The sequence below is a fragment of the uncultured Algibacter sp. genome (assembly GCF_947487575.1).
GTDB lineage: Bacteria > Bacteroidota > Bacteroidia > Flavobacteriales > Flavobacteriaceae > Algibacter_B.
In genome coordinates this window covers 288,357-478,736 of sequence record NZ_CANKXG010000001.1, presented here as the reverse complement: position 1 = coordinate 478,736, position 190,380 = coordinate 288,357, and the positions used below count along the sequence as shown (strand labels likewise).

The window sequence follows — 190,380 nt, the reverse complement described above, 5'->3', positions numbered from 1 at the left end:
CAATCATATGATTGTTCAGTTTTAATTAATAAATTTAATCCTTTAATAATCTGTATCGACTATTTAGGACTAGACAACTAAATATATTCCACTATTTTATATTATTAAATTGTTGAAGTTGTTTTAAAATAATGGCTTTCGATTTATTATTTAAACTTCTAGTATCATCAATTTTCAATCCTTCTGTAGATATAAACTTATGGATTTTAGCTCTCATTTTTCCTGGACCTCCACTAAAAAAAGTATATGAAAATCGCTTTTTATTATCTGCAAAAGTAATTGGTACTATTGGAATTTGATGATTTATAGCCAACCTAAACGCACCATCTTTAAATTCATCTAACAGAATATGTTCTTCTGGTACACCACCCTCTGGAAAAATGCATATGCTAACACCAGTTTTTAATCTACTTTGCGCTCTTAAAAAAACGGCTTGCCTGCTTTTTGCAGAACTTCTATCCACCAAAATACAAGTACGTTTATAAAAGAAACCAAACAATGGAATTTTGACTAATTCGGCTTTACCAACAAATACAAAAGGATTTTTAACCGAAACTAGCATAAGCATAATATCGGCCATAGAGGTATGGTTAGCAATAAACATGTAACTTTTACTGTTTTCTGGAATTTGATCGCGCTCAATTTTATATGCAAATCCCATACCTATTAAAATAAATTTTGCCCATAATCTGGCAATCCTAAAAAAGAACGGATACCAAGATTCCTTAGCAATAGAAATTAACAGAATAGGGAAAAGTATAAGTATTGGTAAGGCTACAAGTATATAAAACCAAATACGATACAATATCCAAAATATGTATTTAAAAATAACCATGAAGTTCAAAAATACATAATTGTATTGAGCTATTTTATTAAAACGTTTACCTTTGCTAACGGTTACATGATTTAGATTACTAATTAAAAAGATTCCTGCCTGCGCGGGAAATATTATGGCAAGAATACTAACAGGCATACAAAGTACAGGAACACCACATTTAGGAAACATTTTAGGCGCTATTATGCCAGCAATTAAAATGGCTGAAAACCCTAAAAATGATTCTTATTTATTTATAGCAAATTTACATACGCTAACTCAAATAAAAGATGCAAAAACGTTACGCGAAAACACTTACTCGACAGCTGCAACTTGGTTAGCTTTTGGTTTAGATATTGAAAAAACTGTATTTTACAGACAAAGTGATATCCCGCAAGTAACCGAACTATCCTGGTATTTAAGCTGTTTCTTTCCATACCAACGTTTAACATTAGCGCATAGTTTTAAAGATAAAGCTGATAGATTAGAAGATGTAAACTCGGGGTTATTTACCTACCCAATGCTTATGGCTGCCGATATTTTACTGTACGATGCCGAAATAATTCCTGTTGGAAAAGATCAAGAACAACATATTGAAATGACGCGTGATGTAGCCTCTCGTTTTCATGCTAAAGTTGGAGAAACATTCGTTTTACCTAAAGCTGAAGTGCAAAAAGACACCAAACTTATTCCTGGTACCGATGGCCAAAAAATGAGTAAAAGTAGAAATAACACCATCAATATATTTTTAGCCGATAAAAAACTGCGCAAACAAATTATGGGCATCCAAACAGATAGTACACCACTTGAAGAGCCTAAAGATTGGAGCTCTTGTAACTGTTTTGCTCTTTATAGTTTATTGGCAAATGATGTACAAATAGCCGAAATGAAAGCTAATTACGAAAATGGCGGTTATGGTTATGGGCATGCTAAACAAGCTTTATATGAATTGATTTTAGAAACTTTTGCTGAACCAAGAGAGCGTTATAATTATTATATGAATAACCTTGAAGAAATTGATAAAGCTTTAGCTATTGGTGCCGAAAAAGCGAAGTTGGTTGCTGATGATGTTTTAGGAAGGGTTCGTGAGAAGGTTGGGTACTAAACCACCTCAAATAATTTCCCAGGTAGCGGTCTAATAACACCTTTTAATTCCATAGTCAATAGAATGCTGGCTACTTTAAAAATAGGTATTTCACAATTTAAAGCTATACTATCCAATTGCTGCTTTTCGTTTTCGTTTAAGTAATTATAAATTGTTTTTTCAGTAGCATCTAACTCAACAAATAATTGTTTTTGGATGGCTGGCTTTTTATCATCTTCTAACTCCCAATTCAAAATATACGGTACATCCAGAGGTGTAGTAAGCATATGTGCTTTTTGATGCTTTATTAAATTATTGCACCCAATACTTTGAGAATCTCCAACTCTTCCTGGAACAGCAAACACATCTCGATTATAAGAATTGGCAATATCTGCGGTAACTAAACTTCCCCCTTTTTCGGCAGATTCAACAACAATTGTAGCTTCACTCAAACCTGCAATAATTCTATTTCGCTTTAAAAAATTGTTTTTGTCAAAAGTGTCACTACTCCAAAAATCCGTGAAAAATCCACCGTTTTTTTCCATATCCACCATATACTTTTTATGTACTTTAGGATAAATTTGATTCATTCCATGTGCTAAACAAGCTACGGTTTGTAAATTATGTTTCATAGCTGATTTATGAGCGGTAATATCTGTTCCGTAGGCAAATCCAGAAACAATAATAGGGTTGTAATGCACTAACTGTTCAATTAAATTTTCACAAAACGCTATACCATTTGTAGTAATTTTTCTAGCGCCAACAATACTAATAATATGTTGTTTCTTTAAATCTATATTCCCAGTTTGAAATAACAAAATAGGACCGTCAATACAATGTTTTAATTTTTCAGGATAATTATCATCTTGAAAATAAGACACATCTATACCATTTTCTTGAATAAATTGAATCTCCTTTACTGCCTCTTTTAAATGATGGGTTTTAAACAAATCGCTAATTGTAACACTACCTATACCATCAATTTTTAGAAGGTTTTGCTTCTTTTCTGTTAAAACAGCCTCGGCAGAACCGCAATGAGAAATGAGTCTTTTTGCAGTAATACCTCCAATATTCGGAACATGTTGAAGCGCCAAAGTGTAAAGCAAATTATTTTCTGTCATGCTATCTTATTGATTTTGATATTATACCAATTTAACTATAAAATATCACATATAAATCGTTTCTTTTTAGCTATAATTTCGTTAAAAAAGAAAACCGTAACGCTGCTATGCTTTACTTTTTTGCCTTATTCTAACTAAAAATAATTCAATTTCTTTATGTAACATTTCATAGCTGAATTGGTACTACAATAAAAGAATTTTTATATTGTTAATAAATAGTTAAGCCTAAATTTTATTGGAAAGCACATTTTTTTAACTTTGTTTTCATGCAATTAGAAACCTTCATTAGCGACTTATTATATAGATACGAGTGTGTAACCATTCCTGAGTTTGGTTCATTCTTAACACAACGGGTATCTGCAACTATTGATGATGCATCAAATACATTTCATGCACCAAAAAAAGTAGTGTCTTTTAATGAGCAAATTCAACAAAATGATGGATTACTAGCACATTACATTGCTGATGTAAAAAAAATCCCTTTTGAAGTAGCTAACAAAAAAATTGCTAAACGTGTTAAGCTTCTTAAATCTTACTTAACGCAAGGCGAAACACTTACTTTTAATAATATTGGAGAAATTGTTTTTAATAAAGAGGGTAAAATTTTATTTGAACCAACATATCATCTAAATTATTTAACCGATTCTTTTGGTCTATCAGAATTTGAAACACATCCTGTAATTCGCGAGGTCTATAAAGAAGAAGTTAAAGCTATAGAAAAAGTAGTTCCTATTGCAGTCACTCCAGAAAAACGTAAGTCGAAATCGTATTTAAAATATGCTGCAGTGGCTTTAATTGCCTTAACACTAGGTGGTTTTGGAGCATCAAAATTTTATGTAAATCAAATTGAGACACATAATCAATTAGCCCAAGAACAAGCTACACAACAGTTAGATACTAAAATTCAACAAGCTACTTTTAATTTAAATCCGTTACCAGCAATTACTTTAAATGTAACAAAGCAAACTGGTAATTACCATATTGTTGCTGGTGCTTTTAGAGTTGAAGAAAACTGTGATAAAAAAGTTAAACAACTAAAATCTAATGGATTTAGTGCTAGAAAAATTGGTGCTAATAAATACGGTTTACACCAAGTTGTATATTCTAGCTACGAAGGCAGACTTGACGCCTTAAAAGCTTTGCGAACTATTAAAAGAACGCATAATAGTGATGCTTGGTTATTGGTTAAAAAGCTAGACTAGTTTAGCAATCATTTTACTTCAATAATACGTAACTTTGCCACATCAAAACGTAACGATGCAAGCAAAAACTCCCGAACAATCTAAAACAACCATGACAGATATGGTTTTACCTAGTGAAACCAATCCGTTAAACAACTTATTTGGTGGCGAATTATTAGCACGTATGGATCGTGCGGCAAGTATTGCTGCCCGTCGTCACTCAAGACGTATTGTGGTTACAGCTTCCGTAAATCACGTCGCGTTTAATAGAGCTGTACCCTTGGGAAGTGTTGTAACCGTTGAGGCTAAAGTATCTCGTGCCTTTAACACCTCTATGGAAATTTATATTGATGTTTGGATGGAAGACAGAGAATCTGGTGCCAGAACCAAAGCCAACGAAGCTATTTACACCTTTGTTGCTGTAGATGAAACAGGGCGCCCTGTGAAGGTACCTGAAGTAACTCCAGAAACTAATATTGAAATAGCACGTTTCGAAGCAGCATTGCGCCGTAAACAGCTAAGTTTATTATTGGCTGGTAAAATAAAACCAAGTGATGCTACAGAGTTAAAAGCATTGTTTGATTAAATATTTCGGCAGTCGCTCCCTCCTGCGTCGGGGAGCTTCATATAATATTGGTAGTTCATGCTACTAAATACTAATGGAAAACTAATTTTCAATTGGTCTTCGACTGCGCTCAGACTGACATAACAACTTTAACTTAGTGAGATTGAACGCGAATGCAGAACTTCAAATAATAATTGTAGTTTCTTTATTTATGAAACCCTGAAACAAATTCAGGATGGCATCTTGTGTCACATTTTATAAATCCAACTCGCAGGATTTTCTGTAGATGTTCCTTTAGATAAAGTAAAACTCAAAACAGTTTCTCCATTTGAAGGGTTGGTAAAAACCTCACCAATAACCTGTTTCGTTTTTACCTTATCACCCTTTTTTACATAAACTTGAGATAAGTTTCTGTAAAGGGTTAAATAATTTCCATGGCGAATCATCACTATAGGATTTACATTTCTCATCTTCAAAATTTCACTTACCACACCATCAAAAACCGCTCGAGCTTTTGCTCCTTTTTCAGTAGCTATACGAACACCGTTACTTTTAATGGTTAACGATCTATCAATAGGGTGTGGTTGTGTCCCGTAGCCTAAACGTACAAAGCCTTTCTCTACTGGCCAAGGCAACTTACCTTTGTTAGAAATAAAGTTAGATGCTAACACGCTTTCTTCGGCAGTTAAAGCAAAACTTTTAGAACTTGTTGTTTTTCCTGCTTTTTTATTAGACTTTACTATTGCAGCTTTAATAATACGGTCTATTTCTCTATCAATTCTATTTGCTTCTCGTTGTTTTTTCTTTATTTGCGATGCATATCTAGATAAATTCTTTTTTATTGATACCATTAGTGTTTGGTGTTGCTTCCGCTCAGTTTCTAAAGATCTTTGAACAACTCTATTTTCAGCAATTAGTTTCTTTTTGTCCTCCTGTTGTTTTAATAATTGCACATTAATATCTTGAAGTTCGAAGGTTTTAGCCTTAATAATTTCGCCTTGTTGCTTCTGGTGTTCTGAATATTGTTTTATATACTTTAAACGTTTATAGGCCTGCTTAAAATCATCAGAAGACAGTAAAAACATGATTTTACTCTGTTGATTTTTACTTTTATACGACTTCACTATCATTGCTGCATAAGCTTCCTTTAACTGCTTTAATTCATCTCTTAAGCTTGAAATTTTATTTTGATTCGAGCTAATTTCTCGGGTTAGTAAATTAGCTTGTTGATTAGTAACTTTTATTAAGTTAGAAAGTACATTGATTTTATAATTGAAATCTTCAATTAAAGATAATTCAGATTTTGCTTTGGAGTTATTTTCGGTTTGTAACTCGTTAATTTTTTGAATTTCTCTACGAAGTTCTTGTCTGCGAGATTCCAATTGTTTTTGCTTATTACTTTGCGAAAAACCAAAACCACTACACAACAAAAACCCTAAAATAAAAGCAAATTTATATGTAAGCCTATTCACTTTCATTTAAAGCTCTATTTCTTTAAATCCTGATGGTATTTTAAACGGGAAACGTAAGTCTTCATTTAAAGACACGTTTTTCATTTCTAACTCTACAGTCATTTCCTCGCTAGATTCAACTGCAATTACTTTAATGCGTTCTGGGATAATTTGTGTGTCAACATCCTGGTATGCTAAATAATCAATTTGTAAATGTCTAAATTCTCTGGGTTCTGAAATTTGTTGAGACTTCACTTTAAAGTTTGACGGATTTAGCAAAAAGAAAATTTCAAATAAATCGCGTTGATTTTTTGGCTGAACAATATAAGAACTATCACCAACTGAAGCTTTATAATCGCCTGCCTTCATACGATATAAAGTTTCACCTAATAACAAGTTTTGAACTTTATCAAAATCTAATTCCGTACCTAACAAATCACTTAAATACTTATAATCACCATCAAAATAGGTTTTATCAAGCTTATTGTAAAAACTCACTTTCGTGGGTGTAACTAAGGCTCTAATTACCGAAAAAGTAGCACTTATCCATAGCGCTTCGTCTTTCTTAACTCTAAAACTAACCGTATTTGTTTGCGACTTTCCCTTTTGACTATAAGTGATTTTAAGTCTAGATTGTAGTGTCTTAAAAGAGGCAGCTTGTTTAGCATTTTCTTTTATTAATTGCCTAGTAGACAAATTATAATTTGCTTTACCATTACTAATTGTTTTTGCAGATTTGCAATTAAACAAAATCATCACAATTAAAGTTAAAATAATTTTCTTAGTTGTTTGCATCAATTTGGGGATTGTATTTGTTTTGCCTTATCACTAAACGCTTTTGCTTTAGCTGTATTGTTTAGCAAGGTATACGCTTTACTTAATTGGTTATAAAAATCGGCTTCCATTTTAGTGTCATCAATAATGTAATCTAATCCAGTTTCTAAGGATTCGAGTGATTCCTTAGGTAGATTCAATTCATTCAGAGTTACACCATTTATTAAATATAAAATGGGCTGAGAGGGATATATTTCAAGTGCTTCACCACTCTTCTCTTTTGCTAAATCGTACTTTTTTAAATCTATATATAGTAATAACACATTTCGTAAAACTCCAAAGTTGTTGGGTTCTAAATTTAATGCTGCTTCAAAATTCTCTAATGCTTTAACTTTGTCATTTTTAGCTAAATAATATTGTCCTAACTCTTCAACAGATTTACTATTATCAGTATCGCTAACCAATGCTGTAGCTTCAACTAAATCGCTTTCATATTCTGGATTATTTTTTACAAAATTCACAAAATCTTTTAGTACTTTTACTTTGGCCTCAGGCTTTATTTCAGTGCTTTTAACCACAATTTTCATTGATTCAATAGCTTTTTCAGCCTCATTATCATCCAAATAAAATTTATATAAAGCTAAATGTACTAATTGAGAATTAGGATTGATTTTTAGAAGTTCTTTAGCGGTTTCAAAAGCCTTTTCTTTTTCATTGTTTTCGCTGTAGCGGAAAATGAGTGCCAAATAATTTGATTCTTTTTCAGGGTTATTTTCAACTCTCGTTTCCAGATTCTCTATTTGGTCTTTTTTACGTCCTGTAGCTTCATAAATTCGGTTTCGCATCATATCTCTGCTAACCGAAATTCCAAATTTAGAATCTAAAGCATCTAAAATTTCTAAGGCTTCATCATATTTTTTCGTTCGCACATAAAGTGAAGCTAAATCTTCTTTATAATCAGGATGAAACCTAACAAGTTGCTTAACCGTTTTTAAAGCTTTTTCATGCTCATTTTGGGAAGCATAAAACCCGTAAAGTTCATCTAAAAACCATTCATTATCTGGGTCTTTATCTACCGCTTCTTTAAAAGCATCTTCTGCAGCTCCAAAGTTTTTAAGTTTATTATAGCTTTTACCTAATTCAAAATATAAAACAGGTACGGAATCATCAATATCTATACATTTTTGCAAAGCCTCAGCAGCTCTATCATAATTCTCTATTCCTTTTTGTTTTAGAGCCTCATAAAACAACTCTTGGAACTTATCTTCATTATCCCCTAAATCGTCATCAGGTGTTTTATTAAAATCTACTTGCGCATAGTTTATCTGCGGAAGCAAAAGTATTCCGAATAAAAAAAGTATGTAAATTAATCTTTTCATTACATATTATTTGGGCGTTACCCACAAGAGGTCGGGCTTTTCGTTACAAGTCCTCGCACCTCCTTTGTCGGGCTGTGGGCTTTCCACTGCAATCCCTAACGCAACCATCCGTCAATATTTAGCTTAAACTTATTTTGTTCTTATCCGTTAGGAGATTCCTTTTTTCAAAGGAATTTTACTCTAAAACAGAATAATCACCAATACTAATGCTAGTAAATTCGCCATTATATTTAACATTATTACCAATCATAGCATTATTTAAATTGGCGTTTTTAATTTCAGAATTTGTTTGAATCAAACTATTCTCTATGGTTGAATTTTCAATAACTGTGCCATTTCCAACCGATACAAAAGGACCAATAGTTGTGTTTTTAAGCACCACATTTTCACCAACAAAACAAGGTTCAATAATATTTGAATTTTCTAATTTCGCTGAGGATGCTACTAACTGCTCTTCGCCATCTGCTTTTAAAAACCCGAGCATACGTTGATTCGTTTCTATCGTAATGGTTTTATTACCGCAATCCATCCATTCATCTACAGTTCCTGTTTTGAAAACTTTACCATCAGCCATCATACGCTTAATACCATCGTTAATTTGGTACTCGCCACCATTCATAATGTTTTCATCCAAAATTTCTTGTAGTTTTCCTTTTAAAACAGCAACATCTTTAAAATAGTAGATACCTATTACCGCTTGGTCACTTACAAATGTTTCAGGTTTTTCAACCAACTCAACGATTTCTTGGTTATCGTTTAATTTTACAACACCGTAAGCTTCAGGATTATCCACTTGTTTTGTCCAAATAACGCTATCTGCGGTTGAATCTAAATCAAATTCTGCCCTAATTAACGTATCAGCATAAGCAATAACCGCTGGCCCTGAAAGTGATGGTTCTGCGCTCATAATAGCGTGACCTGTTCCTAAAGGTTGATCTTGGCGATAAATAGAAGCCTTTGCCCCTAATCCTTTGGCTAAATCTTTTAAACTTAAAACTACATCATCGCCAAACCATGCTGGGTCTCCTAAAACAAAGGCTATTTCTTCTATTGGTTGTTTTAATACTTTAGCAATATCTTTTACCAAACGGTGAACAATGGGTTGTCCAGCAACCGGAATTAATGGTTTTGGTACTGTTAAACTGTGTGGGCGTAATCGAGATCCTCGACCTGCCATTGGTACTATTATTTTCATTGAATAAATGTTTTTTCATTTCCGCGAAGGCGGAAATCTATTTTTATTTCTTTTAACTTTTATACCTACAAGGTTTTTAAAACCTCGCAGGATTTCCTAAGAGACTCCAGTACTACCAAAACCACCTGAGCCTCTATCTGTTTCAGAAAGCGTTTCAACTTCTTTCCATTCTGCACGCTCATGTTTTGCAATGACTAATTGAGCAATACGTTCTCCGTTATTAATGGTAAAATCTTCGTTTGAGAGATTCACTAAAATAACACCTACTTCGCCTCTATAATCTGCATCAATGGTTCCTGGCGCATTAAGCACCGTAATGCCTTTTTTAGCTGCTAAACCACTTCTTGGACGAACTTGTGCCTCAATGCCAACAGGGAGCTCCAAAAACAGCCCTGTGCCAACTATGGTTCGTTCTAAAGGTTTCAATATTCTAGATTCTGTTAAACTAGCCCGTAAATCCATGCCTGCTGAAGCTATGGTTTCATAATGTGGTAAATCGTGCCTTGATTTGTTTATTATTTTTATTTGCATGCTATTTTTTTAAAAATTGTTTAATCTGTTTTCTTTCAGACATATATACAATTCCCAAAAATACAATTAACAAGGAAATTCCAATAATATATTGACCTCTAAATTGGTAAAATGAAACGATTGATAAAATGATTGAAAGTGACAGATAGATTCCTATTTTTTTTAGGTTATACGGGACTGGATAATACTTCCTTCCAAAATAATAAGATAATAACATCATGGAAGCATAAGCCATTAAGGTTGCTATAGCTGAGCCTTTGTAACTTATTATAGGTATTAGCCAAAAGTTTAATCCAAGGGTTAATAGTGCACCAAATACAGAAATGTAAGCCCCAAATTTAGTTCTGTCTGTAATTTTATACCAAACTGAAAGGTTGTGGTAAATACCCAAACAAAAGTTTGCAATAAGGATAATGGGTACAACCCACATGGCTTCCCAATATTCTTCACTTCTTACAATGATGGGTTTCAATATATCTGCAAAAACAACAACCGCTAGTAAAATGATTGCACCAAATGCCACAAAAAACTCTAATATTCTTGCATAATTTTTTTGTGGATTTTCAGTTTTTGCATGACTAAAGAAAAAAGGCTCAATGCCTAATCGATAAGCTGTTGCAAACAATGTCATAAACAAAGCTAGTTTATAACACGCTGAATACATTCCAATTTCTGTTTTTGCAATATTTTCAGGTAGTAAATAATCTAATAAAATTCGATCAAAAGTTTCATTAATTGAAAATGCAATCCCCGCTATTAATACTGGTGTTGCATATTTTATCATTTTTCTCCATAAAACTTTATCAAAATTATATTTGATTTTAGCATAAAAAGGAAACATTAATAAAAGAGTAACGCCGCTTGCTATTAAGTTTGCTATAAAAATATAATTGATTTCAAAGTTTGGAATATAGATGCTTTCAAATAATATACTATTCGAAGCTAAGTTCTTTAATGCCAAAAGGAAGAATAAATTTAAACCTATGTTAATAACGACATTAAAAATTTTAATCACCGCATAACGCATTGGTTTTTCATTGGCTCTCAACCAAGCAAAAGGTATAATAACCAGAGCATCAAATAATAGAATCCAAGTAACGAGTTTGATATATTTCAAGTCTATATCAATCAAGCTTGATATTTGGTTTTTGAATAACCATGCGAGAATAAAAAACCCAAATGAAGTAAAAACTAATGATACTACTGCTGTACTCGTAACGTTATTTTTATCATCTTCTTTATTAAAAAATCTAAAAAAAGCAGTTTCCATACCATAGGCTAAAATCACGTTGAATAGAACGAAATATGAAAAGATGAGCTGTAATTGTCCATATTCAGCTACTGATGAAAGAACGCCTTCTGTTGTATAAAGTGGCACTAACAAAAAGCTTAACATTCTTGGCAGCACAGTTGCTAACCCGTAAATAAATGTCTGCTTAAATAATGACTTAAGTGCGCTCAAAAAGTAGATAGTTTAATAGGCTAAAAATAGTGCTTTTATAACAAAAAAACCTAACTCGTTAAAGTTAGGTTTTGATTTATATAGATTCTTCGCTTACGCTCTGAATGACCCTCTAACTATTCAAAGCTTCAGCACCTCCAACAATCTCAAGGATTTCGTTCGTAATAGCTGCTTGACGTGCTTTGTTGTATGTTAATTTAAGTTGGTCTCTTAACTCAGTAGCATTGTCAGTTGCTTTATGCATTGCCGTCATACGTGCACCATGCTCTGAAGCAAAAGAATCTCTAATCCCTTTATACAATTGTGTTTTTAAAGACTTAGGGATTAATTCTTCAACAATCTCTAGTTTTGATGGTTCAAAGATGTAATCTGCATTAGTATTAGCTTCACCTTGAACTGGAACAATTGGTAAAAACTGTTCAGTCATAACAATTTGAGTTGCTGCATTTTTAAATTTGTTGTAAACAATTTCAATTTTATCAAATTCGCCATCAACAAATTTTTCCATTAATAACTCAGCAATTTCAGCAACATTATCAAAGGTTAAATCGTCATAAACCTCACTTTTATTAGCTATAACTCTATTGGTTTTCTTAAAGGCATCATTGGCTTTTTTACCAATAACCAGATAAGAAACCTCTTGATTAGCATAAGTTTCATCAGTTAGCTTATTAACTTCCTTAATAATATTTGAATTAAATGCTCCAGCCAAACCTCTATTAGAAGTAATTGGTACTAAAAGCACTTTCTTTAATTCACGTTGTTCAGAAAATGTACTTCCAGAATCTGCATCTAAAGTGGCGCTTAAACTTTGTAAAAGCTCCGTTAACTTATCTGCATAAGGACGCATTGCTGTAATAGCATCTTGTGCCTTCTTTAACTTTGCAGCCGATACCATTTTCATGGCACTGGTAATCTGCATCGTTGAAGATACTGATGATATTCTGTTACGTATTTCTTTTAAATTTGCCATTCTTTAGTTTATAAAGACTCTTCGACTGTGCTTAGAGTGACATTAAATTTATTATTATGCTCTATACTTTCCTGATAAATCTTTTGCTACAGTTGTTAATGTATCTGTAACCTCATCAGTTAATTTACCTGCTTTTAATGTACTTAAAACACCTGCATGTTTAGCCTTTAAGAATTCAATGAAATCTCTTTCAAATTCTTTTACTTTTTCAACAGGAACATCTTTTAATAAGTTTTTAGATCCCGCATAGATAATTGCTACTTGATCTTCAACAGTAAACGGATCGTTTTGAGCTTGCTTTAAGATCTCAACATTACGCTTACCTTTTTCAATTACATTTAAAGTAACCGCATCTAAATCTGAACCAAACTTTGCAAAAGCTTCTAACTCACGGAATTGCGCTTGATCTAATTTTAATGTACCTGCCACCTTTTTCATTGATTTAATCTGTGCATTACCACCAACACGAGATACCGAGATACCTACGTTAATTGCAGGACGTACACCAGAGTTAAATAAATCTCCATCCAAGAAGATTTGTCCATCAGTAATAGAAATTACGTTTGTTGGAATATATGCAGAAACGTCACCTGCTTGTGTTTCAATAATTGGTAAAGCAGTTAAAGACCCACCACCTTTTACAATTCCTTTTAAAGAATCTGGAAGGTCGTTCATATCCTTAGCAATTTCATCATTGTTTATAACTTTAGCTGAACGCTCTAATAATCTAGAGTGTAAGTAAAAAACATCTCCAGGATATGCCTCACGTCCTGGTGGACGACGTAATAATAAAGATACCTCACGGTAAGCAACTGCTTGTTTTGATAAATCATCAAATACAATTAAAGCTGGACGACCAGTATCTCTAAAATATTCTCCAATAGAAGCTCCTGTAAACGGTGCATAAACTTGCATTGCAGCAGGATCTGATGCATTTGCAGCAACTATAGTTGTATAAGCTAAAGCTCCTTTTTCTTCTAATGTTTTAGCGATTAAAGCTACAGTTGAAGCCTTTTGACCTACAGCAACATATATACAATATACAGGCTCACCTGCATCGTAAAATTCTTTTTGATTTAAGATGGTATCAATACAAACTGCTGTTTTACCAGTTTGACGATCACCAATAACCAACTCACGTTGACCACGACCTACAGGAATCATTGCATCAATTGATTTGATACCTGTTTGTAATGGTTCAGTTACTGGCTCTCTAAAAATAACTCCAGGTGCTTTACGCTCTAGAGGCATTTCATAAGTTTTACCAGATATTGGTCCTTTACCATCAATTGGGTTACCTAATGTATCAACAACACGACCAACAATACCTTCACCTACATTAATAGAAGCAATTCTAGACGTACGTTTTACAGTTGAACCTTCTTTGATTCCTACTGACCCTCCTAATAATACGATACCTACGTTATCTTCTTCAAGATTCAGTACAATACCTTCTAATCCGCCTTCGAATTCTACTAACTCACCATATTGCGCGTTAGCTAATCCGTAAGCACGAACAATACCATCACCTACGGTTAATACAGTTCCTACTTCATCTAATGAAGCGCTAGCCTCAAAACCTGAAAGTTGTTGTTTTAAGATTGCTGATATTTCAGCTGGTTTTACTTCTGCCATCTTATTGTTTATTTAGATCTAAAAGACCTTAGTTTAATGTAAATTCTTGTTTTAATTTATTTAGTTGATTTGCAACACTTGCGTTGTACTGCACATCTCCTATACGTAATATGAAACCACCTAAAATGCTTTCATCTATGATGTTTTCTACTTCAACATCTTTACCTGTAAGTTCTTTTGCTTTTGCTAAAACTTTCTTCTTTAAACCTGCTGATAATTCTACTGCAGTAGTAACTGTTGCTACTTCAATACCTTTTGATTCATCAAATAACTGGTTGTATTTTGATGCTACATGCTCTATAATAGAAATTCTATTATTACTCATTAGAGTATCAATTAGACTCAACGTGTTCTTATTAGATTTTTTAAATACTTCTAATAAAACTGCTTTTTTATCTGAAGAAGAAATTACAGGACTTTGAAGCGCATCGTTTAACTCTTTATTATCTGCTATAGTATCAACAATTAGCTTCATATCATTATTTACTGCATCGGCAGTTTTTTGATCTGTAGCTAAACTTAATAATGCTTTTGCATAACGTATTGCTGCTCTTGCTCCCGCCATTATAACTTAGTTTAATGATTTTTCACCTAACATCGTTTCAACCAATTCTAATTGTTTGTCTTTGTTAGATAATTCAGTACGTACTACTTTTTCGGCGATTTCAACTGATAAGTTAGCTACTTGCGATTTTAAATCTGCAATAGCTGCTTTCTTTTCGCCCGCAATAGCTGCTTGAGCTTGCTCTATAATTTTATTAGCCTGCTCTTGAGCTTCTCCCTTAGCATCATCAATCATTTTATTCTTGATTTCGCGTGCTTCTTTCAACATGGTTTCACGCTCTGCTCTAGCTTCTTTTAAAATACGTTCATTATCTGCATGAAGGTTTTGCATTTCTAACTTCGCTTTTTCAGCAGAGTCTAATGCATTTTTAATTCCTTCTTCTCTCTCTTCAACAGCTCCTAAAATAGGTTTCCAAGCAAATTTTCTTAAAATGAATAGCAATACTAAAAATGTAATTGCTGTCCAAAAAACCAATCCAAACTCAGGTGTAATTAAATCCATTTCTTTTTGTTTTAAATAACTTAAATTTTAAAAAACACTGAAGTAACCAACCGTTACTTCAGTATTCTTAATGTTTTTACCCTTGTAAGAAAGCAACAACAACACCAAACAGTGCTACCGCTTCTACGAAGGCTGCTAAGATTAATGCAGAAGATTGAATTTTTCCGTGCATTTCTGGTTGACGTGCCATAGCTTCCATAGCAGACCCACCAATCTTACCAATACCAACACCAGCTCCAATAGCTGCTAAACCAGCTCCAATAGCTGCAATTCCAGTAATAGTCATAATATAAAATTTAAATTAATTAATGATGTTCTTCTTCTGTTGCCATTCCAAAATAAAGGGCCGACAATATTGTAAATATATATGCTTGTATTGCTGTAACAATAATTTCAATAACTGTAATAAACAACGAGAATGCTACAGATACTGGTGCAATTGCAACAGACTTAAAAACAAATATTAATGACATTAATGCTAATATAATAACGTGACCTGCTGTAATGTTAGCAAACAAACGAATCATTAACGAAATTGGTTTTACAAACATCCCGATAATTTCAATAGGCATTAAAAATATTTTCATTGGTACTGGAACACCTGGCATCCAAAAGATATGTTTCCAATAATTCTTGTTACCGCTAAATGTTGTGATTATAAAAGTAAATACCGCTAGCGTACACGTAAATGCAATATTCCCACTTAAGTTAGCTCCATTTAAAATTGGTATTAAACCAAATATATTATTAATCCATATAAAGAAAAATATAGTTAATAAGTAAGGCATATACTTTTTATATTTATGCTCACCAATCATTGGTTTTCCAATTTCATCTCTAACAAATATTACGAGTGGCTCTATAAAACCCGCAATACCTGTAGGTACATTATCTTTAGATTTTTTATAATTTCTTGCGGTTGCAAAAAAGATTAATAATAATACGATTACAGAAACCCACATCATAAAAACGTTTCTTGTAATAGAAAAATTTAATGGCTTAGAGGCGTTAGTAGGATGATGTTCTTCATCAAATGCAATTGTGTTCGCATTTGAATCTAATTGATATATTTTTTCGTGAAATTTCACGAATTTTTCACCATTTTTTTCAACAATAGTATGTCCTGAATCATCATGATGAAATTCGCTAGACATAAATGTAGTTAATCCATTGTCTGTCCAAAGTATAATTGGTAATGGTAGTGATACTGAGTGTCCTTTCCAGTCCCAAAGATGAAAACCATGAGCGTCTTTTACGTGATGCAAAATCATCTCTTTAGGGTTGAACTCTTTATCGTCTTTGTTCTCTATATCTTCAATAGCATATCCAGCAAATGATATTGCTATAAATAGTGCAGAAAATAATACGTTTTTAAAGGTGTTTAATATCATTCCGTATCGCTTAAAAATACCTTGCTTTAAATTCGGTGCAAATGTACACACATAAAATGAATTTGCAAATAATAATTTAATGATTATTTAGCAGTATATTTTTAACTATGTTGTGATGATAAAATTGTTACTTTTTTTGAAGAATTCTGGTCACAGAGTAAACTTCAAAAGTAAGAAAAACAAAATAAGGTATAAAAAAGTTAGCAAGATCGTTACCTTTTTGTTCTGGTTTTGATAAAATCCATGGCAATAAAAATACCATAATTAATACCATTTTTAAAAGCATTCCTAATATAAAGGTATTGAATACTTCTGTTTTACCAATAGACTCTCGGTAGTTAATTAATGTATAAATTATAATGATAGTAACTACATGAAATACATAGATGTGCCACAACGGAAAAAATAATACAACTCCTTTTACAAAATGAAAGTTTAAATAGCTATGAACACCAAATAACAAAACACTTAAAGCAATGAGTTGAATAAGAAAGTTAGTTTCTCTCTTTTTAAAAAGATTATTCATTTATTGTTCCTCTTTTGAAGTTGCAATAATACGCCTAATTATATATATTATTGATATAATTACAGAAGACAATGTGGCAAAAAGCGTAAATAAGTTATGTTTGTTAGGATAATTTTCATCTAACTTATAACCTATAAAAGTTCCAACACCTATAATAGCAAACATTTGAACAGCAAGTCCTGAATATCTGGCGTAAGTATTAAGCTGTTTTTCCAGCTTCTGGCTTTCTTTGTTGCTGTTGTTGTATTGTTGCTTGTCCGCCATTGTTCATCTCTTTTACCGTACCTTTCATAACGCATGTAACATTAAATGTTGCTCCAGGTTCCACCGCTAATTTACCAGCAACAACTTCGCCTTCAATATGTGCTGATGCTTTTAAAGTAAGTGTCCCAGACAATGCTAGTTTACCAGAAAACTTACCTTCAAAATACGCATCTGTTCCGTTTAAGGTTCCTTTTATTAATCCAGATTTACCAACAACTACTTTTCCTGATGTTTTGATATTTCCTTCAATAATACCATCTATTCTTAAATCACCTTGACTTGTTACGTCGCCAACCATTTTAGTGCCTTGAGCAATAATATTTTGGTTTGATGTGCCTTCTGTCATTTGCTTTTCTTTTTTGTTTTCAGAGAACATAATAATTTGGGGTTAAGTTAATTGTTATCGATATTCAAATAGGCATCCAAATTTTTATGAATTTGAATGATTTTATAATTTGTAGATGATACTACAAAATAAGGGGCTTTTATTTTATCTTGATCTTCTTCAGTTAACAACTGATTAAAAGTTTTTGCTACTTGTTCCGTTTTCAATCCATGAACCACTACAAGTTTTGTATTTGGGTTATACACATCTACTGAGGCATTCAACTTATAATATTTAACATGTTCTAAAACCTCATCTAATGTTTCTTTAAAGCTTGAGATAGTTTCTGGCTGTTGATCTTTAAACTGAAAAATCACTTTATAATTATCAGGTATACTATCGGTTTCCTTAACAAATTCTTTACTTGCTAATTTAGGCAAAATATTAGACTCAATGTTTTGAGCTTGCTTACCCTCTGAGGTGTTGGCGTAAGTAATAGCCAGATAATTAACTGCTTTTTTGTATGCGTCATAACCATATAAACGGCCTGTAGCTGTAGCTTTTAATAATTCAAACTTTGGTGCCATGGCATCGCCATCAAAGGTTTTTATATACGCTTCACTTTTTGAAATAACATTGGCATATTCTTGATTTTCATGCTGAATGTACAAGGCTTCATATAAGCTTTCAGGGCTATTTTCGTCTCGTTCGGTAACCAATTCAGGATTCTTTAATATGGTTGCATATCTTGAATCTGGATATTTAGCAATAATTTCATCTTTTGCAATTGATGCTTCTCCATTTTCTCCTAACAACTCATAAATCTTATATAAGTTATATTTTGAAGGTAATATGAGTCTTTCCTCGGGGTTACTGTTGAGAAGGTTTTGGAATTTCTCCTTTGCTAATTCGTATTCTTTAAATTTCTCTTTATAGATTAATCCTAATTGATAATAAGCATAGTTACGGTCTTTAGATATACTATCTATTTCTTTTTCTCCAGAAGGAATTTTAGATATATAGAATTGAGGGTCAAATCGTTCTTCTTCTGAAGCAGATGAAGCTACATCAATTGTTGCATTATTATCCGTAGCACTAGAAATACCTTTAGTTGACCATCTCCAATCATCTTCAAGTGGTCTATCTCCCCAAAATTTCACAAATTCATTTTTACCATAAGCTATTGTTGTTGGGTTATAAAAATAAAAAATGTTTGATTGTGATTGAGACCCTATTTTATTTACCTGAGACCCAATGGTATTAACTGTTGCTAAACCACTATTACGTTCATCAGCTTCTTGTTTTTCTTTTTCTTCTTCAGCTTTAACCTTTAAATCTTCAACAAAAGACTCAAAATAAGTCAATCTTTCTGCTTCAGTTAAATTTACTAACCTTAAAACACTATCATTTACTTTAGCAATAGATTCATAATAAATAACATCTTCTAAATTATCTCGCTTACGTTTTATAACGCGAAATGGCTTGGAATTAAGCACTAAATTACTCATAGTACTATCATAATATGCTCCGGCTTCAGCATAAACTGAAGCATCAAAATTCATATCTCCTAAAGTTTCATAATTTTTAGCTTTAAGTAACTTGTCTCTTGTATCTGTTCGTAAAGATTTATTGTAATACGCAACTGCCAATGAATCTGACCCATTTTTTAAATGATAGGCTGCAATTTGGTGATAAATTTTATCTAGATATGGACGATTTTCTCTGTTTTCTTCAAGTTCAGTAAGTAATTCGGTGACTTCTAACTTATTTCCATTTTCAAAATCGAAATTTTTGACTTTCTCTAAATAAGCCGAAATCATATAGATTCTAGGTGTTCTTCTATTGAGTTCTATAACTTTATTAAAAGCAATATTAGCACTGTCTTTATAACCTAATTTATTATATAACTGTCCTTGAATAAAACGGTAACGGCCTCTTTCATCATTATTTTTTGTAGCGTTTGATGCTATTTCTAACTGAGTAATAGCTGTATCAATAATTTTAGTATTTAAATACGCTTGTGCAAGTATGGATGTTGCATCAGCTAAATCTTGACCTTCTAAATCTTCTTGTTTTAAAAGGCGTTTAAGGTTTTCAATGGCTAATTCATCATTATCTAGTCTAATATTTGCTTTTTCTCGCCATACTTTAGCTTGATTAATCTTATCGCTTGCAGGGTATTTGTAAAGAATATAATTCAGGGCTTCTAAAGCTGGAACAAAACGCTGGTCGAAATATCTAGCTTTACCTAAAAGTAAGTAAGCTTCATCCATTTGTGGGTTCTTCTCCTTACCATCAATATTCATGCTATGCTTTTGAATAGCTTTTGCTGCTTTCTCTTCAGCTCTTGCAAAATTTTCGTTTTTAGACTGGCCAGGTAGCACAATATCTTCAAAAATTTGCATACGCTCTATGGGTAATATTTCCCAATAATTATCAAAATAAGCCTCGTTAAGTGATTTTTTGCCTTCCTCTAAGGCATTGTAGCCATTGTAAAGCGCATTAAATTCTGCAGTAATGGCTTGAAAGTTTCTATTAATGAATTTATCTTTTTTTCTTGAGCAACTAAATGCTAAAAAAGTAAGGATTAAAACTAGTAATATGGCTTTAGTAGGTGTCTTCAATGCTGGTATTTTTAGTCTAAATAATAACTATAATCTCCTATATTTATTATATAGAGTGGTAAAAATAAGCATCTTTTTGTATTTACCTAAATAATGTAACGACTTTTAAACAAATGGATTAGTTAGCAAAATGTGCTTCTAGTTCTTTTAAGGTTGCAGCGCTAGTAACCAAATCTTTAACGACCTCTCCTTTTTCTAAAACAACAATTCGCTCACAAACATCTGTAACATGCATTAAATCATGACTTGAAATTAATACCGTAATATCTTGTTTTTCAGCCAACTCTTTAATAATACTTTTAAGTCTTATTTGAGTTGTCGGGTCTAAATTTGCAAAAGGTTCATCTAAAATAATAACTTCGGGATCGCCTATTAGGGCGGCAACGATGCCTGCCTTTTTCTGATTCCCCTTACTTAAATCACGTAAATACTTTTTTTGCCCTAATATTTCGTCATGAAAAAAATCTTCGAATTGAGACACAAGAGAATCAACATCAGCTTTATTTTGCCCTCGTAATTCGCCAATAAAATAGAAATACTCTTCGGGAGTTAAATATCCTATTAAAAAGCTTTCATCAATAAATGCGGATGTAAAAGGTTTCCAATCTTCACTTTTGTTTACTTGTACATCATGGCTTTCAATATGTCCTGTTGTAGGTTGAATTAGATCTAAAAGCAAACTGAAATACGTCGTCTTTCCAGCCCCATTATTACCAACTAAACCAAAACTTTGCCCTTTAGGAATTTCAAGGTTTTTAATGTTTAAAACTTGATTTGCGTTGTATTTTTTTGATAAATTAGAAGTTGTTATCATGATGTTGTTGTTTAGTTATCGTGATCGAACGCATCAATCATTTTATATTTTGAATCTAAATATTTCTGTGTAATTGTTTTCATTAATTTTTGATGGAATACAATGCCTACTACTCCAAGAATAATTAATACCAAACATGCTATTTCGAAACCTATTAGAAAGTAAAATGCTGCAAATAACCCCATAGGTAAAAGCAATAACGGGATACCAATTAACCATTGCACTGCTCCTGTACCTTGATAATTAAATGCTGCTTTTTTGTCTAAATCAATTTTTTTTCTGTTATAAGAACCTCCTAACAATATAACATGAGTATTAACACCAATATTATAAATGGCTGCTGCAAAATGAGCAAATAAAACTTTCCATCCAAAGAACACATAAGGAATTCCTAAGACAAACATAATCAATACACTTACAGCCATTAATGTAAATTTTGACTTTAAGTATTGTTCGTATTTAAGATTTTGACTCATGAGTAGTTTATAATAACTACTATCCCAAGCTGGTATAAACTGCCCGAAATTCATCAAGAAGATTCCTGTTGAAAATACACCCACAAAAACATAAAATGGTGTCATAGTTTTAAATTGCGGATTTGTATAAATAAACAACCCATAAAGCAAACCCATTGCTATCATCCAAACTGAAGACTTTGTACGCTTATTACGCCAAATCAACTTTAAATCTAACTGCATAAAAGGTGCTATATCTCCAAAATTCTTTGTCCATTCTAAATTTGAAGCATTAACTTCTTTAATTTTTGTTTTTAAACCACTATCTAAAAACAGTTTTTGCTTTAATAATTTAAAGTTTATAATATAGCAAACTATGAGAATTAATAAAGGGACTACAATTAAAATAGGACTATCGTATATTGCATTGAAAGCACTGCCAATAATATCGTTAAAAGAGATGACATCAAAATGATTTAAAGCATACAATCCTCCCGCAACCACTACTATTGGTAAAAAGGATAATTCTTTTTCTGCTGAAAAACTTTCTATTATAAAATTTAAGAAGTTTATGATTAAAACCACAATAATCAATGCAAGCATCCAAATTAAAACATTTGTAACTGGATAATCTTTGGTGATAAGCGTAATACCAAACGGGATAATGGCAAATAATGACACATAATTAAAAAACGATACTGCCGATTTTCCTAAAACATAATTTACAACCTTACTTCTTTTTACTGGTAAAGTAAGTAATGGCTTAACGCTCATTACTGGTAGTTTTTGGAAGAAAAAACGAAAAACCAAATCGCCTATAATCCAAAAGAACAACATACTGTTAACCAGTATAAGTGGGTCTTTTTCAGGGAAAGTTTTTTTTAACACTGGATACAACCCAACTCCCATTGCTAGAAACATAGCAATAAAATATAAGCTTAAAAACCCCATAAATATTTTAATACCCAAACTTTTTCCAAAACTAGCAGACCTAAAAAAGGCCTTCCATTCTAAACTTAAAAATCGTTTTATCATTTTTGGTGGTTTTAGTTTTCTTAAAAGTAAGTATTCCAAAACTTAAAATTGTTACACTCTTTTAATCTTATATTTTTAATTTTACACTATTCATTCCTAAATTTAGGGTTTACCAAGGCTCGCATGTTCCTAATATAACTTTCCAATTCTGCGAGTTTTTCTACTGTTTCTTTTGTGCCAGCTTCTGTCAATTTATAATATTTACGGACTCTATTTCCTACTTTAGAAGCCTCAACATCTAACAAACCTTGGGCTTCTAGTTTATGCAATGCAGGATATAAAGCGCCTTCTGTTAACTGAAGCTCGTTTTTTGTAATTTCTTTTACCTTTTGGGTTATCTCATAGCCATACATTTTATCATGCTCGTTTAAAAGCTTTAAAATAATGGTGACTAGACTCCCTTTATATAAGTTTGTGCTTTTCATCGATAAACAAATGTACATAATTTATTTATGCATATAAATTCTATGTATTACTTTTTATCGAAAAAAACGAGATTTTTTTATTGGCTTCACTATTTTTGTTGAAAATTAATCTATATGTCATCATTCCATAAACTTTCAGTAAAAAATATAAAAAGAGAAACAGATAAAGCTATTAGTATTGCTTTTAACCTCCCTGAAAATCTTAAAGACATTTTTGCGTTTCAAGCAGGACAATACATTACTCTAAAAACTGAAATTGACGGCAATGAAATTCGGCGAGATTATTCACTTTGTGTATCACCTAAAAGTGGCCATTTAAAAGTTGCTGTAAAGGAAGTTAAAGATGGTACTTTTTCTGCTTATGCAAATAATACATTAAAAGTTGGTGACACCATTGAAGTAGCACCACCTAAAGGCCGCTTTACTTTTGAACCAAACGATTCAAAAACAAAAAACATAGCGCTTTTTGCTGCTGGTAGCGGCATAACGCCTATTTTAGGTATTATTAAATGTGCTTTAGAGGAAGAAGTTCATAGTAAAGTGATTTTGGTTTATGGTAATAAAACAACCAAAGACACGATGTTTTTAAATGAACTGTTGGAATTGCAACATGCATATAAAGATCGTTTTTCAATTCAATTTGTTTTTAGCCAGCAGGATGAAGATGATTCTATTTTTGGTAGAATTGAAAAAAGCACGGTTAATTATGTGATGAAAAATAAGCACAAACATATTGAAGTAGACGCCTTTTACCTTTGTGGACCTGAAGCTATGATTCTTACTGTTAAGGATGTTTTAACTGGTCATGATATTGATGAAAATAAAATTCATTTCGAATTATTTAAAGCAGCAAAACCTACTGAAGTTAAAGCTGAGGAAAATGTTGCATCTGGAAGTACTAAAATAACACTTACAGTTGATGATGAAACTTCAACTTTTGAAATGTCTCAAAAACAAACCATTCTTGAGGCTGCTTTAGATGAAGATTTAGACGCTCCGTATTCTTGTCAAGGCGGGATTTGTAGTAGTTGTTTAGCTAAAGTTACAGAAGGTGAAGCTACTATGAGGCAAAACAATATACTTACTGAAAGTGAGGTTGCTGAAGGTTTAATTTTAACATGTCAAGCGCATCCAACAACACCTACTATTGCTGTTGACTACGATGATGTTTAATTGTTATTCCTGCTAAGGTAGGACTCTTTTTATTAAATATGAAATAACTTAAAAGTGGATTCCTGCCTTAGCAGGAATGACAAGTATTCTAAATTATAGATTTAATTTTTTCAACTACAACTTCTGGAGTAATACTACTCGAAGCTTCTTTATAGTTTTCTGGATATTTATTACCGTAAACTGAAGTTGGCACTAATGGAAACTTATCCCTATCTGCAACCAACGCATAATCTTCAGGTTGATTAAACGGTGTAAAACCAGCAAAAGGATGTGTTACACCCCAAATAGTAATCACTTTTATACCTAACATGGCTGCAATATGAGCATTTCCTGAGTCCATAGAAAGCATCGCTTCTAAATTTGAAATAACATCTAATTCTTCATCTAAAGATAATTTTCCGGCTAAGTTTATAATATTGTCAAAGCTATTTTCATATTCATCTAAAATTTCAGATTCATATTTACCGCCTCCAAATAAGATAATTTGATATTCTTTAGATAACACTTCAATCACCGCTTTCATTAAACTTAAAGGATACATCTTTCCTTCATGTGCTGCAAAAGGTGCAATTCCGATACGTTTTGAGGACTGATTGCCTAATAACTTTTGAAGTTTATTGCTTAAATCAGCTTTTTCAGGAAAATTGGGTTTTGATAAATCTACCTCATAACCTAACCCTCTAAAAACATCAGCATATCGTTGATGTGTTGTTTTAAGTTGTTTGAATTCTTTACCAGAAATTAATAGTTTTTTCTCTTTTCTACCTTTGTTAATAGAAAGGAAACGCTTATTTGAAATGAAACTCTTTAATATTTTACTTCTTAGTACATTGTGTAAATCTGCGACAATATAAAACTGCTTTTTATTAAGTGATTTAGACAATTTATACAGACCAAAAACACCTTTATGTTTTCCTTTTATATCTGCTTCAAATACCTCAACATTTTCTATATCTTTAAAAAATGGCTTAAAAAAACCTCTAGTTAAAACAGTAATATAAACATTTGGATGTTGTTGGATAAATGCCCGTAAAACAGGAACCATCATAGCTACATCTCCCATAGCTGAGAGGCGTATTACTAGAATGTGTTTTTGTTTTGACATCTCAAAGATGATGATGAGATCCTGAAACAAGTTCAGGATGACAAATAGTTATTTTTGAGAACGTAATACTGGGTTTAGTTCATCATCATTATACATCTTCATCTGCTTGTAAACCTTCATGTATTTATCTCCTTTTTCAATATCACTTAAAAGCGTATCAATAGCCGTTGATAAATCAACACGCTGCTCTAATAAAATATCTAACTTTTTCTGGCAAGCTGCTTTATGTTCCGCGGAAGCGTCATTACGAGTTGCTTCCTCATTCATATGATATACTTTTAAAGCTAAAATAGATAATCTATCTACGCCCCAAGCAGGACTTTCAGTATTTATAGTCGCATCTGCTTTTACTGAAACATCTTTATATTGTTCTAAAAAATAGCTGTCAATATACTCAACCATATCAGTTCTATCTTGGTTTGAAGCATCAATTTTACGTTTTAGTGTTAATGCAGCAACAGGATTAATTTGTGGGTCTCGAATAATATCTTCATAATGCCATTGTACCGTGTCAATCCAACATTTTCTGTACAATAAATGCTCTAACAAATCACTTTTTGGATACTCATTTTTAAAAGGTTGATCTACAGTGTTAATGATGTGGTATTTTGCAATAACATCTTGAAATATCTTGTTAGCTTTACTAGTGAACATATCTACCGTTTTTTTCAAGTACAAAACTACGCAATTTATATAAGAATTTTTAACTTCAAATTGATTGAGAATATATATTACTTGGGTTTCATTAACTTTACTATCATAATTTAGACGATAACCCATGAAGATTCATAATTTATCACTTCAAAATTCCATTTTGAACAATTTTCTATCTGAAATTAGACATGTTAATATTCAAAAAGACAGTATGCGATTCAGAAGAAATATTGAACGTATAGGCGAAATATTAGGCTATGAAATGAGTAAGAATTTAAATTATAAACCTGAATCAATAAAAACACCTTTAGGAACATCTGAAATTAATTTGCCCGAAAATGATATTGTCCTTTGCTCTATTTTAAGAGCTGGTGTACCATTACATAATGGATTATTAAACTATTTTGATACCGCTGAAAATGCTTTTATTTCAGCATATAGACACCATAAACATAATCCAGAAAGTTTTGAAATTATTGTAGAGTATTTAGCTTGTCCGAATTTAGAAGGAAAAACTCTTGTTTTGGCCGACCCCATGTTAGCAACGGGACAATCGATGATTGCCACTTTTGAAGCTTTGAAACCTTTTGGAACACCTAAAGAAATCCATTTAATTAGTGTTATTGGTTCTCAAAAAGGTATAGATTTTATTCAACAAAATTTTGATGATAATACGCATTTATGGATTGCGACTATTGATGAAATTCTGAATGATAAAGGTTATATTGTTCCTGGGCTTGGAGATGCTGGTGATTTAGCTTTTGGCGAAAAATTACAACAATAATAATATAAAAGGAATAACAATTAATACCCCTAAAAAGATTTCTTTAAACCATTTCTCTTGAATAATATCAATATAATTAGCAACGATTATAGCTAATGGAGCAAAGAGAAATAAAAATTCGCTTCCATTTTTATTAGGCGCTTGTACGACTATAAAAAAACCAATTATAGCAGCTAAAATAATAGTCTTAAAAGATACTCTAAACGCTTTTTTTTTCTTTTTTATGTTTTGCAAATAATAAATTGAAGACCAAATACCAAAAGACAATAAAACTGTTATAGAAATTAAATATGAAACGGAGTTATAATTACTAAAGTCGTAACTAATTTCGGGAGACAAATTAAATATTACAAAAAAGCTATCATATAAAACTACTGAAACGCAGGAACAAATTACAAAAACAGATAACACTGCTAAAAAAGGAATAATCCAATGTCTGATATTATAATCTGTATATAAAATGAGTGATACAATTATTAAAACAAAAAATAAGATAGCCCAAAAATAGAACAATGCCGCTATAGCAATCCAAAAAGCAGCATCAAAAAGTTTTTTCTTCGTGTTTTTAGGAGACCTTAAACTAACAATTCTTCGTAATCCGAGTAAAACAAAAAAGTTAGATAACAAAACGTTTGAATCGCTAGTAGTTTGAGTTATGAATAACAAAAAAAGACTAAACAATAAAATCTCATAATTATTCTTATTGGTTAAATTGTTCTTGTTAACAATAAAATTTAACAGTAAAATTGAACCAAAAACAATTAGCAAGAATATTATTTGTTTTAAAATAAAATCAAAATTTAATACCTCATTTGATATTCCAATTCTAGCGATTATGAACGCTAAAAGCGCAATAAAAAATACAAGCGTAAAATATAATGGCCTAGATTTATTAAAAAAGCTTGTTATCATTAACTGTTTTTGTATTTTTGCCTTGTAAATATACTAACTATAAAATAGTTGGTGACTATTAAATAAACACAAAATGAAAGATTTCTTTTACGCAATACAAGATTTATTTGTAGATGTTATTTTTGCACCCTTTGACGCCTTAAGAGCTTTAGAGCTTGAAAGTTGGTTTGGAGCAAACACTATTTCTTGGATTTTTATGCTTGTTGGATTTGTAGCTATGGTTTACTGGATGCTACAACTTAGAATATTTGATAACAATAACGAAGAAGACAAAAGTATTTCTTCGCACTCGTTTCTATAAATCGAATCCAATATCTTTACGATAATACATCTTATCAAAGTTTAGTTTATCTATGCTTTGGTAAGATTTTTTTATGGCCTCTTGATACGTATCCCCGTAAGATGTTATAGCCATAACACGTCCTCCAGAAGTAACAATTTTACCATCTTTTAACTGTGCTCCAGCATGAAATGGAATGGAATCTTTGATAGTATCGACTCCAGTAATTTCTTTTCCTTTTTCATACGCCTCAGGATAACCACCAGAAACTGTCATAATGGTTGTAGCAGCACGTTCATCAATTTCAATATTGATTTTATCTAACGTTCCATTACCCATTGCTTCAAGAATTTCAACAAAATCATTTTTTAATCTTGGTAAAACAACCTCTGTTTCTGGATCACCCATTCGAACGTTGTATTCAATCACTTTAGGATCGTCTCCAACTTTAATAAGCCCAATAAATACAAAACCAACATAAGGCAAATTATCTTTCTTAAAACCGCTTATTGTAGGCTTTACAATACGCTCTTCAATCTTATTCAAAAATTCATCTGTAGCAAAAGGCACTGGAGAAATAGCTCCCATCCCACCTGTATTTAAACCTGTATCGCCTTCGCCGATACGTTTATAATCTTTTGCAGTTGGTAAAATTTTGTAATTTTTACCATCGGTCAAGACAAAACAGCTTAACTCAATACCGTCTAAAAACTCTTCTATAACTACTTTGGTACTAGCCTCACCAAATTTAGCATCAACAAGCATACTTTTTAGTTCTGCTTTTGCTTCATTTATATCATTTAAAATAACAACGCCTTTACCTGCCGCTAATCCATCCGCTTTTAAAACATAAGGTGGATTTAAAGTCTCTAAAAAATCATAACCTTTATCTACGGTTTCTTTTGTGAAACTTTCATAAGCTGCCGTTGGAATGTTGTGACGGTATAAAAACTCTTTTGCAAATTCTTTACTACCCTCTAACTCAGCTGCTGCTTTTTGTGGCCCAATAACTGACACATACTTAATGGCATCATCATTTAAAAAGAAGTCATGAACACCTTGCACTAAAGGGTCTTCAGGACCAACAACAACCATATCAATGCTATTTTTTAATACCAATTCTTTAATAGCAGGAAAATCAGTTACGCCTATATTTACGTTTGTTGCTACCTGCGCAGTTCCAGAATTTCCTGGTGCTACAAAAAGGTTTTCGCATTTTGAGCTTTGAGCAATTTTCCAAGCAAAAGTGTGTTCTCTTCCTCCAGAACCAAGTATTAAAATATTCATGTATTTCGTTTTAGTTTCCCGTCTTCACGGGAATGACAAATTAGTGTTTTTTAATGCTATGCATTAAAAGCTACTTTATAGTTTCCGCAAAAATAAAATTAATGCTCCTAATACACGAATATTTTTTATTTACTTTACAAATTATATCTATTAAAGTGAATTTATTCGATTTTTCATTGCAATTGAATGGTTTTCCTATTAAGGAAGCCAGTCGTGTGTTGAAGACTATTCAAAATAAAGATGAAAATGAATTTGAAAGTTATATTGAAAACATAAAAAAGAACATTGTTGCTTATCATTTAGAAAACAATTCCTTTTACAAATCATTTGCAAAAGGAGTTAATCTTGATGATTGGAATTCTATTCCAGTAATGACAAAAAAAGATTTGCAGAAACCACTTTCAAATAGACTTTCAAAAGGGTTCTTAGAAAAAAACGTATACGTTAATAAAACCTCTGGTTCTTCGGGTGACCCTTTTATTTTTGCTAAAGATAAATTTAGTCATGCCTTAACTTGGGCAATCATACAAAACCGATTTGGATGGTATAATTTAGGTTTTAACACCTCTAAGCAAGCGCGTTTTTATGGTATTCCTTTAGATAAGAAAGGCTATTATAAAGAACGTTTAAAAGATAAATTGAGTAGTCGATTTCGATTTTCTGTTTTCGATTTGAGTGATTCAGCTTTTGAAAAACATCTAAAGAAATTTCAATCAACGCCATTTGATTATATTAATGGTTATACAAGTTCTATTGTGCAATTTGCTAAATTTCTTCAGAAAAAAAACCTAGTTCTTAAAGCTATTTGCCCATCCCTAAATGCTTGTATTGTAACTTCTGAAATGCTTTTTGAAGATGATAAAAAACTCATGGAAACACAATTTGGTATTCCTGTTGTTAATGAATATGGCGCTTCTGAATTGGATTTAATTGCTTTTGAAAACCCCTCTGGACATTGGCAGGTAAATAGCGAAAGCTTATTTGTTGAAATTTTAGATGAAAATAACTCGGTTTTACCTTACGGTGAAGAAGGGCGCATCGTAATCACTTCGCTTTATAACAAAGCACATCCATTTATTAGATATGATATTGGTGACATAGGAATGCTTTCAAAAGAAAGTACGCTTAAAACACCTATTCTTGAAAAGATAATTGGTCGAACTAATGATATTGCTATTTTACCAAGCGGAAAAAAAGCTGCTGGATTAACCTTTTATTACATTACGAAAAGTATTATTGAAGATAATGGAAACGTAAAGGAGTTTGTAATTGAGCAACTTAATATAAATACATTCAAAGTTATCTATGTAAGTTCTGAATTGCTTTCTGAAGAAAAAATGAAAATGATTATAACTGAAATGGAAACATATCTTGAAAAAGGGTTACAAATTAGCTTTGAGAAACAAGATCAATTAATTCGTTCAAAAAGTGGTAAATTGAAGCAGTTTACATCCTACTTAAACCAAAATACATGAATATTACTATAGTTGCTGGTGCAAGACCAAATTTCATGAAAATTGCTCCTATTATTGAAGCTATTCTTGAAAAGAAAAAGGAGGGTTTTAATATTAATTATAGATTGGTGCATACTGGTCAGCATTACGACAAAAATTTAAGTGGCACTTTTTTTGAAGAATTAAACATACCGCTTCCTGATAGGAATTTAGAAGTAAAAAGTGGTACGCAAGCAGAACAAACTGCTGCGATAATGATTGGTTTTGAAAATGAATTAAAACAAAACCCTTGCGATTTGATAATGGTTGTAGGTGATGTAACCTCAACAATGGCTTGTACAATAGTTGCTAAAAAAGCACAAATTAAAGTGGCACATGTCGAAGCTGGAATTCGTTCTGGAGATATGAAAATGCCTGAAGAGATTAATAGAATTGTTACTGATAGTTTAACTGATTATTTTTTCACTACTACAACCAATGCTGTTAACAATTTAATAAAACTAGGTGTCTCAAAATCCAAAATCTTTTTTGTTGGAAACGTGATGATTGACACCTTACTTAAAAATGAAAATAGATTAAAAAAACCATCGCTTTGGGATGATTTAAACTTATCTAAGAAAAAGTACATGGTTATGACGCTCCATAGACCAAGTAATGTAGATGAAGAGGAACAATTAAAAACATTAATTACTCAAATTGTTACTTTAGGCAAAGACTATCCTATTATTTTCCCCGTTCATCCAAGAACTAAGAGGCTTTTAAGCGGTTTGAAATTAGAATTTGAAAACCTGCATTATGTAAACCCTTTGGGCTATTTAGAGTTTAATTGTTTAGTAAAGCATGCATTAGCAGTAATTACAGATTCCGGTGGTATTACTGAAGAAACAACAGTTATGAATGTACCCTGCATCACTTTAAGAGAAAATACCGAACGCCCAGAAACTTGTGATATTGGAACTAATATTTTGGTAGGAAGTAATCCCGAAAAAATTAATAGTGCTTTTAATATTTTACTCTCAGGAACTTGGAAACAAGGTGAAATTCCTGAGTTATGGGATGGAAAAGCTGCAAAAAGAATTGTTCATCTTTTAGCATCTATTTAAAATTAACATGAAAGATGTCCTTATTATAACCAATTATTTTCCCCCTGAAACTGGTGCTGCATCAAATCGTATTTTTCATTTAGCTGAAGGATTGCAAAAACATGACTTTAAGGTTTCCATTTTAACACCTTTACCAAATTATCCTAAAGGCCAGATTTTTGAAGGCTTTAGAGGTCGATTTAAACGCACTTCTTATGAAAACAAAATAACTATTCATCGGTTATGGATTTACGCCAGTAACTCCAAGAATAAGTTATTGAGATTAATTGCCATGATATCATATAGTTTCAGTTTGATATGGTTTTTTATTTGGAATAAAATCCCAAAAACAGTTATCATCCAATCACCTCCACTATTAGTTGCTTTTACATCTGTATTTTTTCTTAGGTCAAAAAAAAGAAAAGTGATTTTAAATGTGAGTGACTTATGGCCACTAGCAGGATTAGAATTAGGCGCTTTTAAAAAGAATTTCAGTTATAAACTCCTTGAAAAGGTAGAACGGTTTAATTATAAACATGCTGATTTAGTTTTGGGGCAAAGTGAAGAAATAATAACGCATGTAAAATTACTTTTTCCAGAAAAGAATACATTTTTGTATCGAAATTATCCAGATTTTGAAGTTCCTATACCTAATCATGAAATAAATCCATCAGAAAAGCTAAAAATGGTTTATGCGGGTTTATTAGGTATAGCTCAAGGTATTTTAAAACTTTGTAAGAACTTAGATTATACCAGAATTCAATTTCATATTTATGGCTCTGGAGCAGAACAACATGCTCTTGAAAACCTTATTAAAACCAGAACAGAACTAGATGTTATATATCACGGAGAAGTTTCTCGGGAAGAATTGCACCGAGTAATTACAAAATACGATTTCACAATAATTCCTTTACTCAATAGAATTTATGGTTCAGTGCCTTCTAAAATATTTGAATATGCGCGTCTAGGCCTTCCTATGTTATACTTTGGTGGTGGCGAAGGTGAACATATTATTAACGAATATAAATTAGGTTGGGTTGCTCAATCTAGCGATTATAACGATTTAAACAACGTTATTTCAAAATTGGAAACTTTAAATTTAGAATCAGAAAAAAGAATTAAAATACAAGAAATTGCTTTTGAAAATTTTGATTTTAATAGTCAATTAAACAAACTTGTTAATTTTATTTAATAAGCCTTTTCTTCACCCTTTATTGCATTAGTAAGTGTTTGAACAGCTATTTTAACATCCAATAGTAGAGACCAGTTTTCAATATAAAAAATATCATATTTCACACGATTAATAATATCTTTATCAGTCTCAACTTCACCCCTAAAACCACTTACTTGGGCTAATCCAGTAATACCTGGTTTCACAAAATGTCTAACCATAAATTTATCTATTCTCTGAGCGTACATATTAGTATGACTTACCATATGAGGTCTTGGTCCAACAACAGACATATCACCAAATAACACATTAAAAAATTGTGGTAATTCATCTATACTTGTTTTTCTAATCAAAGCTCCTATTTTGGTTATTCTTAAATCGCCTTTTGTAGCTTGTAGCAAGTGTGCATTTTTATTAGGAGTCATTGACCTAAACTTATAACAATCAAACTCTTGATAATTAAAACCGTTTCTAGATTGTTTAAAAAACACAGGGCCTTTAGACTCTAGCTTAATAAATATTGCTAAAATAGGAGTTAACCATGATAGAATAAAAACGATAATGAATAAAGAAAATAATATATCAAAAAGTCTTTTAACAAATTTATTTACTGATTCTTGAAGAGGAATCGCTCTTAAAGATAAAATCGGGATATAATCATAATATTCGTATTTAAGTTTTTTGGAATAAATATCTTTGTTATCTGGAATAAATTTAAGCTCGCGAAGATTATTATCAGCAAAATCTATTAATTTGTTTATTTGTTTATTTGATAGTTCGGCAACTGAAAAATAAATTTCATCTATATTGTTTTCGATTACATAATCGAAACAATTTTCTAAAGAAAACTCTTTGTCTTTTAAACTAAATTCAGCCTCAAATTTATAACCAAAATCCAATCTTTTATTGAATGTTTTTATTAACTGCCTTGCTTTATCATTATTACCGATTACAATAACCTTTCTAATATTACCTCTTAAAACTGTTCTGTATTTTTTTAATAAAAAAATTGTTAAAAACTTAAATACACAAATTAATATAAAAACTAATAACAAATAATTTCCTAGAGATAACCTACTAACGCTAGGCTGTTTGAAAAACCCAATAAAGGCATAAAGTGCAATTGTAAAAAAAACGATTTGCCTAAATAAGAGAGGGGCTATTTGAATTAATCTCGTGTGTCTTTGTACTTCGTAAAAATGATTTTTAACAGCAATAATTATCCAGGAAACAGATATATATAAACAAAAAACATAAACATTTTTTAAATTTATTTCAAAATAAAACACGGCCATATTTATTATGACTAAGTCAATAAACCCAAAAATCGGTTTTATTAAGCTAGAATACCTTCCTTTTTTGTAGTCCACTTATTTTTTTATATGTTCTTTAAAATTTTTATGCGCGCTTTTATATAATTCGTCCTCGGATAAAGATTTAAAATAATCATAAGTTATCTTCATCCCTTCTTCTCTACTAATTTTTGGTTCCCAATTTAGTATTTTTTTTGCTAATGTAATGTCTGGCTGTCTTTGTAACGGATCATCTTGAGGTAATGCTTTATAAATTATCTTTTGATTTGTTCCTGTTAACTTTATAATTTCTTCAGCAAATTCTTTAATTGTTATTTCATGTGGATTACCAATATTTATGGGGTAAGAATAATCACTTAATAATAACCTATAAATACCTTCTACCTGATCATCAACATAGCAAAATGATCGCGTTTGTAATCCTTCTCCAAAAACCGTTAAATCTTCCCCTCTAAGTGCTTGACCTATAAAGGCAGGAATCACTCTTCCATCGTTAAGCCTCATTCTTGGGCCATATGTATTAAATATACGTACAATTCTAGTTTCTAACCCATGAAATCTATGATACGCCATAGTGATGGATTCTTGAAAGCGTTTTGCCTCATCATAAACACCTCTTGGACCAATAGTATTTACATTGCCATAATAATCCTCAGATTGTGGATGTACTAAAGGGTCCCCATAAACTTCTGAGGTCGAAGCAATAAGCATTCTTGCATTTTTAGCTTTTGCTAGCCCTAATAAATTATGCGTTCCTAAAGCTCCAACTTTTAGTGTTTGAATGGGAATTTTTAAATAATCAATAGGGCTTGCTGGTGATGCAAAGTGTAAAATATAATCTAAATTGCCTCTAAGTTCTATAAAGTTAGTTACATCATGAGCTACAAATTCAAAATTTTCTAAGCCTATTAAATGCTCGATATTCTTTTTATCACCAGTGATGAAATTATCCATAGCAACAACATGGTAGCCTTCTTTTATAAACCTATCACAGAGGTGCGAGCCTAAGAATCCAGCAGCTCCTGTAATTAAAATTTTTTTCATATTTATTTATTGACAGTGATGCTTAAATATAAAATTTGGCACGACTTCCTATTTTATAACAAACATTAATTAACTCACTTAAATCTTTCTTTAAGTACTAATGTTATGAATTTAATATTCCCAAATAAATAACGCTTCCACATTCGCTTTGGTTCTTGGGCAAACCTATAAAACCACTCTAATCCGCTTTTCTGCATCCATATTGGGGCTCGTTTTACTTTACCAGAAACAACATCAAAACTCCCCCCTACACCCATAATAAAATTAACCCGACTTAGTAATTCTTTGTTTTCATACAAAAAGTTTTCTTTTGTTGGAGAACTAATCGCTACAAATAAAATATTGGCGCCACTATCTGCTATTTCTTTAGCAATTTCTTTTTCTTCCTCTTTTTTAAAATAGCCATTTCGGTATCCTGCCACGATGTTTGTTGAATATTGACTTGAATATGTTTCAACTACTTTTCTAACTACATCTTCTTTTGCTCCAAAAAAGAAAATTTTATAGCTCTTTTTATAGGCCAAATGAACAAGGTTAACCATTAAATCAATTCCAGCTACGCGTTCCTTAAGTGGTTTTCCTAATAAATTAGAGGCCCATACTACGGCCTGACCATCTGCATTGATGAGGTCGCTACTATTAACACTTTGTCGTAGTTGTAAATCGGTTTGCATTGCTACTATTTTACCTGCGTTTACAACTACATGGTGTAATTGTACTCCCTTAGCTATTGTTTTATCTACAACCTCTAAGGTTTCTTTCATATTTAAGTTGTGAATATTTGTATTAAGTATTTTGATCATCTAATCTAAGGTATTCTCTTAAAATTACTAAATAAACTACAATGGAAGAATATGTAAAAAAATTTCCTGCTAAAAATACAATAAACAGCAAGACTCCAAGCAAAAAAACAATATTTATATTGGGTTTAAATGTAAAAAAAGCTTTTAAATAAATATATAAATAATAAAGACCTCCTAGAATCCCGAAATAATAAAAAATGTCAACAAGTTCCATTTGAGATTTTGTGCTTAAATCATTTATTCCTCCAAATAAATAATTGGAAATACTCCAGTTTTCCGTTATATATGGAATTGTCCTTTCTAGTAATAATCTGTCTCTAAAAGAAAAAAACGAAGAAATTAAACCATATTCTTCCCTAATTTGATTAAATATACCAAATTGAAAGAAAAAAACATATGTTACTAAAACAACTACAGCAACTAAAAGCAATACAAGAATTCTCTTATTAATATTAGAATATACCCAAAAATAAAATCCAAAAAAACAGAAACTAAATAAGTATAATGCCTTAGTTCCCACAAAAACAACTGCTATTAATATTATATAATTAGTCCAATTTTTAAATAGGTTATTCTTGTATTTAGCAAACATATAAACAATTGCTATAGCATATATAAATGAGCTTGATGCAGAAGTTACTAACAATCCATTATAACCAAATCTTTCCGTGAAATAAGTGCGAAAAATTTGAAAATCAAAAGTTACTGCCAATATGATTAACACACTGTTAAAAATCATTAGATATTCATAAACAGAAAAAAACAATTTTTTATTTATCTGTTGAACATCATCAATTGAAAAAAACAAGAATACAATAATAGGATAAACAAACTTTACAAAGTAAATTAATATTGGATTTGAAAAACCCAAATCTGTAGTGTACTGCCCTATTATAAAAAAAACCCAAAAGAGGCTTATCCCAATTAAACTTTTAATATTGCACTTAATTATCACAAAAAGAAAAACCAATAGCAAGAAGCCTTTTGTATACTTAAGTATGTTTGAAATATTGCCTGTGGTAAAATGCAAAACCTTAAAGTAAGCTTCAGTGCAGAAAAGTAACAACAACAAAAATGCAAGTAATAAACTTCCATAATCTTCAAGATACTTTTTAAACATAAGACTTAATTAAAGTTTTTCTCTGATAAATAGTAGCTAAACGCATAAAACATCCATGATTGCGCCCAACGAATGTAAGGTGTTTTAGATGTGAAAAATTTCTTTTTTTGATAATAAAAATATCCTTTGTCAGACTGCATATTTTTAATTGTCCATTGCAATACGTTATCAGCTAACTCAATATTATCTATGAACAAACCAAGCTTGCTTAAAGTAACTATTAATTGTGCAGGAGCATGAATGTCTATGGGATATGTTTTGTTATTATAATATTTTGAAATTCCTTCCTTAGTAAAAAAAGTATTTAAATAATACTCAAAACCTTTATTAATATAATTTTGAAACGACAAATCTCCTGATACTTCCTGATATTTATAAATACATTCCAAATTATATCCCGTATGAAAATTATCTATCCATTGATGAAAAGGAAGGGTGCCATAGGCCCATGAACCATTTGAAGCTTGCCTTTTACAAACATAAGCAACAACTTTTTTTGCTGTAGATAATAGTTTATGGTCTTGATTGTATTTGTATGTTAAAACTAATAATTTAGCACCAAGAAGCCCAGCGTTATATACCTGAGTATTATCTAAAGGTGAATATGAAAAAGTAAAGTCTTGATCTTCATCATATGATTTATTTAAATCCTCTAATATGAATTTTGAACAACTTAAAGCTGTTGCTAATAAATCTTCTCTTTTAGTTATTTCATATGCATCCAGAAGAGCCTCTCCTATAAATGACGTGGCAACAACTGTAGGTGTATATTTTGGCTGAAAAAAAGCTCTGGCTTGCCAATCAAAATTATAACCCCAACATGCTCCTGAATACCCTTTTGTTTGTAACATTAAAAGTTCTGATGCTAAAAAATTTATCTTATCAAGATATTCTACTTTAGCCTTTATTTTATATAAATTACAATAACCTATTAAAAATAGCGCTAACCCTTTGGGGTTATAGTCTTTTTTTACGCCAAAAAAATGCCTTAGATTTATGGGGCTTCGCTTAAAAAGCTGAATCCAAGCCAACCTAAAATATCTGGATTTACCTAAAGGCGTTTTTTGTATAACCCAACTGTTTAGTCCATCATAAGGATCCCAACCTTTAAAGCCTTCGGTCTCACAAAACTGTTTTAGGGCTTCAAAACTTGCTTTAAAATATTTCACATTAATTGAATTCATAAAATAATTTTTCCTTAATCTTTATTAAGATAGTAAAAATATGATTTAATGAATCGATTGAGGCATTCCTGTTCTCAAACTATCTTGAATTTTAAATGTTGCTAAGGTCGTATCATAGATAGACTGAAAAGAGATCGGGCTTTCTTGGTTTAAAGTTAAAGCCTCTAAGAAGGCTTGAACCTCTTCTTTATGCCCTTTACCTGTCATTTTTAATTTCTCTACCTTATTTCCATTATGAAACACCCCGCCTCTAAAATCATTAATAATACCTACTTTTCCTGCACCAAATACTTCAATTTGCTCTTTAGGTAGCGATTTATCTCCATTAGCAAGATAAATTAGATTACCAATAGAACCATCACTAAACTTTACTATAATGCAAATATTATCATCTGTTTTTAATTGAGAATTGCTTGAATTTATACAATCTGCAAAAACAGAGATAGGTTTGGCATCAGTAAAAAATTGCATTAAATCTATAAAATGGCACATCTCGCCAACTATCCTTCCGCCTCCTACTTCCTCTAATTGAGTCCAATGATCTTTTGGTATAAAACCTGCGTTTACTCTAATATTTACCACTAATGGCTCCTCTGCACCTTCAAATCTTTTCTTAATTTCTTTTGCTAAAGGAGAAAATCGTCTGTTAAACCCAACCATTAACTTAGATTTGCTTTGCTCATAGGCTATTTTAACCTTTTCTAGCTCTTCATAATCCATAGCTAAGGGTTTTTCTACAAAAACATGTTTATCACATTCAAATCCTTTAATAGTATAATTGGCATGAGAATTATGCGGTGTGGCAATAAATATGGTGTTTATTTTTTCATTATTATAAATATCTTCCGAGTTTGAAGATGCCGAATTAAAACCAAACTTATCTCCTACATTTTTTGCTGTTATTCCTTTAGTTGTAACTACTGTATCTAAGGACCCTTTATTTGATTTAACATTTGGAATTAAATAACTCTGCGCAAAACTACCTGCCCCAATAAAGCCTACATTTATATCTTTTATTTCATTAGTATCTAATTCAAATTTAGTTAAGCCTTTACAAGTATTCTCTTTATATTTTAACAATATACCAAGGTGAGCTTCTTTTACCTTTCCTAGTACTATATCATAAGCTTTTTCTGCTTCTTGAATATCAAAAACATGTGTAATTAATGGCTCTAAATTAATTGCTTTTTTAGAAATCAAATCTAAGAATGCACCCATATTACGTTGTTCTGTCCAACGTACATAACCAAATGGGTAATCTTGGCCTAATTCTTCATAATTTACATCATATCTTCCAGGTCCATAAGAACACGATAGTTTTAACTCCAATTCTTTTCTGTAGAAATGAGGATCTCTAGGAATATCCATTTTTACAGCTCCTACTACAATAACTTTTCCTTTCTTCTTAGTTATTTCTGCAGAAAGCTCTATGGGGTCATTTGTTGGAGCCGCTGCTGTTATTATAACACTATCAAATCCATAGCCATTGGTAAAATTATCAATAGCTGATATAAGATTATCATCATTACGTAACATCGCTTTCTCTGCTCCATTTTCAGCAGAAATTCTTACTAAATTTTTTGATAAGTCTATTCCAAAAACGTTACAACCATTTGCTTTAAGCAACTGGCAAGTAATTTGCCCTAAAAGCCCTAAACCGATAACGCAAACATTTTCACCTAGTTTTGGATTAGCTTGTCTCACTCCTTGTAATGCAATAGCTCCAAGAGTTGTAAAACTAGCTTCTTCAAAAGAAACATTATCTGGAATTTTAGCAACTAAATTTTGTGGAATCGATACAACTTCTGAATGTGATGCATAATCTTGTCCAGCACAAGCAACCCTATCTCCAGGTTTAAAAGTCCCATTAGTATCCATGGATGCTGTTACAATTCCTGATGTGCTATATCCAAGAGCCTTTAAAGAATCCAACTTAGTTTTGACTTTATCAACAGTAGCTTTTAGTCCTTCTTTTTTTATATTTTGCAACACTTGAGCAACTAAATCTGGGCGTTGTTTGGCCTTTCCTATTAAGCTAGCTTTACCTACACTTACTGTACTACGCTCTGTTCCTGCACTTATTAAAGAGAATTTGTTTTCAACCAATACAGTTGCTCTTGAAATAGAAGGAGCAGGGACATCATCTACATATAAATTGCCAGTTTTAAAGTTTTGTATAACTTGTTTCATTTTTTAACATCTTTTAGTATATCTATATAAATATTGATTAATTGATTGTGGTAATTCAATTTCTCCTTTTTAGCCAATATAGATTCTAATGGGGAATTTAATACCAAATCTATTTTATCCTCGAGATCTTTTAAACTATTATTAAATAAAATTGTGCCTTTTGGTCTTTCACAAACATCACTCGCAATAGCTGGAACACCTAAATCAAGTGCTTCTTGGATTGAAACACCAAATCCATCATGTAAATTAGGCCTGAGCAAAAATTTGCAATTATGAATATAATCCACCAAATTCTCATTGAATAAAGTTTTGACATTATTAGATATTTCATATTTATTTAACAAAATCTCTAAGTATTTTAAATCAGAATTTGATTTACTCCCTATCATAAACAACATCGTAAAATTTCCTTTATTCTTACTGAGAAACTCAAAAACTAATGGTACGTTGTATACCTCGTTAGCCAGTTTTTTATCAAACTTCCACACACTAAATAAGAATAAATGTCCAGAATATGATTCAGAATCTATCTTTAATTTTAAACTTGTTTGAGGCGGCACATATGCTGGCAAAAATATCGATTTAATTCCATTATTATTTAAATAATCATTTAAATTCTTTGAAACTGAGATAAGTGATATATTTCGAGTCTTAGAAAGTAAAAAAAATGCTATTTTCTTTTTTATTGGTCCATAACCAAGTATTCTTTCAGAGTGAATTGTGACCAATATTTTATCCTTTCGTGCCCAATAAAAAATTAAATAGTAAAAAAAATGAAAGTAAAAGAATTGGTGAAAATGAAATAAAGTAAAGTTCTTTTCAAATAATAATTTTATGTACCAAAACGGTTTTTTATTTGTTGGAACAACAAATTCATTAGAAACACTCCCATGATTAAATATTTTATATTCAATTTTATTTTCTATTAGAAACGGTTCCATTCTTTTTATATGAACAGATATCCCTCCCAATGGTGGTGGATAAGGTCCAAAAATCGCTAGTCTTTTATTCATTCTTAGTAGATAATAAGAAACAATAAAAGAAGGTAAAGAAAACGATTCCTTGAGACCTAAAAATTGTTTCTGTTATTGCTGTTATTGAAATGACAAAAAAAAAAGAAACCAAGACAAAGTCCTTTCTTTTCCAACCCTTAATAAAAATCGAGAATAACATTATAAGGAATATTATCAAGTGAAATATGCCACCTGAAATTAATAATTCGAGATATGTATTATGTGCATTATAATTTTCATTCAAAAATTTAATATGTTGATTTTCTTTATATTTTTTGTTTAATACTATTTTGTTAGACCCAGTTCCATGGCCTATGATTGGCTCTTCTTTTATTAATTCCAGTGCATCTTGCCACAATAACAATCTACCTTCTTTCTCCGGAGCACCATTTACAATAAATTCCTTTTTATTAAATTCATAATCATAATCATACCCAATGGTAAAAAGTATTCTCTCTTTAATAATAGGAATATTCCAGACTACAAAAAGCATTAAAAAAGAAAAAACGAGTATGAGTGAAACCTTTTTTAAATTTAGTCTTTGTAACTGTATAAACACTTTTTTATATACATAAAGTAATATAATCACAATTAAAATTAAAAGACCTATTCTACTACCTGAAAACAATAAGCCTGCAAATTGTACTAATAATAATAACTTTTGGTTTTTGGATAACAGTAGTTTTAATGAAGAAAATAAAAGAATACTTATTGACATCAAAGAAAACATAGCAACATATGTTGGGTGTTGATCAAATATTTCTAATAAGTCATACCTAAAAAAAAAGTACCAATTAAAAACACCTCCATTCCAAAAAAAAACAACTTGGCGATATATTGCATTTAGAAAACAACTTAGATGAAAAAAAGTCACGGTATAAACAAATATTTTAAATACAAAATACCTTTCTTTATTGCTAAAACCTTTGATTGTAAGAAATGTAATTGGTAATAAAACAAAAGGCAAATACCTTGTAAGTATTTTAACACCTTGACTATGGTTCAGCGAGTGCAATAGACCCATTAACATAAATAAATAAAAAACTGGAGGAATATAGAGACTTTTATTCCTTAAAAAATTATTAAAGTTTAAAGAGTTAATATTTAATATCCATGTAAACAAAAAAAATATTACCCCTAAAGATGCCGTTGCTATAGAAAAAATATACCCTATAGCAGCCAAGCCACAGCCCAAAACTAATAAATGTCTTCTACTACAAATAAATTTCATGCTTCTGATAAATATCTAGTAGTTGTTCAAATTTATATTTACTATTTGTGTTTTGTAATACTTCCATTAACTCTTTGTCATTGAACCTTCTCTTAAAACGCTTAGCAGGTATACCATAAGCAATACAATAAGGCGGTATATAATGACTAATTATTGCTCCACTTGCTACAACAGCACCTTCACAAATATAAGTATTAGTTAAAATGGTAGTGTTAGCTCCAATCCAAGCACCATCTTCTATAACTATCTTTTTTCCTTCAACTTTAGATTCTGGCGCATAATAAATGTGATTCTTTGTATACTTAATATCATGATTCCCTCCAAAAATTTTACAAAAAGGTCCAAACATAATATGATTCCCTATTTTTACAGGAATAAACTCATTGGTAACAAAATATCCATACGGGCCTGAAAAAAAATTATCACCTATAGAGAAATATCTCGAATTTCTTAACTCTGATTTATAACCAATTTTAAAATTCTTCCCGCATTCTTTTAACCTTGCCTTTAATAGTGGTCTATTAACAAACTTGTTTAATAACTTGGATACATAAACTTCTATCATAATAATTAATTTTTTCCCACTAGTTATGCTGTTATATTCCATTTGAATTTGGTAAAGAGTAAGAAACTTATTCCTAAATAAATAACTAAAGTCAATGGAAAACCAATATTATTGAAAAAATTCCCATAAATACTTATCATATAATATGTAACTAAATAGGTATAGCCAAGGGAATACGAGAGTATATTCAAATTTGTTTTAAAAAAATGGAAAAGAAATAACATTAACAAAGGACCTATAAAGCATCCAAATAATCTAAAATCTATATAAAAACCACCTACTAAAGTTGGAGGTAAAGCTGAATCCCAAGTTCTTCCTACATATTTTCTAGCAACATATTGTGCAGGCCCGTATTCTCCTTTATTAAATAATTGATTTATTGGTCTAAATAAAAAAGAACCATATTCTGGATTAATATCTTTAGTTACAACTTTATTATAAATCTCTATCGAACCTCTAAAAGTTACTACGGCGTCATAAAACACAATATACTCTACTGGAAACCCTGTTTCTTGCACTATTTTTGTAAAGTTAAGTCTTGGTCTGTTCATTAATCTATAATATCCCCAAAAGCTAGAGAGAGAGAGCAATGCAATTCCAATAACTAAATACTTAAGTTTAAAAATTGTTTTTCCTTTAATTAGGAAAAACAATAAAAAAGAAGGTATAAATAAAAACACAAAAGATGACCTTGATGAATTTAAAAACACCTGAAAAATAATTAATAAATTAAATATATAATAATAATAAATTGTTTTGGATTTTGAACGTAAAATAAATAACGTGTTAAAATGAAAAAGAATAATAACAAGTAAACTGAAAATTGTGAGTTCACCTGGTATGACCCTGCCTAAAACGCGCCTATACTCATCACCCCATGTGTATTTACCTAAAATAGAAATTACATAACCAATTACAGCTATGTTAATTGCAATAGAAACTACATTTATAAAAAATAATAGTTTATGATTAAAATTTCTATTTTTTAAATCGGTTCTTAATGCTTTTATATTTATTGACACATCAAAAACACTTATCATAAGAGTATGATAAACAATAACAAATAAAACAATAGCTATTCTTGAAATATAAGAAATCTCGGTCTGATTATATTCTAAAATAATCCCGTAATCTATACTTCCAATAAAATAAAATGTTGCTAAAGCCAATAAAAAATAATAATTCAAATTGTTTTTTATGTATCGGCTAGAAATTGAAATAAAGAAGCCTAAAAACAATAGAAAAAAAACGATTTTAAAAAAATTAATATCAATTAAAAAAGCGACTGTAAGACATAAATAACTTAAACTCCTATACAACAAATCTTTTTTAATTCTCATAGCTTCCAAATTTTAAAATCAGCAACCACCCGCTTATCTTGAGTAAACTTTCTGCGTGATTTAATCCATGTAAAATCAGCTTTTCTTAAAAAGGTTCTAAAAAACAAGATATTTGTTTCAACAAAATTATAATTGTTTTGGTGTGAGTAAATATTGTATCGCGTTAAAACTCTAGCAAAAAAAATGGGCAGAACATAAATAAGATTTATTAATTGTAAATTGATAATTAAAACATAAAATGCATTTCTGAAACCATTAATGTACCACTTTCTTCTATCTACATTATTATCCTTTATTGAAGCCTGAAACTTATGATAAATTATAGAATCTGAATCTGCAATCCATTTATACCCCATAACCCTTGCTCTATAAGACACATCAAAATCTTCACCATATGATCCAAACTCATCAATAAAGCCTCCTATTTGTTTAAGTAAACTTATTTTGAAAATAGGAGAAATAAACAACCCCCCCATGCATTCGTATGTCTGTATTGAAGTATTATCAATTTTATCAGTATATTTTCCTTGCCATAAACCAAATGGGCTAAAATTATTTCCAAAATTATTTATTCTATTTTCATCATAGAAATATAATGCTTTAGGAATCAATCCAATAACTTCTGAATCACTTTTTTTAATGTTAGCTAATAAATTTCTAAAATAATCATTTTTAAATTTTACATCACTATTAAGTAAGATAAAATAATCACTATTTGTCTCTTCAATTAATTGATTAGCTCCTTGACAAAACCCTCTATTAACTTTGTTTTCAATGATTCGAACGTCGAGGTATTTGTTTTTAAAAAAATTTTTTGAATATGAAACTGAGGCGTCCGATGATCCATTATCAATTATTAATAATTGAAAATCATTTATAATATCCTGATTAATAATAGAGCCGTATAAATCTTCTAAATGATTAATGCTATTCCATAGTAAAACCCCTATAGTTAAATCTTTTTTCATATTTTAATAATTGTTCTAATTCCAAATTCCCTTTTTACAATAATTGAAAGCGTAATATTTAATAAAATTAAGCTTAAATAAGTAGAAAAAATGGCTCCAAGTAAACCATAAATTGGAATTAAGATAATATTTAATAAAACATTAGCAATTAACGCAAAAATTGAAACGTACATCTGGATATTTTGCTTTCCAGTCATTTGTAAAATTAACCCTACAGAGCCAGTTATAGCATAAACAAAAGATAAGCCTATAGCAGTGAGATATGATGTTATTATATCATAATAATCAATTTTAAATAATGAAATCAATTGTGTTTTAAACAAAAACAAACAAATCAAAATACACAACCCTATTAGAAAAATCAACTTTGTTGAATTAAGTGCTAATTTTTCTATTTCTTCAAAATTCTTCTCAAAAAAATACCTTGAATACTTTGGACCTACCATTGCGTTTGTTGCCATGACCCCAATAGGCAATAAATTAGAAAATTTTAAAATAATATTATAGCCTCCTACAGTATCTAAATCTGCAAACCTATTTAACATCAAAATATCCATTCTATTCATTAGCATATATAATGCGCCACTGAATAGCAAAGGTGCAGAAGCTTTTAAAATTGAAAAATCAATACTAATTTTTTTTTGAAACAAAAACCATAAATTCCCTTTGAATAGCGTATTTACTACTAAAATAAAACTTATTAAGAAAGCGGTTAAAATAGATATTACCAGAACGTAAATGACTAAACTTGAATTCAATTCAAACTGAGAACAGTTGATAATCACTAAAATTATTAAAACATTTAATAATACTACCGCAGAAGTATACATAAAGCTATAAATCGTTATTTTTCCGCAGCCCCTAAGGGTTTCTATATTCAAATAAAACAAGCTGAAAGGCAAAATAACAAATGAAGAAATTCTAGTAATATCAATAATTTTATCATTACCCAGTAATTTACCGGTAATAAAAGCTGAGCTAAAATAAAACAACACAGAAACTATAGCTGAAATAATAAAGACCTGAACAAATAACCTCTTATACAACGATTGTCTGTCTTCTAAACCATCCTTCTCGGCTATTATTTTTACAGCCATAATATCCAGTCCAAATTTCCCAAACAGACCAGCAATACTAATTAAGGTAAATACAGTTGCATAAACTCCTAGGGTATTTAAACCAAAATAATTAGTAATTAACAATGTCAAAATAAAGCCACCTACTAAACCTATTACTTTAGTAAATAGGTTGAAAATGGTTGAAACACCAATATCAGAAGTTAATAATTTTTTTATATGTATCAATTCACTAATTGCTTATGCCACAAAAATCTAAAACGACCTTATCTGAAGAAATTTCTAATGTCTTAAACTCTTTATGACCAACTAAAAACACAATTATATCAGCTTTTTCTATGGCTTCTTTATATTCAGTAATTTTAAATACCTTATGTTCTTCAATATTAGGTTCTACAATAAAATACTCCTCATTATTAGCATTTTGTAATACTTTTTGAACAATGTATTTGGCTGGAGATTCTCTTAAATCATCAATATTTGGTTTAAAGGCTAACCCCATTAAAGCGATGCTGGGTTTATAACCTTTTTTTAATTGAAATTCTAATTTAACATTTTGCACTTTTTCAGCACACCAAAATGATTTATAATTATTAATCTCTCGTGCTTTTCCTATAATTTTAGATTCCAAAGGATATTCTGAAACGATAAAATAAGGATCAACCGCTATACAATGGCCTCCTACTCCACACCCTGGTTGTAAAATATTAACTCTAGGGTGTTTGTTAGCCAGTTTTATTAATTCCCAAACATTAATATCCGCTTTATCACAAATAAGTGACAATTCATTGGCAAATGCAATTTGAACATCCCGAGAAGAATTTTCAACTAACTTACACATTTCAGCAGTTCTTGCGTTTGTTCTGTGTAAATCTCCTTTTATAAATTTTTCATAAAAACCAACTGCTTTTTCGGTTGATTTTTCATCAACGCCACCTATTACACGATCATTATGTACCAATTCATACATGACATTCCCTGGCAGTACACGCTCAGGACAATATGCAATATTAAGTTTCCCCTTTAATTCAGGTCTTTCATTGTGTATTAATTGGGCCATTTTTTCTGCAGTACCTATGGGTGAAGTAGATTCTATAATATATAAATCATCTTTTTTTAGCAATGGTATAATGCCTCTTGTTGCTTCCTCTACAAAAGAAATATCGGGTTCATTTTTTGCTTTAAAAGGTGTTGGTACAACTATCAGATACACATCAGATTCAACAGGAGTTGTTGCTGCCTTCAAATAACCCGCTTTTACAGCTGAAGCTACAGCTATATCTAACTCTGGTTCTATAATATGTATTTTTCCCTGATTAATAGTGTCAACCACTTTGGGGTTAATATCCACACCATGTACATAAATCTTACTTTCGGCTATTAGGGCTGCTGTAGGTAAACCAATATACCCCAAACCAATCATTACAACACTTGGCTTTTTATTCATAATTATAAGTTTGAAATAAATTCAACTATTTTTTTACAAGACGTACCATCTCCATATGGGTTGTGTAACTTACTTGTTAAAGTATAGATTTCTTTGTTATTTAATAAATTATTTGCTTCAAAAACAATTTTATCAGAATTAGTTCCTACTAAAATGACAGTCCCAGCCTCAACAGCTTCTGGTCTTTCGGTAGTGTCTCTCATCACTAAAACGGGTTTTCCTAAACTTGGCGCTTCTTCTTGCACGCCACCACTATCTGTAATAATAATATATGACTTGCTCATTAACCAGACAAAAGCTGGGTATGATAATGGCGCTATTAGTTTAATATTTTTTACATCTCCCAAAAGATCATAAACTGGTTTTTGCACATTTGGATTTAAATGAACAGGATATATAATCTGAACATCGTTATTTTCGATAGCTATTCGTTTTAAAGCATTACAGATATTAATAAATCCTTGACCGTGATTTTCTCTTCGGTGCCCAGTAACTAAAATTAATCTTTTATCAATTTCTAGAATTGATTTTAAAGAATCTACCTCATCATCAATAAAATTATTTGAATTTACTTTATCAACACTGTATAACAGAGCATCAATTACAGTGTTTCCAGTTACCGCTATTTTATCTTGGTTTTTATTCTCATTTATTAAGTTTTGTTGAGAGGTCTTTGTAGGCGAAAAATGTATATCTGCAACCGCTCCAGTTACAGTTCTATTCATTTCCTCTGGGAAAGGAGATTTCATATTAAACGTCCGCAATCCCGCTTCTACATGGCATATTTTAGCCCCAGAATAAAATGAAGCAATACTAGCCGCCATTGTAGTAGTTGTATCTCCATGTACAAAAACGTAGTCTGGTTTAAAACTTTCTATAACAGGTTTTAAATTAACAATAATATCAGATGTTAGTGTATATAAATTTTGATTTGGTTTCATAAGATTTAAATCAAAATCTGGAATAATTTCAAAAAATGAAAGTACTTGATCCAACATTTCTCGATGTTGAGCTGTAATACATACCTTAGTCTCAAATCTATCGCTATGTTTTAGAAACTCCTTTACTAATGGAGCCATTTTAATCGCTTCTGGTCTTGTCCCAAAAATTATCAAATTTTTAATTCGCATGTGATTAATGATTTTTTTACCTTTTAGTTAACGAAGAAGAACCATATCTATCTAAAATGTAGGTTATCAACTTCTATAATTTTAACTGTATTTCCCTCAGAATTGTCATAAAATATATATTTAACCACAATAATTATATGTCGCCTCTTTAAGGCTATCTTTCCAGTAAGGAATTTCCAATCCAATCTTGTCTTTTATTTTTGTTTTTTCCATCACACTATACATAGGTCGTTTTGCTGGAGTTGGAAAAAACTCAGTTTTAATGGGGTTAACTTTAATTGAAATATTTTGAGAATCAAATATTGCTTTTGCAAAATCATACCAACTTGCTACTCCTTCATTACTATAATGATAAACTCCATAAAAACTATTTCCTTCTAGTATCACCTTTAAAATGACCGCTGCTAAGTCTTTTGCATAAGTTGGTGTGCCTATTTGATCGCTTACAACACTAATCTCATCCCTTGTTTCGGCTAAACTTAGCATGGTTTTCATAAAGTTATTACCATACTCAGAATACAACCATGATGTTCTAAAAATAAAGTATTTACCTAAATTACTTGTGATTTCCTTTTCTCCTTGTAACTTTGATTTGCCATATATACTTATAGGGTTGGCTATATTCTTTTCTATATATGGAAATGATTGCATTCCATCAAACACAAAATCTGTAGAGACGTGAATTAATACAGTATCATATTCAGAGCATACTAAAACTAAGTTTTTTGGTCCAATCGCATTTACCGCAAAAGCTTTTTCGATATCATTCTCTGCCTTATCTACAGCTGTATATGCAGCACAATTTATGCAGTAGTCGATTTTTGAATGCTGTTTAAAAAAAGATGTTACGTCTTCTTTATTGGTTATATCTAACTCTAGATAATCAGTATAAATAAAGTTTAAATCACTATATTTATTTTCAAGATCTTTTATACAGCTTGCTAACTGACCATTGCTTCCGGTAACTAATACATTAATCATAAACAAATATTCTCAAAAGTTGGTAGGACTAAGTCCTTTTCAGAAACTATAAGATCTGCATTAGGTAAAACCCAATCAACAGCTAACTCAGAATCTGTATAAATAACTCCTCCCTCAGAAGATTTATTATAAAAATTATCACATTTATACGAAAATAAAGCGGTATCACTCAATACAACAAAACCGTGAGCAAATCCTCTTGGCACAAAAAATTGTTTTTTGTTTTCTCCTGACAATTCAATGGATACATATTGGCCATATGTTGGAGACTTTGGTCGAACATCAACAGCTACATCTAATACCTTTCCTTTTATAACTCTAACCAGTTTTGCTTGAGCATGTTCTCCTCTCTGAAAATGCAAGCCCCTTAGAACTCCTCTCGAGGAAAATGACTCATTATCTTGGACAAAAATAATATTATCTCCTATTAATTTATTAAAAGTGTTTTGGTTGTAACTTTCAAGAAAATACCCTCTTTTATCTTCAAAAACTTTAGGCTCAATAATAAAGCACCCTTTTAATTTAGTTTCTCTTATCGTCATTATTTCTTTTTCAGTAGTCCTAATAAATTTTTACCATATCCACTTTTAAGCAGTGGTTCCGCTAAGGACTTAAATTGACTCTCACTTATATAGCCCATTTCAAAAGCAGCAGCTTCAATTGCTCCTATTTTTAAACCCTGTCTTTCTTCAATAACTTCAACAAATTGAGAGGCCTGCATTAATGATTGAAATGTACCGGTATCTAACCATGCTGTCCCTCTATCCAATATGCTTACACTGAGTTTTCCTTGCTCTAAATACACTCTATTTAAATCTGTAATTTCCAACTCTCCTCTATGGCTTGGTTTTATGTTCTTCGCAATATTAACAACGGAGTTGTCATAAAAATAAATCCCAGGTACTGCATAATTTGATTTGGGTGCTTCTGGCTTCTCTTCAATAGAAATAGCTTTTCCGTCTTTATCAAATTCTATTACTCCATAACGTTCTGGATCATGTACTCTATATGCATAAATTACACCTCCATCAGGATTATTATTAGCTTGCAAGAGTTTTGCTAAACCTGTGCCATAAAAAATATTATCCCCTAAGATTAGAGCTACCTTTTCACTCCCAACAAACTTTTCTCCTATAATAAAAGCTTCTGCCAAACCATTAGGCTCATCCTGTACAGCGTATTCGAATTTACAACCATATTTTTTACCATCTCCAAGCAAATCTTTAAATAAAGGTAAATCTTTTGGCGTTGATATAATTAATATTTCATTTATCCCAGCATACATTAGTGTTGAAAGCGGATAGTATATCATTGGTTTATCATAAATAGGCATGAGTTGCTTACTTATTGTTAACGTTAACGGGTGTAATCTTGTACCTGAACCTCCAGCTAGAATAATTCCTTTCATTATAATTATTTTACTTATCTTATCTATATTGTTTTTTGTAATATAATTGGTATTGACCGCTTGTAACATTCTTCAACCAATTTTCATTACTTAAATACCATTTAATAGTTTTTTCTAGTCCTTCCTCAAATGTTACCGAAGGCTCCCAACCCAACTCGTTCTTTATTTTTGATGCATCAATGGCATATCGCAAATCATGCCCAGGTCGGTCTTTTACATATGTAATTAACTGTTCTGAAGTGCCTTTTGGTCTTCCCAATTCGAAATCCATTTGTTTACAGAGCAATTTAACTAAATCTATATTTTTCCATTCATTAACTCCACCTATATTGTAGGTTTCTCCATTAACCCCCTTATGAAAAACTAAGTCAATTGCTATGGCATGATCTTTTACATATAACCAATCTCTAGTGTAATTTCCATCGCCATAAACTGGTAATGGCTTATTATGAATAATATTATTGATAAATAATGGAATCAACTTTTCAGGAAATTGATTTTGACCATAATTATTAGAACAATTGGTAATGACATATGGTAATTTATAGGTTTCGCCATAAGCCCTAACAAAATGGTCCGAACTTGCCTTGGATGCTGAGTATGGCGAATTTGGATCATAAGGTGTGGTTTCAGTAAATAAGCCTGTTTCCCCTAAACTACCATAAACTTCGTCTGTACTTACATGGTAAAACCGCTTTTTTGAAGTAGTATCCCCTTTCCAACATTCCTTAAAAGCGTTTAAGAGAATCATTGACCCTATAACATTAGTCTTAACAAAGGCTAAAGGGTCTTTAATGGATCTATCAACATGTGATTCTGCGGCTAAATGAATAACACCTTCAAACTTATATGTGCCGAAAAGCGAATTTACAAAGGCTTCTTCCGTTATATCTCCTTTTATAAAGGTATAATTGGGTTTATTTTCAATATCGACCAAGTTTTCAAGATTTCCAGCATAAGTTAATGCATCGAGATTATAAATGTGATAATTGGGGTATTTCTCTACAAATAACCTAACAACATGTGAACCTATAAATCCAGCCCCTCCAGTTATCAAAACATTCATAAAGCTTGATTTTTATATTTATCTAAAAATTTAATAAAATGAAACCCTAATAATATAACTGTTGTTATCAGAATCAAATATATTGCATAATATTTTGTTGAATCAACAGCTTTTCCTAAAAACAACCTAGAGTGATCTATTGTTCCTTGGTTTTCTTGACTCGACACCACCTCAATTATTTTTAGAATATCTTCTTTTCTTCTTTGTATTTGTACTAACTCCCTTCTCAACTGAACATCATTTTTGTACAATTCAAATTCCTTTGTTTTATTTTTATCTTCAGTATTCTCTATCGTTATACTCGTTTGAGATTCATTTCTATTATTAACAGCAGTAACTAAAACTTCTTTATAAACATTTTGAAGCTCTCTTGAAGCATCTAATGATTTTAAAATTGATTTTTCTAAATTATTTAACTCGTCTATATCCTTTTTTTGTTCTGTAGAAAAATACTCTGTTTCGGTTATTTTATTAATTGTTTTATTTATTACAGAGCCAAAAATATCTTTTTCTTTAGCTTTGATTATAATTCTTTGGTTTGGATGCTGAAAATCTTTTGAATTACTAACAAAAGATTCAAAGGTTACGGTTTTAGCTAAAACTGAATCTATACTTTTAATATACTCATCAAAACTTTTTAGTTTCTCGTTATCAGTGATAACAGATTCTACACCAAGACTAATAAGAGATGCTGCCTTACTTGATTCAATACCCAAAACACTTCCTAAGGTTACAGAATCCCCCTCAGCAATCAATTCATTATAATAATCAATAGCTCTATATAGGTTCTCTCCTGTATTATAATTCTGTTTAATTACAGTAGTAGACTTATAAACAGGCAACCCCTTTTTTTGCTTATAATAGCCATAACCATAACCAACAACTCCTGCTATTACAATTTTTATAATATGCTTTTTAACAAAAAATACGGCCCAAACAAAGGCCAAAAAGACCTTATAAAACAGTCCTCCAATAAAACGAAATAATCGCTCAAAAACAGATCCTGTTAATTTAAACAATTGTCCTAAATCTACTTCTTCAGATTGCTGAGGTTGCGGTAAATCTTTACTCATAACTGTTACTTATTAATTAAATATTTGTTCTAATATTGTTCTTGTTATTAAATATGTTGGTCTTACACCCGATGTACCTAAGCCTCCTGATGCTAATGTCGCTCCTGTTTCTAAAGGATTATCACTAGCGTAATATGCATATCTTACTTTCACATCTTTACTTATACTTGCTCTAACTTTTGAAGCTGCTTGAATCGCCTTTTGGTAATGTGCTCCTTCCATTTCTAAACCTATTACATTCCAAGTAGAATTGTAAAAGAATTTCAAAATATCTTTATTTTGAAGTGATGTACCTAAAACAGTAATCATAGACCCTTCATAAACATTAACACCTTGACCTTCTAAATCTTCTCTTTTCAATTCGTTTTCAAATGGGTAATTATCTGCTGTGCCTTCAAAAATATGAGCCGAAGGTATCATAATATCACCCTTTCCACCTTCTAAAATCCCCGCTTTACCCATTATAGAAACTGATTCTACATTTAAATGTATCAGGTTTTCTTTTTGTTTATAGGGCTTTAACAATTCATCAATAGTTTCATAGGCCTGTTCTCCAAAAGCATAATCCATTACTAATATAACAGGTTTTTTTTGTTTCAAACCTATTTGATCTATATTAATATCTACTTTTGAGGTATCAATTTTAGTAGTATCAAATATTTGAACATCAATATTAGCTCCAGATGTGTCTTTAATGTAAATCATTCCTTTCTGCAACGCTTCTTTGGTCACTTTATTGCGAAGATCATTATTATCAGAATTACTTAAGGATTCATAAACTTCAAAAACATCCTTTTTCGAAGCAATTGTTTTTAGGGCATTAGGTATAAAAAGAGTGTTCATAACACTGTGCATATTGGCACTAATAATATGAATTGGCCTTTCTAATAAATTATTTTTATATAAATTTTCTTTTATTGTATTTGCCCAAATTTCACCGTGTATGTGATGACCAATACGCTCTCTTAAAACAGGGCTAAAAGTAACCGTGCGTTTATTGTTATTTATTAATTCTTCAATGGCTAATTTCCCTAACCAATATACGATGTGTAGCAGTCTTTCAGGTTGCGAAGGAATTGCAAACTCATTATAAACATTTGTTAACTCTTTAAACGTTCTTCCTAAAATATTTGCGGTATGAGTAATAGCAACCTCACGCTCTTCTTGAGTGAGTTTCTTTTTAGATAACACTGCTTTTTCAAGTTTTACCCAATCTCTTGTTGTTGAACCTTCTTCATTAATAATTACACGCTTACTTATTTTATGAGATTCAATAAAAAGGAAGGTAAGGTGTGTTAAAATATCGTAAATTTCAGACCGCCCCCGAGTAATTTCAATATTCATTTGTTCGTTATCAATTCGATAACAATTACGACGCCGTTTTTCAGGTATTATAGGTTTAAAATGCGAGTTAGAATATCCTTCATCACTAGTTAAATTAATAAACGTACATTCTTCAATACCTTGCGGAAGTCGATCAATAACATAAAGTAACCCTTCTAATTCAGCTTTTTCTTCACCAATAGAGCCGTAAATTTCAGGGCGTAAAAGTAATAATGCTTGTCTTAATGTTTCGCCAGAAACTCCCATAGGTTTATAAAACCCTCTATTAAACAAATGGCGCATAGTAATATACATACGTTCAATAGCGTTAGAGCTTTCCTGAGCGCGCGTTCTAGCATGATGTTTTTTACTACTCATAGTTTAATTTGGTTGGGCAAAGATACTATTATTTTGTGTTAATTTTTCTATAGGAGATTGTCAGCTATTTTTCTATCATTTGACAATCTAGGCAGCTTATTTTGCCCTCCTAATTTTCCAATAGATTTCATATAGTCTTGAAATCCACCTTTCTTAACTGTAGTTATCTTTAAAGGCTGTAACACGCTACCTTTAATTAAATCAAAATAGTATGTGTTTTGTTTTTGAAGTGATTCATCAATTTTTTTCGCTAAAGCGGAAGGGTTTTCTGGTTCATTTTCAAATTCAATAAACCATTCGTGGTATGGCAAACCTTCTTTAGGGTTTATTTGTGGTGCTACCGTAAATTCTGAAACACTAATGTTAGAATTTGTAGTAGCGTCTTGAATAGCTTGCTCTACCTCCTTACCTATAACATGCTCACCAAAAGCTGAAATAAAATGCTTTATTCTACCTGAAACAATTACGCGATAAGGCTTAGTTGAAGTAAACTCTACAGTATCTCCTATGTTATAAGCCCATAGCCCTGCATTGGTGGAAATTATCATCACATAATTTACACCAACTTCTACATCCTTAATTGTAATTCTTTTTGGGTTCTCCTCAAAAAATTCATCTGCCTTAATAAATTCATAGAAAATTCCAGAATTAAGTTGAAGCAACATACCTTTTTCTTTCTGCTTATCTTGAAATGCAAAAAAACCTTCACTTGCTGGATACAACTCAATACTATCTACCTTTCGCCCAATTAAATTCTCGAACTTACTTCTATAAGGTTCATAATTAACACCTCCAAAAATGAATAGATTGAAGTTTTTAAAAATATCACCTATCTTTTTTCCTGTTTTTTCTTGAAGTTTTTCAAAATACATTTGCACCCAAGATGGAATTCCAGAAATAATGGTCATATTTTCAGGTAACGTTTCCTCAACAATAGCATCAACTTTTGTTTCCCAATCGTCTATACAATTGGTATCCCACGATGGCAACCTATTTTTCTGCAAATATTTTGGCACATAATGAGCTACAATACCAGATAGTCGACCAAGTTGAACACCATTTTGTTCATTCAAAATAGGGCTTCCTTGTAGAAAAATCATTTTACCATCCACAAATTTAGCGTTACCTGTTTCATGAATGTACATTAATATGGCATTTCTAGCAGCTTCAACATGGCTAGGCATACTCTCTTTCGTAATTGGGATGTATTTGGAACCTGAAGTTGTCCCCGAAGTTTTTGCAAAATAAATAGGTTTTCCTTTCCATAGGATATTTTCTTCACCAGCTACTACTTTGTCAACATAAGGTTTTAGAGCTTCATAATCCCTTACAGGAACACGTTTAATAAAATCTGTATGATTATTTATGCTAACAAAATCATGATCCTTACCAAACTTTGTACTAGTAGCTTCAGAAATTAATTCTTGAAATATTTTATTTTGAGTTTCAATAGGGTTATTGGCCCATTTCTGAACTTTCTTATAAATACGTTTTGCAAATGGTTTTGCTAAAGCCGATTTTAATGACATCATTAATTATTTAAAATCTATAAAATTTGTTGGATTAATTGGGTAGCCATCATTCCAAAGTTCAAAATGTAAATGCGGTCCTGTTGATAATTCCCCTGTATTCCCAGCGGTTGCAATAACCTCTCCTGCTTTAACTAAATCGCCCTGTGCTTTAGTTAAAGTGGCGTTGTGTTTATATATGGAAATTAGTCCATAACTATGTTCAATAATTATAACATAACCTGTACTAGATGTCCATTCTGAAAAAATCACAATACCATCGGCAGTAGCTTTTATTGGAGTATCTTTTGCTACAACAATATCAACTGCGTAGTGCTTTTCTTTAGCATTATAATGTTCACTTATGGTACCACTTACTGGTGGAAATAAAACAAAATTTGTTGCAGAAGTTGCAGATTCAAAAAGATTATACTTGTCTTCTTTATCCACTTTTTCACGAAGTAGTGAGTCTTCAGCAATAGGACTTAAATCTACTTCACTAGCTTCTAACTTTACTGCTTCAATAATGGAGTCTTTATTAAAATCTACTTTAGTTACATCACCTGTTAATACTTTCTTTATAGACTCATAGTAACGGTCATTTAAAGAAATAACACGCTGTAGCGAATCTGTTTTGTAGTTTAACTCTGTTGCTTTCTTTTTTAATGCTGTTGATGAGTAACCAGGAATATATTCACGCAAAGGTGTAAGTGCAATTAACAAATACGTAAGTGTAATTAAAAATATAGCTAATAACGATGTTAAAACAAATACATTTAATCGGGATAATTTAAAGGATAAGCGTTCTTCAAAAGTATGTTCATTTAGTATCATTAAACGATACTTATTCAATAACTTACCTTTTATCTTTTTTGGTTTCTTTTTTTTGTCTGCCATGATGAACAAAAATAAATAAATTTATTGCAAGTGTTGGTTCTCTAAATGCTAAAGTTAGGTTCAAAACGTTTTTATTAAACTTTAATTATTAACTTTGTACTTTAAAATAATTATTATGATCTTATATATGTTACCATTAGCGATAGGACCTTGGCAAATAGCATTAATTGTCTTGGCCGTTTTACTTTTATTTGGAGGTAAAAAAATACCTGAATTAATGCGTGGATTAGGTAGCGGAATTAAAGAGTTTAAAGATGCAAGTAAAGAAGAAGACGAAACTACTGAAGATAAAAAAGGATAAAATTTAATTTTGTCTGACACTAAAAAACCAGCTCAATCAGCTGGTTTTTTAGTTTTCACAAAGATATATAGTTACTCAATTTTTACTGATTTTATAATAGATTCAAGCTCTAACATATAGTTACGCTTCTCTACAGATGGTGCAAACACAAAACCTTCAATCCCTATCCATCTTTTATTTACTTTATCTTCAATCGTATAATTTATAAACGATCCTCCCATAAAATCATTGGTTAATTCCCAAAGGCCTTTAGTTTCAAAAGCCAATTTATTATCTAAAATAGTTTCTTCATGAAAAGGTGTGTAAGCACTCTCTGTTATCATAAAAGAGTTTATTGTTTCTCCTTTTGCGTTTACTGTTCCATCCAATCGCCCTTTAAAATATTGCTTTCCTATAGAATCTCTAATCTTAATTATTTGTCCCACTGTAGTGCTGTCATTTCTTTTTATGGCATCAAAAGGTAATTCGTAAATCATTAAATGTGAATGTCCTGTTGTAATATCTTTTCTAAACCAGAAGAAATTATCAGTTTCCTTTGCAACTTCATAGATTGATGGAAACTGAATTGTTAAACCTAACTTTTCTTTTATTGATGTAAAACGGTGTGGAGATTTTGACATTTGACGCCGTCTTTCGGTTAACTCCGCATTTCTAAACGTTTCAATAATTTTAGACTCATTTTCTTTTAAAACATTTATAATAACTTCTTTCGTTTTACCAGAAACCACTATTACTTTTTGCGGTTTTGCATACACATCATCAGATATCTTTATACCTGCTTCTTTCCCTGCTTCAATTTTTAAAACAGTTCTGTTTTTAGTTACAAATCCAGAAAAAACTGCTGGCGGTATTTGGCTAATGGTAAAGGTAGGTTCATCTTGTGGTAAACCGTAAATAGGTTTTGCTAGCACATTTCTTATCGCTTCACCAACTCTACCATCCCATAAATCATTTTCTGTTACAACAGAGACATTATTTATTGCTCCAGAAGCATCTGGTAGAAATTTTTCTTTTGATTGTTTTTTATCAACGCAAGACATTAAAAGTGCTAGCGTAAGTAATGAAAATAGAAAATATCGCATAATATGTTTTATGTTTTAAGAAATTTAACCCTTAGAAATTTTAAGTATCATTCCTGGTTTTAATTTACTACCACTAATACCGTTCCAATCTTTAATATTTTGAATAGAAACACCTGGGAATTTTTGAGAGATGCTCCATAAAGAGTCTCCATTTATAACTGTATAATTAAAAACTTCTCCAGAAATGGGTTTAGGTTTTATTTTCGCTTTCGCGGAAGATGTGTTGTTTACATTAGGCTTTCGAGGGTAAATAGTTAACCGTTGCCCAATCTTTAAGTTATTACTTCTCAAACCATTCCATTTTTTAATATTACTCACCCTAACACCATACATTCTAGATATTTTACCTAAATAATCACCAGACTTAACTCTATACGTTGTTTTAGATTCTGCATTAGTAAATTGAGGCATTGGTTTTTCGCGCTTATCAAATTCTGCTTTCGCAAACGCGTAGATTCTATCTTCATTGTTTACAAACTTTCCAACAACATCAATAGGTAATCTAAGCACATAATTTTCATCTTTAATAAAAGGAATGATATCTAATTTATATGATGGGTTTAAAAACTGAAGTTCCTCAATGGGCGTACCAGTTGCTTCTGAAACCTGGTCGAGCGTTATCATTTGTTTTACTCTAACCGTATCGGTTTCAAAATAAGCCAATTCGGGTTTATACTTTTTAAAACCGTGCTCTTTGGCATATTCAAAAATGTACATATTAGCCAAAAACGCTGGTAAATATCCCGCGGTTTCTCGTGGAAGGTTATGTCGAATATTCCAATAATTTCTATACCCTCCAGAACGTCTTATGGCTTTACCCACATTACCTGGTCCAGAATTATAGGCTGCTAAAGCCAAATCCCAATCACCAAATATTTTATATAATCTGGCTAAATATTTTGCTGCGGCTTCGGTAGATTTAATAGGATCGCTACGTTCATCAACATAGCTACTTACATCTAGTCCATATTCTTTGCCAGTACCAAACATAAATTGCCATAAGCCTGTTGCGCCAACTCTAGACCTTGCTCTTGGTTTTAATGCCGACTCTACAATAGCCAAATATTTTATTTCTAAAGGAATATCATGTTTATCCAACTCCGTTTCAAACATTGGGAAGTAAAACGCGCTTAGCGTTAAGAGTTTTTGAATAGATTTACGTCTGTGCTTTAAATAGGATTTTATAACGCTTTCAAGAGATGAATTGTATTCCACATTAAAAGGTGTTCTAGCATCCAATTCTTTTAATCTTGCTTTAAGCGTATCCGTTGATAATTCTGGATAATCGACAGGTTTATAATCTAACTCTGTAACCGTTTTGTAAATGGTATCAAATAAATTATTACTATACAATTCCTCAAACCACTTCTCGTCTAATTTAGAAGCAAATTCTAAGTCTTTTAAGCTTTTTGTTGAAGTTGAATCAATCTCAGCTTCAATAACTTTTACAATTCTTGTATTATCAAGAATTAGTGAATCTTTAACTTGTGTGCTTTGAGTTGAAAGCGTATCCTTTACTACATGATTTGATGTAGAAATGGAGTCTTGTATTTGAGAAAAACAAGTACTTATGTTAAGAAGACATATTATTATAAAAAAACGAAAAGCCATAAAATCTATTCATTAATGAACGATACTATGGCTAAAATCGTATTTTTTAGGCTAATTTGAAAGCTTAATTACAACTATTCTAAAATAGCAGCAATTCCAGGAAGTGTTTTACCTTCTAAACTTTCTAACATGGCACCACCACCTGTACTTACGTAGCTTACTTTATCTTCAAAACCAAATTGCTTAACTGCTGCAACAGAATCTCCACCGCCAACAAGAGAAAAGGCTCCGTTTTTAGTAGCTTCAGCAATAGAGTTTCCTAATTCTATAGTTCCGTTTGCAAAACTTTCCATTTCAAAAACGCCTAATGGCCCGTTCCAAAGGATGGTTTTAGATTGCATAACCACATCATGAAATTGCGCTCTAGATTTTGGTCCAGCATCTACACCTTCCCATCCGTCAGGAATTTCGTTAATGTCAAGTATTTGTGTGTTCGCATCATTACTAAAATCGTCTGCTGCAATCGTATCTACAGGAATATGTACTTGTACATTTTTAGCTTTAGCTTGTTCTAATATTTCAAGCGCTAATGGCATTTTATCGTCTTCACATATGGAGTTTCCTATTTTTCCACCTTGAGCTTTTACAAATGTAAATGCCATACCACCACCAATAATTAAGTGGTCTACTTTATCTAAAATATTTTCGATAATGGTAATTTTTGAAGATACTTTTGCGCCTCCAAGTATTGCTAAAACAGGTTTTTCTCCTGTTTCCATAACTTTATTGATGCTTTCAATTTCTTGAGCTAATAAGTTACCGAAGCATTTTTTACCTTCAAAAAACTGCGCTACGATGGTTGTAGATGCATGCGCTCTGTGCGCTGTACCAAAGGCATCGTTTACGTAAATGTCTCCTAATTTTGATAGTTTTTCTGCAAAGTCTTTATCTCCCGCAGTCTCTTCTTTATAGAAACGTAAGTTTTCTAATAATAAAATTTGCCCAGGCTCTAAACTTGCAGCAGCAGCTTCAACATCATCACCAATGCAATCTGCAACGGTTTTAACCTCTACACCTAAAACGTCTTCAACTTTTTTTGCTATGTGTTTTAACGAAAACTCCTCTTGAAATCCTTTTGGGCGACCTAAATGCGACATTAAAATACAACTCCCTCCATCTTCTAAAATTTTAATAATTGTTGGTTTTGCAGATACAATTCTTGTTGCATCTGTTACCTCAAAATTTTCGTTTAATGGCACATTAAAATCCACACGGATTAGAGCTTTTTTATTTTCGAAATTAAAATCGTTTAGCGTCTTCATTATATATTTAATTTTATCGTTTTAACTGTTTGATTCACAAATGTAACTAATTAAAAGCCTATATAAAATGTGTTTTTTAACGAAAACGTTTGAAGTGTAAAAGAAATGTTTGATTTTTTAATTATACAGGTCTCAGATTTTATAAACTTACTCTCAAACTCATTGTTATACTGAAAAATAATGAAATATCGATTACATCTAAAACTTGACTTTGTAAAATTTTTCTGCTACCTTCGTTTAACGTCGGATATAAAACATTAAAACGATTTTATATCCGACGTTAAACGAACCTCTCAAAAAAAATCACTTTTAAAATTTAAATCCCTAAGATAGCAAGCAAGCGCGTTAGGGATTGAAGCGGCATCCTTTTTTAAAGAAATAGATACACCTTTACTTTAGAACTGAAATTAACAGATAACCACGTTGCCCGCTCCTAGCTATGACATAAAAAAGATATAGCGGAAAGCCCGACCCTTTTCGGGTAACGCCCAAATAAACATCTATAAAATTTTACTGCTTTTTTGGTGCGTAACATCTAATAAAATTCATTTACTTTTGCTTTTATGCTTTTTGAAGACATTTTAGGTCAAGAACATATTAAAAAACACCTTACGCAGAGTGTGGATAATGGCAGAATACCGCATGCGCAATTATTTGTTGGTAATGAGGGTTCTGGCACCTTGCCTATGGCGTTGGCTTATGCGCAATATATTTTATGCTCGAATTCTGGTGGAGAAAATAATACGGGAAACGAAGTTTGTAATTTGAAGTTTAAAAACGTTTCGCATCCTGATTTGCATTTTGCTTTTCCGGTAACTACAAGTAGTAAGGTAAAAAGTAAACCTGTGTCTGGTTTTTATCTTGAAGAGTGGCGCCAATTGCTGAATGAGCAACCTTATGGGAATTTATTTGATTGGTACAAATTACTTGGTGTTGATAATAAACAGGGGCAAATTGGGGTTGATGAGGCGCATGAAATCGTCAAATCGCTTACGCTAAAATCTTACGAAGGTGGTTATAAAGTGATGCTGATTTGGATGGCTGAAAAAATGAATACTGCTTGTGCCAATAAGCTTTTAAAACTGATTGAAGAACCGCCTAATAAGACTATTTTTTTATTGATTGCTGAAGATGAAGAGCAGATTATAAACACCATACGGTCGCGCTGCCAAATTTTACATTTTCCGCCATTGGCTGAAGACGTTATAAAAAATGCTCTGGTAAAACAGTATAATATTGATGTTCGAGTGGCATCAAAAATAGCGAGTCAATCTAACGGGAATTATAACAAGGCTTGTGATTTGGTATATCAAGATTCTGAAGATATTCAGTTTGAAACTTGGTTTGTTTTCTGGATTAGAAGTGCTTTTAAAGCAAAAGGCAATAAAGCGGCTATTCATGATTTAATTTCTTGGAGTGAAGATATTGCTAAAACAGGTAGAGAGACCCAAAAACAGTTTTTAAATTTTTGTTTAGATTTTTTCCGTCAGGCACTTTTACTAAATTATAATGCTACTGATTTAGTGTATCTAGAACCCAAAACCGAAAAGTTTAAGCTTGAAAATTTTGCGCCTTTTGTACACGGAAACAACATAATGGATATTAGTAACGAGCTACAAGATGCTATTTACCATATTGAGCGTAACGGGAATTCTAAAATTATTTTGACAGATTTGTCGATTAAATTAACACGTCTACTTCATAAAAAGGCAGAATAATGAATGCTGCATCCAAATCTTGGTTTGTAATTATTAACCCAACTTCGGGGAATGGTTCTAGCAAGAAAAGTTGGCCAAAAATTAAACAGCTTTTAGACAAACATCACTTTATATTTGAGTTTGCTTTTACAGCCTATTCAAAACATAGTATTGCACTTGTACATCAAGCTATTAAACAGCATTTTAAAAACATTATTTCTGTTGGTGGTGATGGTACATTACATAATATAGTCAACGGAATTATGTCTCAAAATGATGTTCCTTCTTCTGAAATTAATATTGGTGTCATCCCAATTGGAACAGGAAATGATTGGGTGAAAACCCATAATATTCCTAAAAATTTTGAAACTGCCATCCAGATTATAAAAAATGGCCGTTTAGCAACCCAAGATATAGGTAAACTATCTATAGGTGATAAAAATTTGCCTATCTTCTTTAATAATTTAGCGGGTATTGGTTTTGATGGGCTTGTGGTTAGTAGAGTTGAAAAATATAAGCATATAGGTACTTTAGCTTATTTATATGGCACTATAATTAGCATGTTTTCGTTTAAAAATTTCGAGTCTACTGTATCTGTTAATTCAGAAACTATTTCAGGTAAAACACTAATGATATTAATTGGGTTGTGCAAGTATTCTGGAGGCGGAATGCAGCTCACAGATAAACCCAATCCCTTTGATGGTTTATTAGATGTTACCATCGCACAAGATTTAACCAAATTTGAAATAATCAAAAATCTAGCGAAATTGTTTAATGGTACAATTACAAACTACAAAAAAGTAAAAACCTTAAAAACAAAATCTGTTGCTATTCAAATTAATCAAGAAATTGCTCCTTATATTCAAGCAGATGGGGAATTGATTGGAAAAGGACATATTAAAGTCTCTTTGATTCCTAATGCTTTTTCATTTTATTGCTAAAAAAATCGTTATTAACCTAAGCTAATAACGATTTAATTATTTGAAAATCAATGATTTATGTTTATTATTCTTTTTTGTAGCCTGCATTTAAAGCTTCTAAAATAGTTTGGGTCAAATCACTTTGTTCTCCACCATACATTACTGTTGCTGCAGCGTCGCTAGTTCCTAATATGTAATTGTAGCCATTTGTTTTTCCGTAATCTTTTACAAAATCTTTAACGTTAACAATAACAGAATCTATTTCAGACTGAAATTCTTGTGTTATTTGTTGTTGTTCTATTTGCATTTGCTGCTGTAATTGTTGTTGTTTTTGTTGTAAGCCTCCCATTAGTTCCTCAGCTTTCTTTCTATTACTTCTCGCCAATCTTTGTGCTTCTGCTTGTCCTTTTTGTGCTTCTGCTTGAAAGGCTTGACTTATACTATCTGCTCTTTTTCTAAAAGCCTCTTCTTTAACTTGAAATTTTGCTTCTACATCTTTCTTTTCTTGATAATCGTTAATTAAAGTTCCGTTGTCAACAAAACCAATTTTATTTGGTTTTTCACAAGAAGCAAAAATTAACATCGCTAGCACTACATAAATTATATTTTTCATCGGTTTGTGTTTTTTGATGGTTTTATTTTTAATCCGAACAAAAGTAATAAAGTAACTTTTAAAATGAAGAGGAATTATTCTGATTTTAACATATAACGAAATTTTATAGTAAAATTATTTTTTAATAGCTATTTTCTATTAAAAACAAATGTGTTTAAAGCGATTTAAGACACTTAAATAAAATCGACTAGTATTTGGGTGTTTGCTTAGTTGAAGAAAGACTGAGTTGTATAAGAATTGTTTTTAGCCGTTTTTAATGATGTAAATTAAAGATGAAGCCTCTTTTGTTGTTATCGCTTTTACATTTGAAAGCAATCCAACCCAAATTCCTTTAATAGGATTCATTTTTCCAGATTTATATTTTTCTGAAAGCATGCTCACATAAAATGAATCAAACCACATAGGTTTTACTTTTTCAACTTTAAAAAATTCTTTTGAAACTAATTTTGAAATAGACTCTTGATTAAAATGCCAAAGGTGTCTTGGAACGTCATAAGCTGCCCAAAACTGTTTATAATATTTTGCATCGTAACTTTTATAATTTGGTACAGCAATTATTAAAGTGCCGTTTGGTTTTAAAAGTTTTTTAAATATCGAAATATGTTCTTCTAAATTTGGTAAATGTTCAAGAACATGCCAGAGCGAAATCACATCAAAACTATTCGATTCAAACTTTAGTAGTTGGTCTGTTTCAAAAACAGAATTATTTGTTTTTTTGTTGGCAATATTTCTAGCTTGTTCGTTTGGTTCAATTCCTGAAATAGTCCAACCATTTTGTTGAGCGATTTCTAAAAAATCTCCTGTTCCGCATCCTACATCTATAAGATTTTTTCCTTCTGATGAATATGAATTAATTAAGTTTAATTTCTTTTTAAGTGAAATGCTTCTGACTAAATGATAAACTTTTTCGAATAGATTTCTTTTGGAATCTGTATGCGAAATATAGTCTTCACTTTCATAATATTCTGGTAATTTATCTGAAGATGGTTGTGGTGTGGTTTCAAGAAAACCGTATTCTGAATTTTGAATTAATTCGAATTCATCTCCTGAAACGGAGTGGTCTTTTACAATTAAAAAAACAGATTTATTTTTCATCTTAGACTTTAAATTATTTATTAGCTTCTTGATAAAGCTCAATAGCTTTTAAATATTTTACTCCTCCTTTTTGAGTTTGATTATGCAAAAATCCTTTTAATTCAGCATGATTTTTATCTACCCAATTTAAAAGTTTAGTTCTATTTCTAATAAATATTGAGTCATTAAAAACGACATAATCTACTATTTCTATATTTGATATTTTATCGTTTTTAAACCTAATAACTTGATTCGTTATTATTGACTCTTCATTTAAAAAAAGGATTCGTTTATCTTTTTGAGAAATTTTAATTTTAATAATCCCTTCCTCTTCGCTTATATTTATAACCTTATATTCTGGTTTAAAAGTTGAATCCCATTTCAAAAGTTCGAGATAATCTTCTTTATAAAACATCATCTTATAGTCAACTTCTTTACTTAATATACTGTCCGATAACAATGAAGACACATTCGAAAATTCAGAATTATTTAAAGTCTCAAAGTATTTTTTAACAAGTTCTATTTTACTTTTTTTTTCTTTACAAGAGAAAATAACTATTGAAATAAAAAGTAATAATATTATTGATTTTTGCACTTAATTTTTTAATTGAAGATTTAAAAATTGAACTAAAATATGAAACGTTCCACGTGGAACATATCTAATTAACTAACGCCGACTATCGTCTTATCTTCCCATATAAACCAATAAAACTGAAATATCATTTGGCGATACGCCGCTAATTCTTGATGCTTGAGACACCGTTGTTGGTTGAATCTTTTTCAATTTTTCACGTGCTTCAAAGCTCATAGACTTAATTTGTGAATAGTCAAAATTCTCTGGAATTTTAACGTATTCTAATCGTGTTAGTTTATCAGCATTGTTTTTTTCCTTGGCTATATATCCAGCATATTTAACTTGAATTTCGGTTTGCTCAATCACTTCTCTATCTAGATTATGTTCCTGAATGTAGGATTCTACACTTTCTACTTTTCTAACATCATCCATCTCAATATTTGGTCTAGCAAATACTTTAAAAAGTTTTCCAGATTGTTTTACTGCAGCAGATTTTTTTGATTCTAGAATAGGATTTATAACGTCTGGTTTTACGCTTTCAGTCTCAAAAAAGGTAACGAATTTTTCAGCAGCTTCGTGTTTTTCTTCCATGCGTTTTAAACGCTTTTCAGAAGCTAGCCCCAATTCAAACCCTTTTGGTGTTAATCTTTTATCAGCATTATCTTGACGCAATAGCGTTCTATATTCAGCTCTTGATGTAAACATACGATAAGGTTCTTCTGTGCCTTTTGTAATCAAATCATCAACCAAAACACCTATATAAGCCTCATCCCTTTTTAAAGTAAAAGGGTCTTTTTCTTGAACTTTTAAACTCGCATTTATACCAGCCATTAAACCTTGAGATGCCGCTTCCTCATACCCTGTAGTTCCGTTAATTTGACCTGCAAAATATAAGCCTTCAACTAGCTTTGTTTCCAAAGTATGTTTTAATTGTGTAGGCGGAAAATAATCATATTCTATAGCATAACCTGGTCTAAAGAATTTCACATTTTCAAAACCAACTACAGAACGTAATGCTTTGAATTGAACATCTTCGGGCAAAGACGTAGAGAAGCCATTTACATAAACCTCGCAAGTATTCCAGCCTTCTGGTTCTATAAATAATTGATGTCTGTCTTTATCTGCAAAACGATTGATCTTATCTTCAATAGACGGACAATATCGTGGTCCTAAACTTTTAATTCTACCGTTAAACATGGGCGACCTATCAAACCCTTCTCGAAGTAAATCATGCACTTCAAGACTGGTATAAGTCATGTGGCATGAACGTTGATTTTCTAATGCTTTCGTTGTATCTAAATATGAGAATTTTTCTGGGTTTTCATCCCCAGGTTGCTCTAGCATTTTAGAATAATCTAAACTTCTACCATCAACTCTTGGTGGTGTTCCAGTTTTCATTCTACCAGAATCAAAACCTAAATTAACAAGCTGCTCTGTAATACCCGTTGCTGCTCTTTCGCCTGCTCTTCCTCCTCCAAAATTCTTATCACCTATATGTATTAAGCCATTTAAAAAAGTACCGTTTGTTAAAACAACAGACTTAGCTTTTATTTCAATTCCTAAAGAAGTTTTTACACCAACTACTTTATGATTTTCTACTATTAAAGCAGAAACCATTTCTTGATAAAAATCAAGATTAGGCGTGCCTTCTAAAAGCAATCTCCAGTCTTCTGCAAAACGCATTCTATCACTCTGCACCCTTGGACTCCACATAGCAGGCCCTTTAGATTTATTCAGCATTTTAAATTGAATTGCCGAAGTATCTGAAACAATTCCACTATAACCACCAAGCGCATCAATCTCACGTACAATTTGCCCTTTAGCAATACCACCCATGGCAGGATTACAAGACATTTGCGCAATGTTTTGCAAATTCATGGTAACCAATAGGGTTTTACTTCCCATATTGGCAGCAGCAGCAGCAGCTTCACTTCCTGCGTGACCTGCTCCAACAACTATGACATCATAAACCTCATTAAACATAAGTTCTAATTCAATTTAATATTTAGTTTTTAATTACACTTCGACTGCGCTCAGTATGACATACTAAATAGTTTTCAAAAAGATGTTCCACGTGGAACATATAATAATTTTTGAGTTTGCAAATATACGTTGAAATCTTTAATTCTACTTTAGTACAGTTAAGTAGTGATTCTCCTTTTCTCGCATCACCTTAGCATCATCATCTGTTTTATCTTTATAACCACAATAATGCAATACACCATGAATAATTACCCGGTGTAACTCTTCTTCAAATGAAACACCAAAATCTTTGGCATTATCTGCCACTCTTTCAATTGAAATAAAAATATCTCCTTGTATGATTTTTCCTATTGAATAATCAAAGCTGATAATATCCGTTAATGTATCATGATTTAGGAATTCAACATTTAATTTATGAAGATATTCATCATTACAAAACACATAATTTATTTCTTCTAATTTAAATACTTCTGAAGAAATTGTATTAGTAATCCAAGTTGAAATTTTCTCTTCCGATTCTAAATTAAACGCTGTTTCGTAATTGAAATTAATCATTAGCTTTCTTAAAATAATCTTGCACTTTCTTTTTGTAAACTTGCTGCAAAGGTAAAGCTTGTCGGTTTAATATTTCTGTAGTTTGAAAATATTGTTTTGCTGTTGGGATTTGATTATTAGAGTTATTATCAAATCTATTTTTATTGGTTTCAGATTCACGCTTATTATCTTCTCCTTGTTGAAAAGTTGCATTTTCAAGTTTCAATAACTGATGTTTTAAGTCCATCATTTTTTGAAGCGTTTGCTCCGTAAAACCCTTATTTAATAAATCTAACTCAATGTCTTCCATTTTTCTAACCAAGGCGTCTCTATTTCCGCCTTTGCCTTCTTTAGCTAGCCTATCTTGAAGTGCTTGACGTAATTGTTGTTGCTGTTGATATATTTGATACAGAAGCTCGCTATCACCTTCATTTGTACCTTCTCCTTCACCACCAGTTTGCTCACCATCTTTTCCTTTTGGGTCGCCTTTACCTTTGCCGTTTTCTCCAGACTTGCCATCTTTTCCTTTTTCGCCTTCCTTCTCGCCTTCTCCTGGTTTTTTTCCTTCGCCTTCTTTAGGTTTTCCTTCTCCCTTTTTCATGCCTTGCTCCATCATCTTATTGAGTTCTTCTTGACTCATAATAATGTCTGGTAATTGCATATCGCCACTGCCTCCTTTTCCAGCAGACATACTCATACTCTCTTGCATGTTATCTAAAACATTGCTTAAAAAGTCTGCTAAATTATTAGCAGCTGTAACTGTGAATTGTTGATTAGAAACGCCTTGATATAATTGATTTTCGGCAAGTAAACCAAGTGCTTTGTCAATATTATAATACACCTCTGTGATTTCTTTATTCACTTGCTCAGAAAGTTTTGGCTGTCGTAATGATAAGGCAAATAAACTATCATCAACATGCTCAAAATGTTCTCTTAAATTGCGTTGCTTTTTTAAATAGGTTGCGAACTTGTTATGATTAATTTCAATAGATTTAAATTGATTCATAAGCGCTTCTTGGTCAAATGAAAACAATACGAGGTTATCTAAAATTTGACGAAGCATATCCATATCTTCTTGCATTTGTTCGCCACCACCGGATTGCATAGCACTTTGCATTTGCTGACTCATTTGCTTCATTTTTTGAGCCGCTTTCTTTTGACTTTTTTGAGCGTTCTTTTGATTTTGTTTTTGTTGCTCACTTGGTTCTTTTTGCTCTTGCTTAGTACCTTCTTGTTGTTCCTGTTCTTCTTCTTTCTTTTCTAATGCTTCAGATGCTTTTTGTTGTTCTTTTTGAACTTCTTGTTCATCTAATTTATCTCTAGGGATATCAATTGGCTTTTTTAGAGCTTTACTTTCTTTTTCTAAGTCGCTAATTTCTTTTTTGTATTTGTCGAATTGTTTATTTAAATCATCTTGCTTTTCTTGAGTGTTTTCTTCATCAGATTTGTTTGACAACTTTTCTTGCTCATCTGCCAATTTCTCTAAATCATCTCTCAGCTTTTCTAATTTCTTTTCAACATAAAAACGCTTTGTTAATTCTAAGAGCTGTTCTAAACTTCGCTTTTTATTTTTATTCTGCTTCGCTAATTCATCTAATTTTTGAATTAACTCTTCCTTGTTAATTTTCTCTTGTAGCTTTTCAATTTCCTTGAGTAATTTTTCGTCACGTTTTAGTTTCTCTTCGTTGTCTTTTAATCGCTCTTTTAAATCTTCTTTAAATTCGTCTTCCTTAGGGTTCTCTTTTTGAAATTCTTCTAAATTATCTTTCAGCTTTTTGTTGAAATTTTTTATCATTTCATCTTGCTGTTTCTGACGCTTAAAAAACGATTCTAATTTCTTCTTATCATTAAAGTTTAAACTCAATTTCTCTTTTTGAGTTTTCGTTAACTCTTCTAATTTCTTCTCTTGTTCATCAAACTTTTCTAACGACTTATTTAAATCTTTAATCGTTTCACTTTGTTCTTCTAATTTCTTTTGAGCTTCTTCATCCTTTGTACGTTTTCTGTAAGTGAACACACTACTTTTTACGCTTTTATATCTGTTAACACTATCATTATCAAACACTTGAAAGTATAATTCATACGGAACGCCCGTTTTAATATTCAGGTTATTTGGGAAAGCACTTATGAATTCTGCAATATTAGAATTTGAAATTGGAATTGACTCTACCTGCTTATCTTTTTCATTTTCAGAAGGATAATACACCAATTGCAACTTACTAAATCCATAATCATCACTAACTTGCCCATAGAAATAAAGTGTTTGTAAATCCAAACTGTCTTTCTCTACTTTCAAATTAATTTCTGGATATTCGTCCTTAACAACATCAACATTAAAAGTTAAATTTTCGTAATTTTTTAAATTCTTATTACTGGTACTTAATGTGTAATCGTAATTCTTATAAATCCGTTTAGAAGCTTCAAAAACACCTGCTTTATCCGAGTTAAAACCAATGGTATCTTTAGCATACAAAAACACCTCGTCTGTAGATTTTGTTTTAAGTTGCCATGTAATTTGTGTGCCTTCAGGAACCAGCGCATTACCCGTGCTTTTTAAAATTTCATCTCGTTTTTTGGTATAACTTGGGTAATCCAAAACCATATTAAAACTAAGTAAGGATGGCGTTTCAACCACATTTACGGTATATGGTTTTGAGGTAATATCATTAGCCGATAATTGAAACGTAATAGCTTCTTTAGGCTGTGTAAACACATATTCAAATTCGCCCAAAGCCTTTTGTTGTAAAAAGTAAGTTTCGTCATTAAAAGTAATTTGTGCACTTTCTGGAGTAACTTCGCCTGCTGTTTTTACAATTAGTTTAAAATCTTTGTTTTCAATGGCATTCATGTTTTCATTAACCACAAAAAACTGAAAAGGTGCTGGCGGTTCATAAGCTGTTTTGTAATGCACCACACGTTCGTAACTATCGCTAAACCAATTAAAATTTCCTGTTATAAACGCTAAAAGCAAAATAACCACAGGAATAGCGGCGTATTTTAGATAGCCTAGATTTTTCTTGAAATTAACCGCCAATTTAAACGGCACAGGTTGTAATTCTGAAGATTTCTGCTCGATGCTTGCCAATAATAATTCAGATTCAGATTTCTCATCATGCAATTGGAGCACATTCAATAATTTATCATCAACCTCAGGAAAATGTTTACCAATAATTCTTGAAGCCACTTCGTAATTTATACCTTTTTGAAGCTTAAATAATTTAGCTAACGGAATAAAAATAAACTTGATGAGCAAACCCAATTCCACAGCAATAAATAGCCAAAATAATACTGTTCTAGAGGTAGTATTCAACCATAAAATATGTTCTAAAAAAAGGGTAAATAAAAAATACAGCAACCCAATGGCGAAAAACAAAATGACACCCTTAAGTAATTCATTGGTATAATAGCGCCTAATAAACGCTTCTAATTTGTTCTGTATCGTGTTAAAGTTGCTCATGATTTGGGAAGATTTCCGTCTTCTTGGAAATAACAAAACTAATTTATTATACTAAACTACAATTTTATTTAATTAGTAAATACATTAGATTTGATAAAACTTAGTTAAAGTGAAAGGTTTACAAAAACAAAACTACTAATAGCAAAAATTAATAATCATGAAAAAATATTTAGTATTTCTAATCTTACTTACAACTCAAACTTTTTATGCTCAAAGTGGGTGGACAAAAAATAAAGGCGAAGCCTACACGCAACTTTCCTTTACAACCATAAGTGGCTATGACACTGTTTTTGGAGACCCAGAATATAATACCGAACGCCAAGTTACTGATAACACTATACAATTTTATAGCGAATATGGCCTGACAGACAAAACAACAATTATACTTAATTTGCCAATTAAACTTATTAAAACTGGGCAATTAGTAGGTAATACTACCGGAATAACAACCGAAAATTCAACCACTAACTTGGGTAATATTGAAATAGGTCTGAAACATCAATTTTATAATAAAAAATGGGCTATTGCAGGTCAACTTAATATTGCTACAAATTCTGGATCTTTTGATAATGCTTCAGGTATTAGATCTGGTATAGATGCTTGGTCTTTTACCCCTACTATTAATTTTAGTAGAAGTTTTAAAGGGTTTTATGCACAAGCTTTTACAGGTCTAGACATAAGAACAAATAACTATAGTAATAATTTTAAAATCGGGGGAGAAATAGGAACTAAACCTTTTAAAAATGTTTTATTAATTGCATTTATTGATGTTGTTAAATCTTTAAAGGATGGTAACATCGCTTTGCCTTCATCAAATTTATTAACAGCACTTTATGTTAACGACCAAGAATACGCATCTTTTGGACTTAAAGCTATTGGTGAAATAACAGAAAAATTTGGTGCTAACGTTGGTTTTGGAGGAGCGTTTTCGGGGAACAATGTGGCTAAAAAAGCAGCTATTACTTTTGGCGTGTATCAGAAGTTTTAGGAATAGTTATACTAAACAGAATAAATAAGTAGCAGCGTTAAAAAATCATTTCTGCTTATATATTCCTATTCTTAAATATCGTTTTATCTTTGCAGTCATAAATTACAAAACATGACTAAAAACGTTCGTGTGCGTTTTGCACCTAGCCCAACAGGACCTTTACATATAGGCGGAGTTCGTACTGCTCTTTTCAATTATTTATTTGCTAAAAAGCATAACGGAACCTTTATTTTAAGAATTGAAGATACTGATCAAAATCGTTATGTTGAAGGCGCAGAACAATATATTGTTGATGCTTTAAATTGGTGCGGTATGCCGTATGATGAAGGACCAAATAAGAACGAAAAGTTTGGACCATACAAACAAAGTGAACGCAAACATTTATATAAGGCTTACGCCGAAGAATTAATTGCATCTGGTAATGCCTATTATGCTTTCGATACTGCTGAAACTTTAGATTTCCATAGAAAAGACCACGAAGCAAAAGGCAAAACCTTTATTTATAATTGGCATAACCGATTAAAATTAAGTAACTCTTTATCGCTTAGCGCGGAAGCCGTAAAAGCTAAAATTGATGCTGGTGATGATTACGTGATTCGTTTTAAATCGCCTCAAGATGAAACTTTACATTTAACAGATATTATTCGTGGCGATATTAAAATCGACACCAATATTTTAGATGATAAAGTGTTGTTTAAAAGTGATGGTATGCCAACGTACCATTTAGCGAATATTGTGGATGACCATTTAATGGAAATCTCGCATGTTATTCGTGGCGAAGAGTGGTTGCCATCTTTAGCATTACACTATCAATTATACAAAGCCTTTGGTTGGGATGCTCCTGAATTTGCACATTTACCATTAATTTTAAAACCAACAGGAAAAGGGAAATTAAGCAAGCGTGATGGCGATAAATTAGGCTTTCCGGTATTCCCTTTAGAGTGGACCGACCCCAAAACGGACGATGTTTCTAGAGGTTATAAAGAAGATGGCTATTTTGCCGAAGCTATGGTTAATTTCTTAGCGTTTTTAGGTTGGAACCCAGGAACAGAACAAGAAATTTTCAATCTTGAAGAGTTAATTCAAGCTTTTGATTTGAACAAAGTAAACAAATCTGGAGCGCGTTTTGATCCTGATAAAATCAAGTGGTTTAATCATCATTATATGCAAGAGCAGAACAATGATGAGTTGGCTGAAGCTTTTAAAAACCATAACTCTAAATTAACCGAAATAGATGTAAATTATATCTCCATGGTTATTGGATTAATAAAAGAGCGCGCTACGTTTGTTTCAGATTTTTGGGACTTAAGTCATTTCTTCTTTACCGCCCCAACATCCTATGATGAAAAAGCAGCTAAAAAGGCTTTTAAAGAGGGGACAAAAGACATTCTAGAACAAGTAGTTTCTATAGTAAATAACATTGAAGACTTTTCAGTAGAAAACATGCAAACCGAAATTAAAGGTTGGATAACAAGTAACGAAATAGGTTTTGGTAAAGTAATGATGCCTCTACGATTAGCACTAGTTGGTGCCTTGCAAGGCCCGGATGTGTTCGATATTATGTATATGATTGGGAAGAGTGAGACTGTTAAGCGTGTCGATGGTGTTATAAAATCTTTATAAAAGCTCCGAAAATGAAAAAACACCTTACTCTTTTTGCAATTTTATGCTTCGTTTTTGTTAACGCACAATATAGTAAAGGCACCGTGTTTTTTAAAGATTCTACTACTTTAGAAGGATTAATAAAAATAAAAGCTTTTGGAGGTATAAAATTTAAACTCAATAAAGATGCTGAAGCTACGACTTACAATCACAAACAAATTAGTGGCTTTGATGTTATTAGTGGAAATTTCAGGTATGTGACTAATAATACAGATGACTATGTGCTTTTAAATGAACTAATTAAAGGTAAAATCATATTATATAGTAGCCAGGTTTATAACCCAGGCCACACCATACCAAATGGTTTTGCGGGTGGTGGCGCAGGAATGACATATGGTGGAGGTTCGGCCACCACATATTCTATAAAAGTTAATGACGAAATTATTAAACTAGGCACCAAAATTAAAAAGAAACATCATCAATATTTTAATGACTGCCCTGTACTAATTCAGAAAATTGAAGAAAAAGAATTTAAAAAATGGGATATTTATGATATTGTTGAATTCTATAATGAAGATTGTAACTAATCACAACCTAGCTTAATAAGGATTGTTCTAAAACGAAATCATAGCTCCAAAAACAAGCATAGACAAATTTCCTTTAAAACGAGAATCTCCGCCAGAAGTGTCTAAATTTTCACTTTCAAGCTTTTTTAAAGTATTGGTAAAGCCATAAATATAGTGCGCTCTAAGTTTTACAAATTTAAAACCTGCGGTAATCCCAACAGCACCATTAAAATTAAATTGAGAAATACCAGTTATATCGGTTGCAGATAAATTATCATAATTATTTATAATATAATTTTCTTGGGCTTCATTTTTAAACTCTAACCTACCATTATATTGAAGCATTGGTCCAGCATCTAACGTCACATAACTACCTGCTAATTTTACATGCATCATAAGTGCTAGTTGAGCAGCAAAAAGTTTATAATCTATAAACTCAGAAGATGTACTAGATGCATCGGGTCTTCCCAAAATACTAATGGTACTTTCAGATAGATGTAAACCGTAACTCATATTGTACCATCTATGGTTAATCTCTACAGTAGCACTCATTCCGCCCATAAAACCATCTCCTTGGGTGGTTTCAAAATTATCAGTAGTTAAATCAACTTTAGTAAGGCCACCAAAAATTCCAATACCATTTACGATATCATATTTTCCGTTTTGAGAAAAACTTTTTGTAACAAAACATACCAATAATGCTACTAATAAGTACAGTTGTATTTTTTTCATACCATTTTTAGGGTTAAGTGAGCAAATATAACTTAATTTAGTATTTCTTATTTTTTTAACCATTTTAATTAAACATTATGAGCTTCGCTATTATACCTTTTGTAGTTATTGGATTATTCATTTTAATCTCAGCCTTTTTCGTTGTTAAACAACAAACCGCCGCTATTATAGAACGGTTTGGTAAATTCCATAGTATTCGTCAATCAGGTTTACAGTTAAAAATTCCATTAGTAGACAGAATTGCAGGTAAATTAAGCCTTAAAATTCAGCAATTAGATGTGATAATAGAAACTAAAACTTTAGATGATGTATTTGTTCGTTTAAAAGTTTCTGTACAGTATAAAGTTATTAAAGACAAGGTCTATGATGCCTTTTATAAACTGGACTACCCTCATGATCAGATAACTAGTTATGTATTTGATGTAGTTCGTGCCGAAGTGCCAAAAATGAAGTTAGATGATGTTTTTGTTAAAAAAGATGATATCGCACTTGCCGTTAAAGCGGAGTTAAACGATGCCATGCAGAACTATGGTTTTGATATCATTAAAACTTTGGTTACGGATATTGACCCAGATGCACAAGTAAAAGAAGCCATGAATAGAATTAATGCTTCTGAACGTGAAAAAATTGCTGCTCAGTTTGAAGGTGATGCTGCGCGTATTTTAATAGTTGAAAAAGCAAAAGCCGAGGCAGAAAGCAAGCGTTTACAAGGTCAAGGTATTGCAGACCAAAGGCGTGAAATTGCCCGTGGTTTAGAGGAATCTGTAGAAGTGCTGAACAAGGTTGGTATTAACTCACAAGAAGCTTCTGCGCTTATTGTGGTAACGCAACACTATGATACACTTCAATCTATTGGGCAAGAAACAAATAGCAACTTAATTTTGTTGCCTAATTCTCCACAAGCTGGTAGTACTATGTTAAACGATATGGTAGCTAGTTTTACAGCTAGTAATCAAATTGGAGAAGCTATGAAAAACGCTAAAAAGAAAGCCGATAAATAAAAATCCCGTAAAGCCTAAAAAAGCCTCAATATTTTAAATATTGAGGCTTTTTCATTTAATAAATAATTTGGGCGTTACCCGCAAGGGGTCTGGCTATCCGTTACAAGTCCTCGCACCTCTCCCAATAGCTATCCGGATCGGGCTGTGGGCTTTCTACTGCTATCTCTAACGCGGGCAAACCTGTTAAAGTCTGTGCTAAATTCAATCTATAACTTTTTAAACTTAGGGGTTTCGTCAATTTCCTTTTCTTTTTTATCTGAAATATTTCCTGGAAATGTTAAAGAAGTACTCGCAAAAGTAGTCCCAAAATTAACATTAGCATAATACACTTGGCTCACCGCATCTTTTACCTGGTCATCTGACAATTCTTTTAAAGGATGAATAAAAACCGACCATAACACACCATCCGAAACCGCATATTTAACATCTAAAGCTGTATGAAAGTTAGCAACCAAAGCTGCTTTAAGTAAATCTTCGCCAATCGTGTTTGAGTTAGCAATAGGGGATATAATGCGCATTCTATTATGATTTTCATCTGTAATGCTCATTATTGGAATATTTTTAATGTAAAATTGCCATCCTCCAAGACTTCCTTGAATAGAATCGCTAACTGTAGCGTAAATAGATTCTAGTTTTTCATTGTTCATACCTTGAGAAAAACTAAATAATGGAATTATTAAGAACAGAAATAAGAGTTTTTTCATAAGAGTAATTTATTTCCTTTAAGTCGGAAAATAATTCACATCCAAACAAAACACTTTGCCTTTAATTTTTAAACGGATGACGCTCTACCCATTTTTGAATAGGATTCATATACTTAACCACACATTTTAAAACCGTATTAGCAATAAAATTATTGGTATGGTTTAAATAAATATGCATCGTATGGGGTTTGGCTCCTATCGAGCTTTTAATTTCCATAGCCGTTCTAGCATATACAATGTTTTTAAAACCATTTTCAATACCAAAAGAAGCCATATTAAAAAGCATATTTAAATACATCTGATGTTGATGTTGTATACTCTTATTATAGCCTAAAAAATAGGTCTCTAAAGTATTGCCATTCAAAATAAGCGTGTAAAACCCAACCAATTCTTCTTTAAAAAACACACCAAAAACTCTAAAATTATCTTTTAAGTGAAGTTTCAATTGATAAAAATGATCTTTCTGAAGCTTAAATGAATTGACACTTGCGTTGTCTGAAACCGTTTCATATAGATTAAATATAGAATCTGAATGAGTTTTTAAATACGCAACATCCAATTCTCGATAATGAAGTGAATTCGACTTTTTTCTAGCTGTTCTATAACGCCTACGATACTTTTTATTAAAGGTTGAAATGTAGTCTTCAGAAGTTTTCCAAATATCAGGAATGTCAAAAACCATATTAGGTTGCACTTGAATTTTGTACAAATTATTCCTCTTGAAAAAGGCAGTATCCTTGTGAATATGGTCATTTTCAAAATAATCTTTAAAAACAATCACACGAATCTTTTTATTAAATTTCGCTTTAATTTCAAGAGTTAAATCATCTAATGCTTTCTCAAGTTCATTTAAATAATCGGTTTGCGATATTGTTTTATTATTAAAATAAATTCCATGTTGCCCTGTGTGCATCAAATTACCAACAACCAAGGCATTGCCTTTAACAATTTTAGAAACGAGTTGTTTTCCAAACTGTTTTAATGAATCACTTCCGTTTTTTCTAAAAATATCATCGGTATACATTTTAACACGCTGCACAACAGCAATACCAACCAAGGTTTCACTTTTAAAAACACCAACGTAATACCCAGAAATATTTGTTGGATAAGAACATTCTAAGCCTTTTAAAAAATCCGTTTTTAAAAAAATATCGTTAGTAGAAAGCGCATCCCATTGTTTAGGAAGTTCATTAACGGTTTTATATATTTTATAGTATATCAATAGAAAAAAGAAAAGACTGAAAATACAATTCTCAGTCTTTAAATATGTTAAAAGTTTACAAAAAGATTATCTCCAAGCGCAAATAATACCACCCATAACCCCTAAAGTTACAATCCAATATCCTGCATTAATAAAAATATACTTTGCGCTTTTACGCTCAAATAATGCATTGGTTCCAAGTATTGGTAGCGCAATAAAAATTCCTGTTAAAACACCATGTAAAACACCATGCTTAAACGTTCTAAAAGCATCACCATAATCTGCCATTAATGCGGCATAAGATGGCTCAGCTATAGAAGGGTCTCCTCCTATTAAACTAAAAACACCCATTTGATGAATAACTATTCCAGGAAGTGCGGTTGATAATAAAAATGCGAAAATCAGTGCCAAAACTAAAATTTTAACCATGTTTCCACCTTTTACATCTTCATCTGTCATACCTGCTGCTTTCATCCAAGCGTTGCCAAATACCTTTGGGTTATACCAAATAAAGCCGATAACTAATGCTGAAATTGCTGCAACTAGCATTGCAACGGGATTTAATAATTCCATAATTTTGTGGTTTGTTGTTAGAACTTAAATGTACAAAAAAATAAATATGGGCTTGAAAACAGCGAAAAGACCCTTTAGGTTTTAGAAACCTAAAGAGTTTAAATTATTTAAGAAAGTGCTTTTGCTTCTTCTACCAACAACGCATTTTTATCATCTAAAGCTTTAGTAATAAATTCATTTATAGCTTCATTTTTTTCTAAACCATTATTTAATAATACACCCAATGTAATCATAGTGATAATACGTGTTCCTGATTTTTTAACAGATGTATTAAACAACGGCTCAACCTCATCATAGTTCACTTTTTTAGCTAGTTCTTGAATTTCAGCTTTGGCTTTTACTTGCTTATCTTCTGGCATTCTATCGTACTTTTTACCGTACGATTTAATTTGATCTATAGCAGATCTGTTATTTTGTTGTGGCTGTTTCTGCTGATTGCTATTTTGATTATTCTTTGGCTTCACCTTAGCCCAAGCATCACGCAAACCAACGGTTTTATTAAATACTAATTGATTTGAAGTAGAATCATCATCTACATTAAAATATCCTAAGCGTTGAAACTGAAATCTGTCTCCAGTTTTTGCCTCTTCTAAACTAGGCTCAACATATGCTTGTATTGTTTTTAAAGAGTTTGGATTTATAAAATCCATGAAATCTTTGTCTTGATGACTGTCTGGTGCTTCATCGCTAAATAGCCTGTCGTATTCTCTAACCTCTGCTTTAACAGCATGAGCAATAGATACCCAATGTAAAGTCCCTTTTATTCTGCGTTCAGTATCTTCAGAATAAGTACAATGAATTTCTGTAATATTTCCATCAGTATCTTTTACAACACTTTCTGCTTTTATAATGTAAGCGTTTTTCAATCTTACTTCGCTGCCTAATTTTAACCTGAAAAACTTATTACCAGCTTCTTCTTTAAAATCTTCTTTCTCTATAAATAACTCACGTGAAAATGGTACTTTTCTATAGCCAGCACTCTCGTCTTCTTGATTGTTTTCTGCATTCATCCACTCCACTTTACCTTCAGGGTAGTTGGTAATAACCACTTTTACAGGGTTTAAAACTACCATAACACGTGGTGCTGTTTTATTTAAATCTTCACGAATACAGAATTCTAAAAGCGATACATCAATAATGTTTTCTCGTTTAGCAACACCAACCGTTTCTACAAATTTTCTAATGGCGTTAGGTGTATATCCTCTGCGACGTAAACCTGAAATAGTTGGCATTCTTGGGTCGTCCCAGCCATTTACAATACCATCTTCAACCAGTTTAAGCAACTTACGTTTACTCATTATGGTATAACTTAGGTTTAAACGGGCAAATTCGCGTTGTTTTGGTCTTAATTTACTTGGATCCACAACTTGGTCTAAGAACCAATCATATAGCTCTCTGTGAGGCTTAAATTCAAGCGAACATAATGAGTGTGATATTTGTTCAATATAGTCACTCTCGCCATGCGTCCAATCGTACATTGGGTAAATACACCAATCGTTCGCAGTTCTATGATGATGCTTCTTTAAAACACGATACATAATAGGATCGCGCATTAACATATTAACATGTTGCATGTCTATTTTTGCTCGTAAAATGTGTTCGCCTTCATCAAACTCGCCAGCTTTCATGCGTTCAAATAAATCCAAGTTTTCCTCTATAGTTCTATTTCTATAAGGACCATCAACACCCGCTTGTGTAGGTGTGCCTTTTTGTTCAGCCATGGCTTCACTTGATTGTGAATCTACATAAGCCTTACCTTCTTTTATTAAATAAACAGCCCAATCGTATAATTGTTGGAAGTAGTCTGAAGAAAACAATTCCTTATCCCATTTATAACCTAACCAAGCAACATCTTTCTTTATAGCATCAACATACTCTTGTTCTTCTTTCGCTGGATTAGTATCGTCAAATCGAAGGTTTACTGGTGCATCGTAGTATTCACCTAGACCAAAACTGATACCAATGGCTTTTGTATGCCCAATATGTAAATAGCCATTTGGTTCTGGAGGAAAACGAAAACGAAGGCTATTTTTAGACATGCCGTTTACTAAATCTTCTTCTATAATTTGCTCAATAAAATTGAGTGATTTTCTTTCTTCAGACATAAAATATGTTACTGTGAAGGATTGGCTCAATAAAAACCAATCCATTAAACAAAAATATTGTACAAAATTAGGTAATTTTGATGACTTAAATTGTCTGACAATGGGAATTATAAAAGTTGAAAACATTCGTGTATTTGCCTATCATGGTTGTTTGAAAGAAGAAACCAAAATTGGTAGTGATTATCGCGTAGATTTGGAGGTTAAAGCAGATTTACAAAACTCTGCAATAAGCGATAAACTTAGTGATACTGTTGATTATGTGTTTTTAAATAGAATTATAAAAGAAGAAATGGATATTGCCTCCCATTTACTTGAAGCAGTTGCCAAACGTATTTTAAATAGGATTTTTAATGAAGATAAACTTATTAAAAAGGCAACAGTTTGGGTTAGTAAACTTAATCCGCCAATAGGGGGTGATGTTGAAAGCGTAACGATAAAAATGACCGATAAGCGTAAAAAGTAATTTTAAGTAAGGTAAAGTCACATTTTTTTTTACATTTGCACTAATATTTAAGGCGTCGTGGCCGAGTGGCTAGGCAGAGGTCTGCAAAACCTTGTACAGCGGTTCGAATCCGCTCGACGCCTCAAAGAACCTTCAAGTTTTTCTTGAGGGTTTTTTTATGATAAAATTTTCTGGAAAATTAATTTAAGAAGTTTAAAATCGAGGCATTAGATTTTGTTTTTAAATCCAACTGAGGAGTAAAGATTAAGACACTACTTAGATATGCTCTTAATGTTTTTAACACTAAATTTTTTACCTGAAAAAAGTAGTTTATTAAGGCAGTTGTTCTTTTATTGGTCTAATTTTTTCTAATTTTTCTTTGTTCTTTTCGTAAGCTTCTGGAAATAAACCTTGAACAAATAATAATATACCGAAACCTAATATAACCATAGCAATAACTTTTTTTGTTTTAAAAATGAGTCGCGGCGTTAATTTAGCCTTTAGTCTTTTTGCTATGACTATTTTGACTAAATCCGAAACAAAATAAGCAACCAACATAGACACTATAAAAACAATATCGCCATGCTCTGAGGTAGTCAGAGAATCTCCTAACACAATAAAGCCAAGCCAACCTAGAAGTACACCTATATTTATAAAATTAAGTAAGAAGCCCTTGATGAAGAGTTTTCCGTAGCCTTTTTTTATTTCTACTTTATGGTATTCTTTAACAATTGCTCTGAAGGATTTGGATGTTTTGATAAATGAAATAAAACCATAAACCATTAAAAGTACTCCTCCGAATATCAGAAAACTAGGATCGTTTCCTATTTTGCCTCTTAAACTATTGGTACTATAAAAAGCAATTACGATGAAAATAATATCTGCTAAAATGACGCCTAAATCGAATATTAAGGCACTTCTAAAGCCTTTGGTAGCACTGGTTTCTAGCAACACGAAAAATACTGGGCCTATGGTAAAGGCTAGTATGATGCCGAAGGGTATAGCTGTTAAAATATCATCAAACATAGAATATGAAGCTTTACACAAAGTAAAGAAATATTTTAAAAGCGAATAAATAAAAAAAGGCGCTTTTAAATAAAAGCGCCTTTTACAAACAAACTAAAAACAGTTTTGTTATTGTTTAATAAGTTTTAAACTGCTAATACCTGATGCTGTTTTAATTTGAGCAAAATATATACCTCTTTTTAAATTAGCACCTTCTATTGTTGCCTCGTTTCTATTTGGCGATAATGTTAATACGTTTTTGCCTAATACATCAAATACATTAATTGAAGACATGTTAGCGTTTTGTGTTTTAACTGTCCAGCTACTTTGAGATGGGTTAGGGTATGCGATAAGACTAGCTATTTCAAAATCTTTTGTGTTAAGCGTTCCTTCATTATAAAAATATAAATTATCTACATATACATTATTTGGCGCTCCAGCTGAATGTGTATAAATTAAAAGAACTTGCGCAACTTTATCTCTTACTAAGCCAACACCTAAAGGGTTAAAAAGGGGGGCTGTATGGTTTTAACTATACTTAATTACGGTTTTTAGGTATAAAAAACACTTTTATTTTGCGTTTTTTGATGACTCAGATTAGAAGCCTTACTCTTCAATTTTTTTTATTCTTCCACCTAAAACTCGACTTTCATCAATCTGCTCTGGGTTACCATATATATAAATATCGCCACCAGCTTTAACTTTTGCAATTACTTTATTTGTGGCATTAACATAAGCTTCGCCTGCTGCACTAATAGATACTTCTGTAAATTCTGTTTTTAAGTGTTTTCCGTGGTAATCCCCACCTGTATTAATTAAAACATTCTGTTTTTTAGCAAAACCAGACGCTATAATATCTGCCCCTGTAACTACCTTTATATTTGCATATTTAACATTAACTTGAACATCTATTTTTCCTCCTTCTTGAGCTTTTAAATCTATTTCAAATTGTTTTATAGTTTCTTCGGAATGAATATAAGCACCTTCATTTGCGTCAATAATATCAATATTTGTGTAATACAATTTTACCTTAGTTTTATTACCATCAAAAGCCTCTTCAAGTTTCATTTTTATTTTCAGAGTTCCGTTTTTATTATTTACTAAAACATGTGTAGCATTTTTTCCTGTTATAACTATTCTATCACTATCTGCCTTGATGAGTTGAACATCAATTAAATCATAAACTTTTAATTCTGTAAATTCTCCAATAGTTTTTTCTATTGAGTTTTGTGCTAAACATACGGTTGTTATGAAAAGTACAACTACTTTTACTAATGTTTTCATTGATTATTGTTTTTTGCTTTAACGCAAAACTATCAAGATTTATTCCTTTATGTGTTTACTTTATGAAAAGATTAAGAGTATTACATAACTTTTACTACTGTTCCTTTAACCTATAAAAACCAAGTACTAAATTTAATATATAATTAAAACCTAAGAGCTGCGTTAGGGATTGAACGGCGTGTTTGAAATCCCCGACGTAGGAGGGATTGAGTAGTGAAAGCCCGACCCTTTTCGGGTAACGCCCAAATAATTATTTTACTTTGCTTCTGGTTTGCCTATAAGATTAAAATCTAGGTGTTTTTTTACCAAATCTGTGTTTTTAACTTTTACGATAACCTCGTCTCCTAGTTGGTACACCAAGCCGTTGTTTCTGCCAACCATGGCGTATACATCTTGATCGAAGGCGTAATGATCGTCTTTCATATCGCGGACGCTTACCATACCTTCGCACTTGTTGGAAATGATTTCTACGTAGATTCCCCAATCGGTAACGCCTGAAATAACGCCCACAAACTCTTGGTCTTTATGGTCTTCCATAAAACGAATTTGCATGTACTTTATAGAATCACGTTCTGCACGGGTTGCAAGACCTTCCATATTGCTGGAATGGTTACATTTTTCTTCGAAAGCTTCTTCGTTAGCAGATTTTCCACCATCTAAATAATGCTGTAATAAACGGTGCGCCATAACATCTGGATAACGACGAATAGGCGAGGTGAAGTGGCTGTAATAATTGAATGCTAAACCGTAATGCCCAATATTGTGTGTGGTATATTCAGCTTTACTCATGCTTCTAATAGTGAGTGTATCGACTAGATTTTGCTCTTTTTTACCGTTTACTTCTTGCAATAAATTATTTAAAGATGCGGTGGTGCTTTTTCGGTCTTTAAAATTAAGTTTATACCCAAAGCGGCTTACTACGTTTTGTAATGATGCTAGTTTACTTTCGTCTGGTTCATCGTGTACACGGTATACAAACGTTTTTTTAGGGCTTTGTTTTCCTATAAATTCTGATACTTTTCGGTTTGCTAACAGCATGAATTCTTCAATAAGCTTATTAGCATCTTTACTGGTTTTAAAGAATACGCCTGCTGGATTATTATCTTCATCTAAATTGAATTTTACTTCAACTTTATCAAAAGAAATAGCACCATCTCGCATGCGTTTTCCTCTCATAATTTTAGCGAGTTCATCTAATTTAAGTATAGCTTGAGCTAATTCTGGTGTTGTTTTATATGCTTTTCCTGTAAGAGAAACTTCTTTTGGAATTTCAGTATTAATTGATGAGATTCCTGCCTTCGCAGGAATGACAGAACCATTTTGTTCTATAACAGCTTGCGCTTCTTCGTAAGCATAACGTGCATCACTATACGTTACTGTTCTTCCAAACCACTCGTTTTTTATTTCTGCTTTATCATTTATTTGAAATACCGCTGAAAATGTGTATTTCTCTTCATGCGGACGTAATGAACAGGCATTGTTTGATAATACTTCTGGAAGCATTGGTACCACGCGGTCTACTAAATATACAGACGTTGCACGCTCGTAAGCTTCATCATCTAAAATAGTGCCTTCTTGTAAATAATGGGATACATCTGCAATGTGAATTCCTATTTCATACAAGCCATTATCTAATACTTCAAAAGATAGTGCATCATCAAAATCTTTAGCATCTTTTGGGTCTATGGTAAAGGTTAAATCTTTACGCATATCTCGTCGTTTTGCTATTTCTGCTTCTGTAATTGATGTATCTAAATTATTAGCAAATTCCTCAACTTCGTGTGGAAATTCTAGCGGTAATCCGTATTCTGCTAAAATAGCATGAATTTCTGTATTGTGTTCTCCTGGTTTCCCAAGCACTTCAAGTACTTTACCATAAGGCGAATCTGCTTTTTCTGGCCAATCTTCAAGTTTTACTAAAACTTTATCGCCATCTTCCGCTTTATTTATTTTATTAATCGGTACAAAAATATCTTTGTACATTTTATTACTATCGACTACGACAAAAGCATAATTTTTTTTATCATGAATCTGAATTACGCCTACATATTCTGATTTTGCACGCTTTATAATATTTGTGATTTCACCTTCTGCTTTACCTCGTTTTCTGCGTTTGTAAGCGTAAAATTCTACTTCATCACCATGTAATGCTTTGTTAATATTGTTTGAAGCGATAAATACATCATCATCAAAATCATCACAAATCACATAACCGTTTCCTTTGGCTGCTAAATCTAGTGTTCCAATATGATATTCGGTATTTACAATGGCTTTAAACTTGCCGCGTTCTACTTGCTCAATTTCTTGTCTTGTAGCAAGTTTAGCTAGGGTTTTTATAATTTGATTTCTGCTACTAGCATCGTTAACACCTAATTTAGCAGCTATTTGTTTGTAGTTAAAACTCTGGTTTTTTTCTTTTTTTAATATACTTAAGATTGTATTTGTAAGGTTGGAAATACCATTCTTTTTGGATTTCCCTTTTCTTTTTTTACTCATTTAATTTTGTAATCATTTTCAATTCCTAAGGTATAGGAAATTTTATTATTTAATAGCATTGTACACGTGAAGAAATTGCTATTTATTTTTACAAAGTTAAGGTTTTAATATTAAACAGGTATTTCTGTACTATTAATTCATTAACAGTTATGTAAATTATATTATACATCTCATCTACAACTTGGAGAAAAAAAATAAAAATATGTACAATATACTATACATGTGCTTAAAAAGTGATGACATTTTTTAACAATTTTTATGTTATTATAAATAACCTTAAAATAATAATAATGAAAGCTATTAAAAAAAATAACATTGTACATACAAAATTAATATATCTATTATTAGCATCTTTCTTAATAGTTTTTTTAGGTTGTAGTAATACAGATGATATTAACGATAATGAAAAACCAAAACAGAAAGATAACACAGGTGTATATGTTACTGGAGGCACGTTTAAAAATAATATATCTATAGCTAAATATTGGGAGAATGGTGTGACTTATGCTATTTCCGATAGTACTAGTACAGCAACTACAAGGTCTCTTGCAGAAACTAATTCAATATTTGTGTATGAAGGTATTATATATATAGCAGGAACAGAGGGTAATGGGTCTACAAGTGTTGCTAAATATTGGACGGTTGAGAATGGAAAAACAGAAGAACACATTCTTACAAAAGACGTTATGAAATGGGCAATGGCTAATTCTATATTTGTTTCTAATAACGTAGTACATGTTGTTGGATATGAAACTAATGCTTTTACCTATGGAAATAAAACAAAATATTGGACAATAAATAAAGGTGGTGAAGCAGTTGAACATAATATTTTTGATGATAATATATGGCAAAATCCAACCTCAATATTTGTTTCTAATGGAGATGTTTATATATCTGTATTTCATGAAGAAGCAGATAAAGGAATTGGTGAAGCTAAATACTTAAAGAATGGTGTCTCTTATGATATAACAGATGGAACTAAAAGAGCTGTTCCTAATTCTATATTTAAATCTAATGGTATTGTATATGTAGCCGGAAAAGAGAAAAATGGAATTACTAATACCGATATTGCTAAATATTGGACTATAGAAAACGGAAATCCACCAGTTGAACACGTTCTTATTAATGATGATAATAATTCTGATGCTAATTCTATTTTTATATCTAATAATATTATCTATATAGCGGGATACGAATCTAACGGTACTGTACGAATAGCTAAATATTGGACTATAGAAAATGGAGAAAAAAAAGAGTATTCTCTTAGTAAAGGAGAAAGTCACGCCAATGCAAATTCTATTTTTGTATTTAACGATATTATATATGTGGCTGGAGAAGAATATAATGGTACTGTAAGAGTAGCTAAATATTGGACTATAGAGAAAGGTAATACTCCTGTGGAACATATTCTTTCTAATGATTCATATGCTTCCTCTATTTTCTTTTCTAAATAACGATTAAAAATCTATATTAAAATGAAGTTATCCACATTATATATAATATAACAATTTTTCTTTTAAAATTTAAAAAAATAAATGGTGGTTATTATAGTGTGTGAATAGCGGTATAACTTTTTTAAATTTTATTTTGATATATAACTTATTGAATGTTGTTGATAGGAAATGAACAGCTTTTTAATAGTTAAGTCTTTTATTTTGAAGCTATTTAAAATTACTATTAACAATTGTTAGAAACTACTATTAACAGTAATTTTTAATAAGTATTCTTAATTTTATAACTCATAACCATACTAACCTATGCTTATAACTTAACTAAAAATTTATGCTAACTAATTAGCATATTAACATCCTGTTTTTGATTGAAAAATTAACTGGATATTCCTAATAAAAGTTTTACCAAACCATGATTAGATATTAACAAGTAGTGAGTGCAAAATTTCATACTTATTAACAACAACTATAAACACTATTCTAAAATACAATTATCAAACCTAAAAAAAATGAATAAGTAAGCTGTTTTAAGTTATTCATATTTATAAGTTATTATTAACTTTGGAGTTATAAACAACATACTATTATTTATCATGACAATCTCAATAGGAAACGATCACGCAGGAACAGAGTATAAATTTGCTATTAAAACATTATTAGAATCAAAAGGTATTACGGTTATTAATCATGGAACTGATGCTAATGATAGTGTTGATTATGCAGATTTTGTACACCCAGTTGCTGAAGATGTTGAAACTAACAAATCGACTTATGGTATTTTAATTTGTGGTAGTGCAAATGGTGTGGCGATGACGGCTAATAAACATCAAAAAATACGTGCTGGTTTATGTTGGAATAATGAAATTGTTGAATTAATAAGACAACATAATAATGCAAATATATTATGTATTCCAGCAAGATTTACAGCTATTCCACAAGCTTTAAAAATGGTTGAAACGTTTTTAAATACAGAGTTTGAAGGTGGGCGTCACCAAAATAGAATAGATAAAATTCCTTTATCTTGTTAATGTTTATTTTAATATAAATGGGACACCATCATGGTCATAATCATTCGCATGATCATAGCGACTTAAAAGGTCGCAATCTTATTATATCCATTTTATTAAATATTATTATTACAGCTGCTCAAGTTGTAGGTGGACTACTTTCTGGTAGTTTAGCATTATTAAGTGATGCGTTACATAATTTTAGCGACGTAGTTTCTTTAATTATTAGTTATATAGCTAATAATTTATCTAAAAGGAAAGCTTCATTTCAAAAAACTTTTGGTTATAAACGTGCCGAAATTTTAGCAGCTTTTATTAATGCAGCTACTTTAATGATAGTTGCTGTTTTACTAATTATTGAAGCTGTAGAACGTTTTCAAAATCCACAAGACATAGAATCTAATTTAGTAATATGGCTTTCATTAGTGGCTATTTTAGGTAATGGTTTTAGTGTGCTTTTGCTTAAAAAAGATTCTGAAGCTAATATGAATATGAAAAGTGCATACCTGCATTTATTAACTGATATGATGGCGAGTGTAGCTGTTTTAATAGGAGGCTTACTTATGAAATATTATCAACTTTATTGGGTTGATAGTGTACTCACTTTCGTTATTGCATTATATTTAATTTGGATGGGTTTTGATTTATTAAAAGACTCTACAAAAGTTTTAATGTTGTTTACTCCAGATACTATTCCAATTAAGAAAATTGTTGAAGAAATTAATGCATTTGAACCTATTAAAAATGTGCACCACGTCCATGTGTGGCAATTGAATGAAGATGAAATTCATTTGGAAGCACATATTGATTTTAATAAAAACATAACGTTATCTGAATTTGATATTGTATTACGTGAAATAGAAGATTTTGTTTTTAATAAATACGATATTAATCATGTAAATATTCAACCAGAATATGGTAAAGATGATGTTAAAGATATAATTGTTCAAGATTAAAAATGTTAGAAATAAAAATAAAATCTTTTAAAAAACTTACTAATTATGAGTTATATAATTTACTTCAGCTTCGAAGTGAAGTGTTTGTTGTAGAGCAAGATTGCGTATATCAAGATCTTGATGGAAAAGATGAAAATTCGTTTCATGTTTTAGGATTTAAAAATAAAAAGATAGTAGCTTATACGCGAATTTTTAAACCAGGCGATTATTTTAAAGAAGCTAGTATAGGTAGAGTAGTAGTGGCGAAAAACGAACGTCAGCACAAGTATGGTTTTGATATTATGGACGCTTCCGATGAAGCGATAAAAAACCATTTTAATGAAACTACTATAAAAATTTCAGCACAAGTATATTTAAAAAAATTCTATAATAGTTTAGGTTATAATGCAATAGGTGAAGAGTATCTTGAAGATAATATTCCACATATTGCTATGATAAAAAAATAACTAGCGTTTTAATGCAAAATGACCTCGTAAAATTTCGCGAGTATTTAAAACAATTTCATACCAATAACTACCACTACTTAATAATTCTCCATTAAAAGTACCATCCCAACTAGATTTTGTGCTAGGTAAAAACTTTAAAAGCTTACCATGTCTATTATAAATTGAAATATTATTTACAAGATTTAACCTATCATAGACTTGCCATACATCATTAGCACCATCATTATTAGGTGTAAAAAATTTTGGTATAAAATAATCGGCATTATTAATAATAACCATAAAACTACTTTCATTACTATTACAAGTAGTTGCGCTATAAATATAAATAGTTTGAGTAGTTGTTATAATATCTCCTGGGTTTAAAGTAGTGCCTATTCCTCCAGTTTCAGTAAAGTAATTACCATTATTAAGAGGGGGTAATATATAACTAGTAGTAATCACGTTTTCAAAAGAATCAATAGGTATAAAATTACTACATTCTTCAAGTGAGTTTACGTAATTTAAAAAGGAATTTGGCACCCAAGTAGAATGATTTCCTGTAGCATTATCAACAACAACACAATATAAATCTGGATTAATATCGAAATTTATTGCTGTAAAGGCATTGTTGTTTTGATTATTAAGGTTTAATAAACACAATTGATTATTGCTGCAATTTAAATCTGTTAGGCTGGTATTATTAGAAAGGTCTAATTCTGTAATTTGATTATTAAAACAATATAATGATGTTAATTGAGTATTATTTAAAAGGTTTAAATTAGTTAATTGGTTTTGCTCACAAGAGAAAAAAGACAAGTTTGCATTAGCACTAACATCTATATTTGTTAAGACGTTATTTCCGCATTGAAATCTATTTAACCCTGTGCTATTTGAAATATCAATAGTTGTAATTTGATTACGTTCACAAACCAGAACATTTAAATTTGAATTATTGGAAACATCTAGGTTTGTTAACTGATTATCCTCACATCGTAAAGAAATTAACCTAGGGTTTTGAGTGACATTAAGAGTTGATAATAGGTTATTAAAGCACCATAAAATTTGTAGATTATTGTTTTGGCTAACATTAATAGTACTTAATTGATTATTTTGAACATATAATTGGGTTAAAGCTGCAAAATCTTCAATTCCAGTAAGGTCTGAAATTATTAACCCAGTAATATCAAAACTTACATCTAAACTTGTACGCCCACTTATATTTGCTGTTGGTACAAAATCATCTAACGGGCCAGAATCCCAGCCTAAATTTATTAAAGTTTGTTCAAAATTATCGTCTGGAACAAATGTGTTTTGGCAAAAGCTGTAAACAGAAACTAAACAGAAACTAATTAGAAAAAACTTAGTTTTGGAGTACATTGTAGTTTATTTAGCTTGGTCACCAGTGTAGGTTATAAGTATTTCTACACGTCTATCAAATTCTGGCTCACCGCCCAAAGGAAATTTTCTTCGCATACCTACATGTCGCATTCTTTTTTTATCTATTCCTTTTTTTATAAAGTAGTTATATACATATTCGGCTCTGGCTTCAGATAAATTTCTTTTTTTCGTTTTTCTATTAACGGCATCTCTACTGTATTGCGTACAACATACGTGACCTTGAATGGTAAAATAAATATCTTCTCGCTCAATAAGCGCATTAGCAATAGATTCTAGTATTTTTTTTGAACTTGGTGTTACTGTTGGATATCCCGTTTTAAATAAGATATTTTTAAATAGAATTTTATCACCCTTAGCACCATCTTTTATAAGATCTAAAACACCTTTTGGTTTGGTTGGTTTAGGTATGCTATCTTTTGTTGTTTTTATTAAGGGTTTAGGAGGCTTAGGCTTAACAATAATTTCAACTTTTCTGTTTAGTCCTCTTATTTTTAAAAGGTTTTCTTCTTCAATTATTTTAAGAAGAATTTCACCTTTTCCATCAACGTTAGTTATTAAGGACTCGCTAATTTCATTATTAGCAAAAATAGCTTTTATAGCATCAGCACGTTGTTGAGAAAGTATTAAATTATATGTATCTGCACCTCTATCATCACAAAAACCAAAAATAGAAATAGACTCAATATCTATATCATTTAACGAAGAAATGAATAACAATAAACGGTTTACTTCAGTGTTAGGAACATCGTATTTATCAGTATCAAAATAAACCTCCTGTGTTAATTCTTTTTGAGAAAAAACAAAAACACAGTTAAAAGTAAATAATATTAATACTAATAATTTATTCATAATAGGGCATTGAATAGAGGATAAATATACTATTTTTTAATCTAAAATCATGCCAGAAGCCAATGCAGTATGCGGTTTATGAAAAACGTTAATAGTATAAAAAAGGCATACTTATTTTAAATAACCCAGATAGGTTGATGGGTTGCTAAGTATATCTGTTGCCTTTTTAATTTCGGCGTCGTGTAATTCTAAATACTCATATAAGCCCTCTCTATATACATAACGCTTAACGATATCTTTAGTTAATAATTCCAATAAATAGTCTTTATTTTTATCTATAACACTGGTTTTAGAGGTGTTTAAATTAGAAATTAGGGTATTAAAATCACTTTCAATATTATCGTTTAATTCTTCTTTTTTCGCTGTTTCAAAAGCTTTTTTAAGTGCTTTTTCAGTATCCGTTTCAAAAGAAAAATTGTTTGTTTTTAGATAGTTTTTAAATTCTGAAAAGTCTTTATCAGTAAGTTTTAATGTGTTTATATCATCAAAAGTGTGATTGTAATAATAATTGGTGGCATAGTCAAAAATTAAATCATTATTTACAATAGCGGTTGTGATAGGGGATATTTTATTATACCCAACTTGTACATCTGGAAAAACACCACCGCCATCAAATACTTGGCGTCCATTTTTGGTTTTAAAAACGTTATAATTTTCTTCTTTTACTTTAACAGCTTCTCCTTTTTCATTTCTATTCCAATAATCTAAAGACTGAATACACCTGCCAGATGGGGTATAATATCTTGAAATTGTTATTTTAACCTGTGTCCCATAAGTTAATAATTTAGGGCGCTGCACCAAACCCTTACCAAAACTTCTAGAACCGACAATAACGGCTCGATCTAAATCTTGAAGTGCGCCAGAAACAATCTCACTTGCTGATGCACTACTGCCATCCAACAGAATTACTAACGGAATTTCAGCATCAATAGGGTCGCTTTTGGTGATATACGTACGGTTATATTTTTTAACTTTTGATTTTGTGGTAACGACCAATTGATCTTTAGGAACAAAAAGGTTTACAATTTTAATAGCTTCATTAACTAATCCTCCTGGGTTTCCGCGCAAATCTAAAATAATACGTTCTGCGCCTTGGGTTTTTAAATCACGCAATGCGTAATTGGTTTCTGCATACGCTTTTTTGCTAAACCGACTTAGTGCAATGTAACCCGTTTTATCATCTATCAATGAAAAATGAGGCACTGCTTTAATTTCAACTTCAGCACGTTTTATAGTAGCAGTTTGTGTTTTTTCTTGACGTTTGTATGTTACCTCAATAGAAGATCCTGAGACACCTCTTAATAAATCGCCTGCATGGTCATCATAATTTTCAACCAAAACAGAGCCTACTTTTATAATTTCATCGCCCGCTTTTAAACCCGCTTTGTCTGCTGGATAATCTTTGTAAGGCTCAACTATAACTAATTTGTCTTTTAGAGTTTTTATTCTTGCTCCAATACCTGTATAGTCACCAGTATTATTAATTCTAGCAGCTTCAACATCCTGCTCGTTCATAAAATTGGTATACGGGTCTAAATCTGCTAACATACTTTTAATAGCGGTATCCATTAAGTCTCCAGGATTGGTTTCGTCCACATAATTCATGTTTAACTCTTTAAACAATGTGGTGAAAATTTCTATTTGTTTAGCAATTTCAAAAAAATCATTTTTAAATGCGGTTGTTGAAAAGAAAACAACACAAACTAATATTGGAATTATGATTTTCTTTTTTAATATTTTTTTCATGCGATATGTTTTAAAACTCCCCTAAAGTCAAACGAAACGACAATAAAGAAGTGTTATTTTTTACTTTTTTTAATCCATCTTTTAATAAAATAACCAGCAACAATAAGGATTATTATAAAAGGCCAGATGTGTAATAGACCTAAGAAAAATATTGAAATTCCGTTGAAACCAGACTTTACAGCATTCCACATTTTTGTACCATACGATTTTGCAACTGGCGCTTCAGAGGTTAATTTATAAAACTCAATATCTAACGTGCTTAATGATACTTTATCTTGAAGGTATTTTAAACGTCCTTGTTTTGCTTCTATTTCTTCTCTTATATTAGAAAGCTCGCGCTCTATTTCAAGCATTTCCTTAACGTTTTTGGCTTTAGAAAGTAATTCTAAATAGCGCTTTTCTAAAGTTAGTTTTGCTTTTAATCGCGTTTCTAAATCAATAAATTCTTCTGTTACATCTTTTGCTGAAATACGCTTAGTGTCAAAATAATCTACATTTTTACTTACCGCATCTAAAGTGTTTTGGAAGTTATTAGTAGGAATTCTAACAATTATATGCCGCGTTAAAGTGTTATAGGACTTGTTGGAATTATCATCTTGAATAAAGCCTTTATTCTTTTGAATTGCTTTTTTAATTTGAAGGTAGGTTTTATCTAAATCCTGTGTTTCAAATTTTAAATAAGAGGTTTTAATAATTTTTTGTGGAGAAGCTTCAGCAGGCACCGAAATTAAACCGTTTAATGAGGATGTTTCTTCATAAACTATTTCTGAATCTTGATAGATGCTAGAATCATAATTTTCATCCTTTGGAGATGAACACATTAAGGGAAACATCAGAATCAAAAAATAAGACAGTAATTTCATAAGCAGTATTGTTTAAGGTTTTGAAACTTTGGCTGAAAACTTTCCAAACAGAGCTTTCATTTTGGTTTCAACTTGGGCAAATGTGGGTTTTTCTTTGCCAATGTACAAAATCATAAACGCATGTTGTGTTGTTAAATTGTTAAAAAACTCAGCTTTATTTAAGCGATAAACTTCTCTTAACAAACGTTTTATATGGTTTCTATCTACAGCTGTTTTAAAGTTTTTTTTGCTTACTGAAACACCTGTTTTTGCAATAACATTATCTTCAAATGGTGTAGATAAATATACCAGCCGCAACGGAAAAGCAGAAACAGATTGTCCTTCGGTAAACAATTGGTCAATGAGTTTTTTGCTTTTTAGCTTTTCTTTTTTGGGATAAGTTGCAGACATAAACAAAATTATGCTTACAAAAGTAGCAATAACAATTAACACCAAACAAAATAAGATTTTATATGATAAAAATCATTTTTAAAATACCTCGAGTTGAGTAATTTAATTCATTGAAAACCAATCTAAATTATATGGTTATGGGAGATTTAAAAGTAACTAAACTCAATACAAAAAAAGACCGGGCTAATTATATTCATCACTTATTAAATGATATTGAGGCCTTGGATATCATGATTGAAAATAACATGATTGAAGAAGCGCCGCTGCGAATAGGCGCAGAACAAGAATTTTGTTTAGTAAATAATCAGTTTTTACCAGAAAGCAAGTCGTTAGAGCTGTTAGATGATATTAATGACGACCATTTTACAACTGAAATTGGTAATTATAATTTAGAATTAAATTTAGACCCCTTAAAGCTTAAAGGCGATTGCTTTTCAAATCTTCACAAGCAATTGGAAGATTGTTTAAATAAGGCGAAAAAGATAGCTGCAAAAAAAGATATAAAAATCATTCTTACAGGCATTTTACCTTCATTATCTGTTAACAATGTGGGTGAAGAAAACATGACTAATGTTGAACGTTATTTTGTTTTAAATGACGCTATTAAACAAACTCGACGAAAAAGTTTTGATATTCATATTAAGGGTGTGGACGAACTTAATTTATTGCACGACTCTGTAATGCTAGAAGGGTGTAATACTAGTTTTCAGATGCATTTACAACTTAGCCCAAAAGACTTTGTAGACAATTACAATTGGGCGCAAGCCATTGCAGGCCCAGTTTTAAGCGTGTGCACTAATTCTCCAATATTATTTGGAAAAGAATTGTGGAGCGAAACCAGAATTGCACTATTTACACAAAGTATTGATACTAGAGCAAACTCTTATTTACTAAACGAAAAGCAGTCTAGAGTTAGCTTTGGTAACGATTGGGAAAGAGGAACGATTACAGATATTTTTAAAAACAACATTTCTAGGTTTAGAAGTTTTATAACCACAGATTTTACGCGCAATAGTGTGGATATGATTAAAAATAACGAAATACCAAAACTTAGAGCTTTACAGTTGCACAATGGAACCGTGTACCCATGGAATAGAGTGTGTTATGGTGTTATGGATAACAAGGCCAGTTTAAGAATTGAAAACAGATATATTCCTTCTGGACCAACAACCGCTGATGAAATTGCTAATATGATGTTTTGGGTTGGAGTTATGATGGGTAAACCTAAGGCGTTGAAAAACATTCATAATAAATGGGATTTTAAGGATGTAAAAATTAATTTTTTCAATGCGGCTCGATATGGTATGGCCACACAGTTTTATTGGGATGGTAAATATATATCAAGTCATAAACTTCTTTTAGATGAATTACTTCCAATGGCATATAAAGGATTGTATCATGTAGGGGTAAGCCCAAAAGATGCAGAATATTACTTAAAGATTATAGAGGATAGAATTAGAGGAGACAACGGTTCAGAGTGGATGGTTAGAAGCTATAGAAATTTGTTGAAATCGCATAAACGTTATGAGGCTATGCAACTATTAACCGCAAACTTATATGAAAAACAAGAAAAAGGTTATCCAGTTTCGACTTGGGGCATGTTGCATCATACTGGTAAAACGGGTTTTAGGGCAAAATATGTAGTAAAGCACCTTATGAGTAGAGATATTTTTTCGGTTGATAAAGAAGATAGTATCGATTTGGTATTACACATTATGAAGTGGAAAGGAATTCATCACATGCCAGTAGTAAACCATGAACGCGAATTAGTGGGGTTAATTTGTTGGTCGGATGTAGAATCCTATTTAGATGAACCCGAAGGAAAAGAGAATAATGTTGGAAAATTAATGAAGACAGATATTGTAACCGTTGATCAATATACACCAATTGAAACTGCTAAAGAATTAATGGAAACACATGCTATAGGTAGTTTACCTGTAGTAAAAGGCAGTAAATTAATGGGTTTAGTCACAAAAAGTGATTTTAATGTATGATAGAAGTTTATAGCAAAGCACTAGATAGTAGCCTAAAAGTAGATAGAATATTAGGCAAGATTGAAGGCATCAAACCAGGGCCTACTGTGGTTTTTTTCGGTGGGATTCATGGTAATGAAACTTCGGGTGTATTTGCTTTAAAAGATGCTTTAGCTGGCATTAATAATACTTATGTAAAAGGAACTATTTATGGTATTTCGGGCAATCTAAAAGCTTTAAAAGAAAATAAGCGTTATATTGAAAACGACTTGAATAGACTGTGGACTAAACAACAAATTCAAAAAATAAGAAATAAAACGGTTTTAAATGAAGATGAATTAGAACTTGTTGAATTGTTCAATCTTTTAAATGACATTTTAGAGACTAATACATCACCGTTTTACTTTATAGACTTACATACCACTTCAAGTAAAACATTGCCATTTATTACTATTAATGATGCTTTAATTAACCGGAAATTTTCAGAACAATTTCCAGTGCCTATAGTACTTGGGATTGAAGAATATTTAAACGGACCATTATTGAGTTATATAAACCAAATGGGTTATGTGTCTCTAGGTTTTGAGTCTGGGCAACATGACGATTTTTCGGCCATTACAAATAGTATTGCTTTTGTGTATTTAACTCTAGTATATTCAGGAGTTTTAAAAGAAGAGGCGGTTATCAATTTTTCAAAATATCATGAACAACTAAAACAGCATGCCAAAAACAAAAATGCTGTTTTTGAAGTCATATATCTTTATAAGATTGAAAAAAAGGAACACTTTAAAATGCTTAATGGGTTTAAAAGTTTTGAACGTATAAAAAAAGGAACAAAATTGGCTATTAGTAATGCTGTTGAAATCTCAGCACCATTTACTGGCAGTATATTTATGCCATTATATCAAAAAAGAGGTGCTGAAGGTTTTTTTATTATAAAGCCTATAAAACCAATTTTATTAAAAATATCAGCCGTATTAAGGCGTTTAAAAACGGATACTTTGTTGGCATGGTTACCAGGTGTTTCTTGGGTAAATAAAACGGAAGGTAGCTTACAAGTAAACTTAACTATAGCTAAATTTTTAGCCAAACCGTTATTTCATTTATTAGGTTATAGAAACAGACAAATAACTAACACACATTTAATGTTGAATAATAGAGAACGTGTAGCAAAAACTAAAATTTATAAAAGAGAACCTTGGTATTGAGATTAGAGTCTTTGGAAGGTTCGTTTAACATGTTATTTTGCTTTCGTTATTTTTTTAATCATTCCATTAAAAATAAATCCATGAAATGGAAGAACAGCATACCAATACAACCTTCCCATTAATCCTAAAGGTCTAAAGGTTGCGGTTTGAATTAAAGTTTCAGAGACTACCTTGAATTCTAGCCATGCTTCTCCGGGTAATTTCATTTCAGCGAATAAAAGTAATCGGCCTTCTTCTTTATTTGCATATAATACGCGCCAAAAATCTAAAGCATCACCAACATGCAAAGTATTAGGGTTTGTACGTCCACGCCGAAGACCAACACCTCCAAATAGCTTATCCATAAACCCTCTTATTTTCCAAAGTATATTTCCATAATACCATCCGGTTTGTCCACCAATTTTCCAAATTTTATCAATACAATCGGTTCTTGATTTAAATTTTAATTTTCGCTGATCGATAAAGCATCCAAAAGTTGGAACCTGAATAAAATCGGATATATGACTATCAATTCCACTACTTGCATATGCGTCTTTCCAACTAGAAACGATTTGGTTATTTTCTATTTTAGCAAATGCATTTGTTAGTGCTTTATTATAGTTTATTGGTGTAATATTTAATATGTTGTTTAGATTGTTTGGTCTACAAATAACTTCAATTTTCATACTATTCACTAGGGCTACAGCAAGTTTGTAGGATGTGGAGGTTACAAAATACAACCAATATGATGAAAGCCTAGGAGTCATAATGGGTACTGTATAAATTTTTCGCTTTAAGTTTCTAACCTTTGCAAATTCTAAAAGCATTGCTTTATAAGTAAGAATATCTGGACCACCAATATCATAATTCTTATTATAGGTTGGTTTATTCAAAAGGACTTTTGACAAGTATTTGATGACATCAGATATTCCAATAGGTTGGCATTTTGTGTTCAACCATTTTGGGGTCACCATAACAGGAAGTTTTTCAACAAGATCTCTTATAATTTCAAAAGAAGCACTTCCAGAACCAATAATAATTCCAGCTCTTAATGTTGTTAAATTATAATTTCCAGTACCAAGTTCATGTTCTACTATTTTTCGGGATGTAAGATGTTCTGATAATTCAGTTTCGTTAGTAATACCGCTTAAATATACTACATGCTCTACGGTAGTTTTATTTAGGGCATTCTTAAAATTTATTGCAGACTGTTGCTCAAGTGATTTATAGTTAGAAGAAGCAGACATAGAATGAACCAAATAATAGGCAGCATTAATATTTTTTGGAATTTTGCTTAAAGAGTCTTTGTTTAATAAATCAATTTGAATAACATCAATTTTTGATTTTAAAGATGATGGAGGATTGAAACGACTTTTATCTCTGACACAGCAAATCACTTCATGACCATGCTCTACTAAAACAGGAAGCAACCTCTTGCCTATGTAACCCGTTGCATCTGTTAGAAGAATTTTCATTTTTAGTAAAACTTTAAATTTGATAAAAATCCATGATTATGCATCATTTTTAAGTAAATCTATTTGTTTTAAAACGTCATTAGCTTCTGCTGCTTTAGTATCACTTAGCCTTCTGTTGGTTGTAGAAAGTTTGTAAGACTCCTCTAATAATTTTTTGTACTGAGCATTTAACTTTTCAGCTTTCGATTTTTTCTTGAATATATTTAACATCGTATTATTTAATTTTTATTTATATTAATTCTATTGTATCAATTATAAGTTTAAAGTATTCATCTTTTTTATTACCTACTAATAACACAATTTGCTCAATGAAATCATGTGAAAAATTTGGAGCATTAAGTCTTTTTCCTCTAAATGAAGGATACATATCCTTTAAATCTATTTCAACATATTGCCAGTCACAAGAAGTTGAAAACGTTGTGATATAAGAATAATAATTTCTTGAATTATCCTTTACTCTAAATTGATAATTTTTACCATCACCTTTAAGTTTAATTCTTATTTTAGTGTATGTTGTAACTTCAATTTTATCAAATTGATATCTAACAGATGAAAACCCACCATTATTAGCCAAAGAAACATGTCCCATAAAAACTCCGTATCCATTAGAGCTGAGTTTAAATTGACTAGATGATTTTCCACCCATTACCACGTCATCAACAACATTCCAATTTTGAATGTTTGTTTCTTTATTAAAATCAAAGATTATTTTAGAATGCATTCCTTGCAATAAAATTAGTATACCGATAAAACATTTCACTATTAAACTTCGTTTTGTTTAAAAATTATTTTATAAAGTTAAACAAAATTATTTTAGTGCAATGATTTGCTAAGCACTATTTTTGATAAACTGATAAGAATTTTATTGATTGTTAAGCTAAGTTTATTTGCCTCCAAACAAAAAAGCCACTTTGAATTAAACAAAGTGGCTCATATTTTTTTAAGTTTTATTACTTTTTATTATTCTCTTTTTCTATATCTGCCATTAATCCTTTTGGGTCAATTTCAACAGATTTAATGTTTTTTGAGGTTTCAAAAGTATATGTTGGGTATGCCCAAGCCCAGTCTTTTATTATAGTTGCGGTGGTTGGTTTTTCTCCACGCATCATTTGCAACGGAATGTAAAAATTCTCAGTAGTATCATCTTCATAAGTTACTGCAACATCTATAGGCATCGGCATTAAACCAATACGCTCTATAGTCGCCGATTTTCCTTCAATACTTTTTACGCCGTAATCTATGGTGTTTGTTGTTTGCGTCCAATCCATTAAATACCAGTCTAATTCTAAGCCAGATACTTTTTCTGCGGTTCGAATAAAATCAACAGGTCTTGGGTGCTTAAAGGAAAAATCTTTAAAGTATTGTTTTATAGTTTTTTCTTGATTTTCTTGACCAATAACATAAGCAAGTTGCTTTAAAAACACATACCCTTTATAGTAAGCTGAAATAGAATACGATTGATTAAAGTTATACCTGTCGGAATGTGTGGTTTGTGGCTGTTCTTTTCCAGATTTTGCTAAATAGGAATAAACACCATATACCCGTTTTGAAAGATCTTCAAAATCTTTATTAAAAATATGACTTTCTGCTAGTGTGCCAATATATTCTGTAAAACCTTCGTCCATCCATGAGTGTCTAGCTTCGTTACTCGCTAAAATAAACTGAAACCAAGAATGCCCCATTTCATGAGCCGTAACACCAAATAAACCATCAAAAGAACCTTCTCCCAGAATCAGCGTACACATACCGTATTCCATACCGCCATCACCACCTTGAATTACTGAATATTGCTTATAAGGATACTGTCCAACTTGATTATTAAAAAACTGCATTAACTCAACCGCTTTTGGTTGCAGGTTTTTCCAGTTTTCTAACTTTTCTTGTGGCATTGTGCTTTTGTATAAGAAGTGTAAAAGCGGACCGTTAGGGACTTGTTTTGTGTCGTGATTATACTCTGGGTCTGCCGCCCAAGTAAAATCATGAACTTTAGGCGCAATAAAATGCCATGTTAATTTATCTGAATTAGGTCGCTTTATTGTCCCCGTTTCATAACCATGCCCAATTTCATTTGGGTTTTGTAGATAACCCGTGCCACCAACTAAATAGTTTTTATCAATAGTAAGTTTTACATCAAAATCACCCCAAACACCATGAAATTCGCGTCCAATATATGGGTCGGCATGCCAACCTTCAAAATCATATTCTGCCAATTTAGGGTACCACTGTGCCATTGATAATGCAACCCCTTCTTTATTGTTTCTTCCAGAACGACGAATTTGAACAGGGACTTGTCCATCAAAAACCATATCAAAAGTTACGCTTTCACCTGGTAGAATGGCTTTTGCTAACTCAACTTCTAGAACCGTACCAACAGTTGTGTACTTTATAGAAACACCGTTTTGTGTTAGTGAGTTAACTTTTATATACCCAATTTCGCTAGGGTTTAATTTACTAATTCTGTCTTTAACTCTTCCGTCTGGGTCTGCAATAGTTCTTGATCGTACATCCATTTCGCTTCCCGGTTGAAAAGCATTAAAGTACAAATGATAAAACACCTTATTCAATGCATCGGGTGAATTATTGGTATACACCAATTTTTGTTTTCCCTTATATTGATATGTGTTTACATCCATATCAATTTCCATTTTATAATCAACATGTTGTTGCCAATAACTAGATGAAGGCATGGCTAGGGCTGTTGGTGTTGTGGGTGTTTGTGGGACAGAAACAACAGAGGCTTTCTGGCTAGTGCACGACATCAACAATGAAATACTTAATATTGAAATAAAAAAACGACTCATAGAAACTAGAATTAAAAAAGGTTGTTTTGTGAACAAAAGCACACGAAAACAACCTTGATATTTATAAATGTTATTTAGACATGCTGGCAGCCATAATTAAGGCGTTGTATGCGTTTACTATTTTTGCTGATTTACTTAAATCTGCAAAAGGTCTTACATCTTCAGAGTTTCCTCCAACAATTACTTTAGTTTTAATAGCTAAACCAGAATCCATAATAATTTGTTTTACCTGAGCAGCTTTTAATTTTGGATAGTAAGAACGAATTAATGCCGCAATACCCGCAACACCTGGAGCAGCCATAGATGTTCCTCCTTTTGTATCATATTCGCTCTCTGGAGTTGTTGAATATACGCTTGCTCCTGGTGCAAAAACGTCTACATTTTTTTTGCCGTAGTTAGAAAAACCAGCGACCATACTAGATCCATATTTTGGAGCCAAAGCACCAACTCTAATATAAGTATCTGAAACTTCTTGACCGTTTATATTATCATCAGGAAAATTAGGCTTTGTGTCAACATCTTTACTATCATTTCCTGCGGCATGTACAAAAATAACATCTTTTTTTCCTGCGTAAGCAATAGCATCCCTTACCCAATCACTATGTGTAGAGAAGCTTTTACCGAAACTTCCGTTTATAACTTTTGCACCGTTATCAACCGCATAACGAATGGCTAAAGCCACATCTTTATCATATTCATCTCCATTTGGTACAGCTCTAACACTCATAATTTCAACATTGTTTGCAACCCCATTAGCACCTTTACCGTTATTACGCTCTGCGGCAATAATTCCTGCAACGTGTGTACCATGACTTTCGGTTTTTTTAACTGGCTTTACATTACCATTACCGTAAAATTTAGTAGACATATCATCTGAATTATCTCCAGTAACACGACCCTTTAAATCTTTGTTTAGGTTGTAATTTAGACGATCATTTATACTTTCTAAACTATCTGCTATTTCTTCTAAGGCATCAGCCATAGAGTCCATGCCATTACTAAACATATAATTTGCAATTTGTTGCGCTTGTGCTAATGCTTGGTCTTCAGTTTTAATAGCTGCTACTTCTTTTTTAGTGTAATCTTTTTTACCAAAGTGCTTTATTAAGGTGTCATCTGTAGTTTTAATTTGCTGGTAAATTTGCTCATACTGTGTTTTTCTGCCCATCCATTTTTGATATTCTGTATCATATTCAGCTTTGGCTCTTGCATAATCTGGATTGTTTGTATTTCCACTGGCTAAAATTCTAACAAATTCTAATTGTTCGTTATACCCTTCTCCTAAAAAATTCCAACCATGAACATCGTCAACATAACCATTTTTATCATCATCCTTTCCGTTGTTTGGAATTTCATCTTTGTTTGTCCAAATAACATCGTTTAAATCTTCATGGTCTATATCAATTCCAGAATCAATAACGGCTACAATTACTTTTTGTCCTTTTCTTTTTTTAATAATTTCAGCGTAAGCTTTATCAACACTCATTCCGGGAATGGTATCTTTTACCAAATCCAGATGTCCCCAATTCTGTTTTTCTGCTTCAGTAAGTTCAGAAACCTTTAAAGGGGATGTATCAATATTTTCAACAGGCGTTGATAATACAGGCGCAGTACCTCCACATCCAGAAAGTAAAATTGCAAAAAAAGCAGATGTTGCTATTGTTTTAATTGTTCTCATTTTATTATTTGAATTAGTCATTTCTAAATTTTAATTGAATATGTCTTGAGTGGTGTAAACATCTTTCAATCGAACACCTTTTTCTGTTTTTTGAACGGTTATAATTTCGTTATGGGCATCATGTTCTAAAAATAAATAGAAATTTTGTTCTGCCGCCAAGTTTAAAAACTTTTCTTTTTCATCCAGTGTTAATAATGGCCTAGTGTCATAACCCATAACATAAGGCAATGGCAAATGTCCTGCAGTAGGCAATAAATCTGCCATAAAAGCAATGGTTTTTCCTTTGTAATTAATAAGCGGAATCATTTGTTTATCAGTATGTCCATTAGCATAGAAAATATCGAAACCTAACTCAAAATTATTTAGTAAATTATCTTTTGGAAGTGAAGTAAACTTTAATTGCCCGCTTTCTTCCATGGGCATAATATTTTCTTTTAGGAATGAAGCGCGTTCTCGTCTATTGGGTTTGGTTGCCCATTCCCAATGGTCTTTATTACTCCAAAAGTGAGCATTTTTAAAAGCAGGTTCATAACCCGTTTTATCTTTATTCCACTGAATACTGCCTCCACAATGATCAAAATGTAAATGCGTCATAAACACATCTGTAATATCATCGTGATGAAACCCGTATGTTTTAAGCGATGTATCTAAACTAAAATCACCCCAAGGGTGGTAATACCCATAAAATTTGTCAGATTGTTTGCTGCCCATACCATTATCAATTAATATCAAACGTTTGCCGTCTTCAATAAGTAAACAACGTGTTGCGATATCAATCATGTTATTCGCATCAGCAGGGTTGGTTCTATTCCATAACGTCTTGGGTACAACACCAAACATAGCGCCACCATCAAGTTTTATATTACCAGCATTTACGGGGTATAAGTTCATAGGATTGTAAAATTAAGAAATCTATGTCAAATCCTTGAAAATGTTAAGAATATATTAAGATATTACTTCCTTTAAACGTTTGCCAAAATCATAAAGCGCTTTAATTTCTTTAATACTGGCTAAACGTTCTTTTCCAAAGATTAGAAGTGCATTTCCGTTAGATTCTACATGATAATAAGGGTTACTTTCAAAGAAATGCGTCACATCATCATTAAAAAACTTAGCAATACCCGCTTCATTTTCACCTTGTAAATAGAAACGATTAGAAAAATCGTCATGGTTTTCAATAGGAATATCTTTAAATCCAGCAAAAGCTGATACTTTTTCTAAAAACCCCTCTTTGTCTAAAGTGAATTCAGGAATAACAAAATTTAAATCGATATGAAGCATTGTTTTTCTAATCACTTCTTTGGCAATAAATTCACCTTCAGAAAACTCAATATCAAATAATGTAATGTCGCTATTTTTATCCGATAGATTATTATATATATGATTGATTTGTTTAGTGCTAAAGAATGCAAAATTATTAAGAAATGGAACTTCTTTTTTCTTTTCCGGATTGTAATTTAAAGTATAGTCCTCAGCTAAAGTTTCCATACTTGTTTGTCGCCTTGTTAAGCTGTTTTTAATAATATTTGGAACAGGAAGCAAACGTCTAGAAGCAAAAGGGTGTTTCGTTTCAGTATCGTGCATATCTAAACCAACTACATCAAAATGGCCACTTCGTTTAGCGAATAATTCTTGATAATTATTGATGTTTTCTAACACGGTATCATCAACAAAATTACAAAGCGAAAAATCTACAATAACATCTCTGTCTTCAGGAATAGCATTTAGGTGTTTTTTCAATCTAAAATAATTCAAAAAACTGCAAAAATGTTTCACACTAACGTAGTAATTATCTTTATCACCTTGTTCCTTATACATCAAAACATTAGGTTTTAATAGATTTCTAATAAATAGGCCATAACCAAAGCTTCGATTTATAATAACATGAATTATAAAGGTGGTTAAAACACCCATAAGAATACCAGTTATCAAACCTATTTTTAAGGTTACAATTAAGGTTACAAAAAAGATGATAAGCTGCTCCTTACCAATGGAAAATATTTTTGTAATAACCTTTGGCGATGCTAATTTATAGCCAGTATAAACTAAAATGGACATTAAAGCTGGAAGTGGAATACGTGTTAGTTGTGTGCTAAAAAACACAATAAAAAACACTAAAAATAAAGCGTGGAAAAAATTTGCAGACCTGTTTGTTGCGCCTTGATTTACATTAACTGAACTTCTTGCAATTACAGTTACAACATTTAATCCGCCTAATAAACCACTACCAATAGTTGCTAAACCTAGTGCTTTTAAATCCCTGTTAACGTTAGAGCGTCTTTTTTCAGGGTCTAATTTATCAACAGCCTTAATACTTAAAAGGGATTCTATACTGGCAATAAGTGTAAGCGCTAAAACGCTGCCCCAAAACGAAAAACTCCAAATACCGCTAAAATTAGGTGTTGGTAAATCTGCTATTATTTCTTGAATATTAGGAATACCAGAAATCATGTATTCTGGCGCAATGGGGTTGGGTTCGTGTAAGCCTAATTCAAAATAGTAACTGAATCCTATAGATAGAATTACAATCCACATAGGTGCAGGAATAAGTTGCAAATATTTATTTCTAATTTTTGAATAGAAAAGCATAATAGCCAAACTTAAAATCCCTGCTAAAGCTGCAAAAATCAACCCTTTATTCTCGTAATGAACAGCATCATTTATAGTGTATGGTATTTCTAAAAGATAGTCAACAGTATCTGCTCTTTTAATTTTATGAGCAAGCATGATATGGAACTGTTTTCCTAAAATAATTAACCCAATAGCAGCAAGCATCCCTTGAATAGCAGAGGAAGGAAAAAAATCAGCAAGTGCTCCCATTCTAAAAAAACCAAGAAGTAATAGTAAAACACCCGAGCACATAATAGCGACATAAGCAGTCTCTATACCTAGAGTGGTTATAGCCACTAAAAGCACACCTACTAAACCATTTCCAGGACCAACAATGGTAACATGGCTACCTCCTAAAATAGAAACAATAACACCGCCAACAATAGCAGCAATAATACCAGCAATTGGAGGTGCATCACTCGCCATAGCAAGTCCCAAACCTAGTGGTAAAGCAATAAGACTAACTACAAACCCTGAAAATATATTTTTAGGTAGTGTTTTAAAGAAGTCTTTTATGTTGTTTTTACTTGGACTCATTGTAGAATTAACACATCGGTTGGTAGTTCGGTTAAAATATGTTCTATATCATGTGGAAATAATCGATCCCAAAAGGTCATTTTAGAAGGGCCATTCATTATTAATAAATCGGCTCTAGAAATTTGTGCATAGTGCCCAATGGAATACCCTCGCTTACCAAAAATAGGTTGCAATTTTATAGTTATATTTTTTGTGTATGCTTCCGGAATGTGACTTATAATTTCTTTGACTCTAGAATTTTCTCTGAGTTTAATACGCTCTTTAGCAATGTTAGCACGCCTTAATGATTTATCATCATCAACTTTTACATGAACTTCATCTTGTTCAATTTCTTCAACAATGGTTATTTTATTAGATTTAAGTTGTTTAGCTACATAAAAAGCAGATGTAATAGTTTGTTCCGTTTTTGGGTCTTTTAAACCGTTTACTACAATATGTTTACAAGGTAAACGCTTAACAGATGGTTTTATTAATAATAAAATGGAACACTTGGCTTGTCGAGTAATTTTTCTGGCTATAGAACCTACATAGTATTTTAAAATCCGTTCGCGTTGCACAGCACCAAGGATTAATAAATCTATTTTTTTTTCTTCAGAAGTAGATAAAATAACATCAACAGGATCTCCAGATTTAAAAACAACCTCATAATCTAAGTTGTCTTTTTCAAAACTTTTAAGAATAATACTCAACATGTTAATTTTTTTCTCAGAATTATCACCAACATGAATTAAATATAATTTTGAACCAAAAAAAACAGACAACCTAGCTGCCTCAAAAAGGTTAGCTTTTAAGTTTGGGGAATATGCTACCCCAATTCCAATACTTTTAAAAGGCTTTAAAGACAAAGGTTTTGCTATATTTTTAAGTCAAAGTTGAAAGATAACATTTTTTGAAAATAAAAAACCCTTGGTTTTACTTAAATTAGTGTTTTGAAAAAATATTTTGCTTATGTTAGAACTTGCTGGAATTATAATTTTAGGAATATTAGCGCAATGGGTTGCTTGGAAGTTTAAAATTCCTGCCATTCTACCTTTAATTTTAATAGGTTTATTAGTTGGTCCTATTGCAGCAGAATTTTTAAGTGAAGATGGGTCTAAATGGATAGAACCTGTTTGGAATGGTGAAAAAGGATTGTTTCCTGGAGATGGCTTATACTATTTTGTGTCCTTAGCAATAAGTATTATTCTTTTTGAAGGTGGTTTAACATTAAAACGCTCTGAAATAAAAAATGTAGGGCCTGTAATTACCAAGTTAATAACTTTAGGATCTGCCATTACCTTTTTTGGAGCTGGTATACTATCATATTTTATATTTAATTTAAGCTGGGAGCTTTCATTTTTATTTGCAGGTCTTATTATTGTTACTGGGCCCACAGTAATTACGCCTATTTTGAGAAATATACCATTAAAAAAAGACATTTCTACTGTTTTAAAATGGGAGGGCATTCTAATCGATCCTATAGGTGCTTTAGTAGCAGTTTTGGTATTTGAGTTTATAAGTGTTGAAGGAGATAGTGGCTTTACAAAAACAGCTTTAATAGAGTTTGGTAAAATTGTATTATTCGGAACAACGTTTGGTTTTACTTTTGCCCATGCCTTAGCCTTTGCAATTAACAAAAAATTTATTCCTCATTACTTATTAAATGTGGTGTCTTTATCAACCGTTTTGTTGGTTTTTGTTGAATCTGAAATATTTGCCCACGAGTCGGGATTATTAGCAGTTGTAGTTATGGGAATGGTTTTAGGTAACGGGAAACTAAACAACCTAAAGGAGTTACTTTATTTTAAAGAGTCTCTTAGTGTTCTATTAATTTCAATACTTTTTATACTCCTTGCTGCTAACATTAATATTGAAGATTTAATGCTACTTTATACATGGAAAACAGCAATTCTTTTTGCTTTAGTAGTATTTTTGATAAGGCCGATTGCTGTTTTTGTAAGTACTCATGGCTCAAAGTTGAAGTTTAACGAAAAACTATTTATTAGTTGGGTTGGTCCTCGAGGTATTGTTGCTGCAGGTATTGCTTCGCTTTTTGGAAGTAAGCTTTTGAAACAAGGAGTTGAAGGTGCAGAGTATATTACACCTTTAGTTTTTATGATTGTTTTAGGAACCGTTTTATTAAACGCTACTACAGCAAGAGTGTTTGCTAAAATAGTAGGTGTGTTTTTGAAAAAATCCGAAGGGATTTTAATTGTCGGAGCATCTAAAGTGTCAAGGCTGTTGGGGCATTATCTATTAACAAACGGAAGGCATGTGGTGCTTATAGATAGCAACGAGCGTAATATTGAAAAAGCCAAAGAATTAGGTTTAGAGGCCATAAGTACAAACATTTATTCGGATACCTTGATGGATAATATAGAGCTTAGTGATGTAGGTTACATTATGGCATTAACAGGAAACCCAGATATTAATAAGTATGCCATTAATAAATTTAGCAAGCAATTTGGAGAAAATGGAGCGTTTAGATTAGTAACCACTAAAGAAATGTTAGACGATACTAATAACCCAAAGGAAGGCTTGTTTTCTCACAGAGATGATTATAGTGCTTTGTTAGAGTTAACAAGAGCCTACCCATCTATTCAAGAAATTAATTTGAATGATAAAGCACATTATGATGAGTTAATTACAATTTCTAATGATAATCCTGATATTATCCCACTATTTGTAAAGGATAATGAAGGTGAATTTCACATTATATCCTCTTACAGTTTAGAGTTTGAAAATATTGAAAAAGGCTATGAGCTAGTTTATTTAGGGAAGCCTTTTGATGTTGAAGAGGTGCCTATAATTGAGCCAAAGAAATTAAAAGAAGAGTAAATAAAACAAAAAACGCCTCACTTTTTAAAAGTAAGGCGTTTTAAAACTATATGTTAGCTTATTTACGCTCTTATATGTAACTCTGTAAATTCTTTAGTAAGTACTAAAGTATTATCACCATTAAGCTTTAAGTCTTTTAAAGGAATTACAACATTATCAACCTCTACTTTAGAGATTTTAAATGGTAAACCATGCAAACTAAGTTTAAAAGTTTTATAAGTAGTTACAAACTTACCAGATTTATGTTGTTGTATAATTAGTTCTTTCTTTTTACCATACAACTTAAAGTTTCTTAAACTATATCTACCTTTAATATAGTCATAACCATCTGTAGCATCTTCATAAACCATGGATTCCTCTTTACCTTCAGCGTAATAAACATCTAGTAATAATTCATCAATTGTTTTTTCTCCTACATATTGTTGAATAGGATATTTAGGAATTATAGCGCCTTCTTTTACAAAAATTGGCATGCTATTTAAATCTGCTTCAACCCATATTTCAGATCCACCATCAACAACTTGGTCTGTCCAGAAGTTGTACCATTTTCCTTTAGGGATATACATGCGTCTTCCTTTCTGGTTTGGTCCAGTAATTGGACATGCTAGTATTTTTTCGCCAAAGATAAATTCGTCGTTTCTGTAATGTGTCTGTGGATCGTGTTGATCGTATAATACAAGAGATTTTAAGATAGGGATACCTTCTTCTGCATACCTCCAAAAGGCAGTATATAAGTATGGTAATAATTGATATCTTAATTCAATAAACTTTCTTACAACATCTGTAATAGTTGTTCCGAAAGCCCAAGGTTCTTGATCGCCATGATCTCCAGAGGAGTGCGTTCTACAAAACGGGTGGAAAATACCTAACTGAATCCATCTTGCATATAATTCGCCATTTGGTTGTTCTGCAAACCCTCCAATATCAGACCCTATAAATGAGAATCCAGACATACACATACGTTGTGCTTGCAAGTTAGCAATAGTTAAATGATCCCATGTAGCAATATTATCTCCAGTCCAACTAGATGTATAACGTTGTGTACCAGAATAAGCAGCTCTTGTAATAACAAAAGGTCTTTTCGGATAAGAGAATTTCTTTAAGCCTTGGTATGTGGCACGCGCCATTTGCATTCCGTAAATATTATGTGCTTTTCTGTGGCTACAGTGATTTCCATCATAATCGTGTCTAACATCATTAGGAAATGTTTTTCCTGGAACGTCCATTACTGCTGGTTCGTTCATATCGTTCCAAACACCTTTAACACCAATATCTTCAACGAGTTCTTGGAATAAATTAGACCACCATTCTCTTACTTCTGGGTTTGTGAAATCTGGGAAATAACATTCCCCAGGCCAAACTTTACCTTTCATATATGGTCCATCGGCACGTTTACAGAAGTAATCTTTATCAAGACCTTCTTTAAACACCGAATAATCCATGTCTATTTTAATTCCTGGATCTATAATAACAATGGTTTTAAAACCATCGTCTGCTAATTCCTTAACCATACGCTTAGGGTCTGGAAAATACTCTTTACTCCAAGTAAAGCATCTAAATCCTTCCATGTAATCAATATCTAGATAAATAGCATCACAAGGTATTTGTAATTCTCTAAATTTAGAGGTGATTTCTTTTACGTTTGATTCTGGATAATAACTCCATTTACATTGGTGATACCCTAAAGTCCAAAGTGCAGGCATTTCATGAGGTTTACCTGTTAAATCGGTGTAGTTTACAACCACATCAGACATTTCAGGACCGTAAATAAAATAGTAATTCATTTCGCCACCTTGTGCCCAAAAACTTGTAATGTTTCTACGTTCATTACAAAAATCAAAAAATGATCTGAATGTATTATCAAAAAATACGCCGTAAGATTTTTTATTATGTAACCCTGTATAAAACGGAATGGCTTTATAAATAGGGTCTGTATCTCTACCGTAGGCGTAAGAATCTGTTACCCAGTTTTCAAAACGTTTTCCTTTAAGGTTATTATCTACAGGTTTATCACCTAAACCATAATAACTTTCACCAGGTTGAGCGGTTTTAGACATTTTAACAATATTACCACCATGCTCGTAACTTTCTTCCCAATGGAAACCTAACTCGTCTTCACAAATTAAAGATTTATCTTTTGCATCATAAATAGATGTTCTTAAATCTAATTTTGAAATATGACAAATAAGTTTTGCAGTTGTAATGATGTAATTATTGTCATCTTCAGCAACGTCAAGGTGATTATAGCCTCTACTTGCATATTTGGTAATGGCATACGAAAAATCATTTTCGAAAATACCTGTAGTTGTAAATCTAAAACGAAGGATGCTATCCCTCCTAACTGTAACCTCTAAAACAACCCCGTTTGCAGTTGTAAAAGACAGCACATTAAGGTTTTTTTCGTATTTAACTATTTTTGATGGAAACAAGTTTCCTTTATACTCTAATTCTGTATTTAATATCATAAAATAATGATTCAATAATAATTAACGAAAGTACTAAATTTTGAAAATTTTATAGATTTCTTTTCGCTAAAAAACAACCATAATAATTACATATAAGTTAAATAATGAATTGATTAATTACGGAATGTTTAAAGTTAAGTCAATTAGCAGATATTTAGGAATTTAGTAGGCATTAAAATTGTAAAAAACAGGATTAATTTCAACGACTTTTTTTTAAAAAGAGATCATTGAAGTTAATCCTATTAAATGTTTAAAAGAATTAAGCTTTAAAAGAGAAAATGATTACAGCCAATGGCGGTAAAGTAATTTCTGCTGAATAGTCTTTACCGTTCCAAGATTCTTTTTTAATTGTAGTTTCTTTTTTGTTTTTAATACCGCTTCCTCCAAATGCTTTAGAATCGCTATTAAAAATTTCAATTAATTTTCCTTTTGCAGTAACCCCTATTTTGTATTTATTTCTAACAGTTGGAGTTAAATTACAAACTACAACTACATTCTCATCATTTTTATATCCTTTTCTAATATATGAAATGACGCAGTTTTCATGGTCGTCATGACTTATCCATTCAAAACCTTCGCCACTAAACCCTTTTTCATACAAGGCTGGTGTGTTTTTATAGATAGCGTTAAGCGATTTGTAATAGTTTAGCATGTCTTGGTGAGGTTTAAATTCCAATAAGTTCCAGTCTAAACTTTCTTGAAAATCCCACTCGTTATACTGTCCAAATTCACTACCCATAAACAATAGTTTTGTTCCAGGATGAGTAAACATATAACCATATAGTAAACGGAGGTTTGCAAAACGTTGCCATTCATCACCTGGCATGCGTCCTAAAATAGAGTTTTTGCCATAAACGACTTCATCATGAGATAATGGTAACATGAAATTTTCAGTAAAGGCATAGGCTAAACTGAAGGTAATTTCATTATGATGATATTTTCTATATACAGGGTCTTTACCAAAATACTCAAGAGTATCGTGCATCCATCCCATCATCCATTTCATTCCAAATCCTAAACCGCCAATAAATGTTGGTTTAGAAACCATGGGAAATGCTGTAGATTCTTCAGCAATTGTTTGTACATCTGGGAATGATGCATAAATTTCTTCATTTAGCTCTTTAAGGAAACTTATTACTGCTAAATTTTCTCTGCCTCCATAAATGTTTGGTTCCCACTCGCCATCTTCTCTTGAATAATCTAAGAATAGCATAGAGGCAACAGCATCTACACGTAACCCGTCAGCATGATATTGATCCATCCAGAAAACAGCGTTACTTATTAAGAACGAGCGTACCTCATTCCGTTCGTAATTAAATATTAAACTTTTCCAATCTTGGTGATAGCCTTTACGCTTGTCTGGGTGTTCGTATAAGTGAGACCCATCAAAAAAACCCAGTCCGTGTGCGTCTTCTGGGAAGTGAGATGGTACCCAATCTAAAATAATTCCTATTCCAGCTTGGTGTAATTTATCAACTAAATATTTAAACTCTTCTGGATATCCAAAACGTGATGTAGGTGCAAAATACCCTGTAACCTGATAACCCCAAGAAGGGTCATAAGGAAATTCCATTATAGGCATTAATTCTACATGAGTGAAATTCATTTCACTTACATATTTTACTAAATCATCAGCTAACTCAAAGTAAGACATAAAACGGTCTTCTTCAATATGTTTTTTCCAAGAACCTAAATGTACTTCGTAAACAGAATAAGGTGCATCAATAGCATTATGCTTTTTACGTACCTTCATCCAGTCTTTATCTTTCCATTTATAATCATCATTCCAAACAATTGATGCTGTTTTAGGATTATGTTCGTAACGGCGCGCATAAGGGTCTGCCTTTTCTGTAATTATACCATCGTTATGGCTTTGAATTTTATATTTATAAACATTCCCTTTTCCTACTAATGGGATAAAACCTTCCCATATACCGCTCTCGTCCCAGCGTACATTTAAAGGATGTTCGTTGTCTTTCCAATAATTAAAATCTCCTATAACAGATACAGCTTTTGCGCTTGGTGCCCAAACTGCAAAATAGGTGCCTTTAATCCCGTTAAGGGTTAGAGGGTGAGATCCAAACTTTTCGTATAAACGAAAATGCTTACCACTTTTAAAAAGATTTATATCGAAGTCGGTAAATAGACTGTGTGCTGTTACGTTCGTCATATATTATATTACAGTACCATTAGAGATAATAGCATCTTTTTTGATAACTACTATGCCGTCTTTTACGGCATAAGTATCCGTTTCTGTATCTTTTAAATTTCCTCCATTAATTCTAACATCGTCACCAATACTACAATTTTTATCTAAGATGGCATTTTTTATAAAGCAACGTGCTCCAATTCCAATAGTAGGGATATTGGAGTTATTAACATCGTCTATATTTTGATAATGGTCATTACCCATCATATAGGTATTTATAATTGTAGATTCGTCTCCAATTCTTGAACGAATTCCAATTACCGATTTTTCAATTTTTGCAGCACTAATTATACAACCTTCTGCAATTACAGTTTTATTAAGTGCGGTACCAGCTATTTTTGTGGTTGGTAACATTCTAGCTCTAGTATAAATACGTTTAGATTTGTCGTATAAATCAAAGTCTGGAATATCGTCTGTTAATCCAATATTAGCTTCAAAAAACGAATCGATATTTCCGATATCTGTCCAATAACCTTCATATTGATAACTTAAAGTTTTATGTTTATCTATGTTTTGAGGAATAATTTCTTTACCAAAATCTATAGTAGATTCATCATTCATTAATTCAATTAATAAATCTCTATTAAAAATATAAATACCCATAGATGCCAAATAATTACGTCCTTGAGCTTTCATATCATCACTAACATCTGAAGTCCAATCGGGTAATAAACTACTATCAGGTTTTTCAATGAAAGAGGTGATTACATTTTTATCATCTGATTTTAAAATACCAAAAGAAGTTGCGTCTTTAGCATTTACAGGAATTGTAGCAATTGATATTTTAGCGCCACTTTCTTCATGTGCTTTAATCATTTCCTCATAATCCATTTGGTATAATTGATCACCAGAAAGTATTAGCGCATACTCAAAATCATGTCTAACAAAATGATGCATACTTTGTCTTACAGCATCGGCAGTTCCTTGAAACCATCCTTTATTGCCAGGAGTTTGTTCTGCGGCAAGAACATCAACAAATGCTGAACTAAAAAAACTAAAGTGATAAGTGTTTTTTATATGTCTATTTAATGATGCTGAATTAAACTGAGTTAACACATACATACGTTTTATATCCGCATTGATACAGTTAGATATTGGAATATCTACCAATCTGTACTTTCCAGCAATTGGTACTGCGGGTTTAGATCTTGACTCTGTTAATGGATATAATCTTGAGCCTTGACCGCCTCCTAATATTATGCTTAAAACCTTGTTGTTAATCATAGTTGGTTAGTTTATTGAGTTATACAAATTGATATATTGTTTTGCTGAAGCATCCCATGAATGGTCTATCTTCATAATTTGTGTTCTAATTTTTTTAAATTCAGGTTGTTTTTCATAAAGCTTTGTGCCTCTTTTAATAGCTGTTGTTATTTCTGTTACAGTAACATTGTCATGACAAATTCCAAAACCATGTTCTTCAGAAATATCAGTAACAGTGTCTTTTAAACCACCAATGCTTCTTACGATAGGAATAGTTCCATAGCGCAAAGCATACATTTGGTTTAAACCACAAGGTTCAACTCGAGAGGGCATTAACAGAAAATCTGCGCCAGAATAGATGATATGTGATAGCTTTTCATCATAGCCAATAAAGGCATTGTATTGCCCCTTAAATTCTTTTTTTAAGGCTTCTAATTTACGCTCAACCTCTTTATTTCCAGAACCAAGAAGGAGTATAGAAATATTTGGATTTTTTAAAGCTATTTTAAAAGCTTCGGGAAATAAATCGGAACCTTTTTCATCAACTAACCTACCAATAAAAGCAAAAAGAGGTTTTTCTATATCTAAATTAAAGGTGTCGCATAATTCTTTTTTGTTAGCCTTTTTTCCAGAAGCAATCGTTTTTTTGCTATAGTTTTTTACTATGTAACTGTCTGTTTCTGGGTTCCAAACGTTGGAGTCTATACCGTTTAAAATACCAGAGCATTTTGAGCTTTCACTGCTTAATAAAGATTCTAATCCGTTAGCAGATGTTTTTAATTCTTCCATATAACTAGGCGATACTGTTGTAACACTCCATGCGCATTTTATTGCAGCTGCTAGCGGGTTTATATTACCACCCCAATCTAATAAACCAACGTTATCAAAATTAAAAGAAGGTATTAAATTTACATTATCATGTGAAAACCATCCTTGATATTGCGCATTATGGATGGTTAAAATATTTGGTATTTTTCTAAAACTTTCATATTTAAAACTTTCTTGTAACATAAAAGGTATAAGCCCTGTATGATGATCATGACAATGAATAATATCGGGGTATTTGTCCCAGCTTAACATCCAGTCTAAAGTTGCTATTTGAAATGCTAAAAAACGTTCGGTATCACTAAATGAGTATACATAATCTTTAAAAAGTAAATTAGGTATATCTACAAAAAAAACGTCAAAATCTAAATTATTTTTTTTAAGCTTTAATATATTGAATTTATAAGTTAAATCGCCTATGCTTAACTCTGATTTAAATACTGAGGTAAAAGTATTTGCCTGAGTAAATTTTACATCATAATAAGGCATAATAACCTGAGAAGATATACTAGAGTTATTTTGATATTTTGGTAATGCACCAACTACATCTGCAAGCCCACCAACCTTAGCGACAGGATAGCATTCTGCACTTATATGAGTAATATTCATTTATAATTTTGTGTTTCTATAAACATACAAAATTATTAGAAACTTTTCTTTCTATAAGATTTTTTTTTGAGGAAAAAAGGCACTTTATAGCATTTGGTTATTATGCGCTCTTGAAATTAACTATTAATAGTTAAATGTTTACTTTTTATTTAAGATAGTTATATAGTGATTTTATAAGTTACTAATCATTCAACTTCAAAACCACCATAAACGGCTGTTGAGGTATTTTTACATTTCCAACTAAGTGCATACTGCTTTTGTTTTTCAAGACATTAATTTTATAATAAAACCATGTTAATTAATCTTATAAGTAGCAAAATATAAGTCTTATTTTGAAGTCTTTTCAATTATAATGTAAGAAAAAATCAGTTTGGTTAAATTTTATTTTAAATTAGTGCCATCTATTAACAAATAACAAAAACTCAATTTATTATGAAAAAAATTATGTTAACACTTGCTGTTGTGTCAGCTATCAGTTTTACAGCATGTTCATCTGATGATGATGATGATAGCGAAAATGGCGGAGGAACTTGTAAAACATGCACTTTAGCTACGATTAGTAGTGAAATTTGTGACAATGGAGACGGAACAATAACTGTAACTACATTAGGTGTACCACAAACAGTAGACTTGGAAGGCGTAACATTCAGTGCTTTTATGTCAGTATATGAAGAGCAGGAAGGAGTTTCTTGTAACTAGAATTTCATGTTCTAATTTTAATTTAGAAAAAATGTGTTAAATTTAATTTGCCACATTTTTTCTTTTTTTAATCATTTAGTTTCAATACCGCCATAAACGCTTGCTGAGGTATTTCTACATTACCAACTTGGCGCATACGTTTTTTACCTTTTTTCTGTTTTTCGAGTAGCTTACGCTTTCGCGAAATGTCGCCTCCATAACATTTAGCAGTAACATCTTTTCGAAGTGCTTTTATAGTTTCTCTAGAAATTATTTTAGCACCAATGGCCGCTTGAACAGGGATATCGAATTGCTGACGCGGAATTAATTCTTTTAACTTTTCGCACATTTTTTTACCTATATTTTGCGCGTTATCGGCATGTATTAAAGCAGATAAAGCGTCAACCGTCTGTGCATTAAGTAAGATGTCTAAACGAACTAATTTTGATACTTTCATTCCAATTGGGTGGTAATCAAAAGAAGCATAACCTTTAGATACTGTTTTTAGCCTATCGTAAAAATCAAATACAATTTCAGCCAAAGGCATTTCAAAAGTTAGTTCAACACGCTCAGTAGTTAAATAAGTTTGATTGGTAATAAGCCCTCGTTTTTCAATACAAAGCGACATTACATTTCCAACAAAATCTGCTTTTGTAATAATGGTTGCTTTAATAAAAGGCTCTTCAACTCTATTAACTGTTGAAGGTTCTGGTAAATCGGAAGGGTTATTTACTATAAAAGCTTCATCTGGGTTTTTATTCGTGTAGGCATGATATGATACGTTAGGTACTGTTGTAATTACAGTCATATCGAACTCTCGCTCTAAACGTTCTTGAATAATTTCCATGTGAAGCATACCCAAAAATCCACAACGAAAACCAAAGCCTAATGCTGCTGAACTTTCTGGGGCAAATACTAACGAAGCATCGTTTAATTGTAGTTTCTCCATAGAGTTACGAAGCTCCTCATAATCTTCAGTGTCAACTGGATAAATACCAGCAAACACCATTGGTTTTACATCTTCAAAACCTTCAACAATATTAGTTGTTGGTTTTGCAAAGTCGGTAATGGTATCGCCTACTTTTACTTCTTTAGCGGTTTTAATACCAGTAATAAGGTAGCCAACATCACCAGCTTTTACACTTTGTTTTGCAACTTGATTTAATTTTAAAGTTCCAACTTCATCAGCGTAATAATCATTATCTGTTGCCACAAACTTTATATGTTGGCCCTTTTTAATTTCACCATTAAACACTCTAAAATAAGTTTCAATACCTCTAAAAGTGTTATAAACCGAATCAAAAATTAAGGCTTGTAGTGGTGCATTTGGGTCACCTTCTGGAGCCGGAACGCGGTCTATAATTGCCTCTAGTATGTTATCAACTCCAAAACCTGTTTTTCCACTTGCGTGAATCACTTCTTCTGGTTTGCAACCTAATAAATCTACAATATCATCTGTAACCTCTTCAGGGTTAGCACTTGGTAAATCTACTTTATTTAAAACAGGAATAATCTCCAAGTCGTTTTCTAGAGCCAAGTATAAATTAGAAATGGTTTGTGCTTGGATGCTTTGTGCAGCATCAACAATTAATAAAGCGCCTTCACATGCGGCTATAGACCGAGATACTTCATAAGAGAAATCAACATGACCAGGAGTATCAATTAGGTTTAAAACATATTTTTCACCATTTAACTCATATTCCATTTGGATGGCGTGCGATTTGATGGTAATGCCACGTTCGCGTTCCAAATCCATACTATCTAATAGTTGTGCTTGTTGTTCTCTAGCTGTTACTGATCCAGTATAATCTAATAAGCGATCCGCAAGTGTACTTTTACCGTGATCTATATGTGCAATGATGCAAAAATTTCTAATGTTCTTCATAGTCAACAATCTTCATAAAAAAGATGCCGCAAAGATATAGGTTTTTAGTTGAGTTTTAAGAGTTAGAGCCCTTAGGTTTTTAAAACCTAACAGGTCTTTGTTATTTTAGCAGAAAAATATTTGTAAAAATGATTAAAACCAAACAGGATTTCATTAATAAAATCCACTTGATTATCTCTGTTTTAATCGTTGTTCCTGTGGCTTTTGTATACGGGTTTAATCCAGATTCGCAATTTGATATTTATTTAAATACTATTGATGAGCACAATTTTTTTAAAGCTATAATGGGTTTGTATTTAGGGTTTTCAATACTTTGGGTTTTAGGAATTTTTAAAGCTAATTATTTAAAACTTGCTTTAATAACAAATCTAATTTTTATGTTGGGGTTAGGTTTCGGGAGGCTATTAAGTTTAGCTGTTGATGGCACGCCAACTTTCGGATATATTTTTGGGACGTTCGCAGAATTATTCTTAGGTTTTTACGGGCTTTGGGTTTTATCCCGCTATCAAAGCACCACAAATTCCTAAACTTACAATAACATAAACAGCAGCAAGAATAAATAATATTTTGGCTGCTTTTTTATTCTTTTTAAGAACTGCAACACCAATTATGGTTAGTATAATGGCAGGGCCAAACATGATAGCTATGATTAAATATAGCAAACCATCTAAATTCATATTCGGACTTAAAAAATGTATCATTTTCAAAAATTTAAAACATTAAACTACCACAAATACCTAAACCAATTATAGCATAAACTGCTGTTATAATTAGTAAGACGTTCGAAACTTTTTTATTTTTTTGTCTTATAGCTATACCAACTATCAAAAGAATTGTTGGAACTCCAAAAGCTAGGAATATTATTAAAATAATATACCAACCTAAAGCAGCATTTTCTACTAATAAACTAATCATGATATCTCATTCCTTAATTCCTCTAAACGCGCTTTTTTATCATCACGATAAAACAAATTCATGGTTTCAAACGGGATAATTTTATTGTCTTTATTTACAATATGCACACACGATTTTTTAATAGCGCGCACATCAAAATTATAAGCATCAATAAATTGCATAATAATAATACGAAATAAATTGTCGTAACCTAAATTTGGAGCATCAATATTTGGCAAGCAGCACATAATGCTTTTTAGGTTTTCTTCAGCAACTTCAACCGAGTTCCCAGTGCTAAAAAGCTCAATCATTTTATCTTGTAACTGCGAATCCTGCTCGTAAATAATGGTGTTTTTACTGTTATCCAATAAATCATTTGGGTTTATATAGCGTGTTAACGGAAACACCTCATTTTCCAATTTTAAGGCATAGCCCATAACTAAAGCATCTGGATTACATGGCACAGGCAGTAAATCATCTGGATTAAAAATATCCGTTTGTTCCATAATTTTCCGGCGTACCTCGGTAAGTGTCATCCTATCTGTTTCCGGATTAAAATTTTCCAAACGTCCTGCAATTTGTGTTGGCTGAAGCGTTACACCACGGATACATTTTTGCTTTAAAGCATAATCAATAATTTTTCCAATCTCATGGTCGTTTAATCCTTTTTGAAGTGTAACAACCAAAGTCGTAGAAAGGTTTACAGCATTCAAATTAGTAATGGCTTGCTCACGAATATGATTTAAATCTGCCCCACGAAGTTCACGCAATACACTATTTTCAAAGGAATCAAATTGTAAATAAATTTCAAAATCTGGAGCGTATGTTTTTAGTCTTTCCGCGAAAGCGATATCCTTAGCAATTTTAATCCCATTTGTATTCAACATTAAATGCCTGATAGGAAGGGATTTCGCATAATCCATAATTTCCCAAAACTGCGGATGAATAGTAGGCTCTCCACCAGAAATTTGCACCACATCAGGTTCCTTTTCATTTCTAACAATAGTGTCTAACATCGCCTTAACCTCCTCCAAAGTTCGGTGTCTTCCGTAGGATGGAGAAGACCCAGCATAACACGTTGGGCAAGTTAAATTACAACGGTCTGTAACCTCCACAACCGTTAAGCAAGAATGTTGCTCATGGTCAGGGCACAATCCACAATCATACGGGCAACCATAGTGCGTTTGTGTATTAAATTTATAGGGTGTTTCGCTTGGTTTATTATAGTTTCTAATGTTTTTATAGTACTCAATATCGTCCGCAATTAACACCTTCGAATTTCCGTGCTCATTACAGCGTTTCAGCATATAAACATTACCATTTTCAAACACAATTTTAGCATCCACACGCTTTAGGCATTCCGGGCACAAGCTTAAAGTAAAATCGTAATACGTATAATTTCTAACAGGCATTTTTTGTTTTTTTAATTATTTGGGCGTTACCACAAGGGTCGGGCTTTCCGTTACAAGTCCTCGCACTTCCTTCGTCAGGCTGTGGGCTATCCACTGCAATCCCTAACGCGGGCATTTTAGCTAGAGTTCAAGTTCCTCAAAGTTTTATAGTAATACAGCCAACAAATTATACATAAAATCTGAATGGTACTCAATCCAAATACATAAAAAACATTCGGTTTTAAAAATTCAATAAAAAATCGAAAACCAAAGTAAAAAATCATAAACCATTTAAACAAGTCTCCACTTTTCAAGTTTTTATTCTTCTTAATATATTTCAATCCAAAAAATAGAAGAATCAAAAATACTAATTCGTATAACGATGTTGGGTGCCGCAAATCCCCATCACCTAAATCCATTCCCATAAAAAAACATGTTTCTTTACCATAAGTAAACTCATTAACTCCAGAAAGAAAACAACCAACTCTACCAATAAAAATCCCTAAAATAATAGGAAACGTAAACAAATCACCCGAAGATTTAGTTTCTCCAATACGTTTTTTAGAAAATTCCACACCCAATAAACCTCCAAATAAACCTCCCATAATGGTTTTTGTATTTAGAAGTTGAATAATATTTTCCTGCGAAAAAGTAATCATAGGGTTTTCTAAAAAACCAATTAATCTAGCACCAATTAAAGCACCCAAAGCAGCACCTAGAATAATAGAAAGTCTATTATTTGAGGAAATAACATCAGAGCTGTGTTTTCGTAAAAAAACGTAATACCTAAACGCCACAAAAAAGGCTAGATATTCTAAAACCAAATGAATATTTATGTTGTAGCCAAAAAGTTGTGGCTCAAAAGGAATTTGCAACGATTGAATTTTTTATAAATATAGATAAAAGATGTAGTTTTGCTCAAAAATTAACGCTTGGTAAAAATAGATAACATAGAGCTTCCAGACTTTCCATTGCTTTTAGCACCAATGGAAGATGTTAGCGACCCACCATTTCGCGCCTTATGCAAGGAGCAAGGTGCCGATGTGGTGTATACCGAGTTTGTATCTAGCGAAGGCTTAATTCGTAACGCTGCAAAAAGCGTTATGAAGCTAGATATTTATGAAAAAGAACGCCCTGTAGGTATTCAAATTTTTGGTGCAAACTTGGATAGTATGTTACAAACCATTGATATTGTAACAGAATCTAAACCCGATATTATTGATATTAATTTTGGTTGCCCCGTAAAAAAAGTAGTGAGCAAAGGTGCTGGTGCTGGTATTTTAAAAGATATCTGTTTAATGGAGCAACTTACTGCCGAAATGGTGAAGCGTACCAACATACCCATTACTGTAAAAACCCGTTTGGGTTGGGACGATAGATCTATAAAAATAGTTGAGGTTGCAGAGCGTTTACAAGATGTGGGCTGTAAAGCCATTGCTATTCATGGGCGTACTAGAGCGCAAATGTATAAAGGTGATGCAGATTGGAAACCTATCGCAGCTGTAAAAAACAATCCACGTATGCACATTCCCGTTTTTGGAAATGGAGACATAACGACTCCTGAGCGTGCTGTGGAAATGAGAGATGAGTACGGGTTAGATGGTGCCATGATTGGACGAGCAAGTATTGGGAATCCATGGTTTTTTAAACAGGTAAAACACTTTTTTGAAACTGGTGAGCATCTAGCTCCTATTTCTCTTGAAGAACGTGTTGAAGCTGCTCGAAGACATTTACAAATGTCTATTGATTGGAAGGGCGAAATTTTAGGCGTTTTTGAAACCCGTCGTCATTATACCAACTACTTTAAAGGCATTCCGCATTTTAAAGAATACCGAATGAAAATGGTAACCTCTGACCATTCTGAGGATGTTTTTGCTGCTTTTGATGAGGTTTTGGAGAAGTTTGCTGGGTATCAGTTTACAAAATAATCTATATATTCTGCACTAAAGATTTTGTAATTCGTACAGAGGCAATTTTCGATGAAAATATACCCAACACAGAAATAGTTAAAAACACTAGTATAAGGTTTTCAAGTTTAATACTCATGGGGTAAGCTAGTGTAGGTGTTATAGGAACTATACCAAACATTTTTTGCAAAGCGACTATTAATAATCCTAAAAATAAGCCAGTTAAGCAACCAATAACTGTTATTACCGAGCCTTGTATGAAGAAAATATTTCGTATATTTTTTATTGAAAATCCAAGATTAAAAAGAGTATTTAAAGATTGTTTTTTTTCTAAAATCATCATAATGATAGATCCAATTACGTTAAAAATTAATAGAGCAGATACTAAGGTTAGTAATAAGTATACCGCCAAATTTTCTGTGTTTAGCATTTTATAAAGGGCATCATTTAGTTGCGCCCTGTTTTTTAGAATAACTTTATTGCCCAAAACAGCTTGAATGTTCGCTATGGCTTGTGTTTCATCAACATCATTTTTAAGTTTAAACTCTATTGATGAGATTTGATTGGCTTTGTAGTTCAACAGGTTTTTTGCTAAATCTATGGGTGCATAAACATAGGAGTCGTTTAACTCTTCGTTAATATAAAATACGCCAACACTTATTGCTTTTACATTGTTAAACGCATTTTTTATAGATGTTATTTGTCCTTTACCAGGTTTAGGAACAGAGATGTTTATGGGTTTTATAAAGTTTAAAACACCTAGCGAAAGACTATTTGAAATGCCCCAGCCCACAACTAACTGGTTGGATTTTTGCTCTAACCAACTTCCATGATCCAAAGTAGAATCAATAGCAACTACGTTTTGAAAATTTTTATCTACTCCTTTTAAAATGGCAAGTGTGTTTTTATCTTCAGAGGCTATAACAATGCGTTCTTCTATAATTTTGGAGTAATAGGCAATATCTTCAAGGTTGTTGAGATTATTGGTTTCGGCATCAGTTAAAATAAATGACTTTCCAATAGCGGTTTCTGCTTTTAAATCTGGGTCGACTTCACTTGAAAACTGTAGTGTAAATTCTTTTAAACCAGCAAAACCAGAAAGTACAATAAATAAAGATGCAGAGCCTAAAATAACACCAATAATAGCAATATAAGTTATAAAATTAATAGCATTGTTGGTGCTCTTTGAGCGTAAGTAACGTTTAGCTATATGAAGAGAAAAGCTCAAATGGTTTTAATGTTTTTTTCTTTTTTCTAATATCGAGGGATCCTTTATTGGGTTTTCTTTCCCTTTTAAAGATTTTTCTATTTGATCAATATACTCCAGAGAATCGTCAATAAAAAACTCTAAATTAGGCATACGGCGTAGTTGGTGTCTGGTACGTCGTGCTAGTTCATGACGAATTGCTGGCGTGTTAGATTTAATGCCTTCTAGTAGTTCTTTAGCTTTATCATTAGGAAAAATGCTTAAATATACTTTTGCAACACCTAAATCTACAGTAACTTTTACTTTACTTACAGAAATTAAAACACCACGCATACCGCCTTGTGTGGCAGCACCTTGAAGTACTTCAACCAAATCCTGTTGTAAAACGGTTCCTATTTTTTTTTGTCTTTGACTTTCCTCTATGTCACTCATTTATAAATACCTATTAAAGGTTTAGACTGCAAAAATAAAGGATATTTAAAGATTATGTTACTTTTAAAGTGATTTTCGTATTTTCATATGGAATTTTAATAATATTAGAACTGTTTTCGCTTTATATATTGGTTAATATTGAATTTATGAATCTGTCGATTTTGCGGAAATTAAAAATTAAAACTTTTGATGAATAAAATTGAACATATAGGTATTGCAGTAAAAAATCTTAAAGATTCGAATGAATTGTTTTCAAAACTTTTTGGAGAACCACATTATAAAACTGAAGAAGTAAAGGGTGAAGGTGTAAACACGTCTTTTTTTAAAGTAGGTGATAATAAAATTGAATTATTAGAAGCCACGAAAAAGAGTAGCCCTATAGCTAAATTTATTGATAAAAAAGGAGAAGGAATACACCACGTAGCCTTTGATGTTGATGATATAGAGTCTGAAATTAAGCGACTTAAAAAAGAAGGTTTTATAGTATTGAATGATAAGCCCAAAAAAGGTGCAGACAATAAGTTGGTTGTTTTTTTGCACCCAAAATCATCAAATGGTGTTTTAATTGAGTTATGCCAAGAGATAAAGGGATAATTTTTCTTGCTAACAATTAAAATAAGTAGTAATATTGCACTCCAATTTCGGTCCTATAGCTCAGTTGGTTAGAGCACCTGACTCATAATCAGGTGGTCCATGGTTCGAGTCCATGTGGGACCACTTCTAGAAATTGTAAAGCCTTTCATTTATTTGAAAGGCTTTTTTTAATATAATTTTTTAAGAAATAAGACGTTTTAGTATAGATTAAAAATGCGTCCATAAATTTTAGTTTTCAATTTAACGGTAATTATGATATATTTGTGCTGTTAATAAAAAGTGAGGGATTACTTTTTCATTTTAATAATATGTTAAAGATGTTGTTAATAAATATTAACAAAAACGCATTTCATCGATGTTTTTGGTGTTTTGTGGATGTTTTTAAGTGCAAAAATGAAAAATTACTTTGTGAACTCTCTTTTTTTTATACATTTGTGATTCAATGACAATACAAAATAAAAGAATTTTTGCCTCAATCTTATTTGTATTAATAAGTTTTGTGTGTGCATCTCAGACACTTACTCCTCCGGTTCCAGGACCGCCGCCAGCACCAGGTTTACCTATTGATGGAGGTGTTCTAGTTGGTATGACTTTCGCTCTGTTTTATGGTGTAAAAAAACTATTGTCTAATAAACTTAGTAAATAAACTACCTGTTTAAGTCAACAAGTTTGGCAACATATTTTCCTAAAACATCAAATTCTAAGTTAACAATAGTGCCAATTTTAAAGGTATTAAAGTTAGTGTGCTTATAAGTGTAAGGGATAATAGCCACACTAAACGTATCTTTTTTAGAATTTACAACAGTTAAACTCGTTCCATTTATAGTAATAGAGCCTTTTTCTATAGTTATATTGTTTAAAGTGCTATCATACTTAAATGTAAATACCCAACTACCGCTTTCTTCTTTGATATTTATACATTTTGCTGTTTGGTCTACATGACCTTGTACAATGTGCCCATCAAGTCTGTCGCCTAACTTCATGGCGCGCTCTAAGTTTACTTTATCATGTACTTGCAAAGTTCCAATACTTGTTTTATCTAAAGTTTCTTTTATTGCGGTTACTGTATAAGTGTCATTATTAATTTCAACTACAGTTAAACAAACGCCATTATGTGCAACACTTTGGTCTATTTTCAATTCAGAAGTTATAGAACTTTTTATTGTTATATGAAGATTATCTAATTCGGTTTTTAAATTTGAAACCACACCAATATTTTCAATAATTCCGGTAAACATAGTATTGTTTGTTTATTTGGTTAAATTTGCGCTAATGAATTTCAAAATTACAAACAAAAGTTGTCTTTTTAATGAAGGAAGAAAAAAATATAATAGTAGGAATATCTATAGGTGACTTAAATGGCATTGGGGGAGAAATTATTTTAAAAACTTTTGAAGACGAAAGGTTTTTAGATTTTTGTACTCCAGTAATTTTTGCTGCTGCAAAAGCGATGACTTTTTTAAAATCGCATTTTAATTCTCAAATTAACTTCAATATTATAGATAACATAACTCAAATAACTCATAATAAAGTTAATGTTTTAAATTGTTGGAATGAGCCTGTACAGATTGAATTTGGTAAAGAAGACCCAAAAATCGGAAACTTTGCAATAAAATCTCTAGAATCTGCAACTAAAGCTTTGAAAAATGGTGATATAAATGTTTTAGTAACTGCACCAATTAATAAGCACAATATACAGTCTGAAGAGTTTAAATTTCCAGGCCATACAGATTATTTAGCGCAAGAGTTAGAAGGTGAAAGTTTAATGTTCATGATTACCGATACGCTTAGGGTTGGTTTGTTTACAGATCATGTGCCGGTTAAAGATGTTTCAACTCATATTACTCCAGAATTAATTGAACAAAAAATAAATACAGTTTACAGTTCTCTTAAAAAAGATTTTAAAATTGAACGCCCAAAAATTGCTGTTTTAGGGATAAATCCACACACAGGAGATAATGGTGTTATTGGTAGTGAAGATGATGATGTACTAAGGCCAACACTCCATAAAATAAAGGAAAGCGGAAAATTAGTTTATGGACCGTATGCTGCAGATAGTTTTTTTGGTTCAAATAATTACAAAAATTTTGATGCTATTATTGCATCATACCACGATCAAGGTTTAATTCCTTTTAAAACACTTTCGTTTGGCCAAGGGGTTAATTATACTGCAGGGTTAAATAAAGTAAGAACCTCGCCAGATCATGGAACTGCTTACGAAATAGCAGGTAAAGGTTTAGCTGATGAAAACTCATTTAAAGAAGCTGTTTTTAGCGCAATTAAAATCTACAAAAACAGAAGGAGTTATGAACAACTTACAGCGAACCCCTTGAAGAAAGCACCTCGAAAAGTGCATCGTTAATTAGTTGATTATAAGTCAAAAACTTAAAAAAAAGAAGCCCTTAAAAACATATTTAAAAAAATGTTGATAACTCGCTTTAGGTAAATAAAAATTTATATATTTGCAGGCTCAAAATAGATGCGATTATGAAGCTACTTAAAGAGTTTACAATCCCATTTGTAGGATTAAAAACAGGGAAACATCGTTTTGAATATAAACTAGAGCAAACGTTCTTTGAACATTTTGAGTATGAAGATTTTAATGATGTAAACATTAATGTGAGTCTTGAATTAGAAAAAAAGACAACATTACTAGAGTTACATTTTAAAATTTCTGGATGGGTTAATGTAAATTGTGATTTAACCAACGAACCTTATAATCAAGCTATAGAAAATGAGTTTGATTTGGTTGTTAATTTTGGTGATGAATACAATGATGAGAATATCGACATTTTAATTATACCTCACGGTACGTATGAAATTAACATTCAGCAGTATATTTACGAATTAACTATACTGGCTGTTCCAATAAAAAGAATACATCCAGGAGTTGAAGATGGTACATTAGATTCAGAAATACTTGAAAAATTAGAAGAATTAAGCCCAAAGCTAAAAGACAAAAAAGACAAAGAAGAGGATATTGATCCTCGTTGGAATACATTAAAGAAATTATTAACGGATAAATAAAAATATAAAATGGCACATCCTAAAAGAAAAATCTCGAAAACAAGAAGAGATAAAAGAAGAACACATTATAAAGCAACTGCGCCACAGATTGCTACATGCCCAACAACAGGTGAACCACACTTGTATCATAGAGCTCATTGGCATGAAGGGAAGTTGTATTACAGAGGTCAAGTATTAATTGACAACTCTGAAGAAGTAGAAAACGTTGCATAAATAATTATGCATGCATATATTAAAACGCTCATTTATGAGCGTTTTTTTTATGAAATACTTTTTCTAATTAACAAAAACACATAATTTGTATATTATTAGACCAAAATTTAGTAGTTTTCCTAAATTATTGGATGTTTTTATCCAATTTTTACGATTTTTGGTCAAACTAACTTAAAAAAGGTATGGGTAAAATCTCAGCAGCCATTACAGCTGTAGGTGCTTATGTGCCAGAATATGTATTAACCAATCAAATTCTTGAAACCATGGTCGATACAAACGATGAATGGATTACCTCAAGAACAGGAATTAAAGAGCGTCGTATTCTTAAAGATGACGGAAAAGGAACATCTTACCTTGCTATAAAGGCAGCACAAGATTTAATAAAGAAAAAAGGGATTAACCCTAAAGATATAGAACTTGTAATTGTTGCAACTGCAACTCCAGATATGAAAGCGGCTTCAACAGCTTCTTTTACAGCTTCTCAGATTGGTGCAACAAACGCTTTTTCATTTGATATGGACGCGGCATGTTCTAGTTTTTTATACGGTATGTCTGTTGCTTCAACTTATATTGAATCTGGGCGCTATAAAAATGTACTTCTTATAGGTGCAGATAAAATGTCTTCTATAATTAATTATAAAGATCGAGCAACCTGTATTATTTTTGGAGATGGTGCTGGTGCTGTATTATTTGAACCTAATGAAGAAAACTTAGGGCTGCAAGATGAATATTTAAGAAGTGATGGTACTGGTAGAGAGTTTCTACAAGCTACTTATGGAGGTTCATCTCATGCATTAACCGCAGAAGCTTTAGAAAAAGGTGGACATTATGCTTTTCAAGAAGGAAGAACCGTATTTAAAAACGCAGTATTTAACATGGCTGATGCCGCAGTTAAAATATTAGAGCGCAATAATTTAACAAAAGACACTATTGATTGGTTGGCTGCGCACCAAGCCAATAAACGTATTATCGATGCTACAGCACAGCGCATAGATTTAGATGAAAATAAAGTGATGATGAATATTCACAAATACGGAAATACTACATCGGCAACTTTACCCCTTCTTATAAATGATTATGAAAAGCAACTTAAAAAAGGAGATAATATAATTTTTGCCGCTTTTGGAGGCGGATTTAATTGGGGAGCCACGTATTTAAAATGGGCTTATAATTCAAAAGACTAACCACTAACTAATTAGTAATACTATGGATGTAAAAGAGATTCAAAACTTAATTAAATTTGTTGCCAAATCGGGAGCAAGTGAGGTTAAACTAGAAATGGATGATTTAAAAATCACAATTAAAACAGGATCAAATTCAGACACTACAATTGTGCATCAAGTTCCTGCTGCTCAAATACCACAACAGGTAGTAGCTGCTCCAACATCAGAACCAGTTGCACCAACACCAGTCGAACCATCAATAAGTTCGGACGATTCAAAATATATTACAATCAAATCACCAATTATTGGTACGTTCTATAGAAAACCAGCACCAGATAAGCCCTTATTTATTGAAGTGGGTCAAACTATTGCAGAGGGTGATGTGCTTTGTGTTATTGAAGCTATGAAACTTTTCAATGAAATTGAATCTGAAGTTTCAGGGAAGATAGTTAAGGTATTAGTTGATGATTCGTCTCCAGTAGAGTTTGATCAACCATTATTTTTAGTAGACCCATCTTAATTTTAGATTATTAGATTTATCGATTACTAGATGCATACTATTCTAATAATCCAAAATAATAGAATAATCCAATAGTCTAATTATCTAATTTAAAAAAGATGTTTAAAAAAATATTAATAGCCAATAGAGGAGAAATAGCACTTCGTGTTATTAGAACCTGTAAAGAAATGGGCATTAAAACAGTAGCAGTTTACTCTACTGCTGATGAGTCTAGTCTGCATGTTAAGTTTGCTGATGAGGCGGTTTGTATAGGACCCGCAGCTAGTAGTGAGTCATACTTGAAAATGTCTAATATTATATCTGCTGCTGAAATTACCAACTCAGATGCAATTCATCCAGGATATGGATTTCTATCAGAAAACGCCAAGTTTTCAAAAATTTGCGAAGAGCACGGAATTAAATTTATCGGTGCATCTCCAGAAATGATTGATAGAATGGGAGATAAAGCAAATGCTAAAGAAACCATGAAAGCTGCTGGTGTACCATGTGTACCAGGTAGTGATGGTATTATTAAGGATTTTGCTGAATGTCAAAAACTAGCAAAACAAACTGGTTATCCAGTTATGCTTAAAGCTTCAGCCGGAGGTGGAGGCAAAGGTATGCGTGGCGTATTCAAACCAGAAGATCTTAAAGATGCTTGGGATTCTGCAAGACAAGAGTCTAAAGCGGCGTTTGGAAATGACGATATGTACATGGAAAAACTTATTGAAGAGCCAAGACATATTGAAATTCAAATAGTTGGCGATTCTAAAGGAAAAGCATGTCATTTATCAGAAAGAGATTGCTCAATCCAACGTCGTCACCAAAAACTTACCGAAGAAGTTCCATCACCATTCATGACGGATAAACTTCGTAAAAAAATGGGTGAAGCTGCTGTTAAAGCCTCAGAATATATAAAATATGAAGGCGCAGGAACGGTGGAATTTTTAGTAGATAAGCATCGTAATTTCTACTTCATGGAAATGAATACACGTATCCAAGTAGAGCACCCAATTACAGAGCAAGTTATTGATTTCGATTTAATTCGCGAACAGATTCTAGTCGCTGCAGGTGTGCCAATTTCAGGTAAAAATTACACACCAAAATTACACTCAATTGAATGTAGAATTAATGCAGAAGACCCGTTTAATGATTTTAGACCGTCACCAGGAATGATTACAACATTACACGCTCCTGGAGGTCATGGTATCCGTTTAGATACGCATGTTTACGCAGGTTACGCCATTCCTCCAAACTACGATTCTATGATAGCAAAGTTAATTACAACGGCGCAAACGAGAGAAGAAGCCATTAATAAAATGAAGCGTGCTTTAGATGAGTTCGTAATAGAAGGCATAAAAACCACAATTCCATTTCACAGGCAACTCATGGAACATCCAGATTATTTATCAGGGAATTATACCACTAAATTCATGGAAGACTTCGTTATTGAAAAACAAGTTGAAGAATAAATACTAAAGACTCCGAAAGCAATTTCGGAGTTTTTTTATGGCGTTACCACAAGGGTCGGGCTTTTATTCATGCATTTCTACTTTAAATTTTTGAATTCATGAACATAAATGTTTCGCTATATCTTTTTTATAACGTCATAGCGAGGACGAAGGTACGTGGCAATCTGCGAAATTTTAGCTCAAAATAAACTAAGTTTTTTCTAAATAAAAAAGGATGCCGCTTCAATCCCTAACGCAGTCCCAAACTTTAATTTAAAATTATAACTTAGCTTCATGAATTTATCATATTGGGAAATAAAATCATGGCTATCAAGCATAGATTTTTGCATTGTTGGTAGTGGTATTGTAGGGCTTAATTGTGCACTTCAATTAAAAGAACAACATCCCAAATCGAAAATTTTAATCCTCGAAAAAGGAACATTACCACAAGGTGCTAGTACAAAAAATGCTGGTTTTGCCTGTTTCGGGAGTTTAAGTGAAATTCTTGATGATTTAAAAACACATGCCGAACAGGATGTTATCGAACTCATTTCAAAACGGGCTAATGGTTTAAAACTATTAAGACAAACCCTTGGAGACAAACAAATTGATTATCAACAATTAGGAGGTTACGAATTGTTTTTAGATTCAGACAAAGCATTATTTGAAAACTGCATATTAAAAAAAGAAGTGATTAATAAATTATTAAAACCCCTTTTTAAGGATAACGTTTTCATTTTAAAGGATAACGTATTCAACTTTAAAGGTATAAATAAACAATACATTTTTAATCAATTCGAAGGTCAGATTGATACAGGAAAAATAATGGAAGCCTTACTTGAAAAAGTGTATTCAAAAGGCATCAAAATATTAAATAATATTCAGGTCGAGAGTTTTTCAGAAGCTAATAACTCAGTAAAAGTAAAAACTAGTCGGTTCGAATTTTCTACTTCAAAATTAATTATTGCTACAAATGGTTTTGCATCACAACTAATTAACCAAAAAGTAAAACCTGCTAGAGCACAAGTATTAATAACCAAACCTATTGATGGTTTACATATAAATGGCACATTTCATTTAGATAGGGGCTATTACTATTTCAGAAATATTAATAATAGAATTCTCCTTGGAGGTGGGCGACACTTAGATTTTAAAGGCGAAGAAACTACAGAATTTAACCAAACAGAATTAATTCAAAACAAGCTAGAAGACTTTTTGAAAAAAATTATTTTACCAGAAACAACTTTTGAAATTGAACATAGGTGGAGTGGGATTATGGGAGTTGGAAATCAGAAAAAAGCAATTGTGAAACAACTAAGTAATAATGTATTTTGTGGTGTTCGCCTTGGCGGTATGGGCATTGCCATAGGGAGTTTGGTTGGAAAAGAATTAGCAAAATTAGTAAAATGAATATAAAAGAAGAGTTATATAATCAATGTCTAGAATTTATTGAAAGCCGTTATCAGACGGTTCAAAATACAATTAAAGAGATTCAAGTATCATTACAATCCGAAACTAAAAGTAGTGCTGGTGATAAGCACGAAACGGGACGTGCTATGTTGCAACTAGAACGTGAAAAAGCAGGAAATCAATTAGTAGAAATTGAAAAAACTAGAGCATTACTATCTAAATTTAATATAGAAAATACTTCCAATACTATTGGATTAGGAAGTGTCGTTTTTACCACAAAGTCCAACTATTTTATTGGTATATCAGCTGGAGAACTGCAGGTTGGTAATAACACATTTTATGCTATTTCCGCAAATACACCAATCGGGCAGCTTCTTCTTGGGAAGGCTATTGGTTCTACAATAAAATTTAGAGAGCAAGTGTTTGAAATTATTAAGACTTTATAATCCTATTTATTCAACAGAAAGGTAAACGAGTGCGCCTTCTTTTAAAGTTTGATGATGCTCAAGAAACACAGGTTTGTCATTTAAAATTGCTTCAATTAAATAATAGTGACCTTTAAAATATGAAGTCTTAACAGTAGCTTTTAAGCTTGAATGTTCAACAACTTTTAACTGATTTGAATAAATTATGTTATCATTTATGATATTAAACTCTCCAAAAAATGATGCTATTAAGGGCGTTTTTGGGTTTTTGTAGAGCGTTTCAGGTAAATCGTTAACTTCAATTTCATTGTTGTTTAAAACAATCATTTTGTCAGCAAAGCCCAAGACATCCTCTTTATCGTGAGTTGCCACAATGCAAGTTATGTTTTTGGCTTTTAAATATCTAAAAACGCTTCTGCGAAGACTTTGTTTTTTAAAATTATCAATATGGCTAAATGGCTCGTCTAGTAAGATAATTTCTGGTTGTTTAGCTAATGCGCGAGCTAAAGCAACACGTTGTTTTTGTCCACCACTTAAGGTTTTAACTTTGATATTTGCGAATTGGGTAAGCTCTACAACTTCAAGTAATTCTGCAGTTCGTTTTTCTTTTTCTTCTAGATAAAAACGAGACAGAAATTTACCTATATTTTCTGCTACAGTTATAAAAGGCATCAAATCAAATTCTTGGGCTACATACTTCATAAAATCGTAGCCAATAACTAAATTGTATTTTGGCCCTAAAATTTCTTCATTGTTCCAAAAGATATGACCATCGTTTAAATCATATTCACCGTATAAAACTTTTAGTAAGGTGCTTTTTCCAGAACCACTTTCTCCAATAATGACAACATGTTCTCCATGTTTAGCCTTAAAAGAGATGTTTTTTAAAACAGCTGTTTTATCGTAAGAAAAAGTAAGATTTTTAACGTTTAACATAGCATTGCAAAAATAGTATAAAAAAAACACGCTTATAGTCTGGAAGCGTGTTTTTGATAAAAAGTATATGGTGTATTACTCTTTTAATTTGTCATTCGCTATACTAGGTAAAACTTCAAACCCCATATTGTATAATGTAAATCCAAAAATATCGGCGTATTGCTGAATAGTTTTATTTACTGGTGTTCCGGCACCATGCCCAGCATCAGTTTCAATTCTTATTAATGTTGGGTTATTTCCTATTTGTTTGCTTTGTAATTCGGCAGCAAATTTAAAGCTGTGAGCAGGTACAACACGGTCGTCATGATCGCCAGTAGTTATTAACGTTGCAGGGTATACAACCCCAGTTTCAATATTGTGCAGAGGTGAATACCCTTTTAAATATTCAAACATTTCTTTATTGTCTTCAGCTGTTCCATAATCATATGCCCAACCTGCTCCTGCAGTAAAGGTATGATAACGTAGCATATCTAAAACACCAACAGCTGGTAATACGACTTTGGCTAAATTTGGACGTTGCGTCATTGTTGCTCCTACTAATAAGCCACCATTTGAGCCACCTCTTAATGCTAAATATTCTGAGGATGTATATTTTTTTTCAAATAAATATTCCGTTGCAGCTATAAAATCGTCGAATACATTTTGCTTTTTTAGTTTAGTACCTGCGTCGTGCCAGGCTTTGCCGTACTCGCCTCCACCACGGAGATTTGGAACAGCTAGAATACCACCTTGTTCCATCCAAATGGCATTAGTAATACTAAAGTTAGGTGTTAAACTTATATTGAATCCACCATAACCATAAAGAATTGTTGGGTTTTTGCTATTTAATTCTAACCCTTTTTTATGTGTAATTATCATTGGGATTTTCGTACCGTCTTTTGACGTATAAAAAACTTGATTGCTTTCATAATCTTCTGGGTTGAAATCGATATTAGGTTTACTATATAATTGAGAAGAGCCGTTTTTAATATTATATTTGAATATGTTTCCTGGAGTTTTATAGTTTGTAAAAGAATAGTATAGTTCTGTTTCTACTTTTTTAGTAGTAAAGCCACCTGCGCTGCCAGTACCTGGCAATTTTATTTCTCTAATTAATTTACCAGTATAATCATATTGTAAAATCTTAGAAACAGCATCAACCATATATTCCGTAAAGAAATAACCTCCACCTGTAGAAGGATTTAAAACGTTTTCTGTTTCTGGAATAAAATCTACCCAATTATCTGGAGTTGGATTTGAGGCATCAACGGTAACTATTTTTTTATTTGGTGCATTCAAATTTGTAACAAGATATAGCTTGCTTCTTTCGTTTTCAATAATATAAGTATCACTTTCTGTATGATTAAGAATGCTAACTAATTTACTTTTTGGTTTAGATAAATCTTTTATAAATAACTTATTCCCAGAAGTTGAAATCCTAGGTGAAATTATTAAGTAACGATTGTCTTCGGTTACCGTTGCGTAGATATAACGGTGTTTTTCAGCGAGCGAGCCACCGTAAACTAGATGGTCTTCTTTTTGTGATGTTCCTAGTTTATGATAGTAAACTTTATGTTGATCTGTTTTAGAAGATAGTTCGCTCCCCTTGGGTTTATCATAACTTGAATAATAAAAGCCTTCGTTTTTATACCAAGACATACCGCTAAATTTAATATCAACAAGTGTATCTTCAATAATTTCTTTGCTTTCGGTATCCATAATCAAAATCTTTCTCCAATCACTTCCTCCTTCAGAAATGGAATAGGCTAGTTTACTGCCATCTTTTGAAAAACTTATACCGCCCAGAGATATTGTACCATCTTCACTAAAAGTATTTGGGTCTAAAAATAGAGTTGCTGTAGTTGGGTCTTTACCTGTATTGTGACGATAAATAACATATTGGTTTTGAAGTCCATCATTTTTATAATAATAGGTGTATTCACCTTCTTTAAAAGGTGCTCCTATTTTTTCGTAATTCCATAATTTAGTAAGTCTTTCTTTTAGTGCTTCGCGGTATGAAATATTGTCTAAATAACTAAAGGTAGTTCTGTTTTGAGCTTTAACCCAAGCTTTTGTATCCTCACTTCTATCATCTTCTAACCATCTGTAAGGGTCTTTAACTTTTACATTAAAATAGGTGTCTACAGTATCTACAGTTTTGGTTTTTGGATAATTCACAGCAATTTTATTTTTTAGAAACTCTACTTAATCTTTCAAAAATAAAAAAAGCCTCTGTAAATCAGAGGCTTTAAGATATGTTTAGTAAAGAATTATTAAACTAATTTATGCTCAATTAAATATTCTGCTATTTGAACAGTGTTAGTTGCAGCTCCTTTACGAAGGTTGTCGGCAACAATCCACATATTTAAAGTATTTGGTTGTGTTTCATCTCTACGAATTCGACCTACAAAAACCTCATCTTTTTCATGTGCAAAAATAGGCATTGGATAGGTGTTAGTGTTTATATTATCTTGAACAACAACACCAGGAGTTTCACTTAATAATTGACGAACATCAGCCAAATCAAAATCGTTTTCAAATTCAACATTTACAGATTCTGAATGTCCACCTGCAGTAGGAATTCTAACAGCTGTTGCAGACACAGAAAATGTTCTGTCGTTCATTATTTTTTGAGGTTCTCTGGCTAATTTCATTTCCTCTTTAGTATATCCGTTGTCTTCAAAAACATCACAATGCGGTAATGCATTTCTTCCAATAGGATAAGGGTAAGCCATTTCACCTTCAACACCTGCAATTTCATTTTCTAATTGGCGAACTGCTTTAACACCAGTACCAGAAACAGATTGATAAGTTGAAACAACAACACGTTTCATTTTATATTTTTTATGAAGTGGATTTAAAGCCATAACTAATTGAATTGTAGAACAATTCGGGTTAGCTATAATTTTATCTGCTTTAGTTAATTCGTTGGCATTTATTTCTGGAACCACTAATTTTTTAGTTGGATCCATTCTCCAAGCTGAAGAATTATCAACTACAGTTGTACCAACTTCTGCAAATTTTGGAGCCCATTCTAATGAGGTATCTCCACCAGCAGAAAATAAAGCGATATCTGGTTTCATAGAAACAGCAGTTTCTAAAACAACAACTTTATAATCTTTGCCTTTGTATGTTATTGTTTTTCCTAAAGAACGTTCAGATGCAACAGGGATTAATTCTGTTACAGGAAAATTACGTTCTGCAAGAACTTTTAACATCACTTCGCCAACCATTCCAGTGGCACCGACAACAGCTACTTTCATTTTTTTAAATTTTAATAAATTTTGTGTGGCAAAATTAAGTATTAATTCTATTTTAGAATCTAAAAAAAGCCCTCATTTTTTATAAACGAGGGCTTTTTAACAACAAATAACACTGTGTTATTTATTTAACAGTTTGTTATTTTTTAAGCAAATCTCTAATGTCTGCTAATAATTCTTCTTGAGTTGGTCCTGCTGGAGCTGCTTCTTCTGCTGGTTTTTTTGTTTTGTTGTAAGCCTTAACAATTAAAAACATAACAAAACCAACTACAATTAAACTAATTATAGTGTCTATCCATGCACCATACTCTACTGCCGCAACACCTGCTTCTTTTGCAGCTTCAACAGTTTTGTAAACTTCATCTCCAGGAGTCCAAAATTTATCAGAGAAACTAACACCACCAGTTACTAGGCCAATAAGTGGCATAGCAATTTTAGAAACGAATCCGTTAATAACAGCACCCAAAGCACCCGCCATTATTACGGCAACTGCAAAATCAATGACATTTCCTGTCATGATAAAATCTTTAAATTCTTTTAACATTTTTACTAGTTTTTTAATGGTTAAATATATTATTGTGACCAAGATAATTAAAAAAGTCACATCTTGTAACTAATTTATTTACTAATATATATACGTTTAACTCTTTGAGAAATAGATGTTATAATCTCATAAGAAATACTATTGGCAGTTACTGCAACATCTTCTGCAGTTGGGTTTTCTCCAAAAACAATTACTTCATCCCCTTCTTTACAGTCAATATTGGTAATATTAACCATAATCATGTCCATACATACGTTACCAATTATTGGAGCTTTTTGGCCATGAACTGTAACGAAACCTTTACCGTTTCCATAATGTCTTCCAATGCCATCAGCGTGTCCAATAGGTAGCGTAGCCGTTTTTAAAACGGAGTCGCTTTTAAATGCTCGGTTATAACCAACAGAGTCACCTTCTTTAATAGTATGAATTTGAGAAATAACAGTTTTTAAAGTACCAATAGGTTTTAAATGTTGGTTTTCTTTTTCAGAATTTCCAAAACCATAGAGTCCAATACCACAACGCACCATATCAAAATGAGCTTCAGGATAATTTAAAACACCAGAGGTATTACAAGCATGTAATATGGGTTTATAACCAATCTGGTTAGTAAAATTATCCGCTATTTGTTTAAAGGTTTCAATCTGGTTTAAAGTAAATTCTTTTTCATTTAAATCTTCACTTGCAGCTAAATGTGAGAAAATCGATTTCACTTTTACTGCTTCAGAAGTTTTCAATTTAGAAATTATAGATTCAACTGCATCATCAGAAAACCCTAATCTGTTTAAACCTGTATTAAATTTAATATGAATAGGATATTCGGTTTGTTTTTCCGCGGAGGCGACTGTAATAAATTCGTTTAAAATTTTAGCATTATAAATACTAGGCTCTAAGCAATGCTCTATTAAACTTTTAAAGTTTATGGTTTGTGGGTGCAGTACCAAAATGGGCTGTGTAATACCAGCTTTTCTAAGCGCAACCCCTTCATTGGTATAAGCTACAGCAAAGTAATTAACATTTAAATCTTGTAAATATTTTGCAATTTCACAAGCATCACTTCCATATCCAAAAGCCTTTACAACTGCTAAAAAATTGGTGTTAGCTTGTAATTTCGATTTAAGATATTCAAAATTATATTTAAGTGCTTTTAAGTCTATTTCAAGCACGGTTTCTTGTGCTTTAGCCATTGGAATCTTTAGGTTTGGTATTTACTTCTTCGGCTTCGTTTACCTTCATGTGTCTCACTTTGTCACGTAGCATCGCTTTATAATACGCTGCTCTACTTAAGGGTTCATATTCATTAACTTCTCCTAGTAAAACCAGATTGTCATTTTGATTTTTCCTGTAACTATACTGCGCTAAATTTCCTGTTCTTGTACAAACCGCATGCACTTTAGTTACATATTCTGCAGTTGCCATAAGATTAGGCATGGGTCCAAAAGGATTACCTTTAAAATCCATATCCAATCCAGCCACAATTACCCGAACACCTTTATTTGCCAAATCGTTACAAACGCGAACAATTTCATCATCAAAAAACTGAGCTTCATCAATACCAACTACATCACAACCATCAGCTAATATTGGAATATTTGCTGCAGCAGGGACAGGTGTAGAGCGAATTTGATTTTCGTCATGAGAGACTACCATATCCTCATCATAACGCACATCAATTGCAGGTTTAAAAATTTCAACTTTTTGCCTTGCAAACTGCGCGCGCCTAAGCCTACGAATAAGTTCTTCAGTTTTTCCAGAAAACATGGAGCCACATATAACTTCTATCCAGCCAAATTGTTCTTTATGATTTACTGTATTTTCAAGAAACATTTTGTAATTTTAACACTAAATTGTAGCAATTTATCGTTTTTATAAAGGTGGCGTAAATTTATTAAAAAACAAAAGGCTAAAGTGCAATAATTTAAAATTTATAAACAATGAAGAAGAAGCTTGAATCAGAACTCGTTAGTATAGCACATAGAATTCTTAAGCTAAAGGGTAAGGAAGATGTTATAAAAATGTATGCTGAGGTTTCTGTACTCCAAGAAAAATTATCAGTTTTAAAATTTGCGCACGAAAATTTTGATGGAGATATACCAACTATTGGGAGTGATTCTTCATTTTTTGATATGTTAGATAGCGCTTTTAATAATAAAGTTAGTGATAACATTGAGGTTGAAGACAAAATATATATTAATCTTGATGAGGTTGATCAGGACGCTATTATGGAACCTGTAATGAGTAAAATCAAGGACATGGTAGCGCATATGCCAGATGATACAGAAGAAAATGATACCATTTCTAAAGAGCCGATTAAAAGACACAATTTAGAAGATATTACTGCTGGGTTTGAAGACACTCCTGTTTTTGAGCCTGTTTCAAAAACTAATGGGATTTCAAACGGAAAAGTGTCGTTAAATGATCAACTTAAAGTTGGAGGACTAAATATAGGTCTTAACGATAAAATAGCCTTTATTAAGCATTTATTTGATGGGAAAAGTGAAGACTACAATCGGGTATTATCACAATTAAATACCTCTGCTTCGTTTGATGATGCAAAGCATTTTATAGAAAACATGGTAAAACCAGATTATAATAATTGGGCAGATAAAGAAGAGTTTGAAGAGCGCTTTATGGAAATTATAGAAGCAAAGTTTAATTAAAATTTGGGTGTTACCGCGAAAAAAACGCGGTCGTGCTTTTCGTTCATAGTTTTGGCTCGATGCTCGCCTCGCCAAAAGCTAACCACTGCAATCACTAACACAAATGAGTAAATTATACATAGTTCCGACACCAATCGGAAATTTAAAAGACATCACATTTAGAGCTATAGAAGTTCTAAAAGACGTCGATTTAATTTTAGCAGAAGACACCCGAACCTCAGGCAAACTCTTAAAACATTACGAGATTTCAACCCACATGCAATCGCATCACATGCATAATGAGCATAAAACGGTTGAAAACATCATTCAAAAACTTAAATCAGGAACATCTGTCGCATTGATTAGCGATGCAGGAACACCAGCCATTTCAGACCCTGGATTTTTATTATCTCGTGCTTGTATCGAAAATAATATTGAAGTAGACTGTTTGCCAGGAGCAACAGCATTTGTTCCAGCACTTGTAAATTCAGGTTTACCTAATGATAAATTTGTGTTTGAAGGTTTTTTACCTGTTAAAAAAGGGCGTCAAACGCGATTATTACTACTAGCTGAAGAAACCAGAACCATCATTTTTTACGAAAGCCCACATAAACTAGTAAAAACTTTAGGGCATTTTTGTGAGTATTTTGGAGAAGACAGACATGTTTCGGTATCTAGAGAGTTGACTAAATTATTTGAAGAAACCATCAGAGGGACTGCCAAAGAGGTTTTAGAATATTATACGAATAAACCACCAAAAGGTGAGATTGTTGTTGTGGTTGGAGGGAAAGGAAAGTGAAATTTTAAAAATTAAAAATGAATATAGAATCATTTAAAACGAAATTAAAGCATACACCTAAACAGATTGAATTTTCTGAAACTATGAGTGTTGTTGATGAAAACTATGAGTTTACCCCAACAGCTTTTAAAAACGGGATTTTAGAAAATGCCGAAGGACAAAACTCTGGGTCGTGTAAATTATTTGCATTTGCAAAAGCACAAGGTTTATCTAAAGATGACACTTTAGCTTGTTTTGGGCAATACTATTTTGATGATGTTTTAAAAGACCCAAATGGAGACGGACATCAAAACATTAGAAACTTCATGAAAACTGGTTTTGAAGGTTTAAGTTTTGAAGGTATTACTTTAACTAAAAAGTAAATTATTTTTTAACGAATTGTCCCCTTGAGGGGACTTTAGGGGTGTTTTTGAAACCTCAAAAAATGTAATGAAAAACCTCTTAAACGACATATCGCAATGCACAATCTGCAAAGAACATTTGGTTTTAGGCCCAAGGCCTGTAGTGTCAGCACATCCAGAATCTAAAATTGTTATTATTGGTCAAGCACCAGGAACCAAAGTACATGCATCAGGAATTCCTTGGGATGATGCCAGTGGTAGGCAATTAAGAAAATGGTTAAATGTAACTGATGAAGACTTTTATGATGAGAAAAAATTTGCTATAATCCCTATGGGTTTTTGTTATCCAGGAAAAGGAAAAACAGGAGATTTACCTCCAAGACCAGAATGTGCTCCACAATGGCACAAACCTCTTTTTGATAAACTTAAAAATGTTGAACTTGTTATTTTAATTGGCATGTATGCTCAAAAGTATTACCTAGGAAAAGCTGCTAAAAAAACATTAACAGAAACGGTAGATAATTTTCAAGAATACTTACCTAAGTGTTTGCCTTTGCCACACCCATCTCCTAGAAATCGGTTTTGGTTGACTAAAAACCCTTGGTTTGAGGTTGAGGTGTTGCCTATGTTGAGAGAAAGGATTAAAAACTTGATTTAGTTAATGGTGTGTAAAACTTACCTCTACCTGAAAATGGGTCGTAGATTATTATACTTTTAAAGGTGTAGTATGTTTATCATTAAAAACTAATTAAGTGATTTTTTTTCATTTTATTTTTTCTTCCAATTGAAATTATAATCTCTTTTAGTATTTTTTTCAAAACTTTCAATTTCTTTGATAGATGCTTTTGAATAAAGCTTTTTAAGTAGGTTTATTCTAATTAATTTCCCTAAACTCAATTCTTTAGAAATACCAATCACAAAACTTAATATTGCTCCTGTTATTAGATAATTTTCCATTTTATTTTTGATTTATTGCTAAAGTAAATCAGTCTTTTGAAATGTTTTAAGACATGAAATTCACTTTGTTTATATTCTTGATATCTAAGCTACTATATTGGTATTAAATAAAAAAGGACATCTCGTTTCAAGAAATTATAAGAAACAAAAAACCTCCCCATTTCTGGAAAGGTTTCAATCTAATTTATCTAAAAGCTAAGCGCTCTAAAAATCTAGCAATCTAAACATGCTTCCCTTTTTCCCAACCATGTTTCCCTAAATATTGTTCGCCACTTTCAACAGCACCATCTTCAATGGAGGTTCCCATGCTATCGTTCCATCGGTTTAAATATCCAAAAAGAGAAATAACACCTAGCATTTCAACAATTTCACCTTCATCCCAATGTTCGTGTAAACGTTTTTTAGTAGTTTCATCAACACCATTTGGCACTTGACTAGCCAATAAAGAAAAATCTAAAGCAGCACGTTCGGCTTCATTAAATGCAGGATGTGTTCTATATTCCCAAATATTATCAAGTTGTTCTTGCTCTGCTCCATAACGTTCCGCAGCGCGTATAGCATGCGCTTGACAATACCTACAACCCGTGGCGTTACTTGATACCCAAGCAATCATGCGTTTTAAGGCAGATGTTACACGGCCTTCATTTGCCATAACAGCTTTATTCAAGTTAATAAACGCTTTGCTAATTGCTGGTCTGCGTTGCATGGTTAAAACCGAGTTAGGACAAAACCCTAAAGTTTCATTAAAAAACTCAGCTAGTTTTTTGGTTTCTAAATCATGATTAGCAGATAATGGCGTTACTAAAGGCATGTTTTCTTTTTTTGTAGTATTTTTGATACCTACAAGAAACGAAAAATAGTTTACAAATGGTAGTTGAGGTTACAACAAAATGGTTAGGAGACATGAGGTTTGAAAGTACAAATCCGTCTGGACATAACTTATTTATTGATGCAGGAGAAGAAAGCGGCGGAAAAGGTGAAGGCTACAGGCCAAAGGCATTAATGCTATCTGGTTTAGCAGGATGCTCTGGTTTAGACGTGGCAGCTTTAATAAAAAAAATGAAGTTAAAAGTTGATGCCTTTAAAATGGAAACTAACGCTAATTTAACAGAAGAGCATCCTAAATATTATGATAAAGTAGCTTTGCATTTTCATTTTTATGGTGATGATTTAAATGAAAAAAAACTTCAAAGAGCTGTTGATTTGTCTATTGAAAAATATTGTGGCGTTATGGAAATGTTTCGTCAGTTTTCAGAATTAAAAATTGAAACTCATTTTCATAAGAATTAGAGACCCCAAAATCTATTGAACTTTTATTAAAAAATTGCTATCTCTCAATGCGTTGGACACTAAAACCTGAACCTCAAAGGGAAAAAATTGAAGCTTTACAAAAAGCACTTCAAGTAGATTCTAAAATAGCCACTATGTTGTTGCATAGAGGTGTTGAGACTTATGAAGATGCTAAATCTTTTTTCAGACCCCGTTTAAATGAATTACATGATCCATTCTTAATGAAAGATATGGATAAGGCTGTAGCAAGAATTGAAAAAGCCATTGCTAATAACGAAAGTATTTTGGTTTATGGTGATTATGATGTGGATGGTACAACGGCAGTAGCTTTAATGTCTTCCTACCTAAAAACCAAACATAATTTAGTTTACACTTACATTCCTAATAGATATGATGAAGGTTACGGCGTTTCATATAAAGGCATAAACTTCGCCTTGGAAAATGAATTTTCTTTAATTATTGCTTTAGATTGTGGAATAAAAGCTGTTGAAAAAGTAGCACATTCTAAAAAATTGGGTATTGACTTTATTATTTGTGATCATCATAGACCAGGAGATGAAATTCCAGAAGCAGCAGCGGTTTTAGATCCAAAACAAGAAGACTGCAAGTATCCTTTTAAAGAATTATGTGGTTGCGGTGTAGGGTTTAAATTAGTACAAGCATTAGCTTCAAAAGATGGAAAAACAGCTGAAGATTTAATTGAATATTTAGATTTGGTAGCCACAGCAATTGGCGCAGATATAGTACCAATAAATGGCGAAAACAGAGTGTTAGCTCATTTTGGCTTGATGGTTATAAACACCAACCCTAGATCTGGGATTAAAGCTATTTTAGAGCAGGTTGAAAAAACAGAATTAACCATTACAGATGTTGTTTTTATAGTGGCGCCAAGAATAAATGCAGCTGGGCGGATGAAACATGGTAACTATGCAGTAACTTTATTAACTGAAGAAGAACCAGAAATGGCAAGACAGTATGCTGTTGAAATTAATGACTATAATTTAGACCGACGTGAAACTGATAAACGAATTACAGAAGAAGCTCTTAAGCAAATTGAAGAACAAAAAGAACAGAACCGCCTTACTTCTGTTGTTTACCATAAAGATTGGCATAAAGGCGTTATTGGTATTGTGGCTTCTAGACTAACTGAAACCTATTACAGGCCTACCATAGTATTTACTAAAAGTGGTAATAAGTTGGCTGCTTCAGCAAGGTCTGTTCGCGGTTTTGATATTTATAATGCCATAGGAAATTGTAAAGAACATATTGAACAATTTGGAGGGCATAAATATGCCGCTGGTTTAACACTTGAAGAAGAAAATTACGAAGCCTTTAAACAAGCTTTTGAGGATGAGGTTTCAAAAACTATTGATAGAAATCTTTTAACTCCAGAGATTAAAATTGATGTAAAAATTGATTTAAAAGAGGTTACACCTAAATTTTATAGAATCTTAAAACAGTTTGCACCTTATGGGCCAAGTAATATGACTCCTGTTTTTTTGAGTGAAAACTTATTGGACACTGGTTATGGAAAATGTGTTGGAGAAGATAAAGCACATTTAAGATTAACCGTTAAGCAACCAGAATCATCTGCCGGAATGGTTGGAATTGGTTTTAGTATGGGTAATAAATTTGATTTGATTTCTGACGGAAAACAATTTAGAGCCGTATATTCCATTGATGAAAATGAGTGGCGAGGAAATGTGAGTTTACAGATGAAGTTAAGGGATTTGAAAAAACAAGAGTAGAATTTGTATTAAATTTAAAATATCTTTCAACTATATACGGTAGGATTTAAAAACGTGTATGTTTAAATAAAGAGATTCCTGACTTCTCAAGAATGTGAAATATGGCAAAAACTGACCCTTATGCAGCCTTACGAATAAAAGAATTTAATATTTTTTTACTGTTACGTTTGTTTTTAGTTTTTGGTTGGTCTATGCAATTTATTGTTATTGAATGGCAAGTCTATAGTATAACAAAAGACCCTTTAAATTTGCTTTTAATAGGAGCTTGCGAATTTATTCCAGCTTTTTTTATGGCCCCATTTGCAGGTCATATTGTGGATCAAAAAGAAAAAAGAACCCTATTAGCAATTTGTATAGCAGCCTTTTCTTTAATTAGTTTAGGACTGTATTTATTAACTACAGATGATGTTGTTGGTAATTGGTCAACAAATGCTATTCTATATTCAATTTATGTGCTTGTATTTTTTGGTGGTTTTTTGCGTTCTTTTTTCGGACCTATCATTTTTTCTTTAGTCGCCTTAATTGTGCCTAAAAGAATATATCCTAATGCCGCTACTTGGAGCACAAGTACTTGGAAAATTGCAGCTGTTTTAGGAGCACTTTTTGGAGGTTTTTTTATTAGTTGGATTGGGGTTGATAAAACCTTGATGATTGTTTTTGTATTGGTTGTGATATCTTTTTTTCTAACCTTTTTAATAAAAAAGAAACCAATTCTAAATAAAAAAATTGGTGAATCTGTAAAAGAGAGCTTAAAAGTAGGGATTCGTTTTGTTTTTCAAAACAAGGCTATTTTAGGCGCTTTAACCTTAGATATGATTGCGGTTTTATTTGGAGGAACTGTTGCTATCCTAGTAATTTTCGCTCAAGATGTTTTAGAAGTAGGAAGTGAAGGTTTAGGTATTTTAAATGCCTCAATTTCTCTTGGAAGTATAGTGACTATGTTTGCTACAACTTATATTCCGATAAGCAAAAAAACAGGTAAAAAATTATTGATATCGATTTTTATATTTGGAGTAAGTATGATTGGTTTTGGATTATCGTCTATTTTTTTGGTAAGTGTTTTAATGCTATTTATTAGTGGCGCTGCAGATGGTATTTCTATGATTATTCGTCAGACGATTTTACAATTAAAAACTCCTGATGATATGCGTGGGCGTGTATCTTCTGTAAATTCTATGTTTGTTGGGTCTTCTAATGAATTAGGAGCTGTTGAAAGTAGTTTGGCGGCCAAATTAATGGGGCCTGTTGCTGCTGTAGTTTTTGGTGGCACCATGACATTGCTTACTGTTTTCGTAATTGGTGTTAAGAATCCTGTACTTAGGGATTTGGATTTAAGAGCCGATATGAATGCTCATGAAAGTGAGGCTTAAAATTCCTTCAATTTTAAATTTTCTCCATCAAAAACACCATAAGTATAATATTGAATCCAATCGCCTAGATTAATGTATTTTGATTTTTCGTTGAGGTTTATATTAAGCGGTAAGTGTCTGTGACCAAACACAAAGAAATCACGGTGTTTGCTTTCTAATTTTCGTTTGCAATATTGTACAAGCCATTCGTTTTCTTCGCCAAGGAATTTAGTATCGTTATCGCCAGAAATAAGTTTATTTTTTACTGATAGGTGTTGTGCCATTCGTACTCCTAAGTCTGGGTGTAACCAACGGAATAACCATTTACAAAAGGGGTTTGTAAACACTTTTTTCATGCGTTTATAACCTTTATCTCCTGGCCCTAAGCCATCACCATGACCAATTAAAAAGGTTTTATCATTAAAGGTAAATTCTTTTGGTTGGTGATAAACAGGAATATTGAGTTCTTCTTCAAAATAGCCATTCATCCAAAGGTCGTGATTCCCAACAAAGTAATAAATAGGAATTCCAGAATCTGAAATTTCAGCTAGTTTACCCAATGTTCTGGTAAATCCTTTTGGAACTACGGTTTTAAATTCCATCCAAAAATCGAATAAATCGCCTAAAAGGAAAATAGCGGCTGCATTGTGCTTAACCTCGTCCAACCAAGCTACAAATTTCTTTTCGCGAGGAAAAGAAGCTTCCTTTGTTGGTGCTCCTAAATGATTATCTGAAGCGAAGTATATTTTTTTTCCTTTTGGGATTTGCATGCGTAAATATACTAATTCCTGCGATTGCGAGAATCTTTGCTGTTAAAATTTATAAAGTGGTTATAGACTTGATTTCGTGAGAAAAATAAACTATTTTAGTTGGTGTTGAATATAAGTCATTAAAACGAGACATATCCGCTAAAATTAGTAACAATATGAAGAAACTGACAATATTACTTTTTATGATTTTTAGTTTAAATTCTATTTTAGCTCAAATCAAAGAAAATATCCACGAATTGAACTCAATGAAAAATCTTTTAACTGAAGATGTTAAAAATATTTTAGATACAAACTTAACTGACAAAAAAATTGTCTTTTTAGGAGAAGCTGAACATCATATAGCATCCGATTTTAAAGCCAAAACAGAATTTGTTAAATATCTGGTTTTAAAACATGGTTATAAAGACATTGCTTTTGAAAGCGATTTTTTCGGTTTATATTTTGACCATAACAAAAGAAATATCTTTGGAATGTGGTCTAACTCCTATCAATGTCTAGATTTATTCAGTTTTTTAGAAAAAAACAATGTTACTCTTTGGGGTTTTGATAATCAATATGAGGGCCCTTATTCGTATTACAATCTTTCAAAAAGTATAAAAAACTTTTTAGAAGAAAATAAAATAGATTTTGATAATAAATTCATTGCGTTTATTGACGTTGTAAGGCGTAAGAAATTCAAAGTTAGAAATCAACTGACAAAAAAGGATATTAATTATTTGATAAGTACGTTAGATAAATTACTGAACGATAAAACAGTTGAATCAAACCCAATTTGGAAACAAATTATAGAAAGCTTTAAAAGTAATGTTTTAATGCTTAATTCAAATGGAGCAAAAGCTATTTCCATCAGGGATAAACAAATGGCTAAAAATCTTGATTTTCTTATCAAAACAATGCCTAAAAAAAAATTCATTGTTTGGTTAGCTAATGCTCATATGGCAAAATACGAATATGATTTTATGAAAGGACAAACCATGGGAGGTCAATTCGTGAAAATGAACCCAGATATATCGTATCATATAGCTATTTCATCAATTCATATGCCTTACAGAAAAGATAAGTGGATTGAAAAATCAAGTAAAGACAAAGAGAACTTACTTCACTTTCTACCTTCAACTGAAAATAATTATTTTATCGATTCTAAACAAATAATTAATGAAAATCCAGATTATGCGAACAAAGAGTATGTGGGAATGTTTAATCTAAAAAAAGATAAAACAAATTGGTTTAAGCATTTTGACGCATTAGTTTTTATATCAAAAGGAGAGAAAGTGAAGTATATAGTTAAATTGTAATTTTTTTCACTAAAAATTAGATAAAAACAAAAAGTCTACAGAGAAACACATGCCTTAGGGAACCCACCCGCATTAGGGATTGAAGTGGATAGCCCACAGCTTTTGCACCTTAGAGCAGAAGCGAGGACTTGGAACGGAAAGCCCGACCCTTTTTTTAGGATAACGCCCAAATTATTTTAACGTTTTAAGGTAACGTGTCCTGTAAATTTCTGCCCTTCGATAGTAATGATATACCAATAATCGCCTGTTGGTAAAAGTTCTCCGTTAAGGGTTCCATCCCAAGAAAGATTTGTGTTTACTCCATTTTTAATAAGTTTTCCGTACCTATCGAAAATAGATACTTGTGAAAAACTAAAAAATTCGATGCCTTTTAAATTAAAGGTATCGTTTATAGTATCTCCATTTGGTGTGAAAAATTCTGGAATATAAAAGTGAATGTGTTGGGTTGTGAACACTTGGTTGCAATCTTGATGCTTTACGTAAATGGTATATTGCCCGCCTTCAATATTTAAAAATACAGGATTGGTTTGAAATGTTGTGCCATCTATAGAATATAAAAAATCGCCAACGGGTAATGGTGTGATAATGATATTGGTCCCTTTTGAAGTTATACCTTCTAAAATAGGATTATCAATTTGCGACACTATTATTGTTTTTGTGATACTACACGTATTGTTTGAAACTACAACCGAATATGTTCCTGGGTTTGAAATATCAATCTGTTCTGAAACACTACCATTATTCCATAAGTAAGAGGTAACAGCTCCTGGATCTGTTGCGTTGGCATGTAATGTTATTGAGGTGTTTTCACAGAATTCTAGGGTTTCATCGGTAACTTCTGGTATTTCGAAATAATCTATTTGCATAGCAGTTCTTGAAGCGGATACACATTCGCCATCAATTGTTTGGGCTTCGGCGTAATATATTCCAGAGGCACTTGGGTTATAGGATGTGCTATTTGCTATTAATAAATTCCCTCCAACATTTGCATCGTACCAATTAACCATAACGCCTGCTGGAACGGTTACAGTTAATGGTGTTGAGTCGTCCTCACATATCATTAAATAGCCATTGCTTATAGGCGAAATGGGGTTAGGGACAACTCTAATTTCATAAGTTTCGGAGGAAGAATTACAAGAGTCATTATTTACATTTATAACATCTTCTGCAACTTTTACTCTATAGAAAGTGGTGTTATTTGTTGGAAGCGTCACATAACTATTATTTGTTTCTCCTACAATATCTACCCAATTTATGCCATCTGTGCTTTCTTGCCATTGATAAAAATGTGAAGAAAATATAGTAAAATCTGGTGTGGCTGTGAGCGTTGTTGAATATGGCAGCTCATCTTCACAGATGGATATTAAATCCGTATTTAAGTTGTCTTCTATTACAATTGAATCACCACAAGATTTAAAAACAATATCATCAAGTGCTAAATCGTTTCCGCAACCTCCAACACCATTATTAAGCATTTTTAATATTACTGATGATTGACCAGGCAAGGTTTGAAAGACTAGAGCATATTGTTGCCAATTGGGACTTGAGGTACCATTAATATTACCTGTATCTCCACTAGCTAATAAATTAGTATCGGTACTATCCCAAATTTCAAACTTTACGTTTATTGGGATTCCAACACCACCACATCCCGAAGACGGTAGTAAATTTACCATCCATGAAGAGAACTCGTAAGTTGTGTTTTCGCAAAGCCCGCTAATAGCTGTTCTATAAAATTCACCAGAAGTAAAATCGGCATTTAAAACTAACATGCGTCCATCAGTATCTCCAGTAGTGTGGTCTACAATATCATGCCAACCAAACCAATTGGTGTTACTGGATACGTTATAAAAACCGTCATTAGGTGCATTGCTACTATACATATATGTTGTAGTCCCAGGTGGTAATGGAGTTATAGCACCGTTACCAAAAGTTTCTGTAAAAATCGGATTTCCTGAATTACCAGAGCAAAATCCTAATTGTGCATAGCCTTTTGTAGTTAATACACTTAGTGTTACTAAAATTAATATGGTTAAGCGACTCTTAATGATTACAGGTTTTTACTTTTAGTACTATCAATAAGCTATATTAGTAAAAAAATAGGTTTTAAGTAATGAAATTGGTTGAAATACTAAAACAAGCTACCCATCATCCTTTTAAATATCTAAGTCATATTATTGAATATGATGTGCATCATATCCAAATTCATTATTCCAGTGGCGTACAAGTATTAACTTGGGATAAGCACATTCATAAAAATATCTTAAAACACATCTAAATAACTTTGGTTAGAGTATATATTTTTAGTGGGAAACATTATAAATTACATAAGGAGGCATAGAATTAAATCAGCGGTTATTGTTATTTTATTAATTGCTTATCTATTTTGTTTACCAAGTCAACTTTTTAAAGACCCTACGGCAACAGTAATAACAAGTTCGAACAATGACTTGTTGGGTGCACAAATAGCGAAAGATGGGCAATGGCGGTTTCCGCATAACGATTCCATTCCAGAAAAATTTAGAACGTGTATTGTTCAGTTTGAAGACGAATATTTTTATAAGCATCCTGGGTTTAATCCTATTTCTATTTTTAAAGCATTACTCGGAAATTTAAAATCTGGAAGTGTAAAACGAGGCGGGAGTACCTTATCACAACAGGTAATTCGATTATCTAGGAAAGGTAAACAGCGCACGTATTTTGAGAAGTTTAAAGAATTAATTTTAGCAACTAGACTTGAGCTTAGGGAAAGTAAGGAAGCTATTTTAGCTTATTATTCTAGTAATGCGCCTTTTGGTGGCAATGTAGTAGGGCTTGATGCTGCCTCGTGGCGCTATTTTAATAGGAATGCTAATGAATTGTCTTGGGCAGAAAGTGCTACCCTTGCTGTTTTACCAAATGCGCCAAGTTTAATTTATCCAGGTAAAAACCAAGAGCATTTATTAAAAAAGCGAAATCGTCTTTTAAAAAAACTTTTAAACCACTCAATTATTGATTCACTTACCTATAACCTTTCTATCGCCGAAGGTTTACCTCAAAAACCATATCCTTTACCACAAACAGCACCTCACTTATTGCAAAAAGTAGCTCAGAAATATTACGGCAAACGGATTCAAACAACCATTAACTCCAAACTTCAAGTACAGGTAAATCATATTGTTAAAATGCATTATAATCAATTAAGCCAGAATGAAATTTACAATGCTGCCGTTTTAGTTTTAAATGTAAAAACAAGGCAGGTTTTAGCTTATGTTGGAAATACGCCAACCGATAAAGCCCACCAAAAGGATGTAGATATTATTGATAAACCTAGAAGTACAGGGAGTATTTTAAAGCCTTTTTTATACGCCTCTATGTTAGACTCTGGAGATTTGCTTCCTAATACTTTGGTTGCCGATGTGCCTACTCAATTTGGAAGTTATAATCCAGAAAATTATGATAAAACTTATGATGGTGCAGTTCCGGCAAGTCATGCTTTATCACGTTCTTTAAATGTTCCTGCTGTTAGAATGTTACAACAGTTTGGATTGGATAGATTTTATCATTATTTGAAGCAATTAAAACTTAAGGATTTAAAATATAATGCGAATCATTATGGATTATCGTTGGCTTTGGGTGGCGCAGAAAGTAACCTTTGGGATTTATGTAAAAGTTATGCGGCTTTATCTTCTACCTTAAATCATTTTTCTGAAAATTCAAGTGAATACTTTTCAAATGAGTTTTGCGAACCCACTTTTTTGGTTTCTGAAAGTATTGATTTTGGGATTAAAACTTCTGATAAAACGCTGTTTGATGCTGCTTCAATCTTTTTAACTTATCAAAGTTTAAAAGAAGTTAATAGACCTGAAAGTGATGAAAGTTGGGAATTTTTTGACGGCTCAAAACAAATTGCTTGGAAAACTGGTACAAGTTTTGGGTTTCGTGATGCTTGGGCTATTGGAACTACCAAAGATTACGTAGTTGGTGTTTGGGTTGGAAATGCAGATGGCGAAGGTCGCCCTGGTTTAGTTGGTGTGCAAACGGCTGCGCCAATTTTATTTGATGTTTTTGATGTATTATCAAATAGCGATTGGTTTGCAAAACCTTTTGATGAAATGCAAGCCGTTACTATTTGTAAACAAAGTGGTCATCGGGCTTCACTTAATTGTGATGTTACAGAAGAAAAATATATTCAAGTTAGCGGGTTGAAAACAAAACCTTGCCCTTATCATATTTTAGTTCATGTTGATAAAAATGAAATTTTTCAAGTCAATTCTTCTTGCGAAGATTTGGATAATATTGAGCATAAATCTTGGTTTGTGTTACCGCCATTAATGGCTTATTATTATAAAACTAAGAATCCGTTTTACAAACCTTTACCAAAATACAGAGCTGATTGTTTAGGTGATAATTCTGTTTCTATTGATTTTATTTATCCGAAAGCGAATAACATCATCTTTTTACCTAAAGATTTTGATGGAGAAATAAACAACCTCATCTTGAAAATAGCACACTCAAAGCCTGAAAGTACTGTGTTTTGGTATGTTGATGAAACCTTTATTGGCAGCACCAAGGATATTCACGAATTAGCCGTAAAACCAAAAGCAGGAAAACATTTAATTACTGTGGTTGATGAGTTTGGGAATGAGGCGAAACGAAAGTTTGAAATTTCGAATTAGTCCATTTTCAACATTATCTTAACGGGAATCCTTTACCAGCCCACCAAGGATGGATTTCAATTTCTAATCTTCCTGCAATAACCATAGGGTCAGAATTGGCTAAGCTATCTGCCATTTTTAGTGTTGGTACGTTATAGATTGTAACGCCTCTCATATTGCCATCATCTCCAAAAGGGCCTGAGATATCAGCATAACCCATGTCGTACATCTTTCCTAAATGTTCCATGTGTAATTTTTGAAGTTCTGCAGATTCTTCTTCATTTTGCCCACGAATTGGCCCTCTCTTTAAAAAAGCCATAAAATATTGTTGCATTAAAATAGTGTCTTTAGTTTTCTCATCAACATAATCAAAGGTTTTAAAGCCCTTGGCTGTAAGTTCTTCTTTAATTTGTTTTATTGTTTTTGGCAAAACTGTTTCAATGGCTTTTTTTGACTCAATTGCTATAGAATCTTTAATTTTGCTTGCAACGACTTTAATATCTTCATTTATATCAGACAAGGTAGCTTTTGATTCTTCTTTACAAGAAAATAAAATCAAGCTTAATGTGAAAAATAATAATGTCTTTTTCATGAGTTTTTGTTTTTTATAAATTATTACCCCATGTGTTATAGGGTTGCTTACTTAATTGCGAATTATAATATTTTATTTCTCCCGACACTTCTTTTCCTAACCAACTTGGTTTTTCAAAAGTATCTTCTTCATTATCCAATTCTATTTCGGCAATAATTAATCCTTCATTATCTCCAAAAAAAGTGTCGACTTCAAAAATGTGATGTCCTACTTTTATTTCATAACGCATTTTATCAATAACTCCAGGTTCACACAAATTTAATAATTCTTGAGCTTCTGTTTTAACAATCTCTTTTTCCCATTCAAAACGAGATAGCCCATTTTTTGAGGATTCTCCTTTTATAGTTAAATAGCCCAACTCACCTTTTAGTCTAACCCTAACTGCTCTTTGTTTATGCGAGTTTAAATAACCTTGAATAATTCTAGTTGACTTAAAGGCTTCTTTTTTAAAGGTTTCCGAAGTCACTAAAAATTTGCGTTCAATTTCTATCATTTAGTATCTAAATCTTATTTTAGTTAAAGGTATTTATTGTATAAATTTACGTTATGTCAACCAATTTACCGTTACGAAAAATTATTCATGTAGATATGGATGCCTTTTATGCTTCTGTAGAACAAATGGATAACCCAGATTTAAAAGGTAAAGCTATTGCTGTTGGTGGTGGCGGAAAGCGAGGTGTGGTAAGTGCTGCAAGTTATGAGGCCAGAAAGTTTGGCGTAAAAAGTGCTATGGCTGGGCGTTTAGCCGCTAAACTTTGTCCAGAATTAATTTTTGTGAGACCACATTTTGAGAGATATACTGAAATATCAAAAAAAATTAGAAAAATATTTTATGATTATACCGATTTGGTTGAACCCCTATCGCTTGATGAAGCCTATTTAGATGTTACTAAAAATAAAAAAGGAAACCCAAGTGCCTCTTTAATTGCTGAAGAGATTCGTGCACGTATTTTAAATGAAGTTGGATTAACCGCATCAGCAGGTATTTCCATTAATAAATTTATTGCTAAAGTAGCCAGTGATTATAATAAACCTAACGGGCAAAAAACGGTTAATCCAGAAGAAGTTCTTGAGTTTTTGGAAAAATTAGACATTAGAAAATTCTATGGCGTTGGTAAGGTTACTGCTGAAAAAATGTATCAAAAAGGCATTTTTACAGGATTGGATTTGAAGCAAAAATCTTTAGAATATCTAGATGAAAACTTTGGAAAATCTGGTAGGTATTACTATTACATTGTAAGAGGTATTCAAAACAGCGAAGTAAAACCACATAGAACTCGAAAGAGTTTAGCTGCGGAGCGTACATTTAGTGAAAACCTATCTTCTGAGGTATTTATGCTTGAAAAATTAGAGCATATTGCAGAAGAGGTTTCAAGACGTTTACTAAAAAGTAAAGTGGCTGGAAAAACAGTAACCTTAAAAATAAAATATAGCGATTTTACTCTACAAACCCGAAGTAAAACATTGCCTTACTATATTAGTGATAAAAATGTAATTTTAGAAACCGCCAAAGATTTATTGTATCAAGAAAAAATGACTAATTCTGTGCGTTTACTTGGTATTTCTATGTCTAATTTAAATACTGAAAAAAAGAAAAAACCTGAATTGAAAAAGAGTGTTAGTGTACAGTTAAAATTTGAGTTTTAAATTTACATTAGAGATTAAAATTTGAATTGAAGTTGTCATTAAAAAAGAATAGTCTTATTATACATAAATGCATTACATCGATTTTTTTTTACTTTTAATCGATTATAAGTAAAAATATACTATCTTCCCCGAATCTAATTTTTATAAAAAATTTATAAACTGAAACAACTTAAACAAAACATTATGAAATGTAAATTATTAATACCAGTATTAGTCTTAATTATGACTTTTAGTAGCATTACTTCATGCTCTTCTGGATGTGACAATTCAAGACCAAGAGCAAAAATTACTAATAATGGAACAGATAAAGCGAGTGTTCAAATTAAAACATCTAATGGTAATACTGAAAATATTAATAACATAGAAACAGGAACAGTATCTGATTGGGTATATTATGATGCTGGCCAAATTGAGTATACTGTTGAAATACAAGGTGAAGCTAATCCTATAGAAATTAATGTAAATATGAGCACATGTTTTGAATATAATATAATTATTGACGATCAAAATAATGTCACTTCTGTTCCTACAGAAAGGGAATAATAAAAAATCAAAATATATTTTAAAAAGCGCCATTATGGCGCTTTTTGTGTTTAATTTTAATGGAGTAGCACAAGTAAACGGGATAAACTATGGAAGCTCTTATTTTAAATTAGAAGATAACCAATTGGTTATTTATGAGAGACCTAACTCGATGCGAAAATAGTAATTCCTAAAACGCAACTTACGGTAGAAAGAGAATCAGAGCCTATAAAAATTGCCCATTTCATATGTTCTTTGGATTAAAAAAAAATCTTATTATTTAAAAAGATATAGTGGATAGCACAACCCTTGTGGAAACACACTAAAAACATTAATCTTGATCGTTAGCAAACCATTCTGCGAAACTTGTGGCTGTTTCTTGGAGTTTTAAGGAATGTAGTTTTATGTTTTCTGGAAGGCGTGCTTTTATTTTTTTTGAAAAGTCTATAACCATCATTTCACTGGTGGGTTGGTAGTCAACTAATAATACATTATGCCCGCGGTCTTTTAGTTCTTTGGCAAGTTCTATGTGTGGGGTGTTTTTATTGAATACAGTGGCATGGTCAAATACATTAACAATTTCTTCTTTTACAATTTTTTTGAGGTCGCCAAAGTCAATAACCATCCCATATTTTACATTGGAAGTATCGGTAATGGGTTTGCCAATAACGGTAACGTATAGACGGTAGCTGTGGCCGTGCACGTTTTTACATTTTCCGTCGTAGCCGTAAAGCGCATGACCGGTTTCAAAAGAGAATTGTTTTGTGATGCGAATGTTGTTTTCCATTATCTTCTTTTTCTTTTATTTACAAAGTAAACGATGATTAAAACTAAACCGAGAATTAGAAATAATCCGTTTCCGCTGAGGAATGACATGATGTCCATAGTGCTTGTTTATTGATTTCTTTTTTTATTATATCTGTACATTAAATAGGCTAGTGCTACTAGAATGACAAAGGGTAGCATGGAACTAATGAAAACACCAATTTCGTAACCTTTATCGGGTGCGTTTTGCATTTTTTTTTCAATATCTACTTGCTGTAATAAAGCAATAAATAGAGCCATAATATTTAAAATGTGCATTATGCACCAAAGTTAAGTTTTTTGAGCAAGTGACATAAATATTTTCCTAAATTTTATAATAAGAGGAATACCACGGGCAATAATCCAAAATGTGATGGCTATAAATATAGCGTGAAGTTTATAATCTAAGCTATCTAGCCAGAATAGTATTGGTAAAAAAACAAGGAAGGTTGAAAATAAAAGCACATTTCTTAAGTATTTCATTTTACCTAAGCCTTTAAAAATACCATCGAAAATAAAGGCTAAAGTACATAAAGGTTGCATAACCAAAACAAGCCAGAATACATTATAAAATACTTTTAAAACTTCAGGCTCTTTTGTGAATATACGCCCGATTGGATAATAGAACAATGCGCCTAATAAGCCTAAAACAACGCCAATAATAACACTGTATTTTATGAGTTTATTACTTAATGCAATTAAAGTTGAATAGGCTTTTGCTCCAAACAATTTACCTGATAAAATGTTACCTGCACTTGCGTAACCATCGACAATAAAAGCACCTAGAAACCATAAATTTATAGCTATGGTATAGGCTGCAATATATTTGGCGCCATAGCTGGTTGCAAATGCGCTGGCATAGTAGAGGGTTACGTTTAAAGCAATGGTTCTTATAAATAAATTAAGAATCATTAAAATAAATCGTTTTATTTCTGGGTTGAAAGGGAAACTAGGTTTTAAAGGAATACTAGTTTTTTTAAGTAAGAAGTATGCTGAAAATGCAGCCATTAGCATTTGGGCAATTACGCTTGCGTAAGCGGCACCTTCAATATGCATGGGTTCTATATAGCCATTTATGCCATAAACTAAAATAATATCTAATATGATATTTGAAGTTGCTCCAATAATGGCAATTATCATAGGGTAATAAGTGTTTTGTAAACCACGAAATGCACCGAAAACAGCTATGGTAAATAAGGTAAACGGAAACCCTAACACACGTATCTTATAATAAATAACTGAATAATCTAAGATTAAATTAGTGGCATTGTAAAGTTTAAATATTTGTTTAGCCAATGGGTATGTGCTAAAAATAATAAGAATACTTAATGAGGTTACAATAAAAATAGCTTGCGAAGGCAAGTTTTTAATTTGCTCTAATTTATTAGCACCAACATATTGCGATACAATGGAGGAAATAGCGCTTCTGGTTTGACCTAAAACCCATATTAACATCGACATGAAAGTGGTTACAATACCAACTGCTGCTAAAGATTCTGTTGCATTAAGATTAATGTTTCCAACTATAGCAGCATCGGTTAATGACAGGATAGGTTCGGACACTCCAGATATTAAAGCTGGAATAGCTAATTTATTTATATGTTTTAGACTGATATTTATGCTCACAAGACTAATTCGTAACAATGAAAAGGATGTTCACTTTGTTTAGGGAAATAAATATCTCCAAGTTTTTTGTATCCGCGAAGTTCGTAAAATTTTTGGTTTCTTTTATTTTTCGAAAAAGTATCTAGTCTAACAGATTGATACTTATTTTCGTGCGCATAATTTTCTGCAAACTCCATGAGTTGTTGAGCATAGTCTTTGCTTTGGTGTTTAGGATGTACTGCAAGACGATGGATATAAATATTATTTTTATTTGCTGTTAGCCAAGAGATGGGAATATATTCTTCGTCCATAAAAGTAGAAATAGTTACGCATCCTAAAATTTTATTTTGAATTTCTAAAACATATAATTCATTACGGTTTGCGTCATTTGTAAAAGGTGTTTTATTAGGGTAGAATTCATTCCATTGAAAAATATTATTTGAAATCATATTCATTGCACAGGCTTTTGTGATTTTCAAAATATCGTCTATATCCTTTAAAGTTCCTTTTCGAATCATTTAATTATTATACTTTTGCTTCAAATTTATTGTAAATTTAGTTTTTTAAACTTATTAGGTATGAAGAATATTTTAGTTCCAGTTGGATCATCAAAAAATGCATTAAGCCATTTGCAGTATGCTGTGGATTTTGCTAGAGCTTTTGATGCAAAACTTTTTGTAGTGCAAGTGTATAATGTATATACGAAAGCAGGTACTATGATTAAAGTTGACCAAATTATAGAAAGAGAAAGTAAAGCTTTTTTAGATGATTTGGTTTCGCAATTAGACAGAAAAGGGGTAGATATTATTGTAAGAACTTTAAAAGGAAAATTAGTTGATACTCTGGAATTAGCATGTAAATCAGCAAATGTTGATTTAGTTTTAATTGAGCCTAGAACAAACTCGATTAAGGAAGAGGTGTATTTAGGAAAAACATCAGGTAAAATTGTTAAACAAATGGATGTTCCAGCTTTAATAGTTCCTGAAGGCTATAAGTTTACACCGCCTTCGAGTATTTTAATGGCTATTAAATCGGCTATTATTAAAAAGAAGAATGTTTTAAAACCGCTAACTGATATTAAGGATAAATTTAAAGCTACTACAGATTTATTATTGGTAAAAACACCATATCATAATAAAGGAGATTTTGAAATAAATGAAGAATTAAAATCTGTTGCTAGTAGTATTACCGAAACCGAAAACCCTACAACATTTCAAGGCGTGTTATTACATTTTAAATCTCACGAACCAAATATGCTTTGTGTTGTTAGAAGAAAACGCGGTTTTTTTGTAAAAAAATGGGAGAAAAACACCATCATAAAAAGGGATTTCTATAGTAAAGTACCTGTTTTGGTATTGAGTGGCTTAAAGTAATTAAACGGGGATGTAGCTCAGTTGGCTAGAGCGCTTGACTGGCAGTCAAGAGGTCGACGGTTCGAATCCGTTCTTCTCCACAATAAAAAAAGCAACATCAGAAGATGTTGCTTTTTTTATTAAAATCAGTATCGTAATACGTTGTAGCATCTTTAAGAGCCAAGTTTAGCTTTTCTTCCTCTTTGTTAATTCTATTTGTATCCCAATTTAAATATTCTGAAATATCTTTTATAATTATAGTTTTGTATTGTTTAATACTTTCAATATCAAAATACAATCTCCCCGTACGCCTTATAAAAAAATCGTTTATACTATTTACCATTTCAAAATGAACACTGTACCAAAGTTCGGCTCGGATTAGGTTTTCTAAACCACTATCAGAATTAAATCTTTTTGATTTTTCAATGATAATATTAGCTTGTTTGCCATAAAAAGAGCACAAATACCAGGAGTGATAAATATCTGTAATACCTAAGCCAGATAATTGTTTTTCTATATATTTTTGATAATCTTCCACCTCATCATTAGATGTAAGTGATGGATTTACCAATGCCATAGTTTCAGTTGTCGAGTTTTCAAACCTAAATTTATCCTCTTCTGTATTATACGTTTTTAAAACAGCATCTAAAGCCCTGTAAGCCATTTTTCTGTAGCCTGTAAGCTTACCGCCAGCCATTGATATTAAACCACTATCAGATACAAATATTTCGTCTTTTCGAGATAATTCTGAAGCAGACTTATTGTCTTCATGAATTAAAGGGCGTAACCCCGCCCAGTTAGATTCAATGTCATCAATAGTTAAGTTTACTGTTTTAAACATATTATTCACAGCACTTAAAAGATACTTAGCATCTGCTTTTGTAGTAACTACCCGATCTAAATTTCCATAATAATCAGTGTCTGTAGTACCAACATAAGTTACGCGCCCTCTCGGAATTGCAAATACCATTCTGCCATCTGGTACATCAAAATAAATAGATTGTTTAACGGGTAATTTTTCAAATGCAAATACAAGATGAACACCTTTTGTAAGATGAAGTCGTTTTTTATTTGTTGAATTGTCTTTTTTAAGAACTTGGTCTACCCAAGGACCTGTAGCCGATACATAATTTTTAGCTTTTATTGTAAATATGCTTTCAGAGTTAAGATCTTTGGAATTAAGACTTTCTATTTTAGATTGACTATCGTAATTAAAAGATGTCATTTCACAATAATTTATAATAGTAGCACCTAAAGTAGTTGCCTTTTTTAAAATTTCAATAGTTAATCGTGCATCATCTGTTCGGTACTCAGCATAAAGACCCCCTCCAATAACAGTTTGTTTATCTAGTAAAGGTTCTTTGTGTAATGTTTCTGCTTTATCGAGCATTTTTCGTCTATCATCACCCTTAACATCTGCTAGAAAATCATATACTTTTAAACCCAAAGCGGTCATTAGTTTTCCATAAGTTCCTCCTTCAATTAACGGTAGTAACATTTTTTGAGGTGTTACTAAATGTGGTGCTAAGTTGTGGACAATGGCACGTTCTGAACCAGATTCACGAACCAAACTAATTTCAAAGTTTTTTAAATAGCGTAAACCGCCATGTATAAGTTTTGTAGATTTATTGCTTGTGCCAGAAGCGAAATCGTTTTTCTCTATAAGACAAACTTTTAGCCCTCTAGCTGTAGCATCTAAAGCAATGCCTGCACCAGTAATACCACCACCAATAATAGCCAAATCAAAAGTTTCTGCAGCTAGTTTAGCTATTTGAGATGATCTATGTAAAACTGAAAATTTTGATGCTTGCACTATATAATTATTTATTTGAAAAAAGTAATCATTTTTTCAGTTGTTATTTTTAACTCCTTAGAAATATGCTCGTTGTTCCAGGGATGTTTTGTATTAAATACATGGTCCGCGCTTTTAATAATTGCTAACCGACTTTTTGAATTCCATTGATGAAGTTGATGCGCTTCATCAATTAATACACTTTTATCCTTGTCACCATGAATAATCAGGTATGGAATTTTCAAATTAGAAACAGCGCGCTTTATTGTAAGTCTTTCTTCATTTTTAATAAAATCTTCATGAAATTGGTAATAATGAGGCATTTGCTGTTTTGTACGTCCGTTTAAAACATATTTAACACCATCTTTTTTCCATTGTTCTAAGTCGCCTATTGTTGATGTTCTTTTTCCAAAACTAGAAACACCTGCAACACTTATAACTTTATTTATTCGGTTATCTTCTTCGGCTTTTATAGTAACAATACCACCCGCTCTACTATGCCCAATTAAGTTTATATTGTTCAAATCAGCATCATTTTTAAACTTAGAGTTTGAACATATCCAATCTATTACACTTTCTAAATCATCTAATTCTTTTGTATAGTTATTGTCCCCAAAAGCCTCTAAATCTGGAAAATCAATAGGTTGCTCTATTGTACCACCATTATGTGAAAAGTTGAATTTTACAAAAAAGAATCCAGCACTAGCAAATGCTTTTGCCATTAAATTCCAAGCGCCCCAATCCTTAAAACCTTTGTAACCATGACAAAATATAACGATGGTTTTAGGTTTTGAGTCATCTTTATAAAAAACATCAGTTAGGATTGCTTTTTCGTGTTTACCGTGTACTATTATATTTTTTAAAATTTTCATGTTTATACTTCTTTTTCGGTAAAATTGATATTAGGATTACAAATTTCTAAAATAAGCGCTTTTAATTCTATTTCAAATGCGTCAATAGTTTCTGTTGTAATCAAAGTGTCTTTCTTTCCTCTTGTACTCTCCTTTTTAGTAAATTTTAAAAAACCTGAATTTAAGTTTTTAAACGAAATAATTCCAGCTTCAATAGGCAGATTGATTATGTTAGATTTATGCATCATATATGCATAAGTTAGAATTTGAAAACTTTTACTGTACTTTTTATAATCTGTTGTAATATCTTCCCAATTAACTATTTCTACTTGATTTTGCTGGACATTTCCCGTTTTATAATCTATTATTCGGGTTATACCGTTGTACTCATCGACTCTATCAACTTTGCCTTTAAGTCTTATAGGGTAATTAATTTCAGGAATATTAATTTCAATATTGTTATCTGCTTCAATGGCTATAATTTTTATCTGGTCTCCTGCTTTTATAGTTTTTATTTCAAGGTCTAAAAAATTAGATACATAACGTTTTGCTATTTCATAAATAATAAGATTTTTTCCTTTTGTTATATCTCCTTCTTTGTATTCATTTTTAAAATGACAAGTTACTCTTTCTTCAATATTAAGTTTTAATTTTTTAATATCTTCAATAGTTAAAATTTTACCGATTAGTGGTTTGTAAAAGTCCTCTAATGTGTTGTGTACAACTGTACCTAATGTATTTGCGGCAACGGTTTCTTCAACATCAATATGCTCCTTTATTTTTAAAATTTTTTGATAATAAAAATCAATTGGGTTTCTAATATAATTTGTTAACGATGATGGCGAAAACCCATCATTAGCTACTTGAATTAGCTGTTGTTGTAATGCGCTATTCTTTTTTACAGTGTTAACAACTGTTTTAATGGTAGGAACGTGAGGTGTTATAATTTTACTATGTATGCTGTGAATTCCCTCGAGTTCTAATTGCGTTATAAATCTACTTTTTTCTCCTCCAGTTAGTACATCTGCCTCTGTATTATATAATATGAAAATGTTTTTAGCGCGTTGTAAAAGTCTGTAAAAGTGATATGTATATACGGCGTCTTTTTCTTTGTAAGTTGGAAGTTGGTTTTCTAATTTAACATCAAAAGGAATAAATGAATTATTACTTTTACCTGCCGGAAGAATACCTTCGTTTACTGATGAAATAATAACGGTTTCAAAATCTAGAACTCTAGATTCTAGCATCCCCATAATTTGCAAACCTTGTAATGGTTCGCCTTGAAAATCTAAGGTTTCAGTGCTTAAAAGTTCTTTGTATACACTAAAAAGTGTTGCTATATCTTTAATATGATGATGCTCTGAATTTAGTCGTGTAAGTTCATTGAATAGTTCATTAAAACGAAATACATATTCTAATGGTAATAAGTTGGATGTTTTATTTTTAGTTAAAGAAACTTTTATAGCTAATATTAGTTTAGAGCAATTTTCTAAGGCAAATACAATTGAATTTTTCCAATTAGAAAATAATATATCTATGATTGAATTATTATTTATGGCTATTTTCTTTAGCCTTTCTTTGTTTAAATAAACCAGATTGTTTTTGTCTATAGTACTAATTATTATAGATGCGTAATCTACACCTTCAATATTAAATAAAGGTCTAACAAATTGATGCGATATTAAATTTACAACATCTTTATAGTAAAATGAATTTGAGTTTGCCTTATGTAATTGAAATAGAGTATTAAACAATAATGCTAGAGGGGTTGATTTTAGAGGAAAACCCATTGTAATATTTAATGCCTCAATAGAATTAGGGAGCGAATTAAGTACTGGAATAAGCAAATTTTCATCGCCTAATACAACGGCAGTATCCTTTAAAGATTTATTCCTTTCTTGTAATTTTTTTAAGAGTGTACCTATATGTTTGGCTTGGCCAATATTTTTGGGAACACCAAATACAGAAATATTTTTTTCCTTGGAATAATTTTCGGTTACCCAGTTAAAGGGATTGTTTTTATAGAATGCCCAACTATTTTTATGATGTCTAGTAAAAAGTGCTGCGTCATGCTTTTTATTAGTCATAAAAACACTGTCAATATCCCAATAAGTTTGTGCTAAATTGTTTTGAATTAATTCTTGAATAATTGTTTCTTCGGATGTGTTTAGTGCATTAAAACCTAAAAAAACATGTTTGCTTTCGAGGTTGTTTTGTATGTAAATTTCTAAATTATTAACAGCCTCTCTGTAAATTAAGCCTTGGTAGCCTATCTTTTTGCTTAGTAAGTGATCAGAAAAAGAATTGTAATACCCGTATAGTTTTTTCCAAAATGAAAGATAATTTTTAACAAAATCTGTTTTATTTTCTTCTAAGGACCAATGTTTTAAATCTTGAATGGCACTTAGATAATTAAAAATTTTTTCTTGAGGAATTAGGTAGCGATCTATTTCATTAAAATCCTGAAGTAATATTTGTCCCCAATTTGAAAACGACTCGAAAGTATCTAGGTTTTCTTTCTTTGTTAATTTGGTATAAATGGAATAAAATTCAAAAAGAAGTTCTGTGTTAGAAAGGGATTGTATTTGTGATAGTTCTTCTACAAATTCTTCTATACTTAAAATTTGTGGAGCAAATATGGTTTGGCTTACAATTTCTGAAAGTTGATGTTTTAAAAAAAGTCCGGCTCTTTTACTGGGAAGAATAAAGATTAGTTCTGAAAGATTTTGATTGTTAGTTTGTAAATCTTTTAAAACATCATGAATGAAAGTTGTCATTCTATAAAAATAAAAAACGCTTCGGATATCCGAAGCGTTTTTAGTAAACTTATTTAAAAAATTGTCTTAGCTTATTTTACTAAGTTAATTTCTACACGTCTGTTATTAGCTCTACCAGCTCTAGTTTTATTAGAATCAATTGGATTAGACTCTCCATATCCAAGAGCAGATAATCTGAAAGCATCAATACCATTTTGAATTAAGTATTCTTTAACAGAATTAGCTCTAGAATCAGATAGTCTTTGGTTAAGTTTTTCACTACCTACACTATCAGTATGACCTTCAACTGTAAATTTAGCTGTAGAGTATTCTTTAAGAATTCCAATAATATCAGCTAATACAGCTTCAGATTGAGCTTTTATAGTTGCTTTTCCTGTATCAAATAAAATTGTTTTAGCATACTCATTAAGAGTTGCTTGAACAGCTTCAGTTACTTCAGGACAACCGTTGTTAGCAACAGTTCCTTTAACATCTGGACATTTATCGTCTTTGTCTAAGACACTATCACCATCTTTATCAGCCCATGGACAACCATTATTAGCAGCAGGACCAGCTTCGTTAGGACATTTATCATCAGCATCAGTAACACCGTCACCATCAGCATCAGGACAACCATTTAAAGCTTTTAAACCAGCAACTGTAGGACAGTTATCTTTATTATCAGCAATACCATCACCGTCAGCATCAGGACATCCATTAAGTTCAGCTAAACCAGCTTCATTAGGACAATCATCTTTGCTATCTTCAATACCATCACCATCAGTATCAGGACATCCGTTAAAAGCTTCTAAACCAGCAACATCTGGACAAGCGTCATCTTTATCGTATATACCATCACCGTCAGTATCAGTTCCACCAAATTTGATAGAAATACCAGCTGTATGTTGGAAATGTGTATCTAAATAATCTTCAAAAGCATGTTTGTAACCTGCTTGATATGTAAAACCAACATTTTCACTAAACCATACATTGAAACCCAATGCACCATTTACTGTACCAGCACCAACTTCATCAACCCAAGTGTAACCACCTCCAACACCAATAAATGGATCGAAAGTTTTTCCTTCTCGGAAGTTGTATTTAATTGTACCATCTAATCCGTAGTATGACCAATCATCTACCTCATTAGCTGTGTCAGGAGTAGCACCAGTGTCTCCGTATTTCTCTATTTTATTTAATGATCCAGCTAATCCAAAAGAAAAACCATCACTTAAATACTTAGATACAGAGATTGTGGATAAAGAAGGTAAAATGTTCCAGTGATCGGCTGCGTTAAAGAGTTCTTCACCGAAAGATTCACTAGCGAAGCCACCTTTAGAAAGCTCTCCACCTCCAGTAGGATAGAAATCAACTGCGTTTACCCCAATAGTAATTTGCCATGGGTTGTTTTGGTCTTGCGCATTAGCGTTGCTATAACCAAGTACAAGCAACATAGCGAACAATAATCTGCTAAGATTTTTCATATTCAAAAGTTTAATTTTTAAGTGTTAATTGTTTGCAAAAGTAAGTTGTTAAATGTTATTAACAAAGACAAATATATAAAAAAATAGGAGATATATGCAGTTCATCGACAGATCATAATGAATTTAGATAACGTTAAGCGCTTTTCCTACTTTAATAAAAGCATTGAGAGCCTTGTCTATATGTGATTTTGAATGGGCAGCAGAGAGTTGTACACGAATTCTAGCTTTTTCTTTTGGTACTACTGGAAAAAAGAACCCAATAACATAAATCCCCTCATCCAAAAGCATGTTTGCCATAGTTTGAGATAATTTTGCATCGTATAACATAACAGGAACAATAGCAGAGTCGCCATCTACGATATCAAAACCTGCAGATTTGATGCCTTTTTTGAAATAATTAGTATTCCACTCTAAGGTATCTCTAAGTTCAGTATTGTTTGCTAACATATCAAAAACCTTAATTGAAGCACCAACAATGGCGGGAGCTAACGAATTGGAAAACAAATAGGGTCTTGAACGTTGTCGTAACATATCAATAATTTCTTTTTTACCAGTAGTATAGCCTCCCATAGCACCTCCAAGGGCTTTACCAAGCGTACCTGTAATAATATCTATTCTATTTAAAACGTCTTTTTCTTCAAGAGTACCTCTACCTGTTTTTCCTATAAAACCAGTAGCATGACACTCATCAATCATAACCAAAGCATCATATTTATCGGCTAAATCACAAATTTTATCTAAAGGTGCAACTATACCATCCATGGAAAACACACCATCTGTAACTATTATTTTAAAACGGGCATCATTTTCATTTGCTGAAATGAGTTGTTTTTCTAAATCCGCCATATCGTTATTTTGGTAGCGATATCTTGCCGCTTTGCATAAACGAACTCCATCAATAATAGAAGCATGATTTAATGAATCAGATATAATAGCATCTTCTTTTCCAAGTAGTGGTTCAAAAACGCCACCATTAGCATCAAAGGCTGCGGCATATAGTATGGTGTCTTCAGTTTGATAAAAATCTGCTATTTTTTGCTCGAGTGTTTTGTGAATATCTTGCGTACCACAAATAAAACGCACCGAACTCATACCAAAACCATGTGTGTCCATAGTGTCTTTGGCAGCTTGAATAACATCTGGATGTGATGATAACCCTAAATAGTTATTAGCACAAAAATTTAAAACAGTTTTGCTAGTATTTAAAGTTATTTCGGCGCCTTGTGCAGAGGTAATTATACGTTCCTCTTTATAAAGTCCATTATTTTTTATGTCTTTAAGCTCTTCTTGCAGATGATTTTTCAGTTTTCCGTACATTTTATTGCGTTTTATGCAAATTTAAATATCTTTTACTAAAATATCATCATTTATATAGATAAGAATCTTCTTTTTAATTGTAATATTCATGGCTTCTAAAACATCTTGGTAAGATTGAAGTTGTTGCATGTGCTTTTTATCTTCTAACCCTGTTTTATAATCAATAATTACAGCTTCGTTATTGGCGTTTATTACAATTCTGTCGGGTCTTAAAATGATACCATCTTTTGAAATAATATCACGTTCATTATATATCTTGTAATTAGAAGTATAATAGTCTTGAAGTTTTGGATGCTGAACAATTGTTACGATAGTTTCTTTTAAGGATAAGGCTTGCTCTGTATTAAGAACTGAAGATTTTTGAAAACCGTTAATTGCAAAATCAACATCATCACTTGTTTTTATTTGAGCCATGATATTGTGAATAAGATTTCCTTTTTCGATAGCTTGTTGTTGCGTTGTGTCCCATAATAAACCAGATTTTGTAACGACTTTTATATTATGGGCTTCTTTTGCGGTTGAAATAAATGATTCTTGCTGAAAAATTTCTTTGTTTCTTTGTTTACTTTCTGAAGTTTTTATTGGGTTTCCAAAACTATATGTTTCTTCTGAATCATTCCAAATTCCTAAGTGTTGAAGGTAATTAATTAATAAACCTGAATATTTTTTGGTATTAATAACACCTTTTGATGAAATATCTTTAGTTGAAATAATATGCAACTGCTCAACTGCTCTTGTTAATGTAACATATAGTAAATTAATATTATCTAATTCCTGTTCAGATTGATGCTTGTTAAAAATACGGAGTCCTTCATCTCCATAATTCTCAAAATCTTTATTATAATTTAAAAGCGTATGAGAAAAGCCATTGTATTTTTCCTTATCTAAACTAAACCATTCTTTAGGTTCTAACTCCCTATAAATATCTAAATCGGCATAAGGAAAAACTACAACAGGAAATTCTAAACCCTTTGATTTATGAATAGTCATAATTTGAACTGCATTTTGACCTTGAGGAGAAATAATACTCAAACTTTCTTTTTTCTTATCAAAATAGTCTAAAAATCCTGTAATATCTGAGCCTTTTTTCAATGAAAAATCTAAAACTAGATCTAAATAAAATTGAATATATGCATTTGATTTTTTAACTAAATTGAAGTTTCTAACAATGGCTTCTGCCAACTCATAAAGCGGGAGTTGTAATAACATGTTACTATCAACAAATATGTTAAAAACATGCAAGTTTTTTAATAGTATTTCGGTTGAAAGGTTGATGTGTTTTGTAAAAAAATCGTGTTTATCTTCAATATTAAAAAGTGTTGTTAGGTAGTTTAAAACTTTAATTTTTATTTCGTTGTTTTCGGGCTGAATAAGAAGCCACAATAAATCATTAATAAAAACAACTTCAGGCGAATTATTAATTAATAAAGTCTCAGAAGAAATTATAGGGATTTTATGTTGGCTCAAATAATCAGCAACAGCCACGCCTTCTTTTTTCTTTCTGACTAAAACACAAATATCTTCAAGCTTAAAACCATTTTCTAAACAAGAGTTTATAGTTTTAAAAACCGTTTCAGGAAATAGCTCGTCTCTATTATCATCTTTATCTATATCTAAAAAAGTTAGGTTAACAAAACCTTCGTTTTCTTCAGTTATGTTTTGATGCGAATTTTGATATAAACTTCTATGGTCATCATGATTGAAAAACTGCTCAGATAAAAACTTAAAAAAGCCATTATTAAAGGTTATAATTTCTTTAAAACTTCTATAATTATCTTCTAAATTTTTTACAATTTGTTCTATTTGAAAAGGGAAAGTTTTTTTATTAAACAAATCCATAAACTGTTCCGCTTTTCCACCCCTCCAACGATAAATAGCTTGTTTAGCATCGCCTACTAACATACTGCTTCCGTTAATGCCAGATAGTGAGTTGTCTAATAAGGGTTTTAAATTCTGCCATTGCATGACAGATGTATCCTGAAACTCATCAATAAAATAATATTTAAATTTTTCGCCTAAACGCTCGTATATAAAAGGGGTGGGTTGGTCGGCAATTTCTTTACTAATAATAGTATTGAATTCTGAGATTAGCATCTTGTTTTGGTCAGCTTTTATTGTTGCCAACTCGTTATTGATAGCGTTTAAAACCGATAGCGGAGTTACATTTTTGTAAAAGGCTTTTAAAAACTTTTGATGAAATACATGAGCTTTAATGGTCTTGTAAAGGATTTCAATTTCTGGCAATATAGCATCAATTGTAACAGCTAATTCTGGGTTTAATGTTTTGTTATAAATTCCTTTTCTTTCAGAAATGTTTTCTTCTAATTTGTTGTCATAAATTTTTGAGAGCTCTAATTTTGAGACTTTCACAAAATGATTTGGTAAGGTACCTCTAGAAAAATCTTTATGCTCTAAACCAGCTTCTTCAATTAAGCTCAGTACTGTTTTAGCATTTCCAACAATAAGTCTTTCTAAACCTATAATTTCTTTTTTTAACTGTGCTTTAAGTCCTTTAAAATTATTTAATGTTTTGTCTTTTAGTGTTTTAATAAAGGGCAAGTCATTTTCACGTACTAGAAGTTTAGCAATTTTATTAAAATCAAAAGCGACGTCATAACTTTTATCATCATCTGCTTTTTCAATTGCAAAATCAACCAATACTTTTGTGAGTTCGTCATTATTACCGGCTTTATTAATTAAGCTATCAACAGCTTCGTTTAGCAATGAGTCCTGATCTAATTCAACTTCAAAATTTAAAGGTAATCTTAAATCGTAAGCAAAAGTTCTAATTAATTTATGTGTAAAACCATCAATCGTAGAAATATCAAAAGCAGCATAGTTGTGCAATATAGTATTTAGTAAATGCTTAGATTTTTCATGAAGTACAATTGGATTCATCTGTAATTCTTTAGAAATATCTAAAAACATATCAATAGGTTTTTCAATATTATCTTCGGAAGAAAACTTTTTTAAGTTTTCGATAATTCGAGCTTTCATTTCTGAAACAGCCTTATTAGTAAAGGTAATAGCAAGAATGCGTTTAAAGGGTTCTGGATGATTTGATTGAAATAAAATTTTTAAATATTCTTTTACTAGCGTATACGTTTTTCCGCTACCAGCCGAAGCATTATAAATAGTAAAAGGATGAGTTTTTTGCATAAGGCATGATTTGCTTACAAGATAAAAACTATCAATGGTTTCATAACAATTTATTATTTTTAAATGACCTGTTTTATATGTAAGTTTGAAAGAAATTAAATATTAATTAATAAAACAAAATAATTATGGCTTTCGAATTACCGAAATTAGGATATGCTTATGATGCTTTAGAGCCTCATATTGATGCAAGAACCATGGAGATACACCATTCTAAGCACCATCAAGGATATACAAACAATTTAAATAACGCTATTGCAGGAACAGATTTAGAAGGAAAATCTATTGAAGATATTCTTGAAAATTTAGATATGAACAATGGTGCTGTTAGAAATAATGGTGGTGGTTTTTATAACCATACTTCATTCTGGCAAGCTATGAACCCAGAAGATAGAGGTTATTTATCTGGCGATTTAAAAGATGCCATTGAAGCAGCCTACGGATCTAAAGACGAATTTATTGCTGCTTTTTCAAAAGCTGCAGCAACACGTTTTGGTTCTGGTTGGGCTTGGTTGTGTGTACATAAAGGAGGCAAAGTAGAAATTTGTTCTACACCAAATCAAGACAATCCATTAATGCCAGGTATTGGTTGTGGTGGTGCTCCAATTTTAGGATTAGATGTATGGGAACATGCATATTACTTAAACTATCAAAACCGTCGTCCAGATTATATTAAAGCATTCTTTAATGTCATTAACTGGAATGAAATTGAAAAGCGTTACGCAGAAGCTAAGTAAATAATTTAGAATATCTGTTAATTAAAAATAAGTCGTCTGGAACTTCGTTTCAGGCGATTTTTTATGTTCTAATTTTAAATTATTATATAAAATGAAAAAGGTGAACGTTAGTCCACCTTTTTGCCCCAAATCTACCATAAACTTAACCTACTTATGTTATGGTGATTCAAATATATGGTAGTCATATTGTTTGTTAAAATATTTTAGTTAAACGGCGCAAATATAGGCTTAAAAGAGATTGTGCTTAATTTAATTGCTGAAAAGCGCTAGATTAAAAAACTTATATGAAGGAAACTAAATTGCATAAAAAAAGCCGAACAGATGTTCAGCTTTTTTTGCCCCAAATCTACCATGAACTTAACCTACTTATGTTATGGTGAGACCAATTTATGTGTAATTTAAATATTTTGACTATTTTTTAGATGAACCGCTATTTTTTGGGGTGAAATACATATTTTTCGATTTTTCTATACTAAAATTATTTATTTGGTAATTAATAAGCACGTTCATTATTGCCTTCATAAAAGTTTATAAATGCACGATTTACAACTCTATTCCCTCCAACGGTAGGGTAGTTTCCTGTAAAATACCAATCGCCTAAATGCTCAGGACAGGCTTTGTGTAAATTTTCTACTGGCTGAAAAATAATTTTCACTTCTGCCTTTACCGATTCATCACTTAACAACTCAGATATTTTATCTGATAATTGTTCATCTGTAAATGAATTATAAATTTCTTTTACAAAATTTTGTACGTGTTTATCATCCAAATCGGTTTGCTTAATACATTTATTATATACATCTTTAACAATGTGGTATTTATTAGCTTCTTTTAATAATTCTAAGGCCGCTCTAAAAGCAACTAAACTTTCAAGATTTGCCATATCAATACCATAACAATCTGGATAACGAATTTGAGGAGCAGAAGACACCACTATAATTTTTTTAGGGTTTAAGCGGTCTAACATTTTTAAGATACTCATTTTTAAAGTAGTACCTCGTACAATACTGTCATCAATAATAACCAGATTATCTGTTGGTTTAATAACGCCATAGGTTACATCGTAAACGTGGGCTACTAAATCATTACGACTGCTATCTTCTGTAATAAATGTTCTTAGTTTAACATCTTTAATCGCTATTTTTTCAATACGTGGCCTTTCTTCTAAAATTTCTGTAACTTTTCTAGCAGACATTTTTCCACCACCGCTTAAAATGGCTTGTGTTTTCTTTTCATTTAAATAATCTTCAACGGTTTCAATCATTCCGAAAAATGATGTTTCAGCGGTATTAGGAATGTATGAGAAAACGGTGTTTTTAGTATCGTTATCAATAGCTTCAATAACTTTAGGCATTAATAATTTGCCTAACATTTTACGTTCTTTATATATTTCGGCATCACTTCCTCTTGAAAAATAAATACGTTCAAAAGAACATGATTTTCTTTCTAAAGGTTCTAGTATTTTCTTTATATCTACCTGTCCAGATTTTTTAGTAATAATAGCATGTCCGGGTTCTAATTCTTTTACATCATCAAAATCAACATTAAAAACCGTTTGTATTACAGGACGTTCAGAAGCTACAACTACTATTTCGTCATCTTGGTAATAATACGTTGGGCGAATACCTGCGGGATCCCTTAACACAAAAGAATCTCCATGGCCTATTAGTCCAGCCATAGCATAACCACCATCCCAATTTTTAGCTGCTTTTCTTAAAATTTTACCAACTTTTAATCGTTCAGCTATTTGAGGAGAAGCGTTCTTTTTATTATAGCCTTCCTTTTTTAAATCTTTATAAATTTTACTAACGGCATCATCTAAAAAATGACCAATCTTTTCCATAATTGTTATGGTGTCGGTATATTCTTTTGGATGTTGTCCTAATTCTATAAGGTTGCTAAAAAGCTCTTTAACGTTAGTCATGTTAAAGTTACCTGCCATAATTAAGTTTCTGTGCATCCAGTTGTTTTGTCTTAAAAAAGGATGAACACTCTCTACACTATTTTTTCCAAAAGTACCATAACGCACGTGGCCTAACAGAACCTCTCCTATATAAGGAATGTTTCTTTTTTGAGCTGCAACATCGTCTTTATATTCTGGGTGTGCTTCAAATTCTTTATTAACTCTCTCGTTTATTTGAGCAAAAATATCTTGAATAGGTTGTTGCTCTATAGAACGTACTCTACTTATGTAGCGTTGCCCAGGTTTTGTATCTAATTTTATACTTGCAAAACCAGCACCATCTTGACCTCGATTATGCTGTTTTTCCATCATTAAATACATTTTATTAACACCATAAAATGCACTGCCATATTTCTCTTTATAAAACTCTAACGGTTTTAAAAGTCTAATCATTGCTATTCCACATTCGTGTTTTAAGGCATCACTCATAATTTGTAAACGTTTTCGCTTTCGCGGAAATAATAAATGTTTAATTCCAAAAATGAATTTTCATTTTGGAAGTTATTTAAATCAAAAACGCGCTCTATTTTAGAGCGCGCTAGGTTATTTTAATTCTATTTCAAATTGCGTAAGTTGCTTAAATTGCAACAGTCGCTTGTGTACTTCACTACTTGATAAATTTTGCATGCGTTCAGTTCCAAATTTCTCTACACAAAACGATGCTAATGTTGAGCCGTAAATCACAGCGTTTTTTAGATTCTCAAATGAAATATCATCTGTTTTAGCAATATAACCTGCAAATCCTCCTGCAAAAGTATCACCAGCCCCCGTTGGATCAAAAACTTCTTCTAATGGTAAAGCCGGTGCATAAAATACATGGTCGTTATGAAATAATAAAGCACCATGCTCACCTTTTTTAATGACCACATATTTTGGACCCATTTCATGAATTTTTCTTGCAGCAACAACTAAAGAGTATTCTCCAGTTAATTGTCTTGCTTCTTCATCGTTTATAGTAATAACGTCAATACGTTTTATAACATTTAATAAATCATCCAAAGCACAATCCATCCAAAAATTCATAGTGTCTAAAATCACTAATTTTGGTTTGTTTGTCATTTGATCTAAAACACTAGATTGGACGATAGGGTGTAAGTTTCCTAACATCACTATTTCAGCATCTTTATAATCTTCAGGAACTACAGGATTAAAATCTGCAAGTGTGTTTAATTCAGTCGCTAAAGTATCTCTAGAATTCATGTCATTATGATATTTTCCACTCCAAAAGAAAGTTTTACCTTTTTTTACAATTTCAATACCTGAAATATCAATGTTTTTATTCGATAATAAGTCTAAATATTCTTGAGGGAAATCACCGCCAACAACCGAAACAGCCGAGGTGTCAATATTAAAATGAGAAGCGGCAAGGCTAATATAAGTAGCAGCACCACCAAGAATTTTATCGGTTTTACCGAAAGGCGTTTCAATAGCATCAAAAGCTACTGTACCTACAATTACTAATTTACTCATAAAAAAGAGACCTGATAATTTTGTGCAAATATAATTCTTTTGAAAACTATTGTAGCAATATTTTTATCAATAACTTTTTAAATGAAATGTTTCTGTGGTTTTCGTGACTTTTTAAAAAATGCAGTGTCTAAAAAAGCAAAAGCTATTATCAATTTAAAATTGGGGAATGTAATTTATGTTGAGGGACATAATTGTTTACGTTCCCTTATATTTTAAAGAAGCAGTAGTTTGTTTTCTACCAAAATCTGCTGGAATTTCACCCCAAGCTTTGGTTTCCCATTTTACAATAACAGTTTTGTAAGTATTATTGTTTAGCCATTCAATAGCTCTGTCAACTAAGATAAAAACAGGTTTGTTTTTATCATTTCGCTTTAGTTTTGTATTGCAGTTTTTCTTTTTAACCCAACTCATGGCCGTTCTGGAATCTGTATAAAGTATTCTGTCGCTGTTGTTTTTTTTAAGAATTGCTAACCCATGAACAAGTGCTAAAAACTCTCCTATATTATTGGTGCCTTCTTCAAAAGGGCCTTGTATAAAAATTTGCTTTTTTGTTTTAGTATCTACACCACGATATTCCATAATTCCGGGGTTTCCAGAGGATGCAGCATCGACTGAAATAGAATTATAATTAGGCTGCCCTATTTTTTTGAGTTGTTCAGTAGATAATTCACTTTTAAAACCTTTGTTTTTCCCAACGTAATCAAAATAATTACCTTTTAAAGCGGCTTTGGCGGCATCAAAAGTTGCAAACGATTTGTATTGCGCACCTTGAAAATCTTTTATTTGAGCTTTACAATCATTCCAAGATTCAAAAACACCAGTGTGATGCCCTTTCCAAACGGTATAATATTTTTTTTTCTTTTTACTCATTTAAAAGTTTCTCAACCACTATTGGAAAATGTTTCATCTCCAATTCATGAATTTTATTTGCTACATCTTCAGCATTATCATTTTTATTTACTTTACATGCTGCTTGAAAAATAATGGTGCCTTCATCATAATGTTCATTTACATAATGAATAGTGATGCCTGTTTCTTTTTCTTTATTGGCTACAACGGCTTCATGAACATGCATGCCATACATGCCTTTTCCTCCATATTTTGGTAATAAAGCAGGATGTACATTAATTACTTTATTTGAGAATTCCTTCAAAATATCTTCTGGAAATTTCCATAAAAAACCAGCTAAAACAATCAAATCTGGCTTTGAGGCTTTTAAAATATTAAGCACATCATCCGTTTTTGAAAATGCTATTTTGTTGAATGATAGTGCGCTAACATTTAGTTTTTTTGCACGCTCTAAAACTTTGGCATGAGGATTGTTAGATAATACTTGAATAACAGACGCATTATCGCTGTTGTGAAAAAACTTAATTAAATTTTCAGCATTAGTACCACTTCCGGACGCAAAAATTACAATACGTTTCATTTACAGATTATAGTGTTAAATATTATTCAAACAAAAAAAAGAATAATTATTAACAATTAGAAGGTAAAAACCAAATAGTTAAAAGTAATTTTAGTAAATTACCAACACATTTTTAAAGTAAAAGTGTATTATAAAATAAAGTTTTTTATTTTTGCCAACTAATTAAAACATTAAAATTAAAAATTATGTCAGACATTGCATCAAGAGTTAAAGCGATTATCGTGGACAAATTAGGAGTAGATGAAAACGAAGTTGTTACTGAAGCTAGCTTCACAAACGATTTAGGAGCCGACTCTTTAGACACTGTGGAATTAATTATGGAATTCGAAAAAGAATTCGATATTCAAATACCAGATGATCAAGCGGAAAATATCGCAACAGTTGGTCAAGCTATTTCTTATATAGAAGAAGCTAAATAAGCAAAAACAATCAAAATACTTTATGGAATTAAAGCGAGTTGTAGTCACAGGGTTAGGCGCTTTAACGCCAATTGGCAATACCAAAGACAAATACTGGGAAGGCTTAATTAGTGGTAAAAGTGGAGCTGCGCCTATAACATATTATGATACCGAAAAGTTTAAAACAAAATTCGCTTGCGAATTAAAAGACTTTAACGTTACTGATTTTTTTGATAGAAAAGAAGCTCGGAAAATGGATAAGTTTGCACAATACGCTATGGTAGCGGCAGACGAGGCTATTGCTGATGCTAATTTAAATCTTGATAAAGTTAATAAGTTACGTGTTGGTGTTATATGGGGAGCAGGTATTGGTGGATTAGAAACCTTTCAGAACGAAGTGTTAAACTTTGCTGGAGGTGATGGAACACCAAGATTTAACCCTTTCTTTATTCCTAAAATGATTGCTGATATTGCACCAGGTAATATCTCCATAAAACATGGTTTTATGGGACCAAATTACACAACAGTTTCTGCATGCGCATCTTCTGCTAATGCTATGTTTGATGCTCTAAACTCTATACGTTTAGGACACACAGATGTAGTTGTTACTGGAGGAAGTGAAGCAGCAGTAACTATTGCTGGTATGGGTGGTTTTAACGCCATGCATGCGCTATCTACTAGAAATGAAAGTCCAGAAACGGCATCCAGACCTTTTGACGCAACCAGAGATGGTTTTGTTTTAGGAGAAGGTGCAGGAGCACTTGTTCTAGAAGAATACGAACATGCAAAAGCAAGAGGCGCTAAAATATATGCTGAATGTATTGGCGGAGGTTTATCTTCTGATGCATATCATATGACGGCTCCTCACCCAGAAGGTATAGGTGTTATAGCAGTAATGAAAAATTGTTTAGAAAATGCAGGCCTTAAACCAGAAGATGTAGATCATATTAATACACATGGTACATCAACACCTTTAGGAGATGTTGCAGAACTTAAAGCAATTACAGAAGTATTTGGAAGTCACGCTAAAAATATAAATATTAATTCAACAAAATCAATGACAGGTCACCTTTTAGGTGCTGCTGGAGCTATTGAAGCTATTTCGGTTATATTGGCTATGGAGCACGGTATTGTGCCTCCAACTATAAACCATACTACAGTAGATGAAAACATTGACCCTGAATTAAATTTAACCTTAAACAAGGCTCAAAAGCGCGACGTAAAAGTAGGAATGAGTAATACATTTGGATTTGGCGGTCACAACGCTTGTGTAATATTCAAAAAAATAGATTAAATCCCGAATGGATAGCATTCGTAACATACTAAATTCCCGTTTTAAACGCAACGGGAATTTTTTTATGGAATTAACTAAAATTCTTGGGTTTAAACCTAAGAACATAAAATACTATAAAAAAGCCTTTACACACAGGTCTATGAATATTCAAGACCCTAAAGGCAATCCATTTAACTACGAGCGCTTAGAGTTTTTAGGAGATGCCATGCTAAGCTCTGTAATTGCATCACATCTATATCTTGAAGTACCAAGTGGTGATGAAGGCTACTTAACCAAAATGAGATCCAAAGTGGTTAGTAGAGAACATTTAAATGAGTTAGGTAAGGATTTAAAACTGATTGATTTAGTAGAAAGTAAAATACCCGCAGGGCAATTTGGCGATAATATTCATGGCAACTTATTTGAAGCCTTAGTAGGCGCCATATTTTTAGATAGAGGTTATAAATACTGTGAAAAATTTATTTATAATCGAGTAATCATTCCTTATGTAGATATTGAAACCTTAGAAGGGAGAGTCATTAGTTATAAGAGTTTACTTATTGAATGGTGCCAAAAAGAAAAGAAAACATTTGGTTACAACGTTTATGAAGACACTGGTAATGATGATGTTAGACATTTTTCTGTAAAGCTGTCTATAGATGAAAAAGTAATATCTAAAGCCAGAGCTACATCAAAGAAAAAGGCCGAAGAAAAAGCTTCAAAACGAGCCTTTTTTGCTTTCCAAAGTAAAATGTCAAAGATGCTTTAATTATTTAAATAGTCATCAAATTTACTACAACGTTTTAGTCACATTTCTTATCAAGATTAACAAAAACGTATTACACTTAAACTTTATTAATATTATATTTACGAAATTTAAAATAAGTTATGGCTGTTCACAAACTTATTCTTGATGATGCTTTTAATGATGCATTATATACTTTAATTGCAATACATAGCAGTTTGGAAGACTATCGTTTGTCATATCTTCTAAACAAACATTTAGGTATAGCACTATCTAGAAAAGCAACTGATTTAGATTTTAAAAACGGACAAATTTCTTATTCAATTTATGAATGGGAAGATCAAAAACAATTAGTAACATGGAGTTTGGTGTCTAACATATGCAAAACAGAAGGACTCCAACAAACAGATTATAAGTCGTTATTCGACAGTCAAGAAAAAATAATCAAAACATTTCAGTTATTACCAGAACATAAAACTGTAAACTATTTTTTAAAAATAGACAGCGAATTCAGTTTCAGTAAGGAAAAGTATATTTTAGATATTATATTAAAAATTCCTCAAATTGCAACCGCTTACAGTGTAGATTCTAATCAATTGAAATCAAAAGAAAATCTAATTTTTAACTAATGTCAATAGATAAAAAAACCAAAATAGTAGCAACCTTAGGGCCTGCTACAAGTACAAAAGAAGTTTTAAAAGGCATGCTTGAAGAAGGCGCAAATGTTTTTAGAATAAACTTCTCTCACGCAGATTATAATGATGTAAAAGAGCGTATTCAAATGATTCGCGAGCTTAATGAAGAGTACGGATTTACAGCAGCTATCCTAGCCGATTTACAAGGGCCAAAGCTTCGTGTAGGTGTTATGAAGGAGGAAGTAGTTGTAAACCCAGGAGACGAAATTATTTTTGCAACAGGCAAGCGTTTTGAAGGCACAAAAGAGCGTGTTTATATGACCTACGATAGGTTTCCTCAAGATGCAAAACCAGGCGAGCGTATACTTTTAGATGATGGAAAACTACTTTTCGAAGTCGTTTCAACTGATAAAAAATCAGAAGTAAAAGCAAAAGTTATTCAAGGAGGACCATTAAAATCTAAAAAAGGTGTAAACCTTCCAAATACAGATATTTCTCAACCAGCTTTAACAGAAAAAGACATTGAAGATGCAATTTTTGCCATCAGTTTAAATGTTGATTGGATAGCTTTATCCTTTGTACGTCATGCTGAAGATTTAATGCAACTACGCGACTTAATCGCAAAACATTCAGAGCAGAAAATCCCTATCATTGCTAAAATTGAAAAACCAGAAGCAGTAGAAAATATCGATAAAATCGTTGCTCACTGTGATGGTATCATGGTAGCACGTGGTGATCTGGGTGTAGAAGTTCCAGCAGCAGAAGTACCACTTATCCAAAAGCAATTAGTATTACGCGCTAAAAAAGCAAGAATTCCAGTAATTATTGCAACGCAAATGATGGAAACTATGATAGATAGTTTAACACCAACAAGAGCAGAAGTAAACGATGTTGCAAACTCAGTTATGGATGGTGCAGATGCCGTAATGCTATCTGGCGAAACATCAGTGGGGCAATACCCTGTACAAGTTATTAAGCAAATGGCTACTATTTTAAAAAATGTAGAAAGTTCAGATTTAATAAAGGTGCCTCAACTGCCACCACATATTCGTACAAACCGCTACATTACAAAATCTATATGTTATCACGCCGCTAATATGGCAAACGAAATTAATGCCAAAGCCATATCAACACTTACAAATAGTGGGTATACAGCATTTCAAATTTCGGCATGGAGACCATCATGTCACATTTTAGTGTTCACATCAAACAAACGTATCTTAACCCGTTTAAGTTTGCTTTGGGGAGTACGTGCGTTTTATTACGATAAGTTTGTAAGTACAGATGAAACCATCGAAGATGTAAACTCAATAGCCTGTAAAATGGGGTATCTAGATGTTGGCGACATGCTAATTAGTTTAGCAGCAATGCCAATGAAAGATAAAGGTATGGTAAACACCCTGCGTGTCACAGAGATTGAAACCTGTAATATTTAGATAATTATAAATTTTTGGGCGTTACCCAAGGGACGGGCTTTTACTACTGAATCCCTCCTAAGTCGGGGATTTCAAACATGCCGTTCAATCCCTAACGCGGACTCATTCGCTAACTTTTATTTAAAATTAAAGGGAGGTTTATTTTTGGAAAGGTTCGTTTAACGTCTCGGCTATGGTTAGTACGGGAATTAAAAGTAGTAAACTTTCGATTAAGCACTTAGCCAAAACTTTTTATTTTGTTTTATCTTTTTTGTTTTAAAGCCAAATCAAAAGATTTGGCGGACTTGGTTAAAATTACCTAACTACGGGTTAAGCACCAAAACCCGTATTAACTATAGCCATTGTTAGCAGCTGGCTTTTAGTTCAATTTCTATATTATTAAAGTTAATCCAACGTTTTAAATTTCCAATAAATCTTTTTAAATGGTGTTCATTAAAAAAAATATTTGTCCAATAATCAAATCGGTCACATTGAATACTTATATAGTAAACCATAATGGCTAAACAGGCATATGGCAATAATTCCCTTTCTTCTTTAGTAATTTCTATTTCGGTTTCATACCCTTTTATAAAACTGTCTGCTTTAATTTTATATTCATTTTCATTTAGATGGGTTGAAAAAAGTTGAAATAAGAAATAAGAAATATCAAGACATAACCAAGAATTGCCACAAAAATCAAAGTCAAAAAAAGTTACTTCATTATTTTCGTCAATATGCATATTATCAAACCATACATCTAGGTGTACAGCTCCATTTCGCAGATTTTGCTCTTTTAGATTCTCAAATTTGATTTTAAGAAAATCCGATAATGTTTCCAAAAACTTAATCTCTTCTGAATCTTTTTGGAAAAACTGTTTTGTTCTGGGAAGAGATTCTGTAAGCAAAGTTTTAGAATTGTAATTAATTCTATTTAATGTATAGTTTTCAGTGGATTTATGAACTTTAGCCAATGCTTTTCCAATAATGAAACTTGCTTCTTGTGAAAAATTTGGAACCTTTGAACCTTTGGCGTAAGAAAAGAGTACTCCAAATCTTTTCCCTTCGGGTGCATTAAGTTCCTGTACCAAATTATTAGAATTGTCGGCTATTGGAAATGAGACAGATGTGCTATTTGTATTTAGATGAATTAGAAGCTTTAGTTCTTCATTTATTTCAAGCTTTGTTCTCCAATTAAATGTGTAAACTCTGAAAGCAAATTTTTTTTCTCCATCAGTAACAATATAAAGATGGTTCATTGCAGCTCGAAAAAGTTTACATTCTGTTTTCTTACTTAAATTATACTTCTGCTGAATAAAGTCACTTATCTTTTTTGCAGAAAGTGTACTGTTAATTACTTGGAATGTTTCTTTCATTAATCTGTATGTTGTCTTTTTCGAGCTTGCTGCTAATATTCCGCGGATATGAAATCGTTTCAATGTTTTATATCCGACGTTAAACGAAGTTATATTTTTTTTCTGACAAAGTCAAGTAAATATGTGAGTAGATTTTTGGATAAGATTATTGCTTTCGCAGGAATTTATTACTTCTCAACAGTAACCCATTTTCCTTTAGTCCTAACCAAAAACTCATCATCATACATCGCCTCAGCTTGTACTCCAGGTAAATAATATGTGCCTAAATATGAGGCATTCAACATTACATTAAACGTTTTTGTACTGTGTTTTCCTTTTTTAGGTAAGTCAAAATAGAAATTCACACGGTCGTCTCTAATATCAGTATGTCTTGCAGCGCTTGTTGTTGTGCTTCCAAAAGCGGTAAAACGGGTGTTTACAATTTCCCAACCCGATGGAAAAATTTGTGTTAAAGCCACATCATTAACCGATGCATTTTTCAAATTACTCACACTAACGGTAGCTACAAAATCTTGTCCCTGCATCAGCTTAGAAATGTCAATCCTATTCCCTTTCAAATCTTTGTATTGCATCGAAACACTTAGTCCACGTTGTTCTATCAATTCTTGCCCAAGTGGTAATTTACCAGAATTCAATACGCGAATATAAACTACATTGTCTTTAGTGTTTTTAAATACTAAATTGTTTGTGCCTTCAACTACGTTTAAATCTCGTTGCGCAATGGCACTTTTAGTGTCTATACGTTCCGTTTTTCCATTAATGGTATAATTTAGGTTTAAAGCTTTTCCGCCATTAGCGTTTACCATTTTTGCCATGGCCAATAAACTGTAAGCCGTGGTTTGTGTGCTCATCCATCGGTTACTTGATAAATCTTTAGCAATATCTTCAGCAAGTGCTCGCATTTTAGAATCTTTAGTCAATACCATGGTTTCTAGAGCCATCGCACGGTTTCTATCTACTGAGCCATAGGTGTAATAATTATAACGCTGCGGTTTAAAATTAATATTAGCCGATTGCGAAATCTTGTCACTTGCCTCTTGTTGTCCTGCTAAAGCATAAGCCGCTGCCAATCGCCATTTGGCTTCATTCGAAATTTCAGAGAATTCTCTAAGACGGTTCATACTTGCCAAATCTGGACTACCAGCCAAAGCTAAAGTATATAATCTGTAAGCCTGTGCTAAATCCGAATTGTAAGTTCTGTAACTTGGGCGCCAATTTCTAGCTGTTTGCTTTTGGTACATCAACCAATTACTTTTAAAGGTTAATGGCAGAACATAGCCTTTCTTTTCGGCTTCAATCATAAAATGTCCTGCATAACTGGTACCCCAATCGTTGGCACTAGCTTCTCCAATCCAATAACTGAGTCCACCATGAGCACGTTGAAAATGTCCTAAACGTTTGATGCTATTTTCAATATTCGTTTGAATTTGTTTCTTTTTATCAAAAGTCAAATCAAAAATATCAGCTAAAAATAACTGTGGAAATACACTAGATGTGGTTTGCTCTACACACCCATGTGGATAACGAATTAAATACTGCAATCTTCTACTAAAATCCATTGGCGGTAAAGTTGAAAACTCTACCGTAGCCGAATTTGTTCCAGTAACCCCAAACGTTGAAAAGTCTAACGTTTCAGATGCATTTACTGCCAATGTTTTATCCAAAGCTTTTGAAGTTATTGGATTCGTATTTACCACATCCAATTCCACTTTGTATGTTGATTTCTCGCCATTGCCAGTTGCAATCACTTCAACAGTATTAATCCCTTTGGCTTTACTTACATCCAATTCAAAATACGCCATTTGCTCATCTGGCTTAGCAAAAGAAAGTGCTTTATAATTTTCGCCAACTACCGTAATTCCATCACTCAGTTTCAAACTGATATTCACGTTTTTTACTTTAGGTTCCATGGCAAAAACGGTAACAGGTAAGGTTACTTTTTCGCCTGGGCTTAACTTCCGCGGAAGCGTTGCTAAAACCATCAACGGTTTTTTAACTTCAACCGCTTTATCGGTACTTCCATAAGCTTCATTATCATTATTTCCAGCAACCACCATCGTTCGAACAGAACCTATATAATTTGGTAATTTTATTTGATGGATTTTTGTTTTTCCAGCATCCAATTTAAAAGGGCCTAAATACGTAACCACAGGTTTAAAACGATTCGCTTTTTTGTTTTTTCCACCTGCAGCATTGCCATCGCCACCAATGGCAAATACTTGGTCTATACTTCCTGAATAAGCACCAATAACGTCATCAAAAACATCCCAAGTTTTTACACCTAGGGCTTGACGTTTATAAAACTCATGCCATGCATTTGGAGTTTTAAATCGGGTTAAATCTAGCAGCCCTTCTTCAACCATAGCAATTGTATAAGTCATCGCTTTGTTGTTTTTTTCAGAAACTTTCACTGCAAAAGTTTGCTCTGGACGCAATTTATCTGGCATGCTTAATTCAGGGTGCAATTTCGTGTCTGGGTTTTCAACCATAATTGGAATGACGCCATATAATCGAATTGGTAAATCGTTAGCAGTAATCGCATGTGGTTGTAATAATGAAATATTCACAAATACGTTTGGAGCCATTTCCTTACTGATTGGAATATCAACAGTAGTTTCACCTTTACTCGTTTTCACCCATTTATAATCCAAAACTTCGGTGCCATTTTCAATACTTACCAAAGCACGACCTTCACTTCCTGAAGCAAATGTCACTTTAGCTGTTTCGCCTACATTATAGTTGTCTTTATCAGCAGAAAAGACGAGCATTTTTGCTGCTTCTTTATCAGATGATGGTGCTTTTTGCCACCAGTTTTTGTAGAAATATGCGGTTCTTCCTGTGGCGTGACCGCTAACAGGATCGGATACTCTTATGAGGTAATGTCCGCGATCGTTGTCTGGAATTTTCACATTGAAATTGGCTTTCCCATTAGCATCTGTGTTTATTTTTAGAGATTTATAAGGTCTGTGATAACTACTTGACACATAACTCGCCAAATCATCGTAAGACGAATTCCACCACCAGCGCCATTCCACTTTATAAATCTTCACTTCAAGGTTGTTGCGTTTTATAGGGGTGCCATTTTCATCAACCACCACTACGTCAAAGGTTTGGTTTTCATCTGTAAAAAATGAGCCATAGGCTTTTCCTTTTGGGGATTGTAATCCAACAAAAGATGTATAGGGCGCATATTTTTTGGTAAAAGCGTCCATGGAGAAATCGCCACCATTTTCAAACGCACGGACTAAAAATTGAACATTCAGCATCCCTGGTGCATTCTTCCCAACATTGAGTTTTTTGTTGATTGACGCTAAACCTTCTTCATTTACTTTCCCTTCAAATATGTTAATTTCTTCAGTATTGAATTTTCGTGTAGGGTCGTTAAACGTGTAATTTTTATAGTTTTCAAAAGCGGTATAAGCAGAAGTGAATTTCGCTTTTATCTCAGCTTTTAAATTTTTTCCTGGAGCTCCGTGAAGCCATTTTACATCCAAATCGCCTTTTAATGGTTCGCTATTTGAAAGGATTTCGTTTTCAAAATCGACCTTAATTTTTAATCGATTGGGTTTTACGGTTTCAATTTTTAAACCTTTATAAAAAGTAGCTCCTCCAACAGAAACTTTGGTATTGTAATTTCCAGTTTTGCCTTCTGAAGATGTTGGTACGGTAAATTTGTAGAAGTTATTTAAGTGGTCTGCGGTAACGTTTTTGTATACCAATTTTTCGTTAGGATCGGTTATTTCAAGTTTTACTGGATGCCTTTTTGGAAGTTTATTAGCGTTGTCATTCAACATAAACGTTAAATGCAAAGTGTCTCCTGGTCGCCAAACACCACGTTCGCCATAAATATAACCTTTAAGTCCGCGTTGTAAACGATGTCCGGACACATCAAACTTGCTAAGCGACAACGAGTTTCCATCATGAAGTTTAACATACGTAGTGTTTTTTCCTTTTGAAACGATGGCGAATGCTGCATTTTTATCGGAATCAATCAAAGTTAAACCTTGTTCGTCCGT

The 190,380-nt window shown here is 31.9% G+C and carries 174 protein-coding genes and 3 tRNA genes (1 of these 177 cut by a window edge); 59 read left to right on the top strand and 118 right to left on the bottom strand.

Annotation, left to right across the window (positions count from 1 at the left end):
• Positions 1-91: 91 nt before the first annotated feature.
• Entirely contained in the window at positions 92-835 is a 744-nt protein-coding gene (locus tag Q0870_RS02120) for a lysophospholipid acyltransferase family protein (protein WP_298550624.1), read from the bottom strand.
• Between the two features lie 115 nt (positions 836-950).
• Between Q0870_RS02120 and trpS the strand changes: the two genes are divergently transcribed.
• Entirely contained in the window at positions 951-1,919 is a 969-nt protein-coding gene (gene trpS / locus Q0870_RS02115; RefSeq protein ID WP_298550603.1) for a tryptophan--tRNA ligase, read from the top strand.
• Here the strand turns inward: trpS and dprA are convergent.
• On the bottom strand, positions 1,916-3,019 hold the full coding sequence (dprA, locus tag Q0870_RS02110; protein WP_298550600.1) for a DNA-processing protein DprA: 1,104 nt from the start codon (positions 3,017-3,019) through the stop codon (positions 1,916-1,918). The two genes, trpS and dprA, sit on opposite strands and share 4 nt — an antisense overlap.
• A gap of 266 nt (positions 3,020-3,285) precedes the next feature.
• Here dprA and Q0870_RS02105 point away from each other — a divergent pair, with 266 nt between their 5' ends.
• Entirely contained in the window at positions 3,286-4,221 is a 936-nt protein-coding gene (locus Q0870_RS02105) for an SPOR domain-containing protein (protein WP_298550598.1), read from the top strand.
• Between the two features lie 55 nt (positions 4,222-4,276).
• Positions 4,277-4,786 carry an acyl-CoA thioesterase gene (locus tag Q0870_RS02100; protein ID WP_298550596.1) on the top strand — a complete coding sequence of 170 codons (510 nt, stop codon included), beginning with the start codon at positions 4,277-4,279 and terminating at the stop codon, positions 4,784-4,786.
• Positions 4,787-5,013: 227 nt separating this feature from the next.
• On the opposite strand, the gene Q0870_RS02095 is transcribed toward Q0870_RS02100, so the two are convergent.
• The 19 genes from Q0870_RS02095 to Q0870_RS02005 all read right to left on the bottom strand — a co-directional run bounded on the left by Q0870_RS02095 (position 5,014) and on the right by Q0870_RS02005 (position 23,090).
• A complete protein-coding gene (locus Q0870_RS02095; RefSeq protein WP_298550594.1) occupies positions 5,014-6,243 on the bottom strand; it encodes a peptidoglycan DD-metalloendopeptidase family protein in 1,230 nt (409 codons plus the stop codon).
• Complete coding sequence (locus Q0870_RS02090; RefSeq protein WP_298550593.1) at positions 6,244-7,011, bottom strand: DUF4292 domain-containing protein; 768 nt, start codon at positions 7,009-7,011, stop codon at positions 6,244-6,246.
• Positions 7,011-8,369, bottom strand: a complete 1,359-nt coding sequence (locus tag Q0870_RS02085) for a tetratricopeptide repeat protein (protein WP_298550591.1) — start codon at positions 8,367-8,369, stop codon at positions 7,011-7,013. Before Q0870_RS02085 ends, Q0870_RS02090 begins: the two co-directional genes overlap by 1 nt.
• Before the next feature lie 175 nt (positions 8,370-8,544).
• Positions 8,545-9,564: a sugar phosphate nucleotidyltransferase gene (locus tag Q0870_RS02080; protein WP_298550589.1), complete on the bottom strand. Its 1,020-nt coding sequence runs from the start codon at positions 9,562-9,564 to the stop codon at positions 8,545-8,547.
• A gap of 96 nt (positions 9,565-9,660) precedes the next feature.
• Entirely contained in the window at positions 9,661-10,095 is a 435-nt protein-coding gene (gene dut, locus Q0870_RS02075) for a dUTP diphosphatase (RefSeq protein ID WP_298550587.1), read from the bottom strand.
• A 1-nt stretch (position 10,096) separates the two neighbouring features.
• Positions 10,097-11,557, bottom strand: coding sequence for a polysaccharide biosynthesis C-terminal domain-containing protein (locus tag Q0870_RS02070; protein WP_298550586.1), 1,461 nt, complete (start codon positions 11,555-11,557; stop codon positions 10,097-10,099).
• Between the two features lie 112 nt (positions 11,558-11,669).
• Complete coding sequence (gene atpG, locus Q0870_RS02065) at positions 11,670-12,530, bottom strand: ATP synthase F1 subunit gamma (protein ID WP_298550584.1); 861 nt, start codon at positions 12,528-12,530, stop codon at positions 11,670-11,672.
• Between the two features lie 54 nt (positions 12,531-12,584).
• Complete coding sequence (atpA, locus tag Q0870_RS02060; protein WP_298550582.1) at positions 12,585-14,165, bottom strand: F0F1 ATP synthase subunit alpha; 1,581 nt, start codon at positions 14,163-14,165, stop codon at positions 12,585-12,587.
• Positions 14,166-14,193: 28 nt separating this feature from the next.
• Positions 14,194-14,730, bottom strand: coding sequence for an ATP synthase F1 subunit delta (gene atpH / locus Q0870_RS02055; RefSeq protein WP_298550580.1), 537 nt, complete (start codon positions 14,728-14,730; stop codon positions 14,194-14,196).
• A 6-nt stretch (positions 14,731-14,736) separates the two neighbouring features.
• The gene (locus Q0870_RS02050; RefSeq protein ID WP_298550579.1) at positions 14,737-15,231 is read right to left on the bottom strand and encodes a F0F1 ATP synthase subunit B; all 495 of its coding nucleotides are present in this window, start codon (positions 15,229-15,231) and stop codon (positions 14,737-14,739) included.
• Between the two features lie 76 nt (positions 15,232-15,307).
• A complete protein-coding gene (gene atpE, locus Q0870_RS02045; RefSeq protein WP_034042296.1) occupies positions 15,308-15,517 on the bottom strand; it encodes an ATP synthase F0 subunit C in 210 nt (69 codons plus the stop codon).
• Positions 15,518-15,536: 19 nt separating this feature from the next.
• A complete protein-coding gene (atpB, locus tag Q0870_RS02040) occupies positions 15,537-16,622 on the bottom strand; it encodes a F0F1 ATP synthase subunit A (RefSeq protein WP_298550622.1) in 1,086 nt (361 codons plus the stop codon).
• Positions 16,623-16,749: 127 nt separating this feature from the next.
• Positions 16,750-17,148: a hypothetical protein gene (locus Q0870_RS02035; protein WP_298550578.1), complete on the bottom strand. Its 399-nt coding sequence runs from the start codon at positions 17,146-17,148 to the stop codon at positions 16,750-16,752.
• Positions 17,149-17,412 (bottom strand): AtpZ/AtpI family protein, encoded by a 264-nt coding sequence (locus Q0870_RS02030; protein WP_298550576.1) that lies wholly within the window; start codon positions 17,410-17,412, stop codon positions 17,149-17,151.
• Positions 17,348-17,788 carry a polymer-forming cytoskeletal protein gene (locus Q0870_RS02025; protein ID WP_298550574.1) on the bottom strand — a complete coding sequence of 147 codons (441 nt, stop codon included), beginning with the start codon at positions 17,786-17,788 and terminating at the stop codon, positions 17,348-17,350. Before Q0870_RS02025 ends, Q0870_RS02030 begins: the two co-directional genes overlap by 65 nt.
• Positions 17,789-17,805: 17 nt before the next feature.
• Positions 17,806-20,361, bottom strand: a complete 2,556-nt coding sequence (locus Q0870_RS02020; protein WP_298550572.1) for a hypothetical protein — start codon at positions 20,359-20,361, stop codon at positions 17,806-17,808.
• A gap of 118 nt (positions 20,362-20,479) precedes the next feature.
• Positions 20,480-21,175 (bottom strand): ABC transporter ATP-binding protein, encoded by a 696-nt coding sequence (locus Q0870_RS02015; protein WP_298550570.1) that lies wholly within the window; start codon positions 21,173-21,175, stop codon positions 20,480-20,482.
• 11 nt (positions 21,176-21,186) lie between these two features.
• Positions 21,187-22,665, bottom strand: a complete 1,479-nt coding sequence (locus Q0870_RS02010; RefSeq protein ID WP_298550568.1) for a DUF5687 family protein — start codon at positions 22,663-22,665, stop codon at positions 21,187-21,189.
• Positions 22,666-22,751: 86 nt separating this feature from the next.
• Positions 22,752-23,090: a PadR family transcriptional regulator gene (locus Q0870_RS02005; RefSeq protein ID WP_298550566.1), complete on the bottom strand. Its 339-nt coding sequence runs from the start codon at positions 23,088-23,090 to the stop codon at positions 22,752-22,754.
• A gap of 114 nt (positions 23,091-23,204) precedes the next feature.
• On the opposite strand from Q0870_RS02005, the gene Q0870_RS02000 reads away from it, so the two are divergent.
• Positions 23,205-24,263 carry a ferredoxin--NADP reductase gene (locus tag Q0870_RS02000; protein WP_298550564.1) on the top strand — a complete coding sequence of 353 codons (1,059 nt, stop codon included), beginning with the start codon at positions 23,205-23,207 and terminating at the stop codon, positions 24,261-24,263.
• 88 nt (positions 24,264-24,351) lie between these two features.
• Here Q0870_RS02000 and Q0870_RS01995 read toward each other — a convergent pair whose 3' ends face one another.
• Together Q0870_RS01995 and Q0870_RS01990 are read right to left on the bottom strand one after the other, a co-directional pair.
• Complete coding sequence (locus Q0870_RS01995; RefSeq protein ID WP_298550563.1) at positions 24,352-25,368, bottom strand: glycosyltransferase family 9 protein; 1,017 nt, start codon at positions 25,366-25,368, stop codon at positions 24,352-24,354.
• 48 nt (positions 25,369-25,416) lie between these two features.
• Complete coding sequence (locus Q0870_RS01990) at positions 25,417-26,022, bottom strand: DUF4254 domain-containing protein (RefSeq protein WP_298550562.1); 606 nt, start codon at positions 26,020-26,022, stop codon at positions 25,417-25,419.
• Positions 26,023-26,146: 124 nt separating this feature from the next.
• Between Q0870_RS01990 and upp the strand changes: the two genes are divergently transcribed.
• On the top strand, positions 26,147-26,806 hold the full coding sequence (gene upp / locus Q0870_RS01985) for a uracil phosphoribosyltransferase (RefSeq protein ID WP_298550560.1): 660 nt from the start codon (positions 26,147-26,149) through the stop codon (positions 26,804-26,806).
• Here the strand turns inward: upp and Q0870_RS01980 are convergent.
• Positions 26,795-27,718, bottom strand: coding sequence for a DUF6427 family protein (locus Q0870_RS01980; RefSeq protein WP_298550558.1), 924 nt, complete (start codon positions 27,716-27,718; stop codon positions 26,795-26,797). The two genes, upp and Q0870_RS01980, sit on opposite strands and share 12 nt — an antisense overlap.
• Positions 27,719-27,791: 73 nt before the next feature.
• Here Q0870_RS01980 and Q0870_RS01975 point away from each other — a divergent pair, with 73 nt between their 5' ends.
• Complete coding sequence (locus tag Q0870_RS01975) at positions 27,792-28,019, top strand: uracil phosphoribosyltransferase (protein ID WP_298550556.1); 228 nt, start codon at positions 27,792-27,794, stop codon at positions 28,017-28,019.
• Here the strand turns inward: Q0870_RS01975 and purD are convergent.
• Complete coding sequence (purD, locus tag Q0870_RS01970; RefSeq protein WP_298550554.1) at positions 28,014-29,285, bottom strand: phosphoribosylamine--glycine ligase; 1,272 nt, start codon at positions 29,283-29,285, stop codon at positions 28,014-28,016. The genes Q0870_RS01975 and purD overlap by 6 nt on opposite strands.
• Positions 29,286-29,386: 101 nt before the next feature.
• Between purD and Q0870_RS01965 the strand changes: the two genes are divergently transcribed.
• Genes Q0870_RS01965 through Q0870_RS01955 form a run of 3 tightly spaced genes read left to right on the top strand, consistent with a single transcriptional unit; the run spans position 29,387 to position 33,013 of the window.
• A complete protein-coding gene (locus tag Q0870_RS01965; protein ID WP_298550552.1) occupies positions 29,387-30,760 on the top strand; it encodes a phenylacetate--CoA ligase family protein in 1,374 nt (457 codons plus the stop codon).
• On the top strand, positions 30,757-31,842 hold the full coding sequence (wecB, locus tag Q0870_RS01960) for a UDP-N-acetylglucosamine 2-epimerase (non-hydrolyzing) (protein ID WP_298550550.1): 1,086 nt from the start codon (positions 30,757-30,759) through the stop codon (positions 31,840-31,842). The genes Q0870_RS01965 and wecB (Q0870_RS01960) overlap by 4 nt, the downstream gene beginning before the upstream one ends.
• Before the next feature lie 7 nt (positions 31,843-31,849).
• Entirely contained in the window at positions 31,850-33,013 is a 1,164-nt protein-coding gene (locus Q0870_RS01955) for a glycosyltransferase family 4 protein (protein ID WP_298550549.1), read from the top strand.
• Here Q0870_RS01955 and Q0870_RS01950 read toward each other — a convergent pair.
• From Q0870_RS01950 to Q0870_RS01845, 22 genes are all read right to left on the bottom strand, one after another.
• Positions 33,010-34,362: an undecaprenyl-phosphate glucose phosphotransferase gene (locus Q0870_RS01950; RefSeq protein WP_298550547.1), complete on the bottom strand. Its 1,353-nt coding sequence runs from the start codon at positions 34,360-34,362 to the stop codon at positions 33,010-33,012. The genes Q0870_RS01955 and Q0870_RS01950 overlap by 4 nt on opposite strands.
• Positions 34,363-35,349: a UDP-glucuronic acid decarboxylase family protein gene (locus Q0870_RS01945; protein WP_298550546.1), complete on the bottom strand. Its 987-nt coding sequence runs from the start codon at positions 35,347-35,349 to the stop codon at positions 34,363-34,365.
• 74 nt (positions 35,350-35,423) lie between these two features.
• A complete protein-coding gene (locus Q0870_RS01940) occupies positions 35,424-36,113 on the bottom strand; it encodes a WecB/TagA/CpsF family glycosyltransferase (RefSeq protein WP_298550545.1) in 690 nt (229 codons plus the stop codon).
• Between the two features lie 22 nt (positions 36,114-36,135).
• Positions 36,136-36,891, bottom strand: coding sequence for a hypothetical protein (locus Q0870_RS01935; protein ID WP_298550543.1), 756 nt, complete (start codon positions 36,889-36,891; stop codon positions 36,136-36,138).
• 386 nt (positions 36,892-37,277) lie between these two features.
• On the bottom strand, positions 37,278-38,456 hold the full coding sequence (locus tag Q0870_RS01930; protein WP_298550541.1) for a delta-aminolevulinic acid dehydratase: 1,179 nt from the start codon (positions 38,454-38,456) through the stop codon (positions 37,278-37,280).
• A gap of 45 nt (positions 38,457-38,501) precedes the next feature.
• Complete coding sequence (locus Q0870_RS01925; RefSeq protein WP_298550540.1) at positions 38,502-40,646, bottom strand: bi-domain-containing oxidoreductase; 2,145 nt, start codon at positions 40,644-40,646, stop codon at positions 38,502-38,504.
• On the bottom strand, positions 40,643-41,659 hold the full coding sequence (locus Q0870_RS01920; protein ID WP_298550539.1) for a glycosyltransferase: 1,017 nt from the start codon (positions 41,657-41,659) through the stop codon (positions 40,643-40,645). Before Q0870_RS01920 ends, Q0870_RS01925 begins: the two co-directional genes overlap by 4 nt.
• Positions 41,652-42,890: an O-antigen ligase family protein gene (locus tag Q0870_RS01915; RefSeq protein WP_298550537.1), complete on the bottom strand. Its 1,239-nt coding sequence runs from the start codon at positions 42,888-42,890 to the stop codon at positions 41,652-41,654. The genes Q0870_RS01920 and Q0870_RS01915 overlap by 8 nt, the downstream gene beginning before the upstream one ends.
• A complete protein-coding gene (locus tag Q0870_RS01910) occupies positions 42,874-43,455 on the bottom strand; it encodes an acyltransferase (RefSeq protein ID WP_298550536.1) in 582 nt (193 codons plus the stop codon). The genes Q0870_RS01915 and Q0870_RS01910 overlap by 17 nt, the downstream gene beginning before the upstream one ends.
• Before the next feature lie 23 nt (positions 43,456-43,478).
• Positions 43,479-44,795 carry an O-antigen polymerase gene (locus tag Q0870_RS01905; RefSeq protein ID WP_298550535.1) on the bottom strand — a complete coding sequence of 439 codons (1,317 nt, stop codon included), beginning with the start codon at positions 44,793-44,795 and terminating at the stop codon, positions 43,479-43,481.
• On the bottom strand, positions 44,792-45,763 hold the full coding sequence (locus Q0870_RS01900; RefSeq protein WP_298550534.1) for a glycosyltransferase: 972 nt from the start codon (positions 45,761-45,763) through the stop codon (positions 44,792-44,794). Before Q0870_RS01900 ends, Q0870_RS01905 begins: the two co-directional genes overlap by 4 nt.
• Positions 45,760-47,067, bottom strand: a complete 1,308-nt coding sequence (locus tag Q0870_RS01895; RefSeq protein ID WP_298550533.1) for an MATE family efflux transporter — start codon at positions 47,065-47,067, stop codon at positions 45,760-45,762. The genes Q0870_RS01900 and Q0870_RS01895 overlap by 4 nt, the downstream gene beginning before the upstream one ends.
• Positions 47,068-47,071: 4 nt before the next feature.
• Positions 47,072-48,286: a UDP-N-acetyl-D-mannosamine dehydrogenase gene (gene wecC / locus Q0870_RS01890; RefSeq protein WP_298550532.1), complete on the bottom strand. Its 1,215-nt coding sequence runs from the start codon at positions 48,284-48,286 to the stop codon at positions 47,072-47,074.
• 2 nt (positions 48,287-48,288) lie between these two features.
• Positions 48,289-49,416 carry a UDP-N-acetylglucosamine 2-epimerase (non-hydrolyzing) gene (gene wecB / locus Q0870_RS01885; RefSeq protein ID WP_298550530.1) on the bottom strand — a complete coding sequence of 376 codons (1,128 nt, stop codon included), beginning with the start codon at positions 49,414-49,416 and terminating at the stop codon, positions 48,289-48,291.
• Positions 49,417-49,536: 120 nt separating this feature from the next.
• A complete protein-coding gene (rfbD, locus tag Q0870_RS01880; protein ID WP_298550529.1) occupies positions 49,537-50,397 on the bottom strand; it encodes a dTDP-4-dehydrorhamnose reductase in 861 nt (286 codons plus the stop codon).
• Complete coding sequence (gene rfbC / locus Q0870_RS01875) at positions 50,394-50,939, bottom strand: dTDP-4-dehydrorhamnose 3,5-epimerase (RefSeq protein ID WP_298550528.1); 546 nt, start codon at positions 50,937-50,939, stop codon at positions 50,394-50,396. The genes rfbD and rfbC overlap by 4 nt, the downstream gene beginning before the upstream one ends.
• Positions 50,939-51,805 carry a glucose-1-phosphate thymidylyltransferase RfbA gene (gene rfbA / locus Q0870_RS01870; protein WP_298550527.1) on the bottom strand — a complete coding sequence of 289 codons (867 nt, stop codon included), beginning with the start codon at positions 51,803-51,805 and terminating at the stop codon, positions 50,939-50,941. Before rfbA ends, rfbC begins: the two co-directional genes overlap by 1 nt.
• Positions 51,806-51,824: 19 nt before the next feature.
• A complete protein-coding gene (gene rfbB, locus Q0870_RS01865) occupies positions 51,825-52,871 on the bottom strand; it encodes a dTDP-glucose 4,6-dehydratase (RefSeq protein ID WP_298550525.1) in 1,047 nt (348 codons plus the stop codon).
• A complete protein-coding gene (locus Q0870_RS01860; protein WP_298550524.1) occupies positions 52,868-53,944 on the bottom strand; it encodes a hypothetical protein in 1,077 nt (358 codons plus the stop codon). The genes rfbB and Q0870_RS01860 overlap by 4 nt, the downstream gene beginning before the upstream one ends.
• A gap of 12 nt (positions 53,945-53,956) precedes the next feature.
• Entirely contained in the window at positions 53,957-55,645 is a 1,689-nt protein-coding gene (locus Q0870_RS01855; protein ID WP_298550523.1) for a hypothetical protein, read from the bottom strand.
• Positions 55,646-55,692: 47 nt separating this feature from the next.
• Positions 55,693-57,177: a GH3 auxin-responsive promoter family protein gene (locus tag Q0870_RS01850; RefSeq protein WP_298550522.1), complete on the bottom strand. Its 1,485-nt coding sequence runs from the start codon at positions 57,175-57,177 to the stop codon at positions 55,693-55,695.
• 3 nt (positions 57,178-57,180) lie between these two features.
• Positions 57,181-58,050 (bottom strand): M23 family metallopeptidase, encoded by an 870-nt coding sequence (locus Q0870_RS01845; protein WP_298550521.1) that lies wholly within the window; start codon positions 58,048-58,050, stop codon positions 57,181-57,183.
• A 115-nt stretch (positions 58,051-58,165) separates the two neighbouring features.
• On the opposite strand from Q0870_RS01845, the gene tatA reads away from it, so the two are divergent.
• The gene (tatA, locus tag Q0870_RS01840; RefSeq protein ID WP_298550520.1) at positions 58,166-58,351 is read left to right on the top strand and encodes a twin-arginine translocase TatA/TatE family subunit; all 186 of its coding nucleotides are present in this window, start codon (positions 58,166-58,168) and stop codon (positions 58,349-58,351) included.
• Between the two features lie 71 nt (positions 58,352-58,422).
• Here tatA and Q0870_RS01835 read toward each other — a convergent pair whose 3' ends face one another.
• From Q0870_RS01835 to Q0870_RS01825, 3 genes are all read right to left on the bottom strand, one after another.
• Complete coding sequence (locus tag Q0870_RS01835; protein ID WP_298550519.1) at positions 58,423-59,433, bottom strand: DUF4837 family protein; 1,011 nt, start codon at positions 59,431-59,433, stop codon at positions 58,423-58,425.
• A gap of 24 nt (positions 59,434-59,457) precedes the next feature.
• Complete coding sequence (locus Q0870_RS01830) at positions 59,458-61,044, bottom strand: lytic transglycosylase domain-containing protein (RefSeq protein ID WP_298550517.1); 1,587 nt, start codon at positions 61,042-61,044, stop codon at positions 59,458-59,460.
• Positions 61,045-61,118: 74 nt separating this feature from the next.
• The gene (locus Q0870_RS01825; RefSeq protein ID WP_298340745.1) at positions 61,119-62,306 is read right to left on the bottom strand and encodes a phosphoglycerate kinase; all 1,188 of its coding nucleotides are present in this window, start codon (positions 62,304-62,306) and stop codon (positions 61,119-61,121) included.
• Positions 62,307-62,869: 563 nt separating this feature from the next.
• Here Q0870_RS01825 and Q0870_RS01820 point away from each other — a divergent pair.
• Complete coding sequence (locus Q0870_RS01820; protein WP_298550515.1) at positions 62,870-64,024, top strand: DNA polymerase III subunit delta'; 1,155 nt, start codon at positions 62,870-62,872, stop codon at positions 64,022-64,024.
• Positions 64,024-64,944, top strand: coding sequence for a diacylglycerol kinase family protein (locus Q0870_RS01815; protein ID WP_298550513.1), 921 nt, complete (start codon positions 64,024-64,026; stop codon positions 64,942-64,944). Before Q0870_RS01820 ends, Q0870_RS01815 begins: the two co-directional genes overlap by 1 nt.
• A gap of 64 nt (positions 64,945-65,008) precedes the next feature.
• On the opposite strand, the gene Q0870_RS01810 is transcribed toward Q0870_RS01815, so the two are convergent.
• The 6 genes from Q0870_RS01810 to Q0870_RS01785 form a co-directional block, all read right to left on the bottom strand.
• A complete protein-coding gene (locus Q0870_RS01810; protein WP_298550511.1) occupies positions 65,009-65,536 on the bottom strand; it encodes an OmpH family outer membrane protein in 528 nt (175 codons plus the stop codon).
• Between the two features lie 243 nt (positions 65,537-65,779).
• Positions 65,780-66,631 (bottom strand): class I SAM-dependent methyltransferase, encoded by an 852-nt coding sequence (locus tag Q0870_RS01805; RefSeq protein WP_298550509.1) that lies wholly within the window; start codon positions 66,629-66,631, stop codon positions 65,780-65,782.
• A 13-nt stretch (positions 66,632-66,644) separates the two neighbouring features.
• Positions 66,645-67,205, bottom strand: coding sequence for a hypothetical protein (locus Q0870_RS01800; protein ID WP_298550507.1), 561 nt, complete (start codon positions 67,203-67,205; stop codon positions 66,645-66,647).
• A 90-nt stretch (positions 67,206-67,295) separates the two neighbouring features.
• Positions 67,296-69,167, bottom strand: a complete 1,872-nt coding sequence (gene mnmG, locus Q0870_RS01795; RefSeq protein ID WP_298550505.1) for a tRNA uridine-5-carboxymethylaminomethyl(34) synthesis enzyme MnmG — start codon at positions 69,165-69,167, stop codon at positions 67,296-67,298.
• A 144-nt stretch (positions 69,168-69,311) separates the two neighbouring features.
• Complete coding sequence (gene ybeY / locus Q0870_RS01790; RefSeq protein ID WP_298550502.1) at positions 69,312-69,722, bottom strand: rRNA maturation RNase YbeY; 411 nt, start codon at positions 69,720-69,722, stop codon at positions 69,312-69,314.
• The gene (locus Q0870_RS01785) at positions 69,715-73,158 is read right to left on the bottom strand and encodes a DUF4175 family protein (protein ID WP_298550500.1); all 3,444 of its coding nucleotides are present in this window, start codon (positions 73,156-73,158) and stop codon (positions 69,715-69,717) included. Before Q0870_RS01785 ends, ybeY begins: the two co-directional genes overlap by 8 nt.
• Positions 73,159-73,315: 157 nt before the next feature.
• Between Q0870_RS01785 and Q0870_RS01780 the strand changes: the two genes are divergently transcribed.
• The 3 genes from Q0870_RS01780 to Q0870_RS01770 all read left to right on the top strand — a co-directional run bounded on the left by Q0870_RS01780 (position 73,316) and on the right by Q0870_RS01770 (position 76,335).
• Positions 73,316-74,146, top strand: a complete 831-nt coding sequence (locus Q0870_RS01780; RefSeq protein WP_298550498.1) for a transporter — start codon at positions 73,316-73,318, stop codon at positions 74,144-74,146.
• A 111-nt stretch (positions 74,147-74,257) separates the two neighbouring features.
• Complete coding sequence (gltX, locus tag Q0870_RS01775; RefSeq protein WP_298550496.1) at positions 74,258-75,769, top strand: glutamate--tRNA ligase; 1,512 nt, start codon at positions 74,258-74,260, stop codon at positions 75,767-75,769.
• Between the two features lie 11 nt (positions 75,770-75,780).
• Positions 75,781-76,335, top strand: coding sequence for a hypothetical protein (locus Q0870_RS01770; protein ID WP_298550494.1), 555 nt, complete (start codon positions 75,781-75,783; stop codon positions 76,333-76,335).
• A gap of 27 nt (positions 76,336-76,362) precedes the next feature.
• Here the strand turns inward: Q0870_RS01770 and Q0870_RS01765 are convergent, their stop codons facing one another.
• Entirely contained in the window at positions 76,363-77,046 is a 684-nt protein-coding gene (locus Q0870_RS01765) for a hypothetical protein (RefSeq protein WP_298550492.1), read from the bottom strand.
• Positions 77,047-77,123: 77 nt separating this feature from the next.
• Between Q0870_RS01765 and Q0870_RS01760 the strand changes: the two genes are divergently transcribed.
• Positions 77,124-78,047: an SPFH domain-containing protein gene (locus tag Q0870_RS01760; RefSeq protein ID WP_298550490.1), complete on the top strand. Its 924-nt coding sequence runs from the start codon at positions 77,124-77,126 to the stop codon at positions 78,045-78,047.
• 206 nt (positions 78,048-78,253) lie between these two features.
• Here the strand turns inward: Q0870_RS01760 and Q0870_RS01755 are convergent, their stop codons facing one another.
• From Q0870_RS01755 to Q0870_RS01740, 4 genes are all read right to left on the bottom strand, one after another.
• Complete coding sequence (locus Q0870_RS01755) at positions 78,254-78,751, bottom strand: hypothetical protein (protein ID WP_298550488.1); 498 nt, start codon at positions 78,749-78,751, stop codon at positions 78,254-78,256.
• Positions 78,752-78,812: 61 nt separating this feature from the next.
• Positions 78,813-79,973, bottom strand: a complete 1,161-nt coding sequence (locus Q0870_RS01750) for a GNAT family N-acetyltransferase (RefSeq protein WP_298550486.1) — start codon at positions 79,971-79,973, stop codon at positions 78,813-78,815.
• A 66-nt stretch (positions 79,974-80,039) separates the two neighbouring features.
• Entirely contained in the window at positions 80,040-80,525 is a 486-nt protein-coding gene (locus Q0870_RS01745) for a DUF1761 domain-containing protein (protein WP_298550484.1), read from the bottom strand.
• 107 nt (positions 80,526-80,632) lie between these two features.
• On the bottom strand, positions 80,633-82,630 hold the full coding sequence (locus Q0870_RS01740; protein WP_298550482.1) for a glutamine--tRNA ligase/YqeY domain fusion protein: 1,998 nt from the start codon (positions 82,628-82,630) through the stop codon (positions 80,633-80,635).
• Positions 82,631-82,730: 100 nt separating this feature from the next.
• On the opposite strand from Q0870_RS01740, the gene folB reads away from it, so the two are divergent.
• Positions 82,731-83,093, top strand: a complete 363-nt coding sequence (gene folB / locus Q0870_RS01735) for a dihydroneopterin aldolase (protein ID WP_298550480.1) — start codon at positions 82,731-82,733, stop codon at positions 83,091-83,093.
• Between the two features lie 51 nt (positions 83,094-83,144).
• Positions 83,145-83,215, top strand: a tRNA-Cys gene (locus Q0870_RS01730).
• A 190-nt stretch (positions 83,216-83,405) separates the two neighbouring features.
• On the opposite strand, the gene Q0870_RS01725 is transcribed toward Q0870_RS01730, so the two are convergent.
• The 4 genes from Q0870_RS01725 to Q0870_RS01710 all read right to left on the bottom strand — a co-directional run bounded on the left by Q0870_RS01725 (position 83,406) and on the right by Q0870_RS01710 (position 87,857).
• Positions 83,406-84,098 (bottom strand): LysE family transporter, encoded by a 693-nt coding sequence (locus tag Q0870_RS01725; protein ID WP_298550620.1) that lies wholly within the window; start codon positions 84,096-84,098, stop codon positions 83,406-83,408.
• A 108-nt stretch (positions 84,099-84,206) separates the two neighbouring features.
• The gene (locus Q0870_RS01720; RefSeq protein WP_298550618.1) at positions 84,207-84,428 is read right to left on the bottom strand and encodes a T9SS type A sorting domain-containing protein; all 222 of its coding nucleotides are present in this window, start codon (positions 84,426-84,428) and stop codon (positions 84,207-84,209) included.
• Between the two features lie 255 nt (positions 84,429-84,683).
• Complete coding sequence (locus Q0870_RS01715) at positions 84,684-85,361, bottom strand: head GIN domain-containing protein (RefSeq protein ID WP_298550478.1); 678 nt, start codon at positions 85,359-85,361, stop codon at positions 84,684-84,686.
• A 255-nt stretch (positions 85,362-85,616) separates the two neighbouring features.
• A complete protein-coding gene (locus Q0870_RS01710; RefSeq protein ID WP_298550476.1) occupies positions 85,617-87,857 on the bottom strand; it encodes an RNB domain-containing ribonuclease in 2,241 nt (746 codons plus the stop codon).
• Between the two features lie 290 nt (positions 87,858-88,147).
• Between Q0870_RS01710 and Q0870_RS01705 the strand changes: the two genes are divergently transcribed.
• From Q0870_RS01705 to Q0870_RS01690, 4 genes are all read left to right on the top strand, one after another.
• On the top strand, positions 88,148-89,311 hold the full coding sequence (locus Q0870_RS01705; protein ID WP_298550474.1) for a hypothetical protein: 1,164 nt from the start codon (positions 88,148-88,150) through the stop codon (positions 89,309-89,311).
• Between the two features lie 590 nt (positions 89,312-89,901).
• Entirely contained in the window at positions 89,902-90,336 is a 435-nt protein-coding gene (gene rpiB, locus Q0870_RS01700; RefSeq protein ID WP_298550471.1) for a ribose 5-phosphate isomerase B, read from the top strand.
• 17 nt (positions 90,337-90,353) lie between these two features.
• Entirely contained in the window at positions 90,354-91,271 is a 918-nt protein-coding gene (locus tag Q0870_RS01695) for a cation diffusion facilitator family transporter (protein WP_298550469.1), read from the top strand.
• Between the two features lie 2 nt (positions 91,272-91,273).
• Positions 91,274-91,717: a GNAT family N-acetyltransferase gene (locus tag Q0870_RS01690; RefSeq protein ID WP_298550467.1), complete on the top strand. Its 444-nt coding sequence runs from the start codon at positions 91,274-91,276 to the stop codon at positions 91,715-91,717.
• Here Q0870_RS01690 and Q0870_RS01685 read toward each other — a convergent pair whose 3' ends face one another.
• The 5 genes from Q0870_RS01685 to rnpA all read right to left on the bottom strand — a co-directional run bounded on the left by Q0870_RS01685 (position 91,718) and on the right by rnpA (position 96,942).
• Positions 91,718-93,073 carry a T9SS type B sorting domain-containing protein gene (locus Q0870_RS01685; RefSeq protein ID WP_298550465.1) on the bottom strand — a complete coding sequence of 452 codons (1,356 nt, stop codon included), beginning with the start codon at positions 93,071-93,073 and terminating at the stop codon, positions 91,718-91,720.
• Positions 93,074-93,079: 6 nt separating this feature from the next.
• On the bottom strand, positions 93,080-93,943 hold the full coding sequence (locus Q0870_RS01680) for an OmpA family protein (RefSeq protein WP_298550463.1): 864 nt from the start codon (positions 93,941-93,943) through the stop codon (positions 93,080-93,082).
• A gap of 111 nt (positions 93,944-94,054) precedes the next feature.
• Positions 94,055-95,689 carry a S41 family peptidase gene (locus Q0870_RS01675; RefSeq protein ID WP_298550461.1) on the bottom strand — a complete coding sequence of 545 codons (1,635 nt, stop codon included), beginning with the start codon at positions 95,687-95,689 and terminating at the stop codon, positions 94,055-94,057.
• A gap of 53 nt (positions 95,690-95,742) precedes the next feature.
• The gene (locus Q0870_RS01670; protein ID WP_298550459.1) at positions 95,743-96,552 is read right to left on the bottom strand and encodes a DUF4349 domain-containing protein; all 810 of its coding nucleotides are present in this window, start codon (positions 96,550-96,552) and stop codon (positions 95,743-95,745) included.
• Positions 96,553-96,564: 12 nt separating this feature from the next.
• The gene (gene rnpA, locus Q0870_RS01665) at positions 96,565-96,942 is read right to left on the bottom strand and encodes a ribonuclease P protein component (protein WP_298550457.1); all 378 of its coding nucleotides are present in this window, start codon (positions 96,940-96,942) and stop codon (positions 96,565-96,567) included.
• 110 nt (positions 96,943-97,052) lie between these two features.
• Between rnpA and Q0870_RS01660 the strand changes: the two genes are divergently transcribed.
• Positions 97,053-98,936: a CBS domain-containing protein gene (locus Q0870_RS01660; protein ID WP_298550455.1), complete on the top strand. Its 1,884-nt coding sequence runs from the start codon at positions 97,053-97,055 to the stop codon at positions 98,934-98,936.
• Positions 98,933-100,123 (top strand): succinylglutamate desuccinylase/aspartoacylase family protein, encoded by a 1,191-nt coding sequence (locus tag Q0870_RS01655; RefSeq protein WP_298550453.1) that lies wholly within the window; start codon positions 98,933-98,935, stop codon positions 100,121-100,123. Before Q0870_RS01660 ends, Q0870_RS01655 begins: the two co-directional genes overlap by 4 nt.
• A 32-nt stretch (positions 100,124-100,155) precedes the next feature.
• Here the strand turns inward: Q0870_RS01655 and Q0870_RS01650 are convergent, their stop codons facing one another.
• From Q0870_RS01650 to Q0870_RS01615, 8 genes are all read right to left on the bottom strand, one after another.
• A complete protein-coding gene (locus tag Q0870_RS01650) occupies positions 100,156-101,577 on the bottom strand; it encodes an SDR family oxidoreductase (protein WP_298550451.1) in 1,422 nt (473 codons plus the stop codon).
• 36 nt (positions 101,578-101,613) lie between these two features.
• Complete coding sequence (locus tag Q0870_RS01645; RefSeq protein WP_298550448.1) at positions 101,614-101,787, bottom strand: Lacal_2735 family protein; 174 nt, start codon at positions 101,785-101,787, stop codon at positions 101,614-101,616.
• A 19-nt stretch (positions 101,788-101,806) separates the two neighbouring features.
• Positions 101,807-102,298 carry a CIA30 family protein gene (locus tag Q0870_RS01640; protein WP_298550446.1) on the bottom strand — a complete coding sequence of 164 codons (492 nt, stop codon included), beginning with the start codon at positions 102,296-102,298 and terminating at the stop codon, positions 101,807-101,809.
• A gap of 229 nt (positions 102,299-102,527) precedes the next feature.
• Positions 102,528-104,378 (bottom strand): M1 family metallopeptidase, encoded by a 1,851-nt coding sequence (locus Q0870_RS01635; protein ID WP_298550444.1) that lies wholly within the window; start codon positions 104,376-104,378, stop codon positions 102,528-102,530.
• A gap of 70 nt (positions 104,379-104,448) precedes the next feature.
• Positions 104,449-106,056 carry a S8 family peptidase gene (locus Q0870_RS01630; protein WP_298550442.1) on the bottom strand — a complete coding sequence of 536 codons (1,608 nt, stop codon included), beginning with the start codon at positions 106,054-106,056 and terminating at the stop codon, positions 104,449-104,451.
• Between the two features lie 30 nt (positions 106,057-106,086).
• Complete coding sequence (locus tag Q0870_RS01625) at positions 106,087-106,947, bottom strand: MBL fold metallo-hydrolase (RefSeq protein WP_298550440.1); 861 nt, start codon at positions 106,945-106,947, stop codon at positions 106,087-106,089.
• Positions 106,948-107,001: 54 nt separating this feature from the next.
• Entirely contained in the window at positions 107,002-109,203 is a 2,202-nt protein-coding gene (locus Q0870_RS01620; protein ID WP_298550438.1) for a SulP family inorganic anion transporter, read from the bottom strand.
• Positions 109,200-110,048, bottom strand: coding sequence for a universal stress protein (locus Q0870_RS01615; RefSeq protein WP_298550436.1), 849 nt, complete (start codon positions 110,046-110,048; stop codon positions 109,200-109,202). Before Q0870_RS01615 ends, Q0870_RS01620 begins: the two co-directional genes overlap by 4 nt.
• A 103-nt stretch (positions 110,049-110,151) precedes the next feature.
• Between Q0870_RS01615 and Q0870_RS01610 the strand changes: the two genes are divergently transcribed.
• On the top strand, positions 110,152-112,020 hold the full coding sequence (locus tag Q0870_RS01610) for a sodium:proton antiporter (RefSeq protein ID WP_298550434.1): 1,869 nt from the start codon (positions 110,152-110,154) through the stop codon (positions 112,018-112,020).
• A 62-nt stretch (positions 112,021-112,082) separates the two neighbouring features.
• Here Q0870_RS01610 and Q0870_RS01605 read toward each other — a convergent pair whose 3' ends face one another.
• From Q0870_RS01605 to Q0870_RS01590, 4 genes are all read right to left on the bottom strand, one after another.
• Positions 112,083-114,485 carry a glycoside hydrolase family 31 protein gene (locus Q0870_RS01605; RefSeq protein WP_298550433.1) on the bottom strand — a complete coding sequence of 801 codons (2,403 nt, stop codon included), beginning with the start codon at positions 114,483-114,485 and terminating at the stop codon, positions 112,083-112,085.
• A 259-nt stretch (positions 114,486-114,744) separates the two neighbouring features.
• A complete protein-coding gene (glgB, locus tag Q0870_RS01600; protein ID WP_298550431.1) occupies positions 114,745-116,655 on the bottom strand; it encodes a 1,4-alpha-glucan branching protein GlgB in 1,911 nt (636 codons plus the stop codon).
• Between the two features lie 3 nt (positions 116,656-116,658).
• Positions 116,659-117,918: a glucose-1-phosphate adenylyltransferase gene (locus Q0870_RS01595; RefSeq protein WP_298550429.1), complete on the bottom strand. Its 1,260-nt coding sequence runs from the start codon at positions 117,916-117,918 to the stop codon at positions 116,659-116,661.
• A gap of 6 nt (positions 117,919-117,924) precedes the next feature.
• Complete coding sequence (locus tag Q0870_RS01590) at positions 117,925-119,331, bottom strand: glycogen/starch synthase (RefSeq protein WP_298550428.1); 1,407 nt, start codon at positions 119,329-119,331, stop codon at positions 117,925-117,927.
• Positions 119,332-119,763: 432 nt separating this feature from the next.
• Between Q0870_RS01590 and Q0870_RS01585 the strand changes: the two genes are divergently transcribed.
• Positions 119,764-120,030, top strand: a complete 267-nt coding sequence (locus Q0870_RS01585) for a hypothetical protein (RefSeq protein WP_298550427.1) — start codon at positions 119,764-119,766, stop codon at positions 120,028-120,030.
• Between the two features lie 67 nt (positions 120,031-120,097).
• Here Q0870_RS01585 and lepA read toward each other — a convergent pair whose 3' ends face one another.
• Positions 120,098-121,894 carry a translation elongation factor 4 gene (gene lepA / locus Q0870_RS01580; RefSeq protein WP_298550426.1) on the bottom strand — a complete coding sequence of 599 codons (1,797 nt, stop codon included), beginning with the start codon at positions 121,892-121,894 and terminating at the stop codon, positions 120,098-120,100.
• Between the two features lie 128 nt (positions 121,895-122,022).
• Between lepA and Q0870_RS01575 the strand changes: the two genes are divergently transcribed.
• Positions 122,023-122,421, top strand: a complete 399-nt coding sequence (locus tag Q0870_RS01575; RefSeq protein ID WP_298550424.1) for a DUF4345 domain-containing protein — start codon at positions 122,023-122,025, stop codon at positions 122,419-122,421.
• On the opposite strand, the gene Q0870_RS01570 is transcribed toward Q0870_RS01575, so the two are convergent.
• The 4 genes from Q0870_RS01570 to Q0870_RS01555 form a co-directional block, all read right to left on the bottom strand.
• A complete protein-coding gene (locus tag Q0870_RS01570) occupies positions 122,389-122,595 on the bottom strand; it encodes a hypothetical protein (protein WP_298550422.1) in 207 nt (68 codons plus the stop codon). The two genes, Q0870_RS01575 and Q0870_RS01570, sit on opposite strands and share 33 nt — an antisense overlap.
• Before the next feature lie 10 nt (positions 122,596-122,605).
• Positions 122,606-122,809 (bottom strand): hypothetical protein, encoded by a 204-nt coding sequence (locus Q0870_RS01565; protein WP_298550420.1) that lies wholly within the window; start codon positions 122,807-122,809, stop codon positions 122,606-122,608.
• Complete coding sequence (locus tag Q0870_RS01560) at positions 122,806-124,200, bottom strand: radical SAM protein (protein WP_298550419.1); 1,395 nt, start codon at positions 124,198-124,200, stop codon at positions 122,806-122,808. Before Q0870_RS01560 ends, Q0870_RS01565 begins: the two co-directional genes overlap by 4 nt.
• 116 nt (positions 124,201-124,316) lie before the next feature.
• Complete coding sequence (locus Q0870_RS01555; RefSeq protein ID WP_298550418.1) at positions 124,317-125,054, bottom strand: prolipoprotein diacylglyceryl transferase family protein; 738 nt, start codon at positions 125,052-125,054, stop codon at positions 124,317-124,319.
• A 57-nt stretch (positions 125,055-125,111) separates the two neighbouring features.
• On the opposite strand from Q0870_RS01555, the gene dusB reads away from it, so the two are divergent.
• A complete protein-coding gene (dusB, locus tag Q0870_RS01550) occupies positions 125,112-126,107 on the top strand; it encodes a tRNA dihydrouridine synthase DusB (protein WP_298550417.1) in 996 nt (331 codons plus the stop codon).
• A 1-nt stretch (position 126,108) separates the two neighbouring features.
• Here dusB and Q0870_RS01545 read toward each other — a convergent pair whose 3' ends face one another.
• On the bottom strand, positions 126,109-127,314 hold the full coding sequence (locus Q0870_RS01545; protein WP_298550415.1) for an FtsX-like permease family protein: 1,206 nt from the start codon (positions 127,312-127,314) through the stop codon (positions 126,109-126,111).
• Between the two features lie 6 nt (positions 127,315-127,320).
• Complete coding sequence (rbfA, locus tag Q0870_RS01540) at positions 127,321-127,725, bottom strand: 30S ribosome-binding factor RbfA (protein ID WP_298550413.1); 405 nt, start codon at positions 127,723-127,725, stop codon at positions 127,321-127,323.
• Positions 127,726-127,914: 189 nt separating this feature from the next.
• Here rbfA and mce point away from each other — a divergent pair, with 189 nt between their 5' ends.
• The 3 genes from mce to Q0870_RS01525 all read left to right on the top strand — a co-directional run bounded on the left by mce (position 127,915) and on the right by Q0870_RS01525 (position 128,965).
• Positions 127,915-128,319, top strand: a complete 405-nt coding sequence (mce, locus tag Q0870_RS01535; RefSeq protein WP_298550412.1) for a methylmalonyl-CoA epimerase — start codon at positions 127,915-127,917, stop codon at positions 128,317-128,319.
• A gap of 49 nt (positions 128,320-128,368) precedes the next feature.
• Positions 128,369-128,442, top strand: a tRNA-Ile gene (locus tag Q0870_RS01530).
• Positions 128,443-128,761: 319 nt separating this feature from the next.
• Entirely contained in the window at positions 128,762-128,965 is a 204-nt protein-coding gene (locus tag Q0870_RS01525; RefSeq protein ID WP_298550411.1) for a PID-CTERM protein-sorting domain-containing protein, read from the top strand.
• 1 nt (position 128,966) lies between these two features.
• Here the strand turns inward: Q0870_RS01525 and Q0870_RS01520 are convergent, their stop codons facing one another.
• A complete protein-coding gene (locus tag Q0870_RS01520; protein ID WP_298550410.1) occupies positions 128,967-129,557 on the bottom strand; it encodes a riboflavin synthase in 591 nt (196 codons plus the stop codon).
• Positions 129,558-129,628: 71 nt separating this feature from the next.
• Between Q0870_RS01520 and pdxA the strand changes: the two genes are divergently transcribed.
• The 8 genes from pdxA to Q0870_RS01480 all read left to right on the top strand — a co-directional run bounded on the left by pdxA (position 129,629) and on the right by Q0870_RS01480 (position 136,528).
• Complete coding sequence (gene pdxA, locus Q0870_RS01515) at positions 129,629-130,681, top strand: 4-hydroxythreonine-4-phosphate dehydrogenase PdxA (protein ID WP_298550408.1); 1,053 nt, start codon at positions 129,629-129,631, stop codon at positions 130,679-130,681.
• Positions 130,682-130,806: 125 nt separating this feature from the next.
• Positions 130,807-131,346, top strand: a complete 540-nt coding sequence (locus Q0870_RS01510; protein WP_298550406.1) for a DUF177 domain-containing protein — start codon at positions 130,807-130,809, stop codon at positions 131,344-131,346.
• Positions 131,347-131,355: 9 nt separating this feature from the next.
• Entirely contained in the window at positions 131,356-131,559 is a 204-nt protein-coding gene (rpmF, locus tag Q0870_RS01505; RefSeq protein ID WP_298550404.1) for a 50S ribosomal protein L32, read from the top strand.
• A 182-nt stretch (positions 131,560-131,741) separates the two neighbouring features.
• A complete protein-coding gene (locus Q0870_RS01500) occupies positions 131,742-132,743 on the top strand; it encodes a beta-ketoacyl-ACP synthase III (RefSeq protein WP_298550402.1) in 1,002 nt (333 codons plus the stop codon).
• A 22-nt stretch (positions 132,744-132,765) separates the two neighbouring features.
• The gene (gene accB / locus Q0870_RS01495; protein ID WP_298550401.1) at positions 132,766-133,242 is read left to right on the top strand and encodes an acetyl-CoA carboxylase biotin carboxyl carrier protein; all 477 of its coding nucleotides are present in this window, start codon (positions 132,766-132,768) and stop codon (positions 133,240-133,242) included.
• Between the two features lie 98 nt (positions 133,243-133,340).
• Positions 133,341-134,693, top strand: coding sequence for an acetyl-CoA carboxylase biotin carboxylase subunit (gene accC, locus Q0870_RS01490; protein ID WP_298550399.1), 1,353 nt, complete (start codon positions 133,341-133,343; stop codon positions 134,691-134,693).
• Between the two features lie 273 nt (positions 134,694-134,966).
• Positions 134,967-136,082: an FAD-dependent oxidoreductase gene (locus Q0870_RS01485; protein WP_298550398.1), complete on the top strand. Its 1,116-nt coding sequence runs from the start codon at positions 134,967-134,969 to the stop codon at positions 136,080-136,082.
• Complete coding sequence (locus Q0870_RS01480) at positions 136,079-136,528, top strand: 3-oxoacyl-ACP synthase (RefSeq protein ID WP_298550396.1); 450 nt, start codon at positions 136,079-136,081, stop codon at positions 136,526-136,528. The genes Q0870_RS01485 and Q0870_RS01480 overlap by 4 nt, the downstream gene beginning before the upstream one ends.
• 6 nt (positions 136,529-136,534) lie before the next feature.
• Here Q0870_RS01480 and Q0870_RS01475 read toward each other — a convergent pair whose 3' ends face one another.
• The 6 genes from Q0870_RS01475 to Q0870_RS01450 form a co-directional block, all read right to left on the bottom strand.
• The gene (locus tag Q0870_RS01475; RefSeq protein WP_298550394.1) at positions 136,535-137,443 is read right to left on the bottom strand and encodes an ABC transporter ATP-binding protein; all 909 of its coding nucleotides are present in this window, start codon (positions 137,441-137,443) and stop codon (positions 136,535-136,537) included.
• Between the two features lie 75 nt (positions 137,444-137,518).
• A complete protein-coding gene (locus Q0870_RS01470) occupies positions 137,519-139,600 on the bottom strand; it encodes a prolyl oligopeptidase family serine peptidase (RefSeq protein WP_298550392.1) in 2,082 nt (693 codons plus the stop codon).
• A 95-nt stretch (positions 139,601-139,695) separates the two neighbouring features.
• The gene (locus tag Q0870_RS01465; protein ID WP_298550390.1) at positions 139,696-140,685 is read right to left on the bottom strand and encodes an aspartate-semialdehyde dehydrogenase; all 990 of its coding nucleotides are present in this window, start codon (positions 140,683-140,685) and stop codon (positions 139,696-139,698) included.
• A 136-nt stretch (positions 140,686-140,821) separates the two neighbouring features.
• The gene (gene mscL, locus Q0870_RS01460; protein WP_298550387.1) at positions 140,822-141,226 is read right to left on the bottom strand and encodes a large conductance mechanosensitive channel protein MscL; all 405 of its coding nucleotides are present in this window, start codon (positions 141,224-141,226) and stop codon (positions 140,822-140,824) included.
• A gap of 74 nt (positions 141,227-141,300) precedes the next feature.
• Positions 141,301-142,410 (bottom strand): alanine racemase, encoded by a 1,110-nt coding sequence (gene alr / locus Q0870_RS01455; RefSeq protein ID WP_298550385.1) that lies wholly within the window; start codon positions 142,408-142,410, stop codon positions 141,301-141,303.
• On the bottom strand, positions 142,403-143,050 hold the full coding sequence (locus tag Q0870_RS01450) for a thymidine kinase (RefSeq protein WP_298550383.1): 648 nt from the start codon (positions 143,048-143,050) through the stop codon (positions 142,403-142,405). The genes alr and Q0870_RS01450 overlap by 8 nt, the downstream gene beginning before the upstream one ends.
• Positions 143,051-143,157: 107 nt before the next feature.
• On the opposite strand from Q0870_RS01450, the gene Q0870_RS01445 reads away from it, so the two are divergent.
• From Q0870_RS01445 to Q0870_RS01430, 4 genes are all read left to right on the top strand, one after another.
• Positions 143,158-143,883 carry a hypothetical protein gene (locus Q0870_RS01445; RefSeq protein ID WP_298550381.1) on the top strand — a complete coding sequence of 242 codons (726 nt, stop codon included), beginning with the start codon at positions 143,158-143,160 and terminating at the stop codon, positions 143,881-143,883.
• A 103-nt stretch (positions 143,884-143,986) separates the two neighbouring features.
• Positions 143,987-144,661: a 16S rRNA (cytidine(1402)-2'-O)-methyltransferase gene (gene rsmI, locus Q0870_RS01440; RefSeq protein ID WP_298550379.1), complete on the top strand. Its 675-nt coding sequence runs from the start codon at positions 143,987-143,989 to the stop codon at positions 144,659-144,661.
• 17 nt (positions 144,662-144,678) lie between these two features.
• Positions 144,679-145,023: a HopJ type III effector protein gene (locus tag Q0870_RS01435; protein WP_298550377.1), complete on the top strand. Its 345-nt coding sequence runs from the start codon at positions 144,679-144,681 to the stop codon at positions 145,021-145,023.
• 67 nt (positions 145,024-145,090) lie between these two features.
• Complete coding sequence (locus Q0870_RS01430; RefSeq protein ID WP_298550375.1) at positions 145,091-145,660, top strand: uracil-DNA glycosylase family protein; 570 nt, start codon at positions 145,091-145,093, stop codon at positions 145,658-145,660.
• 110 nt (positions 145,661-145,770) lie between these two features.
• Here Q0870_RS01430 and Q0870_RS01425 read toward each other — a convergent pair whose 3' ends face one another.
• Both Q0870_RS01425 and Q0870_RS01420 read right to left on the bottom strand, forming a co-directional pair.
• Positions 145,771-145,959 (bottom strand): hypothetical protein, encoded by a 189-nt coding sequence (locus tag Q0870_RS01425; protein ID WP_298550373.1) that lies wholly within the window; start codon positions 145,957-145,959, stop codon positions 145,771-145,773.
• A gap of 220 nt (positions 145,960-146,179) precedes the next feature.
• Entirely contained in the window at positions 146,180-146,770 is a 591-nt protein-coding gene (locus Q0870_RS01420) for a carboxymuconolactone decarboxylase family protein (RefSeq protein WP_298550371.1), read from the bottom strand.
• Positions 146,771-146,826: 56 nt separating this feature from the next.
• Here Q0870_RS01420 and Q0870_RS01415 point away from each other — a divergent pair, with 56 nt between their 5' ends.
• The 3 genes from Q0870_RS01415 (at position 146,827) to Q0870_RS01405 (ending at position 150,367) form a co-directional block, all read left to right on the top strand.
• Positions 146,827-147,249 (top strand): OsmC family protein, encoded by a 423-nt coding sequence (locus Q0870_RS01415; RefSeq protein WP_298550369.1) that lies wholly within the window; start codon positions 146,827-146,829, stop codon positions 147,247-147,249.
• Between the two features lie 47 nt (positions 147,250-147,296).
• The gene (gene recJ, locus Q0870_RS01410) at positions 147,297-148,997 is read left to right on the top strand and encodes a single-stranded-DNA-specific exonuclease RecJ (RefSeq protein ID WP_298550367.1); all 1,701 of its coding nucleotides are present in this window, start codon (positions 147,297-147,299) and stop codon (positions 148,995-148,997) included.
• A gap of 101 nt (positions 148,998-149,098) precedes the next feature.
• Positions 149,099-150,367, top strand: coding sequence for an MFS transporter (locus Q0870_RS01405; RefSeq protein WP_298550365.1), 1,269 nt, complete (start codon positions 149,099-149,101; stop codon positions 150,365-150,367).
• Here the strand turns inward: Q0870_RS01405 and Q0870_RS01400 are convergent.
• Complete coding sequence (locus tag Q0870_RS01400) at positions 150,364-151,116, bottom strand: UDP-2,3-diacylglucosamine diphosphatase (protein WP_298550364.1); 753 nt, start codon at positions 151,114-151,116, stop codon at positions 150,364-150,366. The two genes, Q0870_RS01405 and Q0870_RS01400, sit on opposite strands and share 4 nt — an antisense overlap.
• A gap of 155 nt (positions 151,117-151,271) precedes the next feature.
• Between Q0870_RS01400 and Q0870_RS01395 the strand changes: the two genes are divergently transcribed.
• A complete protein-coding gene (locus Q0870_RS01395; protein ID WP_298550363.1) occupies positions 151,272-152,411 on the top strand; it encodes an erythromycin esterase family protein in 1,140 nt (379 codons plus the stop codon).
• Between the two features lie 176 nt (positions 152,412-152,587).
• On the opposite strand, the gene Q0870_RS01390 is transcribed toward Q0870_RS01395, so the two are convergent.
• Positions 152,588-154,294, bottom strand: a complete 1,707-nt coding sequence (locus Q0870_RS01390) for a T9SS type B sorting domain-containing protein (RefSeq protein ID WP_298550361.1) — start codon at positions 154,292-154,294, stop codon at positions 152,588-152,590.
• Positions 154,295-154,524: 230 nt separating this feature from the next.
• Here Q0870_RS01390 and Q0870_RS01385 point away from each other — a divergent pair, with 230 nt between their 5' ends.
• Positions 154,525-154,689, top strand: a complete 165-nt coding sequence (locus tag Q0870_RS01385; protein WP_298550359.1) for a hypothetical protein — start codon at positions 154,525-154,527, stop codon at positions 154,687-154,689.
• Between the two features lie 28 nt (positions 154,690-154,717).
• Positions 154,718-157,069, top strand: coding sequence for a penicillin-binding protein 1C (gene pbpC, locus Q0870_RS01380; protein ID WP_298550357.1), 2,352 nt, complete (start codon positions 154,718-154,720; stop codon positions 157,067-157,069).
• Between the two features lie 13 nt (positions 157,070-157,082).
• Here the strand turns inward: pbpC and Q0870_RS01375 are convergent, their stop codons facing one another.
• Positions 157,083-157,640: a hypothetical protein gene (locus tag Q0870_RS01375; RefSeq protein WP_298550355.1), complete on the bottom strand. Its 558-nt coding sequence runs from the start codon at positions 157,638-157,640 to the stop codon at positions 157,083-157,085.
• A gap of 13 nt (positions 157,641-157,653) precedes the next feature.
• The gene (locus Q0870_RS01370) at positions 157,654-158,133 is read right to left on the bottom strand and encodes a CYTH domain-containing protein (RefSeq protein WP_298550353.1); all 480 of its coding nucleotides are present in this window, start codon (positions 158,131-158,133) and stop codon (positions 157,654-157,656) included.
• 53 nt (positions 158,134-158,186) lie between these two features.
• Between Q0870_RS01370 and dinB the strand changes: the two genes are divergently transcribed.
• Positions 158,187-159,287, top strand: coding sequence for a DNA polymerase IV (dinB, locus tag Q0870_RS01365; protein WP_298550350.1), 1,101 nt, complete (start codon positions 158,187-158,189; stop codon positions 159,285-159,287).
• A gap of 183 nt (positions 159,288-159,470) precedes the next feature.
• On the top strand, positions 159,471-159,830 hold the full coding sequence (locus tag Q0870_RS01360; RefSeq protein WP_298550348.1) for a hypothetical protein: 360 nt from the start codon (positions 159,471-159,473) through the stop codon (positions 159,828-159,830).
• A 310-nt stretch (positions 159,831-160,140) separates the two neighbouring features.
• Here the strand turns inward: Q0870_RS01360 and Q0870_RS01355 are convergent, their stop codons facing one another.
• The 4 genes from Q0870_RS01355 to Q0870_RS01340 form a co-directional block, all read right to left on the bottom strand.
• Positions 160,141-160,596: a 6-carboxytetrahydropterin synthase gene (locus Q0870_RS01355; protein ID WP_298550347.1), complete on the bottom strand. Its 456-nt coding sequence runs from the start codon at positions 160,594-160,596 to the stop codon at positions 160,141-160,143.
• Between the two features lie 107 nt (positions 160,597-160,703).
• On the bottom strand, positions 160,704-160,892 hold the full coding sequence (locus Q0870_RS01350) for a hypothetical protein (protein ID WP_298550345.1): 189 nt from the start codon (positions 160,890-160,892) through the stop codon (positions 160,704-160,706).
• 12 nt (positions 160,893-160,904) lie between these two features.
• Positions 160,905-162,239 (bottom strand): MATE family efflux transporter, encoded by a 1,335-nt coding sequence (locus Q0870_RS01345; RefSeq protein WP_298550343.1) that lies wholly within the window; start codon positions 162,237-162,239, stop codon positions 160,905-160,907.
• Complete coding sequence (locus tag Q0870_RS01340; RefSeq protein WP_298550342.1) at positions 162,236-162,736, bottom strand: GNAT family N-acetyltransferase; 501 nt, start codon at positions 162,734-162,736, stop codon at positions 162,236-162,238. Before Q0870_RS01340 ends, Q0870_RS01345 begins: the two co-directional genes overlap by 4 nt.
• A 60-nt stretch (positions 162,737-162,796) precedes the next feature.
• Here Q0870_RS01340 and Q0870_RS01335 point away from each other — a divergent pair, with 60 nt between their 5' ends.
• Together Q0870_RS01335 and Q0870_RS01330 are read left to right on the top strand one after the other, a co-directional pair.
• Positions 162,797-163,591 (top strand): universal stress protein, encoded by a 795-nt coding sequence (locus Q0870_RS01335; RefSeq protein WP_298550340.1) that lies wholly within the window; start codon positions 162,797-162,799, stop codon positions 163,589-163,591.
• 6 nt (positions 163,592-163,597) lie between these two features.
• Positions 163,598-163,671, top strand: a tRNA-Ala gene (locus Q0870_RS01330).
• Between the two features lie 17 nt (positions 163,672-163,688).
• On the opposite strand, the gene Q0870_RS01325 is transcribed toward Q0870_RS01330, so the two are convergent.
• The 6 genes from Q0870_RS01325 to Q0870_RS01300 all read right to left on the bottom strand — a co-directional run bounded on the left by Q0870_RS01325 (position 163,689) and on the right by Q0870_RS01300 (position 174,929).
• Positions 163,689-165,383, bottom strand: a complete 1,695-nt coding sequence (locus Q0870_RS01325) for a glycerol-3-phosphate dehydrogenase/oxidase (protein WP_298550339.1) — start codon at positions 165,381-165,383, stop codon at positions 163,689-163,691.
• Positions 165,384-165,394: 11 nt separating this feature from the next.
• Complete coding sequence (locus Q0870_RS01320) at positions 165,395-166,234, bottom strand: alpha/beta fold hydrolase (RefSeq protein WP_298550336.1); 840 nt, start codon at positions 166,232-166,234, stop codon at positions 165,395-165,397.
• Positions 166,235-166,236: 2 nt separating this feature from the next.
• Positions 166,237-168,990 (bottom strand): PD-(D/E)XK nuclease family protein, encoded by a 2,754-nt coding sequence (locus Q0870_RS01315; RefSeq protein WP_298550333.1) that lies wholly within the window; start codon positions 168,988-168,990, stop codon positions 166,237-166,239.
• A 71-nt stretch (positions 168,991-169,061) separates the two neighbouring features.
• Positions 169,062-170,453, bottom strand: coding sequence for an OmpA family protein (locus tag Q0870_RS01310; protein WP_298550331.1), 1,392 nt, complete (start codon positions 170,451-170,453; stop codon positions 169,062-169,064).
• 123 nt (positions 170,454-170,576) lie between these two features.
• Positions 170,577-171,770: a glycine C-acetyltransferase gene (gene kbl, locus Q0870_RS01305; protein WP_298550329.1), complete on the bottom strand. Its 1,194-nt coding sequence runs from the start codon at positions 171,768-171,770 to the stop codon at positions 170,577-170,579.
• Positions 171,771-171,791: 21 nt separating this feature from the next.
• Positions 171,792-174,929 carry a UvrD-helicase domain-containing protein gene (locus Q0870_RS01300; RefSeq protein ID WP_298550328.1) on the bottom strand — a complete coding sequence of 1,046 codons (3,138 nt, stop codon included), beginning with the start codon at positions 174,927-174,929 and terminating at the stop codon, positions 171,792-171,794.
• A 125-nt stretch (positions 174,930-175,054) separates the two neighbouring features.
• On the opposite strand from Q0870_RS01300, the gene Q0870_RS01295 reads away from it, so the two are divergent.
• Positions 175,055-175,663, top strand: coding sequence for a superoxide dismutase (locus Q0870_RS01295; protein ID WP_298550326.1), 609 nt, complete (start codon positions 175,055-175,057; stop codon positions 175,661-175,663).
• Positions 175,664-176,156: 493 nt separating this feature from the next.
• Here the strand turns inward: Q0870_RS01295 and Q0870_RS01290 are convergent, their stop codons facing one another.
• The 4 genes from Q0870_RS01290 to purN all read right to left on the bottom strand — a co-directional run bounded on the left by Q0870_RS01290 (position 176,157) and on the right by purN (position 180,525).
• A complete protein-coding gene (locus tag Q0870_RS01290) occupies positions 176,157-178,055 on the bottom strand; it encodes an amidophosphoribosyltransferase (protein ID WP_298550323.1) in 1,899 nt (632 codons plus the stop codon).
• Positions 178,056-178,169: 114 nt separating this feature from the next.
• The gene (locus Q0870_RS01285) at positions 178,170-179,096 is read right to left on the bottom strand and encodes a PfkB family carbohydrate kinase (RefSeq protein ID WP_298550321.1); all 927 of its coding nucleotides are present in this window, start codon (positions 179,094-179,096) and stop codon (positions 178,170-178,172) included.
• A 195-nt stretch (positions 179,097-179,291) separates the two neighbouring features.
• Complete coding sequence (locus Q0870_RS01280; protein ID WP_298550319.1) at positions 179,292-179,966, bottom strand: ribonuclease H family protein; 675 nt, start codon at positions 179,964-179,966, stop codon at positions 179,292-179,294.
• A complete protein-coding gene (gene purN, locus Q0870_RS01275) occupies positions 179,959-180,525 on the bottom strand; it encodes a phosphoribosylglycinamide formyltransferase (RefSeq protein WP_298550317.1) in 567 nt (188 codons plus the stop codon). Before purN ends, Q0870_RS01280 begins: the two co-directional genes overlap by 8 nt.
• Positions 180,526-180,710: 185 nt before the next feature.
• Here purN and Q0870_RS01270 point away from each other — a divergent pair, with 185 nt between their 5' ends.
• The 5 genes from Q0870_RS01270 (at position 180,711) to pyk (ending at position 185,012) form a co-directional block, all read left to right on the top strand.
• The gene (locus Q0870_RS01270; protein ID WP_008269813.1) at positions 180,711-180,944 is read left to right on the top strand and encodes an acyl carrier protein; all 234 of its coding nucleotides are present in this window, start codon (positions 180,711-180,713) and stop codon (positions 180,942-180,944) included.
• Positions 180,945-180,966: 22 nt separating this feature from the next.
• Positions 180,967-182,217: a beta-ketoacyl-ACP synthase II gene (fabF, locus tag Q0870_RS01265; RefSeq protein ID WP_298550314.1), complete on the top strand. Its 1,251-nt coding sequence runs from the start codon at positions 180,967-180,969 to the stop codon at positions 182,215-182,217.
• Positions 182,218-182,224: 7 nt separating this feature from the next.
• The gene (gene rnc, locus Q0870_RS01260; protein WP_298550312.1) at positions 182,225-182,965 is read left to right on the top strand and encodes a ribonuclease III; all 741 of its coding nucleotides are present in this window, start codon (positions 182,225-182,227) and stop codon (positions 182,963-182,965) included.
• Between the two features lie 119 nt (positions 182,966-183,084).
• Positions 183,085-183,570, top strand: a complete 486-nt coding sequence (locus tag Q0870_RS01255; RefSeq protein WP_298550310.1) for an IPExxxVDY family protein — start codon at positions 183,085-183,087, stop codon at positions 183,568-183,570.
• Positions 183,570-185,012, top strand: coding sequence for a pyruvate kinase (gene pyk / locus Q0870_RS01250; RefSeq protein ID WP_298550307.1), 1,443 nt, complete (start codon positions 183,570-183,572; stop codon positions 185,010-185,012). Before Q0870_RS01255 ends, pyk begins: the two co-directional genes overlap by 1 nt.
• Positions 185,013-185,356: 344 nt before the next feature.
• Here pyk and Q0870_RS01245 read toward each other — a convergent pair whose 3' ends face one another.
• Positions 185,357-186,364: a phosphotransferase gene (locus tag Q0870_RS01245; protein WP_298550305.1), complete on the bottom strand. Its 1,008-nt coding sequence runs from the start codon at positions 186,362-186,364 to the stop codon at positions 185,357-185,359.
• Positions 186,365-186,531: 167 nt separating this feature from the next.
• A protein-coding gene (locus Q0870_RS01240) for an MG2 domain-containing protein (protein WP_298550303.1) crosses the window boundary here: on the bottom strand, positions 186,532-190,380 show its 3' portion. Its footprint extends 1,722 nt past the window's final position; 3,849 of the gene's 5,571 nt are visible here — the last part of the coding sequence; its start codon lies off the right edge, out of view; its stop codon occupies positions 186,532-186,534.

Bases quoted from the DNA above. Each gene is read 5' to 3' on its own strand.
- Q0870_RS02120 (WP_298550624.1), bottom strand. From the start codon at position 835: ATGGTTATTTTTAAATACATATTTTGGATATTGTATCGTATTTGGTTT.
- trpS (WP_298550603.1), top strand. From the start codon at position 951: ATGGCAAGAATACTAACAGGCATACAAAGTACAGGAACACCACATTTA.
- dprA (WP_298550600.1), bottom strand. From the start codon at position 3,019: ATGACAGAAAATAATTTGCTTTACACTTTGGCGCTTCAACATGTTCCG.
- Q0870_RS02105 (WP_298550598.1), top strand. From the start codon at position 3,286: ATGCAATTAGAAACCTTCATTAGCGACTTATTATATAGATACGAGTGT.
- Q0870_RS02100 (WP_298550596.1), top strand. From the start codon at position 4,277: ATGCAAGCAAAAACTCCCGAACAATCTAAAACAACCATGACAGATATG.
- Q0870_RS02095 (WP_298550594.1), bottom strand. From the start codon at position 6,243: ATGAAAGTGAATAGGCTTACATATAAATTTGCTTTTATTTTAGGGTTT.
- Q0870_RS02090 (WP_298550593.1), bottom strand. From the start codon at position 7,011: ATGCAAACAACTAAGAAAATTATTTTAACTTTAATTGTGATGATTTTG.
- Q0870_RS02085 (WP_298550591.1), bottom strand. From the start codon at position 8,369: ATGAAAAGATTAATTTACATACTTTTTTTATTCGGAATACTTTTGCTT.
- Q0870_RS02080 (WP_298550589.1), bottom strand. From the start codon at position 9,564: ATGAAAATAATAGTACCAATGGCAGGTCGAGGATCTCGATTACGCCCA.
- dut (WP_298550587.1), bottom strand. From the start codon at position 10,095: ATGCAAATAAAAATAATAAACAAATCAAGGCACGATTTACCACATTAT.
- atpG (WP_298550584.1), bottom strand. From the start codon at position 12,530: ATGGCAAATTTAAAAGAAATACGTAACAGAATATCATCAGTATCTTCA.
- atpA (WP_298550582.1), bottom strand. From the start codon at position 14,165: ATGGCAGAAGTAAAACCAGCTGAAATATCAGCAATCTTAAAACAACAA.
- atpH (WP_298550580.1), bottom strand. From the start codon at position 14,730: ATGGCGGGAGCAAGAGCAGCAATACGTTATGCAAAAGCATTATTAAGT.
- Q0870_RS02050 (WP_298550579.1), bottom strand. From the start codon at position 15,231: ATGGATTTAATTACACCTGAGTTTGGATTGGTTTTTTGGACAGCAATT.
- atpE (WP_034042296.1), bottom strand. From the start codon at position 15,517: ATGACTATTACTGGAATTGCAGCTATTGGAGCTGGTTTAGCAGCTATT.
- atpB (WP_298550622.1), bottom strand. From the start codon at position 16,622: ATGATATTAAACACCTTTAAAAACGTATTATTTTCTGCACTATTTATA.
- Q0870_RS02035 (WP_298550578.1), bottom strand. From the start codon at position 17,148: ATGAATAATCTTTTTAAAAAGAGAGAAACTAACTTTCTTATTCAACTC.
- Q0870_RS02030 (WP_298550576.1), bottom strand. From the start codon at position 17,412: ATGGCGGACAAGCAACAATACAACAACAGCAACAAAGAAAGCCAGAAG.
- Q0870_RS02025 (WP_298550574.1), bottom strand. From the start codon at position 17,788: ATGTTCTCTGAAAACAAAAAAGAAAAGCAAATGACAGAAGGCACATCA.
- Q0870_RS02015 (WP_298550570.1), bottom strand. From the start codon at position 21,175: ATGATAACAACTTCTAATTTATCAAAAAAATACAACGCAAATCAAGTT.
- Q0870_RS02010 (WP_298550568.1), bottom strand. From the start codon at position 22,665: ATGATAAAACGATTTTTAAGTTTAGAATGGAAGGCCTTTTTTAGGTCT.
- Q0870_RS02005 (WP_298550566.1), bottom strand. From the start codon at position 23,090: ATGAAAAGCACAAACTTATATAAAGGGAGTCTAGTCACCATTATTTTA.
- Q0870_RS02000 (WP_298550564.1), top strand. From the start codon at position 23,205: ATGTCATCATTCCATAAACTTTCAGTAAAAAATATAAAAAGAGAAACA.
- Q0870_RS01995 (WP_298550563.1), bottom strand. From the start codon at position 25,368: ATGTCAAAACAAAAACACATTCTAGTAATACGCCTCTCAGCTATGGGA.
- Q0870_RS01990 (WP_298550562.1), bottom strand. From the start codon at position 26,022: ATGTTCACTAGTAAAGCTAACAAGATATTTCAAGATGTTATTGCAAAA.
- upp (WP_298550560.1), top strand. From the start codon at position 26,147: ATGAAGATTCATAATTTATCACTTCAAAATTCCATTTTGAACAATTTT.
- Q0870_RS01980 (WP_298550558.1), bottom strand. From the start codon at position 27,718: ATGATAACAAGCTTTTTTAATAAATCTAGGCCATTATATTTTACGCTT.
- Q0870_RS01975 (WP_298550556.1), top strand. From the start codon at position 27,792: ATGAAAGATTTCTTTTACGCAATACAAGATTTATTTGTAGATGTTATT.
- purD (WP_298550554.1), bottom strand. From the start codon at position 29,285: ATGAATATTTTAATACTTGGTTCTGGAGGAAGAGAACACACTTTTGCT.
- Q0870_RS01965 (WP_298550552.1), top strand. From the start codon at position 29,387: ATGCTCCTAATACACGAATATTTTTTATTTACTTTACAAATTATATCT.
- wecB (WP_298550550.1), top strand. From the start codon at position 30,757: ATGAATATTACTATAGTTGCTGGTGCAAGACCAAATTTCATGAAAATT.
- Q0870_RS01955 (WP_298550549.1), top strand. From the start codon at position 31,850: ATGAAAGATGTCCTTATTATAACCAATTATTTTCCCCCTGAAACTGGT.
- Q0870_RS01945 (WP_298550546.1), bottom strand. From the start codon at position 35,349: ATGAAAAAAATTTTAATTACAGGAGCTGCTGGATTCTTAGGCTCGCAC.
- Q0870_RS01940 (WP_298550545.1), bottom strand. From the start codon at position 36,113: ATGAAAGAAACCTTAGAGGTTGTAGATAAAACAATAGCTAAGGGAGTA.
- Q0870_RS01935 (WP_298550543.1), bottom strand. From the start codon at position 36,891: ATGATTTTTAACAGTGTGTTAATCATATTGGCAGTAACTTTTGATTTT.
- Q0870_RS01930 (WP_298550541.1), bottom strand. From the start codon at position 38,456: ATGAATTCAATTAATGTGAAATATTTTAAAGCAAGTTTTGAAGCCCTA.
- Q0870_RS01925 (WP_298550540.1), bottom strand. From the start codon at position 40,646: ATGAAACAAGTTATACAAAACTTTAAAACTGGCAATTTATATGTAGAT.
- Q0870_RS01920 (WP_298550539.1), bottom strand. From the start codon at position 41,659: ATGAATAAAAGACTAGCGATTTTTGGACCTTATCCACCACCATTGGGA.
- Q0870_RS01915 (WP_298550537.1), bottom strand. From the start codon at position 42,890: ATGAAATTTATTTGTAGTAGAAGACATTTATTAGTTTTGGGCTGTGGC.
- Q0870_RS01910 (WP_298550536.1), bottom strand. From the start codon at position 43,455: ATGATAGAAGTTTATGTATCCAAGTTATTAAACAAGTTTGTTAATAGA.
- Q0870_RS01905 (WP_298550535.1), bottom strand. From the start codon at position 44,795: ATGAGAATTAAAAAAGATTTGTTGTATAGGAGTTTAAGTTATTTATGT.
- Q0870_RS01900 (WP_298550534.1), bottom strand. From the start codon at position 45,763: ATGAAAAAAGATTTAACTATAGGGGTTTTACTATGGAATAGCATTAAT.
- wecC (WP_298550532.1), bottom strand. From the start codon at position 48,286: ATGAATAAAAAGCCAAGTGTTGTAATGATTGGTTTGGGGTATATTGGT.
- wecB (WP_298550530.1), bottom strand. From the start codon at position 49,416: ATGCGAATTAAAAATTTGATAATTTTTGGGACAAGACCAGAAGCGATT.
- rfbD (WP_298550529.1), bottom strand. From the start codon at position 50,397: ATGATTAATGTATTAGTTACCGGAAGCAATGGTCAGTTAGCAAGCTGT.
- rfbC (WP_298550528.1), bottom strand. From the start codon at position 50,939: ATGACGATAAGAGAAACTAAATTAAAAGGGTGCTTTATTATTGAGCCT.
- rfbA (WP_298550527.1), bottom strand. From the start codon at position 51,805: ATGAAAGGAATTATTCTAGCTGGAGGTTCAGGTACAAGATTACACCCG.
- rfbB (WP_298550525.1), bottom strand. From the start codon at position 52,871: ATGAATGTTTTGATAACTGGAGGGGCTGGATTTATAGGTTCACATGTT.
- Q0870_RS01860 (WP_298550524.1), bottom strand. From the start codon at position 53,944: ATGAGTAAAGATTTACCGCAACCTCAGCAATCTGAAGAAGTAGATTTA.
- Q0870_RS01855 (WP_298550523.1), bottom strand. From the start codon at position 55,645: ATGAGTAGTAAAAAACATCATGCTAGAACGCGCGCTCAGGAAAGCTCT.
- Q0870_RS01850 (WP_298550522.1), bottom strand. From the start codon at position 57,177: ATGATGTCATTAAAATCGGCTTTAGCAAAACCATTTGCAAAACGTATT.
- Q0870_RS01845 (WP_298550521.1), bottom strand. From the start codon at position 58,050: ATGGCAGACAAAAAAAAGAAACCAAAAAAGATAAAAGGTAAGTTATTG.
- tatA (WP_298550520.1), top strand. From the start codon at position 58,166: ATGATCTTATATATGTTACCATTAGCGATAGGACCTTGGCAAATAGCA.
- Q0870_RS01835 (WP_298550519.1), bottom strand. From the start codon at position 59,433: ATGCGATATTTTCTATTTTCATTACTTACGCTAGCACTTTTAATGTCT.
- Q0870_RS01830 (WP_298550517.1), bottom strand. From the start codon at position 61,044: ATGGCTTTTCGTTTTTTTATAATAATATGTCTTCTTAACATAAGTACT.
- Q0870_RS01825 (WP_298340745.1), bottom strand. From the start codon at position 62,306: ATGAAGACGCTAAACGATTTTAATTTCGAAAATAAAAAAGCTCTAATC.
- Q0870_RS01820 (WP_298550515.1), top strand. From the start codon at position 62,870: ATGCTTTTTGAAGACATTTTAGGTCAAGAACATATTAAAAAACACCTT.
- Q0870_RS01815 (WP_298550513.1), top strand. From the start codon at position 64,024: ATGAATGCTGCATCCAAATCTTGGTTTGTAATTATTAACCCAACTTCG.
- Q0870_RS01810 (WP_298550511.1), bottom strand. From the start codon at position 65,536: ATGAAAAATATAATTTATGTAGTGCTAGCGATGTTAATTTTTGCTTCT.
- Q0870_RS01805 (WP_298550509.1), bottom strand. From the start codon at position 66,631: ATGAAAAATAAATCTGTTTTTTTAATTGTAAAAGACCACTCCGTTTCA.
- mnmG (WP_298550505.1), bottom strand. From the start codon at position 69,167: ATGTTTAATGAGGTTTATGATGTCATAGTTGTTGGAGCAGGTCACGCA.
- ybeY (WP_298550502.1), bottom strand. From the start codon at position 69,722: ATGATTAATTTCAATTACGAAACAGCGTTTAATTTAGAATCGGAAGAG.
- Q0870_RS01785 (WP_298550500.1), bottom strand. From the start codon at position 73,158: ATGAGCAACTTTAACACGATACAGAACAAATTAGAAGCGTTTATTAGG.
- Q0870_RS01780 (WP_298550498.1), top strand. From the start codon at position 73,316: ATGAAAAAATATTTAGTATTTCTAATCTTACTTACAACTCAAACTTTT.
- gltX (WP_298550496.1), top strand. From the start codon at position 74,258: ATGACTAAAAACGTTCGTGTGCGTTTTGCACCTAGCCCAACAGGACCT.
- Q0870_RS01770 (WP_298550494.1), top strand. From the start codon at position 75,781: ATGAAAAAACACCTTACTCTTTTTGCAATTTTATGCTTCGTTTTTGTT.
- Q0870_RS01765 (WP_298550492.1), bottom strand. From the start codon at position 77,046: ATGAAAAAAATACAACTGTACTTATTAGTAGCATTATTGGTATGTTTT.
- Q0870_RS01760 (WP_298550490.1), top strand. From the start codon at position 77,124: ATGAGCTTCGCTATTATACCTTTTGTAGTTATTGGATTATTCATTTTA.
- Q0870_RS01755 (WP_298550488.1), bottom strand. From the start codon at position 78,751: ATGAAAAAACTCTTATTTCTGTTCTTAATAATTCCATTATTTAGTTTT.
- Q0870_RS01745 (WP_298550484.1), bottom strand. From the start codon at position 80,525: ATGGAATTATTAAATCCCGTTGCAATGCTAGTTGCAGCAATTTCAGCA.
- Q0870_RS01740 (WP_298550482.1), bottom strand. From the start codon at position 82,630: ATGTCTGAAGAAAGAAAATCACTCAATTTTATTGAGCAAATTATAGAA.
- folB (WP_298550480.1), top strand. From the start codon at position 82,731: ATGGGAATTATAAAAGTTGAAAACATTCGTGTATTTGCCTATCATGGT.
- Q0870_RS01725 (WP_298550620.1), bottom strand. From the start codon at position 84,098: ATGTTTGATGATATTTTAACAGCTATACCCTTCGGCATCATACTAGCC.
- Q0870_RS01715 (WP_298550478.1), bottom strand. From the start codon at position 85,361: ATGAAAACATTAGTAAAAGTAGTTGTACTTTTCATAACAACCGTATGT.
- Q0870_RS01710 (WP_298550476.1), bottom strand. From the start codon at position 87,857: ATGAGTAAAAAAAGAAAAGGGAAATCCAAAAAGAATGGTATTTCCAAC.
- Q0870_RS01705 (WP_298550474.1), top strand. From the start codon at position 88,148: ATGAAAGCTATTAAAAAAAATAACATTGTACATACAAAATTAATATAT.
- rpiB (WP_298550471.1), top strand. From the start codon at position 89,902: ATGACAATCTCAATAGGAAACGATCACGCAGGAACAGAGTATAAATTT.
- Q0870_RS01695 (WP_298550469.1), top strand. From the start codon at position 90,354: ATGGGACACCATCATGGTCATAATCATTCGCATGATCATAGCGACTTA.
- Q0870_RS01690 (WP_298550467.1), top strand. From the start codon at position 91,274: ATGTTAGAAATAAAAATAAAATCTTTTAAAAAACTTACTAATTATGAG.
- Q0870_RS01685 (WP_298550465.1), bottom strand. From the start codon at position 93,073: ATGTACTCCAAAACTAAGTTTTTTCTAATTAGTTTCTGTTTAGTTTCT.
- Q0870_RS01680 (WP_298550463.1), bottom strand. From the start codon at position 93,943: ATGAATAAATTATTAGTATTAATATTATTTACTTTTAACTGTGTTTTT.
- Q0870_RS01675 (WP_298550461.1), bottom strand. From the start codon at position 95,689: ATGAAAAAAATATTAAAAAAGAAAATCATAATTCCAATATTAGTTTGT.
- Q0870_RS01670 (WP_298550459.1), bottom strand. From the start codon at position 96,552: ATGAAATTACTGTCTTATTTTTTGATTCTGATGTTTCCCTTAATGTGT.
- rnpA (WP_298550457.1), bottom strand. From the start codon at position 96,942: ATGTCTGCAACTTATCCCAAAAAAGAAAAGCTAAAAAGCAAAAAACTC.
- Q0870_RS01655 (WP_298550453.1), top strand. From the start codon at position 98,933: ATGATAGAAGTTTATAGCAAAGCACTAGATAGTAGCCTAAAAGTAGAT.
- Q0870_RS01650 (WP_298550451.1), bottom strand. From the start codon at position 101,577: ATGAAAATTCTTCTAACAGATGCAACGGGTTACATAGGCAAGAGGTTG.
- Q0870_RS01645 (WP_298550448.1), bottom strand. From the start codon at position 101,787: ATGTTAAATATATTCAAGAAAAAATCGAAAGCTGAAAAGTTAAATGCT.
- Q0870_RS01640 (WP_298550446.1), bottom strand. From the start codon at position 102,298: ATGCATTCTAAAATAATCTTTGATTTTAATAAAGAAACAAACATTCAA.
- Q0870_RS01635 (WP_298550444.1), bottom strand. From the start codon at position 104,378: ATGAGTCGTTTTTTTATTTCAATATTAAGTATTTCATTGTTGATGTCG.
- Q0870_RS01630 (WP_298550442.1), bottom strand. From the start codon at position 106,056: ATGAGAACAATTAAAACAATAGCAACATCTGCTTTTTTTGCAATTTTA.
- Q0870_RS01625 (WP_298550440.1), bottom strand. From the start codon at position 106,947: ATGAACTTATACCCCGTAAATGCTGGTAATATAAAACTTGATGGTGGC.
- Q0870_RS01620 (WP_298550438.1), bottom strand. From the start codon at position 109,203: ATGAGTCCAAGTAAAAACAACATAAAAGACTTCTTTAAAACACTACCT.
- Q0870_RS01610 (WP_298550434.1), top strand. From the start codon at position 110,152: ATGTTAGAACTTGCTGGAATTATAATTTTAGGAATATTAGCGCAATGG.
- Q0870_RS01605 (WP_298550433.1), bottom strand. From the start codon at position 114,485: ATGATATTAAATACAGAATTAGAGTATAAAGGAAACTTGTTTCCATCA.
- glgB (WP_298550431.1), bottom strand. From the start codon at position 116,655: ATGACGAACGTAACAGCACACAGTCTATTTACCGACTTCGATATAAAT.
- Q0870_RS01595 (WP_298550429.1), bottom strand. From the start codon at position 117,918: ATGATTAACAACAAGGTTTTAAGCATAATATTAGGAGGCGGTCAAGGC.
- Q0870_RS01590 (WP_298550428.1), bottom strand. From the start codon at position 119,331: ATGAATATTACTCATATAAGTGCAGAATGCTATCCTGTCGCTAAGGTT.
- Q0870_RS01585 (WP_298550427.1), top strand. From the start codon at position 119,764: ATGAAAAAAATTATGTTAACACTTGCTGTTGTGTCAGCTATCAGTTTT.
- lepA (WP_298550426.1), bottom strand. From the start codon at position 121,894: ATGAAGAACATTAGAAATTTTTGCATCATTGCACATATAGATCACGGT.
- Q0870_RS01575 (WP_298550424.1), top strand. From the start codon at position 122,023: ATGATTAAAACCAAACAGGATTTCATTAATAAAATCCACTTGATTATC.
- Q0870_RS01570 (WP_298550422.1), bottom strand. From the start codon at position 122,595: ATGATACATTTTTTAAGTCCGAATATGAATTTAGATGGTTTGCTATAT.
- Q0870_RS01565 (WP_298550420.1), bottom strand. From the start codon at position 122,809: ATGATTAGTTTATTAGTAGAAAATGCTGCTTTAGGTTGGTATATTATT.
- Q0870_RS01560 (WP_298550419.1), bottom strand. From the start codon at position 124,200: ATGCCTGTTAGAAATTATACGTATTACGATTTTACTTTAAGCTTGTGC.
- rbfA (WP_298550413.1), bottom strand. From the start codon at position 127,725: ATGAGTGACATAGAGGAAAGTCAAAGACAAAAAAAAATAGGAACCGTT.
- mce (WP_298550412.1), top strand. From the start codon at position 127,915: ATGAATAAAATTGAACATATAGGTATTGCAGTAAAAAATCTTAAAGAT.
- Q0870_RS01525 (WP_298550411.1), top strand. From the start codon at position 128,762: ATGACAATACAAAATAAAAGAATTTTTGCCTCAATCTTATTTGTATTA.
- Q0870_RS01520 (WP_298550410.1), bottom strand. From the start codon at position 129,557: ATGTTTACCGGAATTATTGAAAATATTGGTGTGGTTTCAAATTTAAAA.
- pdxA (WP_298550408.1), top strand. From the start codon at position 129,629: ATGAAGGAAGAAAAAAATATAATAGTAGGAATATCTATAGGTGACTTA.
- Q0870_RS01510 (WP_298550406.1), top strand. From the start codon at position 130,807: ATGAAGCTACTTAAAGAGTTTACAATCCCATTTGTAGGATTAAAAACA.
- rpmF (WP_298550404.1), top strand. From the start codon at position 131,356: ATGGCACATCCTAAAAGAAAAATCTCGAAAACAAGAAGAGATAAAAGA.
- Q0870_RS01500 (WP_298550402.1), top strand. From the start codon at position 131,742: ATGGGTAAAATCTCAGCAGCCATTACAGCTGTAGGTGCTTATGTGCCA.
- accB (WP_298550401.1), top strand. From the start codon at position 132,766: ATGGATGTAAAAGAGATTCAAAACTTAATTAAATTTGTTGCCAAATCG.
- accC (WP_298550399.1), top strand. From the start codon at position 133,341: ATGTTTAAAAAAATATTAATAGCCAATAGAGGAGAAATAGCACTTCGT.
- Q0870_RS01485 (WP_298550398.1), top strand. From the start codon at position 134,967: ATGAATTTATCATATTGGGAAATAAAATCATGGCTATCAAGCATAGAT.
- Q0870_RS01480 (WP_298550396.1), top strand. From the start codon at position 136,079: ATGAATATAAAAGAAGAGTTATATAATCAATGTCTAGAATTTATTGAA.
- Q0870_RS01475 (WP_298550394.1), bottom strand. From the start codon at position 137,443: ATGTTAAACGTTAAAAATCTTACTTTTTCTTACGATAAAACAGCTGTT.
- Q0870_RS01465 (WP_298550390.1), bottom strand. From the start codon at position 140,685: ATGAAAGTAGCTGTTGTCGGTGCCACTGGAATGGTTGGCGAAGTGATG.
- mscL (WP_298550387.1), bottom strand. From the start codon at position 141,226: ATGTTAAAAGAATTTAAAGATTTTATCATGACAGGAAATGTCATTGAT.
- alr (WP_298550385.1), bottom strand. From the start codon at position 142,410: ATGGCTAAAGCACAAGAAACCGTGCTTGAAATAGACTTAAAAGCACTT.
- Q0870_RS01450 (WP_298550383.1), bottom strand. From the start codon at position 143,050: ATGTTTCTTGAAAATACAGTAAATCATAAAGAACAATTTGGCTGGATA.
- Q0870_RS01445 (WP_298550381.1), top strand. From the start codon at position 143,158: ATGAAGAAGAAGCTTGAATCAGAACTCGTTAGTATAGCACATAGAATT.
- rsmI (WP_298550379.1), top strand. From the start codon at position 143,987: ATGAGTAAATTATACATAGTTCCGACACCAATCGGAAATTTAAAAGAC.
- Q0870_RS01435 (WP_298550377.1), top strand. From the start codon at position 144,679: ATGAATATAGAATCATTTAAAACGAAATTAAAGCATACACCTAAACAG.
- Q0870_RS01430 (WP_298550375.1), top strand. From the start codon at position 145,091: ATGAAAAACCTCTTAAACGACATATCGCAATGCACAATCTGCAAAGAA.
- Q0870_RS01425 (WP_298550373.1), bottom strand. From the start codon at position 145,959: ATGGAAAATTATCTAATAACAGGAGCAATATTAAGTTTTGTGATTGGT.
- Q0870_RS01420 (WP_298550371.1), bottom strand. From the start codon at position 146,770: ATGCCTTTAGTAACGCCATTATCTGCTAATCATGATTTAGAAACCAAA.
- Q0870_RS01415 (WP_298550369.1), top strand. From the start codon at position 146,827: ATGGTAGTTGAGGTTACAACAAAATGGTTAGGAGACATGAGGTTTGAA.
- recJ (WP_298550367.1), top strand. From the start codon at position 147,297: ATGCGTTGGACACTAAAACCTGAACCTCAAAGGGAAAAAATTGAAGCT.
- Q0870_RS01405 (WP_298550365.1), top strand. From the start codon at position 149,099: ATGGCAAAAACTGACCCTTATGCAGCCTTACGAATAAAAGAATTTAAT.
- Q0870_RS01400 (WP_298550364.1), bottom strand. From the start codon at position 151,116: ATGCAAATCCCAAAAGGAAAAAAAATATACTTCGCTTCAGATAATCAT.
- Q0870_RS01395 (WP_298550363.1), top strand. From the start codon at position 151,272: ATGAAGAAACTGACAATATTACTTTTTATGATTTTTAGTTTAAATTCT.
- Q0870_RS01390 (WP_298550361.1), bottom strand. From the start codon at position 154,294: ATGTATAGTAGCAATGCACCTAATGACGGTTTTTATAACGTATCCAGT.
- Q0870_RS01385 (WP_298550359.1), top strand. From the start codon at position 154,525: ATGAAATTGGTTGAAATACTAAAACAAGCTACCCATCATCCTTTTAAA.
- Q0870_RS01375 (WP_298550355.1), bottom strand. From the start codon at position 157,640: ATGAAAAAGACATTATTATTTTTCACATTAAGCTTGATTTTATTTTCT.
- Q0870_RS01370 (WP_298550353.1), bottom strand. From the start codon at position 158,133: ATGATAGAAATTGAACGCAAATTTTTAGTGACTTCGGAAACCTTTAAA.
- dinB (WP_298550350.1), top strand. From the start codon at position 158,187: ATGTCAACCAATTTACCGTTACGAAAAATTATTCATGTAGATATGGAT.
- Q0870_RS01360 (WP_298550348.1), top strand. From the start codon at position 159,471: ATGAAATGTAAATTATTAATACCAGTATTAGTCTTAATTATGACTTTT.
- Q0870_RS01355 (WP_298550347.1), bottom strand. From the start codon at position 160,596: ATGGAAAACAACATTCGCATCACAAAACAATTCTCTTTTGAAACCGGT.
- Q0870_RS01350 (WP_298550345.1), bottom strand. From the start codon at position 160,892: ATGCACATTTTAAATATTATGGCTCTATTTATTGCTTTATTACAGCAA.
- Q0870_RS01340 (WP_298550342.1), bottom strand. From the start codon at position 162,736: ATGATTCGAAAAGGAACTTTAAAGGATATAGACGATATTTTGAAAATC.
- Q0870_RS01335 (WP_298550340.1), top strand. From the start codon at position 162,797: ATGAAGAATATTTTAGTTCCAGTTGGATCATCAAAAAATGCATTAAGC.
- Q0870_RS01320 (WP_298550336.1), bottom strand. From the start codon at position 166,234: ATGAAAATTTTAAAAAATATAATAGTACACGGTAAACACGAAAAAGCA.
- Q0870_RS01315 (WP_298550333.1), bottom strand. From the start codon at position 168,990: ATGACAACTTTCATTCATGATGTTTTAAAAGATTTACAAACTAACAAT.
- Q0870_RS01310 (WP_298550331.1), bottom strand. From the start codon at position 170,453: ATGAAAAATCTTAGCAGATTATTGTTCGCTATGTTGCTTGTACTTGGT.
- kbl (WP_298550329.1), bottom strand. From the start codon at position 171,770: ATGTACGGAAAACTGAAAAATCATCTGCAAGAAGAGCTTAAAGACATA.
- Q0870_RS01300 (WP_298550328.1), bottom strand. From the start codon at position 174,929: ATGCAAAAAACTCATCCTTTTACTATTTATAATGCTTCGGCTGGTAGC.
- Q0870_RS01295 (WP_298550326.1), top strand. From the start codon at position 175,055: ATGGCTTTCGAATTACCGAAATTAGGATATGCTTATGATGCTTTAGAG.
- Q0870_RS01290 (WP_298550323.1), bottom strand. From the start codon at position 178,055: ATGAGTGATGCCTTAAAACACGAATGTGGAATAGCAATGATTAGACTT.
- Q0870_RS01285 (WP_298550321.1), bottom strand. From the start codon at position 179,096: ATGAGTAAATTAGTAATTGTAGGTACAGTAGCTTTTGATGCTATTGAA.
- Q0870_RS01280 (WP_298550319.1), bottom strand. From the start codon at position 179,966: ATGAGTAAAAAGAAAAAAAAATATTATACCGTTTGGAAAGGGCATCAC.
- purN (WP_298550317.1), bottom strand. From the start codon at position 180,525: ATGAAACGTATTGTAATTTTTGCGTCCGGAAGTGGTACTAATGCTGAA.
- Q0870_RS01270 (WP_008269813.1), top strand. From the start codon at position 180,711: ATGTCAGACATTGCATCAAGAGTTAAAGCGATTATCGTGGACAAATTA.
- fabF (WP_298550314.1), top strand. From the start codon at position 180,967: ATGGAATTAAAGCGAGTTGTAGTCACAGGGTTAGGCGCTTTAACGCCA.
- rnc (WP_298550312.1), top strand. From the start codon at position 182,225: ATGGATAGCATTCGTAACATACTAAATTCCCGTTTTAAACGCAACGGG.
- Q0870_RS01255 (WP_298550310.1), top strand. From the start codon at position 183,085: ATGGCTGTTCACAAACTTATTCTTGATGATGCTTTTAATGATGCATTA.
- pyk (WP_298550307.1), top strand. From the start codon at position 183,570: ATGTCAATAGATAAAAAAACCAAAATAGTAGCAACCTTAGGGCCTGCT.
- Q0870_RS01245 (WP_298550305.1), bottom strand. From the start codon at position 186,364: ATGAAAGAAACATTCCAAGTAATTAACAGTACACTTTCTGCAAAAAAG.